This window comes from Streptomyces sp. NPDC053431 (assembly GCF_044544925.1).
GTDB lineage: Bacteria > Actinomycetota > Actinomycetes > Streptomycetales > Streptomycetaceae > Streptomyces.
The window spans coordinates 1-228,409 of sequence record NZ_JBITXX010000006.1 but is presented as its reverse complement, the minus strand read 5'-3'; the positions used below and the strand labels follow the sequence as shown (position 1 = coordinate 228,409).

At 73.4% G+C, this 228,409-nt stretch carries 187 protein-coding genes and 5 pseudogenes (1 of these 192 cut by a window edge); 92 read left to right on the top strand and 100 right to left on the bottom strand.

Features of this window, described 5'->3' with window-relative positions; genetic code table 11:
• Positions 1-162, bottom strand: partial view of a LysR family transcriptional regulator gene (locus ACIGXE_RS17585; protein WP_399748215.1) — the beginning only. Its footprint begins 849 nt before the window's first position; only the first 162 of its 1,011 coding nucleotides appear in the window; its start codon is at positions 160-162; its stop codon lies beyond the left edge, outside the window.
• 120 nt (positions 163-282) lie between these two features.
• On the opposite strand from ACIGXE_RS17585, the gene ACIGXE_RS17580 reads away from it, so the two are divergent.
• Positions 283-1,569 (top strand): MFS transporter, encoded by a 1,287-nt coding sequence (locus tag ACIGXE_RS17580; RefSeq protein ID WP_399748213.1) that lies wholly within the window; start codon positions 283-285, stop codon positions 1,567-1,569.
• 182 nt (positions 1,570-1,751) lie between these two features.
• Here ACIGXE_RS17580 and ACIGXE_RS17575 read toward each other — a convergent pair whose 3' ends face one another.
• Positions 1,752-2,657, bottom strand: coding sequence for a dihydrodipicolinate synthase family protein (locus tag ACIGXE_RS17575; RefSeq protein WP_399748211.1), 906 nt, complete (start codon positions 2,655-2,657; stop codon positions 1,752-1,754).
• A gap of 464 nt (positions 2,658-3,121) precedes the next feature.
• The gene (locus ACIGXE_RS17570) at positions 3,122-3,646 is read right to left on the bottom strand and encodes a GNAT family N-acetyltransferase (RefSeq protein ID WP_399748209.1); all 525 of its coding nucleotides are present in this window, start codon (positions 3,644-3,646) and stop codon (positions 3,122-3,124) included.
• A 91-nt stretch (positions 3,647-3,737) separates the two neighbouring features.
• On the opposite strand from ACIGXE_RS17570, the gene ACIGXE_RS17565 reads away from it, so the two are divergent.
• Positions 3,738-4,574 carry a methyltransferase domain-containing protein gene (locus ACIGXE_RS17565; RefSeq protein ID WP_399748207.1) on the top strand — a complete coding sequence of 279 codons (837 nt, stop codon included), beginning with the start codon at positions 3,738-3,740 and terminating at the stop codon, positions 4,572-4,574.
• A 125-nt stretch (positions 4,575-4,699) separates the two neighbouring features.
• On the opposite strand, the gene ACIGXE_RS17560 is transcribed toward ACIGXE_RS17565, so the two are convergent.
• Positions 4,700-5,713 (bottom strand): phosphotransferase, encoded by a 1,014-nt coding sequence (locus tag ACIGXE_RS17560; RefSeq protein ID WP_399748205.1) that lies wholly within the window; start codon positions 5,711-5,713, stop codon positions 4,700-4,702.
• A 485-nt stretch (positions 5,714-6,198) separates the two neighbouring features.
• Positions 6,199-6,597 carry a DUF5997 family protein gene (locus ACIGXE_RS17555; RefSeq protein WP_399748203.1) on the bottom strand — a complete coding sequence of 133 codons (399 nt, stop codon included), beginning with the start codon at positions 6,595-6,597 and terminating at the stop codon, positions 6,199-6,201.
• 157 nt (positions 6,598-6,754) lie between these two features.
• Here ACIGXE_RS17555 and ACIGXE_RS17550 point away from each other — a divergent pair, with 157 nt between their 5' ends.
• Positions 6,755-7,510, top strand: coding sequence for a LysR family substrate-binding domain-containing protein (locus ACIGXE_RS17550; RefSeq protein WP_399748201.1), 756 nt, complete (start codon positions 6,755-6,757; stop codon positions 7,508-7,510).
• 69 nt (positions 7,511-7,579) lie between these two features.
• Here ACIGXE_RS17550 and ACIGXE_RS17545 read toward each other — a convergent pair.
• A pseudogene (locus ACIGXE_RS17545) lies at positions 7,580-8,110 on the bottom strand (MFS transporter); the annotation flags it as partial.
• On the opposite strand from ACIGXE_RS17545, the pseudogene ACIGXE_RS17540 reads away from it, so the two are divergent.
• The 5 genes and pseudogenes from ACIGXE_RS17540 to ACIGXE_RS17520 all read left to right on the top strand — a co-directional run.
• A pseudogene (locus ACIGXE_RS17540) lies at positions 8,106-8,213 on the top strand (MarR family transcriptional regulator); the annotation flags it as partial. The pseudogenes ACIGXE_RS17545 and ACIGXE_RS17540 sit on opposite strands and share 5 nt — an antisense overlap.
• A gap of 78 nt (positions 8,214-8,291) precedes the next feature.
• Positions 8,292-9,014: a (Fe-S)-binding protein gene (locus tag ACIGXE_RS17535; RefSeq protein ID WP_399748199.1), complete on the top strand. Its 723-nt coding sequence runs from the start codon at positions 8,292-8,294 to the stop codon at positions 9,012-9,014.
• The gene (locus tag ACIGXE_RS17530; RefSeq protein ID WP_399748198.1) at positions 9,011-10,465 is read left to right on the top strand and encodes a lactate utilization protein B; all 1,455 of its coding nucleotides are present in this window, start codon (positions 9,011-9,013) and stop codon (positions 10,463-10,465) included. The genes ACIGXE_RS17535 and ACIGXE_RS17530 overlap by 4 nt, the downstream gene beginning before the upstream one ends.
• Positions 10,462-11,127, top strand: coding sequence for a lactate utilization protein C (locus tag ACIGXE_RS17525; RefSeq protein ID WP_399748196.1), 666 nt, complete (start codon positions 10,462-10,464; stop codon positions 11,125-11,127). Before ACIGXE_RS17530 ends, ACIGXE_RS17525 begins: the two co-directional genes overlap by 4 nt.
• 76 nt (positions 11,128-11,203) lie before the next feature.
• On the top strand, positions 11,204-12,133 hold the full coding sequence (locus tag ACIGXE_RS17520; protein ID WP_399748194.1) for a tellurite resistance/C4-dicarboxylate transporter family protein: 930 nt from the start codon (positions 11,204-11,206) through the stop codon (positions 12,131-12,133).
• On the opposite strand, the gene ACIGXE_RS17515 is transcribed toward ACIGXE_RS17520, so the two are convergent.
• Complete coding sequence (locus ACIGXE_RS17515) at positions 12,106-13,290, bottom strand: 4-hydroxybenzoate 3-monooxygenase (RefSeq protein WP_399748192.1); 1,185 nt, start codon at positions 13,288-13,290, stop codon at positions 12,106-12,108. The two genes, ACIGXE_RS17520 and ACIGXE_RS17515, sit on opposite strands and share 28 nt — an antisense overlap.
• Before the next feature lie 151 nt (positions 13,291-13,441).
• Between ACIGXE_RS17515 and ACIGXE_RS17510 the strand changes: the two genes are divergently transcribed.
• Positions 13,442-15,094, top strand: a complete 1,653-nt coding sequence (locus ACIGXE_RS17510) for an IclR family transcriptional regulator C-terminal domain-containing protein (protein WP_399748190.1) — start codon at positions 13,442-13,444, stop codon at positions 15,092-15,094.
• A 132-nt stretch (positions 15,095-15,226) separates the two neighbouring features.
• Complete coding sequence (locus ACIGXE_RS17505; RefSeq protein WP_399748188.1) at positions 15,227-16,102, top strand: alpha/beta fold hydrolase; 876 nt, start codon at positions 15,227-15,229, stop codon at positions 16,100-16,102.
• Positions 16,103-16,109: 7 nt separating this feature from the next.
• Here the strand turns inward: ACIGXE_RS17505 and ACIGXE_RS17500 are convergent, their stop codons facing one another.
• Positions 16,110-17,372, bottom strand: a complete 1,263-nt coding sequence (locus ACIGXE_RS17500) for a PucR family transcriptional regulator (protein ID WP_399748186.1) — start codon at positions 17,370-17,372, stop codon at positions 16,110-16,112.
• A gap of 306 nt (positions 17,373-17,678) precedes the next feature.
• Between ACIGXE_RS17500 and ACIGXE_RS17495 the strand changes: the two genes are divergently transcribed.
• Positions 17,679-19,019 carry a lipase family protein gene (locus ACIGXE_RS17495; protein ID WP_399748185.1) on the top strand — a complete coding sequence of 447 codons (1,341 nt, stop codon included), beginning with the start codon at positions 17,679-17,681 and terminating at the stop codon, positions 19,017-19,019.
• Between the two features lie 82 nt (positions 19,020-19,101).
• On the opposite strand, the gene pcaD is transcribed toward ACIGXE_RS17495, so the two are convergent.
• From pcaD to ACIGXE_RS17465, 6 genes are all read right to left on the bottom strand, one after another.
• Positions 19,102-20,238 (bottom strand): 3-oxoadipate enol-lactonase, encoded by a 1,137-nt coding sequence (gene pcaD, locus ACIGXE_RS17490; protein ID WP_399748182.1) that lies wholly within the window; start codon positions 20,236-20,238, stop codon positions 19,102-19,104.
• The gene (gene pcaB, locus ACIGXE_RS17485; RefSeq protein WP_399748496.1) at positions 20,235-21,593 is read right to left on the bottom strand and encodes a 3-carboxy-cis,cis-muconate cycloisomerase; all 1,359 of its coding nucleotides are present in this window, start codon (positions 21,591-21,593) and stop codon (positions 20,235-20,237) included. Before pcaB ends, pcaD begins: the two co-directional genes overlap by 4 nt.
• Positions 21,594-21,700: 107 nt before the next feature.
• A complete protein-coding gene (pcaG, locus tag ACIGXE_RS17480; protein WP_399748180.1) occupies positions 21,701-22,267 on the bottom strand; it encodes a protocatechuate 3,4-dioxygenase subunit alpha in 567 nt (188 codons plus the stop codon).
• Positions 22,268-22,272: 5 nt separating this feature from the next.
• Positions 22,273-23,043 (bottom strand): protocatechuate 3,4-dioxygenase subunit beta, encoded by a 771-nt coding sequence (gene pcaH / locus ACIGXE_RS17475; RefSeq protein WP_399748178.1) that lies wholly within the window; start codon positions 23,041-23,043, stop codon positions 22,273-22,275.
• Positions 23,040-23,756, bottom strand: coding sequence for a CoA transferase subunit B (locus ACIGXE_RS17470; RefSeq protein ID WP_399748176.1), 717 nt, complete (start codon positions 23,754-23,756; stop codon positions 23,040-23,042). The genes pcaH and ACIGXE_RS17470 overlap by 4 nt, the downstream gene beginning before the upstream one ends.
• A complete protein-coding gene (locus ACIGXE_RS17465; protein WP_399748174.1) occupies positions 23,753-24,505 on the bottom strand; it encodes a CoA transferase subunit A in 753 nt (250 codons plus the stop codon). The genes ACIGXE_RS17470 and ACIGXE_RS17465 overlap by 4 nt, the downstream gene beginning before the upstream one ends.
• A gap of 224 nt (positions 24,506-24,729) precedes the next feature.
• Here ACIGXE_RS17465 and ACIGXE_RS17460 point away from each other — a divergent pair, with 224 nt between their 5' ends.
• Positions 24,730-25,191, top strand: a complete 462-nt coding sequence (locus ACIGXE_RS17460; RefSeq protein WP_399748172.1) for a MarR family winged helix-turn-helix transcriptional regulator — start codon at positions 24,730-24,732, stop codon at positions 25,189-25,191.
• Between the two features lie 31 nt (positions 25,192-25,222).
• Here the strand turns inward: ACIGXE_RS17460 and ACIGXE_RS17455 are convergent, their stop codons facing one another.
• Positions 25,223-26,578, bottom strand: a complete 1,356-nt coding sequence (locus ACIGXE_RS17455; protein ID WP_399748170.1) for an MFS transporter — start codon at positions 26,576-26,578, stop codon at positions 25,223-25,225.
• 539 nt (positions 26,579-27,117) lie between these two features.
• The gene (gene xylB / locus ACIGXE_RS17450) at positions 27,118-28,593 is read right to left on the bottom strand and encodes a xylulokinase (RefSeq protein WP_399748169.1); all 1,476 of its coding nucleotides are present in this window, start codon (positions 28,591-28,593) and stop codon (positions 27,118-27,120) included.
• Positions 28,594-28,701: 108 nt separating this feature from the next.
• Between xylB and xylA the strand changes: the two genes are divergently transcribed.
• The 3 genes from xylA (at position 28,702) to ACIGXE_RS17435 (ending at position 31,735) form a co-directional block, all read left to right on the top strand.
• Positions 28,702-29,871, top strand: a complete 1,170-nt coding sequence (gene xylA, locus ACIGXE_RS17445; protein ID WP_399748167.1) for a xylose isomerase — start codon at positions 28,702-28,704, stop codon at positions 29,869-29,871.
• Positions 29,872-29,957: 86 nt separating this feature from the next.
• Complete coding sequence (locus ACIGXE_RS17440; protein WP_399748165.1) at positions 29,958-30,560, top strand: hypothetical protein; 603 nt, start codon at positions 29,958-29,960, stop codon at positions 30,558-30,560.
• The gene (locus ACIGXE_RS17435) at positions 30,557-31,735 is read left to right on the top strand and encodes a hypothetical protein (protein ID WP_399748163.1); all 1,179 of its coding nucleotides are present in this window, start codon (positions 30,557-30,559) and stop codon (positions 31,733-31,735) included. The genes ACIGXE_RS17440 and ACIGXE_RS17435 overlap by 4 nt, the downstream gene beginning before the upstream one ends.
• Positions 31,736-31,881: 146 nt before the next feature.
• Here the strand turns inward: ACIGXE_RS17435 and ACIGXE_RS17430 are convergent, their stop codons facing one another.
• Together ACIGXE_RS17430 and ACIGXE_RS17425 are read right to left on the bottom strand one after the other, a co-directional pair.
• On the bottom strand, positions 31,882-32,730 hold the full coding sequence (locus tag ACIGXE_RS17430) for an SMP-30/gluconolactonase/LRE family protein (protein ID WP_399748161.1): 849 nt from the start codon (positions 32,728-32,730) through the stop codon (positions 31,882-31,884).
• Complete coding sequence (locus ACIGXE_RS17425) at positions 32,727-33,500, bottom strand: IclR family transcriptional regulator (RefSeq protein ID WP_399748159.1); 774 nt, start codon at positions 33,498-33,500, stop codon at positions 32,727-32,729. Before ACIGXE_RS17425 ends, ACIGXE_RS17430 begins: the two co-directional genes overlap by 4 nt.
• Positions 33,501-33,690: 190 nt before the next feature.
• Here ACIGXE_RS17425 and ACIGXE_RS17420 point away from each other — a divergent pair, with 190 nt between their 5' ends.
• The 8 genes from ACIGXE_RS17420 to ACIGXE_RS17385 all read left to right on the top strand — a co-directional run bounded on the left by ACIGXE_RS17420 (position 33,691) and on the right by ACIGXE_RS17385 (position 41,899).
• The gene (locus ACIGXE_RS17420; RefSeq protein WP_399748157.1) at positions 33,691-34,845 is read left to right on the top strand and encodes a mandelate racemase/muconate lactonizing enzyme family protein; all 1,155 of its coding nucleotides are present in this window, start codon (positions 33,691-33,693) and stop codon (positions 34,843-34,845) included.
• A gap of 227 nt (positions 34,846-35,072) precedes the next feature.
• Complete coding sequence (locus ACIGXE_RS17415) at positions 35,073-36,029, top strand: zinc-binding dehydrogenase (RefSeq protein WP_399748494.1); 957 nt, start codon at positions 35,073-35,075, stop codon at positions 36,027-36,029.
• A 101-nt stretch (positions 36,030-36,130) separates the two neighbouring features.
• Complete coding sequence (locus tag ACIGXE_RS17410; protein WP_399748155.1) at positions 36,131-37,111, top strand: hypothetical protein; 981 nt, start codon at positions 36,131-36,133, stop codon at positions 37,109-37,111.
• A gap of 2 nt (positions 37,112-37,113) precedes the next feature.
• Complete coding sequence (gene chvE / locus ACIGXE_RS17405) at positions 37,114-38,223, top strand: multiple monosaccharide ABC transporter substrate-binding protein (protein ID WP_399748153.1); 1,110 nt, start codon at positions 37,114-37,116, stop codon at positions 38,221-38,223.
• The gene (gene mmsA, locus ACIGXE_RS17400; RefSeq protein ID WP_399748151.1) at positions 38,220-39,824 is read left to right on the top strand and encodes a multiple monosaccharide ABC transporter ATP-binding protein; all 1,605 of its coding nucleotides are present in this window, start codon (positions 38,220-38,222) and stop codon (positions 39,822-39,824) included. Before chvE ends, mmsA begins: the two co-directional genes overlap by 4 nt.
• Positions 39,825-39,833: 9 nt before the next feature.
• A complete protein-coding gene (gene mmsB / locus ACIGXE_RS17395; RefSeq protein ID WP_399748149.1) occupies positions 39,834-41,063 on the top strand; it encodes a multiple monosaccharide ABC transporter permease in 1,230 nt (409 codons plus the stop codon).
• 95 nt (positions 41,064-41,158) lie between these two features.
• Entirely contained in the window at positions 41,159-41,356 is a 198-nt protein-coding gene (locus ACIGXE_RS17390; protein WP_399748147.1) for a hypothetical protein, read from the top strand.
• A gap of 66 nt (positions 41,357-41,422) precedes the next feature.
• Complete coding sequence (locus tag ACIGXE_RS17385) at positions 41,423-41,899, top strand: hemerythrin domain-containing protein (protein ID WP_399748145.1); 477 nt, start codon at positions 41,423-41,425, stop codon at positions 41,897-41,899.
• Between the two features lies 1 nt (position 41,900).
• Here the strand turns inward: ACIGXE_RS17385 and ACIGXE_RS17380 are convergent, their stop codons facing one another.
• Positions 41,901-42,434, bottom strand: coding sequence for a cysteine hydrolase family protein (locus ACIGXE_RS17380; RefSeq protein ID WP_399748142.1), 534 nt, complete (start codon positions 42,432-42,434; stop codon positions 41,901-41,903).
• 172 nt (positions 42,435-42,606) lie between these two features.
• On the opposite strand from ACIGXE_RS17380, the gene ACIGXE_RS17375 reads away from it, so the two are divergent.
• The 4 genes from ACIGXE_RS17375 to ACIGXE_RS17360 all read left to right on the top strand — a co-directional run bounded on the left by ACIGXE_RS17375 (position 42,607) and on the right by ACIGXE_RS17360 (position 49,414).
• A complete protein-coding gene (locus tag ACIGXE_RS17375) occupies positions 42,607-44,187 on the top strand; it encodes a PP2C family protein-serine/threonine phosphatase (RefSeq protein ID WP_399748140.1) in 1,581 nt (526 codons plus the stop codon).
• A 303-nt stretch (positions 44,188-44,490) separates the two neighbouring features.
• Positions 44,491-44,640: a hypothetical protein gene (locus ACIGXE_RS17370; RefSeq protein ID WP_399748138.1), complete on the top strand. Its 150-nt coding sequence runs from the start codon at positions 44,491-44,493 to the stop codon at positions 44,638-44,640.
• A 222-nt stretch (positions 44,641-44,862) separates the two neighbouring features.
• Complete coding sequence (locus ACIGXE_RS17365; RefSeq protein WP_399748136.1) at positions 44,863-48,237, top strand: pyruvate carboxylase; 3,375 nt, start codon at positions 44,863-44,865, stop codon at positions 48,235-48,237.
• A gap of 97 nt (positions 48,238-48,334) precedes the next feature.
• The gene (locus ACIGXE_RS17360) at positions 48,335-49,414 is read left to right on the top strand and encodes a YihY/virulence factor BrkB family protein (RefSeq protein ID WP_399748134.1); all 1,080 of its coding nucleotides are present in this window, start codon (positions 48,335-48,337) and stop codon (positions 49,412-49,414) included.
• On the opposite strand, the gene ACIGXE_RS17355 is transcribed toward ACIGXE_RS17360, so the two are convergent.
• From ACIGXE_RS17355 to ACIGXE_RS17345, 3 genes are all read right to left on the bottom strand, one after another.
• Positions 49,392-50,495 (bottom strand): glutamate--cysteine ligase, encoded by a 1,104-nt coding sequence (locus ACIGXE_RS17355; RefSeq protein ID WP_399748131.1) that lies wholly within the window; start codon positions 50,493-50,495, stop codon positions 49,392-49,394. The genes ACIGXE_RS17360 and ACIGXE_RS17355 overlap by 23 nt on opposite strands.
• A gap of 107 nt (positions 50,496-50,602) precedes the next feature.
• Positions 50,603-51,412 carry an SDR family oxidoreductase gene (locus ACIGXE_RS17350; protein ID WP_399748130.1) on the bottom strand — a complete coding sequence of 270 codons (810 nt, stop codon included), beginning with the start codon at positions 51,410-51,412 and terminating at the stop codon, positions 50,603-50,605.
• 27 nt (positions 51,413-51,439) lie between these two features.
• Entirely contained in the window at positions 51,440-53,158 is a 1,719-nt protein-coding gene (locus ACIGXE_RS17345) for a PP2C family protein-serine/threonine phosphatase (protein ID WP_399748128.1), read from the bottom strand.
• A gap of 230 nt (positions 53,159-53,388) precedes the next feature.
• On the opposite strand from ACIGXE_RS17345, the gene ACIGXE_RS17340 reads away from it, so the two are divergent.
• Positions 53,389-54,855 (top strand): aminotransferase class I/II-fold pyridoxal phosphate-dependent enzyme, encoded by a 1,467-nt coding sequence (locus ACIGXE_RS17340; protein ID WP_399748126.1) that lies wholly within the window; start codon positions 53,389-53,391, stop codon positions 54,853-54,855.
• Positions 54,856-55,349: 494 nt separating this feature from the next.
• On the opposite strand, the gene ACIGXE_RS17335 is transcribed toward ACIGXE_RS17340, so the two are convergent.
• The 4 genes and pseudogenes from ACIGXE_RS17335 to ACIGXE_RS17320 form a co-directional block, all read right to left on the bottom strand.
• Positions 55,350-56,315: an LLM class F420-dependent oxidoreductase gene (locus tag ACIGXE_RS17335; protein ID WP_399748123.1), complete on the bottom strand. Its 966-nt coding sequence runs from the start codon at positions 56,313-56,315 to the stop codon at positions 55,350-55,352.
• Between the two features lie 309 nt (positions 56,316-56,624).
• Positions 56,625-58,868, bottom strand: coding sequence for a catalase (locus tag ACIGXE_RS17330; RefSeq protein ID WP_399748121.1), 2,244 nt, complete (start codon positions 58,866-58,868; stop codon positions 56,625-56,627).
• Between the two features lie 487 nt (positions 58,869-59,355).
• Positions 59,356-59,814: pseudogene (locus ACIGXE_RS17325) on the bottom strand (SRPBCC family protein); the annotation flags it as partial.
• A 121-nt stretch (positions 59,815-59,935) separates the two neighbouring features.
• Positions 59,936-60,121, bottom strand: coding sequence for a hypothetical protein (locus ACIGXE_RS17320; protein ID WP_399748119.1), 186 nt, complete (start codon positions 60,119-60,121; stop codon positions 59,936-59,938).
• A gap of 187 nt (positions 60,122-60,308) precedes the next feature.
• Here ACIGXE_RS17320 and ACIGXE_RS17315 point away from each other — a divergent pair, with 187 nt between their 5' ends.
• The gene (locus ACIGXE_RS17315) at positions 60,309-61,226 is read left to right on the top strand and encodes a poly-gamma-glutamate hydrolase family protein (RefSeq protein WP_399748117.1); all 918 of its coding nucleotides are present in this window, start codon (positions 60,309-60,311) and stop codon (positions 61,224-61,226) included.
• A gap of 141 nt (positions 61,227-61,367) precedes the next feature.
• Here the strand turns inward: ACIGXE_RS17315 and ACIGXE_RS17310 are convergent, their stop codons facing one another.
• Entirely contained in the window at positions 61,368-64,289 is a 2,922-nt protein-coding gene (locus ACIGXE_RS17310) for a glycoside hydrolase family 48 protein (RefSeq protein ID WP_399748115.1), read from the bottom strand.
• Positions 64,290-64,552: 263 nt separating this feature from the next.
• Here ACIGXE_RS17310 and ACIGXE_RS17305 point away from each other — a divergent pair, with 263 nt between their 5' ends.
• The gene (locus ACIGXE_RS17305) at positions 64,553-66,100 is read left to right on the top strand and encodes a cellulase family glycosylhydrolase (protein WP_399748113.1); all 1,548 of its coding nucleotides are present in this window, start codon (positions 64,553-64,555) and stop codon (positions 66,098-66,100) included.
• 15 nt (positions 66,101-66,115) lie between these two features.
• Entirely contained in the window at positions 66,116-67,888 is a 1,773-nt protein-coding gene (locus ACIGXE_RS17300) for a glycoside hydrolase family 6 protein (RefSeq protein ID WP_399748111.1), read from the top strand.
• A 73-nt stretch (positions 67,889-67,961) separates the two neighbouring features.
• Here the strand turns inward: ACIGXE_RS17300 and ACIGXE_RS17295 are convergent, their stop codons facing one another.
• Entirely contained in the window at positions 67,962-68,441 is a 480-nt protein-coding gene (locus tag ACIGXE_RS17295; RefSeq protein WP_399748109.1) for a hypothetical protein, read from the bottom strand.
• A gap of 173 nt (positions 68,442-68,614) precedes the next feature.
• Here ACIGXE_RS17295 and ACIGXE_RS17290 point away from each other — a divergent pair, with 173 nt between their 5' ends.
• The gene (locus ACIGXE_RS17290; RefSeq protein ID WP_399748107.1) at positions 68,615-68,986 is read left to right on the top strand and encodes a glutaredoxin domain-containing protein; all 372 of its coding nucleotides are present in this window, start codon (positions 68,615-68,617) and stop codon (positions 68,984-68,986) included.
• A 31-nt stretch (positions 68,987-69,017) separates the two neighbouring features.
• Here the strand turns inward: ACIGXE_RS17290 and ACIGXE_RS17285 are convergent, their stop codons facing one another.
• Positions 69,018-70,049, bottom strand: a complete 1,032-nt coding sequence (locus tag ACIGXE_RS17285) for a LacI family DNA-binding transcriptional regulator (RefSeq protein WP_399748105.1) — start codon at positions 70,047-70,049, stop codon at positions 69,018-69,020.
• 282 nt (positions 70,050-70,331) lie between these two features.
• Here ACIGXE_RS17285 and ACIGXE_RS17280 point away from each other — a divergent pair, with 282 nt between their 5' ends.
• The 5 genes from ACIGXE_RS17280 to ACIGXE_RS17260 all read left to right on the top strand — a co-directional run bounded on the left by ACIGXE_RS17280 (position 70,332) and on the right by ACIGXE_RS17260 (position 75,888).
• The gene (locus ACIGXE_RS17280) at positions 70,332-71,687 is read left to right on the top strand and encodes an ABC transporter substrate-binding protein (protein WP_399748103.1); all 1,356 of its coding nucleotides are present in this window, start codon (positions 70,332-70,334) and stop codon (positions 71,685-71,687) included.
• 98 nt (positions 71,688-71,785) lie between these two features.
• Positions 71,786-72,796: a carbohydrate ABC transporter permease gene (locus ACIGXE_RS17275; RefSeq protein ID WP_399748101.1), complete on the top strand. Its 1,011-nt coding sequence runs from the start codon at positions 71,786-71,788 to the stop codon at positions 72,794-72,796.
• A 5-nt stretch (positions 72,797-72,801) separates the two neighbouring features.
• The gene (locus ACIGXE_RS17270; protein WP_399748099.1) at positions 72,802-73,656 is read left to right on the top strand and encodes a carbohydrate ABC transporter permease; all 855 of its coding nucleotides are present in this window, start codon (positions 72,802-72,804) and stop codon (positions 73,654-73,656) included.
• A gap of 57 nt (positions 73,657-73,713) precedes the next feature.
• Positions 73,714-75,159 (top strand): GH1 family beta-glucosidase, encoded by a 1,446-nt coding sequence (locus ACIGXE_RS17265; protein ID WP_399748097.1) that lies wholly within the window; start codon positions 73,714-73,716, stop codon positions 75,157-75,159.
• Between the two features lie 78 nt (positions 75,160-75,237).
• Positions 75,238-75,888 (top strand): 1,4-alpha-glucan branching protein, encoded by a 651-nt coding sequence (locus ACIGXE_RS17260; protein ID WP_399748095.1) that lies wholly within the window; start codon positions 75,238-75,240, stop codon positions 75,886-75,888.
• Positions 75,889-75,907: 19 nt separating this feature from the next.
• Here ACIGXE_RS17260 and ACIGXE_RS17255 read toward each other — a convergent pair whose 3' ends face one another.
• Positions 75,908-76,825, bottom strand: a complete 918-nt coding sequence (locus ACIGXE_RS17255; protein ID WP_399748093.1) for a glutaminase — start codon at positions 76,823-76,825, stop codon at positions 75,908-75,910.
• Positions 76,826-76,946: 121 nt separating this feature from the next.
• Between ACIGXE_RS17255 and ACIGXE_RS17250 the strand changes: the two genes are divergently transcribed.
• Positions 76,947-77,885 carry an endonuclease/exonuclease/phosphatase family protein gene (locus ACIGXE_RS17250; protein WP_399748091.1) on the top strand — a complete coding sequence of 313 codons (939 nt, stop codon included), beginning with the start codon at positions 76,947-76,949 and terminating at the stop codon, positions 77,883-77,885.
• 175 nt (positions 77,886-78,060) lie between these two features.
• On the top strand, positions 78,061-78,822 hold the full coding sequence (locus ACIGXE_RS17245) for a VOC family protein (RefSeq protein WP_399748089.1): 762 nt from the start codon (positions 78,061-78,063) through the stop codon (positions 78,820-78,822).
• A gap of 74 nt (positions 78,823-78,896) precedes the next feature.
• Here the strand turns inward: ACIGXE_RS17245 and ACIGXE_RS17240 are convergent, their stop codons facing one another.
• Positions 78,897-79,973, bottom strand: a complete 1,077-nt coding sequence (locus ACIGXE_RS17240; protein WP_399748087.1) for an enoyl-CoA hydratase/isomerase family protein — start codon at positions 79,971-79,973, stop codon at positions 78,897-78,899.
• Between the two features lie 181 nt (positions 79,974-80,154).
• Here ACIGXE_RS17240 and ACIGXE_RS17235 point away from each other — a divergent pair, with 181 nt between their 5' ends.
• The 4 genes from ACIGXE_RS17235 to ACIGXE_RS17220 all read left to right on the top strand — a co-directional run bounded on the left by ACIGXE_RS17235 (position 80,155) and on the right by ACIGXE_RS17220 (position 84,621).
• The gene (locus ACIGXE_RS17235) at positions 80,155-80,637 is read left to right on the top strand and encodes an SRPBCC family protein (RefSeq protein WP_399748085.1); all 483 of its coding nucleotides are present in this window, start codon (positions 80,155-80,157) and stop codon (positions 80,635-80,637) included.
• Between the two features lie 103 nt (positions 80,638-80,740).
• Entirely contained in the window at positions 80,741-83,518 is a 2,778-nt protein-coding gene (locus ACIGXE_RS17230; protein ID WP_399748083.1) for a SpoIIE family protein phosphatase, read from the top strand.
• A gap of 42 nt (positions 83,519-83,560) precedes the next feature.
• Entirely contained in the window at positions 83,561-83,965 is a 405-nt protein-coding gene (locus ACIGXE_RS17225; protein ID WP_399748081.1) for a VOC family protein, read from the top strand.
• Positions 83,966-84,027: 62 nt separating this feature from the next.
• Positions 84,028-84,621, top strand: a complete 594-nt coding sequence (locus ACIGXE_RS17220) for a TetR/AcrR family transcriptional regulator (RefSeq protein WP_399748492.1) — start codon at positions 84,028-84,030, stop codon at positions 84,619-84,621.
• Positions 84,622-84,676: 55 nt separating this feature from the next.
• Here the strand turns inward: ACIGXE_RS17220 and ACIGXE_RS17215 are convergent, their stop codons facing one another.
• A complete protein-coding gene (locus ACIGXE_RS17215; RefSeq protein ID WP_399748079.1) occupies positions 84,677-85,945 on the bottom strand; it encodes a phosphoribosyltransferase family protein in 1,269 nt (422 codons plus the stop codon).
• Positions 85,946-85,991: 46 nt separating this feature from the next.
• Complete coding sequence (locus ACIGXE_RS17210) at positions 85,992-87,122, bottom strand: CapA family protein (RefSeq protein WP_399748077.1); 1,131 nt, start codon at positions 87,120-87,122, stop codon at positions 85,992-85,994.
• A gap of 145 nt (positions 87,123-87,267) precedes the next feature.
• On the opposite strand from ACIGXE_RS17210, the gene ACIGXE_RS17205 reads away from it, so the two are divergent.
• On the top strand, positions 87,268-88,641 hold the full coding sequence (locus tag ACIGXE_RS17205; RefSeq protein ID WP_399748075.1) for a serine hydrolase domain-containing protein: 1,374 nt from the start codon (positions 87,268-87,270) through the stop codon (positions 88,639-88,641).
• On the opposite strand, the gene ACIGXE_RS17200 is transcribed toward ACIGXE_RS17205, so the two are convergent.
• Complete coding sequence (locus tag ACIGXE_RS17200; protein WP_399748073.1) at positions 88,638-89,318, bottom strand: hypothetical protein; 681 nt, start codon at positions 89,316-89,318, stop codon at positions 88,638-88,640. The two genes, ACIGXE_RS17205 and ACIGXE_RS17200, sit on opposite strands and share 4 nt — an antisense overlap.
• Positions 89,319-89,465: 147 nt before the next feature.
• Here ACIGXE_RS17200 and ACIGXE_RS17195 point away from each other — a divergent pair, with 147 nt between their 5' ends.
• Entirely contained in the window at positions 89,466-90,113 is a 648-nt protein-coding gene (locus tag ACIGXE_RS17195; RefSeq protein WP_399748071.1) for an NADPH-dependent F420 reductase, read from the top strand.
• An 88-nt stretch (positions 90,114-90,201) separates the two neighbouring features.
• On the opposite strand, the gene ACIGXE_RS17190 is transcribed toward ACIGXE_RS17195, so the two are convergent.
• Entirely contained in the window at positions 90,202-91,629 is a 1,428-nt protein-coding gene (locus tag ACIGXE_RS17190) for an aspartate ammonia-lyase (protein ID WP_399748069.1), read from the bottom strand.
• 75 nt (positions 91,630-91,704) lie between these two features.
• Positions 91,705-92,745 (bottom strand): asparaginase, encoded by a 1,041-nt coding sequence (locus ACIGXE_RS17185; protein ID WP_399748068.1) that lies wholly within the window; start codon positions 92,743-92,745, stop codon positions 91,705-91,707.
• Between the two features lie 108 nt (positions 92,746-92,853).
• Here ACIGXE_RS17185 and ACIGXE_RS17180 point away from each other — a divergent pair, with 108 nt between their 5' ends.
• The 4 genes from ACIGXE_RS17180 (at position 92,854) to ACIGXE_RS17165 (ending at position 96,826) form a co-directional block, all read left to right on the top strand.
• Positions 92,854-93,309 carry an Lrp/AsnC family transcriptional regulator gene (locus ACIGXE_RS17180; RefSeq protein ID WP_399748066.1) on the top strand — a complete coding sequence of 152 codons (456 nt, stop codon included), beginning with the start codon at positions 92,854-92,856 and terminating at the stop codon, positions 93,307-93,309.
• Between the two features lie 178 nt (positions 93,310-93,487).
• Complete coding sequence (locus tag ACIGXE_RS17175) at positions 93,488-94,951, top strand: hydrolase (protein ID WP_399748064.1); 1,464 nt, start codon at positions 93,488-93,490, stop codon at positions 94,949-94,951.
• A 32-nt stretch (positions 94,952-94,983) separates the two neighbouring features.
• Positions 94,984-95,784 (top strand): endonuclease I family protein, encoded by an 801-nt coding sequence (locus tag ACIGXE_RS17170; protein ID WP_399748062.1) that lies wholly within the window; start codon positions 94,984-94,986, stop codon positions 95,782-95,784.
• A 310-nt stretch (positions 95,785-96,094) separates the two neighbouring features.
• A complete protein-coding gene (locus ACIGXE_RS17165; protein WP_399748061.1) occupies positions 96,095-96,826 on the top strand; it encodes a flavodoxin family protein in 732 nt (243 codons plus the stop codon).
• A gap of 44 nt (positions 96,827-96,870) precedes the next feature.
• Here ACIGXE_RS17165 and ACIGXE_RS17160 read toward each other — a convergent pair whose 3' ends face one another.
• Positions 96,871-98,127 carry an MFS transporter gene (locus tag ACIGXE_RS17160; protein WP_399748059.1) on the bottom strand — a complete coding sequence of 419 codons (1,257 nt, stop codon included), beginning with the start codon at positions 98,125-98,127 and terminating at the stop codon, positions 96,871-96,873.
• A 140-nt stretch (positions 98,128-98,267) separates the two neighbouring features.
• On the opposite strand from ACIGXE_RS17160, the gene ACIGXE_RS17155 reads away from it, so the two are divergent.
• Positions 98,268-99,149 (top strand): winged helix-turn-helix transcriptional regulator, encoded by an 882-nt coding sequence (locus ACIGXE_RS17155; protein WP_399748057.1) that lies wholly within the window; start codon positions 98,268-98,270, stop codon positions 99,147-99,149.
• Between the two features lie 137 nt (positions 99,150-99,286).
• Here ACIGXE_RS17155 and ACIGXE_RS17150 read toward each other — a convergent pair whose 3' ends face one another.
• Positions 99,287-101,668, bottom strand: a complete 2,382-nt coding sequence (locus ACIGXE_RS17150; protein WP_399748055.1) for a hypothetical protein — start codon at positions 101,666-101,668, stop codon at positions 99,287-99,289.
• A gap of 214 nt (positions 101,669-101,882) precedes the next feature.
• Here ACIGXE_RS17150 and ACIGXE_RS17145 point away from each other — a divergent pair, with 214 nt between their 5' ends.
• Positions 101,883-102,404 carry a hypothetical protein gene (locus ACIGXE_RS17145; RefSeq protein ID WP_399748053.1) on the top strand — a complete coding sequence of 174 codons (522 nt, stop codon included), beginning with the start codon at positions 101,883-101,885 and terminating at the stop codon, positions 102,402-102,404.
• A gap of 55 nt (positions 102,405-102,459) precedes the next feature.
• On the opposite strand, the gene ACIGXE_RS17140 is transcribed toward ACIGXE_RS17145, so the two are convergent.
• The 6 genes from ACIGXE_RS17140 to ACIGXE_RS17115 all read right to left on the bottom strand — a co-directional run bounded on the left by ACIGXE_RS17140 (position 102,460) and on the right by ACIGXE_RS17115 (position 108,770).
• Positions 102,460-102,822 carry a DUF1304 domain-containing protein gene (locus tag ACIGXE_RS17140; RefSeq protein ID WP_399748051.1) on the bottom strand — a complete coding sequence of 121 codons (363 nt, stop codon included), beginning with the start codon at positions 102,820-102,822 and terminating at the stop codon, positions 102,460-102,462.
• A 13-nt stretch (positions 102,823-102,835) separates the two neighbouring features.
• Complete coding sequence (locus tag ACIGXE_RS17135; RefSeq protein ID WP_399748049.1) at positions 102,836-104,008, bottom strand: aldose epimerase family protein; 1,173 nt, start codon at positions 104,006-104,008, stop codon at positions 102,836-102,838.
• Positions 104,009-104,127: 119 nt separating this feature from the next.
• Entirely contained in the window at positions 104,128-105,603 is a 1,476-nt protein-coding gene (locus tag ACIGXE_RS17130; RefSeq protein ID WP_399748047.1) for a non-reducing end alpha-L-arabinofuranosidase family hydrolase, read from the bottom strand.
• 65 nt (positions 105,604-105,668) lie between these two features.
• Positions 105,669-106,499 carry a carbohydrate ABC transporter permease gene (locus ACIGXE_RS17125; protein WP_399748045.1) on the bottom strand — a complete coding sequence of 277 codons (831 nt, stop codon included), beginning with the start codon at positions 106,497-106,499 and terminating at the stop codon, positions 105,669-105,671.
• Positions 106,496-107,473 carry a carbohydrate ABC transporter permease gene (locus ACIGXE_RS17120; protein ID WP_399748042.1) on the bottom strand — a complete coding sequence of 326 codons (978 nt, stop codon included), beginning with the start codon at positions 107,471-107,473 and terminating at the stop codon, positions 106,496-106,498. Before ACIGXE_RS17120 ends, ACIGXE_RS17125 begins: the two co-directional genes overlap by 4 nt.
• A gap of 4 nt (positions 107,474-107,477) precedes the next feature.
• Entirely contained in the window at positions 107,478-108,770 is a 1,293-nt protein-coding gene (locus tag ACIGXE_RS17115) for an extracellular solute-binding protein (RefSeq protein ID WP_399748040.1), read from the bottom strand.
• Positions 108,771-109,003: 233 nt separating this feature from the next.
• Between ACIGXE_RS17115 and ACIGXE_RS17110 the strand changes: the two genes are divergently transcribed.
• The 3 genes from ACIGXE_RS17110 (at position 109,004) to ACIGXE_RS17100 (ending at position 114,280) form a co-directional block, all read left to right on the top strand.
• Positions 109,004-110,017: a LacI family DNA-binding transcriptional regulator gene (locus tag ACIGXE_RS17110; RefSeq protein ID WP_399748038.1), complete on the top strand. Its 1,014-nt coding sequence runs from the start codon at positions 109,004-109,006 to the stop codon at positions 110,015-110,017.
• Between the two features lie 321 nt (positions 110,018-110,338).
• Entirely contained in the window at positions 110,339-111,781 is a 1,443-nt protein-coding gene (locus tag ACIGXE_RS17105) for an endo-1,4-beta-xylanase (RefSeq protein ID WP_399748036.1), read from the top strand.
• Between the two features lie 132 nt (positions 111,782-111,913).
• Positions 111,914-114,280, top strand: coding sequence for a beta-glucosidase (locus ACIGXE_RS17100; RefSeq protein ID WP_399748034.1), 2,367 nt, complete (start codon positions 111,914-111,916; stop codon positions 114,278-114,280).
• Between the two features lie 90 nt (positions 114,281-114,370).
• Here ACIGXE_RS17100 and ACIGXE_RS17095 read toward each other — a convergent pair whose 3' ends face one another.
• A complete protein-coding gene (locus ACIGXE_RS17095) occupies positions 114,371-115,384 on the bottom strand; it encodes a LacI family DNA-binding transcriptional regulator (RefSeq protein ID WP_399748032.1) in 1,014 nt (337 codons plus the stop codon).
• A 300-nt stretch (positions 115,385-115,684) separates the two neighbouring features.
• On the opposite strand from ACIGXE_RS17095, the gene ACIGXE_RS17090 reads away from it, so the two are divergent.
• Together ACIGXE_RS17090 and ACIGXE_RS17085 are read left to right on the top strand one after the other, a co-directional pair.
• A complete protein-coding gene (locus ACIGXE_RS17090; RefSeq protein WP_399748030.1) occupies positions 115,685-116,650 on the top strand; it encodes a glycoside hydrolase family 6 protein in 966 nt (321 codons plus the stop codon).
• A gap of 91 nt (positions 116,651-116,741) precedes the next feature.
• Positions 116,742-118,022 (top strand): glycoside hydrolase family 6 protein, encoded by a 1,281-nt coding sequence (locus ACIGXE_RS17085; RefSeq protein ID WP_399748028.1) that lies wholly within the window; start codon positions 116,742-116,744, stop codon positions 118,020-118,022.
• Positions 118,023-118,064: 42 nt separating this feature from the next.
• Here ACIGXE_RS17085 and ACIGXE_RS17080 read toward each other — a convergent pair whose 3' ends face one another.
• Positions 118,065-118,586, bottom strand: a complete 522-nt coding sequence (locus tag ACIGXE_RS17080; protein WP_399748026.1) for a universal stress protein — start codon at positions 118,584-118,586, stop codon at positions 118,065-118,067.
• Positions 118,587-118,590: 4 nt separating this feature from the next.
• Positions 118,591-119,886 carry an SLC13 family permease gene (locus ACIGXE_RS17075; RefSeq protein ID WP_399748024.1) on the bottom strand — a complete coding sequence of 432 codons (1,296 nt, stop codon included), beginning with the start codon at positions 119,884-119,886 and terminating at the stop codon, positions 118,591-118,593.
• Between the two features lie 229 nt (positions 119,887-120,115).
• On the opposite strand from ACIGXE_RS17075, the gene ACIGXE_RS17070 reads away from it, so the two are divergent.
• Entirely contained in the window at positions 120,116-122,284 is a 2,169-nt protein-coding gene (locus tag ACIGXE_RS17070) for a glycoside hydrolase family 9 protein (RefSeq protein ID WP_399748022.1), read from the top strand.
• Positions 122,285-122,362: 78 nt separating this feature from the next.
• Positions 122,363-123,703, top strand: a complete 1,341-nt coding sequence (locus tag ACIGXE_RS17065; protein ID WP_399748020.1) for a jacalin-like lectin — start codon at positions 122,363-122,365, stop codon at positions 123,701-123,703.
• Between the two features lie 99 nt (positions 123,704-123,802).
• Here ACIGXE_RS17065 and ACIGXE_RS17060 read toward each other — a convergent pair whose 3' ends face one another.
• Positions 123,803-124,480, bottom strand: coding sequence for a GntR family transcriptional regulator (locus tag ACIGXE_RS17060; RefSeq protein ID WP_399748018.1), 678 nt, complete (start codon positions 124,478-124,480; stop codon positions 123,803-123,805).
• A gap of 161 nt (positions 124,481-124,641) precedes the next feature.
• On the opposite strand from ACIGXE_RS17060, the gene ACIGXE_RS17055 reads away from it, so the two are divergent.
• The 3 genes from ACIGXE_RS17055 (at position 124,642) to ACIGXE_RS17045 (ending at position 127,486) form a co-directional block, all read left to right on the top strand.
• Positions 124,642-125,241: a hypothetical protein gene (locus ACIGXE_RS17055; protein ID WP_399748016.1), complete on the top strand. Its 600-nt coding sequence runs from the start codon at positions 124,642-124,644 to the stop codon at positions 125,239-125,241.
• Between the two features lie 143 nt (positions 125,242-125,384).
• Positions 125,385-126,677, top strand: a complete 1,293-nt coding sequence (locus ACIGXE_RS17050; RefSeq protein ID WP_399748015.1) for a VWA domain-containing protein — start codon at positions 125,385-125,387, stop codon at positions 126,675-126,677.
• On the top strand, positions 126,677-127,486 hold the full coding sequence (locus ACIGXE_RS17045) for a hypothetical protein (protein ID WP_399748013.1): 810 nt from the start codon (positions 126,677-126,679) through the stop codon (positions 127,484-127,486). The genes ACIGXE_RS17050 and ACIGXE_RS17045 overlap by 1 nt, the downstream gene beginning before the upstream one ends.
• A gap of 76 nt (positions 127,487-127,562) precedes the next feature.
• Here the strand turns inward: ACIGXE_RS17045 and ACIGXE_RS17040 are convergent, their stop codons facing one another.
• The 5 genes from ACIGXE_RS17040 to ACIGXE_RS17020 all read right to left on the bottom strand — a co-directional run bounded on the left by ACIGXE_RS17040 (position 127,563) and on the right by ACIGXE_RS17020 (position 134,119).
• The gene (locus ACIGXE_RS17040) at positions 127,563-128,252 is read right to left on the bottom strand and encodes a response regulator (protein WP_399748011.1); all 690 of its coding nucleotides are present in this window, start codon (positions 128,250-128,252) and stop codon (positions 127,563-127,565) included.
• Positions 128,249-129,553 carry a sensor histidine kinase gene (locus ACIGXE_RS17035; protein ID WP_399748008.1) on the bottom strand — a complete coding sequence of 435 codons (1,305 nt, stop codon included), beginning with the start codon at positions 129,551-129,553 and terminating at the stop codon, positions 128,249-128,251. The genes ACIGXE_RS17040 and ACIGXE_RS17035 overlap by 4 nt, the downstream gene beginning before the upstream one ends.
• 40 nt (positions 129,554-129,593) lie before the next feature.
• Positions 129,594-130,760, bottom strand: a complete 1,167-nt coding sequence (locus ACIGXE_RS17030; protein ID WP_399748006.1) for an acyltransferase — start codon at positions 130,758-130,760, stop codon at positions 129,594-129,596.
• Positions 130,753-131,784, bottom strand: a complete 1,032-nt coding sequence (locus tag ACIGXE_RS17025) for an alpha/beta hydrolase (RefSeq protein ID WP_399748005.1) — start codon at positions 131,782-131,784, stop codon at positions 130,753-130,755. Before ACIGXE_RS17025 ends, ACIGXE_RS17030 begins: the two co-directional genes overlap by 8 nt.
• A gap of 433 nt (positions 131,785-132,217) precedes the next feature.
• A complete protein-coding gene (locus ACIGXE_RS17020; RefSeq protein ID WP_399748003.1) occupies positions 132,218-134,119 on the bottom strand; it encodes a 2-isopropylmalate synthase in 1,902 nt (633 codons plus the stop codon).
• A 273-nt stretch (positions 134,120-134,392) separates the two neighbouring features.
• Between ACIGXE_RS17020 and ACIGXE_RS17015 the strand changes: the two genes are divergently transcribed.
• Together ACIGXE_RS17015 and ACIGXE_RS17010 are read left to right on the top strand one after the other, a co-directional pair.
• Positions 134,393-135,118: a FadR/GntR family transcriptional regulator gene (locus tag ACIGXE_RS17015; RefSeq protein WP_399748001.1), complete on the top strand. Its 726-nt coding sequence runs from the start codon at positions 134,393-134,395 to the stop codon at positions 135,116-135,118.
• Between the two features lie 197 nt (positions 135,119-135,315).
• Entirely contained in the window at positions 135,316-135,843 is a 528-nt protein-coding gene (locus ACIGXE_RS17010) for a DinB family protein (RefSeq protein WP_399747999.1), read from the top strand.
• A 29-nt stretch (positions 135,844-135,872) separates the two neighbouring features.
• Here the strand turns inward: ACIGXE_RS17010 and ACIGXE_RS17005 are convergent, their stop codons facing one another.
• The 5 genes from ACIGXE_RS17005 to ACIGXE_RS16985 form a co-directional block, all read right to left on the bottom strand.
• Positions 135,873-136,529, bottom strand: a complete 657-nt coding sequence (locus ACIGXE_RS17005) for a maleylpyruvate isomerase N-terminal domain-containing protein (RefSeq protein WP_399747997.1) — start codon at positions 136,527-136,529, stop codon at positions 135,873-135,875.
• A gap of 169 nt (positions 136,530-136,698) precedes the next feature.
• On the bottom strand, positions 136,699-137,271 hold the full coding sequence (locus tag ACIGXE_RS17000) for a dihydrofolate reductase family protein (protein ID WP_399747995.1): 573 nt from the start codon (positions 137,269-137,271) through the stop codon (positions 136,699-136,701).
• Positions 137,272-137,316: 45 nt separating this feature from the next.
• Positions 137,317-137,796 carry a (2Fe-2S)-binding protein gene (locus ACIGXE_RS16995; RefSeq protein ID WP_399747993.1) on the bottom strand — a complete coding sequence of 160 codons (480 nt, stop codon included), beginning with the start codon at positions 137,794-137,796 and terminating at the stop codon, positions 137,317-137,319.
• Positions 137,797-137,828: 32 nt separating this feature from the next.
• Complete coding sequence (locus ACIGXE_RS16990) at positions 137,829-140,195, bottom strand: molybdopterin cofactor-binding domain-containing protein (RefSeq protein ID WP_399747991.1); 2,367 nt, start codon at positions 140,193-140,195, stop codon at positions 137,829-137,831.
• A 364-nt stretch (positions 140,196-140,559) separates the two neighbouring features.
• Positions 140,560-141,030 carry a hypothetical protein gene (locus ACIGXE_RS16985; protein ID WP_399747989.1) on the bottom strand — a complete coding sequence of 157 codons (471 nt, stop codon included), beginning with the start codon at positions 141,028-141,030 and terminating at the stop codon, positions 140,560-140,562.
• A gap of 3 nt (positions 141,031-141,033) precedes the next feature.
• Between ACIGXE_RS16985 and ACIGXE_RS16980 the strand changes: the two genes are divergently transcribed.
• From ACIGXE_RS16980 to ACIGXE_RS16970, 3 genes are all read left to right on the top strand, one after another.
• Complete coding sequence (locus ACIGXE_RS16980; RefSeq protein ID WP_399747986.1) at positions 141,034-141,681, top strand: class I SAM-dependent DNA methyltransferase; 648 nt, start codon at positions 141,034-141,036, stop codon at positions 141,679-141,681.
• Positions 141,682-142,168: 487 nt separating this feature from the next.
• Complete coding sequence (locus tag ACIGXE_RS16975; protein ID WP_399747984.1) at positions 142,169-142,927, top strand: type 1 glutamine amidotransferase; 759 nt, start codon at positions 142,169-142,171, stop codon at positions 142,925-142,927.
• 61 nt (positions 142,928-142,988) lie between these two features.
• A complete protein-coding gene (locus tag ACIGXE_RS16970; RefSeq protein ID WP_399747982.1) occupies positions 142,989-143,429 on the top strand; it encodes an OsmC family protein in 441 nt (146 codons plus the stop codon).
• Between the two features lie 72 nt (positions 143,430-143,501).
• On the opposite strand, the gene ACIGXE_RS16965 is transcribed toward ACIGXE_RS16970, so the two are convergent.
• Positions 143,502-144,197: an RraA family protein gene (locus ACIGXE_RS16965; RefSeq protein ID WP_399747980.1), complete on the bottom strand. Its 696-nt coding sequence runs from the start codon at positions 144,195-144,197 to the stop codon at positions 143,502-143,504.
• Positions 144,198-144,373: 176 nt separating this feature from the next.
• On the opposite strand from ACIGXE_RS16965, the gene ACIGXE_RS16960 reads away from it, so the two are divergent.
• Entirely contained in the window at positions 144,374-145,144 is a 771-nt protein-coding gene (locus ACIGXE_RS16960; RefSeq protein ID WP_399747978.1) for a metallophosphoesterase, read from the top strand.
• A 496-nt stretch (positions 145,145-145,640) separates the two neighbouring features.
• Here ACIGXE_RS16960 and ACIGXE_RS16955 read toward each other — a convergent pair whose 3' ends face one another.
• Positions 145,641-147,098, bottom strand: coding sequence for a carboxylesterase/lipase family protein (locus ACIGXE_RS16955; protein ID WP_399747976.1), 1,458 nt, complete (start codon positions 147,096-147,098; stop codon positions 145,641-145,643).
• Between the two features lie 1,306 nt (positions 147,099-148,404).
• On the opposite strand from ACIGXE_RS16955, the gene ACIGXE_RS16950 reads away from it, so the two are divergent.
• Positions 148,405-148,779: a hypothetical protein gene (locus ACIGXE_RS16950; protein WP_399747974.1), complete on the top strand. Its 375-nt coding sequence runs from the start codon at positions 148,405-148,407 to the stop codon at positions 148,777-148,779.
• On the opposite strand, the gene ACIGXE_RS16945 is transcribed toward ACIGXE_RS16950, so the two are convergent.
• From ACIGXE_RS16945 to ACIGXE_RS16935, 3 genes are all read right to left on the bottom strand, one after another.
• Positions 148,761-149,291: a GNAT family N-acetyltransferase gene (locus ACIGXE_RS16945; protein ID WP_399747972.1), complete on the bottom strand. Its 531-nt coding sequence runs from the start codon at positions 149,289-149,291 to the stop codon at positions 148,761-148,763. The two genes, ACIGXE_RS16950 and ACIGXE_RS16945, sit on opposite strands and share 19 nt — an antisense overlap.
• Positions 149,292-149,455: 164 nt before the next feature.
• Positions 149,456-149,962 (bottom strand): DinB family protein, encoded by a 507-nt coding sequence (locus ACIGXE_RS16940; protein ID WP_399747970.1) that lies wholly within the window; start codon positions 149,960-149,962, stop codon positions 149,456-149,458.
• Positions 149,963-150,187: 225 nt separating this feature from the next.
• Complete coding sequence (locus tag ACIGXE_RS16935) at positions 150,188-150,550, bottom strand: cupin domain-containing protein (protein WP_399747969.1); 363 nt, start codon at positions 150,548-150,550, stop codon at positions 150,188-150,190.
• Between the two features lie 287 nt (positions 150,551-150,837).
• Here ACIGXE_RS16935 and ACIGXE_RS16930 point away from each other — a divergent pair, with 287 nt between their 5' ends.
• From ACIGXE_RS16930 to ACIGXE_RS16910, 5 genes are all read left to right on the top strand, one after another.
• A complete protein-coding gene (locus ACIGXE_RS16930; RefSeq protein ID WP_399747967.1) occupies positions 150,838-151,218 on the top strand; it encodes a VOC family protein in 381 nt (126 codons plus the stop codon).
• 331 nt (positions 151,219-151,549) lie between these two features.
• Positions 151,550-151,930: an SPW repeat protein gene (locus ACIGXE_RS16925; protein ID WP_399747965.1), complete on the top strand. Its 381-nt coding sequence runs from the start codon at positions 151,550-151,552 to the stop codon at positions 151,928-151,930.
• A 198-nt stretch (positions 151,931-152,128) separates the two neighbouring features.
• The gene (locus ACIGXE_RS16920; RefSeq protein WP_399747963.1) at positions 152,129-152,482 is read left to right on the top strand and encodes a DUF805 domain-containing protein; all 354 of its coding nucleotides are present in this window, start codon (positions 152,129-152,131) and stop codon (positions 152,480-152,482) included.
• Positions 152,483-152,744: 262 nt separating this feature from the next.
• The gene (locus tag ACIGXE_RS16915) at positions 152,745-154,046 is read left to right on the top strand and encodes an ATP-binding protein (protein WP_399747961.1); all 1,302 of its coding nucleotides are present in this window, start codon (positions 152,745-152,747) and stop codon (positions 154,044-154,046) included.
• Positions 154,047-154,152: 106 nt separating this feature from the next.
• The gene (locus ACIGXE_RS16910) at positions 154,153-154,734 is read left to right on the top strand and encodes a YdeI family protein (RefSeq protein ID WP_399747959.1); all 582 of its coding nucleotides are present in this window, start codon (positions 154,153-154,155) and stop codon (positions 154,732-154,734) included.
• A gap of 20 nt (positions 154,735-154,754) precedes the next feature.
• On the opposite strand, the gene ACIGXE_RS16905 is transcribed toward ACIGXE_RS16910, so the two are convergent.
• Positions 154,755-155,261, bottom strand: coding sequence for a GNAT family N-acetyltransferase (locus ACIGXE_RS16905; RefSeq protein WP_399747957.1), 507 nt, complete (start codon positions 155,259-155,261; stop codon positions 154,755-154,757).
• Between the two features lie 100 nt (positions 155,262-155,361).
• On the opposite strand from ACIGXE_RS16905, the gene ACIGXE_RS16900 reads away from it, so the two are divergent.
• Positions 155,362-155,988, top strand: coding sequence for an NADPH-dependent F420 reductase (locus ACIGXE_RS16900; protein ID WP_399747955.1), 627 nt, complete (start codon positions 155,362-155,364; stop codon positions 155,986-155,988).
• A gap of 118 nt (positions 155,989-156,106) precedes the next feature.
• On the opposite strand, the gene ACIGXE_RS16895 is transcribed toward ACIGXE_RS16900, so the two are convergent.
• On the bottom strand, positions 156,107-157,300 hold the full coding sequence (locus tag ACIGXE_RS16895; RefSeq protein ID WP_399747953.1) for a pyridoxal-phosphate dependent enzyme: 1,194 nt from the start codon (positions 157,298-157,300) through the stop codon (positions 156,107-156,109).
• Positions 157,301-159,697: a hypothetical protein gene (locus tag ACIGXE_RS16890; protein ID WP_399747951.1), complete on the bottom strand. Its 2,397-nt coding sequence runs from the start codon at positions 159,695-159,697 to the stop codon at positions 157,301-157,303.
• A 217-nt stretch (positions 159,698-159,914) separates the two neighbouring features.
• On the opposite strand from ACIGXE_RS16890, the gene ACIGXE_RS16885 reads away from it, so the two are divergent.
• Positions 159,915-161,360, top strand: a complete 1,446-nt coding sequence (locus ACIGXE_RS16885) for a PP2C family protein-serine/threonine phosphatase (RefSeq protein WP_399747949.1) — start codon at positions 159,915-159,917, stop codon at positions 161,358-161,360.
• 439 nt (positions 161,361-161,799) lie between these two features.
• On the opposite strand, the gene ACIGXE_RS16880 is transcribed toward ACIGXE_RS16885, so the two are convergent.
• Entirely contained in the window at positions 161,800-163,290 is a 1,491-nt protein-coding gene (locus tag ACIGXE_RS16880; protein ID WP_399747947.1) for a hypothetical protein, read from the bottom strand.
• Between the two features lie 238 nt (positions 163,291-163,528).
• On the opposite strand from ACIGXE_RS16880, the gene ACIGXE_RS16875 reads away from it, so the two are divergent.
• The 3 genes from ACIGXE_RS16875 (at position 163,529) to ACIGXE_RS16865 (ending at position 169,432) form a co-directional block, all read left to right on the top strand.
• Positions 163,529-164,659, top strand: a complete 1,131-nt coding sequence (locus tag ACIGXE_RS16875) for an aminoglycoside phosphotransferase family protein (RefSeq protein WP_399747945.1) — start codon at positions 163,529-163,531, stop codon at positions 164,657-164,659.
• Between the two features lie 452 nt (positions 164,660-165,111).
• Complete coding sequence (locus ACIGXE_RS16870) at positions 165,112-167,064, top strand: N-acetylmuramoyl-L-alanine amidase (protein ID WP_399747943.1); 1,953 nt, start codon at positions 165,112-165,114, stop codon at positions 167,062-167,064.
• 169 nt (positions 167,065-167,233) lie between these two features.
• Positions 167,234-169,432 (top strand): germacradienol/geosmin synthase, encoded by a 2,199-nt coding sequence (locus tag ACIGXE_RS16865; RefSeq protein ID WP_399747941.1) that lies wholly within the window; start codon positions 167,234-167,236, stop codon positions 169,430-169,432.
• A 54-nt stretch (positions 169,433-169,486) separates the two neighbouring features.
• On the opposite strand, the gene ACIGXE_RS16860 is transcribed toward ACIGXE_RS16865, so the two are convergent.
• The 9 genes from ACIGXE_RS16860 to ACIGXE_RS16820 all read right to left on the bottom strand — a co-directional run bounded on the left by ACIGXE_RS16860 (position 169,487) and on the right by ACIGXE_RS16820 (position 178,686).
• Positions 169,487-169,852 carry an RNA-binding S4 domain-containing protein gene (locus tag ACIGXE_RS16860; protein ID WP_399747939.1) on the bottom strand — a complete coding sequence of 122 codons (366 nt, stop codon included), beginning with the start codon at positions 169,850-169,852 and terminating at the stop codon, positions 169,487-169,489.
• Positions 169,853-169,870: 18 nt separating this feature from the next.
• Positions 169,871-170,371, bottom strand: a complete 501-nt coding sequence (locus ACIGXE_RS16855; protein ID WP_399747937.1) for a hypothetical protein — start codon at positions 170,369-170,371, stop codon at positions 169,871-169,873.
• Between the two features lie 49 nt (positions 170,372-170,420).
• A complete protein-coding gene (locus ACIGXE_RS16850) occupies positions 170,421-173,531 on the bottom strand; it encodes an ATP-binding protein (protein ID WP_399747935.1) in 3,111 nt (1,036 codons plus the stop codon).
• A gap of 136 nt (positions 173,532-173,667) precedes the next feature.
• Positions 173,668-174,063, bottom strand: coding sequence for an ACT domain-containing protein (locus ACIGXE_RS16845; RefSeq protein WP_399747934.1), 396 nt, complete (start codon positions 174,061-174,063; stop codon positions 173,668-173,670).
• A gap of 75 nt (positions 174,064-174,138) precedes the next feature.
• Entirely contained in the window at positions 174,139-174,387 is a 249-nt protein-coding gene (locus tag ACIGXE_RS16840) for a DUF397 domain-containing protein (protein WP_399747932.1), read from the bottom strand.
• Between the two features lie 91 nt (positions 174,388-174,478).
• Entirely contained in the window at positions 174,479-175,660 is a 1,182-nt protein-coding gene (locus ACIGXE_RS16835) for a thiolase domain-containing protein (protein WP_399747930.1), read from the bottom strand.
• On the bottom strand, positions 175,653-176,723 hold the full coding sequence (locus ACIGXE_RS16830; protein ID WP_399747928.1) for a thiolase domain-containing protein: 1,071 nt from the start codon (positions 176,721-176,723) through the stop codon (positions 175,653-175,655). The genes ACIGXE_RS16835 and ACIGXE_RS16830 overlap by 8 nt, the downstream gene beginning before the upstream one ends.
• The gene (locus ACIGXE_RS16825) at positions 176,720-177,679 is read right to left on the bottom strand and encodes a Zn-ribbon domain-containing OB-fold protein (RefSeq protein WP_399747926.1); all 960 of its coding nucleotides are present in this window, start codon (positions 177,677-177,679) and stop codon (positions 176,720-176,722) included. Before ACIGXE_RS16825 ends, ACIGXE_RS16830 begins: the two co-directional genes overlap by 4 nt.
• Positions 177,680-177,738: 59 nt before the next feature.
• The gene (locus ACIGXE_RS16820; protein ID WP_399747925.1) at positions 177,739-178,686 is read right to left on the bottom strand and encodes a crotonase/enoyl-CoA hydratase family protein; all 948 of its coding nucleotides are present in this window, start codon (positions 178,684-178,686) and stop codon (positions 177,739-177,741) included.
• A gap of 186 nt (positions 178,687-178,872) precedes the next feature.
• Here ACIGXE_RS16820 and ACIGXE_RS16815 point away from each other — a divergent pair, with 186 nt between their 5' ends.
• Positions 178,873-180,504 carry an acyl-CoA synthetase gene (locus ACIGXE_RS16815; RefSeq protein ID WP_399747923.1) on the top strand — a complete coding sequence of 544 codons (1,632 nt, stop codon included), beginning with the start codon at positions 178,873-178,875 and terminating at the stop codon, positions 180,502-180,504.
• 15 nt (positions 180,505-180,519) lie between these two features.
• On the opposite strand, the gene ACIGXE_RS16810 is transcribed toward ACIGXE_RS16815, so the two are convergent.
• Positions 180,520-182,040, bottom strand: coding sequence for an alpha/beta fold hydrolase (locus ACIGXE_RS16810; RefSeq protein ID WP_399747921.1), 1,521 nt, complete (start codon positions 182,038-182,040; stop codon positions 180,520-180,522).
• 67 nt (positions 182,041-182,107) lie between these two features.
• On the opposite strand from ACIGXE_RS16810, the gene ACIGXE_RS16805 reads away from it, so the two are divergent.
• Positions 182,108-182,998 (top strand): pentapeptide repeat-containing protein, encoded by an 891-nt coding sequence (locus tag ACIGXE_RS16805; RefSeq protein ID WP_399747919.1) that lies wholly within the window; start codon positions 182,108-182,110, stop codon positions 182,996-182,998.
• A 116-nt stretch (positions 182,999-183,114) separates the two neighbouring features.
• On the opposite strand, the gene ACIGXE_RS16800 is transcribed toward ACIGXE_RS16805, so the two are convergent.
• Positions 183,115-183,891, bottom strand: coding sequence for a GNAT family N-acetyltransferase (locus tag ACIGXE_RS16800; RefSeq protein WP_399747917.1), 777 nt, complete (start codon positions 183,889-183,891; stop codon positions 183,115-183,117).
• Positions 183,892-184,306: 415 nt separating this feature from the next.
• Here ACIGXE_RS16800 and paaK point away from each other — a divergent pair, with 415 nt between their 5' ends.
• Both paaK and ACIGXE_RS16790 read left to right on the top strand, forming a co-directional pair.
• Positions 184,307-185,596 carry a phenylacetate--CoA ligase PaaK gene (gene paaK / locus ACIGXE_RS16795; RefSeq protein ID WP_399747915.1) on the top strand — a complete coding sequence of 430 codons (1,290 nt, stop codon included), beginning with the start codon at positions 184,307-184,309 and terminating at the stop codon, positions 185,594-185,596.
• 40 nt (positions 185,597-185,636) lie between these two features.
• A complete protein-coding gene (locus ACIGXE_RS16790) occupies positions 185,637-186,017 on the top strand; it encodes a VOC family protein (RefSeq protein ID WP_399747913.1) in 381 nt (126 codons plus the stop codon).
• Between the two features lie 13 nt (positions 186,018-186,030).
• Here ACIGXE_RS16790 and ACIGXE_RS16785 read toward each other — a convergent pair.
• Positions 186,031-187,550 (bottom strand): annotated as a pseudogene (locus ACIGXE_RS16785) (fatty acyl-CoA synthetase).
• Between the two features lie 156 nt (positions 187,551-187,706).
• Between ACIGXE_RS16785 and ACIGXE_RS16780 the strand changes: the two are divergent.
• Positions 187,707-190,172 carry a penicillin acylase family protein gene (locus ACIGXE_RS16780; protein ID WP_399747911.1) on the top strand — a complete coding sequence of 822 codons (2,466 nt, stop codon included), beginning with the start codon at positions 187,707-187,709 and terminating at the stop codon, positions 190,170-190,172.
• On the opposite strand, the gene ACIGXE_RS16775 is transcribed toward ACIGXE_RS16780, so the two are convergent.
• From ACIGXE_RS16775 to ACIGXE_RS16760, 4 genes are all read right to left on the bottom strand, one after another.
• Positions 190,162-191,277, bottom strand: coding sequence for a calcium:proton antiporter (locus ACIGXE_RS16775; RefSeq protein WP_399747910.1), 1,116 nt, complete (start codon positions 191,275-191,277; stop codon positions 190,162-190,164). The two genes, ACIGXE_RS16780 and ACIGXE_RS16775, sit on opposite strands and share 11 nt — an antisense overlap.
• Before the next feature lie 283 nt (positions 191,278-191,560).
• Complete coding sequence (locus ACIGXE_RS16770; RefSeq protein WP_399747908.1) at positions 191,561-192,436, bottom strand: serine protease; 876 nt, start codon at positions 192,434-192,436, stop codon at positions 191,561-191,563.
• Positions 192,437-192,593: 157 nt separating this feature from the next.
• A complete protein-coding gene (locus ACIGXE_RS16765) occupies positions 192,594-194,144 on the bottom strand; it encodes an acyl-CoA synthetase (RefSeq protein WP_399747906.1) in 1,551 nt (516 codons plus the stop codon).
• Positions 194,141-195,250, bottom strand: a complete 1,110-nt coding sequence (locus tag ACIGXE_RS16760) for an NAD(P)H-dependent flavin oxidoreductase (RefSeq protein WP_399747904.1) — start codon at positions 195,248-195,250, stop codon at positions 194,141-194,143. The genes ACIGXE_RS16765 and ACIGXE_RS16760 overlap by 4 nt, the downstream gene beginning before the upstream one ends.
• A gap of 182 nt (positions 195,251-195,432) precedes the next feature.
• Here ACIGXE_RS16760 and ACIGXE_RS16755 point away from each other — a divergent pair, with 182 nt between their 5' ends.
• Positions 195,433-197,169 (top strand): serine hydrolase, encoded by a 1,737-nt coding sequence (locus tag ACIGXE_RS16755; RefSeq protein ID WP_399748490.1) that lies wholly within the window; start codon positions 195,433-195,435, stop codon positions 197,167-197,169.
• Between the two features lie 9 nt (positions 197,170-197,178).
• Here the strand turns inward: ACIGXE_RS16755 and ACIGXE_RS16750 are convergent, their stop codons facing one another.
• The 10 genes from ACIGXE_RS16750 to ACIGXE_RS16705 form a co-directional block, all read right to left on the bottom strand.
• On the bottom strand, positions 197,179-198,090 hold the full coding sequence (locus tag ACIGXE_RS16750; protein ID WP_399747903.1) for a proline iminopeptidase-family hydrolase: 912 nt from the start codon (positions 198,088-198,090) through the stop codon (positions 197,179-197,181).
• A gap of 100 nt (positions 198,091-198,190) precedes the next feature.
• Positions 198,191-199,093, bottom strand: coding sequence for a LysR family transcriptional regulator (locus ACIGXE_RS16745; protein ID WP_399747901.1), 903 nt, complete (start codon positions 199,091-199,093; stop codon positions 198,191-198,193).
• Positions 199,094-199,097: 4 nt separating this feature from the next.
• On the bottom strand, positions 199,098-200,297 hold the full coding sequence (locus tag ACIGXE_RS16740; protein WP_399747899.1) for a glycine C-acetyltransferase: 1,200 nt from the start codon (positions 200,295-200,297) through the stop codon (positions 199,098-199,100).
• A 42-nt stretch (positions 200,298-200,339) separates the two neighbouring features.
• Positions 200,340-201,368 (bottom strand): L-threonine 3-dehydrogenase, encoded by a 1,029-nt coding sequence (tdh, locus tag ACIGXE_RS16735; RefSeq protein WP_399748488.1) that lies wholly within the window; start codon positions 201,366-201,368, stop codon positions 200,340-200,342.
• A gap of 168 nt (positions 201,369-201,536) precedes the next feature.
• Positions 201,537-203,087, bottom strand: a complete 1,551-nt coding sequence (locus ACIGXE_RS16730) for a phytoene desaturase family protein (protein ID WP_399747897.1) — start codon at positions 203,085-203,087, stop codon at positions 201,537-201,539.
• 536 nt (positions 203,088-203,623) lie between these two features.
• The gene (locus ACIGXE_RS16725) at positions 203,624-205,762 is read right to left on the bottom strand and encodes a tetratricopeptide repeat protein (protein ID WP_399747895.1); all 2,139 of its coding nucleotides are present in this window, start codon (positions 205,760-205,762) and stop codon (positions 203,624-203,626) included.
• Positions 205,738-206,664, bottom strand: a complete 927-nt coding sequence (locus tag ACIGXE_RS16720) for an oxygenase MpaB family protein (protein ID WP_399747893.1) — start codon at positions 206,662-206,664, stop codon at positions 205,738-205,740. Before ACIGXE_RS16720 ends, ACIGXE_RS16725 begins: the two co-directional genes overlap by 25 nt.
• Before the next feature lie 102 nt (positions 206,665-206,766).
• Positions 206,767-207,222 carry a hypothetical protein gene (locus ACIGXE_RS16715; protein ID WP_399747892.1) on the bottom strand — a complete coding sequence of 152 codons (456 nt, stop codon included), beginning with the start codon at positions 207,220-207,222 and terminating at the stop codon, positions 206,767-206,769.
• Positions 207,223-207,258: 36 nt separating this feature from the next.
• Entirely contained in the window at positions 207,259-208,533 is a 1,275-nt protein-coding gene (locus tag ACIGXE_RS16710; RefSeq protein ID WP_399747891.1) for a hypothetical protein, read from the bottom strand.
• Positions 208,534-208,685: 152 nt separating this feature from the next.
• Positions 208,686-209,495 carry a DUF4239 domain-containing protein gene (locus tag ACIGXE_RS16705; RefSeq protein WP_399747889.1) on the bottom strand — a complete coding sequence of 270 codons (810 nt, stop codon included), beginning with the start codon at positions 209,493-209,495 and terminating at the stop codon, positions 208,686-208,688.
• Positions 209,496-209,740: 245 nt separating this feature from the next.
• Between ACIGXE_RS16705 and ACIGXE_RS16700 the strand changes: the two genes are divergently transcribed.
• Genes ACIGXE_RS16700 through meaB form a run of 3 tightly spaced genes read left to right on the top strand, consistent with a single transcriptional unit; the run spans position 209,741 to position 214,720 of the window.
• Positions 209,741-211,555 carry a methylmalonyl-CoA mutase family protein gene (locus ACIGXE_RS16700; protein WP_399747887.1) on the top strand — a complete coding sequence of 605 codons (1,815 nt, stop codon included), beginning with the start codon at positions 209,741-209,743 and terminating at the stop codon, positions 211,553-211,555.
• Entirely contained in the window at positions 211,555-213,729 is a 2,175-nt protein-coding gene (scpA, locus tag ACIGXE_RS16695) for a methylmalonyl-CoA mutase (protein WP_399747885.1), read from the top strand. The genes ACIGXE_RS16700 and scpA overlap by 1 nt, the downstream gene beginning before the upstream one ends.
• 4 nt (positions 213,730-213,733) lie before the next feature.
• Positions 213,734-214,720, top strand: coding sequence for a methylmalonyl Co-A mutase-associated GTPase MeaB (gene meaB, locus ACIGXE_RS16690; RefSeq protein ID WP_399747884.1), 987 nt, complete (start codon positions 213,734-213,736; stop codon positions 214,718-214,720).
• A 164-nt stretch (positions 214,721-214,884) separates the two neighbouring features.
• Here meaB and metG read toward each other — a convergent pair whose 3' ends face one another.
• Positions 214,885-216,609, bottom strand: a complete 1,725-nt coding sequence (gene metG / locus ACIGXE_RS16685; protein WP_399747883.1) for a methionine--tRNA ligase — start codon at positions 216,607-216,609, stop codon at positions 214,885-214,887.
• Between the two features lie 282 nt (positions 216,610-216,891).
• Positions 216,892-217,896 carry a pyridine nucleotide-disulfide oxidoreductase gene (locus ACIGXE_RS16680; RefSeq protein WP_399747882.1) on the bottom strand — a complete coding sequence of 335 codons (1,005 nt, stop codon included), beginning with the start codon at positions 217,894-217,896 and terminating at the stop codon, positions 216,892-216,894.
• A gap of 240 nt (positions 217,897-218,136) precedes the next feature.
• Here ACIGXE_RS16680 and ACIGXE_RS16675 point away from each other — a divergent pair, with 240 nt between their 5' ends.
• The gene (locus ACIGXE_RS16675; protein ID WP_399748486.1) at positions 218,137-219,225 is read left to right on the top strand and encodes a magnesium and cobalt transport protein CorA; all 1,089 of its coding nucleotides are present in this window, start codon (positions 218,137-218,139) and stop codon (positions 219,223-219,225) included.
• 17 nt (positions 219,226-219,242) lie between these two features.
• Here the strand turns inward: ACIGXE_RS16675 and ACIGXE_RS16670 are convergent, their stop codons facing one another.
• Positions 219,243-220,157, bottom strand: coding sequence for an alpha/beta fold hydrolase (locus ACIGXE_RS16670; protein ID WP_399747880.1), 915 nt, complete (start codon positions 220,155-220,157; stop codon positions 219,243-219,245).
• A 129-nt stretch (positions 220,158-220,286) separates the two neighbouring features.
• Here ACIGXE_RS16670 and ACIGXE_RS16665 point away from each other — a divergent pair, with 129 nt between their 5' ends.
• From ACIGXE_RS16665 to ACIGXE_RS16650, 4 genes are read left to right on the top strand one after another with little or no spacing between them, the layout of a single operon-like run.
• Positions 220,287-220,769 carry a MarR family transcriptional regulator gene (locus ACIGXE_RS16665; protein WP_399747878.1) on the top strand — a complete coding sequence of 161 codons (483 nt, stop codon included), beginning with the start codon at positions 220,287-220,289 and terminating at the stop codon, positions 220,767-220,769.
• Positions 220,770-220,823: 54 nt separating this feature from the next.
• Entirely contained in the window at positions 220,824-221,678 is an 855-nt protein-coding gene (locus ACIGXE_RS16660; protein WP_399747876.1) for a universal stress protein, read from the top strand.
• A gap of 59 nt (positions 221,679-221,737) precedes the next feature.
• A complete protein-coding gene (locus ACIGXE_RS16655; RefSeq protein WP_399747874.1) occupies positions 221,738-223,084 on the top strand; it encodes a nicotinate phosphoribosyltransferase in 1,347 nt (448 codons plus the stop codon).
• Positions 223,081-223,980 (top strand): potassium channel family protein, encoded by a 900-nt coding sequence (locus ACIGXE_RS16650; RefSeq protein WP_399747872.1) that lies wholly within the window; start codon positions 223,081-223,083, stop codon positions 223,978-223,980. The genes ACIGXE_RS16655 and ACIGXE_RS16650 overlap by 4 nt, the downstream gene beginning before the upstream one ends.
• A gap of 79 nt (positions 223,981-224,059) precedes the next feature.
• Here the strand turns inward: ACIGXE_RS16650 and ACIGXE_RS16645 are convergent, their stop codons facing one another.
• The 4 genes and pseudogenes from ACIGXE_RS16645 to ACIGXE_RS16630 all read right to left on the bottom strand — a co-directional run.
• Complete coding sequence (locus ACIGXE_RS16645) at positions 224,060-224,965, bottom strand: universal stress protein (RefSeq protein WP_399747870.1); 906 nt, start codon at positions 224,963-224,965, stop codon at positions 224,060-224,062.
• Between the two features lie 153 nt (positions 224,966-225,118).
• Complete coding sequence (locus ACIGXE_RS16640) at positions 225,119-226,309, bottom strand: acyl-CoA dehydrogenase family protein (RefSeq protein WP_399747868.1); 1,191 nt, start codon at positions 226,307-226,309, stop codon at positions 225,119-225,121.
• A 114-nt stretch (positions 226,310-226,423) separates the two neighbouring features.
• On the bottom strand, positions 226,424-226,633 hold the full coding sequence (locus tag ACIGXE_RS16635) for a hypothetical protein (protein WP_399747867.1): 210 nt from the start codon (positions 226,631-226,633) through the stop codon (positions 226,424-226,426).
• Positions 226,634-226,904: 271 nt separating this feature from the next.
• Positions 226,905-228,409, bottom strand: a pseudogene (locus ACIGXE_RS16630) (AfsR family transcriptional regulator); the annotation flags it as partial.

Here is a 228,409-nt window from a genome sequence, read left to right as displayed (position 1 = left end):
CCCGCGCGGGGTGCGGGTGAAGAGGCGTACGCCGAGGTCCTTCTCCAGGGCGGCGATGCGCTTGGAGACGGCCTGCTGGGTGATCGACAGTTCGGCGGCCGCGAGGTGGAAGCTTCCCGCGTCGGCGGTGGTGACGAGGGTGCGCACGGCGTCGAGATCCATGCGGCCCACCCTAGGGACACAACCAGTGGTTGTGAGGTCACTTCGTCCGGGTTGTTTGACCTGCGGCTCCTCCGGCCGCTTTGATTCCGCGGGTCAACGATCGGTGGGAGGTACGGGCAGGTGGCGCTGGGGCGACGGTTCGGGCTGCTGTGGGCGGCGTACGGGGTGAGCGCGTTCGGTTCGTCGCTCGCCTTCAACGCGTTGCCGCTGCTCGCGATCCGCGAACTGCACGCCGGGCCGACCCAGGTGGCGGCGCTGGCCTCGGTCGGTGCCGCGGTGGGCGCGGCGCTGGCGGTGCCGCTCGGGCCGTGGACGGAGTTCCGCCGCAAGCGGCCGGTGATGATCGCGATGGACCTGGTGCGGTGTCTGGCCCTGCTGAGCGTCCCGGCCGCGTACGCGCTCGGCCTGCTCGGCTTCGCCCAGCTCCTGGTGGTCTCGGTGGTCGTGGCCGCGGCGGGCATCACGTTCGGAGCGGCCTCGGGCGCGTACCTGAAGTGGCTGGTCGAGCCGGACGATCTGCTCGCGGCCAACAGTCGCTTCGAGGGCACCACCTGGACGTCGGTCCTGATGGGACCGCCGCTGGGCGGTGTGCTGGTGGGGGTGCTCGGCCCGGTGGCGACGGTGACGGCGGACGCGGTCAGCTACCTCCTGTCGGCGCTGGGCATCCGCGCGATCGGCGCACGCGAACCGCTTCCCGTACGGAAGTCCGCGCCCGCGCCCGTACGGGAAGGACGGCCGGCTCCCGTAGGCGGCGCGCCGCGGCGGTCACGCACCCGGGAGCTGACGGAGGGATGGCGGTACATCCTGGGCGATGCCGTGCTGCGACCGCTGTTCTTCCACACGGTCCTCGTGAACGCGCTGATCCTCGCCCCGGAGCCGCTGCTCGCCGTGCTGCTCCTGGACCGGCTCGGCTTCGCGCCCTGGCAGTACGGACTCGCCTTCGCGCTCCCGTGCGCCGGCGGTCTGCTCGGCTCACGGCTCGCCCGGCCGCTGGCCGCCCGGTTCGGGGCGCGGCGGGTCATGCTGACGTGCGGAACGCTGCGGACGCTGTGGCCGGTCGGGCTGGCGTTCGTCGGACCCGGAGCGCCCGGGCTCGTGCTGGTGATGGTGCTCGAGTTCGGGCTCATCGCGTGCACCGGCGTGTTCAACCCGCTGTTCGCGACCCAGCGGCTCGAACGAACCCCGCAGGACCGCACGGCCCGCACGCTGTCGGCGTGGACGGTCAGCGGCCGGACCGCCATCGCGGCCTTCACCGCGCTCTGGGGCCTGCTCGCCGCGACGGCGGGCCCCCGCGCCGCGATCGCGGCCGCCGGCGCCCTGCTGCTCGCGACCCCGCTGCTGCTCCCGTGGCGCGACGCGGACGCCGCACCGGCGCGGGACGGGGCGGCCCAGGCCTCGGTCTCCTGACCCTGAGCTGCCCCTGAGCGAGACTCCGTACCCGACGACCGGCGACCGGTGACGGGCGACCGGTGACGGGCTACGGACTACGGACGACGAGCGGCCGGGGGCCGCGAATCCGCGGACCGCGGATTCGCGGCCGAGTTACCCGAGGTCGCCTGAAGTCGCCCGAGGTCGCCCGGCTCACGCCTCTACGGCAGCGCCTCCACCGCGGCCAGTTCCTTCAGGGCCGCTGCCCTCGACTCCTCCGAGGCCGGGAGGAGCGGCAGCCGGACGTCCGGGGTGGGGATGCGACCCTGGGCGTGGAGGACGGCCTTGACGACCGTCGGGTTGGGTTCGGCGAAGAGGTGGGTGGAGAGGCGGGCGAGGTGGTGGCCGAGGGTGCGGGCGCGGGTGGCGTCGCCTCTGTGCCAGGCGTCGACGAGGGCGGCGAAGCGGGCGGTGGCCAGGTGCGCGGAGGCGAGGATGCCGCCGGTCGCGCCGAGGGCGAGGAGGGGTGAGGCGAAGGCGTCGTCGCCGGCCAGGACGGCGAAGCCGGGCGGCAGGTCGCCGAGGAGGTCGATGGTGTCCTGGTCGACGCCCCCCACGGCGTGCTTGACGCCGATGACGCCCGGGACGGCGGCGAGGGCCCGCAGGGTGGCGGCGTCGAGCGAGCGGCCCGTGCGGTACGGGATGTGGTAGACGATCAGCGGGACGGGGCTGTCGGCGGCCAGGCGCGCGAAGTGCGCGACCACGCCTTCCTGTGAGGGACGTACGAACGCGGGAACGGCCACCAGGGCCGCGCGGACCTCGGGCCGGCCGCCGAGCCCGGCGAGTTCGCGGGCGGCCGGGGCGGTGGCGCCGCCGCCCGCGCCGACGACGAGCTGCGCCTCGCGCTCCCGGCAGACGCGCGCGCAGGTGTCGACGACCGCGCGGCGCTCGTCGGGGTCGAGCGCGCCGGCCTCCCCGGTGGTGCCGAGGGCGACGAGCCCGGCCGCGCCGCCGTCGAGGGCGGCGTGGGCGAGGCCCTCCAGCGCGTCGAGGGCGAGGCGGCCGTCGCGCGCGAAGGGGGTGATGAGCGGTACGTGAATCCCGTACGGGGAGAAGTCCTGTGCCATGCGTCGAGACTGGTCGAGCCGAAGCCACAGGTCCAGTTCGCTTTTCCGATGTGAACCGTAAGCTGAGCTGATGCTCGACGTCCGACGTCTGCACCTGCTGCGCGAACCGGCCCTGCGCGGCACCATCGCCGCGGTCGCGGAGGCCGGACGCTGTGGACGAGTTCGCCACGGTCCTCGTCGTCGTCGGCGCCGGGCAAGGGGGCGCTGTCGCGCCGGACTTGGAGGCGACGCCCCTGCCGCTCGGCGCGTGCTGAAGCCGCTGCCGATCCGGCGCCGCGCCCGTGTCGCCTTCCGCGGGGGCGCCGGCCCGCACCCGGCGGTGCCGGCGCCGACCCGGGCCCTGAGGGATTCCGTACGGGGACGGCTCGGCGGCGCCTGAGCCGGCGTGACCGGCCGGCCGGCTGCCTGGCGCGCGGGGACGGGTGTCCCTCGACGTCCGTTGCGGGCGCCCTCGGAAGGCCGTTCTACGCCTCGCCGCCGCGCACGGACTTCTCCATGAGGGTGAACGACTTGGGGGCGCCGCCGGGCTGCGGCTTGCCCTCCTTGCGTCCGACGACCCGGTAACCGGCCCTGAGGTAGTAGGCGTTCAGGCGTTCATTGCCGGCCAGGCAGTCCAGGCGCACCAGCGAGCGGCCCGCCTCGGCCACGCGGCCCTCGGCGGCGCGCAGCAGCCGCCGCCCCGTTCCGGGCGGAACGCTGCCGTGATCCACCATCAGCCTGTGCACGTAGCCGGCCGTCGGCGGCTGCGGACCCCAGGCGTCCTCGTCCTCCCACCACAGCTCCCAGGCCCCGACCACGCGATCGGCGTCCTCCGCGAGCCACACCTCCCCGCTCTTCATGATCCGGCGGAAGTGATCCCCGCCCAGCTCACCCGGTCGCCATTGACCGGTGACGCCCTGGGCCAGCATCCAGCGAGCGGCGTCGTCGCGAAGACGCACGACAGCGTCGATGTCGGCGTCGTCGGCGAGACGGAAGCGTAGATCGTCCATGCCGTGATCTTCGCACGGCCGCGTCCGGGCTCGGGCGGTTGACGGCGACGGGCCGGACAGGCCGGACAGGCCGGGCGGTTAGGGTCGGCGGATGAACGCACCCGACCCACGCGCCACCGCCCCTTCCGGGACCGGCCCCGAGCACCCCGACTCCTTCGACACGGCCGTCGCCGCCTGGCAGGACTGGCAGGAGGCGCCCTGGGGGCGGCTGCGGTACGCCGTGGCGGAGGCCGTTCTGGCCCGACACCTCGCGGAGTCGGGCACCGGCCGCCCCCTGCGGGTGCTCGACCTCGGAGGTGGGGACGGCGGGGACGCGGTGCGGCTCGCGGCCCGCGGGCATCACGTGACCGTGGTCGACTACGCGCCGGCCATGTTGGAGACGGCCACGCGGCGCGCCGCGGCGGCCGGCCTGACGGACCGGATCACCTGCGTCGAGGCCGAAGTCTCCGCGCTGCCCGCCCAGTTGGCCAGCGGTGGCTTCGATGTCGTGCTGTGTCACGGCGTGCTGCCCTACACCCCGGACGCCACCGGTACGCTGCGCGTCGCGCTGGGGGCGCTGCGGCCGGGCGGGCTGCTGTCGGTGATCACCATGAACCGGCACTCGGAGGCGCTGCGCGCGGCCGTGCGGACGATGGATCCCGAGGCCGTCCGCGCGGCGCTGGACGCCGAGAGCGTGCACACCGACCTGTTCGACGCCGAACTGCGGCTGCATACCGCCGAGGAGCTCGGCGACACGCTCCGTACGCTCGGCTGCGCCGGGGTGCACCACTACGGGATCCGGGTGTTCTGCGACTACATCCCGGACGACGGCGTGAAGTTCGACCCCGAGTACTACGCCCGGTTGGAGCGGCTCGAGATCGAGACGGCCGGGCGGGCGCCGTACAAGCACACCGCCCGGCTGCTGCACCTCGTGACCACGAAGAGCTGACGCCCGGCAAGGGGCAGCGCGGCCACCTGAGAGGGCAGGACGGCTGCAGGGCCGGGGCGGGGGTCAGCAGGGCCGGGGCGGGGGTCAGCAGGGCCGGGACGGGGTCAGCAGGGCCGGGGCGGGGGTCAGAGCAGGTCGGGTTCGGCGAAGAGCTCCTCGATCCAGTACGCGCTCGCCTCGTGGCAGTCGTCGGCCGGCGTGCCGGGAAAGAGGCGGAACCACGAGACCGCGCGGCCGATGGCGGCGAGGCGGACGGCGAGGGTCGCTGCGCGGCGGAGTTCCGTGAGCGGGCGGCCGAGGTCGGTCCACGGCTCCAGGTAGGTGTCACGGACACCGGCCACGGCGTCCGGCCCGTAGCGCTCGCGGACGTCCCGCGCCGGGACGAGGAGGCTGGCGAAGGGGTGGCCCACGGCGGCGTCGCCCCAGTCGAAGAAGGTGAAGCCTCCGGTGCCGGGGGCGAGGACCTGGCCGTCGTGCAGGTCGCAGTGGTCGAGCGAGTCCGGAACGCCCACGGCGTCGAGCTCCGCGCACCAGTCGAGCAGCCGCGGCCGCCGGGCCCGCAGGGAGCCGCGGATGTCCGGGGCGAGGGTGGGATGGGTCTCGACGAGGCCGTCGAAGATCTCCGGCAGGTGCCGGGTCCGGGCGCTGGGCACGCCGAGGCCCGTCATCCGGTCCGCGTACGGGGTCAGGGCGCGCTGCATCCGCGCGTACTGCGCCACCGCCGCGAGCCAGTCCGCCGGTCCGGCGCCGCCCGCGTCGAGGACGTTCCTGAAGAGCGGCCCGCCGTCGGGCAGGAGGCACCAGCCGCGGTCGGCGTCCACGGCGAGCGGTGCGAGGACATGGTCGGGGACCCACTCGGCGAGCGCCCCGCCGAGTGCCGCCTCGAAGCCGGCGGCCGGCGCGCTCGCCTTGAACCACACGGCGTCGCGCTCACCCGCGCCGGTCCGGAAGCGCACCAGGATCGACCAGGGCCGTACCCGCGCCTCGCGGGGCCCGCTCACCGCCAGCCCGTGCCGGTCCAGCGCCTGCTCCGCCCAACCGAGAGCAGCCTCACGCCAGGCCGGCTCCTCCCAGGGGGTGACCGCGTCGGCGAACCGTCCGCGATCGACGGTCATCGGGGGCTCGGTCTCGGATCGCATCCGGCGATTGCACCACCGCGGGCGCCACGGACGCATCCGAATATGCCCGGCGGGGGGCGTGTCGGGGGGGGCCGGTCGGGCCGGGCTCACGGGCCTGGGCGCTCGGGCCGGGCTCACGGGCCTGGGCGCTCGGGCCGGGCTCACGGGCCTGGGCGCTCGGGCCGGGCTCACGGGCCTGGGCGCTCGGGCCGGACTCGCGGGCAGGGCGCTCGGCCCTGGGCTCGCGGGCGGGGCGCTTGGGCGCCCGGGGCACGCGAAACGCGGGGCGGGGCTGTCCTGCCCGGCGTGGGAATGCGGCCGGACGCTCGGGCCGGGGCTCCTGGGCCCGGACCACGCGAAACGCCGGGCGATCTGGACCGCCCGGCGTGGGGTACAGGGCCGGTTACGCGGGCCTGGTCACACGTACCCGCCACCTGGCGCCCGGCCTCCGGCGCCCAGCGCCCGAGGGTGTACGCCCCCGCGCGTCAGGCGGTCGGTCGGCGGGATCAGTCGCGGTCGGTCCGCGCCGCCTTCTCCGCGCGCTTCTCCTTGATGCGGACGGCTTCCTTGCGGACCTCGGCCTGGGTCTCGCGCTCCTTGCGGAGCCACTCCGGGTTCTCGTCCTTGAGGGCCTCGATCTGCTCGGTGGTGAGGGCCTCGGTGACGCCACCGCGGGCGAGACCGGAGATGGAGACGCCCAGCTTGGCCGCCACGACCGGACGGGGGTGCGGGCCGTTGCGGCGCAGCTCGCGGAGCCACTCCGGCGGGTCGGTCTGGAGCGCGTTGAGCTCGGCGCGGGAGACGACACCCTCGCGGAACTCGGCGGGGGTGGCGTCGAGGTACACGCCCAGCTTCTTCGCCGCGGTGGCGGGCTTCATCGTCTGGGCGGTCTGGTGCTGCGTCATGCAGACAAGAATATCGGCCAGGTGCGCCCCCGCCGACCACGGCCGGTAATCTGGCCTGGTGACAGGCTCGGACGCATCCTCCTCCCCCGTTCCCTCCCCGGCGCCGCCCGCGGCCGACCCCGCCGGGCCGTCGTTCCGGCTGGTGTACGTACCGGGCGTGACGCCCTCGAAGTGGGTGCGGATCTGGCACGAGCGCCTGCCCGACGTGCCTCTCGAGCTCGTCCAGGTGACGGCGGCCGACGCGGAGACGGTGCTCAGGGAGCGCGGGGCCGACGCCGGTTTCGTGCGGCTTCCGGTGGACCGTACGGAGCTCAGCGCGATCCCCCTGTACGTGGAGACGACCGTCGTCGTGGTCCCCAAGGACCACCTGGTGGCCGCCGCCGACGAGGTGACCGTGGAGGACATCGCGGAGGAGATCGTCCTGCACCCGCTGGACGACACCCTGGACTGGGACGGCCCGCCGGGACTTCCGGCGTTCGAGCGTCCGGCGACGACCGCGGACGCCGTCGAGCTGGTGGCGGCCGGGATCGGGCTGCTCGTCGTGCCGCAGTCGCTGGCCCGGCTCCACCACCGCAAGGACCTCACGTACCGGACGATCACGGGGACGCCGCAGTCGCAGGTCGCGCTGTCCTGGCCGGAGGACGCCACCACCGATCTGGTGGAGGACTTCATCGGGATCGTGCGGGGGCGGACCGTGAACAGTTCGCGCGGTCGCAAGCCCGACGAGAAGGCGGCCAGGTCCGCGAAGGCCCCGCAGGGGGCGAAGGGCGGACGTCCCGCGAAGCAGGGCCGGCAGGGACAGGGCCAGGGCCAGGGGCAGAAGTCCCAGGGCGCCGGCGGCCGGGGACGCCGCACCGGCGGCGGGCCGGCGCCGAAGAGCACGCGCTCCGCGAAGCCGCGCCGCCGGTCCTGACGGCCGCGCCGGCCGCGGCCGGCGCGCCCCATGTCGCCCAGGGAGGCACCGGGGGCCCGGGGCCGGCGGTCAGGCCGCCGGCTCGGCCGCGGGCCTCGGCGCCTCGGCCGGTGCTCCCGGTGCCGGGACGGGGCGTACGGGGATGAGCGAGGCGACCGGCGCGGCAGCGAGGCCGAAGCCGCCGCCGATGAGCATGGCGACGCGGAAGCCGTCCTCGGAGGGCAGCGGGTGGCCGCCGTAGTCGGTGGTCAGCTGGGCCGGGACGACGCCGATGACGGCGGCCGAGACGGAGCTGCCGATGGAGCGCATGAGGGTGTTGAAGCTGTTGGCGGAGGCGGTCTCCTGCTGCGGCACGGCGCCCATGATCAGGGCGGGCATCGCCCCGTACGCGAGCCCGACGCCCGTGTTGCAGACGAGGGTGACGGCGAGCAGGCCCCAGGTGGTGCCCATGAGGAGCAGCGAGGACACGTAACCGCCGGCGATGACGAGGCTGCCGACGGCGAGCGTGACCTTGGGGCCGCGAGCGGCGGAGAGCTTCGCGCCGAGCGGGGCGAGGGCCGTCATGATGAGGCCGGCGGGGGCCGTCCACAGGCCCGTGGCCGCCGACTGGACGCCGGAGGAGGTGGCCGACTTCGCCGCCTCCCTGCAACGCTTCAACCGGGACATCGAACGACTCGACGGGCGCCCCTGGCCGCGCCCCTGACCCCGCGAGGGCCCCGGACCTGGACCGGGCCCCCTGAACAGGCCCTGGCCAGGGCCGCCGACCGGGAGGAACCCGTACATGCGCGTCGCCCTGTTCGTCACCTGCGTCAACGACGCCCTGTACCCGTCCACGGGCGTGGCGACCGTCCGGCTCCTCGAACGCCTCGGCGTCACCGTCGACTTCCCCGCCGCGCAGACCTGCTGCGGGCAGCCGCAGTTCAACACCGGGTACCGCGAGCGGACCCCGCCCCTGGTACGGCGCACGGTCCGCGCCTTCGAGGGGTACGAGTACGTCGTCACGCCCTCCGGGTCGTGCGCGGCCATGGTCCGCCGGCACTACGGGCGGTTCGGTCCGGAGGCCGCCGAACTGGGCCCCCGCACCTACGAGCTGACGGAGTTCCTGGTCGACGTCCTCGGCGTGACCGACGTCGGCGCGTACTTCCCGCACCGGGTCACCTACCACCCCTCCTGCCACGGTCTGCGGCTCCTCGGGCTCGGCGACCGGCCGCGCCGGCTGCTCGAAGCGGTGAAGGGCCTGGAGCTGGTCGAGCTGCCGGGGGCGGAGGAGTGCTGCGGCTTCGGCGGCACCTTCGCCGTGAAGAACCCGGACGTGTCGGCGGCCATGGGCGCCGACAAGGTCCGCAACGCCGCCTCGACGGGGGCCGAGGTGCTGTGCGGGGCGGACAACTCCTGCCTCCTGCACCTGGGTGGCACGATGAGCCGTATGAAGCTGTTCCCGGAGATGCGTCCGGTGCACCTCGCGGAGATCCTGGCGAGCACGGAAGAGGAGCCCCTGACATGAGCGGCACGTTCCTCGGCATGCCCGGGCCACCCCCGCCCGCCCACCACGCGTCTCCCCCGGCGTTTCCGCGGGCCGCGCGGGAGGCCGTGCGCGACGAGCGCCTGCGCGGCAACCTCCGGCACGCCACGCACACCATCCGCGACAAGCGGGCCCGCGCGGTCGCCGAGCTCGCCGACTGGGCGGAGCTGCGCGAGGCGGGGCGGCAGATCAAGGACCACACGCTGCGGCACCTCGACCGGTACCTCCTCCAGCTGGAGGCGTCGGTGACCGCGGCGGGCGGCACCGTCCACTGGGCGGCGGACGCCGCGGAGGCCAACCGGATCGTCGCGGATCTGGTCAAGGCCACCGGCGAGACCGAGGTGGTCAAGGTCAAGTCGATGGCCACCCAGGAGATCGGTCTCAACGAAGCCCTGGAGGCGGAGGGCATCCGCGCCTACGAGACCGATCTCGCCGAGCTCATCGTCCAGCTCGGCGACGACCGGCCCTCCCACATCCTCGTCCCGGCGATCCACCGCAACCGGGGCGAGATCCGGGACATCTTCCGCTCCGAGATGGCGCAATGGGGCCGGCCGGCACCCGAGGACCTCACCGACACGCCCGCCGAACTGGCCGAGGCCGCCCGTCTGCACCTCCGCGAGAAGTTCCTCCGCGCCAGGGTCGGCGTCTCCGGGGCCAACTTCATGGTCGCCGAGACCGGCACGCTCGTCGTGGTCGAGTCCGAGGGCAACGGCCGCATGTGCCTCACCCTGCCCGAGACCCTGATCTCCGTCGTCGGCATCGAGAAGGTCGTCCCCACCTGGCGGGACCTGGAGGTCTTCCTTCAGACCCTGCCCCGTTCCTCGACCGCCGAGCGGATGAACCCGTACACGTCCATGTGGACCGGTACCACCGACGGCGACGGGCCGCGGACCTTCCACCTCGTGCTGCTCGACGCCGGCCGCACCGACGTCCTCGCCGACGCCACCGGGCGCCAGGCACTGCGCTGCATCCGCTGCTCGGCCTGCCTCAACGTCTGCCCGGTGTACGAGCGGGCCGGCGGCCACGCGTACGGCTCGGTCTACCCCGGCCCGATCGGCGCGATCCTCACCCCCCAGCTGCGCGGTACGTCGAGCGGGATCGACGCCTCCCTGCCGTACGCCTCCTCGCTGTGCGGGGCCTGCTACGAGGTGTGCCCGGTGGCCATCGACATCCCGGAGGTCCTGGTGCATCTGCGCGAGCGGGTCGCCGGACAGGGCGGCCCCGGGCACCGGCTCGAACGGGCGGCGATGACGGCCGCCGGCTGGGTGCTCGACCGGCCGGGCGTGCTCGCCGCCGGAGAGCGCCTCGCCGCCCGGACGCGCGCGCTGCACCCGAAGAGGCCACCGGGCGCCGGTGCCTGGACGGAGACCCGTGACCTGCCCGAGGTGCCGGCGGAGTCGTTCCGCGACTGGTGGAGGAGGAACCGTACGTGACCAGCGCCCCGCAGCCCGCCGTCCCGTCCTCCCGGGAGCGGATCCTCGCCCGGGTCCGGGCCGCCGTCGCCGGCGCGCCCGAGGCGCCCGAGCCGGAGCGCCGCTATCTGACGCGGCACGCGCCCGACGATCCGGCGGCGCTCACCGATCTGCTGCACGAGAACCTCGCCGACTACCGGGCGGTCGTCCACCGCGCCGATGCCGGAGGGGTCGCCGCACTCGTCGGCCGGCTGCTCTCCGGGCACGGGGCGCGCAGTGTCGCCGTGCCGCCCGGGCTGCCGGACGCGTGGCTGGCCGGGTGTGCCGGGGACGTCGAGCTCCGGTCGGACGACGGGACGCTGACGCCGCACCGGCTGGACGGGACCGACGCCGTGGTGACGGGCTGCGCCGTGGCCGTGGCCGAGACCGGCACGATCGTCCTCGACGGCGGTCCCGCTCAGGGACGGCGCGCGCTCACCCTCGTACCGGACCTGCACGTGTGTGTCGTGCGGGTGCCGGAGCAGGTCGTGGCGTCGGTGCCGCTCGCGCTGCCGCGTCTGGACCCGGCGCGGCCGCTCACCTGGATCTCCGGGCCCTCGGCGACGAGCGACATCGAGCTCGACCGGGTGGAGGGGGTGCACGGCCCGCGCCGGCTCGAGGTGGTGCTCCTCACCGAGGGCTGAGCGCTCGGAGTTCCGGCGGACCGGCTCCGTCGGCACTCCGGTGGCGGCGCCGTGGGCCCGGCGCTGGGATGGGGGCATGGACGATCGTGCCGCCCCCTGGTGGGCCGTGCTGCCGCCGGTCGCCGGGGCGGCCGTCATGGCGACGGGCATCCTCTCCGTCGGCCTGCGTCTCGTCGGGCTCGACGGGGTGTCGCTGGTGGCGTTCGGGCTCGCCGGGGCGCTGTGGCTGGTGCTCGCCGGTGACTTCGCGAGCCTGCTCCTGGGCGATCGGCGTGGCTGGCAGGCGCGGGCGGACACTCCGCCCGCGCTGACCGCCGTCGCGGCGACGACCGTCCTGGGGGTGCGGTGTGCGCTGTTCGAGTGGTGGCCGGTGGCCCTGACGCTGCTGGGGATCGCCGCCGTCGCCTGGGCCGCGCTGCTCCCGTCGGTGCTGCGGCATCTGGGGCATCGGATGCCGGGTGGGGCGTTCCTGATCTGTGTGGCGACGCAGGGACTCGCCCTGCTGGCGGGCACGCTCGCGCCGCGCTACGGCCGGTGGCTCGCCTGGGCGGGTCTGGTGCTGTTCGTGCTGGGGCTCGTGCTGTACGCGGACGCGCTGACCAGGTTCGACTTCCGGCAGGTGCTGACGGGCGCGGGCGACCAGTGGGTGGCGGGCGGGGCCCTCGCCATCTCCGCGCTCGGCGGGGTGAAGCTGCTGGCGAGCGGGGTGTGGACGGGTGACGCCCTGCGGACGGTCGCCCTGGTCCTGCTGGGGCTCTCGCTGCTCTGGTACGCGGTGCTCCTGGCGGGCGAGGTGGCGCGGCCACGCGGGGGGTACGACGTGCGGCGCTGGGCGACGGTCTTCCCGTTGGGGATGACTGCGGTCGGCTGTCTGTCCGTGGCGACCGCGGCGGGGATCGGCCGGCTGGACCCGCTGGGGCGGCTGCTGCTGGCGATCGCCGCCGCGGCCTGGCTGCTCACCGCGTTCGGGCTGGTGCGTCAGGCGTCGAGCGGGAGGCCCGTGTAGTTCTCGGCGAGTTCGGCGGCGGCGTGCGGGGAGCCGGCGATCCGGTCGAGCTGGGACTGCTGGAGCCGGGTGTCGAACGGCGACTGGTCCGGGTCGGCGTGGAGGGTGGTGGTCATGAAGTACGAGAAGTGCTCGGCCCGCCACACCCGGCGCAGGCAGGTGTCGGAGTAGGCGTCGAGGAGTTCGGTCGAGCCGGTCTTCGCGTGGTGGGCGAAGGCGCGGGCGAGGACGATGACGTCGGCAGCGGCGAGGTTGAGGCCCTTCGCCCCGGTCGGCGGGACGATGTGCGCCGCGTCCCCGGCGAGGAAGACCCGGCCGTGGCGCATGGGCTCGGTGACGGAGCTGCGCATGGGCAGCACGGACTTCTGGGTGACGGTGCCGCGGGTGAGGCGCCAGCCGGGGTCGGCGGTCAGCGCGAGGCGGGCGTCGAGTTCGTCCCAGACGCGCTCGTCGGGCCAGTCGGCCGGGTCGGTGCCGTTGGGGACCTGGAGGTAGAGGCGGCTGACGGACGGTGAGCGCATGCTGGCGAGGGCGAAGCCGCGCTCGGAGTGGGCGTAGATCAGCTCGTCGTAGACCGGCGGGGCCTCGGCCAGGATGCCGAGCCAGGAGTAGGGGTAGGTGCGCTCGAAGGTGCGCCGTTCGGTCGCGGGGACGGCGTGCCGGGTGACGCCGTGGTAGCCGTCGCAGCCGACGACGTAGTCGCAGGTCAGTATCCTGTCGCGGCCCTCGTGGGTGTAGCGGATGAGGGGGCGGTCGGTGTCGGCGCCCTCGACGGCGGTGACCTCGGCCTCGAAGTGCAGGGGGCCGCCTTCGGCGAGCTGGAGGGCGACGAGGTCCTTGACGACCTCGGTCTGGGCGTAGACCCAGACACGCCGACCGCCGGTGAGGGCGGGGAAGTCGATCCGGTCGGCGCGGCCGGCGTGGCGGAGTTCGATGCCGTCGTGCGGGAGTCCCTCCGCGTCGAGGCGGGCGCCCGCGCCGGCGGCGCGCAGGGCGTCGACGGTGGCCTGTTCGAGGATGCCGGCCCGTTGGCGCCGCTCGACGTAGTCGCGGTCGCGGCTCTCCAGGACGACGCTGTCGATGCCCGCCCGGTGCAGGAGGCGGGCCAGGAGCAGGCCGGAGGGGCCTCCGCCGATGATGCCGACGGTGGTGTGCATGGGGTCTCCTCGTCAAGGCTTGTTCGCATAGTGAAGACCTCTTCACTATGCTGGGAGTCTGGTCGCGGGCGGGTTCGCCTGTCAACGGGGTGCCGCGTCCTGTCCGCACCGTGTTCACTACGGTGGACCGAAGATCCACGACGGAGAGCCGATGCCACCGATCCACGACACGACCGCCGAAGCGCCGCCCGAGGCGGTGACACCGCTGCTGCGCGGGGTCGGCGTGCTGCGCCGGCTCACCGACGCGGGCGGCCGGATGCCGGTCGGCGAACTGGAGCGCGCCACCGGACTCGCCCGGTCCACCGTGGACCGCGTCACCGGCACGCTGGCGCGCATGGGATACGTACGGATCGAGGGGCGCGACGTGCTCCTCGCACCGCGGCTGCTGGAGGTGGGCAACGCCTATCTGGCCTCCGTACGGCTGCCCGATCTGCTGGGCGGTCGGGCGGACGCGCTCGCCGACGAGCTGGACGAGTCGGTGTCGCTCGCCGTCCCGGACGGCGACGGCATCCGCTTCGTGCACCAGGCGACGCGGCGCCGCGCGATGTCGGTGAGCTTCCGCATCGGCGACCTGCTGCCGGCCGAGCGCACCGCGCCGGGCGCGCTGTTCGCCTCCGAATGGGACGCCGCCGCCTGGGCGGGATGGCGCGAGCGGCGGGCCGCCGATCCGCAGGGCCAAAGCTTCCCCGCCGCGCCCGCACGCACGGCGGGCGCCGTGGACTTCGAGGAGCGGGCCGCCGAGGCGGGGGCGAGCGGCTGGGCGCTGGACGACCAGCTGGTCGAGCCCGGTCTGGTGGCGGTCGCGGTGCCGGTGCGCGGGAGCGACGGGCGGATCGCCTGCGCGCTGAGCACCGTGAGCCACACCAGCCGGCACGACGCCGGCTCCCTGCGCGAGGCGCTGCTGCCCCGGCTGCGGACGGCGGCCGCCGCGATGGAGCGGGAGCTGCGGGAGGCGCCGGCGGCGGCTCCGGCCGCGCCGACCGGGCTCGCCGGCTGGACGGGCGCGTCGAAGGCGGAGCTGGGCCGGGGGTTCGTGGAGTCCCTGGCCCGCGGCCTCACGGTGCTCACGGCGTTCGGCGAGGGCCGCGCCGCGCTGCCGCTGACGGCGGTCGCCGAGGCGACCGGCCTCGCCCGGGCCACCGCCCGGCGGGCCCTGATCACCCTCGAACACCTCGGCTGCGTGCGGGTGGACGGCCGCGAGTTCCGGCTCACCCCCCGCGTGCTGTCGCTCGGCTTCGCACCGCTCTCCCGGACCACGCTCACCCGGATCGCCCAGCCGCACCTCGCGGACCTGGCCGAGCGGGTACGCGAGTCCACCTCGCTCGCCGTGCTGGTCGGCACCGAGGTGCAGTACACGGGACGGATCGAGACCAGCCGCATCATGAACGTCCACATCACCCTCGGCACCCGCTTCCCCGCGTACGCGACCTCCATGGGCCGCGTCCTGCTCGCGGACCTGCCGGCGGACGAGCGCGCGGCCCGGCTGGACGCCTCCGCACCGCGGGCGCTCACCCCGCACACGGTGACCGGGCGGGCCGAACTCGGCGCCCTGCTCGACCGGGTGGGCCGCGAGGGGTACGCGCTGGTGGACGAGGAGCTGGAGGAGGGGCTGCGGTCGATCGCGATGCCGGTCCGCGACCGCGCGGGCCGGGCCGTCGCCGCCGTCAACGTCGCCCTGCACGCCAGCCGCAGGTCCGCCGAGGAGTGCGTGCGCGAGGTCCTCCCGGAGCTGGCGGCCACGATCGCCGGCATCGAGGCGGACCTGCACGTCACGGAGCGCTTCGCCCGGGTTCCGGCGTACTAGCGCCTGTCCCGTCGGCGGCGGACACGGACACAGGCGCAGGCCCGGACACAGGCACAGGTACAGGTACAGGTACAGGTACCTGACGGAAAATGCCTTGGCCCGGGCTCGCCGCACAGGGCTAGGTTGACCACCATGCGCGAGGTGATCACCGAGGACCGTCGTACGCTCGCCGTCGAGGAGTGGGGCGAGCCGGCCGGCGTCCCAGTCGTCTACCTCCACGGCAGCCCCATGAGCCGGCTGGCCCGCTACCCGGACGAGTCCCTGTTCCGTCGGCTCGGTGTCCGGCTGATCACCTACGACCGGCCCGGGTTCGGGTGCTCCACCCCCAGACCGGGGCGCCGGGTCGTCGACGCCGCCGCCGACGTGGCGACGATCGCCGACGCCCTGGGGCTGGGCCGCTTCGCGGTGTTCGGCGTCTCCGGCGGCGGCCCGCACGCCCTGGCCTTCGCCGCCCGGTGCCCGAAGCGGGTGACGCGCCTGGGTGTGATGGCCGGCCTGGCCCCGCGGGACGCGGCGGGCCTGGACTGGACCGCCGGCATGAACGAGGGAAACCGGCGCAGCGCCACGGCGGCCGCGATCGGACGACAGGCCGTCATGGACCATCTGGCGCAGGTCGGATCGGCCGGCCTGCCACCGCTGCCGGCGGTCGAGCGGGCGGTCCTGGGCCGCCCGGAGATCAGCGCGATGATCGGCCCGGCCTTCGCCGAAGCGCTCCGGCCGGGGCTCGACGGCTGGGTGGACGACGTGACCGCGCTCTTCGGTACGCCGTGGGGCTTCGACCCGGCGGACGTCACGGCCCCGGTGCGGATCTGGCACGGTGAGCTCGACAGCCTGGTTCCACCCGGGCACGGCGAGTGGCTCGCCGCACGCATCCCGGGCGCGACCCTGGTCCGGGGGGAAGGCGCCGGGCACGGCGGCCATTTCGACGCCACCCCCGCGATGTTCCGCTGGCTCCTCGCCGACGTCCACGGCGAGTCCCGCGACGGGAGCCGGACAGCCGTCGGCTGATTCCGGCTCAGGAGTGGGATCGGTCGTGATCGGTCCGTCCGGTCCGGCTCCGCGGGACGGACCCGCTCCGCCGCAAGGCGTCATGGGCGGCGAGCGCGGCGTGCAGCGTGAGCAGATCCGTGCCCCGGGCCGCGTCCACTCCGGTGAGGTCCGCCGCCCTGCGCAGGCGGTAGTCCACCGTGTTCGGATGGACCTGGAGCCGGGCCGCCGCCTGCCGCCGGTCGAGGCCGCAGGCGAGGAACGTGCGCAGGGTGTCGAGCAGTTCCGGGCGGTCGCCGAGCGGGCCGAGCAGGGCGGCGAGCCCGTCCCTGGCCGGGCTCGGACGGCTCAGCTGGTACTCCAGCAGCACGTCGTCGAGCAGGTAGAGGCCGGGCGGGCGGCCCGACGCCTCGGCGACCTCGCGTACCTCACCGGCCAGCCGGGCCGCCTCCGCGACCCCCTCCGGCGTGGCGGCCGCGGCCGCCACGAGCAGGTCGGCGCCGCACATCCGGCCGAACTGCGTGACCAGCCATGAGAGCCGGTCGCGGTCCGCCGCGCCGAAGTCGGCGGCCGGCGTCCCGTACGGGAACAGCACCAGCCCGCCGTCGCCGGAGAGCACGGACAAGGGCACGCCGGTGGTGTGGCGTTGCAGCTCGTTGCGCAGCCGCCGGAGCTTGCGGCGCACCACGACCGGGCGGTTCACCCCGGGCAGCAGCTCGTCCGGGTGGGGTCCCATGGCGATGCTCAGCACGAGGTAGCACGGCGGCAGTTGGACGCCGGCACGATCGGCCGCGGCCTGCGGGCTGCCGCCTTCCAGCAGCCGGGACAGCAGCGACTGCAGGGCGACCTGCTCGTCGCCGAGGGCGGACTGCCGCTCCTGCACGTACCCGGCGGCGACGGCGCAGCTCACCTGGCGCAGAAAGCCGAGCAGCCGCCGCTGGACGACCAGCACGTCGGCGTAGTCCGCCGGCTCGACGGTCGAGAGGACCTGGAGGGCGCACTCCTCGGCGCCGACGTGGTAGGCGCCGACGACGGACTCGAGCGGCACGCCCTCGTCGGCGCGCCGTGCCGCCGACTCGCGGATCGCGGCCTGCTCGTCCTCACCCAACGGGGCGCCGGTGCGCAGCACTTCGGCGCAGGCCACGATGCCACGCGCCACCTGTTTGACGATCTCGCCGCGCAACTGCTCGGAGGGCAGCGTCCCGTAGGCCGGCACCTGCTCGACCAGCCGGGCCAGCACCACGGGCTCCAGGTCCGCCGCGGCGACCAGCAGCCGGCTGTGGACGGGCATGCCCCCGATCTGCGGCACCGAGCCGCCGTTCCCCCCGTTGGACGCGGTCACAATCCACCTCGCGAATCTCTGTCGTACACACCGGAGACGCGGTCCCGCAGGCCGTCCATCATGGTCTGCGGGCAAGCGCTACTGGTTGGTAACACGACCGGCCGGTACATCACCAGCCCCGGGCGGACCGCGGCCGCGTCATCCCCCGCACCCCCACGCACCTCCGTGCCGCCGAAGGACCGTCACGGCCGAACGGGGCCCGACCGACGCACGGGCCTCGCGCGCGCCTCCATCCCCACAGGAATCGAGTGAGCCATGTCCAAGCCCGTTCGATCGATCGCCGTGGCCGTCGCCGCCGCCGCGTCCCTCACCGCCGCTCCCGCGGCCGTCGCCGCGGAGGCCGAGACCCCCACGGCGACGGCGTCGGCCGCCGACCCGTTCTACGCGTACGACGGCGGCACGCCCCTGTCCGCCTACGCGCCGGGCAGCGTGCTGAAGACGAGGACGCTGCAGTACCACCTCGTCGGCATCTCCACGCCGGTGCAGGCGATCCAGCTGCTCTACCGCACGACCGACGCCCAGGGCCGCCCCGCCGCCAACGTGACCACCGTCGTGCGCAGCCTCACCGGCGACGGGTCGAAGGCGGTGTCGTACCAGTCGTTCTACGACTCCCTCAGCCCCGAGGACGGCCCCTCCAGGGCGATCGCCGGGAACGTGACCCTGGGCGGCCTCATCCCGAACGCCGAGGCCCTCTTCATCGCCCCTCTGCTGGCGAAGGGCTACGACGTGGTCATCCCGGACACCGAGGGACAGCGGGCCGACTTCGCCGCGGGACCCGAGTACGGAACGAACACCCTGGACTCCATACGCGCCGCCACCCGTTCCCCGCAGACGGGACTCGACTCCGACACGCGCTTCGGCCTCATGGGCTACTCCGGCGGCGCGATCGCGACCGGCTGGGCCGCCGCGCTCGCGCCGCGCTACGCCCCCGACGTCAACAGCAGGCTGGTCGGCTTCGCCGAGGGAGGCCTGCTCGTGGCCCCGGCCCACAACCTGAAGTACGTGGACGGCTCCCTCACCTGGTCCGGCGTCATCCCCATGGCGATCATCGGTGTCGCGCGCTCCTACGACATCGACCTCAAGCAGTACATGAGCGGCTACGGCCTGGAGGTCTACGAGAAGCTGGAGCACGGCTCCATCACCGACGCCCTCGGCCGCTACCCCGGGCTGACCTGGAAGAAGATGGCGAAGCCGGAGTACGCCGACCCCAACTCCGTGCCCGAGTTCGTCGAGGCGGTGAACCGGGTGAACCTCGGCTCGGCCGCCACCCCGACCGTCCCGGGTCTCATCGCCCAGGGCAACGCCGGCGTCCTGGAGGGAACCTTCGCCAACCCTCCGGGCATCGGTACGGGCGACGGCGTCATGGTCGCCGGGGACGTGCGGGCGCTCGCCCGGCAGTACTGCGCGACCGGCAACTCCGCCATCGCGTACGACCAGTACGACCTGCTCAGCCATGTCGGCGCCCCCGTGGTCTGGGCGCCCACCGCCCTCGACTGGCTCGACGGCCGGTTCGCCGGCCGCACGGCCCCGTCGGACTGCGGACGCATCCCCGCGGGCAACTCGCTGGCACCGGAGCGGCCGGCACCCCTGTCCTGACGTCCGGCCGGCACGACTGTCCTGACGTCCGCCGCCCGACGCCTCACGGTCAGCGCCTCACGGTCGACGCCTCACGCCCACCTCAGGCGTTCGAAGGGCCCGGCTCCTCCTCCCCCAGGACGCGCTGGGCCACGGCGAAGGCCGTGTTGGCCGCCGGGACCCCGCAGTAGACCGCCGTCTGGAGCAGGGCCGCGCCGATCTCGTCGTCCGACAGGCCGTTGCGGCGGGCGGCCCGCAGGTGCATCGCCAGCTCGTCGTGATGGCCGTGGGCGACGAGGGCGGTGAGGGTGATCAGGCTGCGTTCGCGCCGGGACAGGGTGGGGTCCGTCCAGATCTCGCCCCACGCGTAGCGGGAGATGAAGTCCTGGAAGCGGGCGGTGAGCGGGGTCTGCCGGGCCTGCGCCCGGTCGACGTGGGCGTCGCCGAGGACCTGACGGCGCACGCGCGTCCCGCTCCGCGCGGCCGTGCCCGTGAGATGCGCGCGCAGGGCGGCGAGCACCGCCTCCGGCTGTTCGGCGGGGGCGAGATGGGAGGCCCCGGGGAGTTCGGTGAGGGCCGCGCCGGGCACGGCGTCGGCGATCTCCCTGAGGTGGGCGGGCGGCGTCGCCGGGTCCTCGCGGCCGGCGACGAGCAGCGTGGGCGCGGTGATGTCGGCGAGCCGGTCGCGCAGGTCGAAGGCGGCGAGCGCGTCGCAGCAGGCCGCGTATGCCTCGGGGTCGGCGGCCCGGTGGTCCGCCAGCAGCCGCGGCACGGTGAACCCGGGGGTGAACCAGCGGGCGTCGGCCGTGTCGGCGAGCTTCGCCAGTCCTTCGCGCCGGACGGTGGCGGCCCGCTCCTCCCAGGCCGCGGAGCCGCCGAAGTGGGCGGAGGAGCAGAGGACGGCGAGACGGTCGACCCGCTCCGGGTGGTGCACGGCGAGATGGAGCCCGACGGCGCCGCCGAGCGAGACCCCGGCGTACGAGAAGCGGTCGGCGCCCAGGGCGTCGGCGAGGTCGAGGACCAGCCGGGCCAGGTCGGCCACCGTCGCGCCCGGGCCGATCAGATCGGCGGGCGAACCGCCGTGCCCGGGCAGGTCCCACCGCACGACGCGGTGGGTGACCGCCAGTTCGGGAGCGACGGCGTCCCACAGGGCCGTGGACGTGCCGAGCGAGGGTCCGAGGACGAGGACCGGCGCGGTGGCGGGCCCTTCGACACGGTGGTGCGGGGTGCGCGGGCTCAATCTCGCTCCAGGGCTCGGTCGGTGAGGGTTCCGGCGCAGCCGGTGGCACGGGCGGGGTCGGCCAGGGCGGCGACGTCCGTCCCGGCCGCTTCGGGCCGGTCGGCGAGGAGTTCGGCGAGCGGCCGGCCCTCGGTCCTGCTGCGCGCGGCGAGTTCGGCCAGCAGCGCCCGCGCGCGGGCCCGGCCGAGCCGGGGGGCGAGCGCCGCGGAGAGCCGTTCGGCGACGAGCAGTCCGCCCGTGGTGTCCAGGTGGGCCCGCATGGCCTCCGGGTCGACGCGGAGCCCTTCGGCGAGGGCCGCGGCGTGGTGGGCGGCCCCGCCGACCAGGCGCAGCAGTTCGCGCAGCGGCTCCCATTCGGCGTGCCAGGCACCCGCGGGCCGTTCGTCCTCGGCGGCCAGGCAGCCGTACAGGCTCGCGGCGAGGTGGGGGGCCCGGCGCGCGGCGGAGGCGACGAGCGTGGCGCGTACCGGGTTCGCCTTGTGGGGCATGGCGGAGGATCCGCCGCCCGTGCCCTCGGCGACCTCCGCGATCTCGGTACGGGACAGGACGAGCACGTCGACGGCCATCTTGCCGAGCGCCCCGGCCGTGAGGGCGAGGACACCCGCGAGGTCGGCCACGGGGGTCCGCAGGACGTGCCAGGGCAAGAGCGGCGCGGCGAGCCCGAGTTCACGCGCGTACGCGGCGGGCAGGGCGGTCACGTCCGCCGCGCCGGAGCCGACGCGGGCTCCGGTGCCGGGGCCGGGGCCGTAGTCCTCGAAGGCGGCCAGGGTCCCCGCCGCGCCGCCGAGTTGGGCCGGCAGACCGTCCCGCACCGTCCCGATCCGGTCCCGTGCGTCGAGCACGAGCGAGCGCCAGCCGGCCGCCTTCAGTCCGAAGGTGGTGGGCACGGCGTGCTGGGTGAGGGTGCGGCCGGGCATGGCCGTGTCGCGGTGGGCGGCGGCGAGGGCGGCGAGCGCCCGCTCCGTGCGGGCGAGGTCGTCGAGGACGAGACCCAAAGTGCGGGCGGCCACCAGCATGGCGGCGGTGTCCAGGACGTCCTGGCTGGTGGCACCCCGGTGCACGTACGGCCCCCACTCCCCCGCGGCCTCGGTCAGGTCCGCGACCAGCGGAATGACCGGGTTGCCGCCGGCGCGCGCCCGCAGCGCGATCGACCGGAGGTCGAAGCGGACCGCCTCGGCCGCCTCCGTGACGGCTCGGGCCGCCTCCGGGGGAACCGCCGCGGTGGCGGCCTGGGCACGGGTGAGCCCGGCCTCCGCGTCCAGGAGGGCCTGGAGGAAGGCCGTGTCGCCGGTGGCGGCCTCGGCGGGCGAGCCCGCCCGTACGGGATCGAGGAGCCCGGCGTCGTGATCCGGCAGGCCGCCGCCGGCCGGCGCGGGATCGGTAGGGGCAGAGCTCGGCGGCGCGGGGTCGGTAGGGGCAGAGCCCCGCGGCGTGGGGTCGGTCGGAGAGGCAGCGGGGTCGGTCACGGGAACTCCAGGAACACCGTCTCGCCATCGCCCTGGAGCCGGATGTCGAAGCGGTAGGTGCGGTACGGCTCCTCGGCGGCGACCAGGGTGGCGCGCCGGTCGACCGGGAGCCCGTCGAGCAGGGGGTCGGGCCCGTCGGCGAGGTAGGCGCGGGTGAAGAGGTGGTGGAGCAGCCCGCGGGCGAACACGCAGACGCTGATGTACGGAAGGCCGGGGTTGCCGGGCGGCAGGGTGTGCAGTGCGTAGTGCCCGTCGGCGTCGGTGGCCACGCGGCCGAAGCCGGTGAATCCGGTGCCGTCCCGGCCGAGGTGTCCGCCGGTGACGGGGTCCCGGCGCATCGAACCCGGCGCACCGGCGCGGGAGCCGTCCGGGGCGGCCTGCCAGAACTCGAGCAGCGCGTCGGGTACGGGCTCGCCGGCGCCGTCGAGCACGTGTCCGTGGACGGTGACGCGCTCGGGGTGCCCGTCGGGCGCGATGCGCTCGCCGCCGGGGAACGGCAGCGCGTAGCCGTAGAACGGTCCGACGGTGTGGGACGGTGTGGGCGGCAGGAGGGTGGGCTCCACGGCGGTCAGCGTCCTTCCTCGATCCAGGTGGCGGCCGGCCCGTCGAGGACGATGTCCCAGGCGTAGCCGAGGGAGAACTCCGGCTCGGAGAGGCCGTGTTCGTAGCGGGCGACGAGCCGGTCGCGGGCGGCCGGGTCGGTGACCGAGCGGATGATGGGGTCGTGGGCGACGAGCGGGTCGCCCGGGAAGTACATCTGGGTGACGAGCCGCTGCGTGAACGCCGTGCCGAAGACGGAGAAGTGGATGTGGGCCGGGCGCCAGGCGTTGGTGTGATTGCGCCAGGGGTAGGCGCCGGGCTTGATCGTGGTGAAGGAGTACCGTCCCCGGTCGTCCGTCAGGGTGCGTCCGACACCGGAGAAGTGCGGGTCGATCGGGGCCGGGTGCCGGTCCCGCAGGTGGGCGTACCGCCCGGAGGCGTTGGCCTGCCAGATCTCGATCAGCTGCCCTCGTACGGGCCGGCCCGCACGGTCCAGAAGCCGCCCGGACACGGTGATCCGCTCGCCGAGGGGCTCGCCGGTGTGCATCCGGGTGAGGTCGTTGTCGTGCTCGGTGACGTCGGTGATCCCGAAGACGGGCCCGGCGAGCTCGACGGCCTCGGGGTCGCCGCCGACGGCGACCAGCGGCCGGCGCGGGTGCCGGAGCAGGGAGCTGCGGTACGGGGCGTAGTCGCGCGCCGGGTGGTGCCGGCGCGGTGCGCCGGCGGCGAGGGCGCTGTCGTAGGCCGACTGGAGGGCGCCTATCTCGGCGTCGATGCGGTCCTGCGTGAGGTCGTTCACGAAAGCTCCAGCGGGTCGGGAAGGGAGGGGCGGAGGCCGTGGCGGGCCGCGCCTGGGTCCGGCACCGGGACCGCGCGCAGCTCCGGTCCGAGCACGGGCGCCGCCGTGCGTGCGACGACCTCCTCGGCCGTCACGCCCGGCGCCGTCTCCACGAGGACGAGTCCGTCCTGCGTGACGTCGAGGACGGCGAGGTCGGTGATGACGCGGTCGACGCAGGCCCGTCCGGTGAGCGGCAGGTCGCACTCCTCGACGATCTTCGGGGTGCCGTCCTTCGCGGTGTGGGTCATGACGACGATGACCGTGCGGGCGCCGTGGACGAGGTCCATGGCGCCGCCGATGCCGGTGACCAGGCGCCCGGGGACGGCCCAGTTGGCGAGGTCGCCGCGTGCGGAGACCTGCATGGCGCCGAGGACGGCGACGTCGATGTGGCCGCCGCGGATCATGCCGAAGGAGAGGGCGGAGTCGAAGTAGGAGGCGCCGGGCAGGACGGTGACGGTCTCCTTGCCGGCGTTGATGAGGTCGGGGTCGACCTCGTCCTCGGTCGGGTAGGGGCCGGTCCCCAGGATCCCGTTCTCGGATTCGAGGACGACCTCGACGCCGTCGGGGAGGTGGTTGGGGATGAGCGTGGGCAGGCCGATGCCGAGGTTGACGTACTGGCCGTCGCGGAGTTCCAGGGCGGCGCGGGCGGCCATCTGTTCACGGGTCCAGCTCATCGCGTGGTCCTCTTCTCGATGCCCTTCGCCGCGGCCTGCTCGGGCGTGAGGGCGAGGACGCGCCGGACGAAGATGCCGGGCAGGTGGACGTGGTCGGGGTCGATGGCGCCGGGCTCGACGAGTTCCTCGACCTCGGCGACGGTGATCCGCCCGGCCATGGCGGCCAGCGGGTTGAAGTTGCGGGCGGAGGCGTGGAAGACGAGGTTGCCGTGACGGTCGCCCTTGGCGGCGCGGACGAGCGCGTAGTCGGTACGGATGGCGTGTTCCAGGACGTGCGGGACGCCGTCGAAGTCGCGTACCTCCTTGGGCGGGGACGCGAGGGCCACACCGCCTTCGCCGTCGTAGCGCCAGGGCAGTCCGCCGTCGGCGACGAGGGTGCCGACGCCGGCCGGGGTGTAGAACGCGGGGATGCCGCAGCCGCCCGCGCGCAGGCGTTCGGCGAGGGTGCCTTGCGGGATCAGCTCGACCTCCAGTTCTCCGGCGAGGTACTGGCGGGCGAACTCCTTGTTCGCGCCGATGTACGAGCCGGTGACGCGGGCGATGCGGCCGGCGGCGAGGAGCACGGCGAGGCCGGAGTCCATGGCGCCGCAGTTGTTGGAGACGATCTCCAGGCCGCCGACGCCGCGCTCGTGCACCGCCCGGATGAGGGCGTTGGGTACGCCGCTGAGGCCGAAGCCGCCCACCGCGAGCGACGCTCCGTCCGGGACGTCCGCCACCGCCTCCGCGGCGGTGGCGACCACCTTGTCCATGGGATAGCCCTTCGTTTCCGTGCGAGCGAGAAGGATCCGGGAAGCACCGGACCGGCGAGCGGGGGGGGAAGAGAGAGTGGCCACTGCATTAGTCAGTGCACTGACTATCTTCACCGACCGGGCCATGCTGACAGGCAGTCGCCTCGGCGTCAACGGGTCCTGATCGGCCCAAGTGAAATGCGGGTATCGTTCGTGCACCGACGAAACCGCAGGAGGAGGCGCTCATGGCCGCGGTGGATCTGGCCACGCATCCCGGGCATCTGGCCCGGCGGCTGCAGCAGGCGCACCACCTGCTGTGGACGACGATGGTCTCGGAGGAGATCACCTCCCCCCAGTTCGGCGTCCTGAACGCGCTGACGGCCGAACCCGGCCTCGACCAGCGGACGGTGGGCGAGCGGGTGGCGCTCGACCGCTCGACGATCGCCGAGGTCGTCAGCCGGCTGATCCGCCGAGGGCTGCTCGACAAGGTGCGCGACCCCGCGGACGGACGCCGCTTCCTGCTGCGCCTCACCCCCGAAGGGGTGCGTGTGCACCGGAAACTGACGGTGCGTACGGCACGCATGAACCAGATCTTCCTGGCCCCGCTCTCCGCCGAGGAGCAGACCCTCTTCCTGACCCTGATCCGGCGGGTGTCGGACGCCGCGGAGGAGCTCCGCAATCCCACGGAGCCCCTCACCACGCCCTGAGCCCGCGACCGAGAGCCCGGAACCCGGGCGGTCACTCCCCCGCGGCCGCCGGCTTCGCGGCCGCCACGGGCGCGCCGGCGGGCGCGGCCGGGCGCCCGACGCGTGCGGCGAGCGGGACCAGAGCCACGGCTACGGAGCCGACGACCCCGGCGACGGCGAAGGTGGTGAAGCCCCAGCTCTGGTTGCCGGCCGAGGCGAGCGCGCCGACCAGCCAGGGGCCCACCACGGCTCCGATCCGGCCGACACCGGTGACGAGGCCGAGTCCCGCGGCCCGCTCGGCACTCGGATAGACGCCGCCGGTCGCCGCGTAGACCATCACCTGGGCACTGAAGAGCCACACGCCGGTGACCGCGACGACGACGTAGGTGACACCGAGGGGCAGGTGCAGCTTGAGCAGGAGCGCGCCCACGGCGGTGAGGACGAACCAGATCGCGGCGATCCGCAGTGGGCCGAAGCGGTCCGCGAGCCGTCCGGAGACGAGCAGGCCGACGATGCCGCCCGCGTTGACGACCATGAGGAAGGCGACGGAGGAGTCCAAGCCGTAGCCGGAGGCGCGCATCATCGTCGGCAGCCAGGTGGCGACACCGTAGACGAGGAGGAGCCCGCAGAACGAGGCCGCCCACAGGAGCGGCGTCACCCAGCGGGACTCGGGGCGGAAGAGGGCCCGGACGGCGGCGACGCGCCCCTGTGCGCCGGCGGTCGGCGCGGCGACGGGAGCGGGCCGGGGAAGGCCGTAGCGGTCGGCGACGGCGTCGGCCCGCTCGCCGTTGCCGCGGGCCAGCAGCACGCCGGGCGATTCGGGGAGCAGCGCGAGCAGCAGCGGCACGGCGACGACGGCGGGCAGCACGCCCGCCCAGAACACCCAGCGCCAGCCCGCGGCGGGCGCGAGGCCGAGCCCGAGGCCGGTGGCCGTCATTCCGCCCACGTGGTACGAGGTCATGAGCAGACCGGTCATCAGGGCGGCCCGCCGGGGCGGGGCGAACTCCAGGACCATGGCGAGGCAGAGCGGCATGAGCCCGCCGAGGCCGAGGCCCGAGACGAAACGCCCGGCGCCGAAGAGGACGAGGTCCCCGGCGAGGGCACAGACCGCCGAGCCCGCGGAGAAGAGGACGATGCTGGCGACCAGCATCGGCCGCCGGCCGAGCCAGTCGGTGACGGTCCCGGCCGTCAGTGCACCGATCAACATGCCGAAGGTCGTCCAGCTGCCGATGGTGCCGGCGCTCGCGGGCGTGAGGCCGAGGCCGGGATCGTCGAGCATGTGCGGCATCACGGCGCCGTAGATGGTGACGTCCATGCCGTCGAAGAAGACCGCGACCCAGCAGAGGGCCAGGACGGGCAGGACGGAGCGGAGGGTGTGGGGTCGGGGCGGAGCGGAGGAGTTCGTCATCGGGTTCCCTGGGGACGCGGCTCGTTCGTCGGCTCTTGCTCACCCATATTGTTCGCCTGGTGAAATCCACTTCACTAGCTGGGTGGCATGAGTGTCCGCAGGGAGCGATCGGGTGTCAACGGTCTGCGCGAAAAACCGTTGGTGCACTGATGATTCTTCGGCGGCGTGATGGAGGGCGCGGGAGGGGGGCGCGGCCCCGAGGGCGGCGGGCAGGACTGGCGGGCCGGGGCAGCGCAGGCAAGCCGGGGCAGCGCACGCGAGGGCCGGGCCAGCGCGGGCAAGGCCGGGGCAGCGCACGGGAGGGCCGGGGCAGCACGCCCGGGCGCCGGGACGAGGCGGGCGGGTCAGGCTGACGAGGCGGGCGGGGCGCGCGCGGCCGAGGCGAGCGGGGTACGCGGCCGAGGCAGGCGGGCACACGCGGCCGAGGCAGGCGGGCACACGCGGCCGAGGCGGGCGGGCTCACGCGGCCGAGGTGGGCGGGTCACGCGGCCGAGGCAGGCGGCGGCCGGACGGGCCGTCGGGTGATGTCGGGCCCGCGGTCAGGCGAGCAGGGTGGGGGCCGCCCGGTCGAGCACGTCGGCGATGCGCCGCCAGGTCTCCTCGTCCCGTTCGACGGGTGCGAGCTCGCGGCCCTCACCCGTGCCCCAGGCGCTCGCGAGGGCGACCGGCTCGGCGCCGCTCACCGCGGCCCCGGCGAGCGCGGCGGCCCCGAGGGCGACGAGCTCGGTGGCGCTGGGCACCACGAGGGGGCGGCCGGAGAGGCGGCGGACGGTCTCGGTCCAGGCCCGGCCGCGGGCGCCGCCGCCGATCAGCCGGAGCGGGAGGTCGCGTACGGCCGGTGCGGCGGGGTCGAGCCCGCAGGCGGCGAGGAGCTCGTCGAGAGCCCGCAGCACGGTGAAGACGGCGCCCTCGTAGGCGGCGCCGAGCAACGCGCCGGGGGTGCTGCCGTGCCGCAGGCCGGTGAGCAGTCCGGTGGCGTGGGGCAGGTCGGGGGTGCGTTCGCCGTCGAGGTACGGCAGGAGGACGAGGCCGTCGCCGGGCGCGGCGTCCTCGCGGTCGAGGCCGAGGAGCGCGGCGATCCGGTCGACGGCGAGGGTGCAGTTCAAGGTGCAGCCGAGGGGCAGGAAGGCGCCGTCGGCGGCGGCGAAGCCGGCGATCCCGGGGCTCACCGGGCGGGTCCGGGTGGCGGCGAAGACGGTGCCCGAGGTGCCGAGGCTGACGACCGGCCGGTCGAGGAGTCCGGCGCCGCCGAGGCCGAGGCCGACGGCCGCGGCCATGTTGTCGCCGGTGCCGGCGGCGACGGCGACGCCGGCCGGGAGGCCGAGCGCGTCGGCGGCGGGGCGGGTGAGGGTGCCGACCCGGGTGCCGGCGGTGGGGGCGACGGCCGGGAGCAGGGCGGCGTCGAGGCCCAGGAGGGCGAGCAGCTCGGGGTCGTAGGCGGCGCGCCCGGTGTCGTACCAGCAGGTGCCGGAGGCGTCGCCGGGGTCGGTGACGGCGGTTCCGCAGAGCCGTTCGGTGAGGAAGTCGTGCGGGAGCCGGACGGCGGCCGCGCGGGCGGCGACGGCCGGTTCGCTCGCGCGCAGCCACTGCCACTTCGCGGCGGTCATCGAGGCGACGGGCACGGCGCCGGTGCGGGCGAGCCAGGCGTCCGGACCGCCGAGGGCCTCGGTCAGGGCGGTGGCCTGCGGGGCCGAGCGGGTGTCGTTCCACAGGAGCGCGGGCCGCAGGGGGCGGCCGCCGGCGTCGAGGACGACGAGGCCGTGCTGCTGCCCGGCGACCGCGATGCCGGTGACGGCGGCGGGCGGCACGGCGGCCTGTCGCAGGGCGTCGGCGACGGCCCGGCCCAGGGCGGTCCACCACCCCTCGGGGTCGCTCTCGCGGGCACCCTCGGCGCCGGTGACCGTGTGCGGCGCGCGGCCGAGGGCCAGCAGCGCGCCGGTCTCCGCATCGACCACGGCCGCCTTCGTGGACTGGGTGGAGCTGTCGACGCCGATCACCACCGGGCCTGTGGACATGGGCCGGATCTCCTCTCCCGGGTGCGGGCACTGGCGCCCGGCCTTCCCTGACGGTATTAGTTATCTCAGAAAACAAATCTGGTGGCCAGCCTCGCGAAGGAGCCGGACATGCCGCAGCATCTCCTCCCCACCCCCGACGACCGCTTCACCTTCGGCCTCTGGACGGTCGGCTGGCAGGGCCGTGACCCGTTCGGCGACGCCACCCGGCCGGCCCTGGACCCGGTCGAGTCGGTCGAGCGGCTCGCCGCCCTCGGCGCGTACGGCGTCACCTTCCACGACGACGACCTCGTCCCGTTCGGCGCGGACGAGGCCGAGCGCGCGCAGGCGGTCAAGCGCTTCCGCGCGGCCCTCGACCGCACGGGCCTGAAGGTGCCGATGGCCACGACGAACCTCTTCACGCACCCGGTCTTCAAGGACGGCGGGTTCACCGCCAACGACCGCGACGTGCGCCGCTTCGCGCTGCGCAAGACGCTCCGCAACATCGACCTCGCCGTCGAGCTCGGCGCCTCCGTGTACGTGGCCTGGGGCGGGCGCGAGGGCGCCGAGTCGGGCGCCGCCAAGGACGTGCGGCTCGCGCTCGACCGGATGAAGGAGGCCTTCGACCTGCTCGGCGAGTACGTGACCGAGCAGGGTTACGCGCTGCGCTTCGCGATCGAGCCCAAGCCGAACGAGCCCCGCGGCGACATCCTGCTGCCGACGATCGGGCACGCCCTGGCGTTCATCGAGCGCCTGGAGCGGCCCGAGCTCGTGGGAGTCAACCCGGAGACCGGGCACGAGCAGATGGCCGGGCTCAACTTCCCGCACGGGATCGCCCAGGCGCTGTGGGCGGGCAAGCTCTTCCACATCGACCTCAACGGGCAGTCCGGCATCAAGTACGACCAGGACTTCCGGTTCGGCGCGGGCGACCTGCGCCAGGCCTTCTGGCTGGTCGACCTCCTGGAGACGGCCGGTTACGCGGGGCCGCGGCACTTCGACTTCAAGCCGGTGCGCACCGACGGCTTCGACGGGGTGTGGGAGTCCGCGAAGAACTGCATGCGCAACTACCTGATCCTCAAGGAGCGCGCCGCCGCGTTCCGCGCCGACCCCGAGGTCGACGCCGCCCTGACCGCCTCCCGCCTCGACGAGCTGGCCGTCCCGACGGCCGCCGACGGCCTCACGGGCCTGCTCGCCGACCCCACGGCGTACGAGGACTTCGACGCGGACGCGGCGGCCGAGCGCTCGATGGCCTTCGAGCGGCTCGACCAGCTCGCCCTGGAGCATCTGCTCGGGGTGCGCTGACGCGCTGACGAAACTCCCTTACGCAGCGTGGCCGCTTGTGCCATCCTCCGAGGGTCACGCCTTCTTCGGGGGATCGGGGATGCGACATGTGGCTTCCAACACGCGCCGCCCGCCGGGGCGTTGCTCTCCTCCTGTGCCTTGCGGCCCTGGTGGCCTGCGACGACCCGGGCGGTGACGAGGGCGCCGGGCCGAGCGGCGGCGCGCGGGGAGGCGGAGTGCCGGGGCCCGGGAAGGGCGGCAGCTCCGGAGGGGGCAGCGGCGGCAACGACGGCGGAGGCAAGCCGGGGCCGCTGAAGATCCCGGAGTGGGGCAGGAACGGCTTCCTGTTCGACGACCGGAGCGGGCCGGGCCTCGCCAACTGGAAGTCCCTCAAGAAGGACTTCGTCGACGCGTGCGGGGACGGCACCCTCTGCGTGAGACTCGTGCGCGTCTACCGCACGGTGGACGGACAGGAGTCCGAGGGGCCCTGCGGATACGACCACACGGAGCCCAGGTCGGGGACGTGGATCAAGCGGGGCCGGACCGTGTACGTGGTGGGCGTGTGCGGCCCGGAAGGGCCGGAACCCACCGAGGAACCGGAACAGACCGACGACCCCGAGCAGACCGGCGGGCCGGAGGAGACCGGCGGCCCCGAGACCCGGCCGACCGACGGCACCCCGTCCGACACCGAGACCTCCGCCGCCTCGTGAACGAGAGCGCCGGCGGCCCCGGCCGCCTCGCCACGTTCGTGGGCGCGATCGCCGCGCCCACGAGCCTGGTCACGGCGCTGCTCTACTACTTCGGCTACTACCACGCGTACTGGTTCTTCGCGTACTTCCGGGTCAACTCGACCGTCCTCGGATTCAGCACCGCGGACTATCTGATGCGCAGCCTGGACGTGCTGTGGGTGCCGCTCACGGTGATCGCGACCCTCGCGGTGATCGGCTTCTGGGGATACGACCTGGCGCGCCGCAGACTCGCCGCGGTCATGGGGCCGGCGGCCCGCCGCCGGACGACCGCCGCCGTCGCCTGCGTGGGGTTCCTGCTCACGCTCGGCGGCCTCTGGTCGACGTTCACGGTGACCTTCCTCAGCCACGTCCTCACCCTGGCTCCGTCGAGTCTGTCCGCCGGAGTGTGCCTGCTGGCGTACGCCCGGCACCTCGCCCGCCGCAACGCCACCGACGCGTCGGCTTCGCCGCCACCACCCGCACCCGTGCAGGGACCGGAACCGGAACCGGCGTGCGCACCGCGACCCGCTCCGGCGGACCCGTCCCCCGTGCCCGAGGAGCCCACCTCGGCACCTTCCGAGGGCGACGCCGCGGAAGACCCGCCCGGAGCCGCCTCGCCACCGGCTCCGTCCGCCCCCGAGCCCGCCGCCTCCGAACCCGCCGCCCCCGCGCCCGTGGCCGCCGCCCAGCCCGCTGCCGCCGCCGAGGCCCAACCCCCGGCCCCTCCCTCCGCCCGGCCCGAGTGGGCCCTGCTCGCCGAATGGGGCGTGGTCTTCACCCTCGTCATGCTGGGGATCGTCTGGGCCGCCAACGACTACGCCGCCTCCGTCGGCACCGTCCGGGCCGAGCGGTACGTGGCCGGTCTGTCCCACTACCCGTCGACCGTGGTCTACAGCGAGCGCAGTCTCGCCCTCAGCGGTCCCGGAGTGACCGAGACGCGCTGCGCACACGAGAAGGGCGAGGAAGCCGCCTACGGCTACCGCTACGACGGTCTCACCCTCATCCTCCAGTCGGGGAACCAGTACGTCCTGGTGCCCAACCGCTGGACGCCGGCCGACGGGGTCGCCCTGGTCCTTCCCCGCAACGACTCGGTGCGGCTCGAGTTCGGCCCGCCGCCGGATGCGGCACGCGCCGCGTCGCCGGCCCCGTCCTGCTGAGGACGCCCAAGCGGCACAGGGCGGCAAGCGGGAAGGCGAATCCCGGCATCAAGCCCTGACGGTCCCTCATGTCGGCGGGTCGGGCCCGCGACGACGGACGGCTCGACGACGGACCGAGGGCGGCCCGGCCGGGTCGGGGCTGTCGGTCAGCCGGCGAAGGGTGTGGCCGGCAGCCCCTCCCCGATGTCCGGCAGGACGAGGAGGGTACCGGCGAGCGGCTCCGGGTCCGCGAGCCCGGTGCGGGCGGTCGTGACGTACAGGTCGCGCAGCCCGGGGCCGCCGAAGGCGCAGGCGGTCGGCCGGCGCACCGGCAGCGGGACGGTCCGCTCCAGTGCGCCGGCCGGCGTGTAGCGGTGGAGGACGCCGCCGTCCCACAGGGCGACCCAGACACAGCCTTCCGCGTCGACGGCGAGGCCGTCGGGGAAGCCCGCGCCGGGGCCGACGGTCGCGAAGGGGCGCCGGTCGACGACGCGGCCGTCCGCGACCCGGAGGGTGTCCACCCGCCGGGTCGGGCTGTCGACGTAGTACGCCAGGCCCGGGTCGTCCGGGCTCCAGCCGATGCCGTTGCTGACGGTCACCCGGTCGAGGAGCGGGGTGACGTGCCCGTCGGGGGCGATCCGGACGAGGTTGCCGCCGCCTTCGCGCTCGTCGTAGCGCATCGTTCCGGCCCACAGGCTGCCGTCGGGTGCGACGGCGGCGTCGTTGCCCCGGCGCCCCGGCACGGGGTCGTGGTGCAACCAGTCGAAGGTGCCGTCAGGGTCGTAACGGCCCACGCCGTCCCGGAGGTTGACCACGAGTCCGCCACCGGCCCGGGGTTTCGCGGCACCGACGTGCCGGCCGACGTCCATGACGTGATGGGCGTCGTCGGCGGGGTCGTAGGTGTGGACGCGGGAGCCGAGGATGTCGACCCAGACGAGGCGGGCGCCGGCCGGGTCCCAGGTGGGGCCCTCGCCGAGCGTGTCGTCCGCCCGGACGGCGACCTCGACGGGGGTCATCGCGGGCCCTGCCGGTGGCCGAGCCGCAGCGACAGGTCGGCGGCGCCCTTGGCGGCGAGCGCGGCGAGTTCGGTCTCGCGCTCCTCGCTCCAGCGGATGACGGGCACGGAGATCGAGAGCGCCGCGACGACCTGCCCGGACCCGTCCCGCACGGGAGCGGCCACGCAGGAGACGTCGGGGTTGGACTCGCGGTGCTCGGTGGCGGTGCCGCGGGCGCGGATCGCGGCGAGTTCGGCGCGCAGGGCGGCGGGGTCGGTGATGCTGCGCGGGGTCATGGGGGCGAGAGCGCGTCCGGCGACGCGCGCCTCGAGCTCGGCCTCGGGCAGCGAGGCGAGCAGCATCTTGCCGACGGAGGTGCAGTGGGCCGGAAGGCGGCGGCCGGCGGCGGAGACCATGCGGACGGCGTGGGTGGAGTCGACCTTGGCGATGTAGATGACGTCGAGATCCTCCAGCACGGCGACGTGGACGGTCTCGTCGCAGGTCTGGGCGATCTCGTGGGCGACGTGCCGGCCTTCGGCGGCGAGGTCGAGCTGTTCGGCGTAGCGGCTGCCGAGCTGGTGGGTGCGGACGCCGAGACGGTAGCGGCCCGGCTGCCCGGGGACCGGGGTGAGGTAGTGGCGGGCCGCGAGGGTGGTGAGCAGTTCGTGGGTAGTGGTGCGCGGCAGCCCGAGTCTTCGGGTGATCTCGGGGGCGGAGAGCGTCTCGTCGCTCTGCAGGAACAGCTCGAGTATGTCGAATGCCCTGGTCACCGCCGGTACGAGACGCCCCATGGCCGTCACCCCGCCCCTCTGTCCGTTCGATATCCCGACCATCGGTCGGTATGACGAACTCAGGGTAGTCACGAAGGCGTTGGCCGGGCAATGGGCGCGCACACCATTGACACCCCGGGGAGAGCTGCATACGGTCACGCCACCATTTCGAACGTGTGACGAAATCTCGAACAACAGGGGAGCAACTGCCGTGCGGATCACGGGAATCACCACTCACGTCGTCGGAACGCCCTGGCGGAACCTCACCTACGTCCTGGTCCATACGGACGAGGGCCTGACCGGGGTCGGCGAGACCCGGATGCTCGGGCACACGGACGCCCTGCTGGGCTATCTCCGCGAGGCGGAGGCCAACCACATCGCCGGCTCCGACCCGTTCGCGGTCGAGGACCTGGTCCGGCGCATGAAGTACGGGGACTACGGGCGGGCCGGCGAGATCGTGATGTCGGGCATCGCGGTCGTCGAGACGGCCTGCTGGGACATCAAGGGCAAGGCCCTGGGCGTGCCCGTGTGGCAGCTGCTCGGCGGAAAGGTGACCGATCGCGTCAAGGCGTACGCGAACGGCTGGTACACCACCGAACGCACGCCGGAGGCCTACCACAAGGCGGCGCAGGAGGTGGTCGCGCGAGGCTACCGGGCCCTGAAGATCGACCCCTTCGGCGACGGGCACTTCGAGCTGGACGCCGAGCGGTCGCGGTACGCGGTCGCGCTGATCGAGGCGGTCCGGGACGCGATCGGCCCGGACACCGAGCTGATGGTGGAGATGCACGGGCGCTTCTCCCCCGCCACGGCGGTACGGCTCGCGCGCGAGCTCGCCCCCTTCCGGCCGGCCTGGCTGGAGGAGCCGGTCCCGCCGGAGAACCTCAAGGCGCTGAAGAAGGTCGCCGACAAGGTGGACCTGCCGATCGCGACCGGCGAGCGGATCCATGACCGGATCGAGTTCCGCGAGCTCTTCGAGTCCCAGGCGGCGGATGTCGTCCAGCCGGACCTCGGACACATCGGCGGCATCCTGGAGACCCGCAAGCTCGCGGCCACCGCCGAGACCCACTACGTGATGGTCGCCCCGCACAACGTGGGCGGCTCGGTGCTCACCGCCGCCTCCCTCCAACTCGCTGCTTGCACCCCGAACTTCAAGATCCTGGAGCACTTCAACGACTTCGCGGACGCGGAGATCACCGGGATCGTGCGCGGGGCACCCCGCGTGGACCCGGAGACCGGCTGCTTCGCGCTCTCGCACGCCCCCGGTCTGGGCGTCGAGCTGGACGTGGACGCCGCCGCGGAATTCCCGCAGCAGCGCGCCCGGTTCGACCTGTGGGCCGAGGGCTGGGAGCGGAGGGCCCCCAAGTGACCGCGGCGAGCACGCCGAGCGCCGCGAGCAGGCCGACCGCCACGGAGACGCCGAGCGCCGCGAAGACGCCGACCGCTCCGGGCGCACCGAGCGCCCCGGGCACGCCGAGCGCCCCGGGCACGCCGGCCGCCGCGAGCGCGCCGAGCGGCCCGGGTGCTCCGGGAGCGGCGGTGAGCCGGGCGGTCGTGGTCCTCGCTCCCGGGCGACACCGCCTCGTGGAACGGGAGATGCCCGAGCCCGGCCCCGGCGAGGCGAGGCTGCGGGTCGCCGCCGCCGGGATCTGCCTGAGCGACCGCGAGCTGTACGCCGGTCACCGCGACCCGCGCTATGTCCGCTACCCCGTGGTCCCCGGCCACGAGTGGTCGGGGACCGTCGAGGCCGTGGGCCCCGGCGCCGACCCGGCGCTGGTCGGCCGCAAGGCCGTCGCGGAGGGGTTCCGCAGCTGCGGGCGCTGCGAGCGGTGCCGTCACGGCGAGACCAGCCTGTGCGCGGAGGGATACGCGGAGACCGGCTTCACCGAGCCCGGCGCCTTCGCCGACCACGTCCTCGTCCCGGTCCGGCTGTTGCACCCGTTGCCCGACGGGGCCGACCTGCGGGCCGCCGCACTGCTCGAACCGGCCGCCGTGATCGCCGCCGCGGTACGGGCCGGCCGGCCGCGCCCGGGTGAACGCGTCGCGGTCGTCGGCGCCGGCACCCTCGGGATGCTCGCCGTCCAGCTGCTCGCCGCGTCCTCGCCCGCCGACCTGGCCGTGGTCGAGCCCCGCACCGCGCGCGGGCAGCGGGCGCTGCGGCACGGCGCGACCGAGCTGCTGTCGCCGGAGCGGGCGGAGGCCGACGCCCGGGGGCGCTTCGACCTGGTCGTCGAGACGGCCGGGGCGCCGACGACGGCCGCGTCCTCCTGCCTGCTCGCCCGCCGGGGCGGCCGGGTCGTCCTCACCGGGATGTTCACTCCCGGGGCGGTCGGCATCGACCCCGTGCACCTCTCGCTGAGCCAGTTGGAGGTGCGCAGCGTGTTCGGGGCGTCCTCCGCCGACTGGACCGAGGCGGTGCGGGCCTTCGGCCTCGGTCTGATCGATCCCGGGCCGCTGATCAGCCACGAGTTCCCGCTGGAACGGTTCGCGGAGGCGCTGGCCCTGGTGGGCGGCGGCGATCCGGGGACCGGGAAGGTGCTGCTGCGCCCCTGACGGGCGCGGCCCCGGTGCCGTACCGCCGTACGCGCTCGTCCGCGAACGCTGTCCGATATCTCGAACATTCCACTCTGCCGAAGAGAGACGGAGAACCCTCTGTGACCGCACCACCCACTCCCGCCGCACCGCCCCGCCGTCCGGGCGCCGCCGCGCTGGCCCGGATCGGCCATCCCGTGCCGGCGGCCGAGGCCGCCGACACCTCTCCCCACGCGTTCCCCGACGGCGGCACCTGGCGGACGGAGATCCCGTCCGTGGAGGGTCCCGAGGCGCTGGCCGAGGTCCTGAAGGAGAGCGGCCGGCTCGACGTGCCGGTGCACCGGATCAGCCAGGGCAGCGGCGTGTGGATGCTCACCGACGCCGAGATCTCCGAGATGGTCGCCGCGTGTGCCGAACGCGGCGTCGAGCTCTGCCTGTTCACCGGGCCGCGCGGCTCCTGGGACATCGGCGCCGCGACCCGTACCGACTCCGGTGGGGCCGGCCCGCGCGCCCGTGGCCACGACGCCCTGGCCGGCTGCGTCGAGGACGCCGTGCGCGCCACCGGGCTCGGCGTGCGGTGTCTGCTCGTGGCGGACGAGGGCGTGCTGTGGACCCTGCACCGGCTGCGCGCGGCGGGCGGGCTGCCGGCCGACACGACGTTCAAGGTGTCGGCACTGATCGGCCCGGCGAACCCCGCCTCCTACGCGGTGTACGAACGCCTCGGCGCCGACTCGCTCAACGTGCCGTCCGACCTCACCCTCGCGCACCTCACCGAGATCCGCCGGGTCAGCCGGGCGCCGATGGACCTGTACGTGGAGGCGCCGGACGACCTCGGCGGCCATGTCCGCATGTACGAGACGGCCGAGCTGATCCGGCGGGGCGCCCCGCTCTACCTGAAGTTCGGGCTGAGCCGGTCGGCCGGCATCTACCCGTACGGCGCCCACCTGCGCGAGCACACCCTCGCCACCGCCCGGGAGCGGGTCCGCCGCGGGCGGCTCGTCCTCGACCTGCTCGCGCGGCACGGCGCCGACGGCGGCATGTCCCCGCTCGGCTCCCGGCTGCCCGGCGAGCTCCGGCGTTTCCCCGCGACCGAAGGGAACTGACCATGCGCACCCGCACTCTGCGCGCCGCCGCGGCGGCCGCGCTGCTCGGCCTGCTGCTCGCCGGCTGCGGCCAGGAGGCCCGGGGCGGCAGCCGCTACCGGCCGGACAAGGGCAAGGGCGGCACGATCGGGCTCGCCATGCCGACGAAGGCGTCCGAGCGCTGGATCGCCGACGGCGAGAACATGGCCGAGCAGTTCCGGAAGGCCGGCTACGAGACCGATCTGCAGTACGGCGACGACAAGGTCGAGAACCAGATCGCGCAGATCGAGAACATGATCACCAAGGGTCGCCGGCTCCTGGTGATCGCGGCGATCGACGGCTCGGCGCTCACCGAGGTCCTCCGGCGCGCCCATGACGCGGGCATCCCGGTGATCTCGTACGACCGGCTCATCATGGGCACCGAGAACGTCGACTACTACGCCTCGTTCGACAACGAGCGGGTCGGCGAGCTCCAGGCCCGTTACATCGTCGACCGGCTGAAGCTCGGCGCGCCGGGCAGGTCCGGCGGCAAGCCGTACGACATCGAGCTGTTCGCGGGCTCCCCCGACGACAACAACACCCGCTATTTCTGGAACGGCGCCATGAAGGTGCTCCAGCCGTACTTCGACAGCGGGCAACTCGTCGTCCGCAGCGGGCAGACGCGGCTGAACCAGGCGACGACGCTGCGCTGGGACGGCGGCACCGCGCAGAAGCGGATGGACGACCTCATCAGCAAGAACTACGGCGAGGAGAGCGTCGACGCGGTCCTCTCCCCGTACGACGGGATCTCCATCGGGATCATCTCCGCGCTGCGCAGCGCCGGTTACGGCACACCGGGGCATCCGCTGCCCGTGGTGACGGGGCAGGACGCCGAACTGGCCTCGGTGAAGTCGATCATCCGGGGCGAGCAGACCCAGACCGTCTTCAAGGACACCCGGAAGCTCGCCGCGCGGGCGGTGGCGATGGGCGACGCGGTGCTCAACGGCCGCAGGCCCGAGGTCAACAACGTCAAGGACTACGACAACGGGAAGAAGACCGTGCCCGCGTTCCTGCTCGATCCGGTGAGCATCGACCGCGGCAACACCCAGCTCCTCGTCCGCGAGGGGTACTTCACCGCGGGACAGCTCTCATGAGCCGGCCGCCCGTGCTGGAGATGCGCGGCATCACCAAGACCTTCCCCGGTGTCACCGCGCTCAGCGACGTGCGGCTGACCGTGCGGGCCGGGGAGGTCCACGCCCTGTGCGGGGAGAACGGGGCGGGCAAGTCGACGCTCATGAAGGTGCTGAGCGGGGTCCACCCGCACGGCACCTACGAGGGCGAGATCCTCTTCGAGGGGAAGCCGCTCACGCTGCGGGACATCCGGGACGGCGAGCGGCACGGCATCGTGATCATCCACCAGGAGCTGGCGCTCGTCCCGCACCTGTCGATCGCGGAGAACATCTTCCTCGGCAACGAGCGCGCCCGGCACGGCGTCGTCGACTGGCGGGCCACCCTGCGCGAGGCGGCGGCCCTGATGCGGCGCGTCGGGCTCCGCGAGCACCCCCGGACCCCGGTCTCCGAACTGGGGGTCGGCGGGCAGCAGTTGGTGGAGATCGCGAAGGCGCTCGCCAAGGAGGTCAGGCTGCTGATCCTGGACGAGCCGACGGCCGCCCTCAACGACGCCGACAGCGCGGCCCTCCTCGGACTCGTGCGGGAGCTGCGCGCCCAGGGCGTCGCCTGCGTCCTCATCTCCCACAAGCTGGGGGAGATCCGGCGGGTCGCCGACACCGTGACCGTGCTCCGCGACGGGCGCACGGTCGAGACGCTCTCCGTCCGGACGGCGCCGGACGCCGAACCGGAGGTCTCCGAGGACCGGATCATCCGGGGCATGGTCGGCCGGGCCCTCGACCGGCGCTTCCCCGAGCGGACCGCGTACGCCGGCGAGGACGCCGGACGGGAGGCGCTGCGCGTGCGGGGCTGGACGGTCCGCCACCCCGCCGACCGGCGGCGCATGGTCGTCGACGACGTGTCGCTGACCGTCGGTCGGGGCGAGATCGTCGGGATCGCGGGGCTGATGGGGGCGGGCCGCACCGAGCTCGCGATGTCGCTGTTCGGGCGCTCCTACGGGCGGTACGTGGCCGGCTCGGCCGCCGTCGACGGGCGGGAGGCGAGGCTGGCGAGCGTCCCGGAGGCGATCGCGGCGGGGCTCGCGTACGTCACGGAGGACCGCAAACGCTACGGGCTCAATCTCGTCGACACCGTCCACCGCAACATCTCGCTCGCCTCGCTGCACCGGATGGCGCGGCGCGGGGCGGTCGACGAGCACGAGGAGCGGCGGGTCGCGGAGGGTTTCCGCGGCAGCCTGAACATCCGGACGCCCTCCGTCCTGGAGGAGGTCGGGCGGCTGTCCGGGGGCAACCAGCAGAAGGTCGTCCTCGGCCGGTGGATCCACGCCGACCCGCGGGTGCTGATCCTCGACGAGCCGACCCGGGGCGTCGACGTCGGCGCGAAGTACGAGATCTACACGGTGATCGACCGGCTCGCCGCCGAGGGCCGGGCCGTGCTCCTCATCTCCTCGGAGCTGCCGGAGCTCCTCGGGATGTGCGACCGGATCTACACCATGGCCGAGGGCCGGCTCACCGCGGAGGTCGCCCGGGCCGACGCGACCCAGGAAACGCTGATGCGGCACATGACGCCGAGCGGCGCGGCATCCACTCCTCCCCCGTCCCCGAGCCCGACCCCGAGCGGAAGCTGAGGCACCGACATGACCACCACGACCCCTTCGGCACCGGAGGCCCTCGCCGGGCGTCCGGACCGGCCGTCCGCCGGCGCGGTGCTGCTCGCGGGAGTGCGGGCGAACATGCGCCAGTACGGCATGCTCGTCGCGCTCGCGTGCATCGTCGTGCTGTTCCAGATCTGGACCGACGGGACGCTGCTCCTGCCGAACAACGTGTCCAACCTGATCCAGCAGAACAGCTACATCCTCATCCTCGCCATGGGCATGATGATCGTGATCGTCGCCGGTCACATCGACCTGTCCGTGGGTTCGCTCGCCGCGTTCGTCGGCGCCCTGGCCGCGGTCCTCATGGTCCGTCACGACGTGCCGTGGGTCCTGGCCCTGGCGCTGTCGCTGCTGGTCGGGGCGGTCGCGGGCGCCTGGCAGGGCTGGTTCGTCGCGTACCTCGGCATACCGTCGTTCATCGTGACGCTCGCCGGGATGCTGCTGTTCCGCGGGCTGACCCAGATCTTCCTGGAGGGCCGTTCGCTCGCCCCGTTCCCCGAGGGCTTCCAGAACATCGCCAAGGGCTTCCTCCCCGAGGCGGGCCCCTACACGCAGTACCACAACCCGACGCTCCTGCTCGGCCTCGTCGCCGTCGTCGCGCTGCTCGCGCGCGAGGTGCGGGACCGCCGGCGGCGGGCGGAGTACGAGCTCGACCCGCTGCCCACCGGCCTGTGGCTGCTCAAGTGCGCGGCGATCACGGCGGCCGTCGTCGCCTTCACGCTCACCCTGGCCAGCTTCCACGGCGTGCCCGTGGTCATGCTCGTCATGTGCGCGCTGCTCGTGGGCCTGGGCTACGTGATGCGCAACACGGTGATCGGACGTCATGTGTACGCGCTCGGCGGCAACAAGGCCGCGGCCACGCTCTCCGGGGTGAAGGACCGCCGGGTCACGTTCCTGGTCTTCGTGAACATGGGCGTGCTGGCGGCGCTCGCGGGCTGCGTCTACGCGGCCCGGCTCAACGCGGGCACGCCGCAGGCCGGCCTGAACTTCGAACTGGAGGCCATCGCCGCCGCGTTCATCGGCGGGGCGTCGATGAGCGGCGGCATCGGCCGGGTGACGGGCGCCGTGATCGGCGGCCTCGTCCTCGGCGTCCTGAACAACGGCATGTCCCTCGTCGGCATCGGCACCGACTACCAGCAGGTCATCAAGGGTCTGGTGCTGCTCGCGGCGGTCGGCTTCGACGTCTGGAACAAACGCCGGGCGGGCCGCTGACCGTGACTCTCCGCCGCCGGCGACATGCGGATCGTCACGGCTCGTGTCAGGTTGGTCGGGCAAGGCAGTCACCGACCGACAGAGGAGTCGTCGCCATGGGCGGTTCGTCGAGCAAGAGGCAGCAGCCGGGCAAGGGCCGCGAGGAGCAGCACGGGCCGGGAGAGGGATCCTCCCGCCCGCGTCAGGGCGGCAAGGGCCCCGACGAGATGCGCCGTCGCGGCGAGGAGACGGATCCGACGCGCCGTGAGCGCGGGGAGGACGACCTGCGGGACGACGACATGGACCAGATGTAGCGGTCGTCCCGTCAGGGACCGGAAGACGACGGCGGCGGCCCTGCCGCCGGGCGGAAGGAGAGGCTGTTGGACGCCATCGTGCTGCTGCGGGAAGACCACAAGACGGTGGAGAAGCTCTTCAAGCGGTTCGAGAAGACCGGCGACGAGGACACCGCCGAGCGGCGCCGGATCGCCGACGAGGTGATCGAGGAACTCACCGTCCACGCCTGGATCGAGGAACGGTACTTCTACCCCGCCGCCCGCGAGGCCGCCCCGGACACCAAGGACCACGTCCTCGAGAGCGTCGAGGAGCACCACGCCGCGGTGTGGATGCTCTCCGAGCTCAAGGGCATGGATCCGGCGGACGAGCGGTTCAAGGCCAAGATGAGCGTGCTGATGGAGCAGGTGCGCCACCACGTCGAGGAGGAGGAGAAGGACTGGTTCCCCGACGTCCGCAAGGCCATGGGCCGCAACCGCCTCCTCGACCTGGGCGAGCGACTCGAGGAGGCCAAGAAGCAGGCGCCGCGCGACCCGTTGAAGGTCCCCAGCGCGAGCTCCGGCTGAGTCACAGCGGCAGGGGTCCGTCGATCAGCCGGGCGCCCATGTTGCGCTCCATCATGCGCAGGGCAGCCTCGGCGAGGTCGGCGTGGATGTGGGCGACCGCGTCCGTCGGCACGACGACGTCGAGGTGGCGGATGTGGGCGTCCAGCGCCGAGTACAGCACGCACTGCTCGGTGACCTGGCCCACCAGGACCAGACGGGTGAGGTCCATGGTGCCCAGCAGATAGGCGAGCGGCGTCTCGTAGAAGATCGAGTGGCGTGCCTTGAGGACGAAGAGGGAGTCCTCGTCCGGCAGGACCGGCTCCACCAGTTCCGGGTGCTCGCCCGCCATGGCGATGTCGACGATCTCGCCGTGATGGGAGCGCCACTGGCCGAAGTTGTCGTTCGCGTAGACGATCGGCACCTGCGCGGCCCGCGCCGCGGACAGCGCCCGCTCCACGGCGGGGAGCGCCGCGCCGACGGAGGGGACCAGAAGGTCCGCGTCCTCGTGCTGGTAGGGGTTGAGCATGTCGATGACCACCACGGCCGTGTTCTTCATGGCTTCGAATCTGGGCGCTCGACGCCGTTCCGCACGGGTGGCCCGGCCGAGGACTTCCCCGTTCGGCCCAGCCTTACCCCGTGACGGGCGCGCGCGGCCGAGCCGGTGATCACGCAGACCGGCATCCGTACCGCCGTGGGGAGCGGGCGCTCTCCCGTGTCATGCTCGTCCTATGACCGGTGACCGCGACGAGGCACCAGCGGCGGAACGCGACCAGGCCGCGGAAGTGCCCGTGTCCGCCGTCCAGGCCGTGCTCGACGGCCTTCCCGGTTCGGTGGTCTTCCTCCTGCCGGTGCGCGGGGCGGACGGCGCGGTGACGGACTTCCGCATCGCGGCGGCGTCACCCGACGCGGTCGACGTCGCGTCGCGCGAGGGCCGGGCGCTGGTCGGGCTGAGCATCCGGGAGACGTACCCGACGGTGGCCGGCACGGACCTGTGGCGCGGATATCTGCGGGTCCTGGAGACCGGCACCCGCTACGAGGGGGATCCCTTCGAGTACGAGGAGGTCCTGGCCGGTGTGCCGCGGCTGTCCCGCTTCACGGTCCGCGCAGCGGCCTGCCGGGGAGGGCTGATCGTCTCCTGGGTGCGCCTGGACAGCAGCGACCGCGAGCGGCGCCGGCTGGAGGCGATGCAGCGACTGGGCAGCATGGGCTGGGTGGACCGGGACCTCGTCCGGAACACGATCACCTGGTCGGACGAGGTCTACGCCATCTTCGGCCGGGATCCGGCCCTCGGCCCGCTGAGGCTGGAGGAGCTGTCCGGCCTGGTCGTTCCCGAGGACCTGCCCACGCTGAGGCGGACCGTGAAGCGGCTGCTGGGCGAGGGCAGGCCCGTCGACCAGGTCTTCCGCATCACCGGTCCCGACGGGGAGCTCCGGCACGTGCGGTTCGTCGCCGAGGCGGAGGTCGACGTCCACGGCGCCCCGGTGGCGGTCCACGGCTTCTTCCAGAACCTGACCGCGGCGAAACGGGCCGAACAGCGGTTGCTGGACCAGGAGCGGGCGGCCCTGGTCCAGGACGGCCTGCTGACCGCCGAACGCGAGCTCGCCGCCCGGCTGCAGCACGCGCTGCTGCCGCTGCCCCAGCAGTCCCTGCACCTGGCGGGCCTCACCGTGCACGTGGCCTACCACCCCCTGCCGGAGGGGCTCAACGTCGGAGGGGACTGGTACAGCGCCATCGAGCTGCCCGACGGCAGCGCTCTGCTGGTGGTCGGCGACGTCGCGGGACACGGGCTGGACGCCGTCGCGACGATGGCCCAACTGCGCTTCACCGCCAAGGGCATGGCCATCACCGGCACGCCCCTGCCCAGGATCCTCGCCCGGCTGAACACGCTGCTGCTGCACAGTCCCGAGCGGGACGGCGGTACGGCGACCATGATCATGGGCCGCTACGAGCCCGCCGCCCGCGCGCTGACCTGGGTGCAGGCCGGCCACCTGCCTCCCCTGCTGCTGCGGCAGGGCGAGGCCCGCTTCCTCCGGGCCCCCGACGGGGTGCTGCTGGGCGCGGTCGCCGCCCCGCGGTACGCGGCGGCCACGCTGCGCCTGCAGCCCGGTGACCAGCTGCTGCTGTACACGGACGGCCTGATCGAGAAGCCGGGCGAGGACATCGACGAGGGCTTCCGGCGCCTGGCCCGTTCCCTGGTGGGGTGCGCGGGCGACGGCGCCGGTGTGCTCCAGGGGATCCTGGACGGCCTCCTCGACCCGGATCTGCGCCGTGACGACGTCTGCGCCCTGCACGTCGCCTTCGACGGCTGAGGCAGCGGCCGGCGGCGGTGCCGAGCGGAACCGGCACCGTGACAACGAGCCGAAGCGCGCCGGTGCTGCGATGCTGGGAACGTTCACGACCGGGGTCCGCCCCGCAGCGGACCGCTGCCGCCGTGTGCGGCGCCGTCCTGCGGGCGCGATGAGACAGCGGAGGTCACCCTGCTGATCAGCCATGCCGCCGAGGGGGACACCCTTCGCCTGACCCTGCGCGAGCAGCTGGACATCACCAGCCGGGCCGCGGCCGCACTGCAGATCGAGGTCTTCCTGCGCGCCCACCGCCCCCGTCGTGTGATCGTGCGGCTGCCCGCCGGCGAACCCACCCCCGCGACCCTCAGTGCCGTGGTCCGCGCCCACCGCATGTGCGCGGGCCTCGGCATCCCGCTCGCCCTGACCGGCGCGAACACCGCCACCCAGCGCCTGCTCGGCGCGCTGACGCCCGGATGACCCCGCCGACGGAGCCGCGAGGCGTCGTGGCGCGCCCGAGACAGGTGGGCTGCGGGATCCATGTCACGGTGGTGGGAGCTTCGGTACGCCACCGCGCAGCCCTGGGCGTCGCGGAGAACGAGCCGGGCGTGACGCGGGTGAGTGCCGTCCCTGGGCGGTGGGTACGTGGTGGAGGCGTCGGGGACCCGTCGTGCTCATCACCGGCAGGGTGAAGGGATCAGGATGTTCCGCAAGGTTCTGGTGGCCAACCGCGGGGAGATCGCGATTCGCGCGTTCCGCGCCGGCTACGAGCTGGGTGCGCGCACGGTGGCCGTCTTCCCGCACGAGGACCGCAATTCTCTGCACCGGCTGAAGGCCGACGAGGCGTACGAGATCGGGGAGCCCGGGCATCCGGTGCGGGCATACCTGTCCGTCGAGGAGATCATCCGGGCGGCCCGGCTGGCCGGTGCCGACGCCGTCTACCCGGGCTACGGGTTCCTGTCCGAGAACCCGGAACTGGCGCGCGCCTGCGAGGAGGCGGGCATCACCTTCGTGGGCCCGTCCGCGCAGACCCTGGAGCTGACCGGCAACAAGGCGCGTGCGGTGGCCGCCGCCCGCGAGGCGGGCGTACCCGTGCTGGGCTCCTCGGCGCCCTCCACCGACGTGGACGAACTGGTCGCGGCCGCCGAGGACATCGGCTTCCCGGTGTTCGTCAAGGCCGTCGCCGGCGGTGGCGGACGCGGCATGCGGCGCGTCGAGGATCCCGCGACGCTGCGCGAGTCCGTCGAGGCGGCGGCCCGCGAGGCCGAGTCCGCCTTCGGGGACGCGACCGTCTTCCTGGAGAAGGCCGTCGTCGACCCCCGGCACATCGAGGTGCAGATCCTCGCCGACGGTACGGGCGACGTCATCCACCTGTTCGAACGGGACTGCTCGCTGCAGCGACGGCACCAGAAGGTGATCGAGCTCGCGCCGGCCCCCGGCCTCGACCCGGCGGTGCGGCAGCGCATCTGCGACGACGCCGTGCGCTTCGCCCGTCGGATCGGCTACCGCAACGCGGGCACCGTGGAGTTCCTCCTCGACCCCGACGGCAACCACGTCTTCATCGAGATGAATCCGCGCATCCAGGTCGAACACACGGTGACCGAGGAGGTCACCGACATCGACCTGGTGCAGTCGCAACTGCGCATCGCCGCCGGGGAGACCCTCGCCGACCTCGGCCTGACGCAGGAGTCCGTGGTCCTGCGCGGTGCCGCCCTGCAGTGCCGCATCACCACCGAGGACCCGGCCAACGGCTTCCGCCCCGACACCGGCATGATCAGCGCCTACCGCTCGCCGGGCGGCTCGGGCATCCGGCTGGACGGCGGCACCACGCACGCCGGCACGGAGGTCAGCGCCCACTTCGACTCCATGCTGGTCAAGCTGACCTGCCGCGGCCGGGACTTCCCGACGGCCGTCGCCCGGGCCCGGCGCGCGGTGGCCGAGTTCCGCATCCGGGGCGTGTCCACGAACATCCCCTTCCTGCAGGCCGTCCTGGACGACCCGGACTTCCGGGCCGGACGGGTGACGACCTCCTTCATCGAGCGGCGGCCTCATCTGCTCACCGCGCGCCACTCGGCCGACCGCGGCACGAAGCTGCTCACCTATCTCGCCGACGTCACCGTCAACAAACCGCACGGCCCCCGTCCCGAACTCGTCTCCCCCGCCGGCAAGCTGCCGCCGCTGCCCGCGGGCCGGCCGGCCGCCGGCTCCCGCCAGCGGCTGGCCGCGCTCGGCCCGGAGGGCTTCGCGCGGAGCCTGCGCGAGTCGCCGACCCTGGCGGTCACCGACACCACCTTCCGCGACGCCCACCAGTCGCTGCTCGCCACCCGGGTGCGCACCAAGGACCTGCTCGCCGTCGCCCCGACGGTGGCGCACACGCTGCCGCAGCTGCTGTCCCTGGAGTGCTGGGGCGGTGCCACCTACGACGTCGCGCTGCGCTTCCTCGCCGAGGACCCGTGGGAGCGCCTGGCCGCCCTGCGCGAGGCCGTGCCGAACATCTGCCTGCAGATGCTGCTGCGGGGCCGCAACACCGTGGGGTACACCCCGTACCCCACGGAGGTGACCGACGCCTTCGTGCAGGAGGCCGCCGCCACCGGCATCGACATCTTCCGGATCTTCGACGCGCTGAACGACGTCGACCAGATGCGGCCCGCCATCGACGCCGTACGGGAGACCGGGACGGCCGTGGCCGAGGTCGCGCTGTGCTACACGTCCGACCTCTCCGACCCCGCGGAGAAGCTGTACACGCTGGACTACTACCTGCGGCTGGCCGAGCGGATCGTCGCCGCGGGCGCGCACGTGCTGGCGGTCAAGGACATGGCCGGGCTGCTGCGCGCTCCCGCCGCGGCCACCCTGGTCTCCGCGCTGCGCCGGGAGTTCGACCTGCCGGTGCACCTCCACACCCACGACACGGCCGGCGGTCAGCTGGCCACGTACCTCGCGGCGATCCAGGCCGGGGCGGACGCGGTGGACGGCGCGGTGGCCTCGATGGCCGGCACCACCTCGCAGCCCTCGCTGTCGGCGATCGTCGCCGCCACCGACCACTCCGCGCGGCCCACCGGCCTCGACCTGCAGGCGGTCGGCGACCTGGAACCGTACTGGGAGAGCGTCCGCAAGATCTACGCGCCCTTCGAGGCGGGACTGGACGCGCCGACCGGGCGCGTGTACCACCACGAGATCCCCGGCGGGCAGCTCTCCAACCTGCGGACGCAGGCGGTCGCCCTCGGCCTCGGGGACCGTTTCGAGGACGTCGAGTCGACGTACGCGGCCGCGGACCGGATGCTGGGCCGGCTGGTGAAGGTCACGCCGTCGTCGAAGGTCGTGGGCGACCTCGCGCTGCACCTCGTCGGGGCCGGTGTGGCGCCCGAGGACTTCGAGGCGGCGCCGAACCGCTTCGACATCCCCGACTCGGTCGTCGGCTTCCTGCACGGCGAGCTGGGCACGCCGCCGGGCGGCTGGCCGGAGCCGTTCCGCACCAAGGCGCTGGAGGGCCGCGCCGGCCCCAAGCCGCTGCCGGAGCTCACGGCGGAGGACCGCACCGGTCTGGCCGAGGACCGGCGCGCCACGCTGAACCGGCTCCTCTTCCCCGGTCCTACCAAGGCGTTCGAGGCGCACCGTCAGGCGTACGGCGACACCAGCGTGCTCGACAGCAAGGACTTCTTCTACGGGCTGCGCCCCGGCAAGGAGTACTCCGTCGACTTCGGGCCTGGCGTACGGCTGCTCATCGAGCTGGAGGCCGTCGGCGAGGCCGACGAACGCGGTATGCGCACCGTCCTGTCCACGCTCAACGGCCAGCTGCGGCCGATCCAGGTGCGCGACAAGGCGGCGGCCGCCGACCTCCCGGTGACCGAGAAGGCCGACCGGTCCGACCCCGGCCACGTCGCCGCGCCGTTCGCCGGCGTGGTCACGCTGGCCGTCGCCGAGGGCGACGAGGTCGAGGCCGGCGCGACGGTGGCCACCATCGAGGCGATGAAGATGGAGGCCTCGATCACCGCTCCGAGGAGCGGGCGGGTGTCCCGCCTGGCCATCTCCAGGATCCAGCAGGTGGAGGGCGGCGACCTGCTCGTCGAGATCGGATGAGCCGGTGGGCGGTGGGCTGCCGGGGCACCCGGACGGGTGTCCCGGCGGCCGGTCGGTCGCACGCGTACGCGTGCGGCGGACGGGTACCCGGGAGGGCATGGCCGCATCACAGCATTCCCGCGAAGAGAAGACTCCGGCCCCCGAGGACGTCGGTCCCGGGCCCGAGGTGGAGCGGCGGGCGCCGGCCGGCCCGACCAAGATGCCCCGCCGCGCCTGGCTCGCCGTGCTCAAGGGCTCGGTGCGCGAGTTCAGGGACGACGAGCTGACCGACCGCGCGGCGGCCCTCACCTACTACGGTGTGCTGTCGCTGTTCCCGGCCCTGCTGGTGCTGGTGTCGGTGCTCGGCGCCAGCGGGCAGTCCGCCACGGACCGTGTGCTCGACAACCTGCGCCGGCTGGCCCCCGGACCCGCCCGCGACATCCTGGGCAGCGCCGTGGAGCAGCTGCAGGGCCACGCCGCCACGGGCTCGGTCATGGCGGTCGTCGGCGTGGTGCTCGCCCTGTGGTCGGCCTCCGGGTACGTGGGCGCCTTCTTCCGGTCGGCCAACCGGGTCTACGACATGCCGGAGGGCCGCCCGGTGTGGAAGCTGCTGCCGGTCCGGGTGGGAATGACCGCGCTCCTGATGGTGCTGGCGGCGGTCAGCGCGCTGATCGTGGTGTTCACCGGCGCGGTGGCCCGCCACGTCGGCACCGCGCTCGGCATCGGCGACACCGCGCTGACGGTGTGGTCGTTCGTCAAGTGGCCCGTGCTCGTCCTGCTGGTGGCTGTCATGATCGCGCTGCTGTACAGGGCCGGGCCCAACGCCAAGGTCAAGGGCTGGCGGTGGATCACTCCGGGCAGCGTCCTCGCCCTGCTGATCTGGCTGCTCGCCTCCGCCGGTTTCGCGCTGTACGTCAGCGGCTTCGCCTCGTACAACAAGACCTACGGCACCATGGCGGGCGTCATCGTCTTCCTCGTCTGGCTGTGGATCGGCAACCTCGCCATCCTGCTGGGCCTGGAGTTCGACGCGGAGACGGTGCGCCAGCGTGCGGTGCTCGGCGGCATGCCCCCGGACGAGGAGCCGTACGTCGAACCGCGCGACACCCGCGCCTGGGACGAGCAGGACGTCCGCAGGATGGCGGGTACCGCGCGGAAGAAGCGGCTCACCGACACGGTCAGGCGTCGTCGCCGACCGTGATCCGCACGCACTCCCGGACCACCTCGCCCAGGTCGCACCCGCCCTGGTGCAGCTCGCGCTGGCGCTGCGCGCCGCCGCCGCGGGCGAGCAGCCGGTCCAGGGCGCGGTGGGCGGCCTCGCGGTCGCCGCAGGCGCGCAGCGCCGCGTCGGTGTGCTCCAGCAGGGCGTCCAGGGCCGCCTCGGCAGGCGTTTCACGCATCGTGCGGGGGTCGAGGAGCGGGCCCCGGAGCCCGGAGCGGGCGGCCCGCCAGGAGGCCAGCCGCAGCACTCCGGCCGGGATCCGGGCGGCCGGCACGCCCTCGCGCCAGGCTTGGGCGGCGGTCTCCACGAGCCCGCGGGCCAGGGTGGCCACCAGCACGGTGGTGTCGGGCTCCAGGCAGACGTCGGCGACGCGGATCTCGACGGTCGGGTAGCTGTGGGAGAGCCGGGCGTCGAAGTAGATCATGCCCGTGTCGCGCAGCACCCCGGTCGCCAGCATGTCGCGCACCCGCTCGTGGTAGCCCTCTGCGCTGCCGAACGGCTCGTACGGCCCGGCCGAGGGCCAGCGGTTCCAGACCCGGCTGCGGTAGCTGCTGTAGCCGCTGTCCTGGCCGCCCCAGAACGGCGAGTTGCCGCTGATCGCGTTCAGCAGGGCCAACCAGGGCCGGATCCGGTCCAGTACGGCGACGCCCTCCTCGTCGGACGCCACGGAGACGTGCACATGGCATCCGCAGGTGAGCTGCTCCTGGGTGGTGAGCGCGAACTGCTCCGCCATCCACCGGTACCGGGGGCCGAGGTTCCGTGACGGCTCCACCGGCAGCGGCGAGGTCGCCAGGGCCGCGACCCGGGCGCCCGCCTCCTCGGCGTGGCGTGCCGCCTCACCGCGCCAGCGGACGATCTCCTCGCGCAGTTCCCGCATGTCGCTCAGGGGTTTCGTGGCGAACTCCAACTGCTCCTGGTGGAGTTCCTTCTCGAAGACGCCCTGCGCCTCCTCGTCTCCGCTGACCGCCGCCGCGGCGAGCACCGCGGACGACACCGCGAGCGGCTCCCCGGTGGTGGCGCTGACGAGCAGCAGTTCCTCTTCGACTCCTACGGTGCGCATCAAGGCTCCTGTACACGCTGAACACATCGACCCTCGGACCCGGCGAGTCCGCAGGTCATGCGTCTGCCCCGATCGGCGCGGATGACGCCCTCCGCCCCGCCGGGGGATCAGCCGCTGCGCCAGTCGTCCTCCCGCAGGTGGGAGCCCGCCATCGGCCCCATCCGCAGCATGCCGCCGTCGACCGCCCAGGACGCGCCGGTCACGTACGACGCGTCCGGGCCGGCGAGGAACGCGATCACCGCGGCCACCTCGCGGGCGTCGCCCGGACGGCCCAGGGGGACGCCCGGGCGCCGCTCGGCGGTGACGTCCGTGTCCTCCTGGCCGGTCATCGGCGTCGCGATCTCGCCCGGCGCGACGGCGTTGACCGTGATGCCGTGCGAGGCCAGCTCCAGGGCCATGACCTGGGTCAGGAGTCCGAGACCGCCCTTGGCGGCGCAGTACGGTGCCGCCCCGACGCGGGGCTGGTGCTCGTGCACCGACGTCACGTTCACGATGCGGCCGCCGTGGCCCTGCCGGATCATCCGCCGGGCCGCGCGCTGCCCGCAGAGCAGCGGGCCGACCAGGTCCACGTCCAGGACCTGCTGGACGGTGGCGTGGTCGAGGTCGACGAACGGCGTCGCCGTGCCCGTGCCGGCGTTGTTCACCAGGACGTCGATGCGGCCGAGCCGCTCGGCGAGGAGGTCGACGGCCTCGGCGGCCTCCGGCAGCCGGGTCAGGTCCATGGGCTCGACGAAGGCCTGGCGGCCGTGGCTCCGTACCTCGGCCGCGGTCTCCTCCGCGCCCCTCAGGTCCCGGTGCCAGGTGATGCCGACGTCCATGCCGGACGCGGCCAGGCGGACGGCGGTCGCCCGCCCGATCCCGGAGTCGGCGCCGGTGACGACGGCGGTCCTCGGGTGCACGTCCTTCGGGCTGTTCATGGAAGCTCCTCCTGGGCGCCGGCCGGGTCAGTTCACGCGGATCGCGAGCATGCAGGCGTCGTCGTCGGGCCCGGCCAGGTCGGGGTCGGCCAGCAGCACGTCGATCATCTCCTGCGGGGCGAGGTCGGAGGCCCGGCCCATGGCGTGTGCGAGGCGTTCGATGCCCTTGGTCACGTCCTCGCCCCGGTGTTCCACCATGCCGTCGGTGTACAGCAGCAGCACGTCGTCCACGCGCAGCGGCGTCGAGGAGGTCTCGTACCCGTACCCCGGCAGGGCACCTAGCAGCGGTCCTCTCCGGCCGGCGTCGAGGGGCTCGGCCCGGCCGTGCCGCAGCAGCAGGGGCGCGGGGTGTCCGGCGTCGGCCCAGTGCAGGGTGCGGCTGTCGTCGATGTGCCCGGCGACCACGGTGGCGGTCTCCCCGCTCGGGTCGCTGCAGACCAGTTCGTTCAGCCAGGTCGTGATCTCCCCGGCGGAGGCCCCGGTCTGGGCGAGACCGGCCAGGGCATGGCGTTGCTGGGCCATCCGGGCGACGGCCTCCAGGCCGTGTCCGGCGGCGTCCCCGATCGCCACCAGCACCCGGCCGTCGGGCAGCAGCCGGCACTTGTACCAGTCGCCGCCGACGGCGGCGTCGGGCTCGGCGGGCCGGTAGGAGGCCGCCACCGTGAGCCCGACGGCCGCCAGTGCCTCCGAGAGGGTGGGCAGCAGCGCCTCGCGGAGGGCGTCCGCCACCCGGCGTTCGGCCTGTGCCTGGCGGCGCAGCCGGTCCGACTCGCGTTCCGTCTCGGCGAGTCGGCGGCGGCTGCGGATCTGGGGGGTGAGGTCGCGGGCGACGAGGTTGACGGCCCAGGGCCTGCCGTCGGTGCCGGCGACGGGGCGGCCGAGCAGGTCGACGGTGCGCACCTCGCCGACGACGAGGAAGCGGATGCGGGTCCAGGCGGGTTCCTCGCCGGCGAGCACCGAGGTGATGAACTCGGAGAACGCGGTGAGGTCGTCCGGCAGCAGGGCGTCGCAGAGCTGCTCCAGCGACCAGGGCATGCCGATCTCGGCGTGGAAGATCCGGCTCAGCCCCTCCGACCACGTCACCTTCCCGGAGAGGAGGTCCCAGTTGCCCCAGCCCAGGGAGGCGAGGAACTGGGCGTCGATGGTGAGCAGTTCGGTCTGGCTCTGCACGGGCCGCCAGGTGGCGAGGACCTGCTCCCCGCAGAGCGCGGCCGAGTACAGCAGCGGGGCCCGGTGCAGTCGGCCGAGCCGTTGCTCGGTGTAGTCGACGACCCGGCCCTCCAGCGTGCCGCCGTTGCCGACGAGGTCGGCGAGCGCCGCCAGCAGGCCGCTCTGGGCCGCTCCGGGCCTGGCTTCCAGGAAGCGCTGGCCCACCTGGCGGTCGGGGGCCTCCAGCCAGTCGGCGGACCGTACCCGGTTGCCCGCGACGATGCGGAAGTCCCTTACGGTTCCGCTTTCGTCGTCGTACAGCGGTTCGAGCAGGACGGCGGACGCGGGGATCGCGCCGAGCGCGGAGCAGGTCCCCGTGGCGCCCGGGTCGTGGGTGCTGCACAGGCAGCGGGGTGAGGCCTCGGCGCCGGCGGTGGAGCCCGGGGCGAGCGACTGCACCGGCGCGGTGACCTCCGTCCCGGGCTGGGCGGGGGCGGGCCGCTCGGAGGTGCGGCGCACCCCGTCCCGCAGTGAGGTGACCTCCCGCCCGATCATGGCCTTCAGCTCTTCGACGTTGTCCGGCAGCGGAAAACTCATGGTGCCTCCCTGACCGGGCGGACCCGGCTCCGGCCGCGGGCGCGGTGCGTCGCACCCACCGGCCGCCATGCACCCCGGTGCCCGTCGGCAAGCGTTTCATGCCTGTGTATTTCCGTTTCGAGAGGGATGTCCAGGGCAGACGCCCCGGAGCGCCGCGCGGGGGTCCGCACGGCGCCCGGGCTCTTGTCGGGCCCGGTCCGAGATGTCGATCCGGAGGAGCCGAAGGAGCCATGGACCACTCGCGCGCACCGGTACTCGAGGCGCTTCAGGACTTCCGGCGCCGAGGAGACGTCGTCTTCGGCCCGCCGGGGCACAAGCAGGGCCGGGGCGCCGACCCCCGGGTCGCCGACGTCGTGGGCCTCGACGTCTTCCGCTCGGACGTGCTCACCCTCAACGGCCTGGACGACCGCCGGGAGTCGCAGGGCGTGCTGGACCAGGCGCAGGAGCTGATGGCCGACGCGGTCGGGGCGGAGAAGGCGTTCTTCTCGACGTGCGGAAGCTCGCTCTCGGTCAAGACCGCGATGCTCGCCGTCGCCGGCCCGGGCGAGAAGCTGCTGCTGTCGCGGAACGCGCACAAGTCGGTGATCGCGGCCGTGGTGGTGAACGGGGTCGAGCCCATCTGGGTGCACCCGAAGTTCGACGCCGAACGGCATCTGGCCCACCCCCCGGAGCCGGACGACGTGCGGCGGCGTCTGGAGGAACATCCCGACGCCAAGGGCATGTTGCTCATCACCCCCACCGACTGGGGCACGTGCGCCGACGTGCGCGGTGTGGCCGAGGTCTGCCACGCGTACGGCGTGCCGCTGATCGTCGACGAGGCGTGGGGGGCGCATCTGCCGTTCCATCCCGACCTGCCGGTCTGGGGCATCGACGCGGGCGCCGATCTCGTCGTCACCAGCGTGCACAAGATGGGCGGCGCGATCGAGCAGAGCTCGGTGTTCCACCTGCAGCACGACCGGGTCTCCCCGGAGGTCCTCAAGCAGCGGGAGGACCTGCTCGGGACGACGAGCGCCTCCTCCCTGGTGTACGCGACGCTCGACGGCTGGCGGCGGCAGATGGTCGAGCAGGGCCGCGAGCTGCTGGACGAGGCGCTGCGGCGGGCGAGCCGGGTGCGGAAGGCCGCCGCGGGCCTGCCCGGGCTCACCGTCATGGGCGAGGAGGTCGTCGAGGCCGGGCTCGCGGCGGAGTTCGACCCGCTCAAGATCGTGATGGACGTCCGGGGCCTCGGCATCAGCGGCATGCAGGCGGTGGAGTGGCTGCGGAGCGAGCGTCATGTCGACCTGGGCGGCTCCGACACCTGCCGGATGAGCGCGGCGATCACGTACGCGGACGACGACGAGACCGAGCAGATTCTGATCGACGCCCTGCACTCCCTGGTCGAGGCGGCCCCCGGGATGGAACGGCGCACGCCGGTGCGGCTGCCGGAGCCGCCGGCCCTGGAGCTGGAGCAGGCACGGCTGCCGCGCGACGCGTTCTTCGGGGAGGTGGAGCACGTGAGGCCCGAGAACGTGGTCGGCCGGATCTCCGCCGAGACGATCACCCCGTACCCGCCGGGGGTCCCCGCGGTGGCGCCCGGCGAGGTGGTCAACGCCGAGGTGGTGGACTACCTGCGCAGCGGTGTCGCGCACGGGCTGCTGATCCCCGACGCCGCCGATCCGTCGCTGGACACCTTCCGGGTGCTGGCTCGCGGCCGGTGACCAATCGGGCGGGCGGCGGGGAGTGTGCTCGCTCGCACGGAACGGGCTGCGGAGGCGCTCGGACGGGGCGGGGGACACGCTCGTGAGACGGCGAAGGCGCCCAGGACGGCGCCGCGCGGCGGCGCGGCGCCGTCCTGGGCATCGGCGGGCGACTGCGCGTGGTGTCTCGCACCGCCCGACCGCCCACGCAGGTAGGCGGGGGTGGAGCCGAGCAGCCGGTTCGCTGCGAGCCGTGCCGTGCCGCTGCACCTTGCTGTACCTCGCTGTCCTTGAGGCCGCACCCCGGGCCGTCATCGGATCGATCGTTGCGAGCAGCGCCTCGGCCTCTTCTCATGGGGCGTGGCGCCACCCGTCTGGGGCGTGGCGCCACCCGTCTGGGGCGTGGCGCCGCCCGTCGCTCGGGACGCCGGATCCGGGCCGCCCCCGCCGGGACGCTCGGTGTCTCTCCGATGCGGCGGGGACGGCCCACGGGTTCGTTCTCGGGACGACCGTCGTCAGGCCTCCCGCAGGGCGGGCAGCAGGGTCGATTCGGCCCAGCGGATGAAGGGCAGTTGCTCGCCGCCGCCGACCTGGATGAGGGCGAGGTCGGTGAACCCGGCCTCCTCATAGGCGCGGACCGCCTTCACGACGGCGTCGGTGTCGTCCCCGCAGGGGATGGCCTCGGCCACGTCCTCGGGGCGGACGTTCTCGGTGGCCTGGGCGAAACCGGCCGGCAGAGGCAGTTCGGCGTTCACCCGCCAGCCGCCGAGGGACCAGCGGAACTGTTCGTGGGCACGGGCCACGGCCGCGTCGCGGTCGGTGTCGTAGCTGATCGGCAGCTGTCCGATACGGGGCTTGCCGGCGCCCCCGTGGCGGTCGAAGGCGTCGACCAGCTCGGCCTCGGGTTCCGTGGCGATCAGGAGGTCGGCGTGCCGGCCCGCGATCTCGCAGGAACGGGGGCCGGAGGCCGCGATCCCGATGGGCGGTGGCGTGTCGGGAAGGTCCCACAGGCGGGCGTTCTCGACCTGGAAGTGGCGGCCGCGGCGGGTCACGTATCCCCCGTCGAACAGCTCGCGGATGATGCCGACGGCCTCCTCCAGCATGTCGAGCCGGACGCCCGCGGAGGGCCATCCCGCGCCGACGACGTGCTCGTTGAGGTTCTCCCCCGATCCGAGGCCGAGCCGGAACCGGCCCTCGGACAGGATCTGGAGGGTGGCCGCCTTCTGGGCGATCACGGCGGGGTGGTAGCGGAAGGTCGGACAGGTGACGAAGGTCGTCAGCGGAATGCGGGAGGTGGCCTGGGCGGCCGCCCCGAGGACGCTCCACGCGTACGGCGCGTGTCCCTGCTCCTCCAGCCAGGGGAAGGAGTGGTCCGAGACGACGGAGAAGTCGAAGCCCGCGTTCTCGGCCGCGACCACGTGCTCGACCAGCTCTCGGGGTCCCGCCTGTTCGGTCATCATCGTGTAGCCGATGTGCATCATGACGGGCGCCTTGCCGCGACCACCGACCCATAAACGGAAGATCCGCAGCATATCGGGCAAGCCGGACGACGGGCGGCAGCGGCCCCTTCACGCCCCCTGGTCCGCTCCTTCTCGGTCACGGCCCGGCGCAGCAGCGCGCCGATCCCGCCGGCCGGCGTCCGCCCCCGGCACGTCACCCGGCACCACGAGCGCCTCGCCGCCGGTGGCCGCGGCGCAGCGCAGCAGCGCGTCGTCCGCCCTGCCGGTGTGCGGATGCTCCGCACCCGACCCCTCGTCACCGAGCCGGCGGACGTCGGGCCGCCCGTCCCGTCATACGGAGGCGGGGAAGCGCTGCCACACGCGGTGGGCGCCGAGCAGGTCGGTGAGCCGGTTCCAGACGTCCGTCGCGTCGTCACCGACGACCACGCCGGGGGCGTCGGACGGCAGCCGGGCCGCCTCCAGGGCGAGGGACGCCTCCCCCGTCGCACCGATGGCCTTGCCGTGCCGGTAGGCCTCGTCGAGAAGAAGCAGCACCCTGGGGTCGACGGACGGGGCGTCGGTGGGCGGATGGCCGGCCTTCGCGTCCCGTACGCCCTGGGCGTCGAGTCCGGGCGCCGGGCACGCGGTCAGGAAGAGGGCGTCGAACTCGGTCGACCGGGCGGTGGCGAAGGTGCGCTGCACGGTGACCGCCTCCCCGTCGGCGTCGAGCGTGCCGCCCGCGGCGGCGACGACCAGGGGGACGCATCCGGCGCTCCGCACGGCTTCGCGGACCGCGCGCACCGCGTCCATGCCGTCGCCGGCGTCGGCCACGATCCCGACGGTCCGTCCGTCGAGCGGCCAGGTCCCGCCCAGCTGCGACAGTGCCGGGCTCGGCCGCACCTCGGTGAACGGCACGGTCGCCGGTGGTACGGGCAGGCCGAGGCCGGCCGCGACGCCCTCGCACAGGACCGGGTCGATGTTGGCGAGCACCGTCAACGCCCGTTCTTTGATGCGCTGTTCGTAGCAGGAGTTCAGCTCGAAGGTGTAGGCCGCGATGATGTGTTCCCGCTCGGTGGGCGTCATGCTGAGCCAGAACTGCCGGGGCTGGCTGAAGTGGTCGGAGAAGGACGCCGGCGCTTCGCGCACCTTGGCCGCGGCGGGGACCTCGACGGGCGCTTCGATATACGCGCCCTCCTCGGCACCGGCCAGGAACGGGCAGCCGCCGTCGAGGGAGTTGGGCCGGTACGGCGCCACGCCGGTGTGCACCGCCGTCTGGTGCATCCCGTCGCGGAGCATGTCGTTGGTCGGGGTGTGGGGGCGGTTGATCGGCAGCTGGGCGAAGTTGGGTCCGCCGAGCCTGCTGATCTGGGTGTCGAGGTAGGAGAAGAGGCGGCCGGCGAGCAGCGGGTCGTCGGTGACGTCGATGCCGGGCACCAGATGCCCGGGGTGGAAGGCGACCTGTTCCGTCTCGGCGAAGAAGTTCTTGGGGTTGGCGTCGAGGGTCAGCAGGCCGACGGCCTCCACGGGCGCCAGCTCCTCCGGCACGATCTTCGTGGGGTCGAGCAGGTCGATGCCCTGGAAGGTCTGCTCAGGGGTGTCGGGGAAGACCTGGACGCCGAGCTCCCACTGCGGGTAGGCACCGGCCTCGATGGCGTCGTGGAGGTCCCGCCGGTGGAAGTCGGGATCCGTGCCGCCGATGATCTGGGCCTCCTCCCACACCAGGGAGTGCACGCCGAGCCGGGGCTTCCAGTGGAACTTGACCAGGCTCGTCCCGCCGTCGGCGGCGACCAGGCGGAAGGTGTGGACGCCGAAGCCCTCCATCATCCGGAAGGAGCGCGGAACGCCCCGGTCGGACATGTTCCACAGCGTGTGGTGGACGGCCTCGGTGTGGAGCGTCACGAAGTCCCAGAAGGTGTCGTGGGCGCTCTGGGCCTGCGGGATCTCCCGGTCGGGGTGCGGCTTGCCGGCGTGGATGATGTCGGGGAACTTCACCGCGTCCTGGATGAAGAACACCGGGATGTTGTTGCCGACCAGGTCGAACGTGCCTTCGTCGGTGTAGAACTTCGTGGCGAAGCCGCGGGTGTCGCGGACCGTGTCGGCGGAGCCGCGCGAGCCGAGGACGGTGGAGAAGCGCACGAACACGGGCGTCTCGACGTCCTCGGCGAGGAACGCGGCCCGGGTCAGCCGGCTCGCCGTGCCGTAGCTGCGGAAGACGCCGTGCGCGGCGGCGCCGCGGGCGTGGACGACCCGCTCCGGGATGCGCTCGTGGTCGAAGTGGGTGATCTTCTCGCGCAGATGGTGGTCCTGCATCAGCACCGGGCCACGGCTGCCCGCCTTGAGCGAGTGGTCGCTCTCGTGGAGCCGGGCACCCTGCGCGGTGGTCAGGTAGGCGCCGCTCTGGGCCGACCGGGCCGGATCCTCACCCGTCGCCTGCCCGGTGGGCCCGACCGTCTCCGGGCCGCTCTGGTCCTGCTTGGGCGGGAGCGGGCCGTGCGGGTCGGTGGGCTCTTCCAGGGAGGGCGGCTTCGCGCCCGGGCCGCCGGGCGCCTCCTGGTCCCGGTCGGGTCGCTCTTCCGGAGTCGGGTTCGCTGTCATGGGGTCGTCTCCCTTCCGGCCGGACACGCCGAAAAGCCCGCCCACGCCCGCCCCCGGAGGGCCGGCGCCGTGGAGGCGGGCGCGGGCGGGCCTGTCGGTCGTGTCGGTCGGCTCAGTCGTGTCGGTCGGCTCCGTGAACGGCCTTCCGTTCCGGAGAGCGGCAGCGCGGGTCGTCCGGCCGGAGCGGGCCACGGGGGCCGCTCCGACCGGACGCCGGCGGGTCACCTGCTACGGCGCGGGGCGCCGACCCAGGCGATGGCCGCGAAGGCGTGCGCCGGGCTCAGCGCATGCCCGGCTCACCGGGCTCCGGCGGGAGCTCCCAGGTGTCGGGCGCCGGGCGGGACCTGGACGGGCCCGTCGTGCCGCCGCCCATGGCGTCCCCGGCGCCGCCCATGGTGTCACCGGAACCGGCACCCATGGCGCCTCCCGTGCCACCGCCCATGGTGCCGCCGGAGCCACCGCCCATGGTGCCTCCGTGCTCCGTGCCGCCCGAGGGGCTGATGCGGCCGCGCCACTCACCGGTCTCGTGCCCGCGTTCCTCGATGAAGCCCTTGAACCGCTTGAGGTCTCCCTTGACCCGCCGGTCCAGGAAGCCGAGGGCGTCGCCGGCCTTCTCCGTCATGCCTTCCGGCTCCATGTCCATGGCCAGCCGGACCCGCGTGTGGTCCGGGTCGAGGGACTGGAAGGTGACGACGCCCTTCTGCTTCACGTCGCCGCCGGTGGTCCGCCAGGCGATGCGCTCGTCCGGCAGCTGGTCGACGATCTCGGTGTCGAACTCGCGCCGGACGCCCGCGACCTTGGTGCGCCAGTGACAGTGGCGGTCGTCGATCTGACGGACGTCCTCCACACCTTCCATGAAGTTCGGGAAGTCCTCGAACTGGGTCCACTGGTTGTAGGCGTTCCGCAGCGGAACGTCCACATCGATGGTCTGCTCCACCATGCTCACGGTCATTCCTCCTTCTGCCGTCCTGGACAAAACGGGATCGACCCGCGCGTACCCGGCGAAGTACACCTCAATCTCCGCTCGCCGGAACGAAAGGAGGACGACCCGGCGCCGCCTGCCGCCCTCAGTGCGCGGCCGCCCCGAACTCGACGTGCTGGGTACGCAGGGCGAAGTCGGGCTCGTCGACGGGCGGGGCACCGATGAATTGCCGCCGCGCCTCGGCGCGGGCCTCCTGCATCAGCGTCCTGAACTGGTCGTCCGTGAGCGGGCGTCCGCCTCGCCGCTGAGGGCGTTCGACCTTGTCACGCATCTGCGGACCTCCTCATCCGTCACGGTGCATGACCGGCGACTGCCCGCTCGTGGGCGGTTCAGACACGGTCGCGCACCGGACCTTCCCGCGTACGTGATGAGCGGTATCCGCGATTCCGATACTTGCGTTTTGTCATGCTCAGACCCCCGCCGAGGGAGCCCCCGGGAGCGTCGTGCAAGATCACGTCATGACCAACACCAGCAGACGTACCGTCCTCGCCTCCGTCGCCGCCGTCGCCGCCGGTCTGCCCACCCTGAACGCCGTCGTGGGCAACGGCGCGACGCCCGCCGCGGCCGCCGACACCTTCGTCTCCAACACCAAGCTCTACAGCGACGGGACCTACAAGGAGGGAGTCGACTACATGCGCCGGTACCGCATCGGCGCCCCGGTGGTCACGGACAACGACCGCTACGCGAGCGTGGCCCTGAACAGCACCGCGGTCATCGCCCCGCACGGCGGCGGCATCGAGGCCGGCACCAGCGAGCTGTGCATGGCCGTCGCGGGCTACAAGCCCTTCGACCACGGCATCGACCCCTCGACCGTGGCGGTGGCGGGCGAGGTGCAGCGCGACTTCTGGATGTTCGAGGCGCTGACCCACTCGAGCGACCAGCACATCACGTCCACCAACTGCGACGACCCGGCCGCCCTGGCCGTCTGCGCGAACAACCTGTACGCGGTCTCCCTGCACGGCTTCAGCGACGCGAGCCAGCGGAAGATCATCATCGGCGGGCGCGACGAGCGGCTCAAGCGCAATCTGGCCGCCTCCTTCGAGAAGTGCGGCATCACCCCGTACACCGGCAACATCGGCTGGAACGTGATCGTGGAGGTCGCCGCCGCCGGCGACCCCATCAACGGCGACGACCCGGCCAACATCGTCAACAAGACCCGCACCGGCGCCGGCGCCCAGCTGGAGATCTCCACCGCGATGCGCGAGGCGATGTTCGGCGACTTCTCCACCGGCTCCCAGCGCAGGAGCACGGCGGGCGTGCCGAGCACCGACAGCCCCTACGCGGACCGCCTCTGGAACGGCTTCGTCAAGGCCGTGCGCGACGCGATGCGGAACCACGAGCTCGGCCAGGACCCCCAGTACTACCCGCAGGCCTGAGCCTCGCCCGCAAAGGACCGGAGCTGAAGGGCCGACGCCGAAAGGCCGACGTCCAACGCCGACGCCGGAGGCCGGGCGGACCTGTGGGGGTCCGCCCGGCCTGGTCGTACGGGGAGCCTGCTCGCCTGCGCGGGGCGGCGGTTATTCGAGCAGTTCCGCGTACGAGCCCATGGCCAGGGCGATGTCCGCCTGGGCCCAGAACCGGTGGTAGGTGAAGACGGGCGCGGCGCCGCCGGCCAGGTAGGCCTCGATCTTCGGCCAGGCCGGGTCGTTCTTGTAGAAGGAGCGGATCGACAGGAAGGTCGACGAGGAGTTCACGGCGTCGCCGTTGGGCATGGTGCCGGTCCACCCGCTCGGGACGTACACGGGGTCGTCGAAGCGGTTGTAGTCGGCGCGGGTCTCGGGGACGGCGATGCCCAGCGGGTCCTGGTGGTGGGTCCACATGCCGTCGAGGAGGGCCTTGGCGACCCGCTTCGCCTCGGCGTGGCCGGACCTGGCGGCGTAGTAGGTCAGGGTCTTGGCGTAGGCGGCGGCCACGCCGACGTCGTCGGTGTAGTCGGCGACGGTGACGTGCAGCCCCATGTTGGCGCCGGGGCTCGCCGCGTTCCAGGTGTCGGGCGCGCCGGACCACTGGAGGGTGGACGGGACGCGGTAGGTGCCGTCGGGGTTGACCGTGGTCTTGGACAGCGCCCAGGCGACCCACTTGTCGAGGACCGTCTTGGCGGCGGTGTCACCGGTCTGCTGGTAGTACTCGGCGACCCGCTCCATGGACCAGGCCTGGAAGCCGAACCACTGGTTGGACGGCGGGTCGTGGTAGACCGGCTTCTCGTCGTAGTACATGCCGTGGAAGGTGGGGGTGCCGGCCGGCGGGGTGGCGTAACGGCCCTGCCAGCTGTTGGTGGCGCCGCCCGCGATGGCCCCCTCGTCGGACTGGAGCCAGCGGTAGAACTCCAGCTGCCGGGTGAGGCTGGTGGCCCAGTCGGCCGAGCCCGTGGCCGACTTCGGCTTGAGGGGGGCGTAGGAGCTGAGGGCGTAGGCGGCGAGGGGGTTCTGGTAGCCGCCGTGGGCGTGGCTGGAGCCGATGCGCCAGGCCCAGCCGGCCGAGGTGTCGGTGGCGCCGCCCCAGGCGTAGTACCAGGACATCAGGTAGTGGGAGCTGTTCTTGCCGCTGCCCGCCGGGCAGGTGGTCGGCCCGACGCAGTCGCCGACCTTCTTGAAGTACTTGTCGAACATGGCGTAGCGCAGGTAGTCGCCCATCTTCGCGGCCTTGCCGACGGTCGTGGCGACCTGGGCGCCCTTGCCCTGCTGCTTGGCCCAGACGTCGGCCCAGTACACGGCCTGGACGGCGCGGGCGTCGGCGTCGGGGGCGTTGGTGAACTTCCACTGCTTGGCGTAGGAGCTGTCGCCGGTGAACAGGTCGAGGTAGCCGTTCTTTCCGCCGTAGGCGAACCTGTCGCAGGTGGGGTGGGTGACGGTCTCCCAGACGGACTCCTGCGGTCCGCGCTGGAAGGTGTTGACGTAGGAGGGGCCGGTCGCGGTCGGGCCGGTGGAGCACGTCCCGGGCTCGTTGCCGTAGCCGTAGACGTTGTCGACGTCCTGGATCCAGTGCATGCCGTAGACGTCGTCGGTGCCGTACGCGCTCTTCAGCTCGGCGGCGAGCGGGTCGGCGCCGGCCGCGACGCCGGTGTCGAGCTTCGCCGGGTACTGGGACGGGAGGTCCCACTCGGGCGCGTAGGTGGCGGGCTTCGCCGCGTTGTAGAAGGAGTTGGTGGGCTGGTCGGCGTGGGTGGGGATCATGTACTTCTCGAGCGTGTCCCACGCGCCGTTGAACTTCGACCAGTCGCCGGTGCTCTTCCCGTACATGGCCTGGAGCCACACGAGGTAGCTGTACGCCTCCGAGGTCGTCTCGTGGCCGTGGTCGGGGGCCTCGACGATCAGGGTCTCGACGGAGTGGTACGGGATGCCCTCGGGCGAGAAGTAGCCGTTGGCGGGGTTGGTGATCTTCCCGTAGAGGTCGAGGAACCGGGCGTCGTACGTGGAGTTCGCGGCCAACTGGGCGACGGTGACCTCGGCCTTGGTGTGGCCGGGTGCGGTCGCGGTGAAGACGGCCGTGCCGGTGCCGGTCGGGGCGGCGGCGACGGTCACCTTCTGGGCGGTGTTCCAGTTCGCCGGGGTGAAGGTGAGCGTGGCGGGGGTCGCGGTGAGACCGGTGACCCCGGAGGTCCGGGCGATGCCCACCGTGACGTTCGCGCTCGGCTGGGTGGAGAGCTTCAGATCGAAGGTGCCGCTCCCGCCCTGCCGTACGGAGAGCTGGGCGGGGGTGGCGACGAGCGCGGGGCCCGCGGCGACGGTGATGCCGACGGGGGTGGACTCGCCGGTGGCGCCGAGGGAGTCGTACGCCTTGGCGTAGAGGGAGTGGGCTCCGGCCGGCAGGGACGTGGCGCCGAGGGTGTAGGGCGCGGTGGTGTCGGTGCCGATCAGGCTGGTGTCGCTGTAGAACTCCACCTTGCTCACCGTGGCACCGTCGGCGGCGGCCGCGGTGGCGGCCAACGGGACGGCGTCGCCCTCGCTGTAGACGGCGCCGGGCGCCGGGCTGGTGAGGACGGTGACCGGGGGCTGGTGGGCGCCGGTGCACGGGGTGCCGTTGACGCTGAAGGAGGTCGGGGCGGTGTTGCTGCCGGTGTAGCTGAACTGGGCGCCGGTGGTGACGGCGGCTCCGGCGGCGACGGTGCCGTTCCAGGCGGCGTTGGTGACCGTGACGGTCCTGCCGGACTGGGACCAGGTGCCGTTCCAGCCGTTGCTCAGCTTCTGGTCGCTGGTGTACGCGTAGCTCAGCGTCCAGCCGTCGAGGGCCGTGGTGGCGCGGTTGGTGAGGGTGAGCTCGGCGGTGAAGCCGGAGCCCCAGTCGTTGGTCCTGTAGTCGACGCTGCACTGCACGGCGGCGGCCTGGGCGGGCGGTCCGACCGCCAACAGGGCGGCGGGCAGGGCGAGTACGGCGGCCAGCGCGATGAGGGGCCGGGCCGGACGGCGTGGGCCGTGGGGTCGGCGGGGGCGTGGTGGCATGCGGGTGGTTCTCCTCGCGGCTCGGAAGGTGGGGTGGTGCGAGGGTGAGTGGTCAAGCTCTGAACCAGTGGGAGCGCTCCCACTGTGCAGACCTGACGAGACGCCGTCAAGACACCCGAAGAGTCGAAGGCGCCGGGCGCGGAAATTTGCTCAACTCCTCTTTTCCTTGGCGACAGTTGCCGCTACGGTCTGCCCGACCAGTGGGAGCGGTTCCGTCCGGCCGGCACGCCACCAGGGCGTGCCCTCGCTGTGAGGACTCGCTCATGCGACATCCCCCTCGTCTGACGGCGCTGCTCGCGGGAGCGGCGCTCACGGCGGCGAGCACCGCTCTCGTCGTCACGGGTACGGCCGCTGGAGCCGCGGCCGCCCCCGCCTGCACCGTCGAGTACCAGGTCGTCGGCCAGTGGGCCGGCGGCTTCCAGGGCGCTGTCACCGTCACCAACAACAGCGCCCCGCTGAACGGTTGGAGCCTCGGCTTCGACTTCCCGGCCGGCCAGCTGGTCAGCCAGGGCTGGGGCGGCAAGTGGTCCCAGTCGGCGCGGTCGGTGACCGTGGTGAACGAGAGCTGGAACGGCGCGCTGGGAACGGGCGCGAAGGTGACGGCCGGGTTCATCGCCTCCTGGACGGGCACCAACCCGGCACCGACGGCCTTCACGCTCGACGGCGCGCCCTGCGACACGGGCGGGCCGACCCCCACGCCGACCCCCACGCCGACCCCGACCCCTACCCCTACCCCTACCCCTACCCCTACCGATCCGACGACCCCGCCGACCACACCTCCGACCCCCGCCACAGGCGCGCCCCAGCTCGGCGTGTCCGGCAACCGGCTCGTCGACCAGAACGGCGCCACCCGCCGGCTGCTCGGGGTGAACCGGTCCGGCGGAGAGTTCATGTGCGTGCAGGGCTACGGCATCTGGGACGGCCCGGTCGACGACGCCTCGATCCAGGCGATCGCCGACTGGAAGGCCGACACCGTCCGCATCCCGCTCAACGAGGAGTGCTGGCTCGGCCTCGACAACGTCAGGCCCGAGTACCGCGGGGCGAACTACGTCGCCGCGGTCAAGGACCTGGTGAACCGGGTGATCGCGCACGGCATGACCCCGGTGGTCGAACTGCACTGGACGTACGGCCAGTACACCGGCAACTCCGCGGGCTGCTCCGACGTCCACGCCACCTGCCAGAAGCCGATGCCCGACGCGCGGTACACCCCGGCGTTCTGGACCTCGGTCGCGAACACCTTCAAGGACGACAGGAGGGTCGTCTTCGACCTGTTCAACGAGCCCTACCCGGACCGGGCGACCACCACCACCGCCCAGGCGTGGACCTGCTGGCGGGACGGCGGGGCCTGCCCCGGCATCGGGTACGAGGTCGCCGGCATGCAGGACCTGGTGGACGCGGTCCGGGCCACGGGGGCGAAGAACCTCGTCCTCGCCGGCGGCCTGGCGTACTCCAACGACCTGAGCCAGTGGCTCGCGCACCGCCCCACGGACCCGGCGGGCAATCTCGCCGCCGCGTGGCACGTCTACAACTTCAACACCTGCGCCGACGAGACGTGCTGGAGCAACACCCTCGCCCCGGTCGCCGCCCAGGTTCCCCTCGTGGCGGGCGAGATCGGCGAGAACACCTGCGGCCACGCGTTCGTCGACCGCGTCATGAAGTGGTTCGACGACCGCGGCCTGTCCTACCTGGGCTGGACCTGGAACACCTGGAACTGCAACTCCGGGCCCGCCCTGATCACCGCGTACGACGGCACTCCCACCGCATTCGGCCTCGGGCTGCGCGACCACCTGCGCACCCTGAACGGAAACTGAAAGGGCCCCCACCCCATGAGCCGCACGAAGAGCCGCACCGCCCTGTTCGCGGCGCTCGGCCTGATCGCCGCCACCGGCGCGACGGCCACCGCCCTGAGCACCGCCACCGCCGGCGCCGCAGCCGCCGGCTGCAAGGTCGACTACCAGGTGGCCAACCAGTGGAACACCGGTTTCACGGCCAATGTCACGATCACCAACCTCGGCGACCCGGTCAACGCCTGGACCCTTGGCTGGTCCTACGGGGGCGACCAGAAGGTCTCCCAGGGCTGGAACGCCGACGTCGCCCAGTCCGGCGCCGCCGTGACCGCGAGGAACCTCTCGTACAACGGAACGCTCACGACCGGTGGTTCCACCTCCTTCGGCTTCAACGCCACCTACAGCGGCACCAACGCGGTGCCGGCCACGTTCACGCTGAACGGCGTCACCTGCACCGGCTCGGTGCCGCCCACCACCCCGCCGACCACTCCCCCGACGACACCGCCCACCACTCCCCCGACGACACCGCCGACGACGCCGCCGACGACCCCGCCGGCCGGTACCAGGGTGGACAACCCGTACGCGGGCGCCCGGGTGTACGTGAACCCGGAGTGGTCCGCGCACGCGGCGGCCGAGCCGGGCGGCACCCGGGTGTCGAACCAGCCCACCGGCGTGTGGGTGGACCGCATCGCCGCCATCAACGGCGCCAACGGCGCCATGGGCGTGCGGGCGCACCTCGACGAGGCGCTGCGCCAGAAGGGCGACGGCGAGATGGTCGTCCAGTTCGTGATCTACAACCTGCCCGGCCGCGACTGCGCGGCCCTCGCCTCCAACGGCGAACTCGGGCCGACGGAGATCGACAAGTACAGGACGCAGTACATCGACCCGATCGCGGCGATCCTGTCCGACCCGAAGTACGCGAGCCTGCGCATCGTCACGACGGTGGAGCTCGACTCGCTGCCCAACCTGGTCACCAATGTGACCGGCCGCCCGACGGCGACCGCGAACTGCGACGTGATGAAGGCCAACGGCAACTACATCAAGGGCGTCGGCTACGCCCTGAACAAGCTGGGCGCGATCCCGAACGTCTACAACTACCTGGACGCCGGCCACCACGGCTGGCTGGGCTGGGACGACAACTTCGGCCCCTCCGCCGAGCTGTTCAAGACGGCCGCGACCGCCGAGGGCTCGACCCTCGCCAACGTGACCGGCTTCATCGTCAACACCGCCAACTACAGCGCCCTGAAGGAGGACCACTTCTCCGTCAACGACTCCGTCAACGGGGTCTCGGTCCGCCAGTCCAAGTGGGTCGACTGGAACCGCTACACCGACGAGCTGTCGTACGCCCAGGCGATGCGCGACAAGCTGGTCTCGATCGGCTTCGACTCCAAGATCGGCATGCTGATCGACACCTCCCGCAACGGCTGGGGCGGCACCGCCCGGCCGGCCGGACCCGGCGCGAAGACGGACGTCAACACGTACGTGGACGGGGGCCGTTACGACCGCCGGATCAACCCCGGCAACTGGTGCAACCAGGCAGGCGCGGGCCTCGGCGAACGGCCCAAGGCGGCTCCGGAGCCGGGCATCGACGCCTACGTCTGGATGAAGCCGCCGGGCGAGTCCGACGGGGCGAGCAAGGAGATCCCGAACAACGAGGGCAAGGGCTTCGACCGCATGTGCGACCCGACGTACACGGGCAACGTCCGCAACGGCAACAGCATGTCGGGCGCCCTCCCGGACGCGCCGCTGGCGGGCCAGTGGTTCTCGGCCCAGTTCCAGGAGCTGCTGAAGAACGCCTACCCGGCGCTGTGACCGGCGCCTGAGACAGCCCGCGGGGCGGGCCGGAACCACACCTGGTCCCGGCCCGCCCCGTGGCACGGGGTCGTCATCGGCGCGTGCAGCGCTCCCAGGGGAGTTCCCGGCTCGTCACCCGCGTGTTCTCGCCCACGGGGACCGTGACGTCGAAGGCGAAGCAGCCCGTCACATAGGTCTCGGTCGCGAAGAGGACGGAACTCCCCGGACCGATGCCGAGGAGTCCCGCGACCACGCCGGTCGTGCCTTCCCGCCTCGTCACCGCCACCAGGCCCGGGGCGGGTTTCGCCGGGAGGAACAGCCGGGCGATCTCGGCGTCGGTCACCGTCCCGTCGGCCGCCGCCCCGACCAGCTGCTGGCGATGGGCCTCGACGGAAGCGCGCAGGGCGTCCCGGGCCTTGGCCTCCGAACGGCCCGGCAGGGTCGCCAGCCAGATCCAGAAGCCGACGACGAGCACGAGCAGGGCGATCAGGACGGACAGACACCCGCGCCACAGCCGGCCGGCCACGGGTCCCCATCGGGCCCGGGCTTCGGGATCCGATCTTGTCGACATGGGCGGAGCCTCTCCCCCGAGCCCGCGCCGTGACCGCTCCCTTGGCCGAACCGCAACGGCACCGACGCACCACGGTGACCCGCCACGCGGCTTCCGGCTCACGGGGACGTCGCTCAGCGTTCTCGTGCCCTGATCGTCTCCTCCCGCTCGCCGTGACGACGTACGGTCGGGAGATGACGTCCGGGAGAGGGAGAGGCATGGGCCAGGGCGCGGCGCGGGACGGGCAGCAGGACGGACAGCAGGACGAGGTGGTCGTCTACTGGCGGCCCCTGTGCCCGTACTGCGTGGCGCTGATGACCGGTCTGCGCTTCACGCGGCTGAAGTACCGGACCGTCGACATCTGGCGGGACCGGGAGGCGGCCGCCTTCGTCCGCTCGGTCGCCGACGGCAACGAGACGGTGCCCACCGTCACGGTGGCGGGGCACGCGATGGTGAACCCGTCCCGCAAGGAGCTGCTGGCGGCGGTGACCGCCCGCGCCCCGCACCTGCTCGCGCGGGGCGAGGGGAGCGGCGGGGGCGAGGGGAGCGGCGGGGGCGGGGTCTGAGGCGGCACCCGCCCCGGCCGGTGGCAGCGGGTCAGGACGAGTCCCGCACCACCAACTCCGTGGGCAGCACGTGCCGCCGCGGCTCCGCCGTCTCCGCCCGGCCGGCGAGCCGTTCGAGGAGCATCCGCGCCATCGTCCGGCCCATCTCCTCGATGGGCTGGCGGACACTGGTCAGCGGCGGGTCCATGAGACGGGCGACGGCCGAGTCGTCGACCCCGACGAGGGCGACGTCCTCGGGGACGCGGCGGCCCGCCTCGCGCAGGACCCCGCGGGCGCCGGCGGCCATGACGTCGGAGGCGGCGAAGACGGCGTCCAGGTCCGGGGCGCGGTCGATGAGTTCGCGCATCGCGCGCCGGCCGCCGTCCTCGGTGAAGTCGCCGGTCGCGACGAGGAGGTCGTCGGCCTCGAGGCCGGCCGCCGCGACGCCCTCGCGGTAGCCGTCGAGGCGGGCCCGGGCCACGTACATGTCGAGCGGTCCGGTGATGGTCGCGATCCGGCGGCGCCCGCGCCCGGCGAGGTGGGCGACGGCGGCGCGTCCGGCGCCCGCGTTGTCCGAGTCGACGTAGGCGGCGGACTCGTCGGCGGTGCGGCGGCCGTTGAGGACGACCGGGAGGCCGAGCTCGCGGACCAGGTCGGGCAGCGGATCGTCGGCGTGGACGGAGGCGAGCAGGACCCCGTCCACGCGCTGGGCGGCGAGGTACTGCTCGAAGCGCTGCCGCTCGCGCTCGGTGCGCACGAGGGTGAGCAGCAGCTGCTTGTCGGCCTCGCCGAGCTCGGCGCTGACGCCGCGGATGATGTCGAGGAAGTAGGGCTCGGCGAAGAGGCGGGCCTCGGTCTCCGGGATGACGAGGGCGACCGCGTCGGTGCGGCTGCCGGCCAGCGCGCGGGCCGCCTGGTTGGGCACGTAACCGAGCTCCTCGATGGCCCGGTGGACGGCCTCGCGGGCCTGTTCGCTCACCCGCGGCGAGCCGTTGATGACCCGGGACACGGTGCCCCGGCCGACCCCGGCCCGGGCCGCGACCTCTTCCAGCGTGGGCCTGCCGCTGTGCCGTCCACCGTTCACGTCTCTCGTACTCCCCTCGCCATGTGCCTCGTACTCCCCTCGTACGCCGCCACCGCGCGCCCGCGGCGATCACGTCAAGATAGGCCACGCTCCCCGGTCCCGACAGAATCCGCGTCCTTCGACGACCGAAGCATGGGAGCGCTCCCACACTATCGGAACGCCGCCGCGGACGAATTCGTGTTCATGTCTTGACACCCCCACCCGTAAGGCAGGAACCTTCCGGCAACGACGACGTGGGAGCGCTCCCATCGCTGACACCACCTTTTGGACGAGGAGAGTGGAATGCGCACTTCCAGCAGCAGACCGGCGCCGGGGCCCGGCCGCGCACGCCGCACCGCACTCGCGGCGGTCGCGGCCCTGACGGCCGGCTCGGCCCTGCTCACCGGCTGCGGCGACGGCGGCGACGGAGGGGACGCCGCCGACGGCGGGACGATCACGCTGCGGGTCGGGACCTTCGGTTCCTTCGGCTACGACAACAAGACCGGCGCCAAGCTCTACGCCGAGTACGAGAAGACCCATCCTCACATCAAGATCGTCGAGTCCAACGTCGCCGACGGCCAGAAGTACTGGGACACCCTCAAGCTGCGCCTCTCCCGCAACAGCGGCCTCGCCGACATCCAGGCGATCGAGGTCGGCTACATCGCCGAGGCGACCGGCTCCGCGATGGCCGACAAGTGGGTCGACCTCTCCAAGAACGGCGGCGCCGACCTCGGCGCCTTCCTGGACTGGAAGACCAAGCAGGCCACCACCGCCGACGGCAAGGTGATCGGCCTGGGCACCGACATCGGCCCCATGGCCATCTGCTACAACAAGGACCTCTTCGCCAAGGCCAAGCTGCCCACCGACCGCACCGAGGTCGGCAAGTTGTGGGCGGGCGACTGGGCCAAGTTCCTGGAGGTCGGCAGGACCTACCAGAAGAGCGCGCCCGCGGGGACCTTCTTCCACGACTCCGGGAGCGGCCTCTTCAACGCCGTCGTCAACAGCCAGCCCGAGCAGTACGCCGATCCGAGCGGCAAGCTCGCGTGGGAGACCAGCCCCGGCGTGAAGACCGCCTGGAACACCGCCGTCACGGCGGCGCAGAGCGGCCTGACGGCCAAGCTGCGCCAGTTCGACGAGAAGGGCACCTGGAACGCCGCCTTCAAGAACTCGAAGTTCGCCACGGTCGCCTGCCCGAGCTGGATGACCGGCATCATCAAGGACCAGGCCGGAGCCGCCAACCAGGGCAAGTGGGACATCGCCGCGCCGCCCGTCGCGGGCAACTGGGGAGGCTCGTTCCTGGCCGTGCCGAAGTCCGGCAAGCACGCCAAGGAGGCCGCCGAACTGGCCGCCTGGCTGACCGCTCCGGCGCAGCACGCCAAGGTGTTCGCGGTCAACGGCAACATCCCCTCCACCAAGGAGACCCTCTCCTCGCCCGCCGTGGTCGGCGCCAAGCTGCCGTACTTCGGCGACACCCCGGTCGGCGAGATCTACGCGGCCGCCGCGGCGAACATCCGGCCGGCCCCGATCAGCCGCTGGGACGGCCAGGTGAAGACCTTCCTCACCGACAACGGGATCCTCGACATCGAGCAGCGCGGCACCGACCCGGCGAAGGCCTGGGAGAACGTCAAGAAGCTGGTCGACGACAAGATCGACCAGTAGCGGGAGCGGGGGTGTCCCGCCGCGCCCGGCCGGCGGGCGGGACACCCCGGGCCCACCGATCGCAGCACCCGTACGCACCGATCTGGAAGGACGCCCCCGTGGCCACCTCCGTACGGGCGAGGAACGGCGGCTCCCCGTCGCCCGACGCACCGCCCTCCCGCTCCCCGCGCCCCGGCGCCCGCCGGCCGGACGGCCCGTCCGCCCGGCGCAGCAGGCTCTACCGGTGGGACCTGAAGGCGACGCCGTACGTCTTCGTCGCCCCCTTCTTCCTGACCTTCGCCGCCTTCGGACTCTTCCCGCTGCTCTACACGGGCTGGCTCTCGCTCAACCGGGTGGAGCTCGGCGGCGATCCGCAGTGGAGGGGCCTGGAGAACTACACCGGTCTGGCCGACAGCGACTTCTTCTGGAACGCGCTGCTCAACACCTTCACCATCGGGGTGATCTCGACCGTCCCGCAGCTCCTGATGGCGCTCGGGCTCGCGCACCTGCTCAACTACAAGCTGCGCGGCCGGGGTTTCTTCCGGGTCGCGGTGCTCGCCCCGTACGCGACCTCGATCGCGGCGGCGACGCTCGTCTTCGCGCAGCTGTTCAACACCGACTACGGCCTGATCAACTCGGCGCTCGGCCTGGTCGGTTTCGACCCGGTGGACTGGGAGTCGTCCAAGTGGCCGGCGCAGATCGCCATCTCGACGATCGTGACCTGGCGCTGGACCGGCTACAACGCGCTGATCTACCTCGCCGCCATGCAGGCCGTGCCGCAGGACCTGTACGAGGCGGCCGCCCTCGACGGGGCCTCGCGCTGGCGCCAGTTCCTCAGCGTGACGATCCCCTCGATCCGCCCGACGATCCTGTTCACGGTCATCGTCTCGACCATCGGCGCGACCCAGCTGTTCGGCGAGCCGATGCTGTACGGCGGCAGCGTGGGCATCTCCGGCGGCAGCGGCAACCAGTTCCAGACCCTGAGCCTGCTCATGTACGAGAAGGGCTGGGTCACCGGAGCCCTGGGCCAGGCCTCGGCCATCGCCTGGGTGATGCTGCTGCTCCTGCTCCTCGTCGGCGGTGTCCAGTCGCTCGTCGCCCGCGTCAACCGCAAGAAGCTGGGGGGCTGAGCCACATGCGCACCCGTTTCCGGCAGTCGGCCGGCCGCCAGCACCACGCCGGCCCGCTGACGTACCTCCTTCTCGGCGTCGCCGCGCTGCTGTCCCTCTTCCCGCTGTACTGGAACCTGGTCGCCGCCTCGCACAGCGGCGAGCGGGTGGTCACGGCCCCGGCGCCGCTGCTGCCCGGGCCGCGGCTCTTCGACAACCTCTCCTTCGCCTGGAACCAGGTCGACATGGGCGAGGCACTGGTCAACACCACGGTCGTGGCCGCCCTCGTCGCCGTGTCCACGGTCCTGTTCTCGACGCTCGCCGGCTTCGCCTTCGCCAAGCTGCCGTTCAAGGGCCGCAACGTGCTGCTCACCCTGGTGGTGGCGACGATGACGATCCCGCCGCAGCTGAGCGTCATCCCGCTGTACCGGATCATCACCGACCTCGGCTGGGTCGACCAGCTGCAGTCGGTGGTCCTGCCCTCCCTGGTCGCCGCGTTCGGCGTGTTCTTCATGCGCCAGTTCCTCGTCGAGGCGCTGCCGGTCGAGCTGGTGGAGGCGGCCCGGATGGACGGCGCGCACTCGCTGCGGATCGTCTGGCACGTGGTGTTCCCGGTCGCCCGGCCCGCGATGGCGGTCCTCGGGATGCTGGTCTTCGTGCAGGCGTGGAACGACTTCTTCTGGCCGTTCATCGCGCTCACCCCGGACGGCAGTCCCACCCTCCAGGTGGCGCTCGCCGGTCTCGGCGCGGGCAACCACACCGTCGACCAGGCGGTGGTGCTGACCGGCGCGCTGATCTCGACGGTGCCGCTGCTGCTCGTGTTCGCCGTGCTCGGCAAGCACATCGTCGGCGGGATCACCGCGGGCGCCGTCAAGAGCTGACGGCCCCGGCCCCGCTTCCCCTTCCCTCACCCGTCTCTGCGTTGGGAGCGCTCTCTCATGACCGCGTCCGAAACCCGGCCGCTCACCGCCGTCCGCCGTTTCCCGTCCGGCTTCCTGTGGGGCGCGGCCACCGCCGCGTACCAGATCGAGGGGGCGGCGGCGGAGGACGGGCGCACGCCGTCCATCTGGGACACCTTCTCGCACACCCCGGGCAAGGTCTTCCAGGGCCATACGGGCGACGTGGCCGTCGACCACTACCACCGCTTCCGCGAGGACGTCCGGCTGATGTCCGAGCTCGGTCTGAACGCCTACCGGTTCTCGGTGTCCTGGTCGCGGGTCCAGCCGACCGGCCGGGGTCCGGCCGTGCAGAAGGGCCTGGACTTCTACCGGCGTCTGGTGGACGAGCTCCTCGCGGCCGGGATCGAGCCGGCGCTGACCCTCTACCACTGGGACCTGCCGCAGGAACTGGAGGACGCGGGCGGCTGGCCGGAGCGCGCCACGGCGGAGCGCTTCGCGGCGTACGCGGCGCTGGTCGCCGACGCCCTGGGCGACCGGGTGAGCCGCTGGACCACGCTCAACGAGCCCTGGTGCAGCGCCTTCCTCGGCTACGGCTCCGGGGTGCACGCTCCGGGCCGGACCGACCCGGTGGCCGCGCTGCGCGCCGCTCACCACCTCAACCTGGGGCACGGTCTCGCCGTCCAGGCGCTGCGGTCGGCGCTGCCGGCCGGGGCGAAACTGGCGGTGTCGCTCAACCTGCACGAGGTGCGGCCGCTGACCGGCTCCGCGGGGGACCAGGAGGCGGCGCGCCGGATCGACACGGTCGGCAACGGGGTGTGGCTGGGGCCGATGCTGGAGGGGCGCTATCCGCAGGAGCTGTTCGCGGACACCGCGGAGCTGACCGACTGGAGCTTCGTGCGGGCGGGGGACGAGGCGACGGCCGGGCAGCCGCTGGACTGGCTGGGCATCAACTACTACACGCCGACGGTCGTTTCGCGGGTCGCGGAGGGTGAGGCCAAGCCGCAGGACGACGGGCACGGCAACAGCGCCTTCTCGCCGTGGCCGGGCGCGGACGACGTCGCCTTCCACCAGGCGGACGGGCCGCGTACGGCGATGGGCTGGCCGGTGGACCCCTCCGGCCTCACGGATCTGCTGACCCGGGTCTCGGCGCGGTACCCGGGCCTGCCGCTGGTCGTCAGCGAGAACGGCGCGGCGTACGAGGACGTGGTCGGCGCGGACGGCTCCGTGCACGACCCGGAGCGCGCGGCCTACGTCCACGCGCATCTGGAGGCGGTGCACCGGGCGGTCGAGGAGGGGGCCGTGGTGCACGGCTACTTCCTGTGGTCGCTGCTCGACAACTTCGAGTGGGCGTACGGCTACGCGAAGCGGTTCGGCGCCGTGCACGTGGACTACGGGACGCTGCGCCGCACGCCCAAGTCGAGCGCCCGCTGGTACGCGCGGGTGGCCCGCTCGGGCGAGCTGCGGGCGCCGGGGGCGGAGGCCTGACGGGTCGTCGGAGAGGTACGGTTCCGGGGCGGGTCCACCCGCCCGGAACCGTACCGTCACCGAGGAAGCGCACCGCACATGGCCGAGATCCACAAGACCACCATGACGCCGACCAAGCTGGAGCTGCTGGCGGCCTGGCTGCCGACGCGGCCCTGGTACCCGGCGACGGGCGGCGCGCCCGTGCTCGAGAAGGCGGGCGGCTTCCGGCTGGACGACCCCGAGGGCGAGGTGGGCATCGAGTTCATGGTGGTGCGGGACGCCTCCGCTCCGGAGCCGCGCGGCTATCTCGTCCCGCTGACGTACCGGGGCGCGCCGCTGGACGGCGCGGAGCAGTCGCTCGTCGGCACCTCCGAGCACGGTGTGCTCGGTACGCGCTACGTGTACGACGGGACGCACGACCCGGTGCTGCTGGCCGCGTTGCGGGCGCTGCTGCAGGGCCGCGCCGAGCCGCAGGCGCAGAGCGAGACCGACACCCCCGACCCGAAGGTGACCGCCTGGGTCGACGGGGACGCCGGGTGGGCGCCGGTGGCCGACGTGTCGGTGACGGACGGGCCGGACGGCACGGTGGTCCGCTTCGGCGCCGGGGCGCCGGAGCTGCGGGTGGTCCGGGTGCTCGGCACCGGCGAGGAGCCGGCGGAGGGGGCGCGCGGCGCGGTGACGGCCTGGTGGCTTCCCGCCGTGGACCAGGAGCGGACCGAGGCGTTCGTGGTCGTGCGCGACGCGCCCTGACGTCGGGGCCGGACCGCCGTCAGAAGACGGACAGGCCGGTGATGGTGGTGAACCGGTCGAGGGCGGCGACGCCGGCGACCGAGTTCCCGCGCTCGTCGAGACCGGGGCTCCACACGCACAGGGTGCAGCGGCCCGGGACGACGGCGATGATGCCGCCGCCGACTCCGCTCTTGCCGGGCAGTCCGACCCGGTAGGCGAAGTCGCCGGCGGCGTCGTACGTCCCGCAGGTGAGCATGACGGCGTTGACCTGCTTGGCCTGGCTGCGGGTGAGCAGCCGGGAGCCGTCGGCGCGGACGCCGTGCCGGGCGAGGAAGCCGGTGGCGAGGGCGAGGTCGGCGCAGGAGGCCTCGATGGAGCACTGCCGGAAGTACTCGCGGAGCAGGGTCGGCACCGGGTTGGCGATGTTGTCGTAGCTCGCCATGAAGTGGGCGAGGGCGGCGTTGCGGTCGCCGTGCGCGGTCTCGGAGGCGGCGACGTCGCGGTCGAAGTCGAGGTCCTGGTTGCCGCTCTCGGCGCGCAGGAAGTCGAGGAGGACGCCGGAGGCGTCGCCGGTGATCCGGTGCAGCTGGTCGGTGACGACCAGGGCGCCCGCGTTGATGAAGGGGTTGCGCGGGATGCCGTTCTCGTACTCCAGCTGGACCAGCGAGTTGAACGGGTTGCCGGAGGGTTCGCGGCCGACGTGCTCCCAGAGCGGTTCGCCCTTGCGGGCGAGGGCCAGGGCGAGCGTGAACACCTTGGTTACGGACTGGGTGGAGAAGGGCTGCTGCCAGTCCCCCACCCCGTACACGGTGCCGTCGAGTTCGGCGACGGCCATCCCGAAGCGGCCGGGGTCGGCGGTGGCGAGCGCGGGGATGTAGTCGGCGGGCCGGCCGCGTTCGACGAGGTCGGCGATCTCCTCGGCGATGCGGTCCAGGACGGGTTCGAACGTCAACAGCATGAACACATCATGCGTCGGAGGGTCACCGGCGCTGTCGGTGCCCCCTCCTATGATCGTCACCGTGTCGCTCGGGTTGCGGCATCCGGCCGCGGCCCGGCCGGCCACGAGGGGGGATTTCGTCATGCGACGACACATCGGACGCGGCCTGCGGCTCGCGCTCACGGGGGCGCTCGCCGCGGTGCTGCTGCCGGCGACGGCGGCGCAGGCCGAGACGCCGGCCCCGCGCACGTACACGGTCTGGCAGTGGAACGTGGCGGGGAACACGATCCACGACGGCTCCACGACCGACGGTCTGGTGACCCAGGCGGCGGCGTCCGTCGTCAACCGGGGCGCCGACTTCGCCGCGTTCAACGAGCTGTGCCAGGGGCAGTACAGCGCCCTGGTGAACGAGCTGCGGGCGCAGGGCTGGCCGCAGGACCCGGCGAACTTCGCCCGCTTCGAGCCGAGCCGCCCGGCCGGGAACGCGGCGGTGTGCCGGGGCGAGGCGTTCGGGAACGCGATCTTCAGCAGGCGTCCGCTCGGCGGTGCCGCCCGCTTCGCCCTGCCGGACGACGGCACGGCCGAGAAGCGCAACATGCTGTGCGCGCCGCTCACGGACGGAACGGCGACCCGGTTCTGCACGACCCACATCACGACGAGCCAGTCGTTCAACGTGGCCCAGCTGGAGTTCGTGCGCCAGCGGCTGGAGGAGTACGCGGCCGCCGGCGAGACGGCTCTCGTCGCGGGCGACTTCAACGCCCAGCCGCACTACGGCCGGCTGAACTCGTACTACGCACCCAGCGTGAACACCCCGTACAACGGCGACAACACCGGGCAGTACCGGGAGCTCGACGACGCCGACGCCGACCACTGCCCCGGCTACGGCGAGTGGACCGCGGACGGCACGCCCGGGGCGACGCCGCCGTGCGGCGGGTACGCGAAGATCGACCACATCTTCGTCCGGGAGAGCGCCCTGGCCGGACCGTACAGCGCGGACTCGCTGGCGATCTCGACGGCGTGCACCGGCGTCGCGGCCTGCTCCGACCACCGCATACTCGTCGGCACGGTGACGGTCGCGTAGCGGCCCCCGCGGCCCTGGGCGCGCCGCGGCGCGCCCCGCGGCGGGTGACGAGCCGGGTGGCGGAGCCGGGGCGTCCGGGTGAGGGTGGCCCTAGGAGGCGTAGGGGCGGAGGCCGAACGGGAGTGAGGTGAGCCGGGTGCCGTTGACCGCGGATGAGCCGGGAGCGCCCTGCTGGATGAGTCTGGCGGCGCGCGACCTCGACGCGGCGGAGCAGTTCTACGCGGCCGTGCTCGGCTGGACCTTCCGGCGGGGCCCGCTGAGCCACGGCTTCTCCGTCGGTGAGCGGGACGGGGTCCCGGTGGCCGGGATCGGCGAGGTCGCCGTCCGGATGGGTGTACCCGTGGCCTGGACGGTGTATTTCGCGGTCGCCGACGCGGACGAGGCGGTGGCACGGATCCGGGAACGCGGCGGCACGGTCGGCGTGGGCCCGGTGCCCTTCCCGCCGCGCGGCCGGGCGGCGCTCGCCACCGATCTGGAGGGGGCGGCGTTCGCGATCTGGGAGGGCCGGATCTCCTCGCGCTGGCGGCTCGGCGAGCGCCACGCGCCCGCCTGGCTGGAGCTGCACACCCGCAACGCGTTCGACGCCGCGCTGTTCTACGGCGGCGTGCTGCAGTGGGTGGACGGCGGCGCGGAACGCTTCGAGGTCGCGTACGAGGACGAGCAGGTGGTGCTGCGCAGTCATGGTGAGGCGGTCGCTCGGCTGAACAGCGGCCCCGCCGAGGCGGCCTCGTCGCAGCCGCAGCTGCGGCCCCGCTGGCTGGTCCACTTCCGTGTCCCGGACCTGGAGCGGGCGACCGCGGCGGCGCTCTCCCTCGGCGGCGCCCTGGTCCCGGAGGCGGACCACGGCTGGCCGGCCCCGGCGGGCCGGCGGGCGACGGTGCGCGACCCGCAGGGCGGCCTGTTCACCCTGGACGAGTCGTCGGCGGACCCGGACTGACCGGCCACGCACCGGGGCGGGCGCGGCCGACCGCCCGGCCCGGCGGTCTTCGGCCGCCCGCGCGCCGAACGGGCTCAGTTCTCCGGGTGGCCGGGAGGAGTGAGCCCGAGTTCGCCCGCGGCGCGCGGGGCGAACCAGCGCTCGGTGGCCTCCTCCGTCACCTCGGCGAGGGTCGGCGGGGTCCAGCGCGGGTTCCGGTCCTTGTCGACGACCTGGGCGCGGATGCCCTCGACGAGGTCCGGGGAGGTGAGGGCCGCGCAGGAGAGGCGGAACTCCATGTTCAGCGCCGCTTCGAGCGAGTCCGTGGCCCGGGCGCGGCGGACCGCGGCGAGGGTGGCCTTGAGGGCGGTGGGCGAGCGGGTGAGCAGGACGGTCGCGGTCTCCTTGGCCTCGGGGACGCCGGAGTCGGTGAGACGTGCCACGATGCCTTCGACGGTGTCGGCCGCGTAGCAGGCGTCGATCCAGGGGCGTCGGGCGGCGAGTTCCCCGTCGGGCGCCGGCCGGGCGAAGCGGGCGACCGCGTCGGCGGCCGGCTCGGTGGTGAGGGCGGCGGCCAGCGCGGGCAGGTCGGCGGAGGGGATGAAGTGGTCGGCGAGACCGGTGAGGATGGCGTCGGCGGCGCCCGCCGGGGTGCCGGTGAGGGCGAGGTGGGTGCCGAGCTCGCCGGGAGCGCGGCCGAGCAGGTGGGTGCCGCCGACGTCGGGGACGAAGCCGATGCCGGTCTCGGGCATGGCGACGCGCGAGCGTTCGGTGACGATCCGGACGGAGCCGTGGCCGGAGACGCCGACGCCGCCGCCCATGACGATGCCGTCCATGAAGGCCACGTACGGCTTGGGGTAGCGGGCGATGCGGGCGTTGAGCCGGTACTCGTCGCGCCAGAAGTCGACGGTCGCGGTGCCGCCGGCGCGGGCGTCGTCGTGGATGGCGCGGATGTCGCCGCCGGCGCACAGGCCCCGCTCCCCCGCCCCGCGGAGGACGACGGTCGTCACGGCCGGGTCGTGCTCCCAGGCGGTCAGTGCCTCGTCGATCCGGCGCACCATGCCGTGGGTGAGGGCGTTGATGGCCCGGGGCCGGTTGAGGGTGAGGAGGCCGGCGCGGCCCTCGGTGCGGACGAGGACCTCCGGCTCGGGGAGGCCGGTGGGTACCGACATGCTGCCTTCTTCCTTCCGGCCCGCCGGGCCGATGTCCGGCCCGGTCTGCGCGGCGTCCGCCTGTTCCGAGGCGTCCGCCGAAACGATCTTCCGTCCACCGTAGCCGCCCGGAGGGCGGCCGCACAGGGCGCCCGTCCGCTACCGTACCCGCGGGTAAGTCGGCGGATCGAGGGGAGCGGACGTGGCGCGGCAGCGGAGTCTGGAGGAATCGGTGCTGGTGGACGCGGATCGCGCCACCTTGTACGGCCTGGTGGCGGACCTGCGGAACATGGGGCGCTGGAGCCCCGAGTGCCGCCGGGTCTTCGTCTCCCGGCCGCCGGTGCGGGCGGGGAGCCGGTTCGTCGGGTTCAACCGGCGCGGCCCCTTCCTCTGGTGCACCACCGGCCGGATCACGACGGCCCGCCCGGGCGAGGAGTTCGTCTTCGACGTGGGCGTCTTCGGGCTGCCGATCGCGCGCTGGGGCTATCGCTTCGAGGACGAGGGCGCGGGTACCCGGGTCACCGAGACCTGGCAGGACCTGCGGACGGGGACGGGCTCCGGCCTGACCGACCTGCTCGGCACGGTCTTCGCGGGCACCTCCCCGGAGCGGCGGATCGCCGTGAACCGGCACGGAATGCGCACCACGCTGGCGCGCATCGCGCGCGCCGCCGCCCCGGCCGGCTGAGCCGCCGGTCGCGCTCCGTGGCGGCCTCCCGTTTCCCCTGCCGGTGCGGCCGGGGGCAGCATGGAAGGAAGCCCCCGGCGAGCAGGGCGGGAAGGAGCGCACCGTGACGCGAGGCGCGGACGGGTCTCCCGGTGGAACCCGCGGGCGACCCACCGGACTACGGAGCGTCGCGAGCCAGGTCTTCGCCCTGCAGGCGATCATCGCACTGCTGATCGTGGCCGCCGCGGCGCTCGCTCTCGTGCTGCAAGGGCAGTACGACAGCGAGCAGGACGCCCGTAACCGTTCCCTGGCCGTCGCCGAGACCCTCGCGCACGCTCCGGGGATCGTGGAGGCCATGCGCTCGCCCGACCCGTCGGCGGTGCTCCAGCCCCGGGCCGAGGGGGCCCGCCGTGGGTCCGGGGTCGACTTCGTGGCCGTGCTCGCCCCGGACGGGGCCCGTTACACGGACTCCGACCCCTCCCTGATCGGCCAGCGGGCGCAGGGGGACATCGAACGGGCCCGGGCCGGCGAGTCGTTCACGGAGATATTCCACGGCGCGCCGAACGACGCCGTGCGGGCGGTGGTCCCGGTCCGGGACGAGAACGGGACCGTCATCGGCATGGTGAGCAGCGGCGTCGAGGTGGCGACCGTCGGGCACGCCGTGCAGGGCCGGCTGCCGCTGCTGCTCGGCGCGGCGGGCATCGGTCTGGCCTTCGCGGTGGGCGGCGCGGCGCTGGTGAGCGCCCGGCTGCGGCGCCAGACGCACGGGCTCGGGCCGACCGAGGTGACCCGCCTCAAGGAGCACCACGAGGCGGTCCTCCACTCGGTGAAGGAGGGGGTGCTGATCGTCGCGGGTGACGGGCGGCTGCTGCTCGCGAACGACGAGGCCCGCCGGCTCCTGAAGCTGCCGGAGAACGCGGAGCGGCGCCATGTCAGGGAACTGGGGCTCGAACCGCGGACGGCCGCGTTGCTGCTGTCGGGGCGGGCCGCGACGGACGAGGTCCACCTGGCCGGGGACCGGCTGCTCGCGGTGAACGTACGGCCCACGGGGAACGGCGCGGCCGAGGGCGGCTGCGTCATGACCATGCGCGACACGACCGAGCTGTCCGCGCTGACCGGCCGGGCCGAGGTGGCGCGGGGCCGGTTGCGGCTGCTCTACGAGGCCGGAACGCGGATCGGCACGACGCTGGACGTGGTCCGGACGGCGGAGGAGCTGTCGGAGGTGGCGGTGCCCCGGTTCGCCGACTTCGTGACGGTGGAGCTCCTCGATCCCGTGGTGCGCGGTGAAGAGCCCTCGGGCGCGTTCACCGAGATGCGGCGGACGGCGCTGAGCGGGGTGAGCGCGGAGACCCCGCTGCAGCCGGTGGGTGATCTCATCCGGTTCGTGGTGCCGAGCACGCCGATGGCCTCGGCCCTGGACGAGGGGCGGGCGGTGCTCCAGGCGGATCTGGCCGCGGCGCAGGGCTGGCGGGCGCAGGACCCGGAGGGCGCGGCGCAGGCGCTGGCGTACGGGCTGCACTCGCTGCTCACGGTGCCGCTGCTGGCGCGCGGAGTCGTGCTCGGGATGGCCAACTTCTGGCGCGGCCGGGAGACCGCGGAGCCGTTCGGGGAGGAGGACCTGTCCTTCGCGGAGGAGCTGGCGGCGCGCGCGGCGCTGGCGATCGACAACGCGCGGCGGTTCACCCGCGAGCACTCCATGGCGGTGGCGCTGCAGCGCAGTCTGCTGCCGCGGGTGCTGCCGGAGCAGAGCGCGATGCGGGTCTCGTTCCGCTACCTGCCGGCGAAGGCGGGGGTGGGCGGGGACTGGTTCGACGTCATCCCGCTGCCGGGGGCGCGGGTGGCGCTGGTGGTGGGGGACGTGGTGGGGCACGGTCTGCACGCGGCGGCGACCATGGGCCGGCTGCGGACGGCGGTGGCGAACTTCTCGACGCTCGACGTGCCCCCGGACGAGCTCCTGAGCCATCTGGACGAGTTGATCGACCGGCTCGGCGAGGAGCACGAGCCGGGCGGCGAGGGGACCGTCGTCGGCGACGGGGACAGCAGGACGGAGGGCACCGCGGGAGCCACCTGCCTGTACGCCATCTACGACCCGACCACCGGTTCCTGCACGATGGCGAGCGCCGGTCATCCGGGGCCCGCGCTCGTGCGGCCGGACGGGAGCGTCGAGTTCCCGGCGGTGCCGGCCGGGCTGCCGCTGGGCCTCGGCCTCGGCGACCGCCCGTTCGAGTCCGCGCGGCTGAAGCTGGAGCCGGGCAGCAAGCTGGTCATGTTCACGGACGGGCTCCTGGAGGACCGGCACCGGGACTACGACACCGGCCTCGAGCTGCTGCGCAAGACCCTGGCGCGGCCGGGCCGCTCCCCCGAGCAGACCTGCGCCGACGTGCTCGCGTCGCTGCTGCGGCCGATGCCGAGCGACGACATCGCGCTCCTGGTGGCGAGCGCGCACCGCATCCCGCCGGACCGGATCGCCGAGTGGGAGGTGCCGAACGACCCGTCCGCCGTCGCTCCGGTGCGCTCGGCGGCGGCGGCGCGGATCGCGGCGTGGGACCTGGCGGACGTCGGGTTCACGGCGGAGCTGGTGCTCAGCGAGCTGATCACCAACGCGATCCGCTACGGGCGCCCACCGGTGCGGGTGCGGATCGTCTACGACCGGACGCTGATCTGCGAGGTGTCCGACGGCAGCAGCACCTCCCCGCACCTGCGGCACGCGGCGGACACCGACGAGGGGGGCCGCGGGCTCTTCCTGGTGGCGCAGTTCGCCCAGCGCTGGGGCACCCGGTACGCGCGCCGCGGCAAGACGATCTGGGCCGAGCTGCCCATCTCCGCGGACCAGCCGGGCGGCGGCGGCAACGGGTCGGGGCCGGTGCCGGACCTGGACGCCCTGGAGGACCTGGCCTGGTGAGGGCGGGTTAGGGTCGGCGCGGGAGCGACCCTGGAGGAGCGCATGACCGGCCCGGCCGTCACCGGCACACTGCACCACGTGGAGATCTGGGTGCCCGACATCGCGCGGGCGACGGCCTCGTTCGGCCCGCTGCTCGAAGCGCTCGGCCATGTGCCGTTCCAGGAGTGGGAGCGGGGCCGGAGCTGGCGGCTCGGGTCGACGTATCTGGTCTTCGAGGAGTCCTCGGCGCTGAGCGCGGACACCCACGACCGGCTGCGTCCGGGCCTCAACCATCTGGCCTTCCACGTGGCGACGCGCGCGGAGATGGACCGGCTGGTCGAGGACGCCGTGCGCGGCGGGTGGCGGCTGCTGTTCCCCGACCGGCATCCGCACGCGGGTGGGGAGCGGAGCTGTGCCGCCTACCTGGAGGACGCGGACGGGTTCGAGGTCGAGCTCGTCGTCCACTGAGCCACTCCACCCGTAGTACTCTGCGCGGAGTACTGATGATGCCTGTGACGGGAGTGACGACAGTGGCGCGCAGGAACCCGGAGCGCAGGGCCGCGCTCGTCGACGCCGCGATCGAGGTGCTGGCCCGGGACGGGGCGCGGGGGCTCACCTTCCGGGCCGTGGACACCGAGGCGGCCGTGCCGCCCGGCACCGCCTCGAACTACTTCCTCAACCGGGACGACCTGCTCACCCAGGCGGGCGCCCGGGTGTACGAGCGGCTGCAACCCGGCGAGGACGAGATCGCCCGCCAGCAGGCGGCGTCCCCGGACCGGGAGACGTACAAGGAGCTGATGAAGGAGGTCGTCGGCCGGGTCAGCTCCTTCCGCACGGGCTATCTGGCCCTCCTCGAACTGCGGCTGGAGGCGACCCGGCGTCCGGAGCTGCGCGCGGTCCTCACCGAGCGCGTCCGCGCCGACGTCGAGGCCAACCTGACCTATCACGAGGCCTCGGGCCTGCCCGGTGACGCGACGGCCGTGAAGCTGCTCATCCTGGCCTTCAACTGGCTGATCGTCGAGCAGCTCACGCTGCCGGGCGTCTTCTCGGAGGAGGAACAGGACGCGCTGATCGAGGCGGCCGTGGACCGGATCGTCGGTGGGTCCTCGGCGCCGACAACCTAATCGGCGTCGTCTTCGGCGTCGACGACCTAGTCGGCGGCGGCGGCGTTCGGCTTCGTCACAGCCGGTCGGCGAACCAGGCCGCCGCCAGCGTGCCCACCTGTTCCAGGGCTCCGGGCTCCTCGAAGAGGTGGCCCGCGCCCGGGACGGTGACCAGCCGGTGTTCGCAGCGCAGCCGCCGCTCGGCCTGGTGGTTGAGGTCGAGGACCAGTGGGTCGGCGCCACCGACGATCAGCAGGGTCGGGGCGGTGACCTCGGGCAGCCGCTCGTCGGCCAGGTCGGGCCGGCCGCCCCGGGAGACGACGGCGCCGACGCCGCTGCCCGGCTCGGCCGCGGCCCAGAGGGCGGCCGCCGCGCCCGTACTGGCCCCGAAATAGCCGGTGCGCAGCCGGCCCGTGCCCGGCCGGGCCGCGAGCCAGTCGGCGGCCCGGCCCAGGCGCTCGGCGAGCAGCGGGGTGTCGAAGACGTTGGCCCGGTCGGCGGCCTCGTCCTCGGTGAGCAGGTCGAAGAGGAGCGTGCCCAGTCCCGCGCGGTTCAGGATCTCGGCGACGGCCCGGTTGCGCGGGCTGTGCCGGCTGCTACCGCTGCCGTGCGCGAACAGAACGACGCCCGTGGCCCCTTCGGGCACGGTGAGCCGCCCGCCGACCGCGAGCTCGCCGAGCGGGATGCGCACCTCGGTGTCCTCACCGCGTGCGCCGCGTCGCAGCCGCAGCCGGGCGACGACCTCCTCGTCGGGGGTCTGGGAGAAGTCCCGGTAGAACTGCCCGATGGCGTAGAAGCCGCCGGGTTCGTGGACGCAGTACGTCTCGTCGGCGGAGGTACCGACCCGCGTGGTCCAGCCGCGCGGCGCGACCGGCACCGCGAGGAGGATCCGGGCGGCCCCCCGGGCCCGTACCACCTGGCAGGCGGCGAGCGCGGTGGCCCCGGTGGCGAAGCCGTCGTCGACGACGACCGCGGTACGGCCACGGATGTCGGCGGGCTCGCGGGCGCCGCGGTAGCGCCGGGCGCGCTCCTCCAGGACGGCCCGCTCGCGCCGTTCGACCTCGGCGAGGTCGTGGTCCGACACCCCGCTCTGGACGATGACCTCGTCGTTGAGCACCCGTACGCCGTTCTCGCCGATGGCGCCCATGGCCAGTTCGGGCTGGTAGGGCACGCCCAGTTTCCGTACGAGACAGATGTCGAGCGGCGCGTCGAGGGCGTCGGCGACCTCGGCGGCGACGGGCACTCCCCCGCGGGGCAGCCCCAGAACGGTGACGTCCTGCCCCTTGAGGCCTTCGAGTCGTGCGGCGAGCTGCCTGCCCGCGTCGGTACGGTCGGTGAAGTACATGTCCTGCTCGCCTTCCTGCCCGTCCGCGCGCCGGCCCGACGGGCCGTCACACGGGCCGGGCGGTCAGGGCCGGGGCGTCGCCCTCCGCCGTGGGGGCCGGGGCGATCCGCATCCCGTAGGGGTGACTGATCCGGCCGAGCACGTCATGGAGCCACCACGCGTCCCGCTCCGGTGCCCGTTCGAGGCGCAGGCGCCGGCTGCGCAGCGGCACGAGCCGCACCTCCTCCAGGCTGCCGTCCTCGTCGTGGACGGTGACGAGGTGAAGGAGGCGCAGGTCGTCGCGGTAGCGCTCCTGTCCGGTGATGCCCTCGTAGTCGTTGACGAGGTCGCCGCAGCCGTGCAGGACGAGCCTGCCCCGGTACGCCTCCAGGGGCCGCGGGTGGTGCGAGGAGTGACCGTGCACGATGTCGGCGCCCGCGTCGACGAGGGCGTGGCCGAAGGCGACCTCGGCGCGGGCGGGGGCGTAGCCCCAGTTGGAGCCCCAGTGCACGGAGACCACGACGAGGTCGCCGGGGCGCCGCGCGGCGCGCAGCCGGGCGGTGAGCCGGGTCGCGGCCTCGTCGTCGGGGCCCGCCGCGTAGTGGACCCCGCCGCGCCGGGAGGTGGCGGCCCAGTCGCGGGGCACGCCGCTGGACGCCAGGCCGAGCGCGAACACCAGGAGCCGGCGCCCGCCGGGCAGCGGGACCGTCGCGGGCCGCCGGGCCTCCTCGGCGTCGCGTCCGGCGCCCACCGTGCGCAGTCCGGCGCCGGCGAGGGCGCCGAGGGTCTCGTCGAGACCGCGCCGGCCGTAGTCCAGGACGTGGTTGTTGGCGAGGACGACCACGTCCGGGCGGACGGCGCTGAGCGCGGGCAGGTTGGCCGGGTCCATGCGGTAGTGGACGGCCTTGCCGGGGACCGGCTCGGGGTGGCGGGTGACCGAGGTCTCCAGATTGACCACGCGGGCGTCGGGCCGCGCGGCGTCGATCAGGCCGAGGGCCTCGCCCCACGGGTAGGCGGGCCCGGCGGGCCGGGGCACCGGCCCGGAGACGGCCTCGGCGAGGGTCACGTAGTCGCGGGCGTCGCGCACGTACCGCTCGGGCAGGGCGGGGTCGAGGGGATGGGGGAGGATCTGGTCGACCCCGCGGCCGAGCATCACGTCGCCGCAGAGGAACAGTCCGGTCAGACCGCCGCCGCCCATACACCCAGGGTAGTCCGCCGGACATCATGCGTTTCGGTGATCGTGATCGTTCCGGGGTAGGACGCGGCACGCGGGTGGGCCCGACCAGGATGGACGGTCCGCGCATCGACCGTGCGCGGACCGAACGACGGAGGGGACCCCGTTCATGCGCACCTCGCGCGCCTCACACACCACGCGCACCTCCCGCCCCGGCCGCTTAGGCCTCGCCCGCCCGGCCCGTACGACGGCCGTGCTCTCGACCGCCCTGCTCGCCCTGTCGCTGGGAGTGCTGCCGGCCCAGGCCGCCGACACCGCGGGGGCGCCGGCCGGCCAGGCGGCGGCCCGCCATCTGCCGGCGCTCGACCGCGCGGCCCTGCGCACCTCGCTCGACGCCTTCCACGCCGCCGGCATGTACGGGGCGTTCGCCGCGGTCCGGGACGGCTCCGAGCAGTGGCGGGGTGCCACCGGCCTCGCCGACCCGGTCACCGGGCGACCCATGGCCCCGGACTTCGAGCAGCGGGTCGGCAGCATCACCAAGAGCTTCACGTCCGTCGCGATCCTCCAGCAGTGGGAGCGCGGCCGGATCGACCTGGACGCGCCGGTCGCCCGCTACGTCCCGGACCTCGTGCCCGGCGAGCGCGGCCGGCAGGTGACGGTCCGGATGCTGCTCAACCACACGAGCGGCATCGCGGACTACGTCCTGCCCGCCTTCCCCGGCCTCCTGCAGGACCCGGGGAGGACGCTGGACGAGAACCGGCTGCGGCACGTCGAGCCGCAGGAGCTGGTCCGCCTCGGCCTGGCCGCCCCGCCGGTCAAGCCGCGGGGGGAGTTCAGCTACGCCAACACCAACTACGTCCTCGCGGGGCTGATCCTGGAGCGGGTCACCGGCCAGGACGCGGAGGCGTACATCACCCGCAACGTCATCCGGCGGGCGGGCCTGCGCCACACCTACTTCCCGGCCTCGGCGTCCCTGAAGGGCCCGCACGCGGGGATGTACGAGTCGTTCTACGGCTTCATCGACCCGCCGCGCGACTACAGCACGTACGACATGTCGTGGGCGAGCACGGCCGGCGCGCTGGTGTCGACGACGAACGACCTGAACGTCTTCTACCGCAAGCTGCTCGGCGGCAGGCTCATCGGTCCGGCCGCACTGCGCGCGATGAAGACGACGGTCCCCGCGTACGAGACGGAGCCCGGCGAGGAGGCCGCGATGCGCTACGGACTGGGCCTCTACACCCTGAAGATGCCGAGCGGCGGTTGGTACTGGGGGCACGACGGCGCGGTCTTCGGCGCGGGCACCTGGTCCCTCGCCACGGAGGACGGCCGGCGCCAGGTCTCCGTGGCCTACAACCTGATGAAGTACCAGCGCCTCGACGAGCAGGGCCGCCCGCTGCCGGAGCCGATCACGCCGGCGCTCTACGCGTTCGTGGACGGCGCCCTGAGCGGCGGCGCCCCGGCGGCCGGCCAGGGCCTGCGCTCCGCCGCACCGCCGGCGGCGCCCGGTCTCCCGCCGCTGGTCGACCAGCTGCCGCTGCCCTAACGGCCGGCCCGGGCCGCGCGGCGGACGGTGGCGTCCACGAGGGCGAGCGCGTCCGCCGCGGTGCGGCCCGGGGCCCGGTTCCACGGGCCGATGAGCTCGTACCAGCCGCGCGAGCGGAGCTCCTGGAGCATCCACGCCCCGGCCTCGTTCATGGTGCCGGCGCTGCCGTACCCGAGGCGGTGGGCGGCGAGCATCGCCCCGCAGACGCACCGCGCGCCCCGGAGGTCGCGGAGCTTGTACGGGGTGTTCTGCCAGCCCCACTCGGTGAGGACGCGCCGGGCGTGCGCGAGGTGGACCGAGGGGCGCACGTCGGGCTGTCCGATGCGGCGCCAGACGTGCAGCCGGTCCGGCAGGATCGCGCCGAGCCGTCCCGGGAGCGCCCGTTCGGCGGGCCGGGGGGCGGGCGGGGCGGCTAGGGACGCGAGGGCGTCGGAGACGAGCCGGTCCACCGGGACGGACAGCAGCCGCCGCCAGTCGGTCTCCTCCTCCCGGGTCGGCGGGGCCTCGCCCTCCCGGACCGGCGGGGTCTCGCTCTCCCGGACCGGCGGGGTCTCGCTCCACGCCGTCACGATCTCCTGCCAGGCCCGCCATGCCTCGCTGTCGAGCAGGGCGGCGGCCTCGCGGTCGAGCGCGTCCGGGGTGGTGGGGGCGACGGGGACGGTGGGGGCGGTGGTCATGCGGGTGACTCCACGACGTAGTCGTTCCTGGTTCGGTAGGAATGTCGGCTTTGTCGCGTTGGAACTTGAGTCGTACGCCCTCCCCGCGGCACCCCAGGGCGTACGGTCACCTCGGGATTTCCGACGTCACGAAGGAGCGCAACGCGCATGAGAATCGCGGTACTCGGCACGGGAGAGGTCGGCCGTCGGCTCGGGAGCAAGCTGGTCTCGCTCGGCCACGAGGTGACCCTCGGGTCCAGGTCCGCGGATCACGCGGGGGCGAAGGAGTGGGCCGCGGAGCACCGCTCCGCGCACGGCACCTTCGCCGCGGCCGCGTCCGGCGCCGAGCTGGTGGTGAACGCGACCGGCGGGCTCGTGTCGCTGGCCGCTCTCGAAGCGGCGGGCGCGGAGAACCTGGACGGCAAGGTCCTGGTCGACGTGTCGAACGCGCTGGACTTCTCGCAGGGTGTGCCGCCGAGGGTGGCGCAGCCGGAGGGCGGCAGCGTGGCCGAGGAGATCCAGCGCGCGTTCCCCGGCGCGCGGGTGGTGAAGACGCTCAACACCATGACGAACACGGTGATGGTCGACCCGGGCCGCGTCCCGGGCGCCCACGTCGTCTTCGTGTGCGGGAACGACGCCGAGGCCAAGGCCGTCGTGACCGACCTGCTGAAGTCCTTCGGCTGGCCGGCCGACCGGATCCTCGACCTCGGCGATCTGGCGGGTGCCCGGGCGACCGAGCTGGTGCTGCCGCTGTGGCTGCGCCTGATGGGCACCTTCGGCACCGCGGAGTTCAACTTCGCGGTACCGAAGGCCTGAGCGGTCGGGCCCGACGGGCCCGACCGGTCGGTCCGACGGGCCTGACCGTCCGGCCTGAGCAGTCGGCCTGAGCGGCCGGCCTGACGGATCAGGCGTTCAGTACACCGCCCGAGGTGCCCGTGAGGTGCTCGGGCGTGAGCAGCTCGGCGAGCCGCTCGGGCGGGAGCAGGCCCTTCTCCAGGGTGAGTTCGGCGACCGAGCGGCCGGTGGCGAGGGCCTCCTGGGCGATGGCGGTGGCCGCCGTGTAGCCGAGGTGCGGGTTGAGCGCGGTGGCCAGGCCGATGGAGTTCTCGACGCTCGCGCGCAGCGTGTCGACGTTGGCGGTGATGCCGGTGACACAGCGCTCGGCGAGGGTGAGGCAGGCCGCCTTCAGGGAGGTCAGGCTCTTCGACAGGGCGTGGAAGATGACCGGCTCGAAAGCGTTGAGCTGGAGCTGGCCGCCCTCCGCCGCCATGGTGATCGTCATGTCGTTGCCGATCACCTCGAAGGCGACCTGGTTGACCACCTCGGGGATGACCGGGTTGACCTTGCCCGGCATGATGCTGGAACCGGCCTGCACCGGCGGCAGGTTGATCTCGCCGAGGCCGGCGCGCGGGCCGGAGGACAGCAGCCGCAGGTCGTTGCAGGTCTTGGAGAGCTTCACGGCGATCCGCTTGAGGACGCCGGACAGCTGGACGAAGGCACCGCAGTCCTGGGTGGCCTCGACGAGGTTGACGGAGGTCACCAGGGGCAGGCCGGTGAGGTCCGCGAGGTGGCGGCGGGCGGTCTCCGCGTAGCCCGGGGCGGCGTTCAGACCGGTCCCGATGGCGGTGGCACCGAGGTTGATCTCGTGGATCAGCTCGACGGCCTCGGCGAGCCGCCCGCGGTCCTCCTCCAGCATCACGGCGTAGGTGGAGAACTCCTGGCCCAGCGTCATGGGCACGGCGTCCTGGAGCTGGGTGCGGCCCATCTTGACGACCCCGCCGAACTCGACCGCCTTCTCGGCGAAGGCGTCCTGGAGGACGGCCATCGCGCGCAGCAGCTCGCGGGCCGCGCCGATGGCGGCGATGCGGATGGCCGTCGGGTAGACGTCGTTGGTCGACTGGCCGAGGTTGACGTCCTCGTTGGGGTGCAGGTGCGCGTACGCGCCCTTGGGGTGCCCGAGGAGTTCGAGCGCGCGGTTGGCGACGACCTCGTTGGCGTTCATGTTGGTGGAGGTGCCGGCGCCGCCCTGGACGACGTCCACGACGAACTCCCCGTGCAGCGCGCCGCCGCGGATCTCGCGGCAGGCGGCGACGATCGCGCCGGCCTTCTCGGCGGGCAGCAGGCCGAGCTCCTCGTTGGCGAGGGCGGCGGCCTCCTTGACGGCGGCGAGGGCGTCGATGAGCAGCGGGTAGACGGAGATCGGGGTGCCGGTGATGGCGAAGTTCTCCGTGGCGCGCAGGGTGTGCACGCCCCAGTACGCCTCGGCGGGGACGTCCCGGTCGCCGAGCAGGTCGTGCTCGCGGCGGACGTTCTTCTGTTGTGCGGGGATCACGGTGACGGGTGCCTTACGCGGGGGGGGGAGGGACGGCGGAAGGGAGCGGGCGTGAGGGGTGGGGCGCGCGTCGGCTCAGTGGGCGGCGGCGAGCGCCTGCTCCGGTCGGACGGGGCCTTCGAGGAGGCCGCGGAGCAGCGCGGTGCGGCGGTCCGGGGAGGCGATGTCGGCGAGGAGCGCGGCCAGCAGGGCGATGCGGGCCTGGCCGGGGCGCAGGGTGCCGGCGAGGACGGCGCCGGCGGCGGCCAGGTCGACGGCGCCGCCGCCCGTGTAGACCTCGGCGACGGGGCCGGAGGCGACGCGGGTGGACAGGACGACGTGGACGCCCTCGTCGACGGCGCGGGCGACGGCCTCGGCGATCTCGGGGGTGGCGTTGCCGGCGCCGGTGCCGACGAGGACGATGCCCCGGGCGCCGGCGGCCACGGCCGCCTCGAAGAGGACCGGGTCGCCGTCGGAGTGGTGCATGACGATGTCGACGCGCGGCGCGGGCCTGCCGTCGGCGGGCAGCGGGAGCGGAGCGGAGCGTTCGGGCTCGCGCTCGATCTCGACCTGGCCGAAGCCGAGGCGGCCGACGCGCTCGCCGGAGGGGTCGGCGAAGGGGTCCGCGGCCAGGGTCCTGGTCTTGACGGTGCCGCGGGCGGCGTGGACGAGGCCGTCGAAGACGACGAGGACGCCGAGGCCGTGGACGGTGGCCGCGACCTGGAGGGCGTCGTAGAGGTTGCCGGGGCCGTCGCCGTCGCCCGTGCCGAAGGGGCGCTGGGCACCGGTGAGGACCACCGGGCGCGGGTCGGAGTGGTGCAGGTCCAGGAAGAAGGCCGACTCCTCGAGGGTGTCGGTGCCGTGGGTGACGACGATGCCGTCGACACCGGGGTCGGCGAGCGTCTCGTGGACGGTGCGCAGCAGGGTGAGCTGGCGGTCGGTGGTCATCCGGGAGCTGTTCACGTTGAAGAGGTCGACGACCTCGACGTGGACGTTGTCGGGGACCGCGGCGGTCGCGACGACGTCGTCGCCGGAGGCGTCGGCGGCGTATCCGCTGCCGGTCCAGCGGCTGGCTATGGTGCCGCCGGTGCTGATGACCACGATGCGGCGCGGCCGGGCGTCGCGCGTCCACTTCATGATGGTGCTGTCCTTCCTCGGGGTGCGCGGCAACGATAGGCCAGGAGACGCGCAACGCGATTGCGAAATGAACCCGGACTCATGAATTCCGTGGTGGATAATTGCGCCATGGACCGGATTGATCTTCAGATCTTGCGTGAGCTTCAGCGGGACGGACGGCTCAGCAACCAGGAGCTCGCCCAGCGCATCGGACTCAGCCCCTCCCCCTGCATGCGCCGGGTGCGCCAGCTGGAACAGGACGGCGTGATCCAGGGGTATCGCGCGGTGATCGACCCCGAGGCGGTCGGGCGCGGCTTCGAGGTCCTGGTCTCGGTGGAGGTGAAGCGGGACCGGGAGACGGTCGAGGCCTTCGAGGCGGCGCTGCAGGACATCCCGGACGTGATCGAGGCGTACCGCCTCTTCGGCAGCCCCGGCTGCCTGCTGCGGATCGCGGTCGCCGACCTGGCGGCGTACGAGCGGCTGTGGATCGAGCGGCTCACGACCCTGGCGGGGGTCACGGAGGTGAACTCACAGATCATCATGAAGCGGGTCAAGGAGCCGCGCGGTCTGCCGGTGGACCGCTGATCGTTCACCGGAACGTCAACCTCCGGGCGGAGTAAGGCATTCCATGGGCGGGATCTGGTCATGTACGGTTCAACCGCGCGGGACGTGAGCGTCCGATCCCCGACGTTCTACGCGCGCAGAGTGGGCGCCCGCACCGCCTTTCCGCCCTTCCGCCCCATCCCCCACGGAGGTCTGACGGATGCTCGGACTCACCAGGTCCACCCGCCGTTTCGCCACCCTGACCGCCTGCGGCGCCCTCGTCGCCGCCGCGGCGTCCACCGCTCTCGGCTCACCCGCGGCCGCCGCGCCGGACCCGGCGGCGGAGGCCGCCACCACGCCGCTGCGCGTGCTCTTCGACAACTCCAAGGCGGAGACCGCCGGGAACGCCGACTGGATCATCGGCACCGGCCAGCCCGACCCGCTCACCCAGGACCCCACGCCCACCGTCGAGACCGACTGGACCGGTGCCCTGTCGGCCTGGGGCGTGGCCCTGCAGAAGACCGGCCGCTACGCGCTCAGGACGCTCCCGTCCGGCGGCACCATCACGTACGGCACCACCGCCGCCACCGACCTGCGGAACTTCGACACCTTCGTGCTGCCCGAGCCCAACGTGCGGCTCAGCGCGAGCGAGAAGACCGCGGTCATGCGGTTCGTCCAGAACGGCGGCGGCCTGTTCCTCGTCTCCGACCACAGCGGCGCCGACCGCAACAACGACGGCTGGGACGCGGTCGAGGTCATCAACGACCTGATGGCCGCCAACGGCGTGGACGACACCGACCCGTTCGGCTTCACCGTCGACACCGGCACCGTCCAGACCGACGACCCGCGCGCGATCGGCGACCCGACCGACCCCGTCCTCAACGGTTCCTTCGGCAAGGTGACCGGCAGCATCATCCGCAGCGGCACCACCGTCACCCTCAAGCCGGCCGACAACCCGGCGGTCAAGGGCCTGGTCTACCGGACGGGCTCCTCCGGCACGACCGGCGCCTTCTTCGCGACCAGCACCTTCGGCAGCGGGCGCGTCGCCGTCTGGGGCGACAGCTCGCCGATCGACGACGGCACCGGCCAGTCCGGCAACACGCTGTACGACGGCTGGAACGACCCCGCCGGCACGAACGCGCAGCTGGCCCTGAACGCCACCGACTGGCTCTCCGAGGCGCCGGCCGGCGGCGGGGGCGGGGGTGGCGGCTGCGCCGCCGGCCAGCTGCTCGCCAACCCGGGCTTCGAGTCCGGCGCCACCGCCTGGACCGCCTCACCGGGCGTCATCACCGACGACCCCGGGCGCCCGGCCCGCACCGGCTCGTACAAGGCCTGGCTGAGCGGCTACGGCTCCGCCCACACCGACACGCTGTCCCAGACGGTGACGGTCCCGGCGGGCTGCACCACCGCCGCCCTCAGCTTCCACACGCGCATCGACACGGCCGAGACCACCACGACCACCGCGTACGACACGCTCAAGGTCCAGCTCCTCGACAGCGGCGGCGGCGTGCTGGCCACCCTCGCCACGTACTCGAACCTCAACGCGGCCGCCGGCTACGTGCAGCGCTCCTTCGACCTGGCCGCCTACGCCGGCCGGACCGTCACGCTGAGGTTCACCGGCACGGAGGGCTCCACCCTCCAGACCTCGTTCGTCATCGACGACACCTCGCTCACCGTCGGCTGACACCCCCACCCCCACACCCGGAAGGGACACCCATGTCCGTTGCGCACCGAAGCGGTTGGAAGACCTGGGCGGCGATATCCGCCGTCCTCACCGGCCTCGTCCTTCCCACCGTCACCGCGTCCCCCGCCGACGCCACGACCACGGCGTACGACAGCACGTACTACAAGAACGCGGTCGGCAAGACCGGCACGAGCCTCAAGACCTCGCTGCACACGATCATCAGCAGCCAGAGCAAGATCTCGTACGACGCGGTCTGGAACGCCCTCAAGGCCACCGACCAGGACCCGAACAACGCCAACAACGTGCTCCTGCTCTACAGCGGCGTCTCGCGGAGCAAGAGCCTGAGCGGCGGCTCCGTCGGCGACTGGAACCGCGAGCACGTGTGGGCCCAGTCGCACGGCGACTTCGGCACCTCGGCCGGCCCCGGCACCGACCTGCACCACCTGCGCGCCTGCGACGTCCAGGTCAACAGCATCCGCGGCAACAAGGACTTCGACAACGGCGGCAGCGCGGTCAGCGGCGCCACCGGCAGCTACACGGACGCCAACTCCTTCGAGCCGCGCGACGCCGACAAGGGCGACGTGGCCCGGATGATCCTCTACATGGCCGTCCGTTACGAGGGCGACGACGCCTGGCCCGACCTGGAGCCCAACGACTCCACCACCAACGGCAGCGTCCCCTTCATGGGCCGCCTGTCGGTCCTGAAGCAGTGGAACGAGCAGGACCCGCCGAGCGCCTTCGAGGAGCGCCGCAACGACGTCATCTACAACTCCTACCAGCACAACCGCAATCCGTTCATCGACCACCCGGAGTGGGTCGAGGCAATCTGGTGACCCGAGCGTGAACCGGTGACCCGAACGTGAGAGACGCCGGGCTCCCCCGCATGCGCGGGGAGCCCGGCCGCACGCCGCCGAGGGGACCGGCGGGGCGTCAGGCCGGTCCGGCATGCTCGCGCCACGCGTTCGGGCGCCCGCCGGGGGCCCGGCGAGGCCGGGCCGCGCAGGCTGGGAGGGTCGTCCCACGCCTGCGCGGAGCCGGCGGACGGTCAGGCGACCGGCCCAGCTCCGCGAGCGCCCGGGGCGAAGGCCTGGTGAGCTGTACGGGGAGATCGCCGGCGCCTTCACAGCCGGACTCCCGGAGCGTATGGAGGAGGATTCCGTGCCGGACTCGTCGACGTCGTACGCCGACCTGCGCGCCCTGGTGATCAACTGCACCCTGAAGCGTGCCCCGGAGCGCAGCCACACCCAGGGGCTGATCGACATCAGCACCGGGATCATGGAGCGCCAGGGCGTGCGGGTCGACGTGCTCAGGGCGGTGGACATCGACATCGCGACCGGTGTCTGGCCGGACATGACGGAGCACGGGTGGGAGACGGACGAGTGGCCGGTGGTCTACTCGCAGGTGATGGCCGCCGACATCCTGACCCTGGCGGGGCCTGTGTGGCTGGGAGACAACTCCTCGGTCATGAAGAAGGTGATCGAGCGGCTGTACGCCTGCTCGTCGATCCTCAACGAGCGCGGCCAGTACGCCTACTACGGTCGCGTGGGCGGCTGCCTGATCACCGGCAACGAGGACGGCGCCAAGCACTGCGCGATGAACGTCCTCTACAGCCTCCAGCACCTCGGATACGTCGTTCCGCCGCAGGCGGACGCGGGCTGGGTCGGCGAGGCCGGCCCGGGCCCGTCGTACCTCGACCCCGGCTCCGGGGGGCCGGACAACGACTTCACGAACCGCAACACGACCTTCATGACCTGGAACCAGCTCCACCTGGCGAGGATGCTCAAGGACGCCGGCGGCATCCCCGCCCACGGAAACCAGCGCTCCGAGTGGGACGCCGGCTGCCGGTTCGACTTCGAGAACCCCGAGCACCGTTGAGTCTGCCTGGTCAGCTGATCTGACGGTGGCGTGGCGCCGGGACGTCAGATGAGGTCGCGGTGGCGGCCCACCTTGGTGGAGAAGAGGTAGAGCGGGGGCAGGAAGGCGGCGGCGCAGACGGTCCAGAGCGCGGTGTGGGCGCCGACCCAGGTGGCGAGGAGGCCGGCGGTGAGGGCGCCGAGCGGCAGCGCGCCCCAGGAGACGAAGCGGACCGTGGCCATCACGCGGGACAGCAGCTCCGGGGGCGACTGGGTCTGCCGGTAGGTGCGGGTGGTGATCGAGCCGATGACGGTGCCGAAGGCGAAGCCCGCGTTGCCCAGGGCGAACCAGTACGCGTCCCCCGCCGACGTGGTCAGCGGGGCGAGCAGCAGCAGCGCGCCGCCGGCCAGGTCGGCCGCGATGATGCCCCGCGCGGTGCCGAGGCGGGTGGTCACCCGGACCGCGACGGCGGCGCCGGCAAGGCCGCCGACCCCGTCCATGGCGAGGACGAGACCGAGCTGTACGGAATCGAGGCCGGCCTCGCGGACCAGGTACAGGGGGGTGAGGGCGACGAGGGCCGCGTTGAGGAAGTTGGCGGCGGTCGCCCAGATCATGCAGGGCCGCATGACCGGGTGCCTGGTGACGTACCGCCAGCCCTCACTCATCAGCCGGAGCACGCTCTCGCCGGTGCGGGGCGCGGGGCGGCTCTCGGGGAGGGTCCGCAGGAGCGCAGCGGAGGTCAGGTAGCTGGCGGCGTCGACGACGAGCGCGCCGACCGGGCCGGTGGCGCCGATCAGGACGCCACCGAGGGAGGGACCGCCGGTGTCGGTGACGGCGTGCGTTCCGGACATGACGCTGTTGCGGGCGGCCAGCTGCCGGGCCGGGACGACGGCGGGCAGGAACGTCGAGTTGCCGATGTCGAACAGCACCGTCGCCGCGCCGGTGACGAGCGCCGCGACCAGCAGATGCGGATAGGTGAGGGTGCCGAGCCACCAGGCGAGCGGCAGCGATCCGAGCGCCGCGAACCGCACGAGGTCGAGCGCGACCTGGAGCCGGCGCAGCGGTACGCGCTGCGCTACGACGCCCGCCGGGAGGCTGAGCAGCAGCCAGGAGATCTGTCCGGCGGCGGCGAGCAGAGCGACCTCGAAGGCGGTGGCGTCGAGGACGGTGAGGGCGACGAGCGGCAGGGCGAGGGCCCTGACGGCGGTGCCCGCGCCGCTGACGGTGGCGGCGGCCCAGTAGCGCCAGAAGACGCCCGGCGGCGAGGTCTCCTCCTCGTCGTCCCGCCGGTCGCCCTTCGGAATCGCTCGTGTCCCGCTCATACGGCGCCCACCCCCTGGGTCTCGTTAGTCTCTTTTGGGAACTCACTCGTTCCCGGGTGAGTTTCTATCGGGAACCGACCTGATGGCGCAAGATGGTCCCGAGGAACGGTCGCCGTGCGCGGAGGAATGGAGACGCTGTGATGAGGTCGGTGCCCGATCGGGACGCGGCGTGCGCGATCGCGCATGCGGCGGCGGTGGTCGGCGACTGGTGGAGCCTGCTCCTGATCCGGGAGACCGCGCGGGGACACCACCGGTTCGACGCGCTCCAGGAGGAGCTGGGCATCTCCCGGAAGGTGCTCACCGAGCGCCTGGCGCACCTGGTGGAGACGGGGGTCCTGGAGAAGGTCCCGTACCAGGAGAGGCCTGTGCGGCACGAGTACCGGCTGACGGAGAGCGGCCGGGGGCTCCTGCCGGTACTCCTTTCGATGCAGGACTGGGCGGACCGCTGGGTCTTCGGCGACGGTTCGCTCAGCGGCACCGCCGACGAGGCGAGCGCGGAGGCGCGCCGCGTCGCGGGCCTGGCGGGCGAGCGGCTGCCGCCCCTGCGGCTGCCGGGCCATCGGGACGGCGAGCCGGTGGACCCGGTGACCGGCGACGTGGCCACCGTCCTGTTCTGTTATCCGGCGACCGGGTCCCCCAGCCCCCTGCCGGACGGCTGGTCGGGCATTCCCGGCACCGTTGGCTGCACGCTGGAGAACCGGCTCTTCCGGGACGCGTACGAGGACTTCCGCGCGGCGGGCGCGGAGGTGCGCGGCGTCAGCACCCAGCGCCCCGACGAGCAGCGGGTGTTCGCGGTCGAGGAGAACCTTCCCTTCACTCTCCTCTCGGACGTCGACCTGCGCCTCGCCGCCGCCCTGCGACTGCCCACCTTCCGCGCCGGGCAGCTGCTGCGGCTGAAGCGGGCCGTGCTGGTGGTGGACCGCGACCGTGTGGTGCGGCACGCGCGCTTCCCGGTGAAGGACATCCCGGCGGCGGTGGACGAAGCGTTGACGGAGGTGCGGCGCCTGGCAGCAGAGGACTGACGACACCCCCGGCGGGCCTGCGGGCCGGAAAACCGGTCGAGCGACCGGGTCCGACACCGGCAGGCCACAGGGGAAGGGCCCCACCCCGGGGTGAACCGGGGTGGGGCCCTTCCTGTTCGTGCTGCTCGCCGTTCCGGCTACTCCTGGACGGTGCGGCGACGCCGCATCCACCACACCAGGGCCGCGCCGGCGGCGGCGATCGCCGCGGCGATGCCGGAGATCAGGCCGATCGGGGTGTCCGATCCGGTGTCGGCGAGGCCGCCGTCCGGGTCCGGCCGGTTCGCCGGAGGCGTCGCGCCGCCGTTGCCGCCGGTGTGACCGTTGCCGGGCTTCGTCGGGTCCGGGCCCGGCGACGTGGGCGGGTCGGTCGGGTCGGTCGGGTCGGTCGGCGTCGGGTCGGGCTTCCCGTCATCCGTCACGGCGGCGCCGTTGCCGCCCAGGAAGGCGGTGTCGCTGTCGCGGGCGGAGGTCTCCGTGCGCACGGAGTCCTTCGTCGCACGAGGCAGCTCACGGTGCTGGGCGGTGAACTCGACCCCGGTGATGTTCCGCTTGGGGACCTTGGCGAAGTCGACGCCGCCGACGAAGAACGTGTAGATCCGGCCGTCGCCGAGGGGCCATTCGTAGGTGAAGTCGCCCTTGGTGAAGGACTTCACCATCTCCTGCCACACGGTCCGCTTGTCCCAGTGGGCGTTCTCGCCGCGCAGCGGCCACCGCTTCAGGTCGTTGCTGTTGATGATGGGACGGAAGTCGGTGGCCTTCTTCGCGTCCTGCTGGCGGATCCACTCGGCCGCGACGCGGGACTTGTAGACGCGGCGCAGGTCGGCGTACTTGGGGTCGGTGTTGATCTGCTTCTGGACGTGCGGGACGAGGTACTGCGTGATCAGCCGGTGGCTGCGCTCCTTCTCCGCCTTGCTGAGCTTCTTCGAGCAGTCCTCTCCCTGTACGGGGGTGGAGAAGTCCATCGCCGCGTGGTTGACCTCCAGCGGGGCGTCGAGGATGTAGATCCCGCCGTCCTGCTCGCGGACCTTCGCCCGGCCGGGAACGATCCAGTTGCGCCCCGATCCCCAGCACGGCACCCCGTCGACCTTGGGAGCGGCGTCCATGAACTCCTTGCCCGGGGACTTCTTGGGGTCCATGGCGCGGGAGAAGTCCCGCTTCATCTCCATGTCGGCCACGAGGAGGACACGGCCGGCGTCGGTCTCACCGAACGCCTTGTCCATGATGGTGTCGGGCTGGTCGGGGTTGAGGTTCACCCACTGCCGGTCCGGGGTGAGCGCCAGCCATGTGAACAGGGCGTCGGAGGCCAGTTCGAGCTTCGCCTGTCCTCCCCAGCCCGGGTTGTCGTCCTCGTCGGGCATGAGGTCGGCCTTCATGGAGTAGTCCAGAGCCTTGCCCTTGACCGGGTTGCCGACGTACTGGAGCTCCAGGGTGGAGAAGTCCACTCCGCCCGGGCCCCGGCCGAGCGCGGACCGGGCGTTGTCCGCCAGGTACTGGTTCTGCAACTGCCGGGCCTGGGCGGGGTTCTGCCCCGACCCGTAGGCGATCGAGGCGCCCGGGCCCTGGGTGCCGCGGTTCGGCAGCGGGTTGAACACGTTGTACGTCTTCGTGTACTTCGTCTGCGGCCACTGGCCCTTCGCGGTCGCCCGGCGCTCGGCGATCCGGATCGGGTTGTTCCCCGTCCCCCGCTCAGCCCGCAGCTTGTCGTTCTCGGCCTTGTAGTCGCGGAGGGTGGCCCCGTTCGGCTTCTCCGACGTGAACATCGTCAGGCGGTGCCGGGTGAAGTCGTACTTCGCGTCCTTGTGCCGCAGGATGATCCTGTCGGCCCGGAGCTGGGCCGGCTTGCGCTTCCCGTCGGACTTGAACTCCCCCAGCTCACCGGTGCGCTGGTTGTAGGAGTCGTACCGCCGGGAGGCGATCTTCTTGCCGTCCTTGTCGAAGATCTCGATCGTGACCTCGCACAGCCAGTCAGGGCCGACCATGTTGAAGTCCTGGACCGCCTTGACCTCGAACACGCCCCCCTTCTGCTTGCTGACCTGCGCGCTGATCAGGTTGACCTTCCAGCTGCCGAACGGCTTGGGGTTGTTCGACTCGTTCCGGTGCCGCTTGTAGCGGGAGTAGATCGCCTTGCGCATGTCCTCCGGGTCCTTGGAGGCCGCGTACGCGTTGTCCCACTTGTCGATGTCCGCGCGGGTGCCGGTGACCTGCCCCAGCTCGGCCGCGGTGGGCGCGGGAACGTTCTCGAAGCCCTTGAACGAGTTGTTGTAGTAGTACTCCTCGTCCGGCCCGGACTTCGTCCAGTACTGCTCGCCCGTCGGCGCCCCCGAGTTGTTCGGCGTACGCGGGACGGTCCTCTTCAGGTGCAACTGGTCGCACCGCTTGCCGCCGGTGATCTTCGCGTAGTCCCCCGGCGCGGCCGACGCCACGGACGGCAGGCCGAGCAGCAGCACCGCAGCCGAGGAGACGACCGCCAGCGCGGCAGATAGGCGCCTTCTCAGGCGCCGTCGTATAGGTGTGCTCACGTAGTGTCCCTGGTCGTGGGGGCCACGGGACTCAAGACTGCGAGGGCAGGTCGGACAAGGGGCCCCCGTATCGTGCCCGCTCCTGCCGATCCACCACCCTAGAGGCCGTCAACACCCCACGCACAACGGGTTGTTGACGTGGCGTGTGATGACTCCGCGAAGATCCTGCGTGGGTGACGGCGTGGGCGACGGCGCGGTTCGGTAGGTTCTGGCCATGACCACACCCCACTCCGACTACGACTCCACCCGCCATCCCGACCTCCTGGTCTGGCTCACCGAACGCGAGGCCGCCTTCGAGAGCTGGGCTCGGGAAGCCGGCGGCGTCGACCGGTTCGACTTCTCCGACGCTTCCCTCGACGCCTTGGAAGACCTGGTCGAGGAGAGGTTCGCCGAGCCGGAGGAGATCACCGCACAGCGCCGCTCCCCCTTCGTCCAGGGTGCGGTGTGGTACATCGGCGAGACCCTGCGCCGACGGCGCGAGGGCTGGGTATGGAAGTTCGAACCGGACGTCGCCTTCGGCGTGCTGCCGGCGTTCTATCCGGCGGTCCCGGACCCCGCGTACCTGGACACCCCCTGCGTCGGCGCACCCGACGCCAAGCCCGGCGAACACTGGTACCCCCTGAACACGCTGCGCCGACTCCTCGTCACCGAGGACGAGTTCGACAACCCGGTCGACGAACGGCTCGTGGGCATGATCGAAGGCTGGTACGACGAGGACGAGGAGGACGACGAGTGACCGGCGCCCGCGGCGCGGGCAGCGGCACCCTCGTCGTCCTGCCCGTCATCGGATCTCAGCGGGCTGCCAGCACCAGTGCCAGACCGACGAGCGCCGGAACGGTCTGCACGAAGAGGATCTTCCGGCTGGCCGTGGCGGCTCCGTACACGCCGGCCACGGCCACGCACACCAGGAAGAACACCTTCGCCTGGAAGCCCACCGGGTCGGAGGCCACCACGCCCCAGACCAGCCCGGCGGCGAGAAAGCCGTTGTACAGCCCTTGATTGGCCGCGAGCGCCTTCGTCTCGGAGGCGAACTCGGCACTGGTCCCGAACGCGGCCCGGGCTCGCGGACCGGTCCACAGGAACATCTCCAGGACCAGGATGTACACGTGGAGAGCGGCGATGAGCAGCACCACGACGCTTGCGAAGATCGACATGGGCGCCAGACTCTCACACGGCACGGGTGGCGAAGGAGTGGAGCGTCGTCGAGCGATAGGTCCGGCCCGGGCGGAGCACCGTCGGCGGGAAGGACGGCTGGTTGGGCGAGTCGGGGAAGTGCTGGGTCTCCAGGCAGAAGCCGTCACCCTGCCGGTAGACCTTCCCGGAGGAGCCCACCAGCGTGGCGTCGAGGAAGTTCCCGCTGTAGAACTGCACGCCCGGCTCGGTGGTCGCGATCCGCATCACGCGGCCGTGGACGGGCTCCGTGACGGTCACGACGTACTGCGGCTTTTCGGTGAGTCCCTTGTCGAGCACGAAGTTGTGGTCGTAGCCGCGGCCGAAGACGACCTGCGGGTGCGCGTCGCGGATGTCCCGGCCGATGGGCTTGCCGGTGCGGAAGTCGAAGGGTGTGTGCGCGACCCCGGCGAGTTCGCCGGTCGGGATGAGGGTGGAGTCGACGGGGGTGTAGCGGGAAGCGGCGATCCTCAGGGTGTGGTCGAGGATGCTGCCGCTGCCTTCGCCGGCGAGGTTGAAGTAGGTGTGGTTGGTGAGGTTCACGACGGTGGCCCTGTCCGTGACGGCCTCGTAGTCGACGCGGAAGTCGCCGCGCGGGGTGAGGACGTAGTCGACCCGGACGCGCAGGGTGCCGGGGTAGCCCATCTCGCCGTCCGGGCTGACACGGCGCAGGGTGAGGCCGGTTTCCCGCCCCCGCGCGTACGGCTCGACGTCCCACACCCGTTTGTCGAAGCCCTTGTCCCCGCCGTGCAGGCTGTTGGGGTCGTCGTTGATCGGGAGTCGGTACGTCGTGCCGTCGAGCGTGAAGGTGCCGCGCGCTATGCGATTGCCGTAGCGGCCGATGACGGCGCCGAAGTACGGGCTGCCCGCCACGTAGTCGTCGAGGTTGTCGAAGCCCAGCGACACGTTCGCGTACCTTCCGCGCCGGTCGGGGATGTCGAGGGCCTGGACGATGCCGCCGTACGACAGCACGCGCAGCCGGGTGCCTCCCTGGGCCACCGTCCAGCGGTGGACGGGTGTGCCGTCGGGCAGGGTCCCGAAGAGCTCCTTCGCCGGCCTCCCCTCCGGTCGTTTTGCGCCTCCCGAGGCGAACGCCGGGGCAGTCCCCACGGTGGCCGCCGCCACTCCGGCGGCGCCTGCCGCCATCACCGTACGTCTGTTGATCGTCATGTCGCCGTCGCTCCTCGTCGTCGGATGTTCGGTATTTCGGTCCACGTTCGAAGTGGCGGGCCCGGTTGTCCCCGAGCCCGCCACGCCTGCCCCGCCGGAGCGGGACCGGTGCCTCGTCGTCAGCGCTGCAGCGTCAGCAGACCCGGCCGGTAGGGCCACAGGCCGTAGTCGCCGCCGGAGCGGGGATCGCGCCCCTGGTAGAGGAATCGCAGGTTGCAGGGATCGACGGTCATGGTCTGATCGGGACCGGTGCGGATCAGTTCGCCATGGCTGATGTCGTTGGTCCAGGTGGCGCCGCTGTTGGCCTTGCCGGCGAAGGGATTGGCCTCGGTCGCGGCCTGGGGTGTCCATGAGCCGTTCAGGCTGGGGGCCGTGAAGGAGCGGAAGTACCGGCCCTGCGAGCCGATCGCCTCGACGAGCATGAGGTAGCGGTCCTGGCCCTGGAGCTTGTAGACCTGCGGGGCTTCGAACAGGTTGTTCGTGGTGTCGCTCATGACCACGGTCGAGGTGGCGCCGAAACTGCCGGGGAAGCTGCCGATCGGCATGCTCGCCCGGTAGATCTTGCCGTTGTCGCCGGCGAAGAACAGGTACATGTTCGTGCCGTCACCGATGAGCGTCTGGTCGATGGGCCCGGTTCCGGACTCGGCGATGCTTCCGGAGAAGAGCTCCTGCTCCGCCGACCAGCCGTTCGGGTTGGTGGGGTCGCTCGATGTCCGGTAGGAGAAGGCCGTCCTGCCCCACTGGTAGGCGAGCACCCAGATGTTCTTGGGAGCGAAGTAGAAGAGCGTGGGCGCGACGGCGGAACTCGACATCGCGGTCTGGCCGGCCGAGGCCATCTCCGACCAGTCGGTGAAGGGGGTGAAGTTCATCGAACCCCAGCCCGCTCCCGTCCCCGCCGCCCCGTGCGTCGTCGCGTAGACGAGGTTCCTGCCGTTGTAGGGCACGACGGTGAAGTCCTTGAGCGAGGCCCATCCTGCCTTGGGCTGCGCCAGCGCGCCCGTGGACGTCCAGCGGTACGTCGACGGAAGGGTGCACGCGCCGGGGGTGCCGGCGCCGACCTTGACGAGCTGCCACTGCTGGTTGGCACCGCCCCAGTCGTCGTACTGGACGATGTTCGCGCCGTCGGCGGTGGAGGCGCCCTGCACTTCCAGGGCCTTGCCGCTGTGGCGCGCGACGAGCCTCACGTAGCCGTCCGGGCTGTCGGCGAGCCGCCACTGCTGGTTGGCACCGTTCACGTCGGTCCACTGGACGATCGGACCGCCGTTGGCGGTGGAGCCGTTGGAGACGTCCAGCACCTTGCCGGAGTGGCGGGACTTGATGCGGTAGTAACCGCCGCCGGAGTCGACGAACTGCCATTGCTGCTGGTTCTGGTCGTTCCTCGTCCACTGGGTGATGCGGGCCCCGTCGGTGGTCGCCAGGTTGTAGACGTCCAGGGCCTTGCCGCTGTTGCGGTTGACCAGCACGTACCAGGCGTTGGTGTCGACGGTTGCCGCCTCGGCGGGCTGGGCGCCGAAAAAGGTGGCCAGGAGCGGCAGCGGCGCAAGGAAGGCGAGCAGGCGTTTCCAGTGGATCGGTGACCGGTGGCGTAACCGCATCAGAAGTACTCCTTCGAGGTGTGGGGTGAGGTGGACCCGGGGGACCGCGGGGGCGGTCGCGTCGGTCAGCCCTTGGTGGCGCCCGCGGTGAGGCCGCCGATCAGCTGCCGCTCGGCGACGGAGTAGAAGGCGAGGGCGGGAACCATGGCGAGCACGATGTAGGCGAGGACGAGTGCGTAGTCGGTCGAGTACTGGCCCTGGAACTGCTGGACGCCGACGGGGATCGTCTGCCATCGCGGGTCGGTGAACACCAGCAGCGGCAGGAAGAAGTTGTTCCAGCTCGTCACGATCGCGAGCACCGAGACCGTGCCGAGCGCCGGGCGCGCCATCGGCAGCAGGATCTTCCAGAAGAAGCGGAACTTGCCGCAGCCGTCCATGACCGCCGCCTCCTCGACCTCCGCCGGGATGGTCCGGAAGAAGCCGCGCAGAATGATGATCGTCATGGGGAGGCCGAAGGCCGCCTGCGGCAGGATCACCCCGAGCGGGTTGTCGAGCAGGCCGAAGGTGCGCAGCATCAGGAACAACGGCAGCACGGCCACCGCGAACGGGAACATCAGCCCGATCGTGAACAGCGTGTAGAACAACTCCCTGCCCCGGAAGGCGTAGCGGGCCAGCACGAAGGCGGCCATCGCGGAGGCGGCCACCGTGCAGCACGTCGTGCCGATCGCGATGCCGGCGCTGTTGGCGATCTGCCGCCAGAACATTCCGTCGCCGAGAATGCTGGTGTAGTTGCCGGTCCGCCACTGCTCCGGCAGCCCGAACGGATTCGTCGTCAGCTCGCCCGTGCTCTTGAATCCGGAGATCACCGCGTAGAGCAGCGGTACGACGACGAACGCGCCGATCAGCCAGACCACGGCGTGCAGCGAGAGGCCGCGGGCCGTCCCGCGGGCGTTCACCGGTCACCTCCGGAGGTGACGGCCCCGCTCAGGTCACGGCGGAGCACATAGCGCTGGTAGAAGAGCGAGAAGATGAGGCTGATCATGAACAGCACGACGCTGATCGCGCCGGCGTAGCCGACCTGGTAGCGCTTGAACCCGAACTGGAACATCGAGATCGCCATCGTCTCCGAGGAGTGGTTGGGCCCGCCCGCGGTCATGACCCAGACCAGGTCGAAGAGCTGGATGGACCCGATGATCGAGAGGAAGACACTGATCCGGATCGTCGGGCCGAGCAGCGGCAGCGTCACGTACCGGAAGCGCCGCCAGGCGCCGGCGCCGTCGAGGGAGGCGGCCTCGAGGAGCTCGGCCGGGATGCCCTGCAGCCCGGCGAGGAAGAGCATCATGTGGAAGCCGAAGTACTTCCAGGTCATGACCACGAACACGGTCGGCAGGGCGGTCGAGGGATCGGCGAGCCACGTGCCCTGAAGCCCCTCCAGGCCGAGGGCGCCGGCAAGATGGTCGGCCATGCCGTCGTCGGGAAGGAAGATCATCGTGAAGAGGACCGCCGTGACCACCTCGGACAGGATGTACGGCGCGAAGAACAGCATCCGGTAGACGGCCCGGCCGCGCAGCCTCTGGTTGAGCAGGACCGCGGTGAACAGCGCGAACGGCAGCTGCACCGTGATCGACAGGACGATCAGGTACAGCCCTCGCCCCAGGTCGCCGAGGAAGACCTGATCGGCGAAGAGCCTGGTGTAGTTCGCGAAGCCGACGAAGTCGTCCATGGGGCCGATCCCGCCCCACTTGAAGAAGCCCGTGTAGACGGCGACGACGATCGGGGCGAGGACGAAGACGAGGAAGAGGACCAGAGCGGGGACGAGGAACCAGGCGACCGACGCCCACCTTGCCCACTCACGCAGGCGCGACCGGGCCGGGGAGAGCGGGCGCACCGGCACGGCGTCCACCGTCCGCTCTTCGGTCAGGGTGGTCACGGAGCTAGGCACTCTTCGCAGCCTCGGTGATCGACGTGGTGACCTGCTCGGGCGTCTTCCTGCCCGCGATGAGGTCGGCGACGCTGTCGTTGACCTCCTGGCCGACCGCCGGCGGGTATGCCTGGTCGAGGTAGAGCTGGAAGCCCGTCGCCCTGACGAGGCTGTCGGCCACCGCCTTCTTGTTGGCGTCGGTGAGCCGGCTCTCCGCGCCCTTGACCACCGGCAGGTAGCCGTTGGACGCCAGCAGCTTGGGCTCGTTGTCCAGCACGAAGAACTTCAGGAAGTCCAGCGCCTCCTTGGGGGCGCCCTTGCGCAGTGCGAAGCCGCCGCCACCACCGAACACGTCGGTGGCCCGGCCGGCTCCGCCGTCGACGGACGGGAAGGGGAAGAAGCCCAGGTCCGCTCCGAGGTCGGCGCCCGCGTCCTTCTGCACCGACGGCCCCCACTGCCCCATCAGCTCCATGGCGGCCTTGCCGTTGCCCATGGTCGCGGCCTGGCCGCCGGGGGTGGCGTAGCCGGCGCCGAGGAAGGCGGTCTGGAACGGCTGGAGGTCGACCAGCTCCTTGAGGTGGGTGCCTGCCTGGACGAAGCCGGCGCCGGTGAAGTCCTTGTTGGTCGCGGCCTGCTGGAGGGCGGGGAGGCCGGCGACGCGCATCGCGAGGTAGGCCCAGTAGAAGTGGCCCGGCCACTTCTCCTTGCCCGCGAGGGCGATCGGGGTGATGCCCGCCGCCTTGAGCTTCCTGACGTCTTCGAGGAACTCGGCCCAGGTGGCCGGCGGAGTGGTGATCCCGGCCCTGGCGAAGAGTTTCTTGTTGTACCAGAAGCCGACCATGCCGATGTCGTAGGGCACCCCGTAGGTCCGGCCGTCGAACTGATAGGCCTGCAGCGAGACCGGGGTGAGGTCGGACGACCAGTCCAACGCGTCGGTGAGGTCCTCGACGAGACCCGCGTCGACCTGCTGCCGCAGCACGCCGCCGCCCCAGGTCTGGAAGACGTCGGGGAGCTTGCCCGAGGAGGTGGTCGCGGTCAGCTTGGACTTGAACGCCTCGTTCTCCAACGAGGTCGTCCTGATCGCGATGTTCGGGTGAGCGGACGTGAACGCCGAGGAGATCTGCGGGAAGAGGGACTTGCCCGGTTCCGTCGTGGCGATGTTCCACCACTCCAGGGCGACCTTGCCGTCGGCCGCCGGCTTGCCGCCGGTACCGCCGGCTCCGCAGGCCGCGGTCAGGGAGACGGACAGTGCGGCCAGGCCGGTGAGGGCCAGGAAGTTCCGTCGGCTCGGGAGGGTGCTGGTCATGGGACCTCCGGGGTGGGGATGCCGGTGATGCGCCCGAAAACTTTTCGAAATACTCTCGAATTCTGTGCCGCCATAAGCTAGGAACGTGAGGCCGTCCGGTCAAGAGTTGTCACCGATTTCCCTGAAGAACAGCGCCTGTTGACGGCCTTGACAGGCAGGGCGAGCCGCGCGGAGACTCTTCGAAAGTTTGCGAAACCTGTCGCCGGCCACGGCGTGCTGGCAGAGGAGGGAAGTTGAGCGAACGGCGTCCGACCCTGGCCGTCATCGCCGCGGAGGCAGGGGTCTCGCAGGCCACCGTGTCCAAGGTGATCAACGGCCGCTCCGATGTCGCACCCGCGACCCGCAAACGGATCGAGGGCCTGCTGCGGTCCCACCACTACCTCCCGCCCGGCCGGCAGGGCAGAGCCCGCAGATCGGGCCTCGTCGACCTGATCATCGGCGGTCTGGACAGCGCCTGGGCGGTGGAGATACTGCGCGGCGTCGAGGCCGAGTGCGCCCAGCGGGGCGTCGGCACCGTGGTGTCACTCGTCCCGCCGGGCGAGGCCACGCCGTCCAGTTGGGCCGCGCTGCCGGTCCTGCACCACAGCGACGGCGTCATCCTCGTCACCGCCTCGGTCACCCAGGCCCAGCGCGCCCAGGTCGAACGGGCCGGAGTGGCGCTGGTCGTCATCGACCCCATCGACCTGCCCGGCAACGGCGTGCCGAGTATCGGAGCGACCAACTGGGCGGGCGGCCTCGCCGCCACCGAACACCTGCTGGAACTGGGGCACCGCCGGATCGCCACGATCGGCGGACGCAGGGAGATGCTCTGCAGCCGGGCCCGCATCGACGGGTACCGGACCGCCCTGGAGCGGGCCGGGATCGAGGTCGACCGCGACCTGATCAGGTTCGGTGACTTCCAGCACGAGGGCGGATTCCGGTGCGCCCAGGAACTGCTCGCCCTCCCCGAGCCGCCGACCGCCGTCTTCGCCGGCAGCGACCAGCAGGCGATGGGCGTCTACGAAGCCGCCCGACAGGGCGGGCTGAGCATCCCGCGGGACCTCAGCGTGGTCGGCTTCGACGACCTGCCGATGTGCGAATGGCTGTCACCGCCCCTGACGACGGTGCGCCAGCCGCTGGAGGAGATGGGCCGGGTGGCCGCCCGCACCCTGTTCCACGTCATGGAGGACCAGCCCCTGGTCACGTCACGGGTGGAACTCTCGACCGAACTCAAAGTCCGGCTCTCCACCGCCCCACCCCGCGACTAGGAGCAACCCCCGGCCGCCCCGGGCCGAGGACCGACCCTCATCGAAAGGATTTCGATGAGGGTCGGCGCTTCAGACAGGCGGTCCCCGGACCGCCAAGAGGTCAGGAATCTCGAAAGATTTCGAAACTCTTGACATGTTTCTGCGGGGTTTCCACACTGAATCCCGAGCCGCTTCCGCCCCTCCGCCCCAGTGCCGAGCGCCGGCCTCGAAATCATTTCGCTTCATGGTCCGCGCCATTCGCCCCTGAATACGGGCGTCGTCGGCGTGGATTCATTCTGCCGCGCTCAAATCCTTCCGCGATTTTCATCCTGGAGGTTCTTCATGCGCTCGAAAGCCGTTCCCCCCTCCACCGTCCGCCGAAGGGTCGGCGGTCTGTGTACGGCGCTGGTCGTCGGCGTCCTCGGTTCCGCCATCGCCCTGGCCACGCCGTCGTCCTCCCAGGCCGCCGAGAGCACGCTCGGCAGCGCGGCGGCGCAGAGCGGCCGCTACTTCGGCACCGCCATCGCCTCCGGCAGGCTCGGCGACTCGGCGTACACGACGATCGCGGGGCGCGAGTTCAACTCGGTGACGCCCGAGAACGAGATGAAGATCGACGCCACCGAACCCCAGCAGGGTCAGTTCAACTTCACCGCCGGCGACCGCGTCTACAACTGGGCGGTACAGAACGGCAAGCAGGTGCGCGGCCACACCCTGGCCTGGCACTCCCAGCAGCCCGGCTGGATGCAGAGCCTCGGAGGCAGCACGCTGCGCCAGGCGATGATCAACCACATCAACGGCGTGATGGCCCACTACAAGGGCAAGATCGTCCAGTGGGACGTCGTGAACGAGGCGTTCGCCGACGGCAGTTCGGGAGCCCGGCGCGACTCGAACCTGCAGCGCACCGGCAACGACTGGATCGAGGTCGCCTTCCGCACCGCACGCGCCGCCGACCCGGCCGCCAAGCTCTGCTACAACGACTACAACATCGAGAACTGGACCTGGGCCAAGACCCAGGCCGTGTACGCCATGGTCCGGGACTTCAAGCAGCGCGGCGTGCCCATCGACTGCGTCGGCTTCCAGTCGCACTTCAACAGCGACAGCCCGTACAACGGCAATTTCCGCACCACGCTGCAGAGCTTCGCCGCACTCGGTGTCGATGTGGCAGTCACCGAGCTCGACATCCAGGGCGCCTCGGCCACGACCTACGCCAACGTGGCCAACGACTGCCTGGCCGTCCCGCGCTGCCTCGGCATCACCGTCTGGGGGGTGCGCGACACCGACTCCTGGCGGGCGGATCAGACGCCGCTGCTGTTCAACGGCGACGGCAGCAAGAAGGCCGCCTACACCGCTGTCCTCAACGCGCTCAACGCCGCCTCCCCCACCCCCACTCCGACCCCCTCACCCGGTGCCGGACAGATCAAGGGCGTCGCTTCGGGCCGCTGCCTGGACGTGCCCGGCGCCACCACCACCGACGGCACCCAGCTCACCCTGTGGGACTGCAACAACGCCGTCAACCAGCAGTGGACCTACACCGCCGCAGGTGAACTCAGGGTCTACGGCGACAAGTGCCTGGACGCCGCCGGCACCGGCAACGGCACCAAGGTGCAGATCTACAGCTGCTGGGGCGGCGACAACCAGAAGTGGCGCCTCAACTCCGACGGATCCATCGTCGGCGTCCAGTCCGGCCTGTGTCTCGACGCCGCCGCCAACGGCACCGCGAACGGCACCCCGATCCAGCTCTACTCCTGCTGGGGCGGCGGCAACCAGCGCTGGACCCGTACCTGACCCGCACGCGGTTCCCCCCACCCCTCCTCAAGGACACGTCCTGTCCGAGCTCCCCGTCGTGAACGTCCATCTGTTCTCCCGGCAGGCCCTGGTCCAGGGCCTGCCGGGAGTCGGAGGAAAGGGACCGAAACCGTGGCCACCGAGCCCCAAGCCCCGTACCCCGCCTGGCGCGACCCCGCGCTGAGCGCGGAAGCCAGAGTCGACGCGCTGATCCGCGAGATGACCCTGGAGGAGAAGACCGCCCAGCTCTACGGCGTGTGGGTGGGAGCCTCCGACGAAGGTGCCGAAGTCGCCCCGCACCAGCACGACATGGAGGAGCCGGTCGACCTCGACGCGCTGCTGCCCGACGGTCTCGGCCAGCTCACCCGCCCCTTCGGCAGTGGTCCCGTCGACCCCGCCCTCGGCGCCCTCTCCCTGATGCGGACGCAGCAGCGGATCACCGCCGCGAACCGGTTCGGCATCCCGGCCGTCGCCCACGAGGAGTGCCTCGCGGGCTTCGCGGCCTGGGGCGCCACCGCCTATCCCGTCCCCCTCGCGTGGGGAGCCACCTTCGACCCCGCGCTCGTACGGGAGATGGCCGCCGCCATCGGCCGCGACATGCGGGCGATGGGCGTGCACCAGGGGCTCGCCCCCGTTCTCGACGTCGTGCGCGACGCCCGCTGGGGGCGCGTCGAGGAGACCATCGGCGAGGATCCGTACCTTGTCGGGACGATCGCCACCGCGTACGTCCAGGGTCTGGAGTCCGCCGGCGTCGTCGCCACCCTCAAGCACTTCGCCGGCTACTCCGCCTCCCGGGCCGGGCGCAACCTCGCACCCGTCGGCATGGGCGCGAGGGAGCTGGCCGACGTGATCCTGCCGCCGTTCGAGATGGCGGTCCGGGAGAGCGGCGTCCGGTCGGTGATGCACGCCTACACCGACACCGACGGCGTCCCCTCGGCCGCCGACGACCGCCTGCTCACCGGCCTGCTCCGGGACACCTGGGGCTTCACCGGCACCGTCGTGGCCGACTACTTCGGCATCGCGTTCCTGAAGACCCTGCACGGCGTCGCCGGCACCTTCGGAGAGGCGGCCGGAGCAGCCCTCGCCGCCGGCGTCGACGTCGAGCTGCCCACCGTCAAGACCTTCGGCGCGCCCCTCCTGGACGCGGTCCGGAAGGGACACGTGCCCGAGGAGCTGGTGGACCGGGCCGTCCGGCGGGTCCTCCTGCAGAAGACCCGGCTCGGGCTGCTCGATCCCGACTGGAGCCCGGCCCCTCCGGCACTGCGCGGCGCCGACACCACGGCCGCCCCCGACACCCTCCGGGGCACGGTCGACCTGGACCCGGCCGCCAACCGCGAGCTGGCGGGCCGCATCGCCGCACAAGCGGTCGTCCTGCTCCGCAACGACGGCACCCTGCCGCTCGACCCGCGCACCCCGCGCCGGATCGCCCTCATCGGTCCCAACGCCGAAGCTCCCACCGCCGTCCTGGGCTGCTACTCCTTCCCCGTCCACGTCGGCGGACAGCACCCCGCCACCCCGCTCGGCATCGAGCTGCCCACCCTGCGCGAGGCCCTCGCGGCCGAGTTCCCCGAAGCCGAGGTCCTCGTGGCACGGGGAACCGGCATCGACGACGACGCAACCGAGGGCTTCGCCGAGGCCCTCCGGCTCGCCCGCCGCGCCGATCTCGTCGTGGCGGCCCTCGGCGACCGTGCCGGACTCTTCGGGCGGGGCACCAGCGGCGAGGGCTGCGACGCCGCGTCGCTCGACCTGCCCGGAGCCCAGCGGCTGCTGCTCGACGCGCTCCTGGACACCGGGACACCGGTCGTGACGACCCTCCTCGCCGGCCGGCCCTACGCGCTCGGCCGCGCCGCCGACGAGTCCGCCGCGATCCTGCAGGCCTTCTTCCCCGGCGAGGCCGGGACCGCCGCGATCGCCTCCGTCCTCAGCGGACGCACCGACCCGAGCGGCCGGCTGCCCGTCAGCGTGCCCCGCCTCGCCGGCGCCCAGCCCTCCACCTATCTGGCCTCCCGCCTCGGCCACGCCGGTGAGGTCTCCAGCATCGACCCGACGCCGGCCTTCGGCTTCGGACACGGCCTCACCTACACCACCTTCGAATGGAGCGACCTGGACATCGAGACCACCGAGGTCCCCACGGACGGCGACATACTGCTCGCCCTCACCGTGACGAACACCGGCGGCCGCGCCGGATCCGAACTCGTCCAGCTGTATCTGCACGACCCGGTGGCCTCCGTGGTCCAGCCCCTGCGGAGACTCGTCGGGTACGTACGGGTCGACCTGGCCCCCGGGGAGAGCAGACGGATCCGCGTGACCGTCCCCACGGACCTCGCGTCGTTCACGGGCAGGGCGGGGACGCGCGTGGTGGAACCGGGAGCGCTGGAGCTGCTGTTCAGCGCCTCCAGCACCGACCCGCGGCTGACCGCCGGGATCACCCTGACAGGACCGGTGCGCCGGCTGGACCACCGTCGGCGCCTGCATGCCACCTGGCGCGTCCGCTCCTAGGTCCTGTCGTCACACTCCCGTCGTTGCCCGGAGGGCGGCCCCGCGGCGTCAGCTGCGTCGCGTTGCAGGGGGGCCTGGCGGGGCGGCCCGTCAGGCGCTGGCGCGGGGGACCAGGCGCGTGGGGAGGATCAGCGGGGTGGGGTCCTGTCCGTTGAGGAGCGCGACGAGCATGCGCGCCATCTCCCGGCCGAGACCCTCCACCGGCTGGTGCACCGTGGTCAGCGGCGGGTCGGACATCCGCGCCACGGGCAGGTCGTCGAAGCCGATCACGGCGACGTCGGAGGGGACCGAGCGGCCGGCGTTCCGCAGCGTGCGCAGCGCTCCGACCGCCATGTTGTCGCTGGCGGCGAACACGCCGTCCAGGTCGGGGTGGTTCGCCAGGAGTACGGCCATGGCGGCGGCTCCGCCGGGCTCGGTGAAGTCGCCGGCTTCCGGGGGGTACGGTTCGAGTCCCGCCGCCAGCACGGCGTCCCGGTAGCCACGGTGTCGGGCTCGCCCGACCTCGGTGTCCAGGCGCCCGCAGATCGTGGCCACGCGGGTCCGGCCGGCCGCGATGAGGTACTCGGTCGCCGCGCGCGCCCCGCCGACGTTGTCGACGTCCACGTACCACCGGGGTTCCAGACCGACCGGCCGCCCGCCGAACACCACGGGCAGCTCCGCCTCCTGGGCCAGGCGGGCCAGCGGATCGTCCTCGCGCAGCGCCATGAGCATCACGCCGTCGGCACCCCTGGACCTCAGGAGCCGCTCCACTCGCCGGCGGCCCCGTTCGGAGGCGGCCAGGCAGAGCATGAGGTGCAGATCGGCGTCCTCCAGGGCGGCCGAGGCCCCGACGATCACCTGGGCGAAGAAGGGATCCGCGAAGATCGACGGATCCTCTCCCGAGATGACCAGGGCGGCCGCGCCGGTCTGCCGGGTGGCCAGCGCGCGGGCGGTCGGATGGGGTACGTACCCGAGCTGACGGACGGCCCGTTCGACCGCCTCGCGTTTGGCGCGGCTGACGTGCGGGGCGTTGTTGAGCGCACGCGAGGCCACCGACCGCGAGACACCGGCCAGTTCGGCCACCTCGTCGAGTGTCGACTGCCGGCGTGGCGCACCTTCGGCCATGATCCGCCTCTCCTGTCGCGACCAGAACCCACGGAAGACCGGGAGCGCTTCCAGTGCGACCGACTGTAAAGCCTTCCCGCTGTCATGTGAAGTGCTGGTTAAACCGCAGCACTTGACAGGCCTGACAGGGCATCACACGATACCGACACACCCCACGGCAGCCGAAGCCCGGGCTGGTACCGCTTCCAGTGGGAGCGCTTCCACGGCCGTGGGGCGCCGTACCACCGCACTTCCTCAGTGCGCCGCCCGCTCGGGACGAGAGCGTGCGGCGCGTCCCCCACCAGGAATCGAGGTACCGTCATGCGCCGCCGAATCCGCGCCCTCGCGGCAGCCTTCCTCGCGCTGCCGTTGGCGCTCGCCGTCGCGCCGTCCGCCCACGCGGCGGACCCGACCACCATGACCAGCGGGTTCTACACGGACCCGAACTCCAGCGCCAAGCAGTGGGTCGCCGCCAATCCCGGCGACGGCCGGGCGCCCGCGATCGACGCGTCCCTCGCCCACACGCCCCAGGCCCGCTGGTTCGGCTCCTGGAGCGGCACCATCGGAACCGCCACGGGCGCCTACGTCGGGGCGGCGGACTCCCGGGACAAGCTGCCCATCCTGGTCGCGTACAACATCTACCACCGGGACTACTGCGGTGGTCAGTCCGGAGGCGGAGCCGCCTCGCCGTCCGCCTACGCGACCTGGATCGCGCAGTTCGCCGGCGGGATCGCCAACCGCCCGGCCGTCGTCGTCCTCGAACCGGACTCCCTCGCGGACTACGGCTGCATGAACCAGACCCAGATCCGCGAACGCCAGGGCATGATCACCGGCGCCGTGGCCGAGTTCAACCGCCAGGCCCCCAACACCTGGGTCTACCTCGATGCGGGCAACCCCGGCTGGGTGAGCGCCGGGACGATGGCCCAACGCCTCCACGAAGCCGGCCTGCGCCAGGCCCACGGCTTCTCCCTCAACATCTCGAACTACTACACCACCGCCCAGAACACCGCCTTCGGCAACGCCGTCAACAGCGAACTGGCCGCCCGCTACGGCTACACCAAGCCGTTCGTCGTCGACACCAGCCGCAACGGCAACGGCTCCAACGGCGAGTGGTGCAACGCCGCCGGCCGCCGCATCGGCACGCCCACCCAGCTGGGAGGCGGCGCCGAGATGCTGCTGTGGATCAAGGCCCCGGGAGAGTCCGACGGCAACTGCGGCGTCGGGACCGGTTCCACGGCCGGCCAGTTCCTCCCCGAGGTCGCCTACAAGATGATCTACGGCTACTGACCCCGGACCCCTGTGGCTCGGTACCTCCCCGCGACCGGGCCACAGGAACCCACAGATCCGCCTCCCGTGCCACCCTCGACCAGGAGCCAGCATGAAGCCACCCAGCCTTCGGCGCCGTGCGACCGCCGCCCTCGCGGCGCTCGCCGCCTGCGCCGCCCTCACCGCGACGCAGGGGCAGGCGCAGGCCGCGCCCGCCGGGGACACGATCATCCCGGCGACGAGGTTCTACGTGGACCCGCACGGCAAGGCCGCCAGGCAGGCCCTCTCCGATCTCCGGAACGGCGACTTCGCGAACGCCGTGAACATGGCGAAACTCGCGAGCTGGCCGCAGGCCGAGTGGTTCACCGAGGGCACACCCGGTGAGGTCCGGCTGAAGGTGGAGACGCTGGTCCGCAAGGCCCGTGCGGTCGACCGGACCCCCGTCCTGGTCGCCTACAACGTTCCCGGCCGGGACTGCTCGCAGTACTCGAGCGGCGGAGCCGCCTCCTCCGCCGCCTACCGGCAGTGGATCGACGCCTTCGCCGCCGGTATCGGCGACGGCAAGGCCGTCGTCGTGGTCGAGCCCGACGGCCTGGCCCTGCTCCCCAGCGACTGCGGGCCGGGCGTCGACCCGACCGGCGCACTCACGGCGGCGCGCATCGCCGATCTCGCGTACGCGGTCAGGACCCTCAAGTCCAGGGCCCGCACCGCGGTCTACCTGGACGCGGGCAACGTCCTCTGGCGGCCCGTCGGCGACATCTCGCGGCGACTGCTCGACGCCGGCGTCCGGTACGGCGACGGCTTCGCCCTCAACGTGTCCAACACCCACCCCACCGACCACAACGCCCGGTACGGCACCTGGATAGCCAAGTGCATGTGGTTCGCCACCGAGGGGCCCGAGTACGCCCGCGACCACACCGACTGGTGCGCCACCCAGTACTACTCGTCGGCCGCGCCCAACGACGGCGTCCCCGGCAACGCCGTCGACTCCGCCGACCCCACCACCTGGCGCTGGACCGATGCCTGGTTCGACCGGAACGTGGGCACCCCGCCGGACGACCGGCTGCACCACTTCGTCATCGACACCAGCCGCAACGGTCTGGGCGCCTGGACCCCGGTGCCCGGCAAGTACACCGGAGACCCGGAGATCTGGTGCAACGCGCCCGGCCGCGGCCTCGGCCCCCGTCCCACCGCCGACACCGGCGTCCCGCTCGTCGACGCCTACCTGTGGATCAAGATCCCCGGCGAGTCCGACGGCAGCTGCACCCGCAACACCGGCGGCACGATCGATCCCGAGTACGGCATCGTCGATCCGCCCGCCGGCACGTGGTGGCCCGACCAGGCCCACACGCTCGCCCGCAACGCGGCACCGCGGCTGACCTTCAACCGCTGAGCTCGGCTCGCTCGTGGCCGACGGAGGTGCGTCGCCCGTCGGTCAGGAGGCGTGATCAGGGGGAGGCGGCGGCATGGTGGGCAGCCCCGGCGCCGGCTCGGGCCATACGAGCAGCAGCGGGCAGGGGGCGTGGTCCACGACGAAGCGCGCTGCCGGGCCGAGGCTGTGCGGTCCGAGGCGGGTGCGGTCGCCGTCCCGGGCCAGGATCAGCAGGTCGCCGCCCTCCGCTGCGGCGACGACCTCGCGTTCGACCCGCCCGGTGCGCTCGGTGCGGGTACAGGGGCGGCCCAGTCGGCCGGCGGCGTCGTGGAGCAGTTGCTGCGCGGAGGCGGCGGCGAGGTGTTCCACGCGCGTGCCGGGGTCCCGCCCCCAGCCCTCGGCCGGGCGGTGCCCCGCGGGGTGGCCCCGGCCGAGGAGTCCGGCGAAGGCACCGTGAGCCGCGCCCGGGACGTCGGCCGGGGTGACGTGCAGCAGGACGACCTCGGCGTCCGGCGGGGTGTGCGCGCGTGCGGCGTCCACGCAGGCGCGCCAGGTGCCCTCGACGATCCAGACGACCACGACCATGGGGTCAGCCTCCTCCGATGACGGTCAGGGAAAGCCACAGTGCCGGTACGGCGGCGGCCAGGCTCGCGGGGACCGCGTACCCGCCGAGCCGGGTGAACTCCTTGAGCTCCACCTCGCTGTCGTGGGCGTGGACGATGCGTCTCCACAGCAGAGTGGCCAGCGAGCCGGCGTAGGTGAGGTTGGGTCCGATGTTGACGCCGAGCAGGACGGCGAGCACGGCGCCGGGCCCCGAGGGGGCGGTCAGGGGCAGCAGCACGAGGACCGCGGGCAGGTTGTTGATGACGTTCGCGAGGACGGCGGCCAGCCCGGCGAGCGCGAACAGGTCCGCCGGCCCCGTACCTTCGGGGATCACGTGCCGCAGCGCGTCGTCGAGACCGTTGTCCACCACCGCCAGGACCACGATGCCGAGGGCCAGGACAAAGGCGAGGAAGGGCACGGAGGCGGCGCGCACCAGCGCCCGGGGCGTGGTGCGGCGCCTGATCAGGGCCCGGACGGCGAGGGCCGACGCGCCTGCCAGGGCGGCCCAGGCCGGGTCGATCCCGATCACCGACGTCAGCACGAAGCCGGCCAGCGTGCATCCCACGGTCACCAGGGCGAACAGCGGCAGCGGCGGCTGCTCGGCCTCCGCGGGGGCCTGGGCTCCGGCGTCCAGGTCGGTGGCGAAGAAGCGCCGGAAGACCAGGTACTCGACGCCGATCGCCGCCGCCCACGGCAGGGCCATCAGCGCGGCGAACCGGGTGAAGGTCAGCCCGCTCGCCGTGAAGGCCAGCAGGTTGGTGAGGTTGGAGACCGGCAGCAGCAGGGAGGCCGTGTTCGACAGGTGGGTGCAGGCGTACACATGCGGCTTGGGGCGGGCGCCGATCCGGGCCGCGGTGGCGAACACCACCGGCGTCAGCAGCACGACCGTGGCGTCCAGGCTGAGCACGGCGGTGATCGCCGACGCGGCCAGGAACACCTGGGCGAGCAGCCTCCGCGGCCGGCCCGCCGCCGTGCGCGCCATCCACGCCCCGCAGGCCTGGAACAGCCCTTCGTCGTCGCAGAGCTGAGCCAGCACCAGGACCGCCGCCAGGAAGCCGATGACCGGTCCGAGCCGCTCCGCCTCGGCCAGGGCGTCGTCGAGGGAGATGGCCCCGGTGGCGACCACGAGGGCGGCGGCCGGGACGGCCACGACCGCCTCCGGCCATCCGAACGGACGGATGACCGCACAGGCCAGCACGAGGACGAGCAGGGCCGCGGACAACGTCTCCGCGAGCTGGGGGTTCAGGATCCGCTCCTTCCGTAGCGGCGGCCAGGCGTCCATGCCGTCGCCGCGAACGCTACCCCTTCGGACCTCGCACTCCGCGATGCGCCGCGGGGCGACCGGCTTGTGTCCACCTTTGCCGCGTCCGTTGACGGTGGCGAGCCCGCGTCACTACTGTGCGCTCCAGATTCCGACTCATCGACCCGCGTTCGGCATTTCGGAACTGGGAGCGCTCCCATCGACTCTCACCCGACGGGGCCGCGCCCGTCACGAAGGAGATGTGATTGACATGGCCACTTCATTACGGCGCCTCGGGCGAGGGCGCTCGCTACGACTCCCCACCGCCCTGCTGGCGGGCGCCCTCCTCTTCGGCGGACTCACGCCCGCACCGGCCGGCGCGAGCGTCCCCACCACCGCGGCGGCGACCACGGCCGTACGCGTCAACCAGGTCGGCTACCTGCCGGACGGCCCCAAGCGCGCCACCGTCGTCAGCACGGCCACACAGGCGCTCACCTGGCAGCTGCGGAACGCGGCCGGGACCGTGGTCGCCTCCGGCTCGACCGTCCCGCGCGGCGCGGACACCCCCTCCGGGCAGTCGGTCCAGGTGGCCGACTTCTCCTCGTACCGGAGCACCGGCTCGGGATACGTCCTGGCGGTGGACGGCAGCGACAGCGCGCCCTTCGACATCCGCGCGGACCTCTACGACACCCTGCGCGCCGACTCGATGGCCTTCTTCCACCACCAGCGCAGCGGCATCGCCGTCGACGCCTCCCTCGTCGGCTCCGCCTACGCGCGCCCGGCCGGCCACCTCGGAGTCGCACCCAACCTGGGCGACACGTCCGTCCCCTGCCAGACCGGGGTGTGCGACTACTCCCAGGACGTCAGGGGCGGTTGGTACGACGCGGGCGACCACGGCAAGTACGTGGTGAACGGCGGCATCTCCACCTGGCTGCTCGTCAACTCCTTCGAGCGGGCCAAGCGCGCGGGCAGGGACGCGCCGCTCGGCGACTCGACCCTCCGCGTCCCCGAGCGCGGCAACGGGACGCCGGACGTCCTGGACGAGGCGCGCTGGGAGCTCGACTTCCTCATGCGCATGCAGGTGCCCGAGGGCAGGCCGTACGCGGGCATGGCGTTCCACAAGGTCCACGACGCGGCCTGGACCGGCATGCCCATGCGGCCCGACCAGGACCCCCAGCCCCGCGAACTGCACCGCCCGTCCACGGCGGCGACCCTCAACCTCGCGGCGGCCGCCGCGCAGTGCGCCCGGGTCTTCCGACCGTACGACTCCGCCTACGCCGACCGCTGCCTCGCGGCCGCCCGCCGGGCCTGGGCGGCGGCGCAGGCCAACCCGGCGGTGTACGCGCCGGCTTCGGACAGCACGGGCGGCGGCGCCTACGAGGACACCCGGGTCACGGACGAGTTCTACTGGGCGGCCGCCGAGCTGTACGCGACGACCGGCGAGAGCGCCTACCGGGACGCGGTCACCTCCTCGTCCTGGCACACCTCCGCCGACGCCTTCGGCCCGTACGGCTTCGGCTGGGCGGACACGGCCGCGCTCGGCCGACTCGTCCTGGCCACGGTCCCGAACGGACTGCCCGCGACGGACCTGGCCCGGGTCCGGGCCTCGGTGACCACGGCCGCCGACGGCTACCTGTCCCGGATGGCCGCCCAGGGCTACGCGGTGCCGGTCCCGGCGGACGGCTACTTCTGGGGCTCGAACGGCGAGGTCGCCGACGACGCGGTCGTCATGGCCGTCGCCGGTGAGCTGTCCGGCGACGGCCGCTACCGCACCGGCGCGCTCGAAACACTGGACTACCTGCTCGGCCGCAACGCCCTCGGCCGGTCGTACGTGACCGGCTACGGCGAGACGTCCTCGCAGAACCAGCACCACCGCTTCTGGGCCCACCAGCTGGACGCCTCGCTGCCCCACCCGCCGGCCGGCTCGCTCGCGGGCGGTCCCAACAGCGGGCTGCAGGACTCCGTGGCGCAGGAGAAGCTGGCCGGCTGCGCCCCCGCCGCCTGCTACGTCGACGACATCGGCTCGTACTCGACGAACGAGGTGGCGATCAACTGGAACGCCCCGCTGGCCTGGCTCTCCGCGTACGCGGCGGAGCGGACCTCCGCCGGCGGCGAACCGCCCACCGCCGCCTGTGCGGTGACGTACGCCGTGAACAACGTGTGGAGCAGCGGCTTCACCGCCACCGTCACCGTCAGGAACACCGGTCCGACGGCGGTGGACGGCTGGCAGCTGACCTGGACGTATCCGGGCGGCCAGCGCGTCACCAGCGCCTGGAACGCCACCGTCACCCAGAACGGCACCGCCGTCAGCGCCCGCAACGCCGACTGGAACAAGGCGATCGCCCCGGGCGCGAGCGCCGGTTTCGGAGTCCAGGGAACGCACAGCGGGACCAATCCCCCGCCCACCGCCTTCGCGCTCAACGGGCACGCCTGCGCCTGATCCGGTGCCGGCCGGGTCCGGGCGGACGATTCCGCCCGGGCCCGGCCGGCGCCCCACCACCGTCCCCAGGAGACATCCATGCGCCGACTCCTCGTCCACCTGACAGCCGCGGCAGCCGTGCTCGCCGGACTCACCGCGACGGCGCCCCCGGCCACGGCCGCCGACTCGGGCACGTTCAGCGTGCTCACGTACAACGTGGCCGGGCTGCCCGAGAGCCTCTCCAGCGCCCCGACGCCACGCGAACCCGCCACGACGGAGATCGGCAGGCGGATCGCGTCGTACGACATCGTGCACGTCCAGGAGGACTTCAACTACCACGCCCGCCTGTACGAAGCCGACACCACCCATCCGTACCGCACCCCCACCAGCGGTGGGGCGGGCATCGGCAGCGGCCTGAACACCCTGTCCAAGTCCCTGTACGACGTCGACGACTTCGAGCGGGTCCGCTGGAAGTCCTGCCAGTACGACTCCGGCGACTGCCTGACTCCCAAGGGCTTCACCTTCGCCCGACAGCGCCTCACCGAGGGCGTGTACGTCGACTTCTACAACCTCCACACCAACGCGGGCACGAACGCCGGGGACCTGGCGGCACGCGCCGACAACCTGGACCAGCTCACCGCCTTCATCGCGACCCACTCGGCGGGCAACGCGGTCGTCGTCATGGGCGACACCAACACCCGCTACACCCGCACCGGCGACACCATCGCCGAGTTCGCCGCCGCCAACGGCCTGACCGACGCCTGGGTCGAGGTCGTCCGCGGCGGCACCCCGCCCGCGAAGGGCGGCGACGCCCTGGTGTGCGATCAGTCCGGGCCGACCGTGCCCGACACCTGCGAGGTCGTCGACAAGGTCCTGTACCGCGGCAGCACACTCGTCTCCCTGGACGCCACCTCGTACGACAACGAGCACACCGGGTTCCTCACCGGCGACGGGCTCATGCTCTCCGACCACGACCCCGTCGCGGTCGGCTTCTCCTGGTCGCGCAACCCCGCCTTCCAGCTGAGCGAGCAGTTCGGCGGACCGCACGGCGACCCCTTCAACGACATCGACCGCGTCCCCGCCGGCGCCCGCGCCACCACCGTCGCCCTCCGTGCGGGCGCCCGCGTCGACGGGCTGAGCATCACCCTGGACGACGGCACGTCACTCGCCCACGGCGGCAGCGGAGGCACCGCGGCCGCCCTCACGCTCGGCAGCGGCGAGTACGTGACCACCGCCGAGCTGTGCCGGGCCCGGAAGGACGGCCGCACCCGGATCTTCCACGCCAGATTCACCACCAATCTCGGCCGTTCCCTGGCCGGCGGCACGCCGACCCCCGACTGCGTCACCCACACCGCTCCCCCGGGCCGGCAGATCACCGGCTTCCACGGGCGCTCGGGCGACGAGATCGACAAGATCGGCTTCATCTACACCCAGCGCTGACACACCTTCGGGGAGACGGGCGTCGAGGAAGACGTCGGGGCCACGAACGCACCGGCTGTGATCCGAGGAACGGCGCCGTCGATCCGAGGAACGGCGCCGTCAGTCCCCGAACAGCAGCCGCAGCGCCACCTCGCGGTAGTGGCGCACATGGTGCAGCGCCAGGTTCGCGGCCGCGTCGGCGTCCCCGGCCCCGATCGCCTCGTACAGCAGCCGGTGCTCCTCCCAGAGCGGCCCCGGCTCGTCGACCTGCTGGAACAGCCAGCGCAGCCGGCCCTCCAGGGATTCGAGGGTGGTGACGAGGAGCTCGTTGCGCGACATGCGCACGATCCGGGCGTGGAAGGCGGCGTTGGCGCGCGAGAGGCGTTCGGGGCCGCCGGCGTCGGTGGCGGCGCGGGCGTCCGCGAGCAGCCGGGCGAGGGTGTCGAGCTCCGCCGGGCCGCGGCGCTCGGCGGCGCGGCGGACGGCGAGGACCTCCAGGGCCTCGCGCATGTCGAAGAGGTTCTCGACGTCCTGCCTCGTCATCTCGCGGACCACGATCCGGCGTTGGGAGACGGTCTGCAGGAAGCCCTCGCCGATGAGGATGCGGATCGCCTCGCGGACGGGGACGCGGGAGACGCCGAAGTCCTCGGCGACGTCCCGCTCGACCAGCCGGTCCCCCGGCTTGAGCCGTCCCGTGATGATGCGGTCGCGCAGCCCCTCGCAGACCTGGTCGCGGAGCCAGCCGCCTGGGCGGGCGAGCGCGGTGGAGTCGGCCTCCTGCGTCCCTGTCCCGGTCATCCGTCCTCCCGCTCTCGATCACCCTCACGGTATGCCACCTGGGCGGAAGCGCCGCCGAGGGGGACGTGCGATGCCCGTCACGCTCACTTGACGCGAACCCGAGAGACACTTAGCTTCGCCTTACCTAACCTTCCGTTCGCGCCAGCCGAAAGAAATGAGACATGCCGAGAACCCTGCCGCGTCCGCCCCGCATGACCGCCGCCACGGCGGACGCGACAGTGCCCGAGGAGCCGCTCCGGAACCTCACGCCCGGCCTGCATCTCACCGTCGTGGGGGTGCTCGCCGCCGGTTTCCTCGCGGCCTCCTGCTGGACCGCCGGGCACGTGCAGGCGGACGTCACGCTCCAGACGACCGCCCGGTTCCTGCACGTGGCGAGCCTGGTCGCGGGGCTCGGCTCGGTCCTCGCCGTCGACTGGTTCGCGGTGCTGTGGCTCACCGGCCGCCGTCCGCTCGCGGGCGTCCTCGACACGGCGTGCGCGCTGCAGACCCCGATCTGGGCGGGACTCGGCGGCCTGACGGTCACGGGACTCTTCCTGCGCCCGGACCTCCACTCGCCGCTCACCCTGGTCAAGCTGGGCCTCGTCCTCGCCGTCACCGTCAACGGCCTCTACGCGCACCGCCTCGGCCAGCTCCTCGCACGCCACCGGGACGGCGGCGACGTGCCCCGCCGACTGCTGGTCCGCTCCGCGGCGGCCGCGGGCGTGAGCCAGGTCGGCTGGTGGGGCGCCACCTTCATCGGCTTCCTCAACAGCCAGGCCTGACCCGCCGGGGACCTCTCCCGGCACCGGCGGAGACCGCCCGCCTCCCCCGTCACCCGCCCCTCGCCGCCGCACCCTGAGGCCCGCTCAGGAGCCCTGGGTGGACACGGTTTTGGTTTTCGGAGGATCATCCCTACGATCCTCCGATGATCACGAGAAAACGGCTGGCGACCGGGGCCTGCGCGCTGCTCGCCGCCCTGACCGTCGGACTCCTCCCGAGCATCGCCGCCGCCGACGACGGACCGGCGGCCACGGACTCCGCCAAGGAATCCCCCAAGGTCGAGCCGGTGCTCGACGTCAGCGGCTCGATGCGCGCCCGCGACATCGACGGACAGTCCCGCATGGCGGCCGCCAAGCAGGCCTTCAACGAGGTCCTGGACGCGGTCCCGCAGGAGGTGCGGCTCGGCATCCGCACCCTCGGCGCCGACTACCCCGGCCAGGACCGCAAGCGCGGCTGCAAGGACACCCGGGCGCTCTACCCGGTCGGCCCGCTGGACCGCACCGAGGCCAAGACCGCCGTCGCCACCCTCGCCCCCACCGGCTGGACGCCGATCGGCCCGGCGCTGCTGGGCGCGGCCGAGGACCTCAAGGGCGGCGAGGCCACCAAGCGGATCGTGCTCATCACGGACGGCGAGGACACCTGCGCCCCGCTCGACCCGTGCGAGGTCGCGCGTGACATCGCCGCCCAGGGCATCCACCTGGTCATCGACACGCTCGGGCTCGTCCCGGACGTCAAGACCCGCCGGCAGCTGATGTGCATCGCCGAGGCCACCGGCGGCACGTACACCTCCGTGCACCGCACCGAGGAGCTGTCCGGCCGCGTCCGGCAGTTGGTCGACCGCGCGGCCGACCCGGTCGTCACGCCGGTCGCCACCGAGGGCGCCGGGCGCTGCGCCGACGCCCCGCGGCTCAAGCCGGGCCTCTACACCGACCGGCAGGTCTTCGGGCAGCACCGCTGGTACCGGGTCGACGTGCTGCCGGGCCAGGAGCTGCGCGCCTCGGTGAGCGTCTCCGCCGACCGTGCCGTCGCCAACGACTACGGGGTGCTGCTGCGGGCCGTCACCACGCACGGGCGGGAGATCGTCCGCGGCCAGGAGGCCGGTGACGGACGCACCGACGTCATCTCGACGGGTCTGCGCTACCCGAAGAAGGACGACGAGGAGGCCCTCGGCGACGACACCAAGAGCGCGGCCGAGACGGTCTGCCTCCAGGTCAGCAACTCGTTCTCCGCTCCCCCGTCCGTGAAGACCACCCCGGGCATGCCGGTCGAGCTCGCGATCGACGTGGTCGACGGCCCCGGCTCCGCCTCCGACGTCGCCTCCTTCGGCCTGGGCCGCGGCTGGTGGCTGCTCGGCGTCCTGGTGCTCGCCGGCTTCCTCGGCGGCCTGATCTGGGGCTGGCTGTCCCGCTGGCGCTTCGCTGTCTGGAGGACCCACTGATGCGTACCGTACGCACGATGCTCGCGGCCGCCGCGCTCGCCGGCGCCGCCCTGCTCGGCCCGGCCGCCGCGGCCGGACTCGCCGACTCGGCGACCCCCACCCCGAGCGGCAGCGCGAGCGGCGCCGCGTCGGAGGCCGGGCCCACCGAGGCCGGCACGTCCTTCCGTACCGCCGCCTTCTTCAAGCAGGGCCGGCAGGCCACCGCCCAGGCGTCCACGGGTGACTACCTGTACTGGGTGTTCCCCGCCGACACCGGTCAGCGGCCGACCGTCACCGCCTCCGTCACGCTGCCGGACGCGGCGCTGCGGCACGGCTCGTCCGCGTGGCGGATCGACGTGTACGACGGACTGCGCCGGCGTCAGCCGTGCGTGTACGGCAAGCAGGCGCGGCTCGCGGCCAAGGAGGTGACGACCGTGGAGCTGGCGTGCACCCTGCGCCCGGTGCGGGCCGCCGCGGACGCCTGGTCGAACGACCCGCTGCCGGGCAGCTACTTCGTCCGGCTGACCGTGACCGGGCTGCCCGAGGAGGACTCGGGCCAGCCGTTCTCGGCGCGCATAGGGGCCACCTCGCGCGACATGGGCGGGGCGTACGCCACGGACGGCGCGCTCGCCGTGCCGCTGGTGCCCGGTGCCACCACCCCGGAGACGGTGGAGGCCCGCGCGCCCGAGGACGGCTGGTCCTCGGGCTGGTGGTCCGACCGCTGGCTGTGGACCGCCGCGGGCGGGGTGCTCGCCGCCCTCGCGGGCGTCGGCGGCTACGTCCTGACGCGCGGTGCGGGCCGCCCCTCGCGCGTCCCGCCCGCCGTCTGACCTCCGACCGGCTCCACGAAAGCACCGGCCCCCGCCGTACCGACGGCGGGGGCCGGTGCCGTTCCCGGCCGGGCGGTCACTGCCCGCCGGGCCGGACCAGACCGGTCTCGTAGGCGTGGACGGCGGCCTGGGTGCGGTCGCGCAGGGACAGTTTGGCGAGGATGCGGCTCACATAGGTCTTCACGGTCTGCTCGGCGACGACGAGCCGGTCGGCGATCTCCGCGTTCGACAGGCCGTGCGCGATGAGGGTGAGGACCTCGGTCTCGCGCTCGGTCAGGGCGCCGAGCCGGTCCATCAGCGGGGCGCGGGGGGCGACGCTCAGCCGGGAGAACTCGGCGATCAGGCGCTTGGTGACATTGGGCGCGAGCAGCGCGTCGCCGCGGGCCACGACCCGTACCGCCTGCGCGAGTTCCTCGGCGGACGCGTCCTTGAGCAGGAAGCCGGCGGCGCCCGCCCGCAGCGCCTCGTACACGTACTCGTCCAGGTCGAAGGTGGTGAGGACGAGCACCTTGACGGTGGCGTCGGCGGGGGCGGTGAGGACCCGGGTGGCCTCGATGCCGCCGGTGCCGGGCATGCGGATGTCCATCAGAACGACGTCCGGGGCGAGTTCGGCGGCCTTGGCGACGGCGTCGGCGCCGTCGACGGCCTGGCCGACGACCCGGATGCCGGGTTCGGCGTTCAGCAGGACCGTGAAGCCCTGCCGGACCATGACCTGGTCGTCCGCGACGAGAACCCTGATGTCCTCGCCTGTGCCGGCGTCGCTCATGAACCGTCCTTCGGGTGCGGTGGGGTGGGGAGAGGGGCGGGCAGGGTGGCGGTGATCTCCCAGCCGCCGTCGGGGGTCGGTCCCGCGGCGAGTTCGCCGCCCAGCATGGCGGTGCGCTCACGCATGCCGAGCAGCCCGTGACCGGGCTCCCGCGCGGGACCCGCGGTCCCGGCGTGGGCGAGCCCTCGGGCGGCGGTGTTGGTGACCCGTACGGTCAGCCCGCCCCGGTGGTAGCGGGTCCGCACGGTCGCCCGCGAGCCGGGTGCGTGGCGCATGGCGTTGCTCAGCGCCTCCTGCACGATGCGGTACGCCGAGAGTTCGGTGCCCGGGGAGAGCGGCCGGGGTTCGCCCTCGGTCTCGGTGGTCACGTCGAGACCGGCCGCGCGCACGTTGGCCAGGAGCTCGCCGAGCCGGTCGAGGGTGGGCTGCGGCGCGTGCCGTACGCCCGCGGCCGCGTCACCCGCCTCGCCGTCGCCGCGCAGCACGCCGAGGACGCGACGGAGTTCGGTGAGGGCGTCGACGGCGTTCTGCCGGATGCCGGCCAGGTTCTCGCGCAGCTCCGGGGAGGGATCGGCGACCAGGTGCGGGGCGACCTGGGCCTGGATCGAGATGACGGACATGTGGTGGGCGACGACGTCGTGGAGCTCGCGGGCGATCCGGCCGCGCTCCTCCAGGAGGGCGCGCCGGGCGCGTTCCTCGGCGGTGAGCTCCTCCTGCTCGACGAGGCGGCTGCGCGAGACGCGGCTGGCGCGCAGGGAGCAGCCGACGACGACGGCGGTGACGAAGGCGAGGGAGCCCTGCGGCAGGGTCAACAGGTGCGGCACGGCGCGCGGGACGGCGGCGCCGACGCCGGTGAGCAGGGTGATGCCCAGGGCGGCCGCGGCGGCGACGGGCCGCACCCGCAGCGAGAGCAGGAGCAGCACCAGGGTGTGCAGGGCGATGGCGGCGACGTTCCAGGGCCAGTGGGCGCCGAAGACGGCTGAGGTGAGGGCGCCGGTCACCAGCAGGGCACCGGTGGAGAGCCAGAAGGCGGCGGCGGGCCGGCTGAGCGCGAGGACCGGGGCGGCGGCCTGGCAGAGCGCGAACAGCGTCATGCTGCCGGGGGCCGGGTCCATGACGTCGTTGTAGAGGGCCATGTTCCACAGGCCCAGGAGGACGGAGGTCAGCACGAGATGGGCGTGCGGCAGCCAGCTGAGCCAGCGGTGGCGGGGCAGCGGGTCACGGCGCCCCGGCCACAGGTCGGCGCGCAGGACGCCGGGGGCCGCGCGCAGGGCGGCCTCCCATCGTGCGGTGTCCGTCACCGTGCTCCCCCCGTTCACATGGTCGTTCCGCTGCCCCAGCCTAGGCACGTCGTGCCTCCGTCCTTCGGTCGGGCCGCGACTTCTGCGCGCGGGCCGTGCTCGTGCGTTCGTACGTGTGGAAGGCGGCGCCGCAGATCAGCAGCGCGCCGGCGAAGAGGGGCAGCCAGCCGAGCCGGGCGAGGACCCAGCCGTATCCGTCGGGGACGGTGTGCAGCCCGGTGAGCGGGGCGTGGCCGAGGAGCTTCGCGGTGAGCAGTCCGCCGGTGGTGACGGCGATCATCGCGGTCTGGTGCCAGAGGAAGACGGTCATCGCGCACAGGTTGAGCAGCACCACCGCCGCCCAGGCGAGGGGCCGGCGCAGGGCGCGGCGGAGCGGCCCGAGCAGCAGGACCGCTCCGCCGGACTGGGCGAGCCCGAAGGTGACGGCGGCGAGCGTGGGCGGGTTGAGGTTGGAGACGGGAGCGCCGGGGACGCCGACCATGGAGCCGGGGTAGCCGGCGAAGGCCACGAGCAGGCCGGTCGCGGCGGCGCCGCCGAGGAGCAGCGCCCAGGCGGCGGGCCGGGCGAGCGGGCCACGGCGGGCGAGGAGCGCGCCGAGGCAGTACGGGACGAGCCAGCCGGCCGGCAGGTTGAGCCACCCCAGCCACTCCGGGCCGCCGAAGCCGAAGCGGATCAGGTCGGCGTGGAGGACGACGGCGAGCGGCCACAGCGGATGGACCCGGGCGACGAGCGGGGTGGCGGCGGTGAGGGCGGCGAGGACGAGCAGGAACCACAGCGGGGACAGGACGAGCTTGCCGAGCGTGAAGAGGGTCTGCCACGGCACCCCGCAGCCGAGCATCACGGCCGACGCGAGGAGCCACACGCCGAGCAGCGGAGCCACCGGCCCGAACAGCCGGGCGAGCCGGGCGGCGATCCACCGGCCGTGGCCCTCGCCCCGGGCGCGGGCGGCGGCGTGGCCACGGGCGGCGACGTGGCCGCCGACGAGGAAGAAGACGGCGAGGGTCTGGAACGCCCAGGAGACCGGGGTGAATTCGGGCAGGTGCCCGAGAGGGCTCTCGACGCGCAGGCTGCCGCTGTCGGCGACAAGGGCGGTGACGAGCCAGTGCCCGAGGACCACGCCGAGGATGGCGAAGGCCCGCAGCGCGTCGAGGGCGCGGTCGCGGCCGGGCGGGGTGGCGGCGGCTATGCGGTGGGCGAGTTCACGCACGGTCCGGCTCCTGTCCGTCGACGATCCGGGCGAGGTTGCGCAGGGGCACGGAGCCGGGGACGAGGTAGTCGCTGTGGCCGCCGTCCCCCGCGGCGAAGCGGCGGGCGCCGAAGGCGGGGTCCACGGGGTCGGTGCCGAAGCCGAGTTCGGTGCCGAGCGGCAGCGGCACGCGGAGGTGGGGCACCTCGCCCACCCAGTCCTCGGCGGCCCGGCCGGCCCAGACGGCGGCGGAGGTGCGCAGACCGGCGGCGGTGTCGAAGCCGGTGCCGGGGCTGCCGAACAGGACGACGGCGGCCACCGGCAGTCCGGCGGCGGCGAGGGCGCAGACCACGGAACCGTAGGAGTGCCCGAGCAGGGTGATCCGGGCGCCGGGCCGGACCGCGCTCAGCTCCTCGACGAAGGAGCGGAGCGCGGGTGCCGCCTGTTCGGCGCGGCCGGGGGTGAGGGAGGCGGCGCTGCCGGTGGCGGGGGTGCGGTAGCCGAGCCAGGCGACGACCGCGGTGCGGGCACCGGACTCCCGCCGGAGGGTCTCCTGGAGGGCGGTCGCGCCGGCGCGGAAGCGTCCGTAGCTGTCGAGTCCGGTGTCGGAGCCGGGGACGAGCACCGCGATCCGCTCGGCGCGGGCCAGGTCCCCGAGGACCTCCACGCTGCGTCCGCCGTCGCGCCCGTCGAAGGAGAGGAACGTGCGTCCCGGGGCCGCCATCGCGCGCAGCGAGGCGGCCCGCCGGCGGGCGCCGTAGGTGTCCGCGGTCCGTTCGGCCGCCCGCAGCTCCTCCCGGCCGGCCGCGTACCGCGCGGCGAGCTCCCCCGCCAGCGCCGTGGGTTCGGCGGAGGTCAGCCGCGTGACGCCCGCGGGCGCGGGCGCCGGCACCTCCGCCGGCCGGGCGGCTCCCGCGACCGGCACCGCCACGGCGGCGGTGACGAGCGCGGCGAGCAGGGTGCGGCGGAGCCGACCGGTGGGCCGCGGGCGGCGGGGGCGAACGGGGGCGGGGGCGCGGCGGTAGCCGCGCGCGAGGGGCGCCATGGGGGTCCTTCCGTACCGGGGTTCGATCCGTTACGGACGGTATGAAGACGCCCCTGTGGTCGGCGTCCCACCGGGGAGCCAACCTCGTGGGTAGCTCCCAGGTATGACGGGTAGTCGGTCCGGCTGCCGGGCGACGGGAGTCGGTCCGGCTACCGGGCGACGGGAGTCGGTCCGGCTACCGGGCGACGGGAGTCGGTCCGGCTGCCGGGCGACCGGTAGTCGGTCCAGCCACCGGGCGACGGGTAGTCGGTACGGCTACCGGGCGACGGGCTCGGGTTGCACGGGCGGGCGGGGCTGGAACGGTGGGAAGGGCCGGAGGGGCCGGAGGGGCCGGACCGCCGGGAGGGGCCGGGCCACCGGGACAGGGCGGGCTACAGGGACCGGCCGGCGGGCACGCGGGCCGGCCCCGGCTTGTCCGACGGACCGGGCCGTTTCATCGGGCCGGAACTCCGTCGCGACGGGCGCGGTTGACGGCCGACAGGACGGCGCGGACGGAGGCCGTGAGGACGGAGGAGTCCCGGCCCGCGCCCCATGCGGTCCGTCCGTCGACCCGGCACTCCGCGTAGGCGACGGCGTCGCCGGAGGCGCCGCGGCCCGTGGCGTGCTCGGCGAAGTCGAGGACGTCCACGGCGATCCCGGCCCGGCCGAGGGCGTCGGCGAACGCGGCGATCGGGCCGTTGCCGTGCCCCTCGTACGCGGCGGTGCGGCCGCCCACGGCCAGGACGCAGTCGAAGCGGTGCGCCGCGCCGACCACCCCGGCGGCGTCGACCGCGTCGACCACCTCGGCCGCGCCGACCACCCCGGCGGCACCGTGCGTGTTGTCCGCGGTGGGGGCCGTACGCCACTCCAGCAGACGTACCGGCCCCTCCCCCTGCCCCGGGGCGAGGTAGGCGGCGTGGAACAGCTCGTACAGCTCGTCGGCGGTCGCCTCCCGCCCGTGCGCGTCGGTGGCCTCCTGGACGACGGCCGAGAATCCGGGGCGCAGGCGCTCGGGCAGGTCGAGGCCGTGGTGGGTGCGCAGGAGGTAGGCCATGCCGCCCTTGCCGGACTGGGAGTTGACCCGGATGACGGCCTCGTAGCTGCGCCCGATGTCGGCCGGATCGATGGGCAGGTACGGCACGCTCCACGGTGCGCGGGCGGGGTCGATGCCGGCGTCCGCGGCCGCCTTCGCGTGCTGGGCGAAGCCCTTGCTGATGGCGTCCTGGTGGGTGCCCGAGAACGCCGTGTGGACGAGCTCTCCGGCGTAGGGGTGGCGGGGGTGCACGGGGAGCCGGTTGCACTCCTCGACGACCGTCCGGACGGAGTCGATGTCCGTCAGGTCGAGCATCGGGTCGACTCCCTGGGCGTACAGGTTGAGCGCGAGGGTCACCAGGTCGACGTTTCCGGTGCGTTCGCCGTTGCCGAAGAGGCAGCCTTCGACGCGCTGGGCGCCGGCGAGGACGGCGAGTTCGGCGCAGGCGACGCCGGTGCCGCGGTCGTTGTGCGGGTGCACGGACAGGATGACGCTGTCGCGGCGGGCGAGGTGGCGGTGCATGTACTCGACCTGGTCGGCGTACACGTTCGGGGTGGAGATCTCGACGGTGGCGGGCAGGTTGTGGGTGACCGGCCGGTCGGGGCTCGCGTCCCACAGCCCGGTCAGGGCGTCGCAGAGCTCCAGGACGAAGTCGGGTTCGGTGAGGTTGAAGGTCTCCGGCGAGAACTGGAACCGGATCCGGCTGTCGGGCCGGGCGTCGGCGAGCCGCGCCATCAGCGTCGCGGCCTCCTCGACGGTGGCCCGGACCTGGGCGCGGTCGCGGCCGAGGACGGTGTCGCGCCAGACGGGAGAGGTCGCGATGTAGAGGTGGACGACGGCCCGCGGCAGTCCGTCGATCGCGGCGAAGGTGCGCTCGACGAGCTCGGCGCGGGCCGGGGTGAAGACGACCGGGGTGATGTCGTCGGACACGGCACCGGAGCCGATCAGCCGGGCGAGGTGGCGCACGAAGTCGAAGTCGGTGCGGCTGGCGGAGGGGTAGCCGACCTCGATCTCCTTGAACCCGGTGCGTACGAGCAGGTCGAAGAAGCGCTGCTTGCGGGCGGTGTCCATGGGCTCGGCGAGCGCCTGGTTGCCGTCCCGCAGGTCGACCGGCACCCACAGCGGGGCGCGCTCGAAGCGGGCGGAGGGCCAGCACCGGTCGGCGAGCTCGGGGACGTGGACGCGGTCCTGGTAGGGGCGGTAGCGCTGGTACGGCATGGGGCCGGGGCGCTGCGGGTTCCAGGCGGGCGGGGCGGCGGGCGCGGACGCCGGCCGGGCCGCAAGGTCGGTCGGGGACGCTCCGGTCCGCGGGGCGAAGGTCATGGCGGATGGCTCCTTCTGCTGGTCTCGGTGCGACCGGCGGCAACAGGGCGACCCGCGGCGGGGTGCCGGTCGCGTCAGGCCCCGCCGCGGCAGCCGAGAAGAAGTCCGCGGAAGATCATGGCCCGTACCCTAGCCACTCCTCAGCTCCTCAGACAAGTACTCCTCAGACAAGTTCCGAGATAGGTTTCCTCCGAGAGAGTCCGCGATCCGGGACCGGTCCGCACAACCGCCCCGGGGAACGATCCGGCCCCGTCCGGAGAATCAGGTGACCCCATGCCGCTCGGTGCCCTGCGCCCCAGCCCCCTCGTCGAGCAGGCAGCCGAGCGGCTGCGCGAACAGATCACCGCGGGCCACTGGCCCGTGGGCAGCCGGCTTCCCGGCGAGACGACCCTGGCCAAGGAGCTGGGCGTGGGCCGCTCCACGGTCCGCGAGGCGCTGCGCGCGCTCGCCGGCGCCGGGCTCGTGCAGCCGCGCCAGGGCGCGGGCGTCTTCGTGACGGCGACCAGCCCGGTCGAGGACTGGCCGACCCGGCTGCGGAAGGCCGCGGTCACCGACGTGTACGAGGTGCGGATGCTGGTCGAGGTGCAGGCGGCCCGGCTGGCCGCGCTGCGCCGCACCGACGCCGACGTGGAGGCCATGCGGGAGGCCCTGGCTGGGCGGCGCGCGGCGTCGGAGGGCGACGACGCGGGCTTCGTGGACGCCGATATCCGGGTCCACGCCGCTCTGGTCGCGGCCGCCCACAACCCCGTACTGACCGACCTCTTCGCGGAGTTCGCCCCGGCCTTGCGCCAGGGCCTGATCGACCTGCTCGACCTGCTCTCGCTGCGCGCCGGCGAGCCGCGCCACGGGGAGGACTCGCACATCGCCCTCGTGGCCGCGGTCGAGGCGGGCGACGCCGACGAGGCGGCCCGCCTCGCCCAGGCGGAACTGGAGGCGACCCTGGCCCTCCTGCTCTCCCCCGGCAAGGGCGCCGGGACGGGTGAGGAGGGAGACGGGTGAGGAAGGATCCGGGTGAGGAGGGAGACGGGCCGTCCTCGGACCGTCCGGGTCCGTGGACGTCACTTGCTTCCCGCCGGGACGGACCGGCCCCCCGGGCGGGGGGAGGCCACCTCCTTCACCCGGCTCAGGGCCGCCCGGAAGTGATCACCGCGTCCCGCCTGCTTGATCCCTCCCGGGCGGCAGGGCAGGTTGGGTCCATGACATGGACAGCACCGTCGGTCGAACGCACCCAAGGACTCGGCGAGCTCGGCACCGTGACGGAGCGCCGGATGCTGGAGGGCTGGCTGCGCCGGCACCGGGAGACCCTGCTCGCCAAGTGCGCCGGGCTGGAGCCGGCCCAGCTGGCCCGGGCGACCGTGGAACCTTCGTCCCTCACCCTCCTGGGCCTGGTCCGGCACATGGCGGAGGTGGAGCGGTGGTGGTTCCGGCGAAGCTTCGCGGGTGAGGCCGTCGGCGAGGTCTTCACCGGCCCTTCGGACGGCGACGAGGGGCTCTCCGGCGTCGACGCGGCGGACGCGGAGCGGGACTTCGCACGGTTCCGGGCCGAGATCGAGGCGTGTGACGCCGCCGTGGCCGGACACGAGCTCGACGAGACCTTCGTGTCCTCGTCCGGAGTTCGGCTCAGCCTGCGCTGGGTCTACCTGCTGATGATCCAGGAGTACGCCCGTCACAACGGGCACGCCGACTTCCTGCGCGAGCGGACCGACGGGCTGACGGGCGACTGAACGCCCGCACGCCGCCCCCACCCCCGCCGTCAGCCGAGCGAGAGCGGGATCCGCACGCCGCTCCCGGCCAGGGCGGTCCGTTCCCCGGCGCTCGGTGGGCGACGGCCGGTCCCCACGAGCAGCGCGTCCGTGTCGGACAGCGCGGCCGGGAACGGCGCGCCGGCGATCCGCTCCAGGAGGCCGCGCGCGGCGGCCAGGCTCTCCGCGGGAGGCCGTGGCGCCCCCGGCAGGTGTGCGACGAGGTCCAGGTGGTGCAGCGTCCACTCCATCACGTAGGCGGAGAGGTAGTCGGCGACCGTGAGCACCTCACCGCGGGTGCCGACCCGTCCGCCAGGGTCGGCGAGCACGGCCGCGCGCCCCGCGGCGGAGCCGACGTCGTCGAGGTGGAACCGCAGCAGTTCCGGGTCCTGGTACGCGGCGGCGAGCCGTACGGTCAGCGCGTCGAGCGGGTCGTCGCCGGTCGGCGGCGTCTCGGAGACCTCCCAGTACGTCGCCGCGTCGCGGGTGGGAGCGGTGTCGGCGGGCGTGGCGAGGGTGATCAGGACGTCCTGCGCATCGATGACGAGGTGGCACACCAGGTCGCGTACGAGCCAGCCCGCGCAGCCCGACGGCCGGGCGAAGTCCTCGTCGGCGAGACCGGCGACGGCCGCGCGCAGTGCGGTCCAGGAGCGAGTGAAGTCGTCCACGCCCGCAGGCTATCCGGCCGGAGGGGCCCGACCGGCGGGTTCCGGCCGCCCGTCGTCCGCCTGGCCGGCGACCGGTCAGGGCCTGCCGTGCGGGGCGGGCCCGATCCGCCGGACCGGCCGTGGGTGTCTCGGCAGGCCCGGCGGGATCGGCGTTCCCGCCGAGGCGCCCCTACGGCCGGTCCTCGCGCTCGTAGCGGAGCAGCACGACCCCGTTGGGGAAGGTCCGGGTGCGGTCGAGACGCAGGCCGGCCAGGGTGTCGGTGGGCGCGAAGAGGGGCGTGCCGCGGCCGACCAGGACCGGGTGGACGTACACGTGGTAGGCGTCGATCAGGTCCTGCTCGCGGAACGCCTGGGCGAGCGCCGCCCCGCTGAGGGCGAGGTCGCCGTCGGCGGCGGCCGCGAGGGCGCGGACCTCGGCCGCGTCCACCCGGGGGACGACGGTGGTGTTCCAGCCGGCCCGCTCGACGGTCGTGGAATACACGACCTTCGGGGTCGAGCGCCAGATCTCCGCGAACTCCCGCATGGCGGGTGGGAGTTCGGGGTCGGCGTCGGCGGTCGGCCAGAAGTCCTCCATCAGCTGGTGGGTGCGGCGGCCGCTGAGGAAGCCGCCCATGGCGGCGAGTTCCTCGTTGAGGTGCCGGTGCAGCTCCTCGTCGACACGGTGCCAGCTGATGTCGTGCTCCTCCCCCTCGATGTAGCCGTCGAGGGAGACGGACATGAAGAGGACGATCTTTCCGGACACGGGCGGCGCTCCCTCTCGTCGACGGAGGCCGCCCGGCGGGCAGACTCACCCCATGCGACGGGCGCCCTCCTTGATGGCCTCACGGATACGGTTATAGGTCCCGCAGCGGCAGATGTTGCGGATCTGGTCGAGGTCGGCCTCGTCGATCTCCCGTCCGGCCTCGTGGGCGCGCCGCACGGCCGCCACCGCGGTCATGATCTGGCCGGGCTGGCAGTAGCCGCACTGGGCGACGTCGACGTCCAGCCAGGCCTCCTGCATCGGGTGCAGCTCCTTGCCGACGGTGCCGGGCAGGCCCTCGATGGTGGTCACCTCGTCGGTGTCCGCAAGGTCCTTCACGGGGACGGAGCAGGGCGTGAACGCCTTGCCGTTGAGGTGGCTCGTACAGGCCTGGCAGACGCCGACGCCGCAGCCGTACTTGGGTCCCGTGACGCCGAGGACGTCCCGGAGCACCCAGAGCAGCCGGACGTCGTCCTCGACCTCGGCGGTCACGGCCCTGCCGTTGAGGATGAAGGTGTGCTGGGGCACGGTGGCTCCTGAATCTGTGGTCGGTCCGGGGCTCAGAGGGCGCGGTCGCGGCCGTCGGTCGGCGAGGCGGGGATCGGCGGGACGGCGGGGGTCGGGGTGAAGGGCAGCGGCGCGGCGTGGTTGACGGGGAAGGTCGTCGGCATGGTGCCGGTGGCCCGCCCGTACGCGCAGGCGACGGCGGCCATGGAGGCGGCGACGGCCAGCTCGCCCGCGCCGCCGGGCCGGTCGCCGGTGGACGGCATGACGACGATCTCCAGCTCGGGCGGGGTGTTCCACTGCCGCGTGTAGAAGTAGTTGTCCCAGCTGCTCTCCAGGAAGCGCCCGTCCTTGAGGTGCAGGCCCGAGGTGAGCGCGAGGGCGATGCCGTCGCTGATGCCGCCCATCATCTGGGCCTCCAGGCCGCGCGGGTTGACGGCGAGCCCGACGTCGACGGCGCACACGATCTTGGTGACGCGGGGGCCGGTCCAGGCGTCGCGGATCTTCCGGCCGGTGGTCTCCGGCCGGCAGTCGATCTCGGCGAGGACGGCGACGAAGGAGTGGTACTCGGGGTGGATCGCGACGCCCTGCGCGGTGCCCGGTGCCATCGTCCGTCCCCAGCGGCCTGCTTCGGCGACCTTGTCGAGGACGGCGCGGGCCCGCTCGTCCTTGAGGAAGCGGCGGCGGAAGCCGAGCGCGTCCTGGCCGGTCTTCCTGGCGAGTTCGTCGACGACGAGCTCCTGGGCGCAGCGCACGTTGGGCGAGTAGATGTTGCGCATGGAGCCGGTGTTGAAGCCGTGGTCGACCTCGCTGAGGAGCTGCGTGGTCACACCGAAGTGGTACGGGCTCGACTGGGTGAGCGCGAACATCGTCTCGGAGAACGTCAGGTCGGCGACCGGGAGCCTGGCCGCCTCCGAGGTGATGACCTCGCCGACGCCGTGGCTGAAGTCGGTGGCGACGGAGGTGTGCCGCTGCTCGTACGTGAGGACCTCGCCGAGCGCGTAGGTGGCGCGGACCCGGGAGGTGGACATCGGGTGCGTACGCCCCTGCCGGAAGTCGTCGGTGCGGTGCCACATGAGCCGTACGGGTTTGCCGATGGCCTTGGAGATCTCGGCGGCCTCGCCGGCGGCGTCGTGGAACAGCTTGCGGCCGAACGAGCCGCCGCCCTCGGTGACGTGGACCTTCACGGCGGTCGGCGGCAGCCCGAGCTGGAGGGCGATCTTCTCCTGGGCGACGATGGGCGACTTGAGGCTGGCCCAGATCTCGGCGGAGCCGGGTCGTACGTCGGCGACGGCGCAGTTGGTCTCCAGGGCGCCGTTGCTGGCGAAGTGGAAGGTGAAGCGGGCGTCGACGGCCTTGGTGAGGAGGTCGAGCGGCGGGACGACGAGGGGCAGTTCGGCGGCGCGGAGCTCCTGCAGCACGGTCGCGTCGGAGGCGCCCTCGGCGGTGCCGGGACCCCAGGTGACCTTCAGGGCGCGGACGGCGTCGATGCACTGGCCGAAGGTCCGGCCGCGGACGGCGACGCCGGTGGAGACGGCGACGACGTCGGTGATGCCGGGCATGGCCCGGACCTCGGCCAGGTTGTCGACGGAGCGCACGGTGCCGTTGATCGTGGGCGGGCGGCAGACCATGGTGGGCAGGGCGCCGGGCACGTGCACGTCCATCGCGAACTTCTTCCGCCCGGTCACGGCGTCGAGGGCGTCGACCCGGCTCCGGGGGGTGCCGATGACCTGGAACGCGTCCGGGTCCTTGAGGGTGACGGCGACCTGGGTGTCGGTGAGTGCGGCGGCCTTGACGGCGAGTTCGCCGTAGGTGAGGCGGATGCCGGTGGCCGAGGTGATGACGCCGGCCTTGGCGGTGAGGGTGTCGACGGCCTCGCCGAGTTCCAGCGCGGCGGCGCGCAGCAGCCGGCCGCGGGCGACGGCGGCGGCGATCCGGATCGGGGTGAAGGTGGAGATGGTGGTGTTGGAGCCGCCGGTGAGCTGGTTGAAGAGGAGCTCGGGGCGGGCGTCGGCGAGGGTCACCTTGATCCGGTCGAGCGGCAGGTCGAGCTCCTCCGCGACGATCATCGCCGAGGAGGTGGTGATGCCCTGGCCGACCTCGGCGCGGGGCAGCGCGAAGTGCGCGGTGCCGTCGGGTTCGACGCGGATGGTGATGAGGTTCGCCGTGGGCAGGGCGGCCGAGGTGAGCAGGTCGTTGAGGTCGAGGATCTCGGCGGGCCCGGGGAGGGACGGGACGACGCCGGGCGCCACGGCGGGGACGGCGGCCGCCGCCACGTCGGGGGCGAGGGCGTCCGCGCCGATCCGGGCGGCGACGGTGAGGGTCGGGGCCGCCAGTACGTACCCGAGGAATCGACGCCGGCCGAAGCCGCGGGGCGGCTCGGCTTCCTGCTCGCGGTGCGCGGCGCGGTCCTGCGCTTCCATGGGCGCTGCCTTTCGACGTGTGGCCTGGGTGTGGCCTGGATGAGGCCAGTGGATCATCACCCGCCCGGCCGAGTCACGGGGGCGGAACGGACGGCCTTTCACCCCGGACACATCACGTCCTCACCTCGCGGGGAGGAGCGCCCCCGGCGCGACCGCCGGGGGCGCGGCCGAGACGGCGGCCCGCGCCACCCTGAACGCGGCTGGGTCCGGCTCCGACCGGCTCGGTCCGGCCCACCTCGGTCCGGTGCGGCTCGGCCCGGTTCGGTCCGGTGCGGCTCACCCGGCTCGGTCCGGTGCGCTCCACCAGGCTCGGTCCGGTGCGGCTCCACCCGGCTCGGCGCGTAAGGGACGACGAACACGCCCCTCAGGGCCGTACGGCCACGGCCGCGACGCCCCGCTCCCGTAGGCCGCGGGCCAGCCGTTCCATCTCGGGCAGGGTGCCGGCGCGGTCTCCGCTCAGCACCCGCCGGGCCTCCTCCTTGGCGGCGACCGGATCGAGCCCTGGATGCTCGGCCCGCAGCACCCGCATCACGGCGACCACCGCCGTCCCAGGACCGGTCACTTCGAGCCGTGCCGGGCCGTGTTCGGCGAGGAGCTGGGCCCGGCGCTCGGGCGGCGGCGCCGCGGCGCCGCAGGAGGCCCACCCGCACCCGCAGGCGGAGCAGGAGAACTCGACGTCCCACCGCAGCCGGGCGCCGGTCAGGGCCTGGACGCCCTGGCAGACCAGCTCGGCGTCGCAGTCGGGACACGCAGCGGAATACGTGACGGACTCGAAGACGTCCGGATCCATGCCCACCCCCGAGAACCCGCACCACGCGTCCCCGTACTGTGTCACGTCATGATCGAGTCCGCACGCGCCGCCGCCACCCGCCGTTCCTACGACACCGTCGCCGTCTCCTATCAGCGTCTGCTCTCCGACCAGTTGGCGGCCGAGCCGCTCGACCGGGCGATGCTGGCCGCCTTCGCGGAGCAGGCGGGGGCCGGCGAGGGCGGCCCCGTGGCGGACCTGGGGTGCGGGACGGGACGGGTGGCGGGGCATCTGCGCGGGCTCGGCCTGGACGTGTTCGGGATCGACCTGTCGCCGGGAATGGTCGCCGTGGCCCGGGAGTCGTATCCGGAGGTGCGCTTCGAGGTCGGTTCGATGACGGCGCTCGACCTGCCCGACGGCTCCCTCGGCGGCGCGCTGTCCTGGTACTCGACGGTGCACATGCCGCCGGAGGAGCTCACGGTCGCGTTCACCGAGTGCCACCGGGTCCTCGCGCCGGGCCGCCCGCTGCTCGTGGTCTTCAAGGTGGGCGACGCGCGGGTCCGGCTGGAGCAGGCGTACGGGCACGAGGTGGACCTGGACGTCTACCGCTACCCGACGGAGCGCGTCGCGTCGCTGCTCGCCGAGGCCGGCTTCGTGGTGACCGCGCGCCTGGTGCGGGAGCCCGGTCCGGCCGAGGTGAGCCCGCAGGGCTTCCTCATGGCCCGCAGCGCGGCCTGATCCCACGCGCCGCGGGCCCGCGCGACGGCCCGGCCGCCGCACCCGCGCAGCTGGGTGCGGGACAGCCGGGCCCGCTGGCCGCCGCCGGCGATCAGCGCGTTGACGGACGCCGTCGGGTCGCCGCCCACCGTGCGGGCGAGCAGCGCGCCGACGACGACCGGCAGCAGCGCCACGGCGAGCGCCGAGCCGGTGGCGGTGGCGGTGGCCGTGACCTGCCGGAGGGGGCGGGGGCGCGTGGTGTCGTCGGTCATGACGACAGTTCATCAGCGGGCCGGGGCGCGGACATCGGGCGCCGTACTCAGTTCCCCTGGCCGTCGGTACTCAGTACCCGGGTGCTCAGGGCCCGTGGTGGCGCCACGGCCACCACCGTCACTCCCGGGCCGAACTGTCCGACAGGTTCCGCTGAAACGGTTCTTCGGCGACCCTCGGGGTGGTGACGCGCCGGCGCACCACCGTTGTTCCCTGACGCCCGGGAGGCCGTGAGCCCGTGACGAACCATTCCGCACCCGCTGTCCTGGTGGTCCAGCACGAGGCCGACGCCGGGCCCGGCCTCGTCGCCGAACGGCTGCGCACGGCCGGCGTCGACCCCCGGGTGTGCCACCCGTGGCAGGGCGAGGCGCTGCCCGCGTCCCTCGACGGCTGGGCGGGACTCCTCGTCCTGGGCGGCTCGCCCAACTGCGAGGACGACGGCGCCGCTCCATGGCTCCCCCAAGTCCGGGCGCTGATACGGGAGGCCGTCGACGCCCGCGTGCCGCTGCTCGGCATCTGTCTGGGCGCCCAGATCATGGCGCACGCGCTGGGCGGCGGGGTCGCGCCGCGCGCCGGCGGCCCCGAGCTCGGCGCCGTACCGCTGCGCCGGCTGCCCGCGGCCGACGGGGACCCGGTGCTCGGCGCGGTGCCCGAGGGCGCCCTGGCGGCGCAGTGGCACTGGGACGACATCGAGCGGCTGCCGCCCGGCGCCGTGCCTCTGCTCACCGGCGACCGCTGCCCCTACCAGGCCTTCCGGGTGGGCGCGCGGGCGTGGGGCGTGCAGTTCCACCCGGAGGCCCTGGCCGGCACGATCGCGGACTGGGCGGCGGCGGACGGGCCCCGGATCCGGGCGGAGGGCGGCGACCCGGACGCCGCCCTGGGCTCCGTCCGGGAGGCGGAACCGCTGCTGCGGACGGTGTGGGGGGCCATGGCCGAGGCGTGGGCCGGCGTCGTACGGGAAGGCGTGCCCGTGCGCATGCCGGTCGCACGGGAGTGATGGGATGGGCGTGCGTACGCGGCCGCGTGCGCACGCCGTCCCCTTGAGGAGCAGTGCCGCCATGGCCGACTACCGGATCGAGACCCTCCGCACCGGTTACCGCACCTGGACCGCCCGCAACGACCGGGGCGCGGAGGTACGGATCGCCGCCGAGGACGACGCGGACGCGCAGCCGTCGTTCACGCCGGTCGAGCTGCTCCTCGCGGCGATGGGCGGCTGCGGCGGCCTGGTGATCGACCGCACGGCGCGGGCCGTCGACCACGACGACCTGCGGATCGTGGTGGAGGGCGTCGCGGGTCCGGAGGACGACGGCCGGATCGGACGCATCAGGGTGAGCTACGAGTTCGAGCTGCCCGACAGCAATCCGCGGGCGGCGGACGTCTTCGCCCGCGGGGTCCGGCTCACGCACGAGAAGTACTGCACGGTGAGCCGCACGGTCGAGCACGGCGCGGAGGTCGAGGCGGTGCTGCCGGACGGGACGATCGGCTTCCGGGCCGGCTGAACGCCCCCTCGCCGCCCGCGCATCCCGGCCCCGCACCCTTCCCAGGCTCCGCGCCGCCGTCGACCGGAGCGCCTACTCCTCGATGGCGCCGCCGATCCGGCGCAGATGGCGCCGGAAGGTGTACTCCGGGTCCCGCGCGCGCAGTTCCAGGTACTCGTCGAAACGCGTCTGGTCGCGCAGGGTCTCCCCCGCCCTGATCCGCCGGGCCTGGTTCCGCTCGGTGCGGAAGATGCCCTCGGCGGTGTCGAGGACGGCGTCCGCGCGGTCGGCCGTGACGAAGAGGACGCCGTCGTCGTCGGCGAACACCACGTCGGCGGCGCTCACGACGTGCTCGCCGAACCGCGCCGTGCTCAACGCCTCGGGCCCGCGCGGGTCGAGGCGGACCGGACCGGGCGCGTGCGCCCCGTACGAGAAGACCGGCAACCCGATCTCGACCAGGTCGGGCGTGTCGCGGTGCAGTCCCCAGACGACCACGCCCGCGAGGCCGGCGGCCCCGGCCTCCAGGACGGCGAGATCGCCGACGCAGGCCTCGTCGCGGCGCCCCTCGTTGTCGATGACGAGCACGTCGCCGACGGCGGCGTGGGTGGCGAAGGCCTCCAGGAACACGTCGACGCTGCCGTAGTGGCGCACCGGGAGCACCCGCCCCGCGAGGCGCCGTCCGGGGAGCACCGGCAGGATGCCGGCGGGGGCGGCCCGCAGCGGTTCCCCGAGCCGTACGCAGGCGTCGGCGATCAACGGGGTGGAGAGCTCGGCGAACCGCTTGAGCATGGCTGTTCCCTTCGCACGGGGTGGGGCGGTCCGGATGCTATCCCTGTCGGAACGTCAGAAAAGGTCCAATCGGCGGCAGTTGGCCCGCGCGGGGGCGTCGGGGCCGCGATACGTTCCCTCGGACAGAGCGAGGAAGAACAGCAGCCGGCGGGAGCCGGGCGAAGGGGAGCCGGACCGTGATCGTGATCGCGCACCTCAGTGACATCCACATCGACGCCGCGCCGCGCAGCAGGCGGCGGGCGCGGGCGGCGATGGACTTCCTGGACTCGCTCGCGTACGACTTCGACGCGGTGGTCCTCACCGGTGACATCGCCGACAACGGCGCGGAGGCGGAGTACGCCTGGGTGAGGGAGAACCTCCTGAGCTCCCGCCACCCGGTGCTCGCCTGTCCGGGCAACCACGACCGGAGGGACATCTTCCGACGGGTCCTGCTCGGTACGGAGCCGCCCGCGCCGGGGGCGCCGGTGAACCAGGTGCTGCGCGGGGACGGCTTCGTCGTGGCCCTGTGCGACTCGTCGGTCCCGGGGAAGGACGAGGGCTTCCTGGAGGACGAGACGCTCGACTGGCTGGAGGCGGAACTGGCGCGGACGCCGCGGGACACCCCGGTGCTGATCGGCTTCCACCACCCGCCGACGACGCTCGGCATCCCGTTCGTGGACGGCATCCGCCAGTTCGGCGAGGAGCGGCTCGCGGCCCTGGTCCGCCGTCACCCCTCGGTCACCGCCCTGCTCTGCGGGCACACCCACACCGCCACCGCGACGACCTTCGCGGACCGCCCGGTCCGGGTGGCACCCGGCGTGGTGTCGATGTCCAAGCTGCCCTGGGAGCGGAGCGACGATCCGACGGACTACGTCTACCGCGACGAGATGGCGCCCTCCCTCGCCTTCCACCTGCTTACGGACGACGGGCGCCTGACGACCCACTACCGAAGCGTGCCGACCTCCTGAGGCTTCGCCTGACGCGTGACGCAGGCGTCGCCGACGTCGGGGGCGCCGTGGCGGAAGAACGGCACGACGGCGTCATGGGAGCCGGGTCGACGTGGCAGCGCCAGGTGCACGTGGTGGGCGCGGGCACGGCCGGGGCGGCGAGGTCGGCCTGACCCGGCGCGGGCGGCGGGGCGGCGCGGGCGTCCGGCTCCGGCCGGGGGCGGGGCGGCGGGGTCGGCCTGACCCGGCGCGGGCGGCGGGGCGGCGGGGTCGGCCTGACCCGGCGCGGGCGGCGGGGCGGCGCGGGCGTCCGGCTCCGGCCGGGGGCGGGGCGCACGATCGTCCCGCCGCAGCCCCGGCGGCGGGGCGCACGATCGTCCGGCCCCAGCCCGGGCGGCCGGGGCGGCGCGGTCGGCCGACCCCGCGTCGGGGCGGCGGGGGCGGCGCGGTCGGCCGGTCCGCGTCGGGGCGGCGGGGGCGGCGCGGTCGGCCGGTCCGCGTCGGGTGCGCCCGTGACTCAGTCGAGCCAGACCGCGCGTACCGCCCCCAGCGGGTCCTTCGCCGTCCGCGGCGTCTCGTCCCAGATCATCGCCGTCCGCGTGGCGGAGGTGTACGGCGGCCAGTCCGCGCCCGGATCCTGGTCGGTGACGAAGCCGACCCACGCGCGGTGGATCGCGTCGGCGAGCGCCTGGGGCGCCGTGCCCCCCGCGGCGGCCTCGACGCCTTCCGCGTCCAGGAGGTCGAAGGCGAAGGGCAGGTCGAGGCAGTGGTAGGCCTGGCCGTTGACGCCCGAGGCCCACTCGAACTGGTAGAGCCAGGTGGGCCGTTCGCGCTCCGCGCGGGCGTCCGCGACGGCGAGGGACGGGGCGCGGAAGGTCACGTCCGTGAGCGCCTGGCCGAAGAGGCCCGAGGGGTCGGCGTCCGCGTACGCCGCCGCGAAGGCGGCGGCGCGGTCACCGGTGAGGCCGAGCCCGCCCAGCAGGACCGGCAGCGGCGGGCCGTCCGGCGCGTCGGCCGGCGAGGGGATCATGTTGAACTCGTGGGCGGTGAAGCCCAGCATCAGCGGCACTCCGGCCCCCGCGTCGCCCGTCGTGAGCGCGTCCAGGACGGGCTCGGGGATCAGCTCGCCGTCGGCGAAGGGCACGAGGGACAGCATCGGCGGCAGCCCTTCGCGGTCCGGCCCGGGCTCCCCGAGCCGGTCCTGGAGATCGAGGAGTTCGTCGTCGCTCAGACCCTGGAGCGCGGCGGCCGTGGCGGGCAGGCCCGTGCGGGCGGTGAACAGGCGCGAGACCGCACGCGCGACCTCGGGGCCGTCGGGCCGCATCACGGCGCCGGACACGGAGAGGGCACCGCGGAACAGACCGCGGGCCGAGGGCACGGCCATGAGGGTCTGCACGGCGCCGCCGCCCGCGGACTGTCCGGCGACGGTCACCTTCGCGGGGTCGCCGCCGAAGCGGGCGATGTTGTCCCTGACCCACTCCAGCGCGGCGATCCAGTCCCTCACGCCCCGGTTGTCGGGCGCGTCGTCGAGGTGGAGGAAGCCCTCTATGCCGAGCCGGTAGCCGAGCGACACCAGGACCACGCCGTCGCGGTTGAACGCGGCACCGTCGTACCACGGGCTGGCCGCCGAGCCGGCGACGTAACCGCCGCCGTGGATCCAGACGAGCACCGGCAGGCCGGCCTCCGGGTCGGGCTCCGGCGTGAAGACGTTGAGATTGAGCACGCCCTCGCCCGGGATCGACGGCTCGGGGATGGTGGTGACCTCGGCGAACGGACGGCGCTGGGCGGTCGGCCCGTACGCGGTGGCGTCCAGCGGCTCGGTCCACGGCTCCGGCGGGACGGGGGCGGCGAACCGGAGGGGGCCGACCGGCGGCTCGGCGTACGGGATGCCGAGGAAGCGGCAGCTTCCGTCGGCGCGCCGTTCACCGCGGACCGGGCCGCGGGTCGTGGTGACGAGGGGGGTCTCCGGGGACATGGGCGTGCCTTCCTGGCGGGGCCGGTGCGGCGGCGTCTGGTGCTCAGAGCAGAGTGACACGTGTAACCTACCCCTGTCACGTCTCCTCGCCCAGTCGGTCAGGCGTCCGGCCGGGCGGCGAGGCGGGGAGGGGCATGGCCAGGGCGCGACCGGGCCGCGGAAAAGGCGGCGCGGCGGGGCGGCGCGCCCGGGGCGGCAACCCGGCGCGGAGGGGGCGCGGCCTCGGCGGCGCCGGACGCAGCTCGGAGAGCGCGGCCTCGGCCTGGGCGGCGACGGAGGCGACGGAGGCGGCGCCGGAGCATGCACGGCCTGAGCGCGGGGAAGCGGCGCGGAAGGCGCGGCCTGGGCGGCGCGGAGGAGGCTCAACCTGGGCAGCGCGGAGCGGCGCGGAACGCGCCCGACCTGGGCGGCGCCGAGGGGGCTCGACCTGGGCTGCGCGGATGCGACGCGGCATGAGCGCGCGGAGAGGGCTCGGCCTGGGCAGCGCGGAAGGCGCGCGGCCTGGTCAGCGCAAAGGGGGCTCGCCTGGGCGGCGGCGTAGGCGGCGCACAGGGCGGCACGGCCTGGGCAGCGCGAAGAGGACTCGGTCACCGCGGCGATCCAGGCGGCGCGCAGGGCGGCTCGACCTGAGCGGCGCAAAGAGGACTCGGTCACGCGGCGACGCAGGCGGCGCGCAGGGCGGCACAGCCTGAGCGGCGCGGAGGCGACGCGGCATGAGCAGCGCAAAGGAGGCTCGCCTGGGCGGCGGCGTAGGCGGCGCGCAGGGCGGCTCGGCCTGGGCAGCTCGAAGGGGGCTCGGTGTCGGCGGCGCGCAGGGCGGCTCGACCTGAGCGGCGCGAAGAGGACGGGGTCACGCGGCGACCCAGACGGCGCGCAGGGCGGCTCGACCTGAGCGGCGCGAAGAGGACGGGGTCACCGCGGCGCCCCAGGCGGCGCGCAGGGCGGCACGGCCTGAGCGGTGCGAAGGGGGCTCGGTCTCGGCGGCGACGCAGGCAGCGCGGGCCGGGCGGAGGGGCACGGCCTGAGCGGCGCGGAGGCGGGGCGGCCGGGCTGCGCCCCCGGCGCGTCTCGGTCGGCGGGGGGTGCTCGCGGGCGTACGGCGGCCGCGCGGTCGAAGCACGGCTCCTCGCGGCACGACCGGCGGCGCGCCCGGCGGGCTGCCGCCGCGTCGCGGTCGGCGGCGGTACTCGCGAGCGTTCGGCGGGCGCAGGGGCGAGGAGCGCGGCTCCTCGGGGGCGGGACCGGCGGCGCGCCCGGCGGGGTGCCGCATCGGTTCGTCTCCGCGCGGGCGGGGAAGGGAGGCGGTGTGAAGCTGAGTCCCGACGCGGCGCTGGGCGTCCTCGTGGTCCTGTCCGGCGCCGCGCTCATGGCGGCCGGCGCACTCTGGAAGGGGCGCGCGGTCCGTCCGCTCGCACCCCGCCGGGCGCGGGCCCTCGCCTGGCAGGCGTACCTGCGGGCCCTCACCCGCTCCGCCGAGTTGGCGATCGCCTCGGCGCGGAACGCGGCGGGGCGCGGCGAGCCGGCGATCGTCACGGTCGAGGACGTCGTACGGCTCGCGCACGAGCGGTTCGGCTACGAGGAGGTCGTCCGCGACCACGCCGCCGCGGCGCTGCGGAACGCGTACGAGCGCGGCGGGTGCGCGGCCGACACGGTGACCGACGCCTACAGTTCGATCCAGTAGCGCCGCTTGAGCCCGATCTCGGTCTGGCGGACGTCCTCCAGGACTCCCCCGTTGCGCTCGATGGTGCGCGCCGAGGCGGTGTTGGTGTCGTCGCACGTGAGCAGGACGCGGCCCAGGCCGAGGGCGCGGGCCTCCGGCAGGACGGCGCCGAGCGCCCAGGTGGCGAGGCCGCGGCGGCGGGCCGAAGGGCGGACGCTGTAGCCGATGTTGCCGCCGGCCCGCAGCAGGAAGTCGTTGAGTTCGTGGCGCAGGTCGATGGCGCCGAGGTACGTGTCGCCCTCGACGATCCACCAGTGGGTGGCGTGGACCCGGCCCTCGGGCACGGGCCGGCTCCGGTCGGACTGGTCGCGCAGGCGGCCGACCCAGGAGGCGAAGACCTCGGGGATGGCGAAGGCGCTGTCGGACGCCAGCCACAGACCGACGCCGTCCTGGCTGCTGCCCGGAGGCCATTCGGCATGGGCCTCAAGCCAGGAGGCGTGAAATCGCTCGGTGGGGGTGATCAGCTGCGGCATGCGGCGACGATACAGCGCCTGCCGGGTGCCCTTCGGGTCACACCGGCTCATGGATGCGCGTGCCAGGCGCCGGAGTCCGGCACGATCCGAGAGGACCGCCCCCGACGCCGCGGCCGGTGCGCGGGCACCGAAGTCCGCCCCGGTGGCGGGGCGTCAGCGCCCCCTCACTCCCCCGTGCTGCCGTCGATCCGCTCGCGGAGCAGGTCCGCGTGCCCGTTGTGGCGCGCGTACTCCTCGATCATGTGGGCCAGCACGTACCGCAGCGCATACGTCTCCCCGTCCAGACTCCCCGTCACGTCGAGGGAGGGCGCGGCCGCGACGATCGCCCGGGCGCGGGCGCATTCCTCCCGCCAGACGGCGAAGCCCTCGTCCACGTCGGCGTCGTCCACGTCGAAGTCGGCCCAGTCGGTGGAGCCGGGCGGGGTCCAGCGGCTACGGCTCCCCTCACCGTTGATCACGTTCCGGAACCAGCCGCGCTCGACCTCGGCCAGATGCCGCACCAGCCCGAGCAGGGAGAGCCCGGAGGGGCTGACGGCCCGGCTCTTCAGCTGCTCGGCGGTGAGGCCGGCGCACTTCATCTCCAGCGTGTCGCGCTGGAACTGGAGCATGGCGGTGAGCGTGGCGCGCTCGTCGGCGGTACGGGGCGGCTGGATCCGATGATCTTGAGTCATGCCCGCATCGTGCCGGAAGGCGCCGGCGTGTGACCGATGATTTCACCGGTCGGACGACGGGTGCCCGCCCGCTGGACCGGATGCCGGCCAGGGCCCGACGGCGTCCGAGGGCGCCGGCGGAGTGCATGACGGCAGCGTGAACGCCGGGCGGCCCGTGCCGTGTCCGGTGCCTGACGCCGGGCGCCGGGCGTCAGACGTCAAACGCCCGGCGCCCGGCGTCCCGCCTCACTGCTTCGCATAGTCGACGAAACCGACCCAGTCCAGGGCCACGCAGGGTTCGTCGCCCTCCACCCAGGCGTCATGTCCCGGCTGGATCTCGTAGAACTGACCAGGCGTCAGGTCGGCGGAGTCGCCGTCGTTCATGACCACTTTCATCCGACCGCTGACCACGTATCCGACGTGGTGCGCCATGCAACTGTCGGTGCCCGCTATCGGCTTCACGTGCTGCGACCACTTCCAGCCCGGTTCGAACACGGCGCGGCCCACCGCCCCGCTCTCCGTGGTGAGCAGGTCGAGCCGGCCCATTCCTTCCTCGAAGGGACGGACCTCGTCCGCGGAGTCGAAGCTCCTGGAAACGATTCCGGTCATCGTCCGCCTCCCGGCGGTAGGTACCCGACCCCCGAGTCCACTTCCAGGCTACGCCGGGCGGCCGGGCCGCACCTGGCCGTAAAACGCGTTGCCCATGAAGATCACCACGAGTTAAGTTGATCGTATGACTGCCGGGTCGGCCATGGGCCGTGATCGAGAGAGGCGCCCGGCCGTGGCGTGAGCGCCCCCGGTCGGTGGGCGCGGGGTCCGCCGTGGCCGTCCGTCCCGTACCGCACGTACGGGAGAGGAGGAACACACCAGCGCCTGCCCTGCGAAAGGACCCACCCGTGGCCGTCGAGCTCAATCACACCGTCGTTCTCTCCCGTGACAAGCGGGTCTCCGCCGAGTTCCTGGCCGAGGTGCTCGGCCTGGAGGTCGGCGCCCCCTTCGGACCGTTCCTGCCGGTGGACACCGGCAACGGCGTCACCCTGGACTACTACGACGCGGGAGACGCCCCGTTCACCCCCACCCACTACGCCTTCCTCGTCCCTGACGAGGAGTTCGGGACGATGATCGAGCGTCTGGAGCGGATGCGGGTGACGTACTACGCCGATCCGCAGCACACCGAGCCGGGCCGGATCAACCGCCTGTTCGGTGGCCGTGGCGCGTACTTCGCCGATCCCTCGGGCCACAACATGGAGATCATCACCCGGCCGTACTCGCGGTGACGCGTCCGGCCCGGGCGTCCCGGCGGCGTCCCGGGCCGAGCCCTCTCCCCGGCCCCGTGCATATCGATGCGGGGCCGCGTACGGCCTTTCTCTGAACTTTTGTTGAAACGCCGCCCGGAATTGGCGATTCCGCGCATATCGGGAGGGGGTTTTCTGTGCACATCCCTTATCGGACACATCTACACATAAAGGCCAGATAAGCGCACAATGAAACCGCGGCACCGATGCCGCAAACGTGGTCGGACGTGCAGGACGCCAGAAGGAGGCGAGTCGTATGGCCGACGTCTCTCACCGTCCCGGCGATATCAGGGGACACCCGGACGCAGGAGAAATGCGGGAACGTTATGCCCGTGTGCTCCAGACCCGAGGTGTCGCGGCGGTCGAGGAACTGGTGATCCTCGCCGGAATCTACGCCGCGGTCTCCGCATGGACGGTCCACTTCTCCGCCGCGAAGCCGGAGCTCGCCATCAGCAACCTGATCGTCGGCCTCGCTCTCGCCGGCCTCGGTCTGTGCATGTCGATGGCTCCGGAACGGTCCCAGGACCTGAACTTCGTGGTGCTGCTGATGGGTGTGTGGCTGATCGTCTCTCCGTGGGTGGTCTCCCGGGACGCCGGCACCGGCGCGATCCTCAGCAATGTCATCACCGGCGCCTGCGTCTGCCTCTTCGCCCTCACGGCGGGCGGACTGCTCATGACCAAGAGAAGGACGTGACAACTGATCCGCTCCCCGGAACGGCGTCGTCTCCTCGCACGAGGAGGCGACGCCGTTCACTTCTGTCCCGCCCATGTCTGTGAACGGCCACTGCCAGGTAACGAATTGACCCACGCCGTTTCAGCCACATAAGTTCTGCGTAAGCCTTGCTCCACAGGGACAGGCTCCCGCTCTCAACCCAGTCCTTGGGGGGACAAAGTGAACTGGTACCTCGAAGCCTTCAAGAAGTACGCGGTGTTCAGCGGCCGGTCGCGCCGCAAGGAATTCTGGATGTTCTTCCTGTTCAACCTGATCGCGTCGATCATCCTGTCCGTCATCGACGGCGCCCTGGGCATTCAGCTGCTCAGCCTGATCTACGCGCTCGCCACGCTCATCCCGAACCTCGCGATCTCGGTGCGCCGTCTGCACGACACCGGCCGCTCCGGCTGGTGGATCCTCATCGGTCTGATCCCGCTGGTCGGCTTCATCGTGCTCCTGGTGTTCTACTGCACCGAGGGCGACCAGGCGCAGAACGAGCACGGCCCGAACCCGAAGCTGGCCGGCGCCTACTAAAGGCCGCAGCCGCCCACCCAGCGGCTCGTCCAGGTTGCACGACCAAGCTGTTTCGACGAAGCCCCCGGAAGCTCCGCCTTCCGGGGGCTTCGCCCGTTCCCGGCCTGCCCGAGGGGGCAGGAAGCGCGCGTCGCCGCATAGAGCCGGTCCGGCGCAATCGCCGCCCACCGCTTGTGCAGGGTGGCGGAGGACCCGCCCCGGCCGCCCCGCCTAGCGTCGCCGACACCAGGCGCGACAGTACGAACGAGGGGCGGTACCACCGGTGAACTGGCTCATCCACGACTACCGCGAGAGCGATCTCGCAGCGGTCGTCCACCTGATCGACACGACGGCCGAGCTGGGCCAGGAGTCGGTCTTCTCGCTCGCCGAGTGCATCGGCGCCCTCACCTCCCGCCAGCCGGCCGTCGTCGCCGTCCACCAGGGCGTGCCCATCGGCGCCGCGCTCGCCTGCGTCGCCGGCGAGCGGGCCTGGGTGATGCGGATCGCCATCTCCTCGGCGTGGCGCGGCCGGGGTCTGGCCAGCGCCCTGCTGGTGGAGCTGGAGCGACGGCTGGTCGCGGCGCGGGTGGCGCGGATCGCCTACGTCCTGCCCGAGGAGGAACTCCTCGGCGAGGGGCTGCTGAACGCCGGCTACACGCGGCAGCCAGCCGTCGCCTACTTCGAGAAGGTCGAGCCGCTGCACGGCCCCGCCGCCAACCTCCTCGACGACCTCGGCGGGCGGGTGCTGCCCACCGACCTGTGGGCCAAGGTGGCCGGCATGGAACGGGAGAAGGACCTGATCGAACGGCGGGTCGTGCTGCCGCTCGCCGAGCCCGAGCGCGCCGCGCGCCACGGAGTGCGGCCGCCGCGGGCCATCGGCCTGTTCGGCCCGCCCGGCACCGGCAAGACGACCTTCGCGCGGGCCATCGCCTCGCGGCTCGGCTGGCCGTTCGTGGAGATCCTGCCGTCCCGACTGGCCGACGAGGGCAATCTGGCGGCGGCGTTGCGCACCGCGTTCGCCAGGATCGCCGAACTCGACCGGGTCCTGGTCTTCATCGACGAGGTCGAGGAGATCGCTCCCGTGCGCACCGAACCCGTACAGCCCGGTGGGATGCACGGTGTGACGAACGAACTGCTGAAGCTGATCCCGGGGTTCAGGGAGCGCGACGAGCGGCTGCTGGTGTGTGCCACGAACTCCATCCGTTCCCTCGACCCGGCGTTCCTGCGCCCCGGCCGCTTCGACTACCTCATCCCGATCGGTACGCCGGACAAGGCGGCGCGGGCCGCGATCTGGGCGCGCTACACCGACGCGCGCGCGGAGGTCGACGTGGACGCGCTGGTCGCCGCGAGCGACCTGTTCACACCGGCGGACATCGAGCACGCGGCCCGGATCGCCGCGCAGAACTCCTTCGAGCGCGACCTCGTGGCGGTCGGCGCCCGCGTCGAGGGCGGGCCCGGCGCGGCGACCGCGCCCGGCGCGACGACGGCGGACTACCTGGACGCGATCGGACAGTGCCGGCCGACCGTGACCGCGGAGATGATCGAGCAGTTCGAGTCGGACATCACGACGCACGCGCGGTTCTGAGCGTCCGTCCATGGACGCCTCGCCCGGCCGGGCGTCCGGCCGGGCGTCCGCCGCGCGCCTATCCTGGTCGCGATCGTGGTGGGGCGACGCAGGAGGCGGGCGGGCCATGGACACGGTGGAGACGGTCGAGGGACTCCCGGTGATCGCGTTCCGCGACGGACCGGAGCTGGAGGCCTGGCTGGAGCGCCACCACGGCGACACGCCGGGCATCTGGCTGCTGCTCGGCAAGAGCGGTTCGGGTCTGGCCTCCCCCGCGTCCGGGGACATCCTCGACGCGACGCTCGCGTACGGCTGGATCACCGGCAAGCGCATGTCCCGCGACGCGAGCAGCTACCTCCAGAAGATCACCCCGCGCCGCCCCCGGAGCCTCTGGTCCCAGGTCAACGTGCGCCAGGTCGAGGCGCTGCTCGCCACGGGCCGCATGCGCGAGCCGGGCCTCGCGGAGGTGCGGGCGGCACAGGCCGACGGGCGCTGGGCGGCCGCGTACCCCTCCCAGAAGGACGCGACGGTCCCGGACGACCTGGCGGCGGCGCTCGCGGGGGATCCGCGGGCGGCGGCCGCGTTCGAGGCGCTCGGGAAGACCGACCGCTATCTGATCATCCTGAGCCTGTGGCAGGCCGGGACGCCGAAGACCCGGGCCGGACGGCTGGAGCGGGCGGTGGCGGCGCTGGTGGCCGCCGCTTACTGACGCTCCGGGCGAGACGGCCGTCAGGCCCGCTCACGCCGGTAGAGCACCTGGTGGGCGTCCCACTCCACGAAGGACTCGGCGTGGGTCATGCCCACGGCCTCCAGGAGACGGCGCGAACGGGCGTTGGCCTCCTGGGTGACGGCGACGACGGCCGGCACGTCCTCCAGGGCCCGCTCGACGGCCGCGGCGACGGCCTCGCGCGCGTAGCCGTGTCCCCAGTGCTCGGGCAGGAACTGGTACGAGACCTCGGTCTCCGCGTTCCGCCCCTCCGGCTCCACGGTCACGAGGCCGAGAACGACGCCGTCGGAGGCTCGCTCCACCACATGGAAGCCGGGCGCGCCGACGATCCGCCGCTGGCGGATGCGGATCACGGACTCGACGACCGGCCCGCCCAGATGCCGCCGCACCTCGGGGTCGGTCCACAGCCGCGTCACGGCGGGGATGTCCCGGGGGCGCACGGGGCGGAGCACGAGCCGCTCGGTGACGAGGCGGGCACCCGAGGTGAGCGGGGCTGCGGAGGAGGCCATACGTCGATGATGGCAGGCCCGGGACGTACGACCGACGACGGACCGGACGCCCGCCCGCGGCCCGACGTACGAGAGGGCCGTCGCCGCCTACCGTCGGGGCATGAGAATCGGAATTCTTGGCCCGGGAAACGTGGGCCGGGCGCTGGCCGGTGCGTGGCGGGCGGCGGGCCACGACGTGGTGATCGGCTCCCGCACGCCGGACGAGGTGACGCCGCACGACGCCGGCGTGCCGATCGTGTCCACGGCGTCGGCGGTCGACGCCGCGGACGTCGTCGTCAACGCCACGCCCGGCACGGCCTCTCTGGCGCTGCTCACCTCGGTGGGCGCACCGGCCCTGGCGGGCAAGGTGCTGCTCGACGTCGCCGTCGGCATGACCGAGGCCGGCGACCTCTCCCACCTGCGCGAGAGCCTCGGCGAGGAGCTCCAGCGCGCCTTCCCGGACACCCCCGTGGTGAAGACCCTCTGCACGATCGACCGCCTCGTCATGATCGCCCCCGACTCCCTGGAGGGTCCGAGCACGGTCTTCCTCTCGGGCGAGGACGCGACCGCGAAGAAGACGGTACGCGGCCTCCTCCACGACCTGGGCTGGCCGCCGGAGTCCCTGCTCGACCTGGGCGGCATCGCGACCGCCCGCGGCCAGGAGCACTTCAGCCTTCTCTTCCTCGGCATCGCCGGGGGACTCGGCTCGTACCGCTTCGGCGTGCGGGTGGTGCCGCTGTCCACCTGAGCGTGGTCGTCCGGTGCCGGCGTCCGCCGAGGGCGACGCAGAGGTCGGCATGTCGGGGTGCTCGGCGAGGCGGGACCCCGTCGACGCGGTCGACGCGGTCGCCCCTCGCCCGGACGGCTCAGGGCTTCGTGAGGAGGGCCTTCAGCTCGTCCCACCGGAGGTCCATGGGCGCGTGGGCGTCCCGGGCGGTGGCGGTGTCCTTGTAGCCGCTGGAGGTGACGACGCAGACCACGGGGCCGTCCTCGTCGGTGGGGCCGTGGGCGCGCAGGCCCGCGAGGCCGGCGGCGGAGGACAGCTCGCACCAGAGGCCCTGCGCCGCCAACTCGGCCTGTGCATCGCGCATTTGGGTGTCCGTCACCGTCCGGGCCGCTCCGGCGGTCGCGCGGAGTGCGACGACACCGCGGTAGCCGCTGATCTCGCAGTCGATGGCGTACGCGTCGGTCGGGCCGACCGGGACCCGGGCCGTGTCGGCGCCGCCGCGCATCGCCTCGGTGAGCGCGCCGGCGGCGGCCGGCTCGGCCGCGTACACGCGCGGGACGGAGCCGGTGACCCCGAGCCGGGCCAGCTCCTGGAACCCCTTGGCCACGCCGAACAGCAACTCGCCGTACCCCGTGGGCACGTGGACGGCGGCCGGGGCCCGGCCGAGGTCGAGGGCGATCTCGTACGCGATCGTCTTGTAGCCCTCGGGCCCGAAGGGGTGGCCGGTGTGCGCGGTGTCGGTCACGCTGCTGACCGACTGGTAGCCGAGCTCGGCCACGATCCGGCGCATCAGCGGACGTACGGAGGCGGACGGGACCGTCAGTACGGTGGCGCCGTAGGCGCGGAGGTGGCTCGCGACGGCGGGCGGCGCGAGGGGCGACGTGAAGACCACGCAGGGCAGCCCCGCGCGCGCCGCGTACGCGGCGGCCGACGCGCCGTGGTTCCCGGAGGACGACACGACGATCCCCCGGGCTCCCGACGCCACGGCGGCGCTCGCCGTGACCCGGTTCAGCCGGTCCTTGTGGCTCCACGTCGGGTTACGGGACTCGTCCTTCACCCACACCCCGTCGGCCAGCCGCACCAACGGCGTGTTGCCCTCCCCGAGCCCCGGCGCGGCGAGCGGCGGCAGCAACGGCGCCCAGCGGTCCAGGCCGTGGGCCGCCGGGCGGGTGAACAGGTCGTCCGGAACGCGGTCGTAGGCGTAGTCCACGTCGAGCGGGTACGCGACGGCGTCGGTGGACAGGGCCGGGTCACCGGCCGTCAGCGGCGGCCACAAGGGGTGGCGCAGGGCGGGGTTCCGGAGCGAACGCTGAGCCGTGGCCAGGGAGTTCATTCAGCCCAGTCTCCTCTGAAGCGCGGCGAGTGCCCCGGCGTGCCGCCCTGGAACGGCGCGGCGCAGCTCGACGAGCGCGGGGCCGAGCGCGCGGGCGCGTGCGGGGTCGCGGATCTGCTCCCACTGGTGGTGCGCCCGGTCCACCGCACCCTCGACGTCCGGCTCGTCCGGCCCCTGCCGCAGCCCGAGCCGAGCCTGCGCGGCGGCGATCCACAACTCGCAGCTCCGCGCCGGCTCCCCCGCGAGCCGCGCCAGGTCCGCCCGCACCTCCACCCAGTGCAAGGCCTCCCTCGACCGCGGCCCGTACCGCCGCAGCGCGTCGCTCTCCCACGCCGCGGCCACCGCCGCCGCCTCCCCGTGCCGCCCGGCCATGGCGGCCGCGAGGATCGCCGGATGCGGATCCACCCCGGTCCCGGGCCGCGGCGGCCCGTCGTCCACCACGGCAGCACCCGGCGCACTCGGCGCGCCCACCGCCCGAACCGCCCCCTCCGGCACCCCCGTTGCCCTGGGCGCGTACGCGGGCCGAGGCGGAGGCGAGACCGGCCGGGGCGGGGTGGGGGCGGGCGCGGGCGCGGTTTCGGGTGCAGACAAGGGTGCGGGCGCGGGCGCGAGTTCGTGCGTGGGCGCGAGTTCGGGTGCCGGTCCGGCGGCAGAAGTCGGCGTGTCGCCCGTCGCGGCGGCCTGCGGCGGCGCACCGACGGCCTCCCCGGGGCGCGCCTCGCGCGCCGGCGCGGGCTGGGGGTCGGCGGTCGGCGCCGGCCGCGCCTCGGGGACCGCCTGGGGCCGGCCCGGCTCGGGCGGGGCCGCGGGGAGCGCCGCGGCGTCCGATTCGGGGCGGGCCTGGGCGGCCTCCTCCGGAGGCGCCGCCGCGGGGACCGGTTCGGATGTCCGCTCGGGACGCGCACCAGGGCCCGGCTCAGGGCGTGCCCCGACCGTCTCGTGACGGGCCGGCCCCGGCTCCACCTCGGGCACGGAAGGCGGCTCAGGCTGATCCCCTGCGAGTGGCGAGGAGTTCCCCGCAAGGGCCGGGTGTTCGGCCGCCCGCTCCGGACGCACCTCAGGAGCCGGCGCGGGCCGGGCACCGGCGGTCGCCTGAGCGGCCGGTTCAGGGGTCGCCTCGCGCGGCTGCTCCGGCCTCGGCAGGGAAGGCGCTCCGCTCCGCGCCTCGGGCGCGGGCTCGTCGGTCGGCTCATGCCGTGGCTCGGCCGTCGGCGACGGGCGCCGCGTGTCGGCCGACGACGTGGGCCGCGGTCCGGGCGCCGTGGGCTCTCCCCGTCGCTCGGGGGCGCCCTCGGGTGTCAGGTCAGGGCGCAGGGCGGGGGCGCGCTCACGTACCGGCTCGGGGCCGGGCCCGGCGAAGGAGGCCTCTACGGGGGCGGGTGACGTGGCGAGCTTGTCGGTGCCGGTGTGCGCGCCTTCGTTCGTGGGCTTCCCTCCGGTCGCCGTGCCCCCGCCCGCCGTCGGCAGGCCCGGTGTCGAGCCGTCAGGCGCCTGCCAGGGCGGATTCGTCGGCGCGTCGGCCAACGGCGGGGGCGACACGCGCGTCGGATCGGTGGGGGTCGGGGCCGGACGCTCAAGCGTGTTCGCAGCGGCGGGAGTCGTCGTGGGCGTCGGTGCCTGCGCCGTGGTGCGCTGGGGTGTCAGGCTCGCCGCCCTCCGGGCGAGGCCCGCCGTGCCCAGGCGGCGGGTCGGCGGGGAGTCGACGAGCGGCACCGCCGCGGACCCGGGGCCCGGCAGGGGTGTCATGGAGAGCGGGGCCGTGAGCTGGGGCGGGGGCGGCGCCAGGAGGACGGACGGGGCATCGCTCGTCGTCGCCGCGGCCGCCTCCGCGTGGAGGCCGGCGAGCGGAGGGCGGGCCCCCGTGCGCCAGACGGTGGCGAAATGGCGGAGGTAGTCCGGGTCCAGCAGGACACCGCGGCGCGGGAAGGGGCAGACGCGGGCGTAGAGCGGGATCGCCGGGCCGAGGTCGAGCGCACCCGGGTCGGCGGTCAGCCGCTGCCACAGGTCCGGGTCCGCGGCCAGGTCGGCGACGACGGTGGTCGTGCCGGCGCGGCGCGGCGCGAGGTGGGCGGCGAGCCAGTGCCACGGAAGTCCCGTGTAGCGCAGGGTGGCCGGTGTGCTCCGGGCGAGCGCCAGATGCGGCAGCTGCTGGCGGCGGTCGAGTTGGAGCTGCCCGGCGAGGTAGAGGGCGAGCGGCCCCGGGCTCGCCGCGGCGGCCCGCAGACGGGTGAGGACGGTCTGCGGGTCCAAGGGGTCCGCCAGTTCGACCACCGTCGCCATGTCCGTACCGGCGAGCGCCCCGGCCGGCACCGCCGCGAGGGCGGGCAGCACGGACGCCGCGTCCATCGCCCGTCCCCGTCCGGCCGGTGCCGCGGCCAGCAACAGCGCCGTACCCATTGTGTTCTCCGAGTCGCTCACCACAGCAGCACCGTAACCCGTGCCCGCGTGGCCGAATGTCGACTGGTCCCCCTGCGGGCCTTTGGCATATGCCATAAGCACCACCGTATCGAGTGTTGCCAAATCCCTTACGAGGTGCCCCGGGCTGTGCCAAAGTCGTACCCGGGCTTCACTTCCAAGACTTGGCCGCGCCACGTCGCCTGCATCGGAGTACGACATGCCGTCCCATCTGTTCGCGGACCGTCCCGCCCAGCCTCCCGAGCCTGGCACGGTGGACGCGCTGATCTCGCAGACGCGTCGGCTGCGCGGCGACGTGGACGCGGTACGCCGGGACGCGGTCGCGGACGAGGACGATCCGCACAACCGGTGGCAGCGCGCCCTCTGCGATCTGGCCGTACACCAACTGGACGACCTCCGCGCGCACTTGGGCCAGTTGAAGGAAGGTCTGCCCGGCCAGTTCCAGCCCGACTCGCCCGCCGCCTACGCCGAGTCCGCCTTCGCGACGGCCCCCCCGCCCCGCCTGACCGGTTCCCTCCTCTCCCGGGTCGGCAGCGCCGAGTGGGACCTGCTCACCGACGAGGTGCACTGGTCCGACGAGCTGTTCCAGATCTTCGGCCGTCCGCAGGAGAACGGCCCGATGTCCCTCGACGAGCTGCCGTCCATGGTCTTCGCCGAGGACCAGCCCGTCCTCCAGGCGATGGTGACGGACTGCCTGATCGACGGGAAGCCGATCGACGGCGAGTTCCGGATCGTCCGCACCGACGGCCGGGTCCGCACCGTGCACATGACCGGCGAGCCGGTCCTCGACGACGACGGCTGCACCGCGTCCATGTGGGCCGTGCTCCGGGACGTCAGCGAGCTGCGCCGCAGCGAGCGCGCGGTCCGCGAGAGCCGGGACACGCTCCAGCGACACCAGCACATCGAGCACACCGAGCGCCGGGTCGCGGTCGAGCTCCAGGAGGCCGTGCTGCCGCCCTGGCGCGGCTCGCTCCGGTTCGCCCACGACGGCCCCGCCCCGCTCGACGTGGCCGGGCACTATCTGCCGGCCGCCACGACCGGCCTCATCGGCGGCGACTGGTACGACGCGCTGGCCCTCCCGGACGGCGACGCGCTCCTCACGGTCGGCGACCTGACCGGGCACGGCGTGGCCGCGACGTCCTCCATGGCGATGCTGCTCGGCGCGCTGCGCGGCATGGCCGTGGCCGGCATCCGGCCCGGCGCGCTGATGGGGCACCTCAACCAGCTCCTGGAGACCTCCGTCCAGCCCGCCCTGGGCAGCGCCATGTGCTGCCGCTACGACCCGGCCGCCCAGACGCTGGCCTGGGCCCAGGCCGGCCACCCCGCCCCGCTGCTGTTCCGCGACGGGACGGGACGCGCCCTGCCCCGGCCGGAGGGCGTGCTGCTCGGCGCGACGACGGGCGCGGCGTACGAGGAGGCGGAGACGCGGCTCCTCCCCGGCGACCTGCTGCTGCTCCACACCGACGGACTGACCCGGACCGACGACTGCATGGACGACAGCGGTACGGAGCGGCTGCTCGCCCTCGCCCCGCGCCTGTCCGCCGCGCGCGACGCGCAGGACTGCGTCCGGTCGGTGCTCGAGGAGTTCGGCGAGGGACCACGCGAGGACGACGCCTGCGTGATGGTGGTCCGGGTCGGGAGGTGACCGACCCGGCACCGTGACGGCATGACCGTATGACCGCATGGCGCCGTGACGTCGTGACTGCATGACGCTGCCGAAGCCGCCGAAGCCGCCGAAGCCGCCGAAGCCGCCGAAGCCGCCGAAGCCGCCGACGGAGTGTCCGTCGCCACGAAGGCAGGCGGAAGGTACGCACGAACGTACGCATGCCCACGGGTCCGGAACCGCAGCAGAGTTCGGCACCGCCGACGGGTCCTGTCCCCACCTGAGGACCCCGTCACGGCCGGAACCACCCGCGCGCCCGCTGTTCACACCCCGGTCCGGCGCTCCCGCGCCCGTGTGAGCCGCGCGCACCGCGGTCGCCCGCGCGCCGGAGGCACGTCGAGCCACGCGCGCCCGGTCCTGTCCGGCACGCCGCCTCACGCCGGGGCATCAGGAGCGGGTCGGCGGCACGGCCCCGCGCGCCTCACGCCTCTCCCGTCCTGGGGCGGTTCGCCGGCGCCTTCGGGAGGGCCGTCTCGATCTCCTCCCTCAGGTCCTCGATCTTGCTGTAGCCCGCGTACTGGCCGGTCAGCCGGTACATCTCGCGCAGCCGGTCCCAGGTGCGGTGGGAGGACGTGTCGCCCATGGAGACCAGGGCGAGGCGCGCGTAACGGTCCGCCTGTTCCGGGTCGTCGGCGATGAAGCAGGCCGAGGCGAGCGAGATGTGGTCGAAGAGCTTCGAGCGGTCGTGCCCGTGGCGCCGCAGTTCCAGTGCGAGCTTGGCGTGCCGTTGGGCCGGGACCGCGGCGGCCGGGTCGTGTTCGGCGAGGGTGCGGTAGGCGAGCGCCTGCATGCCGTGCAGGTCGGCCTCGTCGAAGTTCTGCATCCAACTGGGCTTCTCGTCGCCCTTGTCGGAGACGAAGAGCTCCTCGGCCTCGCCGAGGGTCCGGCGCATCGCCTGGCCGCGGCCCATCGAGGCCTGCGCCCAGGCCTCGATGGTCTGGAACATGGCCTGGGTGCGCGGCAGCAGCCGCTCCCCGGCCCCGGACTTGGCGAGCTTCATCAGATCGAGCGCCTCGTCGGGCCGGCCCAGGTGGACCATCTGGCGGGCGGCGCGGGAGAGCGCCTCGCCCGCGCGGGGCCGGTCGCCGCCCTCACGGGCCGCGTGGGCGGCGATGACGAAGTACTTCTGGGCGGTGGGTTCGAGGCCGACGTCGTGGGACATCCAGCCGGCGAGGACGGCGAGGTTGGCGGCCACGCCCCACAGGCGCCGCTGGAGGTGGTCGGGGTGGTGGTAGGCGAGCATGCCGCCCACCTCGTTGAGCTGGCCCACGACCGCCTTGCGCTGCAGGCCGCCACCCCGGGAGGCGTCCCAGGCGCGGAAGACCTCGACGGAGCGTTCCAGGGCCTCGATCTCCTCCGACCCGATGGGGGCGGCCTCGTAGCGGTCGTACCCAGCGGGGTCGGCGTGGAGGGGATCGATGGCGCCGGGGGCCGCGCCGGAGCGTGCGGGGTCGGTGTGGAGCCAGTCGTGCATGGCGTTGGTGAGTACGGAGCCGGCGGCAAGCGCGGCGCCCGCGCCCACCAGGCCGCGTCGGTTGAGCATGAGGTCCATTCCCGTGAATTCGGTGAGGACCGCTGCCGTACGTTCGGGCGCCCAGGGCAGCCCGTCAGGGTTGTCGGTGTTCCTGACGTCCCGCCGCTTGCCGGCGCGCCCGTGTCGTACGAACCCGAGGTCCTCGATGGTCACGACACGGCCGAGTCGCTCGGTGAACAGCGCTGCCAACACCCGGGGCACGGGATCGCGCGGGGTCTCCCCCATGTCGATCCAGCGCCGCACCCGCGAGGTGTCGGTCGCCAGCTGGGGGTAGCCCATGGCCGCCGCCTGCCGGTTCACGAGTCTCGCGAGTTCGCCCTTGGACCAGCCGGCCAGGCCGAAAAGGTCTGCCAGGCGGGTGTTGGTCTGTCCGGTCACGTCTAAGCCCCCAGGTTCTCGGCTGAGTTGACAGTAGCCCCCTGTCATAGGGCTGGCGACTATTCGCCAGGGTTCGCCAGGGTGCGCCCGATGTTCCGCCACCCGCGCCCGGGTGTAAGGTAGGAACGCGCCACCTCGCCCCGTCGACCGGCCCTCATTTTCCCCAGGGTGCGGACCCGGTCGGGCGGGCGGGGCGGCGCACGCAACTCGTCGGCGCACGAAGGGATCTGTCACCTCCATGTACACAGCATCGTCCTCCGTGACCGCCCCGCCCCGGCCGCTGCACCGCACCGTCCCGGCCGGTTCCGGACCGTACCTCGCCCCCGTTCCGACGCAGGGAGCGGCGCGGCCGAGGCGCTGGGTGGGAAGCACCGTCCAGCCGCCCAGCGGGAGGATCGACCTGTCCGGCCCGCAGGGCGCGCAGCTGCGCATGGCGATCGCGTCCGTCCACCGGATCTGCCCGGAGTTCAATCCGGTGCAGGTGCTGCGGCGCAGTGGCCGTTCCGTCCTGATCGTCGGGACGACCGGACGGACGACGGCGGTCGCGAAGTGTTTACTGGACCACTCCCCCGCGTGGGTCGAGCGGTTCCAGCACGAAATAGCTTCTTACCGGTCGTTCGTCCGGCACCGTCCCCCGGTGCGCGCACCGCGGCTGATCGCCGCGGACCCGGAGAACTGCACACTGGTCATCGAGCGGATGCCGGGGCGGGCGGCGGCACTGACCCGTCACCCCGTCGAGGCGCCGCCCCGCACGGACCTGCGGGCCGCGCTCGGCGCGATCGCCCGGCTGAACGCCTGGCGGCCGCCGGCCGGGACCTTCGACGCTCCGCTCGACTACGGGGCGCGGATCGCGCGCTATCACGAGCTGGGTCTGTTCACCGACCGGGACCGGGACGACCTGCAGAAGCTGCTGCACGGGCTGGCGCAGGCGGGTGGCCGGCAGGGCATGGGACAGTTCTGTCACGGCGACGCCCTGCTCTCCAACATCCTGCTGTCGCCGGCCGGTCCGGTGCTGGTCGACTGGGAGCACGCGGGCTGGTACCTGCCCGGGTACGACCTGGCGACCCTGTGGGCGGTGCTGGGGGACGCGCCGCTGGCGCGGCGGCAGATCAGTCAGCTGGCGCAGCAGGCGGGCACGGCCTCCCGGGACGCGTTCCTGGTGAACCTGATGATCGTGCTGACCCGGGAGATCCGTACGTACGAGACGGCGGTGCAGCGCACGATCAGGGAGGCGCCGCCGGCCGGTTCGGTCCCGGTGCCGGCGGGGGCGGTCTCGCCCGGGGAGGAGCAGCGCCTTCTGCTGCGGCGGCTGCACGACGACTGCGCCATGGCACGGCGGGCCGTGCGCGCGGCGGTCGGGACGCGCTGAGCGCGGGCCGACACGAGACGGGGGTGGCGCGCCGCGCGCCCGGTGCCGACACACCGGGAGCGCGGCGCTTTCGTCCGCGCGCCCGAGGAGCGGTTCCGGGCGCACGCCGCGCCCTCCGATCGCCGGAGGTACGGAAGCGCGTCCGTCTCCGCGCCCGCCCGGGGGCCGGCGGTCCGGCCCGGCGGCGCGTTTCCCTCGCTCGCCGAGGACCGGAACTCCCGTACAAGGCAGTCGTGTTCGCGTCACGCGCGGGGCTTCGGAAATCCGATCCGCCACCCTTATTGGTCTACACCACTGACGCGCCGCAGGCGGGCGCGCCGCCCGCGCGAAACTCCTCTGACGTGGGAAATCGCCCTCGCGGAGGGGTGATTGACGGATGGTCCGGGAGCCGCTACCCCTGTACGGGTTCGGCCCGCACGCCCCTGCTCCCCCATCCGCTCCAGGAGGCTGCCTTGCTCCGTTCCAGGTCCCTCAGACGTGTCGCGCCCGTCGCCCTGCTCCTTCCCCTGCTGTCCGGCGCGCCGAGCGGCTGGGCGCCGGCCACCGCCGAGGAGCCCGTGGCGGGCTCGCTGCAGCGGCAGTTCGCGGTGGCGGCCGAGCGGCACGGTGTGCCGCAGAGCGTGCTGCTCGCCGTGTCGTACCTGCAGTCACGCTGGGACGCCCACGGCGGCGCGCCGAGCGTGACCGGCGGTTACGGTCCGATGCACCTGACGGACGCGCGGACCGCGCTCGCGGAGGCGCCGCACCACGCGGACGGCGCGGAGGACGCCCGCGGGGACGAGGCCCGCGGGCCCCGGCGCGCCACCGAGGCGCCGGCTGCGCTGCCCGCGCCGGCCGCGCTGCCGCCCCGGCTGCGGACACTCGAGCGGGCGGCCGAGCTGTCCGGCCGGTCGGCCGAGGAGCTGCGCACGAGCACGGCGGCGAACATCGAGGGGGGTGCGGCGCTGCTCGCCGCCGCGCAGCGCGAGGCGGGTCTGCCGGCGAGCGCGGATCCGGCCGACTGGTACGGGGCGGTGGCTCGCTATTCGGGCGCGGACGACACGGCCACGGCGGCGGCCTACGCGGACGACGTCTTCGACGTGATCCGCACCGGCGAGTCGCGGACCACGGACAGTGGGCAGCGGGTGGCGCTGGCGGCCGATCCGGGCGTCGCGCCGGCCACCGGACAGGTGGCGGCGCTGGGCCTGCGGGCGCCGGCGAAGGGGCCGGTGGAGTGCCCGCCGACGGTGGCGTGCGAGTGGATCCCGGCGCCGTACGAGGAGTTCGGGGACGGCGACTACGGCAACCACGACCTGGCGGACCGGCCGCACTCGCAGTCCGTCGACTACATCGTCGTCCACGACACCGAGGCGAGCTGGGACACCACCCTGAAGCTGGTGCAGGACCCGACGTACGTGTCGTGGCAGTACTCGCTGCGTTCCTCGGACGGGCACATCGCGCAGCACCTGCCGCTGAAGGACGTGGGCTGGCACGCGGGCAACTGGTTCGTGAACGCCAAGTCGGTGGGTCTGGAGCACGAGGGCTTCCTCACCTCGCCGGACTCCTGGTACACGGAGGCGATGTACCGGACGTCGGCGCGGCTGGTGCGCTATCTGGCGAAGCGGTACGACATCCCGCTGGACCGGCAGCACGTGCTCGGCCACGACAACGTGCCGGGGACGGTGACCTCGACGATCAAGGGCATGCACACCGACCCGGGTCCGTACTGGGACTGGGCGCACTACTTCCAGCTGCTGGGCCGGCCGATCACGCCGAGCGCGGGTCCGAACGCCGGCGTGGTGACGATCCGCCCGGACTACGCGGCGCACCGGCCGGTGTACACGGGGTGCGTGAAGGCCGGGGAGGCGTGCGCGCCGCACGGGAGCGGTGCGGTGCGCCTGCACACCGCGCCGAGCGCCGACGCGCCGCTGGTCAAGGACATCGGTCTGCGGCCGGGCGGGCAGGATTCGACGACCGGGGTCAACGACACGGGGGCGCGGGCCTCCACCGGCCAGAGCTTCGCGGTGGCGGAGCGACAGGGCGACTGGACGGCGATCTGGTACCTCGGGCAGAAGGCGTGGTTCCACAACCCGAAGGAGGAGCCGACGGCGGTGAACGCGCGGGCCGCGGTGCTCACGCCGAGGGAGGGCCTGGCGTCGGTGCCGGTCTACGGGCGGGCGTACCCGGAGGCCTCGGCCTATCCGGCGGGGGTTCCGGTGCAGTCGGTGTCCCCGTTGCCGTACCGGCTCCTCGCGGGTCAGCGGTACGTGGTGGGCGGTCGTACGCCGGGCGAGTACTTCTTCGCTCCGACGTTCGATACCACGGGTCACACGGTCGTACGCGGCCAGGAGGAGTACTACCAGATTCAGTTCGGCCATCGGGTGGCGTTTGTGAAGGCCGCTGACGTGCTGGTTTCCCGGGCCTGAGCGGGTCTGGCCGAAACCTGACGGTGCGGGCGGGGGTGCCGCCGGATCACGGTCCGAACGGCACCCTCCGTCCTGTCCGTATGACTATTGCGGTGTTCGCGTGGGCGCCGGGGTCGAGGGGTAATGCTCGGCCGGACGACAGCCCAGCTCACCGGAAGGCCTCCTCGGCATGGCTCAGCCCTTCGTTCTGCCGGATTTCTATGTCCCGTATCCGGCGCGGCTCAATCCCCATGTGGAGGCGGCCCGCACGCACACGTGTGCCTGGGCACGGGAGATGGGGATGCTGGAGGGCTCCGGCATCTGGGAGGAGGCCGACCTCCAGGCCCACGACTACGCGCTGCTCTGCTCGTACACCCACCCCGACTGCGACGCGGCGGCGTTGTCCCTCGTCACCGACTGGTACACGTGGGTCTTCTTCTTCGACGACCACTTCCTGGAGACCTTCAAGCGTTCCCAGGACCGTGCGGGCGGCAAGGCGTATCTCGACCGGCTCCCGCTCTTCATGCCGGCCGACCCCGCGGCGGGCATGCCCGAGCCGGCCAACCCGGTCGAGGCGGGTCTCGCCGACCTGTGGCGGCGGACCGTGCCGTCGATGTCGGAGGCCTGGCGGGTGCGGTTCGCCGAGGCGACCGAGCACCTGCTGTACGAGTCGCTCTGGGAGCTCGACAACATCCACGAGGGCCGGATCGCCAACCCCGTCGAGTACATCGAGATGCGCCGCAAGGTGGGCGGTGCGCCCTGGTCGGCCGGGCTGGTGGAGTACGCGGCGGGCGCCGAGGTACCGGAGCGGGTGGCGTACTCCCGGCCGCTGCGCGTGCTGCGGGACGCGTTCTCGGACGCGGTGCACCTGCGCAACGACCTCTTCTCGTACCAGCGTGAGGTGGAGGACGAGGGCGAGAACAGCAACGGCGTGCTCGTCCTGGAGAAGTTCCTCGGCTGTACGACGCAGGAGGCGGCGAACGCCGTGAACGACCTGCTGACCTCGCGGCTGCAGCAGTTCGAGAACACGGCGCTGACCGAGGTGCCCGCGCTCTGCGTGGAGGAAGGCCTCGGCCCGGCGGAGGCGGCCGCGATCACCGCGTACACCAAGGGCCTGCAGGACTGGCAGTCCGGCGGTCACGAGTGGCACCTTCGCTCCAGCCGCTACATGAACGAGGGCCTGGTGAAGGGGACTTCGCCGTTCGACGGGGTGATCGGCACCTCCGCGCTCGACATCAGGAACCTGTTCGGACGGCCGGCCGCGAGCCGGCTGCGCACGCTCACCCACGAGCCGCACCAGCGGGTCGGCCCCTCGCTGCTCCCGGACTTCGACCTGCCGTACGCGCTCTCGCTCAATCCGCATCTCGACGGGGCGCGGCGGCACACGGTGGACTGGGCGGAGCGCATGGGGCTCCTGAACGACATCTGGGACCGGCGGCTGGCCGAGGGCTTCGACATCGCGCTCTGCTCGGCGGGACTCGACCCGGACGCCGCGGCGGAGGAGCTGGAGCTGAGCGCCGACTGGCTGATCTGGGGCACGTACGCGGACGACCACTACCCGATCTTCTTCGGCCGCCCGCGCGCGCTCGCCGCGGCGAAGCAGCAGACCGAGCGCCTCAAGTCCTGCATGCCGACGGCCGATCCGGCCTCGGCGGCGGCCCTCGCGGAGCGCCCCATCGAGCGCGCGCTGGCCGACCTGTGGCTGCGCACGGCCGGGCCGATGAGCGAGGCCGCCCGGGCGCAGTTCCGTGCCGCCGTCGACGTCATGCTGGACGGCTGGATGTGGGAGCTGCACAACACGGCCCAGCACCGGGTGCCCGACCCGGTCGACTACATCGAGATGCGCCGCAGCACCTTCGGCTCCGAGCTGACCACGCTGATGTCCCGGCTGCGCCGCCCCGAGGTCCTGCCGGAGGAGATCTTCCGGACGGGTACGGTGCGTGCCCTGGCGAGCTCCGTCATGGACTACGGGGCCATGGTCAACGACCTCTTCTCGTACCAGAAGGAGATCGAGGTCGACGGCGAGCTGCACAACCTGCTGCTCGTGGTGCAGAAGTTCTTCGACTGCGACTACCCGGCGGCGGTGTCGATGGTCGACGACCTGATGCGGGGGCGCCTGCGCCAGTACGAGCACCTGAAGAAGCACGAAGTGCCGCTGCTGTTCGAGGACTTCGAGCTCGACGCGGCGGGCCGCGCGGCCTTCCGGGGCTATCTGCGGGAGCTGGAGGACTGGCTCGCCGGGCTCCTGCACTGGCACCGGAACGTGCGGCGTTACGGGGCGGAGGACGTCCACGCGGGCGCCGGGACCTCGTGGGCGCGCCGGGGTCCGCGGGGCCTCGGGACGTCGGCGGCCCGGCTGGCGGCGACGTACGGGGCGCTCGTGCCGTAGCCGGATGCGACGGGCCCCCGGGTGCGATGCCCCGGGGGCCCGTCGTCGTTTCCGTTACGGCCGCGGGCCGCGCAGCTGGTCGAGTTCGCGGCGGTCGCGCTTGGTGGGGCGGCCGGCGCCCCGGTCGCGCACACCGGCGACGGCCACGTGTTCGCGGGGCGGCGGGGGCGGGCTGTTGTCGACGTAGGCCTCGGCCGCCGCGGGCGGGCCGACCCGCTTGGTGAGCAGCTGCTTCACCTCGACGATCCGCTGGCGGCCGCCGTGGAAGAGGCGGACCTCGTCGCCCGGCTTCACGGGCTGGGCGGGCTTGGCCCGCTCCCCGTTGACCTTCACGTGCCCGGCCCGGCAGGCCGCGGCGGCCTGGGAGCGGGTCTTGGTGAGCCGGACGGCCCAGATCCAGCTGTCGACGCGTGCGCTCATCGGCCCCCCGCCTCCCGGTCAGCCCTGCTGGAACAGCTCGGCGGGCAGCGGCTTCAGCAGCGCGTACAGGTCGTCGGTGATGGGCCGGTCCCAACTGGCGATGGTGACCAGGACGTTGTCGCTGCGGTCGAACTGCACGCAGGAGATGCGGCTCTCGGAGAGCTTGAGGCGGCGCACGATGAGCAGGTTGTCGCCCTGCATCACCGGCACGTCCTCGCGGTCGAGCACCTCGACCGGCTCGTCGTTCTCCAGGGCGGCCAGCAGCTGGGCCACCTCGAAGGGGATCTGCCCGTCGGCGAGCTCACGCGCCGGGGAGCCCTCGGGCAGATTGCCGATGATCATCGCGGGGCCGCGGCCGCCGAACAGGTCGTAGCGGAGGAACACGCCCTGGCAGCTGCCGTCGGGTGCCGGGAGCAGGCCGGCGCCGAGATTGCCGGGCCAGTCCCCGGGGTCCATGGCCAGGACGTCGAAGTCCGGACCCGCGGGTGTGGCGGCGCTGCGGCGGCGGAGGAAGGACATACCGCCATGGTACGTGGCCCGGCGCGCGTCGCGGCGCGCCGGGGCGGCGTCAGCCTGCTCCGCCCCGGAGTGCCTGGGCGAGTCCGGCGCGGTCGGTGCCGAGCTTGCGGTAGACGGCGGAGAGCAGGCGGGTGGCGGTGGCCCGGTCGACGCCGAGGACGGCGGCCGGGTCCTGGCCGCGGGCGGTCAGCTCGGCGGCGGTCCGCTCACGGGCGGTGAGCGTGTCGGTGCCGGCCGGCAGCAGCGCGCGGGGCCGCAGCCCGGCGGCGGCGAGCTCGGCCCGCGCGTCCTCGACGAGTCCGTCCGCGCCGCAGCTCTGGGCGGTCTCCAGGCCCCGGTAGAGGTGCCCGGCGGCCTCGTGGGTGCGGCCCGTGCGGCGCAGCGCGGTGCCGAGGGCGACGAGGGAGCGGGCCAGCTCGTACGCGGCGGGCGAGCGGTCGAGCCAGTCGACGGACTCCTCCAGGAGCTTGACCCGCTCGATGTCCGGGGAGACCTCGGCGGTGACGCGGAGCGCCTGGCCGATCGCGGAGGGCGCGCCGTACTGGCGGGCACGGGCCACGGCGGCGAGGGCCGTGTCGCGGGCCCGTCCGGGGGTCTCGCACGCCTCGGCGAGGGCCAGGTGGGACTGCCAGGGGCACCAGGCCGGGTTGCGCATCCCGCGCGGGTCGAGGCGGCGTCCGACGGCGGCGAGCTCGGCGGCGGCCTCCTCGGTGCGCCCGGTGGCGAGGAGCAGTTCGGCGTGCACGGTCTGGGAGTCGGGGAAGGTGACGGCGGCCGGGAAGGGCTCCCCGAAGTCGTGGGTGCGGGCGACCCGCTCGGCCTCCTCCGTACGGCCCCGGGCGAGCAGCACCTCGATCATGACGCCGGTGGCGTACCACTGGGCGGGCGTCCGGGGGCCCACCCGCTCCGCGAGCCGGAGGCCCGCGCGCACGAAGTCCTCGGCCTCGACGAGCCGGCCGCGCCGGTAGCGGATGTAGCCGAGGAGGGTGTACGCGAAGGAGAGGTGGGCGCCACGCCAGCCCTGTCGCTCGAACTCGGCGGTGCCGGCGGCGAACAGCTCCTCGGCGCGGCCGGGCCGGTCGGCGTAGAGGAAGGTGAGGGCGACGAGGACGGGGACCTCGAAGCCGCGGCTCTCGTCGGCCCAGCTGAGGCCGCCCTCCAGGGCGCGCTCGGCGTGGCCGACGGCGACGGCGGACGGTTCGGCGCGCACGGTGGCGTCCCAGGCGCGCAGACCGATGATGTAGCGCTCGGTGAGGTCGCGGCCGGTGAGCCGGTCGGCGAGCCGGGCAAGCCGGCGGGAGCGGGCCGGCGAGTCGGGCTCGTCGGCGCGGAAGGCGTCCCACATGAACTTCTCGGACTGCATGCGCAGCCGGCTGCGGGCGTCGGTGGTGAGCCGGGACTCGTGGCCGAGGAGCTCGGAGGCCTCGACGAGCCGGTCGCTGTGGGCGAGGACCTGGGAGAGCCGGTAGACGATGCCGTGCCGCAGGGCGGGCTCGGCGACCGGCTCCTCCAGGGCGGCGCGCAGGTGGTTGACGGTGGTGGCGGGCTCGGTGAGGAGGGAGGCGCAGCCGAGCTCGAAGAGGACGGCGGCCCGCTCGTCGCGGTCGGGGGGCTCGCGCAGGGCGCGGGCGAGATAGCGGCGGGCGGTGTCGGGGGCGCCCGCCCGCAGGGTCTCCTGGGCGGCGGCGCGCAGGTTCTGGACCACCCACGGGTCGCCCTCGGGATGGGTCTCGACGAGGTGGCGGGCGGCGGCGGTGGGGCCGAGCCCGGCGTCGACGACGCACCAGGCGGCCTGGCCGTGCAGGGCGACGCGGGTGGCGGCGGGGATGGCGTCGTAGACGGCGGTGGCGATGAGGGGGTGGACGAACTCGAGGGTGTCGGTCTCGTCGTCGGGCGCCTCGGCGAGGACGCGGGCGCGGCGCAGCAGTCCCGCGCTGCGGGCGACCTCCTCGCCGCCGAGTCCGGCGACGGCGCCGGCGAGCTGCGGGGAGATCTCGGTGCCGAGGACGGCGCAGGCCCAGGCGAGCCGGACGGTGGCGGTGCCGAGCCGCTCGATCTGGGCGATCAGGCCGCTGCCCTTCGCGGCGGCGGCGAGGTCGCGCAGCGCGGGGGCCCGGTCGGCGACGGGCTCCAGGCCCCGGTCGCGGATCCTGGCGGCGAGCTCGACGGCCTCGAAGGGGTTGCCGGAGGTGACGGCCCAGCACTCACGGCAGAAGGCGTCGTCGGCGTGGGCGCCGACGCGGTCGCGCATCAGCCGGGCGATGGCGGTCGAGGTGAGGGGCTCCAGGCCGAGCGGCCGCTGGCCGGACCGGCGGCCGGTGAACTCCTGACCGGACTCGGGGAGTTCGTCCGGGCGGTAGGCCACCACGAGCAGCATGGGCAGCTCCTCGGCCCGCGGCGCGAACGCGGAGAGCCAGCCGAGCGACTCGGGGTCGGCCCAGTGCGCGTCGTCGAGGACGACGACGAGCGGGGCGCGGCGTACCGCGAGATGGGTGAGCACCCAGTCGAGCCCGTCCCGCAGGCCCTGCGGGTCCGGCGGCGCGCCCTCGGCGGCGGTGCACAGGCCGAGCGCGGGCCCGACGATGTCGTACCAGCTCCCGAGCCGCTCGCGCAGCTCGGTCCGGGAGGCGGCGGCGAGCTGCGGCTGCAGCAGCTGCCGCGCCACGTGGAACGCGACCCGCTGCTCCTGGTCGCCGCCGCGCGCGGACAGCACCGTGCACCCCTTGGCGGCGGCCCGCCGCCGGATCTCGGCGAGCAGCGTGGTCTTCCCGAGGCCGGCGGGCGCGGCGTACGCGAGCACGCCGCCGCGCCGGACACCGCGGCCGCGCCGTCCCCCGTCGCTGCCGGTCCCGCCGCCCCGCACCACGCGCAGCAGGGGCGCGCCGGGCGCCTGCCGGGGGCGGGGGACGCGCGCGACCCCTCCGTCGGTACCGACCGCCGCCTCGGTCCCGACGGCCCCCTCGGTGCCGGCCCCCTCCTCGGCGCCGACGGCCCCCTCGGTGCCGGCCCGCTCCGCGGCGGCTACCGCCTCCTCCGGCCACGACGCCCCCACGCCGTGGCCCGTCAGCAGGTTCAACGCTTCCTCTGCCGCCGCGAGTTCCGCCTCGCGCTCGATGAGGCCGAAGCCTCGGCCGGCCGGTCCGCCGGTCTGTGCTGCCATGGTCCACCCCACCCCACGCTGGGGGCGCACACCCGGCGCACAAGGGGTGCGTCGGGGTCGCGGCCCCACGAAAACCCCAGCGTACGCCGGGCAGCGCCCCAGAGGAGGAAGATTGTGCAGCTTGTGTGAAAGGGCCTCAGAATCGCCGTGCGAGCGCCTCCAGGACCGCCAACGCCTCCTCGGCCCGGGCGTGTTCGACGAAGAGGTGGTCGTGGTGGAAACCGGCGACGACGTTGCAGCTGAGCCCGGCCTCGGCGAGGGCTCCCGCGACGGCCGCCGTCAGGCCGACGGCGTCGAGCGCCGAGTGGACCCGCAGGGTGATCCAGCCGGCCACGTAGTCGTACGCCAGCGAGGCCGCGTCGGCGTCCTCCTGGCGTACGACCATCGTCAGGCCCTCGCGCTCGGCGACGGTGACGACCGGGGCGAGGCCCGCCGGAGCCGGGCCGTCGACGGTGGTGAAGACGTAGCCGCCCGGGTGGAGCTCCGGCCGCATCCCGGCGAGCAGCCGGGTCAGATCACGTTCCGCGTGCATGATCACCACCCTAGGGCGGTCCCTGGGGGACGGCTCCCCGTCCCGCGCCGGTCAGGCGGGATTGGCCGCCCCGGTTCAGGTCAGGTCGAACTCGCCGTCCCGCGCGTTCACCACGAACGCCCGCCACTCCGCCGGGGTGAACACGATGGACGGCGCCTCCGGCCGACGCCCGTTGCGCATCGCTATGAAGCCCTCGACGAACGCGATCTGGACGTCCCCCACGCCCTGGCTGCCGGAGCGCCAGTCCGCCTGTGACAGGTCGAGGTCCGGAAGGTCCTGCGCCGACCAGGCGTGCTGGGTCATGGTGCTGTCCGTCACGTCCATGCTCCTCTCGGGTCTTCCCACGCATCGTGCGTCACGCTGCGCTGTGCGTCCGGGCCTCAGCGTAGCGAGCGCTCCGGGGCGCCGACAGACCTCAGACCGTGGGCGGCCGGTCGCCGACGAGCCACATGGAGAAGAACTGCGCGCCCCCTCCGTACGCGTGTCCGAGCGCCGTGCGCGCCCCCTCCACCTGGTGCTCGCCGGCCTGGCCCCGTACCTGGAGGGCGGCCTCCGCGAAGCGGATCATGCCGGAGGCCCCGATGGGGTTGGTGGACAGCACACCGCCGGAGGGGTTCACGGGCAGGTCGCCGCCGATCTCGGTGACGCCCGCCTCGGTGAGCTTCCAGCCCTCGCCCTCCTCCGCGAAGCCGAGGTTCTCCAGCCACATCGGCTCGTACCAGGAGAACGGCACGTACATCTCGACGGCGTCGATCTGGCGGCGCGGGTCCGTGATGCCCGCCTGACGGTAGACGTCGGCGGCGCAGTCCCGCCCGGCCTGCGGCGAGACGAAGTCCTTGCCGGCGAAGAGAGTGGGTTCGCTGCGCATCGCACCGCCGAGCATCCAGGCGGGTGGCCGGGGCGAACGGGCGGCGCCCGCCCGGTCGGTGAGGATCATCGCGCAGGCTCCGTCGGACGACGGGCAGGTCTCCGAGTAGCGGATGGGGTCCCAGAGCATCGGCGAGGACTGCACCTTCTCCAGGGTGATGTCGTGCTCGTGGAGATGGGCGTACGGGTTCCTGAGCGCGTTGCGGCGGTCCTTGTAGGCGACGAGGGAGCCGATCGTGTCGGGGGCGCCGGTGCGCCGCATGTAGGCGCGTACGTGGGGGGCGAAGAAGCCGCCCGCGCCGGCCAGCAGCGGCTGCTGGAAGGGGACGGGCAGCGAGAGGCCCCACATGGCGTTCGACTCCGACTGCTTCTCGAAGGCGAGGGTGAGGACGGTGCGGTGGACCCGGGCGGCGACGAGGTTCGCGGCGACGAGGGCGGTGGAGCCGCCGACGGATCCGGCGGTGTGGACGCGGAGCATCGGCTTGCCGACCGCGCCGAGCGCGTCGGCGAGGTAGAGCTCCGGCATCATCACGCCCTCGAAGAAGTCGGGGGCCTTGCCGATGACGACGGCGTCGACGTCCGCCCAGGTCAGCTCGGCGTCGTCCAGGGCGCGCCGGGCCGCCTCGCGGACGAGCCCGGCGAGCGAGACGTCCCGTCGGGCGGCGACGTGCTTCGTCTGGCCGATGCCGACGATCGCGACGCATTCCTTCGATGTGGCGGCCTCAGGCATGCGAGTCCCCTTCCAGGACGGCGACCAGGTTCTGCTGGAGGCAGGGCCCGGAGGTGGCGTGGGCGAGGGCGCGGTCGGAGGCGCCGCGGTGGATGCGGGCGGCGGCCTCGCCGAGCCGGATGAGGCCGGCGGCCATCATGGGGTTGGCCGCGAGGGCGCCGCCGGACGGGTTGACGCGGACGTCGTCGCCGAGGCGCAGGGCCCTGCGCAGGACGACCTCCTGGGAGGTGAACGGCGCGTGCAGTTCGGCGGTGTCGAGAGGGCCGGCGGTCGCGTCGAAGGCACCGGCTCGCTCGGCGGCGAGCCGGGTGGAGGGCGAGTCGGTGAGGTCGCGGACGCCGAGGGAGTGGGCCTCGATGCGGTGGTCCATGCCGGTGATCCAGGCGGGCCGGGCGCACAGGGCGCGGGCGCGCTCACCGGTGGCGAGGACGACCGCGGCGGCGCCGTCGCCGACGGGCGGGCAGTCGCCGGTGCGGAGGGGGGCCACGAGGTGGTCGCCCTGGGGCCGTGCCCCGGGGAGCTGGGCATGCGGATTGGCGGCGGCGTCCTGGCGGCTGCGGGTCGCGATCGAGGCGAGCGCGGGCTCGTCGGTGTGTCCGGCGTCGATCAGGGCCTGCGCCTGGAGGGCGGCGAGGGCGACGGAGTCGGGCCACAGGGGGGCCACGTAGTACGGGTCGAGCTGGCGGGTCAGCACGTCGCGCACGGAGCCGGGCGAGGACTTCCCGTACGCGTACACGAGCGCCGTGTCGGCCTCTCCGGTGAGCAGCTTCACCCAGGCCTCGTAGAGCGCCCAGGCGCCGTCCATCTCCACGTGGGACTCGGAGATGGGCGGCCAGGCGCCGACGCCGTCGAGGGCCATGGTGAAGGAGAAGGCGCGTCCGGCGAGGTAGTCGGAGGAGCCGGAGCAGGTGAAACCGATGTCGGAGGTCCTCAGGCCCGTCTGGCGCAGCACCTCGTGCAGGACCGGCATCACCATCTCGACCTCGGAGAGGTCGTCGGTGCGGCGGGTGTGGTCGGTCTGGGCGAAGGCGACGATGGCGACGTCCCGGCGTGCTGCGGTCACAGGAGCTCCTTGTACGTGTCGTAGTCGGCGTCCGGCTCTCCGCTCGGGCGGTAGTGGTCGGGGTAGCGGCCGCCCTCGCTCCACACGGGCTCGACCCGGAGCCCCATGCGGACCTGGTCGTACGGGATGCCGGCGATCCGGCCGTGCAGGGCGAGGCCGGCGCCGTCGAGGGCGATGTGGGCGTAGACGTACGGGACCTCGATGTCGAGGTTCTTCGCCTTGATGTTGACGATGCAGAAGGTCGTGACGGTGCCGCGCGGGCCGACCTCGACCCGCTCGGTGGTCGCGACGCCGCAGGTGGGGCAGGCGCCGCGGGGCGGGACGTAGACCTTGGCGCAGGACGGGCAGCGCTCGCCGACCGTGCGTCGTTCGGCGAGGGAGCGGAGGTAGGCGGTCTGGGCGCGCCCCGGGCTGTAGGTGTAGTCGAGCCGGGCCGCGGCGACGATGCCGGTGACGGGCTCGGCGAAGTCCGCGGCGTGCGGGCGGGGTTCGTGTCGCGCCGCCGGGGCGTCCTCGGCCGGCTCGAAGCAGGCGATGTCGGTGATGGCGCCGTGCCGTTCGGCGGCCCAGCGGATCCTGACCCGCAGGCCGGTGCGTACGGCCTCGGGCCCGGGGACGTCGAGGGCGTGCAGGAGGGCGGTGTCGGCGCCGTCGAGACGGACGAGCACCCAGGCGAAGGGGGTCGCGAGCGGCTGGCCGCGGCGGGGCTCGGGGTTCCAGGCCCAGGTGGTGACGGTGCCGGTGTCCCCGACCTCGACGAGTTCGCGTAGTTCGGCGGCGGTCTCGGGGTCGTACTCGACGGGCGGCACGAGCACGCGTCCGGCCTCGGTGCGCACGCCGAGCGGGACACGCTCGCGCAGGCCGGTGAGGAAGGCGGACTGGACCGGCCCGAGGGAGCGGGTGAAGGGGAACTCGACGACGAGCGGGGCGCGGAGGGTTTCGAGGGCGTCGGTCATGCTGGCTCCTGACTGGGTGGGCGGGGGCGGATGCGCCTGCGGCGGGGCCGTTCCGCGGGTCACTCCCGGCGGTAGACCGGCGGGCGCTTCTCGGCGAAGGCCTGGGCGCCCTCCTTCGCGTCCGCCGTGGCGAAGATCGGCCAGCCGCGCTCGAGTTCCGCGGCCAGGCCCTCCTGCTCCGTCATCTCGGCGGTCTCGTAGACGGACGCCTTGACGGCCTCGACGGCGAGCGGCCCGCAGGCGTTGATCCGTTCGGCGATCTCCAGGGCGGTCTCCAGGGCGGTGCCGTCGGGGACGACCCGGCCGACGAGACCGATGCCCGCGGCCTCCTCGGCGGTGTACGGGCGGCCGGTGAGGAGCATTTCGAGGGCGTGGGTGCGCGGGATCTGGCGGGGCAGCCGGACCGTGGAGCCGCCGATCGGGAAGAGGCCGCGCCGGACCTCGAAGAGGCCGAAGGTGGCGGAGGCGCCGGCCACCCGGATGTCGGTGCCCTGGAGGATCTCGGTGCCGCCGGCGACGCAGTGGCCCTCGACGGCGGCGATGACCGGCTTGCGCGGGCGGTGGTGCCGCAGCATGGCCTTCCAGTGCAGGTCGGGGTCGGCCGTCATCCGGTCCCGGTACCGGTCGCCCGCCATGCCCTTGCCGGCGAGCGCCTTGAGGTCCATGCCGGCACAGAAGGAGCCGCCGGCGCCGGTGAGGACGACCGAGCGGATCGTGTCGTCGGCGTCGGCCGCCAGCCAGCCGTCGTAGAGCCCGACGAGCATCGGCAGCGAGAGCGCGTTCATGGCCTCCGGCCGGTTCAGGGTGAGGACGAGGGTGGCGCCTTCGCGTCGTACGTCGAGGTGTTCGGTGCCGCGGACGGTGGCACGGGAACCGCCGGCGCCGTCCCTCGCGGAGGTGCCTGACGTCTCCGACGTGTCTGCCGTGCCTGGGGTGCCCGACGTGTCTGCCTTGGCGTGTGTGTCGCCCGTGTCTGCCGTGACGTTCGTGTCGCCCGCGTCTGTCATGTCCGCCGTCTCCCGACTCCCGGCTCCATTTCTGGAACAGGTTGCAGTAGTGGCGGATCCAGTTCAATAGTTTTCTGACACTCAGTCAGATTCTTCTGCGCACCCCCTTCCCACCTCCGCCGGTCGGCGCTCTAATGACCGCCCAGTGACCGACGGGGTCAGTCCGGGCCAGGATCAGGAGGAACGGTGGAGTACAACCTTGCCGACCTGTTCGAATCGGTCGTCGACGTGGTCCCGGACCGCGAGGCGCTGGTGTACGTCGACCACCCGGGCACCGGGGCCGAGCGCCGGCTGACCTACGCCGAGCTCGACGCCGCCGCCAACCGGCTCGCCCACCACCTCGTCGACTCGGGCCTGCGCCCCGGCGAGCACCTCGGCCTCCACCTCTACAACGGCGTCGAGTACCTGCAGACCGTGCTCGCCTGCCTCAAGGCCCGGCTCGTGCCGGTCAACGTCAACTACCGGTACGTGGAGGAGGAGCTGGTCTACCTCTACCGCGACGCCGACCTGGCCGCGCTCGTCTTCGACGCCGAGTTCACCGAGCGGGTCGCGGCCGCGCTGCCGCAGACGGAGAAGCTGCGGCACCTCGTGCGGGTGGGGACCCCGCGCGAGGGCGCCCCCGCTCTCGACTGCCTCGCGTTCACCGAGGCGGAGGCGGCCGGTTCACCGGAGCGCGGTTTCGCGCCGCGCTCGCCCGACGATCTCTTCGTCATCTACACCGGCGGCACCACGGGCATGCCCAAGGGCGTGATGTGGCGCCAGGAGGACCTGTTCTTCGCCGGCCTCTTCGGCGGCGACCCCAGCGGCGAGCCGGTCAAGCGCCCGGAGGAGCTCGCCGAGCGGGTCGCCGCGGGCGGCGCGGGGCTCACCTTCTTCCCCACTCCCCCGCTGATGCACGGCACGTCCACGCTCACCTCGTTCATCGCCTTCAACTACGGGCAGCGGGTGGTGATCCACCGCAAATACGTGCCCGAGGAGGTGCTGCGCACCATCGAGAAGGAGAAGGTGTCGAGCGTCTCGCTGGTCGGCGACGCGATGCTGCGGCCCCTGGTCGACGCCCTGCACGGACCGCTCAAGGGCACCGACCTGTCGTCGCTCTTCAGCCTCTCCTCGTCCGGGGCGATCATGTCGGACACCGTGCGCGACCAGTTCCGGGCCCTCGCCCCGCACGTGCTGCTGCTCAACAACTTCGGCTCGTCCGAGTCGGGCTCCAACGGGCGCGCGACCGACGACTCGGGGCCCGCCAAGGGCTTCCGGCTGCACGTCAACGAGCGCACCCAGGTCGTCGACCCGGCCACCCACGAACCGGTCGGCGTCGGTGAGATCGGCCGCCTCGCCCAGCGCGGCCACGTGCCGCTCGGCTACTACAACGACCCCGCGAAGACCGCGGAGACCTTCTTCCGGAAGGGCGACGAACGCTGGGTCCTGCTCGGCGACATGGCCACCGTCGACGAGCAGGGCATCGTCACCGTCCTCGGCCGCGGCTCGCAGTGCATCAACACCGGCGGCGAGAAGGTCTACCCGGAGGAGGTCGAGCAGGCGCTCAAGTCCCACCCGGACGTCTACGACGCCCTCGTCGCCGGCGTACCGGACGCCCGGTGGGGCAACCACGTGGCGGCGGTCGTCCAACTGCGGGACGGCGCGGCGCCCCTGGACCTCGCGGCGGTCCAGGCCCACTGCCGCACCCGCCTCGCCGGCTACAAGGTGCCGCGCCAGCTCGTCCTCACCGACACCGTCCAGCGCTCCCCCAGCGGCAAGGCGGACTACCGCTGGGCCCGGTCGGTGGCGGTGGAGGCGGACGCCGAGGCGGGGGCCTGACCGAGGCCCCGCCCGTCAGACGCCGAACGTCCGCAGGGCGGCCAGGAACCCGGCCGAGCGCTCGGTGTGCACCAGGTGTCCGCCGTTCAAGGTCACCAGCAGGCCGTCCTGGACCAACTCGGCGAGCTCCGCGAGCCGGTCCTGCGGCAGATGGCTGGAGGGGCCGCCGCCGATGACCAGGGTGGGGGCGGTGATCCTCCCGAGCCGCTCGCGCCACTCCGGGTCGGGGTCGTTCAGCTCGGCGTCGGTGGCGCGCACGACCGCCCAGTCCAGGGCGACCGGCTCCTCCGGTGGGTCCTTCGGGCCGCGCGGCGGGTCCAGGGGGACGAAGCACGGAGGCTCCTCCAGGACGAGCCGGCCGATCAGGTCCGGTTCGCGCTGGGCCAGCAGACAGGCGGCGCCGGCACCCATCGAGTGTCCGACGACGGTGACCCCGTTCAGGCCGAAGGCCTTCAGGAAGCCGGCCAGTTCGTCGCGGAACACCGGGAAGCCGTAGTGCCCGGGCCAGTCGCTCAGTCCGTGGCCGCGCAGGTCGAGGGCGTACACCCGGCGGTCGGCCGCCAGCTCCGCGGCGATCCCGGCCCAGTCCGCGCTGTCGGCGCCCCGCCCGTGCACCAGAACGACCGGCTCGGCGTCCTCCGGGCCGCTGACCCGGTAGGCGAGGCGGACGCCGTCGACCGTGACCGTGCGGACGTCCGGGTCGAGGAAGGCGACGACCGGGCGCAGGAAGGCGCCCGCGTCGTCGAGCCACGGGAAGTGTCCGGCGGCCGGCTGGACCGCGACCTCGGCGTGGGGGAAGCAGGCGGCGATCTCGGCGGCCTTCTCCGGCGTGGGGCCCGCGTCGTACCCGCCCGCGAGGACGAGGACGGGCGCGGTCAGCCGGCGCAGCGCACGCCGGGTGGCCTCGGGGTCGAAGGCGCCGTCCCCGTAGTAGGCGCGCGCCGCGGCCCAGTTGGTCTGCTCCCGGACGCGGGCCGCGTGGGCCTGGGCGGCCGCGTCCCAGCGGCCGTAGGCGAAGGGCATGACGATCGCCGCGGCCTCCTCCGGCGGGGTGGAGGCGTCGAGGGAGTCCAGGGCAGCCCGGGCCTCCGGGTACCAGGGCGCGCCCGCGTGGACCTCGGCGGCCCTGTCCCACTCCTCGTCGGTGACCGCGACGCCGACCGCCCGGCCGCCCGGGGTGACCAGGGCGAGGGAGCCGATCCGGTCGGGGTGCGCGGCGGCGTACAGGGTGGCCAGGTTGCCGCCGGCGGAGTGCCCGAGGAGGTCGATCCGCTCGAGACCGAGGTGGGCGCGGAAGGCCTCGACGTCGGCGACCTGGCGGTCGCAGCGGTAGCTCGTGGGGTCGGCCGGCACGGCGCTGCCGCCGGTGCCGCGCGCGTCGAGCACGAACAGGGTGCGGTGTGCGGTCAGTCCCCCGAGGTCGCCGAGGTAGTCCGCGTCACGCATGGGGCCGCCGGGCAGCACCAGCAGGGGTTCCCCCGTGCCGCGCACCCGGTAGGAGAGTTCCGTTCCGTCGTACGTCGTGAACTGAGGCATGCCGCCGATCATCGCCGCGTGGAACGAAGCGCGGCAACCGGGTTCGCCGAGGGCGCGATACGGTGGGATGTCCGCCTCCACCAGCGAAGGAAGCCGCTCCACCGTGTCCGAGACCCGTCCGTCCGAGCCCCGTCGGGCCGAGCTTCCCCAGGTCGAGCTGCGCGGCGACTGCGCGAACTGCTTCGGACTGTGCTGTGTCGCCCTCCCCTTCGCCCGGTCCGCCGACTTCGCGGTCGACAAGTCCTCGGGCGAACCCTGCCGGAACCTCCAGGAGGACTTCCGGTGCGGCATCCACACCCGGCTGCGGGAACGCGGCTTCCCGGGCTGCACGGTCTACGACTGCTTCGGGGCCGGCCAGCAGGTCTCCCAGGTGACCTTCGGCGGGGTGTCCTGGCGGGAGGCGCCGGACACCGCCCGGCAGATGTACGAGGTGTTCCCGGTGATGCGCCAGCTGCACGAGCTGCTGCGCTACCTCGCGGAGGCCCGGGCGCTGACCGCGACCCGCCCGCTCCACCGCGACCTCGACCGGGCCCTGGCCCGGGTGACCGCGCTGACCGAGGGTTCGGCGGACGAGCTGGAGAAGCTGGACGTCGCTCCCGTACGGGCCGAGGTGAACCCGCTGCTCCTCAAGAGCAGCGCCCTCGTCCGCGCGGCCGCCGGCGGACGGCCGAAGAACAAGCGCGGCGCCGACCTCCTCGGGGCCCGGCTGCGCGGGGCGAAGCTGCGGGGCGCCGACCTGCGCGGGGCGCTGCTCATCGCGGCGGACCTGAGCGGGGCGGACCTGTCGCTCGCCGATCTGATCGGCGCGGACCTGCGGGACGCCGACCTGTCGGGCGCGGACCTGACCGGCGCCCTCTTCCTCACCCAGCCCCAGCTGAACGCGGCCCGCGGCGACGCCGCCACCCGCCTCCCGGAGGGCTTCGAGCGCCCGGCGCACTGGGCCCGGCCGAGCGCGTAGGAGTCTCCCGGGCGTGGAGATGTCCCGCCCGGGCTCAGAGCGGTACCGCCAGGTCCTGTCGTCGAACTTCCGTCGTTGCCCGGAGGGCGGGGCGGGCGGGAGTTCGACGACAGGACCTAGACCGCGTACAGGTAGGGAGTCGTCGTCGTGAGCTCGGTGAAGCCCAGGCGGGCGAGGATCGGGCGGCTGGTCGGGGCCGCGTCGACCTGGAGGTAGCGGTAGCCGCGTTCGGCGGCGATCCGGGCGCGGTGCGTGACCAGGGCGCGGTAGATGCCCCTCCCTCGCCAGGCGGCGACGGTGCCGCCGCTGTACAGGCCCGCGAAGTCGCTGTCCGGCGGGAGGTCGAGGCGGGCGGCGCTGACGGGGACGCCGTCGGCGAGGGCGACGACGGCGGCCACGGTGCCGGGCGCGGCGGCGAGCCGGTCGAGGAGGCGGCGGCCCATGTCCGTGCCGTCCGTGCCGAAGGCCTGGTCGTGCACCTCCACCACCATCCGTACGCCGGCCTCGTCGGTGACGGCGCGCAGTTCCACACCCGCCGGCAGCCCTTCGTGGGCGGGCAGGGCGGTCGCTTCGGCGACCATCAGGGTCTCCTCCTCGTCGGCGGTGAAGCCCGCGGCGAGGAGGCGTTCGGCGAGGTCGGCCGGGCCGTCGTGGCCGTACAGCTTCCATTCGAAGGAGTGGCCTGCGGCGCGGAAGTGGCGGATCTGGGCGGCGATGGCCGCGTCGGCGTCGTGCGGGCCGAGGCCGGACCAGAGGACCCCGTTCCAGGCGTGCGCGGGACCGGTCTGGCGGACGACGGGTCCGTCGCGTTCGACGCGGTCGCCGGGTCCGTCGGGGCGGGCGCCGAGGCGGAGCTGGCGGTCGTAGTGCAGGCGCAGGGCGGTGATGTCCATGGCCTCCACCCCAGCATCCGCCGGGACGCCCGCGCCACTCGATTACGGGAGGCGCGGCCCGGGCTCGGGCGCGCTCGCGGGGTCGGGAGCGGCGTCCTCCGCCGATCCTCCGCCGCGCCCGTTCCCCCGCCCAGCGCGGTTTCCGCACCACCGGGTCGCATCCCACCCGAATGTGTGATCTTCTCCGCGCGTCGCCCCGCCGTGGGAATAACGTCGGTGTGGGCGGCCCGGCTGGGGTGCCGGGCCGCCTGTCCGCCGGGGGTGCCGCTCAGGCTCGAGAAAACCCGTCCCAGCCTCTTGCCAAGCCCCGGGTGGGGACGGTTTTACTGGCCTCGCGAAGATCTACCGAATGATCGGTCGTCCGTTTTACGACGGACGGCGCGGTGGTACGGGCGTGAGGGCGAGGGAGTGGCGCATGACTGACCTGCTGGACGCGGGCGAGCGGCTCGGCCGCGGCGAGCTGGAGGCGCTCCAGCTGGAGCGGCTGCGCGCGACCCTGCGGCACGCCTACGACAACGTGGCGTTCTACCGGCGGTCCTTCGACGCGGCGGGGGTCCGGCCGGAGGACTGCCGCACGCTCGCCGACCTGGCCCGTTTCCCCTTCACCGCCAAGACGGACCTGCGCGAGCACTACCCGTTCGGGATGTTCGCCGTGGAGCAGTCGGAGATCCGCCGCATCCACGCCTCCAGCGGCACGACCGGGCGGCCCACCGTCGTCGGCTACACCCAGCGGGACCTCGACACCTGGGCGGACGTGGTCGCCCGCTCCATCCGGGCGGCGGGCGGCCGGCCCGGCCACAAGGTGCACGTCGCGTACGGCTACGGGCTGTTCACCGGCGGGCTCGGCGCGCACTACGGGGCCGAGCGGCTCGGTTGCACGGTGATCCCGGCCTCCGGCGGCATGACGGCCCGCCAGGTGCAGCTGATCCAGGACTTCCGGCCCGAGATCATCATGGTGACCCCCTCGTACATGCTCACCCTGCTCGACGAGTTCGAGCGCCAGGGCGTCGATCCGCGCACCACGTCCCTGAAGGTGGGGATCTTCGGTGCCGAGCCGTGGACGGAGGCGATGCGCCGGGAGATCGAGGAGCGCTTCGCCATCGACGCCGTCGACATATACGGGCTCTCCGAGGTGATGGGCCCGGGCGTGGCGCAGGAGTGCGTGGAGACCAAGGACGGCCTGCACATCTGGGAGGACCACTTCTACCCGGAGATCGTGGACCCGGTCACCGGCGAGGTGCTGCCGGACGGGGAGGAGGGCGAGCTGGTCTTCACCTCCCTGACGAAGGAGGCCATGCCGGTGGTGCGCTACCGCACCCGCGACCTGACCCGGCTGCTGCCCGGGACGGCGCGGGTCTTCCGGCGGATGGAGAAGGTCACGGGCCGCAGCGACGACATGGTGATCCTGCGCGGGGTGAACCTCTTCCCCACCCAGATCGAGGAGATCGTGCTGCGCACCCCCGCGGTGGCCCCGCACTTCCAGCTGCGGCTCACGCGCGAGGGCCGGCTGGACGCCCTGACGGTCCGGGCGGAGGCCCGGCCGGACGCGACGCCCGAGGAGCGCGACGATGCCGCGCGGGCGATCACGAAGGCGGTCAAGGACGGGATCGGGGTGTCCGTCGCGGTCGAGGTGGTCGACCCGGAGACCCTGGAGCGCTCGGTGGGAAAGATCAAGCGGATCGTGGACCTGCGGAGCGAGCGCTGACCGAGGTCGCTGCGTAGCCTGGAGGGAGGAGGTGGTGGCGATGCTGTCGGACTCCCCCATAGCCGCGATCATTCCGGTCAACGACATGGCCCGCGCCAAGCGCTTCTACACCGAGACCCTCGGCCTCACCCTGATCAAGGAAGCACCCGAGGACACCAGGCTGGACACCGGTGGCACGACGATCGGTCTCTACGAGACGCCGTACGGCGGCCAGGCCTCGCACACGCTGGCGAGCTGGAAGGTCGCGGACCTCGACAGCGAGATGTCGGAGCTGCGTTCGAAGGGCGTCACGTTCGAGGACTACGACCTGCCGGAGATCAAGACGGTCGACGGCGTGGCCGAGACGGACACCATGCGGGGCGCCTGGTTCAAGGACAGCGAGGGGAACATCCTCTGCGTGATGGAGGAACGCGACGGCTGACGCCGTTCACCCTTCATGAGGCGCCGTAGCGGTCGCGCAGTTCGCGCTTGAGGATCTTGCCGCTGGCGTTGCGGGGAAGCTCGGCCACGAACAGCACCCTCTTGGGGGCCTTGAAGTGGGCGAGCTTCTCGCGTGCGTGCGCCAGGAGTTCCGCCTCGGTGACGTCGTGCCGCGGGACGACGAAGGCGGTGACCGCCTCGATCCAGCGGGCGTCGGGAAGGCCCACGACCGCCGCCTCGGCGACCGCGGGGTGGGTGTAGAGGGCGTCCTCGACCTGGCGTGAGGCGACCAGGACGCCCCGGAGTTGATGACGTCCTTGACGCGGTCGACGACCGTGAAGTAGCCCTCGGCGTCGCGGACCGCGAGGTCGCCCGAGCGGAACCAGCCGTCCCGGAAGGCTTCGCGCGTCTCCTCCGGCTTGTCCCAGTAGCCGGTGCACAACTGGGGTGAGCGGTAGACGACTTCGCCGGGGGTGCCGTCCGGCACGTCCTTGCCGTGCTCGTCGACGACACGCGCCTCGACGTGGCGGACGGGCCGGCCGCAGGAGTCCATCCGGCCCTCGTGCTCGTCGGGGCCGAGGACGGTGGCGAGGGGGCCGATCTCCGACTGGCCGAAACAGTTGTAGAAGCGCAGGGCGGGCAGCCGCGCGCGCAGTCCTTCCAGGACCGGGACGGGCATGATCGAGGCGCCGTAGTAGGCCTTGCGGAGGGCGGAGAGGTCGCGGACGGCGAAATCGGGGTGATTGGCGAGCCCGATCCAGACGGTCGGCGGGGCGAACAGGCTGTCGCAGCGCCCGGATTCGGTCAGGTCGAACAGGAGCGCCGGGTCGGGTCCGTCGACGATGGTGTTCTCGGCGCCGACCGCGAGGTAGGGCAGCAGGAAGACGTGCATCTGCGCCGAGTGGTACAGGGGCAGCGAGTGCACCGGCCGGTCGTCCTCGTGCAGGTCGAGGGCGTCGATCGCGCTCGCGTACTCGTGGACCAGGGCCCGGTGGGTCATCATGGCACCCTTGGGCAGGGCGGTGGTACCCGAGGTGTAGAGCAGTTGGACGAGCTCGCCCGGGTCCCGGTCCGCCTCGTACGGCTCCGGGTCGGCGAGCGCCGCGAGGAACGAGTCCTCGGCATCGCGCAGGGCCCGTACGGCGAGGCCGGCGGGGACGCGGTCGGCGAGCGCCGGATCGGCGAGCACGAGGGAACTGCCGGACTGGCGCAGGATGTAGTCCAGGTCGTCGCCGGTGAGGTGGTGGTTCACCGGCACGTGCACGAGGCCGGCGCGGGCGCACGCGAGGAACGCGATCAGGTAGGCGTCGGAGTTGTGGGCGTAGGTCGCGACCCGGTCGCCCTCCGCGAGGCCGGCGCCGTGCGCGGGGTCGCGCAGGAGGGCGGCGGCGGTGGAGACGGCCGCGTCCAGTTCGGCATAGGTCCAGGCACGGTCCGCGTAGCGCACGGCGGTCCGGCCGGGGACGCGCCGGGCGCTCAGGCGCAGCACGCCGTCGACGGTGAGAGTGGTCAGGCTGCGCTGTCCTCGGTCCATGGCTGAAGATCCTCGGCGGGGCCGGGCGGCCGGTCAAGTACCCGGTCGCGGTCGCGTCCCTCGTCCGGCGGATATCGAACAGGATGTTGACAAAGCAAACGCTTAGCTGCCTGGATGGCCCAACCCGCTTTGCACGCAAGCTCGTTGGGAGGCACGTTGCACTTCCGCACCCTGTTCCCGGCCCGGTCGAGACGCCTCGCGCCGGTCGGCGCCGCCCTCGCCGTCGTCATCGCCTCACTGCCGGCCGCGGCCGTCGCCGACGCGGGGGACCGCGCCCACCACCCGTCGGACCGTGGCCTCTCGGCGGTCATCCGGTACACCGAGTACGGCATTCCGCACATCGTCGCCGGGGACTACGCGGGCCTCGGCTTCGGCACCGGCTGGGCCCAGGCGGCGGACCAGGTCTGCGTCCTGGCCGACGGCTTCCTGACCGTGAACGGCGAGCGCTCCCGGTACTTCGGAGCCGACGCCGCGCCGGACGGCTCCCTGTCGTCGGCGACGAAGAACCTCTCCAGCGACCTGTTCTTCCGCGGGGTGAAGGACGCGGGGACGGTCGAGGCGCTGCTCGCCACGCCCGCCCCGGCCGGGCCGAGCCGGCAGCTCAAGGACCTCATGCGCGGCTGGGCGGCCGGCTACAACGCCTGGCTGCGGAGGAACCGCGTCACGGATCCCGCCTGCGCGGGGGCGGACTGGGTCCGCCCCGTCACCGCGCTCGACGTGGCGCGGCGCGGCTGGGCGGTCTCCGTGCTCGGCGGCCAGGGCCGGGGCGTGGACGGCATCACGGCGGCCCGGCCGCCCGCCGGGCCGGCGGCGCCGGTGGCGCCCTCCGCCGCGGGGTCCCACCCGGCTTCCGGAGCTCCTTCGGCGCCGGGGCCCTCCTCGGCGGCGGAGGTCCCCGACCCGCTCCGTACGGCCGAGGCGGCCCGTGAGCTGTTCGCCGCCGAGAACGCGACGATGGGCTCCAACGCGGTCGCCTTCCACGGCGCCACCACGGCGAACGGGCGCGGGCTGCTGCTCGGCAATCCGCACTACCCCTGGCAGGGCGGCCGCCGCTTCTGGCAGTCGCAGCAGACCATCCCCGGAGAGCTCGACGTCTCCGGCGCCTCCCTGCTCGGCACCACCGTCGTCAACATCGGCTTCAACGACAAGGTCGCCTGGAGCCACACCGTCGCCACCGGCGTCCCGCTCAACCTGCACCAGCTCGCGCTCGACCCGGCCGACCCCACTGCGTACCTCGTGGACGGCACGCCGGAGAGGATGACCCCGCGCACGGTGACCGTCGCGGTCAAGGACGGCGCCCCGGTCGCCCGTACCCAGTGGTGGACCCGGTACGGACCGGTCGTCACGGGGCTCGGCGCCTCCCTGCCGCTGCCGTGGACGGCGACGACGGCCTTCGCGCTCAACGACCCGAACGCCGCCAACCTCCGCGCCTCCGACACCGCCCTCGGCTTCGCGAAGTCCCGCTCCGTCCAGGACATGGCGGACGCGCTGGCCCGCACCCAGGGGCTGCCGTGGGTGAACACCGTCGCCGCCGACGCGGCCGGGCACACGCTCTTCACCCAGGCGCAGGTGCTCCCCCGGATCACCGACGAGCTGGCCCGGCGCTGCTCCACCCCGCTCGGCCGCGCCACCTACCCGGCCGCGGGCATCGCGGTGCTCGACGGCTCGCGCGGCGACTGCGCGCTCGGCTCCGACCCGGACGCCGTGCAGCCGGGGGTCTTCGGGCCCTCGCGGATGCCGGTGCTGCGGGACGCCCCGTACGTGGAGAACTCCAACGACAGCGCCTGGCTGGCCAACGCCGACCGCCCGATCACCGGCTACGAGCGCGTCTTCGGCACCGTCGGCACCCCGCGCTCGCTGCGCACCCGCGGCGGCGTCGAGGACGTCGCGGCGATGGCCGGGCGCGGCGCTCTCACCGTGGCCGACCTGCAGCGCCAGCAGTTCGCCAACCGGGCGCCGGCCGGCGACCTGGCGGCGGCGGACGCCGCGAAGGCGTGCGCGGGCGTGCTCGCCGACGATCCGGAGGCCTGCCGGGTGATCGGCGCCTGGGACCGGACGGTGAACACGGACAGCCGGGGCGCGCTGCTCTTCGACCGCTTCTGGCGCAGGTTCACGGCCTCGGCGCCGCCCGCCGAGCAGTGGCTGGTGCCGTTCTCGGCCGCCGACCCGGTGCGTACCCCGCACACCCTCAACACGGGCTCCCCCGCCTTCGCCAAGGCCCTGAAGGACGCCGTGGCGGAGCTGCGGGCGGCCGGGATCGCGCTCGACGCGCCGCTCGGGCAGCACCAGTTCGTGGTACGGAACGGGGCGCGCATCCCGGTGAGCGGGGGCACGGAGGCGCTGGGCGTGTGGAACAAGGCGGAGCCCGTGTGGAATCCGGCGGGCGGTGGCTACACCGAGGTCGCGCACGGCACGAGCCACGTCCAGGCGGTGGGCTGGGACGGCGGCCGCTGCCCGGTGGCCCGCACGCTCCTGACGTACTCCCAGTCCTCGGATCCCGGCTCGCCGCACTACAGCGACCAGACACGGCTGTTCTCGGGCGAGCGCTGGGTGACCTCCCGCTTCTGCGAGAAGGACATCATGCGCTCGCCCGGTCTGAGGATCGTGGTCGTCAAGGGCTGAACGACAGGAACACGAAGGCGGCGAAGATCGACAGATGGACGCCGCCCTGGAGGAGCGTGGCCCGTCCGGGCACCACGGTCAGGGCGCTCACCACGGCCGTGAGCACGAGCAGCACCATGTGGAGGGCGCCCAGGCCGAGGACCAGGGGGCCGTCGAGCCAGATCGAGGCGAGCGCGATCGCGGGGATCGTGAGCCCGATGCTGGCGATGGCGGACCCGTAGGCCAGGTTCATGCTGGTCTGCATCCGGTCCCGGCGGGCCGCCCGCACGGCGGCCAGGGTCTCGGGGAGCAGCACCATGAGGGCGATCACGACACCGACGACGGCCTTCGGCAGGCCGGCGGACTGGACGCCGTCCTCGATGGTGGGCGAGACGAGCTTGGCGTTGCCGACGACGGCGACGAGGGCGACCACGAGCAGGCCGAGGCTGAACCAGGTCTCGCGGGCCGTGGGCGGCTCCGCGTGGGCGTCCTCCGTGTCCCTACGGTCCTGGTCGTCCTGGGCGGGCCGTGGCACGGGCAGGAAGTAGTCGCGGTGGCGGACGGTCTGGACGGCGACGAACACCCCGTAGAGACAGAGCGAGGCGACGGCGGCGAAGGTCAGCTGCGCGGAGGAGAACTCGGGGCCGGGGTGGCTCGTGGTGAAGGTCGGCAGCACCAAGGTCATGGTCGCGAGGGTGCAGACGGTGGCGAGCGCGCCACCGGAGCCCTCGGCGTTGAAGACGGCGACCCGGTTGCGCAGCGCGGCCACGAGCAGGGAGAGGCCCACGATGCCGTTGCAGGTGATCATGACGGCGGCGAAGACGGTGTCGCGGGCGTAGGTGGCGGTCTTCTCCCCGCCTCCGGCCATCAAGGTGACGATGAGTCCGACCTCGATGACGGTGACGGCGACGGCGAGCACGAGGGAGCCGTACGGTTCGCCGACCCGGTGGGCGACGACCTCGGCGTGGTGGACCGCGGCGAGCACGGCGGCGAACAGGCACACCGCGATGAGCCCGACCGCGAAACCCGGTAGGTCGCGCCCCCAGCCGAGGGCGAGGCCCACGGCCGCGACGACCGGCCCCCAGGTGGTCCACTGGCGTGTCAGTCCTGCCGTACTCGAACTCATGCCCTGAATCCTGCCACAACAGGGAGGAATGCCTTCCGTTCGCCGCATACCGCGCGGACCTGCGCGGACCTGCGCGGACCGTGCGGATCCGTGCGGAGCTGACCGGCACTCAGCAGCGCAACGCCCGCCCGGCTCCGGAGATACCGGGGCCGGACGGGCGGGAGGCGGTCCCTGGCGGCGCGGGGCGGTGCCTGGCTGAGCCGGGTGACGTCGGGCGGTGCGGGGTGACGTCAGGCGATGAGGTCAGGCGATGCCGAGGGACGTCGGGCGGTGCGGGGTGACGTCAGGGCTTCGGCAGCGTGCACCCGGCGCGGTTCAGGTCGATCACGCTCTTCGGACCGACGCACGGGACGATCGTGTACGTCTGCTGGGCGTAGTTGATGCCCTGGCGGACGGTCACGGTGCCGTTCTCGTCGACCTCGCACGGGTTGTTCACGGTGCAGCTCTCACCGCTCTCGTTGCCCGTGTTGTTGACGGCGACGACCCGGCCGGTGGTCGTGTCGATGACCGGCGAGCCGGAGGTGCCGCCGATGGTGTTGCAGGTCGAGGTGTAGCGGACCGAGTCCTTCCAGGTCCAGTCACCCTCCTTGAGGCGGTAGACGAATCCGTCGACGGCGCAGCTGTAGATCCGCTTCCAGTACCCGGAGACCACCTTGATCGACGAACCCTGCACCGGGTGGGCGTCGTTGAGGGTCAGCGCGCTGATGCCGTACTGGCTCTGGATCTGCCCGTAGGTCGTGGTCAGCTGGTAGATCGAGATGTCCGTGTCGGTCATCGTGCCGTACGCGATCTTGCTGGCGCGCAGCGTCGCGACCTTGGTGCCGGCCGAGTTGAGCAGCGAGAACGAGCGGCTGGACCGCTTGTCCTTGACGACCTCACCGGGCCCCGGGAAGCCGGTCTCCAGGCAGTGTCCGTTGGAGAGGACGAGCGCGGGGTCGGTCGGCAGGGAGCTGGGCGTGCGGACGACCGATCCGGAACAGTTGCTGAGCGCGACCGTTCCGGCGAAGTCGACGGCGAGGGCCGCCGTGGCCTGGCTTCGGGGCGCGGGAGCCGCCGGGGCCTGCGCGACCGTGTCCTGGGGTGCGGACGCCAGGGCCGGGGCCGCTGCCGCTCCTGTCAGGAGCAGGGCGAGCAGCGCGCCGACGAGAGGCTTCTTCATGTGGGGGTTCCCCTCTGAATGACGGTGCAACCGAAGATCCTTCGATTGTCATGCTCATTCTCGAAAGCTTCGGGCCCAACTGACAAGAGGGCGTGCCCTGTTGTATCGCCCGCGGTCCCGCGAGCACCGCCATGGGGCCTGCTCGGCGCGGCGGCCGTCACAGCGGACGTGCGTGCCCCTCCCAGTAGGGGTCGCGCAGGCGGCGCTTGTAGAGCTTGCCGTTGGGGTCGCGGGGCATGTGGGTGATGAAGTCGACGGACTTCGGGCGCTTGTAGCCGGCGAGGCGGGACGCGCAGTGGGCCAGGATGGCGGCGGCGAGCTCGGGGCCGGGGGTGTGCCCCTCGGCGGCTTCCACCACGGCCTTGACCTCCTCACCCCAGTCCGTGTGCGGGATGCCGAAGGCGGCGGCGTCGGCGACCGCGGGGTGCGCGAGGAGGGCGGCCTCGATCTCGGCGGGGTAGATGTTGACGCCGCCGGAGATGATCATGTCGATCTTGCGGTCGCGGAGGAAGAGGTAGCCGTCCTCGTCGAGGACGCCGAGGTCGCCGACGGTGAAGAAGTCGCCGATGCGGTTCGACGCGGTCTTGGCCTCGTCCTTGTGATAGCGGAAGCCGCCGGTGCTCATCTTCATGTAGACGGTGCCGAGCTGTCCGGGCGGCAGCCGCTCGCCGTCGTCGTCGAAGACGGCGAGCTCGCTGATGGGCCAGGCGCGGCCCACGGTGCCGGGCTTCTTGAGCCAGTCCTCGGCGGTGGCGAAGGCGCCGCCGCCCTCGCTCGCCGCGTAGTACTCCTCGACGCAGGTCCCCCACCACTCGATCATGGCCCGCTTGACGTGGTCGGGGCAGGGCGCGGCGCCGTGGATGGCGTGGCGCATCGAGGAGACGTCGTAGCGGTTCCGGACCTCCTCGGGAAGGGCGAGGAGGCGGTGGAACTGGGTGGGCACCATGTGGGTGTGGGTGCACCGGTGGGTGTCGATGAGCCGCAGCATCTCCTCCGGCGTCCACTTGTCCATGAGGACGACCGGGTGGCCGATGTGCAGGGCCGCGCCCGCGAACTGGAGCACGGCCGTGTGGTAGAGCGGCGAGCAGACCAGATGGACGTTGCCGTCGAAGGGCCTGATGCCGAAGATGCCGAGGAAGCCGCCGAGATAGGTCTCCTCGGGGGGCTTGCCGGGCAGCGGGCGGCGGATGCCGCGGGGGCGGCCGGTGGTGCCGGAGGTGTAGTTCATGACCCAGCCGAGGGTGCGGTCCCCGGGCGCGGAGGCGGGCTGTCCGTCGAGGAGTTCGGCGTACGGGCGGAAGCCGGGGACCGCACCGACGGCGTAGCGACGGCCGGGCGGCAGTCCGGCCTCGTCGGCGGCGGCGACGGCGGCCTCGGCGAAACGTTCGTGCGCGACGAGGACCTTGGCGCCGGAGTCGGCGACGATCCAGGCGATCTCGGGGCCGACGAGGTGGTGGTTGACGGGCACCAGGTAGAACCCGGCCTGGGCGGCGGCGAGGTAGGCGGTGAAGAACTCGATGCCGTTGGGAAGCACGACGGCGAAGGCGTCGCCGCGCTCCAGGCCGGCCGCGCGCAGGCCGTGGACGAGTTGGTTGACGGCCGCGTGGAGACGGCCGGCGGACCACTGCTCTCCGTCCGGAGCGGTGATCACGGTACGGTCCGGGTCGGCGGTGGCCTGCGCCCAGAATCCGTTGGGACCCTCCGTCACGACGCGCTCCTTCCGGCGATGCGGTTGATCCGGTCGACGGCCCTCTCGAAGCCGCGGGTGAGCTCGTCGAAGACCTGCTGGACACTGCGCTCGGAGTTCATCCGGCCGACGATCTGGCCGACCGGGGTGCCGAGCAGCGGCGTGACCTCGTACTTCTGGATCCGGGAGACGGCCTCGGCGACGAGCAGTCCCTGCAGCGGCATCGGCAGCGGACCGGGCCCGGCCGGGTCGTCCCAGGCGTCGGTCCACTCGGTGCGCAGCTGACGGGCGGGCTTGCCGGTCAGGGCGCGGGAGCGGACGGTGTCGCCGGATCCGGCGGCGAGGAGCTTCTCGGTCAGGGCACGGGAGTGCAGCTCGGCCTCGGTGGTGGTGAGCCAGAGCGAGCCGAGCCACACGCCCTGGGCGCCGAGGGCGAGTCCGGCGGCGATCTGCTCGCCGCTGCCGATCCCTCCGGCGGCGAGTACGGGCAGCGGGGAGACGGCCTCGACGACCTCGGGCGTGAGGACCATGGAGGCGATCTCGCCGGTGTGCCCGCCGGCCTCGTAGCCCTGGGCGACGACGATGTCGATGCCGGCCTCGGCGTGGTGCCGGGCGTGCCGGGCGCTGCCGGCCAGGGCGGCGACGAGGACGCCGTGGTCGTGGGCGCGGGCGACGACGTCGGCGGGCGGCGAGCCGAGGGCGTTGGCCAGCAGCTTGATGGGGTAGTCGAAGGCGACGTCGAGCTGGCCGCGGGCGACCTGCTCCATCCAGCCGGTGATCCGCCAGCCGGAGGCCTCGCCCTCGGCGAGTTCGGGGACGCCGTGCTTGGCGAGGGTGGCGCGCACGAACTCGCGGTGCTCCTCGGGGATCATCGCCTCGACGTCGGCCTCGGTCACGCCCTCGACCTTCTTCGCGGGCATGACGACGTCGAGGCCGTACGGCAGCCCGTCGGTGTGCTCCTGCATCCAGTCGAGGTCGCGCGCGAGGTCGTCCGGGGCGGTGTAGCGGACCGCGCCGAGGACGCCGAATCCGCCGGCTCTGGTGATGGCGGCGGCCACCGCGGGGAAGGGCGTGAAGCCGAAGATGGCGTGCTCGATCCCCAGTTTCCGACTCAGCTCCGTCTTCATGGGCGGCATGGTGCCGCAGCCGGTGTGCCGAGGGAAGAGATTTTCTGATGCAGTGTCAGATTGTTTCGCGACGGGGAGCGCCGTGGGAGAGGGTGGGCGTGACGGAGACGACGAGGTTCAGGGGCCGGGGCCCGAGCCGCCGGACGTTCGGCGGCGGGCTCCTCGCCCTGGGAGGTGCGCTGATGATCGGTACGGTGCCGGGCGCCGCGGCCGCCCCCGACCCGGGCCCCGGGGGCGGGCGCCCCGGCCCCGGCGGCGCCCGGCGGCCCACGCTGCGGCGCGGCTCCGCCGAACGGGCCGGGCTGCTGCCGGAGCATCTGGACCGGCTCGTCGCCGAGGCCGAGTCCTTCCTGCGCCCGTCTCCGGCGCACCCCTGGTACGCGGGTGCGGTGCTGCTCGCCGGACGTGGCGACACGGTCGCGCTGCACCGGCCGATCGGCATGGCCGTGCGCTACGCGGCGTACGACGAGAAGACCGGCACCGGCGTCGAACTCCCGGTGGGCGAGCGGATCCCGATGCGGGAGGACACGGTCTTCGACCTGGCGTCGGTCTCGAAGCTCTTCACGGCTGTCCTGGCGGTGCAGCAGATCGAGCGGGGGACGCTGGCGCTCGAGGAGCGGGTCACGGCGTATCTGCCGGATTTCGGCGGTGTCGGCAAGAAGGACGTCACGGTCCGTCAGCTCCTCACCCACACCTCGGGGTTCCCTGCCTGGCTCCCGCTGTACAAGGAGCCGACGCGGGAGGGACGGCTGCGGCTGCTCTGGAACGAGCCGCTCGCCGACCCGCCCGGCACGGTCTACCGCTATTCCGACCTCAACCTGATCACGCTGCAGCTGATCCTGGAGGAGATCACCGCTCGCCCGCTGGACGAGCTGCTCCGAACCGAGATCACCGCTCCGCTCGGGATGCACCGCACACGCTTCAATCCGCCGCCCTCCTGGCGGCCGGACATCGCCGCCACGGAGGACGCCCGCCCACCCTGGTCCGGCCTCGACCGCGGCATGGTGCGGGGCGAGGTGCACGACGAGAACGCCTACGCCATGGGCGGCGTGGCCGGCCACGCCGGGATCTTCTCCCGCGCCTGGGACCTCGCCGTCCTCGCCCGCACCCTGCTCAACGGCGGCGCGTACGGCGACGCGCGGATCCTCTCCCCCGGCTCGGTCGAGCTCATGTTCACCGACTTCAACACCGCGTTCCCCGGTGACGCGCACGGCCTCGGCTTCGAGCTCCACCAGCACTGGTACATGGGCGCGATGGCCACCCCGCACACGGCGGGACACACCGGCTTCACCGGCACCAGCCTGGTCCTCGACCCGACGACCGACACGTTCCTGGTCGTGCTCGGCAACTCGGTCCACCCCGTGCGGAGCCTGCGCTCCGGCTCCGCGCCCCGGGTCGCCACCGCGAACGCCCTCGCCCGCGCCGTTCCCGTGCGCCCGGCCCGGGGCCGTACCGCATGGTTCTCCGGCATGGCGAACGGCACGACCGCCACGCTCACCCTGCCGGAGGTACGGGGCGCCGCCCGCTTCACGTGCGCCCTGTGGTGGGACACCGAACCCGGCGCCGACCAGGTCTTCCTGGAGGCCTCGACGGACGGCGGCGCGCACTGGGCGCCGGTGCCCTTCACCACCCTGGCGAACGAGGCCGGCCCGCCACGCCCCGAGGAGCATCCGAGCGGGGCGGTCGGCGGCTGGTCGGGGCGCACGTGGTACGGGCTCGCCGCCGACCTGGCCGCCTGGTCGACGGCCCCGGTCCTACTGCGCTGGCGCTGCACGACGGACCGGCGCCACGTGGGCCGCGGGGTCTACGTCGACGCGCTCCGGGTCCTCGACGCCGCGGGGCGCCCCTTGTTCGACGAGGCCCGCCCGGCGGACGGGGCACGCGTTCTGGCGGTGGGCTGGACGGCCTCGGCGGACTGAGCGGCGGCGTCAGGCGGCACGGGCGACGGTCGGGGCCCGCGCCTCGACGTCCGCCAGGAAGGCACCGACCACCTGCCGGTAGCGCTCGGGCTCCTCGGCCGAGGGCAGGTGCGCACTCCGCTCGAACAGCGTCCAGGTGGCGTCCGGGATGCCCTCGGCCAGCGGTCGCACCAGGTCGGGCGTCGCCACGTCGTGGCGACCCGACGTGAGCAGCACCGGCACGTCGATCTCGCCCAGCCGGCCGGTGACCTCCCAGTCCCTCAAAGTGCCCGTGAGCTGCCACTCGGTGCCGCCCCACAGCGTCTCGTACACGTCCCGGCTGATGTTGGTGAAGGCCCGCATCACGTGCGCCGGCCACGGGTCGAGGCGGCAGAGCCAGCGCGCGTAGAAGGCCATGGTGGCCTCGTCGTACTCGGGGTCGTCGGTGGTGCCGGCGGCTTCGTGGCGGTCCAGGACGGCGCGTACGTCCTCGGGCAGGGTCTCCTTCAGGCGCCGCGTCTCGGCCTGGTAGGCGGGAGCGCTGGCGATGGGACCGGCGAGGACGAGGCTCAGCAGGCCGTGGGGGCGGGTGAACGCGTACTCCAGGGCGAGCTGACTGCCCCAGGAATGGCCGAGCAGATGGACGGGGTCGAGCCCGAGGGCCTCGCGAACCGCGGCCAGCTCCGCCACGAAGGTGTCGAGGGTCCAGAGCGCGGGGTCGTCGGGGTGGTCGGACCTGCCGCACCCCAGCTGGTCGTAGAAGACCAGGGCCCGGCCGGTCTCCTGGGCCAGGGCGGCGAGGTCGTCGAGATAGTCGTGCGGGCAGCCGGGGCCACCGTTGACGACCAGCAGCGGCGGCTTCGCCCCGGGGCGTCGCGTGCCGACGATCCGGTACCAGGTGCGATGCCCGAGGTGCGGCACGGTGCCTTCGGTGACGGGCATGATCGGCCTCCTCGGCTGGAGCGGCACCCTTCCATCATCCGCCGGACGGCGTCGCGAGCCAGGCGGGACCTTCCGGACAGCACACCTGGGCCCTGTCGACCTAAGGGCCCGCCGCCTCCCGTAGCGCTTCCAGGACCGGGCGGATCAGCGGGTGGTCCTCCGCCCCGCGGCGTACCGCCGCGAAGACGCGGCGGGTCGGGGCGACGCCGTCGACCGGCCGCACGACGACACCGGTGAGGTCCGTGCCGCGCAGGGCGGAGCGGGGCACCAGGGCCACGCCCGCGCCGGCCGCGGCGAGGGCGACGACGGCGCGGAAGTCGTCGGAGATGTGTTCCATGATCGGCGCGAAGCCCGCGTACTCGCAGGCGAGGACGGTCACGTCATGGCAGGGGTTGCCGGCGGACTGGCCGATCCAGGAGTCCTTGGCGAGGTCGGCGAGAGCGATCCGCTCCACCGCCGCGAGCCCGTGGTCGGGCGGCAGGACGGCGTCGAAGGGCTCCGCGTAGAGCGGTACGCGGGTGAGCCGGGCGTCGTCCTCGCCGGGTGCGCCCCGGTACTCGACGGCGACCGCCACGTCGACCTGCCGGTCCAGGACCATGAGCAGGCTCTCGTCGCCCTCGGCGTCGCGGACCCGGACCCGGATGCCGGGGACGGTGCGGGCGAGCGAGCCGATGGCGGGGGCGACGACGAGGCCGATGCCGGTGGCGAAGGCGGCCACCGTGACGGTGCCGGCCTCTCCCGAGCCGTACGCCGCGAGCTCGGCCTCGGCGCGCTCCAGCTGGGCGAGGACGGCGTTGGCGTGGCTCAGCAGGATCTCTCCGGCCGGGGTGAGCCGGGCGCCCCGGGCGTTGCGTTCCACGAGGCGGTGGCCGGTCTCCTGCTCCAGGGCGGCGAGCTGCTGGGAGACGGCGGAGGGGGTGAGATAGAGCGCGGCGGCCGCCGCCGTGACGGTGCGGTGGTCGGCCACCGCCCGGAGAATGTGCAGCCGCCGCGCTTCGATCATGTCCCTAGTCTCGCAGGGCGGCCCGCGCGTCGACGAACGCGTCCACGGCGCGGTTGACGTCGTCCGCGGAGTGGGCGGCCGACAGCTGCACGCGGATGCGCGCCTGCCCCTGCGGGACGACCGGGTACGAGAAGCCGATCACGTACACGCCGCGCTCCAGGAGCAGCTCGGCCATCCGTCCGGCCTCGGCGGCGTCGCCGATCATGACGGGGGCGATGGCGTGGTCGCCGGGGAGGATGTCGAAGCCCTCCTCGGTCATGCGGGAGCGGAAGAGCGCCGTGTTGGCGTTGAGCCGCTCGCGCAGGTCGCCGGCCGACTCCAGGAGGTCGAGGACCTTGAGGGAGGCGGCGGCGATGACCGGGGCGAGGGTGTTGGAGAACAGGTACGGGCGGGAGCGCTGGCGCAGCAGGGCGACGATCTCGGCGCGGGCGGCGACGTAGCCGCCGGAGGCGCCGCCGAGGGCCTTGCCGAGGGTGCCGGTGATGATGTCGACGCGGTCCATGACGCCGTGCAGCTCGGGGGTGCCGCGGCCGCCGGGGCCGACGAAGCCGACGGCGTGCGAGTCGTCGACCATGACCATGGCGTCGTGGCGCTCGGCGAGGTCGCAGATCTCGTCGAGCGGCGCGACGTAGCCGTCCATGGAGAAGACACCGTCGGTGACGATCAGCTTGCGCCGGGCGCCGCCCTCGGTGGCCTCCTTGAGCTGCTGCTCCAGGTCGGCCATGTCGCGGTTGGCGTAGCGGAAGCGGCGGGCCTTGGAGAGGCGGATGCCGTCGATGATGGAGGCGTGGTTGAGGGCGTCGGAGATGACCGCGTCCTCGGGGCCGAGGAGGGTCTCGAAGACACCGCCGTTGGCATCGAAGCAGGAGGAGTAGAGGATCGTGTCCTCCTGGCCGAGGAAGTGCGACAGGCGCGCCTCGAGCTCCTTGTGGACCTCCTGGGTGCCGCAGATGAAGCGGACGGACGCCATGCCGTAGCCCCAGCGGTCCAGGGCCTCGTGGGCGGCGGCGACGACCTCGGGGTGGTCGGCGAGGCCCAGGTAGTTGTTGGCGCAGAAGTTCAGCACCTCGCCGGGGCGGCCGCCCGCGGTGACCTCGACGGTCGCGGACTGGGGGGTGCCGATGACCCGCTCCGGCTTGTGGAGGCCGGCCTGCTGGATCTCTTCGAGGGTGGCGCGGATGCCGTCGCGTACGGAATCGAACATGTGGGTGCAGCTCCTGAAGTTCGTTCGGACGATCCGGGGGGATCAGGCGGTCCAGTCGAGGATGATCTTGCCGCCCTTGCCGGACGCGGCGTCGTCGAAGGCGGCGTCGAAGTCGCGGTAGTCGTAGCGGCCGGTGATGACCGGGGCGAGGTCGAGGCCGCCCTCCAGGAGCACCGACATCGCGTACCAGGTCTCGAACATCTCGCGGCCGTAGATGCCCTTGATGGTGATCATCGACGTGACGATCTTCGCCCAGTCGACCGAGAAGTCCTCGCTCGGCAGGCCGAGCATGGCGATCTTGCCGCCGTTGGTCATGTTGGCGACCATGTCGCGCATCGCGCGCGGGTTGCCGGACATCTCCAGGCCGACGTCGAAGCCCTCCTTGAGGCCGAGGGTGCGCTGGCCGTCGGCGATGCTCTGCTCGGCGACGTTCAGGGCGAGCGAGACGCCCGTCTTGCGGGCGAGCTCCAGGCGCTCCTCGCTGACGTCGGTGATGACGACGTGGCGGGCGCCGGCGTGCTTGGCGACGGCCGCGGCCATGATGCCGATCGGACCGGCGCCGGTGACCAGGACGTCCTCGCCGACCAGCGGGAAGGAGAGCGCGGTGTGCACGGCGTTGCCGAAGGGGTCGAAGATCGCGGCGACGTCGAGGTCGACCGGGACCCGGTGCACCCACACGTTGGCCGCGGGCAGCACGACGTACTCGGCGAAGGCGCCGTCGCGGCCGACGCCGAGGCCGACGGTGGCGCGGCACAGGTGGCGGCGGCCGGCCAGACAGTTGCGGCACTTGCCGCAGACCAGGTGTCCCTCGCCGCTGACCAGGTCGCCGACCTGGATGTCCGCGACGTCGCGGCCGGTCTCGACGACCTCGCCGACGAACTCGTGGCCGACGGTCAGCGGGGTCGTGATGGTCTTCTGCGCCCAGCCGTCCCAGGAACGGATGTGCAGGTCGGTGCCGCAGATACCGGTCCGCTTGACCTTGATCAGGACGTCACCGGGGCCCGCCTCGGGCATGGGCACGTCCGTGAGCCAGAGTCCCGGCTCCGCCTTCTGCTTGACCAGCGCCTTCAATGTCACGGCTCCCGACGTACGTGTCCTGTGATGTTCCGGGTCCGGGCGCGGCGAAGCGCCCAAGATCCCTGGAAGAAATCTCCCGTACGTCGGGCCCGCGGTCCATCGAGGTTTTCTTAACCGCCCTCGCAGATCAGCTTCACGCCGCTGGCGGGGGCGCCGCCGGCGTCAACCCGCGGTGCCGCGCAGTACCGACATGGCCGCATTGTGACCGGGTACGCCGCTCACCCCGCCGCCCCGCACGGCGCCCGCGCCGCACAGCAGCACGTTGGGGTGGGCGGTCTCGACGCCCCAGCGGTCCCCCGGGCCGTCCCCGTAGGGGAAGGAGAGGTCGCGGTGGAAGATGTGGCCGCCGGGGAGCCGCAGCTCGCGTTCGAGGTCGAGCGGGGTCTTCGCCTCGACGCAGGGCCGCCCGTCGGCGTCGAGGGCGAGGCAGTCGGCGATCGGCTCGTCGAGGCGGGCGTCGAGCTGGTCGAGGGTGGCCTTCAGGAGGGCGTCGCGGGCGCCGTCGGGATCGGCGGCGAAGAGGCGGGCGGGGGCGTGCAGACCGAAGAGGGTGAGCGTCTGGTAGCCACGGGCGGCGGCCTCCGGGCCGAGGATGCTCGGGTCGGTGAGGGTGTGGCAGTAGATCTCGGAGGGCGGGGCGGCGGGCAGCCGGCCGGCCGCGGCCTCGGCGTAGGCGGTGGCCAACTGCCCGTATCCCTCGGCGATGTGGAAGGTGCCGGAGAAGGCCTCGCGCGGGTCGACGGCACGGTCGCGGAGCCGCGGCAGCCGCGTGAGGACCATGTTGACCTTCAGCTGGGCGCCCTCCGCCGGCGTCGGGGCCGGCTCGCCGAGGAGGGCGGCGAGAGCCTGCGGGGAGGCGTTGACCAGGACGTGCTCCGCCGCGACGACGCCCTCGCCGTCGGCGGTGCGGTAGGCGACCTCGGCCCGGGTGCCGTCGGTCTCGATCCGGGTGACCTCGTGGTCGGTGAGGATCGTCGCGCCGGCGGCCCGGGCCGCGTCGGCGAGGGCGTCGGTGAGGGCGCCCATGCCGCCCACGGGGACGTCCCAGTCGCCGGTGCCGCCGCCGATGACGTGGTAGAGGAAGCAGCGGTTCTGGAGCAGTGAGGGGTCGTGGGCGTCGGCGAAGGTGCCGATCAGCGCGTCGGTGAGGACGACCCCGCGGACCAGGTCGTCGGCGAAGTGCTTCTCGACCGCCACTCCGATGGGTTGCTCGAAGAGCATGTCCCAGGTCTCGTCGTCGTCCACCCGGGCACGCAGCGCGTCCCGGCTCGGCAGCGGCTCGGTGAAGGTGGGGAAGATCCGGCGCGCGGCGCGGGCCGTCCGCCCGTAGAAGGCCTCCCAGGCCTCGTACTCGCGGTCGGAGCCGGTGAGCGCGGCGAAGGAGGCCCGGGTGCGCTCCCGGTCGCCGCCGACGAGCAGCCCGGAGTCGCCGTACGGGGTGTAGGAGGAGACGGACCGCTTCCGCACGGCGAAGCGCAGCCCGAGGTCGCGGACGATCTTCTCCGGGAGGAGCGAGACGAGGTACGAGTAGCGGGACAGCCGGACGTCCACGCCGGGGAAGGGCCGGGTGGAGACGGCGGCCCCGCCGGTGTGGTCGAGCCGTTCGAGGACGAGGACCCGGCGTCCGGCCCGGGCGAGGTAGGCGGCGGCGACGAGGCCGTTGTGTCCGCCGCCGACGATGACGGCGTCGTACGCGCTCTGGGGTGCGGTCATGCCCCTTGCTAACACCTGACGAGCGCGCCCACCAGATGCCGTGCGCGCGGCGATTGCAAGCGTCGGCCCCTGCGCTCCCACGTCCGCCGTGTGGGCAACCCGCCCCCCGCAGGGCGCCCGCCACCCGCACAGGCCACCCCAGCACCGCCCACCGCCGTGTGGGCAACCCGCCCCCCGCAGGGCGCCCCCCACCCGCACGGGCCACCCCAGCACCGCCCACCGCCCACCGCCGTGTGGGCAACCCGCCCCCCGCAGGGCGCCCCCCCACCCGCACGGGCCACCCCACCACCGCCCACCGCCGTGTGGGCAATCGTCCCGCAGGGCGGGACGGGTGGGCACACGGGACGTCGCCCTTGCGGGCGCGTCCGCTCCCCGCGCCTGCGCCCGCCCCACGAGCCGCGCCCCTCGTGCGGAGCGTCCAGGCCCTGAAGCCTGGGCCCGGCAAGGGGTTGCGTCCCGTTATGCCCACCCGTCCGGCACCGGCGGGACGAACGCCTACAACGGGGGGCGGGGCGGCGCGCAGCCACGGCGGAGGCCTACGCGAGGCGCTCGCGGCAGTGGGCTTCGTCGGCGCGGGCGGCGCGGGTGTCCGGGTGGTCGGGCCCGAGGAGGCGGGTGCGGCTCTCGGTGATCCGGCGGTATTCGGTGAGGGCTTCCGCCCAGCGGCCCAGCCAGCCGAGGGCGATGGCGGCCTCGCGGCGACTGGCCAGCGTGTCGGCGTGGTCGGCGCCGAGGACGCGGGCCCGGGCGGCGCACACCGCGCGCGCCTCCGTGAGCGCCTCCTCCCAACGCCCGAGCCGGCCGAGGTTCACGCCGAGGCCGTGGCGGGCCCGCAGCGTCTCCGGGTCCTCGGGCCCGGAGGTCCGGGTGCGCGCCTCGACGAGCTCGCGGTAGAGCGCGGCGGCCTCCTCGGCACGCCCCAGGCGGCCCAGGCAGATCCCGGTCTCGTAGCGGGTGGCGAGGGTGTCGGGGTGGTCCGGGCCGAGGACGGCGTGGCGTGCCTCGGCGACCTCGCGGTACTGGTCGAGCGCGGCCGGCCAGCGGCCGAGCCGGCCCAGCGCGTGGCCGATCTCGTGCCGGGTGGCCAGGGTGTCGGGGTGGTCGGCGCCGAGCAGCCGGGCGCGGGCGTCGGCGACCTCGCGCGCGGTCGCGTAGGCCTCGGGGACGCGGCCGATCCGGACGAGGGTGAAGGCCAGGTTGTGGCGGCAGCGCAGGGTGTCGGGGTGCTCGGCGCCCATGGTGCGCTCGCGGGCGGCGAGCACCTCCTCGTACACCGAGTGCGCCTCGGCGTGCCGGCCCAGGCCGCCCAGGACGTAGGCGGTCTCCTGGCGGGCGGCGAGGGTGTCCGGGTGGTCGGCGCCGAGGGTCCTGGCCCGCCCCTCGGCGACGGCGCCGAACCGGCGCAGGGCCTCGGCGGGCCGGCCCAGACGGGAGACCGCGAAGGCGAGTTCGTAACCGCTGGCGAGGGTGTCGGGGTGGTCGGCGCCGAGCACGTGCGTACGGTCCCGGACGACCGTCCCGAGCAGCGCGGCGGCCTCCTCCCAGCGACCGAGCCGGCCGAGGCCGAGCCCGGCCCGGTGCCGCCCGGCGAGCACGGCGGCGAGCTCGGCGGCCGTGGCGGGGGCCTGGGGCGAAGTGGCCGGGCGGACGGCACGGGTCCACTCGCCGGTGAGCGCGGTGGCCGGGTCGTACACGTCGGTGGCCCGTCCGGCGGGGGCCGTCGTGGCGGGGCGGCCGATGCCCATGGCGCGGGCCCACGCGGGCAGCGCGGGCAGCGCGGCCGGCACCGGCGGCGGAATCGTCCAGGCACCGCTGACGGACGCGCGGCCGGTGCTGAGGCGGTCACGGAGTTCGGCCGCGTCGGAGGGCCGGCCGTCGGGTGTCTTGGCGAGCAGCTCGAGGACGAGGAGGTCGAGGTAGTCGGGAACTTCGGAGCGGTGGCTGCGCAGCGGCGCGGGCCGGGTGTCGCGGTGTCCGATGAGGATGGCCCAGGTGTCGTCCATGTCGAAGGGCGGGACGCCGGTGGCCAGCTCGTACAGGACGCAGCCCAGGGAGTACAGGTCGCTGCGGTGGTCGACCTCGCCGCCGCCGATCTGCTCCGGGCTCATGTAGTGCGGGGTGCCCATGGCGATGCCGGTGCCGGTGAGCCGTGAGGTGAAGCCGATGTCGGCGCCGAGTCGCGCTATCCCGAAGTCGCAGATCTTCACGGTGCCGTCGCCGAGCCGCACGATGTTCGCGGGCTTGAGGTCGCGGTGCACGACGCCCTGGCGGTGGGTGTAGGCGAGGGCGTCGGCGACCTGCTCGGCGATGTCGACGACCTGGGGGACGGGGAGCGGCCGCTTGCCGTTGTCGCCGAGGAGCTGGCTGAGGTTGCGGCCGTCGAGGAGTTCCATCACGAGGAAGAGCACGCCCTCGGACTCGCCGAAGTCGTGCACCACGGTGATGCCGCGGTGCTGGAGCGCGGCGGCGACCCGCGCCTCACGCCGGAAGCGCTCGCGCAGGACGGCGAGGTTGTCGGGGCTGCGCTGCTGGCCGAGCGGCCGGAGGCACTTGACGGCGACGCGCCGGCCGAGCGACTCGTCGGTGGCCCGCCACACCTCGCCCATGCCGCCGCGGCCGATCACCTCCTGCAGCCGGTACCGGCCCTGGATCAGCCTGGTGTCCGTGTCCGCCATCGCGTGCTGTCGCCCCCGTTTGCCCCGTTGTCGTGCCGCTCCCTCCCCGGCCCGTCCAGTATGGCGGCCGTGGTCCGCAGACTGTACGGCACGGGTCGGGTCTCCGGGCCGAGCCGGTCCATCGCGCGCAGGATGTGCCGCGGGGGCAGCCGCCAGCGGATCCGGTCGGGCACGCAGCGCAGCAGATTGGCCAGGGCTGTCAGGCGGTAGGTGACGCGCTCGGGCGGCGGCGCGGGACGCCCGTAGAGCTCGTGGGCGTACGGAGGCAGGGTGTCGTACGCGAGGGCGGACACGCGCCGCCAGATCACGTCGCGCGCGGGGCGCAGCGCCGGAGCGACCGGGGGTCTGCGCAGGAACGCGTCCACGGTGAGCGCGTCGGCGCCGCCGGTCAGCCGCGGGCGTATCTGCTCGAAGAAGCGGGCGAGGGCGGCGGTGCTGTCGGGCACCTCCTCGGGGTCGAGTCCCACGAGCCGGGCGGAGGCGCGCTGTTCGGCGACGTACCGGTCGGCCTGGGCGTCGGTGAGGGGGATGCCGGAGCGGCGGACCACGTGGAGGTACGAGTCGATCTCGGCGCAGTGCACCCAGAGCAGCAGCTCCGGGTCGTCGACGCCGAGCAGCCGGTGGATCTTGCGGACCCGGGCGCCGGCGGCCTCGGCCGCCTCGGTGGTGCCGTAGCTGAGGGTGCCGACGAAGCTCGCGGTGCGCATGAGCCGGCCCCAGGGGTCCCGGCGGAAGTCGCTGTTGATCATGACTCCGCGGACGGCGACGGGGTGCAGCGCCTGGAGGTACAGGGCGCGCACCCCGCCGATCCACATGACGGGGTCGCCGTGGAGCTGCCAGGTCACGGACCCGGGGCCGAAGAGCCCCGGGTCGGCGTCGTGCTTCGTCGCGTCCGACCGCATGGACCCAGGCTAGGCCCTGTCGTCCAACTGCCGCCTGCCCTCCGGGCAACGACGGGAGTTCGACGACAGGACCTGGGACCGGGGCCCGCGCGGGTCGACGGCTCAGCGCCAGATCGTCTGCACGGAGTCGAACTGGACCCAGGTGATCGGGTTGCCGGTGTTGGCGCCGAAGACGCTGACGGAGCCGGCCGGGTTGATCTCCAGGCGGCAGGCGTTGATGCCCTGGCTGTTGTTGCGGGGGACGGCGGCGCGCACGTAGCCGGTCGGCGGGGTGAAGCCGTCGGGCAGCCGTCCGATCTTGGCGTCGCCCGCGAGGTTGCAGGTGACCAGGCCGCGGGCCTGGAGGAAGGTGGTGCCGGCGATGGTGACGAGCCGGACCTCGGGGACGGCGCTCGGGTTGGGGGTGATGCCGGACTCCAGGACCAGCGGGGTCCAGGCGCCGGCGTCGACCGTGCCGGGGGCGGCGGCCGCCGGGGTGGCGGCGGCGAGGCCGCCGACGGTGAGGGCGGCGGGCAGGGCGAGGGCCGCGCCGAGGACGCTGCGGCGGTTCTGCGACATGGGTATGGGCTCCTTGAAACCGGGAGAAGTGGGGGGTCAGCGCCAGACGGCGCTGAAGTTGTCGAGCTGCGCCCACGCGATGGGGTTCGCGGCGCGTCCGCCGTAGAGCCGCACCGCGCGGTCGGCGCCGACCTCGACGCGGGCGACGGCGGGGCCGCCGAGGGCGTTGTCGCGGGGCACGGTGGCGCGGGCGGCGACGCTCGGCGTGAGGGAGTCGGGCAGCGTGCCGAGGACGGTGTCGGCGCTGAAGGGACCCCGGACCCCACCGGCGAGCTGAAGGGTCGTGGTGCCGGCGAGGCTGATCAGGCGTGCCTGGGGAGCGCTCTGGTCGACGCTCACCCCGGCGGCGAGGGTGATCGGCTGCCAGTCCGTGAGGACCTTCACGCCGTCGGTCTCCGGGGCCGCGGACAGGGACATGATCGTGCAGGTGCGCGGGCCGGGGTTCTCGCAGGCGAAGCCGAAGTGCAGGTGCGGGACACCGTCGCGGACGGAGACGGCCATGCCCTCCGGCTCGCGCCACTCCAGGCCGGGGCCGGCGGTGATGTGCTGGTGGTCGAGCTGGGCGCCGGTGGCCCACTCGAAGGCGGTGAGGTACGTGTTGCCGGGCAGCGGGGCCGTCTCGAGGCTCTGGCCCTTCAGCGTGTAGAGCACGCCGGCGTGGGAGGCGTATCCCTGGAAGTCGACGCCGTCCGCCGGGACGTTCGGCTGGAGCCGCTGGAGCGGCTCCCAGATCCCGGCGGCCGCCTTGGCCAGGTCGTACCGCTCGAAGGTCATCACGCCGTTGAGGTTGAAGCGGACCACGAGCTCGCCGGCGCTGCGGTCGATGGTGGGCGTGATGCCGCGACAGGCGGGGTCCGGCTGGTGCGGCGGTGTGTGGGCCGAGGTGCCGTAGTCGATGGTCGTGCCGGTGCTGAACGGGAAGCTGGTCACGGCCGTGCCGTAGCCCTCGTTCTTGCTGTTGGGCGAGGACGCGGTCTCGGTCCAGAGCCAGATCGCCCCGTCGCGGTTCTCCACACCCAGGCTGACGCCGTGTCCGAACCCGCGCAGGTACATGTACCCGGTGATCGCGCCGGCCGGGCTGAGCCGGGTCAGGCACAGGTCGCCGTTCGTCTTGCGGGTCGGGTAGTCGACGGCGGCCGGCTCGTCGGGGAGGCGGATGCCGCCCTGCATGATCTGCAGCACGAAGATGTCGTCGGACACGGGGTCGATGCCGAACCCCTGCATGACCGTGTCGTTCTGCAGCGGACGCCGGTGGAGCAGTTTGCCCACCGGGCCCGCGATGTCTATCTGTCCTGCGATGGTGACGCTCAACGGCGCGACTCCTCAAGCGGGTCGATGACGGATCACATGATCGAACCGCTCAGTCTGCCAAACCTCCTCGGCGACGGCCGAGTCGACCGGTTCCGCCCGGAGCCGGGCGGCGAGGAGGCCGAGGACGTGCCCGCCCGGCCGGGCGGTGCGGCCTATCCGGCCTCTCCGGCCCCTCCGGTCCAGTACCGGGCCAGCGCGCCTTCCCGGTAGGGGGCGGGGCTCACGCTGAGGTCGCCGGCGAAGGGGCGGTCGAGGACGAACACCAGCAGCAGGCTGAAGCCGATGAGGGCGGCGACCGAGGAGACGAAGAGGAGCTGGATCCGCATTCTGCGCATGCCGTAGAGGAAGGTGAGGGGGATGAGGACGATCGCGCCGCCGAAGGCCAGGACCTGGAGCAGCGGCGGGAGTTCCTGCTCGGCCATGGTCAGGCGGGCCCGGCGCTGGCCGGCGACGTCGTTGAGGCGGCCGACGGCCTCCTCGTAGAAGACCTCTTCGCGCGCGGTCTTCGGCTCGTACGCCTGGAGTGCCTCGAACACGTCCTCGAGCTTGACGGCGGTGGCCCCGTAGCTCGGTTCTCCCGCGCGCATCCGGGGCCACTGGTCCTCCACGACCGCGTGGACGTAGCCGCTGAGCGCGGCGTCGACCTCGCCGCGGACCGGCGGCGGGAAGGCGGCGGCGTCGCGGGCGATGAGGGCGACGTCGGTGGCCTCGGTCGCGACGATGGTCTGCGTGCTGTCCAGCTGCGTCCAGAGGGTGACGATGACGAAGGCGAGGATGATCCCGTAGATCGCGCCGAACATCCCCAGCGTCACCCCGACCATCTCGTTGTGCTCGCCCTCGGCGAGGGACGGGTACTTGCGGCGGGCGAGCACGCTTCCGGCGACCGCGAGGGCGACGGTCCCGCCGACGGTGACGAGGGCGAGGGTGAAGGTGCTGAAGTGGTTGAGCAGCCAGAGCGACATGTGCGGGAATACTAGGGAGCGATCACCCGCCGGGAGCGTCGCGGACGGCCCTGGGGGCGTTTGATCACCCACTCGTGTGGGGCCGGGAGCACAAGGTTGCCGTCCCGTTCGGACGGCGGAGCACCCTCGCCGGCACGGAGCGGTCGAGCACGGAAGGTGTTGCCCGATCAAGGCCGATCCGGAGAGGTCAAGGTCACAGCTGATCACCCTGCTGCTCCGTTGCGTATCTGGCCTAGCATCCGGGCATGACAGTGCTGCCTGACGACGGCCTTTCCCTGGCCGCCGAGTTCCCCGCAGCGACCCATGCACAGTGGCAGCGCCTCGTGGCGGGCGTGCTGAGCAGGTCGGGCAAGGACATCCCTGACACCGAGGCCGAGGACGCGCTCTCCAGCGTGCTGGAGGGCGGTCTGCGAGCCCGGCCCCTCTACACGTCCGCCGACGGCGCGCCCGATCCCGGACTTCCCGGTTTCGCCCCGTTCGTCCGGTCCGGCCGGGCCGAGGGCAACACGGCGGGCGGCTGGGACGTGCGTCAGCGGCACGCGACCGCCGACCCGGAGGCGGTCCTCACCGACCTGGAGAACGGCGTCAGCTCGCTGTGGCTGGCCGTGGGGCCGGGCGGCATTCCGGTGGCCGAGCTCGACCGGACCCTCCAGGGCGTGTACCTCGACCTGGCACCGGTCGTCCTGGAGGCCGGCGCCGACACCCCGGCCGCCGCCACCGAACTCCTCGACATCCACACCCGTCGCGGCATCGCCCCCGAGGCCGTCCGCGGCAACCTCGGCGCCGACCCGCTCGGTACGGAGGCGCGCACCGGCGCGGCGTACGACGGCGACGGCTTCCCCGCGACGGTGGCCCTCGCCCGGCTGTGCGCCGAGGCGTACCCGGGACTGCGCGCCCTCACCGTCGACGCGCTGCCCTACCACGAGGCCGGCGGTTCGGCCGCGCAGGAGCTGGGCGCCTCGCTCGCGACCGGCGTCGCCTACCTGCGCGCGCTCACCGGCGGCGGCCTCACGGTCGAACAGGCCCTCGGCCAGCTGGAGTTCCGTTACGCGGCGACCGCCGACCAGTTCCTGACGATCGCCAAGTTCCGTGCCGCCCGGCGCCTGTGGGCCCGGGTCGCCGAGGCCTGTGGCGCCCCGGCGGCCGGAGCGCAACTCCAGCACGCGGTGACGTCCTCGGTGATGATGACCGGCCGTGACCCGTGGGTGAACATGCTGCGCACCACCGTCGCCACGCTGGCGGCCGGGGTCGGCGGCGCCGAGTCGGTCACGGTCCTCCCCTTCGACCACGCGCTCGGCCTGCCGGACGCCTTCGCGCGCCGGATCGCCCGCAACACCTCGACGATCCTCATCGAGGAGTCGCACCTCTCCCGGGTGATCGACCCGGCCGGCGGCTCCTGGTACGTGGAGACCCTGACCGACGAACTCGCCCAGGCCGCCTGGGAGTTCTTCCAGGAACTCGAGCAGGCGGGCGGCCAGGCTGCCGCGCTGCGCTCGGGCACGCTGCGGGAGCGCCTCGCCGCCACCTGGGCGGAGCGGTCCAAGGCCCTCGCCAAGCGCCGCGAACCCGTCACGGGAGTCAGCGAGTTCCCGCACCTGGCGGAGAAGCCGGTGGTGCGCGAGCCGGCGCCCGCCGCGCCGGAGGGAGGTCTCCCCCGCGTACGGCGCGACGAGGCCTACGAGGCGCTGCGCGCCCGCTCCGACGCCCACCTGGCGGCGACCGGCGCCCGGCCGCGGGTGTACCTCGCGGCCCTCGGGCCCGCCGCCGCGCACACCGCCCGGCTCACCTTCGCCGCCAACCTGTTCCAGGCGGGCGGCATCGAGCCCGTCACCGAGGGCTCCTTCGAGGACAGCGGGGCCACCGAGGCCTGCCTGTGCTCCAGCGACGCGCTGTACGAGGAGCAGGCCGAGTCCACCGCCGCCGCCCTCCGCGCGGCCGGTGCGGCGCACGTCTCGCTGGCCGGCCGGGGAACGTACACCGGTGTCGACAGCCACGTCTTCGCGGGGTGCGACGCCGTCGCCGTCCTCTCCGCCACCCTCGACCGCATGGGAGTGTCCTGATGGGAATCCCCGACTTCACCGGGATCGACCTCGGATCCCCGACCCCGGCGGGCAGCGCCGAGGAGTGGCACGCCGCCGTCAAGGGCGCCGCCGGCGGGGACGACCTGCTGTGGGAGACGCCGGAGGGCATCGCGGTCAAGCCGCTGTACACCGGCCGTGACCTGGCGGACGTCGACTTCCTCGGGACGTACCCGGGCATGGCGCCGTACCTGCGCGGCCCGTACCCGACGATGTACGTCAACCAGCCCTGGACGATCCGGCAGTACGCGGGCTTCTCGACGGCCGAGGAGTCCAACGCCTTCTACCGGCGCAACCTGGCGGCCGGTCAGAAGGGTCTGTCGGTCGCCTTCGACCTCCCGACGCACCGCGGCTACGACAGCGACCACCCGCGCGTCACCGGCGACGTCGGCATGGCGGGCGTGGCGATCGACTCGATCTACGACATGCGACAGCTCTTCGACGGCATTCCGCTGGACAGGATGTCGGTGTCGATGACGATGAACGGGGCGGTGCTGCCCGTCCTCGCGCTGTACATCGTCGCGGCCGAGGAGCAGGGGGTGCCGGCCGAGAAGCTCACGGGGACCATCCAGAACGACATCCTCAAGGAGTTCATGGTCCGCAACACCTACATCTACCCGCCGAAGCCGTCGATGCGGATCATCTCCGACATCTTCGCCTTCACCTCGCAGCACATGCCGCGCTACAACTCCATCTCCATCTCGGGTTACCACATCCAGGAGGCCGGAGCGACGGCGGACCTGGAGCTGGCGTACACGCTGGCGGACGGTGTCGAGTACATCCGGGCGGGCCGGGAGGCCGGTCTGGACGTGGACGCGTTCGCGCCGCGCCTGTCGTTCTTCTGGGCGATCGGCATGAACTTCTTCATGGAGGTCGCCAAGCTGCGCGCGGCCCGCCTGCTGTGGGCGAAGCTGGTCAAGGAGTTCGACCCGAAGAACGCCAAGTCGCTCTCGCTGCGCACGCATTCGCAGACCTCCGGCTGGTCGCTGACCGCCCAGGACGTCTTCAACAACGTCACGCGCACCTGTGTGGAGGCGATGGCCGCCACCCAGGGGCACACCCAGTCGCTGCACACCAACGCGCTCGACGAGGCGCTGGCCCTGCCGACCGACTTCTCGGCCCGCATCGCCCGTAACACCCAGCTGCTCATCCAGCAGGAGTCGGGCACCACCCGGGTCATCGACCCGTGGGGCGGCAGCGCTTACGTGGAGCGGCTCACCTACGACCTGGCGCGCCGGGCCTGGCAGCACATCCAGGAGGTGGAGGCGGCCGGCGGCATGGCGCAGGCCATCGACGCGGGCATCCCGAAGCTGCGCGTCGAGGAGGCCGCGGCCCGTACGCAGGCCCGGATCGACTCGGGCCGTCAGCCGGTCATCGGCGTGAACAAGTACCGCGTCGACGGCGACGAGCAGATCGAGGTCCTGAAGGTCGACAACTCCTCCGTGCGCGCACAGCAGATCGACAAGCTGCGGCGGCTGCGCGAGGAGCGCGACGAGCGGGCCTGCCGGGACGCGCTCGACGACCTCACCCGGGCGGCCGGAGGCGACGGCAACCTCCTGGAGCTGGCCGTGCGCGCCGCCCGCGCCAAGGCGACGGTCGGCGAGATCTCGGACGCCCTGGAGAAGGTGTACGGACGGCACGCGGGCCAGATCCGTACGATCTCCGGCGTGTACCGCAACGAAGCAGGCGAGTCCCCGTCCGTCGACAGCACCCGCGCGCTGGTCGACTCCTTCGAGGAGGCCGAGGGCCGGCGTCCCCGCATCCTGGTCGCCAAGATGGGCCAGGACGGCCACGACCGCGGCCAGAAGGTGATCGCGACCGCCTTCGCCGACCTGGGCTTCGACGTCGACGTCGGCCCGCTGTTCCAGACCCCGGCCGAGGTGGCCCGGCAGGCCGTCGAGGCGGACGTCCACATCGTGGGTGTCTCGTCCCTCGCGGCCGGTCACCTCACGCTCGTCCCGGCGCTGCGGGAGGAGCTGGCCGCGGAGGGCCGCGAGGACATCATGATCGTGGTCGGCGGGGTCATCCCGCCCCAGGACGTGCCCACGCTCCTGGAGATGGGCGCCGCGGCGGTCTTCCCGCCGGGCACGGTGATCCCGGACGCGGCTGCGGACCTGGTGCGGCGCCTGTCGGCCGACCTGGGGCACGATCTCTGACCCCATGGCGATCGACATCGACACGTACGAGAAGGGTGTACGGGAGGGGAAGCGTGCGCTCGTGGCGCGCGCCATCACCCTCGTCGAGTCCACCCGGCCCGCCCACCGGGCGCTGGCCCAGGAGTTGCTGACCCGGCTGCTGCCGCACAGCGGCCGGGCCCGGCGGATCGGGATCAGCGGGGTGCCCGGGGTGGGCAAGTCCACCTTCATCGACGCCTTCGGCACGATGCTCACCGGCCTCGGCCACCGGGTGGCGGTGCTCGCCGTGGACCCGTCCTCGACGCGCACGGGCGGCTCGATCCTGGGCGACAAGACGCGGATGGAGCGGCTCGCGGTGGACCCGGCGGCCTTCGTCCGCCCCTCCCCCAGCGCGGGCACGCTCGGCGGCGTCGCCAAGGCGACCCGCGAGTCGATGGTGGTGATGGAGGCCGCCGGGTACGACGTGATCCTGGTGGAGACCGTCGGCGTCGGGCAGTCGGAGACGGCGGTCGCCAACATGGTCGACACCTTCCTGCTGCTCACCCTCGCGCGCACCGGAGACCAGCTCCAGGGCATCAAGAAGGGCGTCCTGGAACTCGCGGACGTCGTGGCGGTCAACAAGGCGGACGGCCCGCACACGACGGACGCGCGCGCCGCCGCCCGGGAACTCGCGGGCGCGCTGCGGCTGATGCACGGCCGCGAAGCGGTGTGGACCCCGCCGGTCCTCAGCTGCAGCGCCCGTGAGTCGACCGGCCTCGACGAGGTGTGGGAGCGCCTGGAGAAGCACCGCTCGCTGCTCGACGCCACCGGCCGGCTCGACGCCCGGCGCCGGGACCAGCAGGTCGACTGGGCCTGGACGATGGTGCGTGAGGAGCTCCTCAACCGCCTCCACTCGGACCCGGCCGTCCGGGCGCTCACCCCGGACGTCGAGCGTCAGGTCAGGAACGGGGAACTGACGGCGACCCTGGCCGCCGAACGCATTCTGGGCGCGTTCGAGAGCCGCCCGGACTGAGGCGCGGATCCCCGCACTCCGGTACGGGGGCGTCCCCGAACCGTCGAACGCCGAAGGTCCCCGTACGGGAGTACGGGGACCTTCTGGCGTCGGTGCCGACGGGGGAATCCGGGCGGGGACGCCCCTGTCGGTCGGTCGGGCCAGACGGCCGGTCGACCGGTGTGTCAGGCGTCCGTGCCGCCGCCGAAGCGGACACGGAAGGACTCCAGGTCCTCCTCCGTGATCTTCGCGAACAGCACCGGCGGCACCGTGAAGGCGGTGCCGGCCGGGACGGCGTCCAGGGCCGCGGCCTGCTCGGCGGTCACCCAGGTCGCGGTGTCGTCCTCCAGGACGAAGGCCCCGCGCATCGCGGCGGCCGTGGCCGGGATGAACGGCTCGGAGACGACGGCGTACAGATGGATGAGGTTCATCGCGGTGCGCAGCGTCAGCGCGGCGCCCTCGGGGTCGGTCTTGATCTCCAGCCAGGGGGCCTTCTCCTCCAGGTAGGAGTTGCCCGCGGACCACAGCGCACGCAGGGCGGCGGCGGCCTTGCGGAACTGCAGGGCCTCCATCTGCTCCTCGTACTCGCCGAGCAGCCGCGCGATCTCCGCGCCGAGCTTCGCCTCGGCCTCGCCGGCCGCGTGGCCGGCCGGCACCTCGTCGCCGAACCGCTTGCGGGAGAAGGAGAGCACACGGTTGACGAAGTTGCCGAGGGTGTCGGCGAGGTCCTTGTTGACCGTGGCGGTGAAGTGCTCCCAGGTGAAGGAGGAGTCGTCGGACTCGGGCGCGTTGGCGATGAGGAAGTAGCGCCAGTAGTCGCCGGGCAGGATCTCCAGCGCCGCGTCGGTGAAGACACCGCGCTTCTGCGAGGTGGAGAACTTGCCGCCGTAGTACGTGAGCCAGTTGAAGCCCTTGACGAGGTCGACCTTCTTCCACGGTTCGCGTACGCCGAGCTCGGTGGCCGGGAACATCACCGTGTGGAAGGGGACGTTGTCCTTCGCCATGAACTGCGTGTAGCGGACGGTGTCGTCGGCCTCGTACCACCACGACTTCCAGTCGCGGACCTCTCCGTCGGGAGCGGCGTCCGCCCACTCCTTCGTCGCGCCGATGTACTCGATCGGGGCGTCGAACCAGACGTAGAAGACCTTGCCCTCGGCGGCCAGCTCCGGCCAGGTGTCGGCCGGTACGGGCACGCCCCAGTCCAGATCGCGGGTGATGGAGCGGTCGTTCAGACCCTCGGTCAGCCACTTGCGGGCGATCGAGGTGGACAGGTGCGGCCACTCGTCGCCGACGGCGGCGATCCACTCCTCGACCTCGTGCTGGAGCTTGGACTGCAGGAGGAAGAGGTGCTTGGTCTCCCGGACCTCGAGGTCCGTGGACCCGCTGATGGCCGAGCGCGGCTCGACCAGGTCGGTCGGGTCGAGCACGCGCGTGCAGTTCTCGCACTGGTCGCCGCGGGCCTTGTCGTAACCGCAGTGCGGGCAGGTGCCCTCGACGTACCGGTCCGGCAGGAAACGTCCGTCGACCGGCGAGTACACCTGCCGGATCGCCCGCTCCTCGATGAACCCGTTCTCGTGCAGCTTCCGCGCGAAGTGCTGGGTGATCTCGACGTTCTGCGGCGAGGAGCTGCGCCCGAAGTGGTCGAAGGCGAGCTCGAAGCCGTCGTAGACGGCCTTCTGCGCGTCGTGCGCCCGCGCGCAGAACTCGGCGACCGAGAGCCCGGCCTCCTTGGCGGCCAGCTCGGCCGGCGTGCCGTGCTCGTCGGTGGCGCAGATGTAGAGCACGTCGTGACCACGTCGGCGGAGGTACCGGGAGTACACGTCCGCCGGGAGCATCGACCCGACCATGTTGCCCAGGTGCTTGATCCCGTTGATGTAGGGAAGCGCGCTGGTTACCAGGTGTCGAGCCATCCGCGGATGCTCCATTTCGTACGTAAGGCGCCGATGCGACTGCTTCGGCGGGTCCCGGGTCGGGAGGCCGCACACCCACGACCCGATGGTCTCGGCGACGTCATGGCAGGTGACGCAGGGTGTTGCGGGCCGTCGGCATCGTATCGAAGGCAGGCTGTGCGCTTCGCGGGCATTTTTTCGGCGGGGCGCCGGCGCCGGGTGGGACGGCGATGCCGTACGCCGGGGTCCGGCGCGCCCACGGGGAGCTGCCCGGTCGGGCGGGCGGGGGCTGGGCGGGCGCGGTCAGGCGGGCAGTTCGCGTGAGGCGTAGTAGGCCCGGAGCGCCGCCTCGCTGCCGGAGCCCAGGGCGGTCATGATCCGCTGGTAGCGGGCGGAGCGCAGGTCGCCGGCCACGATGAGGCGAGGGTGCTGGTCGCCGGGCGGGCAGTAGCCGTCCGCGCCGCGGACCAGGTCGCCGGGCGGGGCGGTCGGCGCGTTGCCGATGCTGACGTAGGCGGCGTCCGCCGTGAGCGTCCGCCGGCCGCCGAGCGGGCCGACCGCCTCCGCGGTCACGGTCGCCGCTCCCCCGTCGCGCCGGAGCGTCAGGTGGTCGACGGGCAGGAGCGTGACGCGAGGGTCGTCACGGATCTCCTCGGTCTTGTACGCGTCGGCCGCCGGATACGCCACCAGCAGCCGCGTGGCGGTCGTCGGGTGGGCCCGCAGGAAGGTCCCGATGGGACGGTCGCCGCCGAGGACGAGCAGCGTGCGGCCCGCCGCGTCGTCCGCGCCGGCCTGCCAGAGCGGGGGCAGGGCTCGGCCGTCCGGGGCGGTGATCCAGGGGACGTCCCCGGGCTGGAGGGGGCCGACTCCGGTGGCGACGACGGCGTAGGGCGCGGTGAGGCGGGCGCCGGTGTCGAGGGTGACGGTGACGTGGGCGGCATTGGCGTGGGCGGCATTGGCGTCAGGGGAAGCGGCGCGGGGAGAGGTGGCGTGGGGGAACGTGCCGTGGCCAGAGGTGCCGGACGGACGGTCGATGACCTGGAGGTGCGTGACGCGGCGGCCGAGTTCGAGTCGGCACAGCTCCGTGTTCTCGAGCTCGTCGGTGATGGCGTCGGCGAGCGCGGGGCCGCTGGTGTGGCCGCCGAGGACGTTGTTCAGGGCGGGGATGCGATAGAGGTTGCGGCACAGGGCGTCCGGCTCGATCAGGATCGAGCGCATGCCGACGCCGGCGGCCATGCGGGCGGCGGCGCAGCCGGCCGGGCCTCCGCCGATGACGAGCAGGTCGGTGTGGGACGGGGTGGCTGGCATGGACCCATTCCAGCATCCCGGTTCCCGCCACGGCAGCGCGTGCCGGCTCCCGTTCCGGCGGGCCGTGCCCGTGGCCGTGGCCGTTCGGGGGCGGAACCTCCCGTTTTGCGTCACGTCGTCCCGGAGGGCCCTTCGCCCTGCGTGTCGGGGCACGTAGGGTCCGGTGCAGCACAGAAGGCGCCCGGGCGGGCAGGAGCTCCTCGACCGGCCCGGACCTGGTGAAGGAGTGGCGGCATGTCGATGGTGGGAGGCCTGCGCAGGATGGCGCGGCTGGCGCGGCGGGCGCGCCGGGTGGATCTGAGTCATCCGGCACGCTCCCCGCTCGGCACCACGGTCGTCAACTGTGTCGCCTACCGTGACGGCCGCCGCCTCCGGGCGGCGGACGGCATCGAGGAATCCCTGCGGCAGGTGCGCAAGCACGGCGACGGCTTCGTGTGGATCGGTCTGCACGAGCCGTCCGAGGAGGAGTTCGAGGGCGTGGCGGAGCTCTTCGGCCTCCACCCGCTGGCCGTGGAGGACGCCGTCCACGCCCACCAGCGACCGAAGCTCGAGAGGTACGACGACGTCCTGTTCACGGTGTTCAAGACGGTCACGTACGTCGAGCACGAGCGGCTGACGGCCACCAGCGAGGTCGTCGACACCGGCGAGTTGATGGTGTTCACCGGCCCCGACTTCGTGGTCACCGTGCGGCACGGCCGGCACGGCTCCCTCGGGCCGCTGCGGGAGGCGCTGGAGGCCGACCCCGAGCAGCTGGCGAAGGGCCCTTCCGCTGTGCTGCACGCGATCGCCGACCAGGTCGTCGACGACTGCCTCGGTGTCCTCGACGCCGTGCAGTCGGACATCGAGCAGGTCGAGACCGACGTGTTCGCGCCACGCGGTGCCGAGTCCGCCGACGCCGGTCGCATCTACCAGCTCAAGCGCGAACTCCTCGAACTGAAGCGGGCCGTGGTGCCGCTCTCCCGCCCTGTCGCGACGCTCGCCACCGAGGCCTGCCCCTCGGTGGACGCCGCGATACAGCCGTACTTCCGTGACGTCGCCGACCATCTGGCCCGCGCCGGCGAGCAGATCAACGCCTTCGACGGCCTCATCGACTCCATTCTTCAGGCGCACCTGGCCCAGGTGACCGTCGCCCAGAACGAGGACATGCGCAAGATCACGGCGTGGGCGGCCATCATCGCCGTGCCCACCATGGTCTGCGGTGTGTACGGGATGAACTTCGAGCACATGCCCGAGCTGCACTGGACCTACGGCTACCCGTTCGCCCTCGGGGTCATCGCGGTGGCCTGTTTCCTCATCCACCGAGGCTTCAAGCGCAACGGCTGGCTGTGACCGCCGCCCCCTGGACCCTAGGCGCCGAGTATCTGCCGGACGCGGGCCGCGTAGGCCCGCGGGTGGCTGGTGTTGCCGTTGTGCCCGCCGGGCATGAACTCGCACGCGTTGCCGGTCAGTTCGGCCAGCACCTCCGCGCAGCGGTAGTCGAAGACCGTCCGCGGTGTCGTGAGACCGGCGGCCGGTATGACGTGGGTGCCGGCGGAACCCAGTGAGGCGATCCGCTCGGGATCGAGGGTGTCGTCGAGGATGGCGGCGAAGTCGTGCCGGAGGAAGCGGTCGAAGTTGGCGACCCGACCGGCGTCGAGCGGCTGGGGTGTGAGGCCGGGCTCGGCGTCCTTCCCCGACGGGTCGATCCCGACCACGCGGGCCATCTCCGGGAACGCGGCCCCCAGCCCCTGGCCGCGGTAGAGGTCGACGAGGGCGGCCAGCTCGCGCTCGTGGTGGACGCGTTCCCCGTCCGGCAGGAGCCGGGGGGCGACGGGCTCGTGGGCGATCAGGGTGCGGATCAGGCCGGGGTGCCGCAGGGCCGCGTGCAGACCGACGAGACCGCCGAAGCTGCAACCGAGCATCAGGGTGGGCTCGTCGGTGACGGTGGCCAGGACGTGCCGGAGGTCGTCGGCGTGCTCGGCCAGCGTGGCGGTGCGCTGCGGGTCCTCCAGCCGGCTCCGGGACAGCCCGCGCCGGTCGTAGGTGACCACCGTGAACGCGTCGGCGAGGTGCGGGACCAGATCGACGGTGCGGTCGGCGTCGCCCTCGCCGCTCTGCGAGATGAGCAGGACGGGACCGGCCCCCTGGACCTGGTAGTGCAGAACGGCGCCCGGGACCTCCAGCACCGCCGCGAACGGGACTGCGGACGAGGTCGCGAACGCAGCGGCGGACGGAGTGGCGGACGAGGTCGCGGGCAGATTCGCGGATCGCGTCGTGGACATGGTGCTCCCCCTTGCCAGGCGGGACGGACTCTCCGTCCCGCCTTCTGCCTCCACCATATCCCATCGGATTCGATACATCTAGATGGATGGATCCAGATCGATAGATCTTTTTCGATGTACGCTGCGCGCGTGAACGGAGTCGAGCTGTTTCTGCTGGGGCGCACGCTGATGAAGATCGGCGAGGACGCCCTGCCCGAGCCGCCCGGCGGCACCGACCGCCACGCCGGCGGCAACCGCCTGGTCCTGATCGTCGCCAGCGACATCGCCGCGCACCCGGACAGCGCCATCAGCGAGATCGTCGCCCGCACCGGCCTCCCGCAGAGCCAGGTGTCCGCGGCCGTCGCCCGCCTCAGGGAAGCCGGGTCGGTCGTGACCGCCCCGGATCCCGCCGACCGGCGCCGCGTGCTGGTCAGGCAGGCGGGCGAGGTCTCCGAGCGCGTGGCCCAGGTGCGCGCCACCGGCGTCGAGTCCGCTCTCATGGCCGCGCTCGGGGCCGACGCGCCGCGTCATCTGCCCGAGGTCCAGGCGGCCCTGGACGTGCTCGCCCGGCACTTCCTCGGCGTCGCCCCGCAGGACGCCGTCGCCCCGCAGGAGCCGCCCGCCACCGCGTGAAGTGGCCCGCGCCCCCAGGGGCGCGAATGATGGTGGGCACGGAGGTGACCCGTCATGACGGCGAGCATCGTGGTCGGCCTGGACGGCACGGAACAGGCGAACGCCGCCGCGGAGTGGGCGGCGGACGAGGCCGTGCTGCGCGGCACCCGCGTCCACCTGGTGCACGTGGAGGAGCCGTCCCCGGAGGTCCTCCTGCCGCTCACCCCGCGGGAGCACTCCGAGGCCTGGGCCGAGGAGCTGCTCGCGCGCACGGCGACCGCGCTGCACGAGCGCCGTCCCGGCCTCGCGGTCACCACCCGGGTGTTGCCCTCGCAGCCCGTGGTGAGCCTCGTCGCCGCGGCGGAGGGCGCCGAGCTGCTGGTCCTCGGCTCGCGCGCCATGAGCGGTGTGGCCGGCTACCTCGTCGGCTCGGTCGGGATGACGGTCGCCGCCCGGACCGAGTGCCCCGTCGTCCTCGTACGGTCCCTCGGGACGCCCGATCCGCAGGGCCCGGTGACGGTGGGGGTCGATCTGCGGGAACCCGCCGACGACATCCTGGCGTTCGCCTTCTCGGAGGCGTCCAGGAGGCACGCCGCGCTGGACGTGGTGTACGCGCAGCAGCTGCCCTTCTACGCGCGCATCGGCCCGGCCGTCGTGCCGGACTTCCGTGTCACCCTGGCCCCGGAGATCCAGCGTTCGCTGGACGATCTCCTCGCCTCGTGGCGCGGGGACTTCCCCGACGTGGCGGCCACCGGGCGCGTGGCGATCGGCTCGGCCGGGCAGGAGCTGGTGCAGGCCGCCGAGGACGCGGCCCTTCTGGTCGTCGGCCGGCGCAGCCGCCACTCGACGCTCGGCTCGCACCTCGGCAGCGTGGCCCACTCCGCCCTCCACCACAGCCGCGCGCCGGTCGCCCTGGTCCCGCACGCCTGAACGGCTCCCCCGGAGCCCGTCCCCGTGCGGGACGCGGGCACGCCGCGCATGATCGAAGCATGTCCCAGGTCACGACCACCGACCTGTACGAGGTCACGATGGCGCTCTCGTACCTGCGGGAGGACATGCGGGCCCCGGCTACGTTCAGCCTTTTCGTCCGCGACCTCCCGCCGGGCCGGGGGTTCCTCGTCGCTGCCGGGGTCGAAGCCGCCCTGGACTACCTCGCCCGCTTCCGCGTGGGCCGCTCCGACCTCGAGGACTTCGCCGCGGCCCTGCGACGGCCCGTCGAGGACCTCGAACCGCTGCACGGCCTGTCCTTCGACGGGGAGGTGCGCGCCGTGCCCGAAGGACGGCTGGTCCTCGCCGGCGAACCGCTCCTGGAGGTCACCGCCCCGCTGCCGCAGGCGCAGCTCGTGGAGACGTACCTGCTGTCCCTTCTCTGCCACCAGACGGCGGTCGCCTCCAAGGCGGCGCGTTGTGTGCTCGCCGCCGCCGGGCGTCCGCTGATCGACTTCTCGCTGCGCCGGGCCCACGGGCCCGAGGCCGGGATGCAGGCGGCGCGCCTGGGCGCCCTCGTCGGCTTCGCCGGCACGAGCAACGTCGCCGCCGCCCGCCGGTACGGGATCGCGGCGGCGGGCACGATGGCCCACTCGTACGTCGAGAGCTTCCCCTCGGAGGAGGCGGCGTTCCGGGCCTTCGCCCGTACCCATCCGGGCCCGGTGACCTTCCTCGTCGACACGTACGACCCCGAGCGCGGGGTCGCGACCGCCGCGCGGGTCCTCGCGGACCTCGGGCTCGGCCCGGAGTGCGCGATCCGCCTGGACAGCGGCGACCTGGGCGCCCTTGCCCGCCGGGCGCGCACCGCTCTCGACGCGTCCGGGCCCGCCGGCGTGCGGATCATCGCGAGCGGCGGCCTGGACGAGTACGAGGTCGACCGCCTGGTGCGGGACGGGGCGCCGATCGACGCGTACGCCGTGGGGACGAAGGTCGGCACGGCCGCCGACGCCCCGTACCTCGACATGGCGTACAAGCTGGTCGAGTACGACGGGCGGCCCGTCATGAAGCTCGCCTCCGCGAAGGCGACGGCCCCCGGGCGCAAGCAGGTCTTCCGGGGCGAGGCGCTGCGCGACGTGATCGGCCTCGCGAACGAGGAGCCCCCCGGGGGTACGGAGCCGCTGCTGCGGACGATGATGCGGGGCGGGCTCCGCACGGACCCGCCGGACAGCCTGGCCGCGGCCCGTGCCCGCTTCGAGGCCGATCTCGCCGAGCTGCCGGAGGAGGCCCGGCGCGTCGAGCGTCCCGTGGCGCCGGTGCCGGCGGCGTCGATGCGGCTCTCGGCCCTGACGGCCGTCGTGCGGCACCGGATGGAGGCCCGTGCGGGGGTCGGGCGGTGGGCAGCGGAATGACCTGGTTGCTGAGCCTCGTCGGGGGCGCGCTGGTGCTGTTCATCCTCCGCGACGTCTTCCACACCCTCTGGCACCCCACCCGGCACGGCGGACTGAGCAGAGTGGTGATGCGGGCCGTGTGGCACGTCTCCAGCCGGCGCAGCACGCCGTGGCGGTCGGCCGGACTCTCGGGCCCGACGGGCATGCTGGCCGTCGTCGCCCTCTGGTCCCTCACCGTGGCCGTGGGCTGGGGCCTCATCTACTGGCCGCACATGCCCGAGGACTTCTCGTACGCCACCGGACTCACGCCCGCCGAGCACGCGGGCCCGCTCGACGCCTTCTACTACTCGATGGTCACCCTCGCCACGCTCGGCCTGGGAGACATCGCTCCCACCTCCGGCTGGCTGCGGGTGCTCGCCCCCATGGAGGCCCTGATCGGCTTCGCCCTGCTGTCGGCGACCGTCGCCTGGATCCTCGGCATCTACCCGGCCCTGGCCCGCCGCCGGACCCTCGCCCTGCGGCTGTCCCACGTGCGGCGCAGCCCGGCCGACGAGCGGGCCCTCGACTCGGCCGGGGGCGCCGCGCTCCTCGACGGTCTCGCCTCGGGCATCGCCACGGTCACGGTCGACTTCCTCCAGTACGCCGAGTCGTACTACTTCTTCGACGGCGACGAGAACACGTCCCTGCCCCGCCAGCTCGGCCACGCCACCGTCCTGGCGGACCAGGCGGCCCGGGCCGAGCACCCGGACGTCCGGCTCTCCGCGTCGGTCCTGCGCATGGCGCTGGAGGACCTGGCCACCGTGCTCGACGAACGGTTCCTGCGCAGCGGCGGGCCGCCCGACCGGATCTTCGCGGCGTACTCCGACGACCACGACCGCTCGCACGCGGGCCCCGCCACGAGGAGCGGGGCGTCCTGAGGGACGCCTCCGCGCCCGCCCTCCGCCGCGCCCCGGGCGGCGGGCACACCACCGCCCGGGGCAGCGGGAACTCCACCCCTCACGTCTCCTCGCCCCGCGCCGTGAAGCCGGACGGAACGATCTCCACCGGGCAGTGGGCGTGGTGGATCAGCGCGTGCGCGACGCGCCCCAGGGACGGTCCGACACCCAGGGGACGGCGCCCGCGACCCATCACGATCAGGTCGGTACGGCCGCTGGCGTCGATCAGGATGCCGGGGGTGCTCGTGCCCGTCTCGACGTGGTGTCCGACGATCAGGTCGGGATAGACCTCACGGACCCGGTCGGCGAGCTCCTTCGCCTTGTGCACGCGCCGCCGGGCGACCCCGTCGAGGTCGTCGAGCATGGTCGCGACCCTTCCGGCGTGCAGGAGCACGTTCCAGACACTGACCAGGCGCAGCGCGGCCTTGCGGGCGTGCGCCTCCGCCGCCGCGACCAACAGCCACTCCAGGTCCGAGGCGTCGTGCACGGCCGCGGTCACCGAGCCCGTCTCGGGGCGCTCGGCCTCGCCGCGTACGACGATCACCGGCACGTCGGCGCGGGCCGCCATGCCCAGTCCGACGGAGCCGAGCATGAGCGTGGCGAAGCCGCCGAGGCCCCGGTGCCCCACCACGATCGTGCCCTGGCGGCCGGCGGCCGCCCGGAGGCCGGCGATCGGCTCCCGGCGGCTGAGCTCCCTGGTCAGGGTGAGGTCGGGGAAGCGCTCGTGCACCGCGTCCGCCGTCTCGGCGAGCAGGTCGCGGCCCGCTTCGCGTACCGACTGGATCGTCTCGGCGTCGGCGAACAGGGAGCGCCGGTCGGTGTCGGCGGCGTGCACCAGGTGCAGCGACCGCCCCCGGCGGTCCGCCTCGGCGGCCGCCCAGAGCGCGGCCGTCCGCGCGGTCGGGGACCCGTCGACACCGGCGACCACGGCGCCGAGCTCGGGCCGGACGGGGATCTCGCTGTCCATGGTGCCTCCGCTGTCCATGGTGCCTCGGAGCGCGGATTCGGAACATTCGGGGCATTCGGGGTATGGAGCGGGTGCCCGGGGACCCCGCTTCTCACGCCCCGGCGGAGGGGGCTCGGGCGCGCGACCGGAGCCGCCGGCGCCGGACCGCCGGGGTCAGCGGCGGACGCGGGGCATGCCCAGGCCGATCCAGGAGATGATCTCGCGCTGGATCTCGTTGTTGCCGCCGCCGAAGGTGAAGATGACGGCCGATCGGTAGCCGCGTTCGAGTTCGCCGTGCAGGACGGCGCCGGCCGAGCCCTCCTTGAGGGCGCCCGCGGAGCCGGTGATCTCCATGAGCCAGGCGTAGGCGTCGCGGCGGGCCTCGGAGCCGTAGACCTTCACGGCGGAGGCGTCCTGCGGGGTGAGGGTGCCGTTCTGGACGGCGTTCACCATCTGCCAGTTGAGGAGCTTCATCGCGTCGAGGCGGGTGTGGGTGCGGGCCAGCGTGCGGCGGACCCAGCCGAGGTCGAGGACGCGGCGGCCGTCGGCGAGCTTGGTGTCCGTGGCCCAGCGCTGCACGTCGTGGAGCGCGCGGATGGCCATGGTGCCGTGGGCGGCCAGGGTGACCCGCTCGTGGTTGAGCTGGTTGGTGATCAGCCGCCAGCCCTTGTTCTCCTCGCCGACCCGGCGGGAGCAGGGGACGCGGACGTTCTCGTAGTAGCTCGCGGTGGTGTCGTGCGAGGCGAGGGTGTTGATGAGCGTGCAGGAGTAGCCGGGATCCGTCGTCGGGACGAGGAGCATCGTGATGCCCTTGTGTGGCGGGGCGGCGGGGTCGGTGCGGACGGCGAGCCACACCCAGTCGGCGGTGTCGCCGTTGGTGGTCCAGATCTTCTGTCCGTCGACGACGTAGTGGCCGGTGGTCTCGTCGCCCTCCCGGACCGCGCGGGTCTTCAGGGCGGCGAGGTCGGTGCCGGCGTCGGGCTCGCTGTAGCCGATCGCGAAGTCGATCTCGCCGGAGAGGATCCTCGGCAGGAAGTACGCCTTCTGCTCGTCGGTGCCGAACTGCATGATCGTCGGCCCGACCGTGTTGAGCGCCATCAGCGGCAGAGGTACGCCCGCCTGGGCGGCCTCGTCGAAGAAGATGAACTGTTCCATGGGCGTGAGCCCGCGCCCCCCGTACTCCTGGGGCCAGCCGACGCCCAGCCAGCCGTCGGTGCCCAGACGGCGCACGGTCTCGCGGTAGAACCGCTTCTGGGCGGCGGGGTCGGCGTACCGGGCGTGGACGTCCTCGGGGACGAGCTCGGCGAAGTAAGCACGCAGTTCGGCGCGCAGCCGGTGCTGGGCGGGCGTGTACTCGAGATGCATGGCGTCTCCCGTGGCTCGGTGCTCCGCGCGGTGCGGCGCCACGGTAGAACGTGTTCCATAAATGGGGAAGGCCCGTGCGCCGGCCGGTGGCGAACGGGCCCGTCCCGACATCCCTCAGGGGAGCAGCTCGTCCAGGCAGGCGCGCCCCTTCTCCGCCATGCGCCGTTCGGCCCAGGCCAGGTTCTTCGGATTCACGTCACGGCCGGAGGCGAGGACCACGTCCTCCGCCGTGTACTCGCCCTCCGACCCGGCGTGCAGCAGCCGGTCGGGCGTCGGAGTGTCCCCCCCGACCCCCCGGGACGTCTTGTCGGTGTCACCGTTCATGCCGCGGCCTCCTGTTTCTGCAATGTTCTGCAGGCACTCGCCATTCTCGTGGCCGCTCCCCCGTCCCGCATCCGGGCGCCGCCGCCTCGCGGCCCGTGTCGGTGCCGTCCATGCGCCGTGTCGACGGGGGCGGGCAGGCCGGCGGCCGCCGGGACGAGGGCCTGTCGCCCCTGTCCAGGACGACGCCCCGACGCCGGAGGACCTGGCGGAGGCCCGGGAGCGGGTGGCGATGCGCGGCTGAAGGGCCCCGCGAGCGGACCGGGCCGTCGGCTCAGCCCCTTACCAGTGCCGCCGCCTCCCCCACGGAGAGGGTGCCGCCCTCCGCGTGCCGGGCGGTGAAGACCTCCGGGGCGAGCGCGGCGCGCAGCGCTTGTTCGGCGGACGCGCGCAGCGCGGCCTCCGTGCGGGACGTCAGGGGGCGGATGCCCGCTCCGCCCGGCGTGCCGCGGTGCGCGTCGTAGGCGCCGAGGAGGCGGGCGCCCTCCTCGGCGGCGCCGGTCTCCGCACGCGCCCAGGCCGCGGTGGCGAACTGGGTGACGATCAGGTAGGGAGCCACGAGGTACGCGAGGGTCTCCATCTGCCGTACGGCGCGCGCGAGCCGGACGGCGGCCTCCTCGAAGGCCCCGTCCAGGCAGTCCAGCCAGCCGCCGAGCCCGTCGAGCATCCCGTGGAACAGGCTCGCGGTGAGGTCACCGAACTCGCCCGACATCAGCTGGAGTTGCTCGCGCGCCGATGACGTGCGGCCGGTGTTGCCGTAATGCTGGGCGAGGAGCAGACGCGGAGTGCTCACGGCCTCGTGGCCCGACCCGCCCGACTCCTCGGCCGCTTCGACGAGCATGCGCTCCGCCTCGGCCCGCGCCACCGGGTCGTCGGCCACGGCGGGAGTGCGGAGCCGGACGGCGGCGAGGAGCGCCTTGAACACCGGGATCTGGGAGCGGGCGCCGAGCCGGGCGACGGCGTCCATGGCCCGCGCGAAGTCCGCGGCGGCCTCGGCGGTCCGCCCGGCCCGCTCGTGCGTCTCGCCGCGCGCGGCGAGGGACTCGGCGATCCCCCAGGAGTCGTGGGCCGCCTCGAACAGGGCCAGCGCCTCCTCGGCGTCCTGCGCCTGGCCGCCCAGCAGCTTGGCGCGCAGCAGCAGCCCGAAGGCGAGGTCCCAGCCGTCGCCGTGCGCGCGGGCGGCGGCCACCAGCGCGGCGAGGGTCTCGTCGAGGCTGCGGAACCGCCCCGTCATCAGCTGCGCGAAGAACCACATGGTGCCGGGGTGCCGGGCGGTCTGCGGCAGCCCGGGGCGGTAGGCGGCGATGACGGCGTCGAGGCGGGCCCGGGTCTCGGGGCGTTCGAGCGCGGTGGCGCCCTCGCCGCCCTCGGTGGCGAGGGCGAGCAGGCGTCCGCCGCGCCGCGCCTCCCGCAGCCGCTCCCCCGACCAGGGCGGCGGGACGTCGACGCAGCGCCCCGCGAACGGCTCGGCCGGCGTCACGGGCTCCGCGAACGGGTCGGGCCCCAGGCCGATGGCCTCGCGAGGCCAGGTGAGGGCGTCGTGCTGATGGTTGCGCAGCTGCCAGAACCAGCTCATCGCATGGACCAGGCAGAGCATCTCCTGCTCCTCCCGGAGCCGTACGGCGGTACGGAGTGCGCCGCGCACGTTGTCGTGCTCGGTCTCCAGCCGCCGCAGCGCGAAGGCCTGGCGTCCGGTGCGGAGTTCGGGGTCGGTGAGCCGGGCGAGCTCGCGGTAGTACGTGAGGTGCCGGCGCTCGGCGGCCGCCCGGTCGCCGGCCT

Bases quoted from the DNA above. Each gene is read 5' to 3' on its own strand.
- ACIGXE_RS16845 (WP_399747934.1), bottom strand. From the start codon at position 174,063: ATGCACGCGGAACGTGATCTGACCCGGCTGCTCGCCGGGATGCGGCCG.
- ACIGXE_RS17060 (WP_399748018.1), bottom strand. From the start codon at position 124,480: ATGACCGGGACAGGGACGCAGGAGGCCGACTCCACCGCGCTCGCCCGC.
- ACIGXE_RS16890 (WP_399747951.1), bottom strand. From the start codon at position 159,697: ATGGGTACGGCGCTGTTGCTGGCCGCGGCACCGGCCGGACGGGGACGG.
- ACIGXE_RS16640 (WP_399747868.1), bottom strand. From the start codon at position 226,309: ATGCATCTCGAGTACACGCCCGCCCAGCACCGGCTGCGCGCCGAACTG.
- ACIGXE_RS17250 (WP_399748091.1), top strand. From the start codon at position 76,947: ATGCGACGACACATCGGACGCGGCCTGCGGCTCGCGCTCACGGGGGCG.
- ACIGXE_RS17315 (WP_399748117.1), top strand. From the start codon at position 60,309: ATGACCAACACCAGCAGACGTACCGTCCTCGCCTCCGTCGCCGCCGTC.
- ACIGXE_RS17075 (WP_399748024.1), bottom strand. From the start codon at position 119,886: ATGGACGCCTGGCCGCCGCTACGGAAGGAGCGGATCCTGAACCCCCAG.
- ACIGXE_RS17025 (WP_399748005.1), bottom strand. From the start codon at position 131,784: ATGGCGCCCCTCGCGCGCGGCTACCGCCGCGCCCCCGCCCCCGTTCGC.
- ACIGXE_RS16700 (WP_399747887.1), top strand. From the start codon at position 209,741: ATGACAGTGCTGCCTGACGACGGCCTTTCCCTGGCCGCCGAGTTCCCC.
- ACIGXE_RS17180 (WP_399748066.1), top strand. From the start codon at position 92,854: ATGGACCGGATTGATCTTCAGATCTTGCGTGAGCTTCAGCGGGACGGA.
- ACIGXE_RS17260 (WP_399748095.1), top strand. From the start codon at position 75,238: ATGGCCGAGATCCACAAGACCACCATGACGCCGACCAAGCTGGAGCTG.
- ACIGXE_RS16910 (WP_399747959.1), top strand. From the start codon at position 154,153: ATGGACACGGTGGAGACGGTCGAGGGACTCCCGGTGATCGCGTTCCGC.
- ACIGXE_RS16670 (WP_399747880.1), bottom strand. From the start codon at position 220,157: ATGTCCACGACGCGATCCGCGAATCTGCCCGCGACCTCGTCCGCCACT.
- ACIGXE_RS16770 (WP_399747908.1), bottom strand. From the start codon at position 192,436: ATGAAGAAGCCTCTCGTCGGCGCGCTGCTCGCCCTGCTCCTGACAGGA.
- ACIGXE_RS17095 (WP_399748032.1), bottom strand. From the start codon at position 115,384: ATGGCCGAAGGTGCGCCACGCCGGCAGTCGACACTCGACGAGGTGGCC.
- ACIGXE_RS17500 (WP_399748186.1), bottom strand. From the start codon at position 17,372: ATGCCCGTCCACAGCCGGCTGCTGGTCGCCGCGGCGGACCTGGAGCCC.
- ACIGXE_RS17495 (WP_399748185.1), top strand. From the start codon at position 17,679: ATGTCCAAGCCCGTTCGATCGATCGCCGTGGCCGTCGCCGCCGCCGCG.
- ACIGXE_RS17165 (WP_399748061.1), top strand. From the start codon at position 96,095: ATGGAGGAGGATTCCGTGCCGGACTCGTCGACGTCGTACGCCGACCTG.
- ACIGXE_RS17520 (WP_399748194.1), top strand. From the start codon at position 11,204: ATGGACGATCGTGCCGCCCCCTGGTGGGCCGTGCTGCCGCCGGTCGCC.
- ACIGXE_RS17290 (WP_399748107.1), top strand. From the start codon at position 68,615: ATGACGTCCGGGAGAGGGAGAGGCATGGGCCAGGGCGCGGCGCGGGAC.
- ACIGXE_RS16810 (WP_399747921.1), bottom strand. From the start codon at position 182,040: ATGCCTCAGTTCACGACGTACGACGGAACGGAACTCTCCTACCGGGTG.
- ACIGXE_RS16745 (WP_399747901.1), bottom strand. From the start codon at position 199,093: ATGATCGAAGCGCGGCGGCTGCACATTCTCCGGGCGGTGGCCGACCAC.
- ACIGXE_RS17280 (WP_399748103.1), top strand. From the start codon at position 70,332: ATGCGCACTTCCAGCAGCAGACCGGCGCCGGGGCCCGGCCGCGCACGC.
- ACIGXE_RS17090 (WP_399748030.1), top strand. From the start codon at position 115,685: ATGCGCCGCCGAATCCGCGCCCTCGCGGCAGCCTTCCTCGCGCTGCCG.
- ACIGXE_RS16730 (WP_399747897.1), bottom strand. From the start codon at position 203,087: ATGACCGCACCCCAGAGCGCGTACGACGCCGTCATCGTCGGCGGCGGA.
- ACIGXE_RS17015 (WP_399748001.1), top strand. From the start codon at position 134,393: ATGCCGCTCGGTGCCCTGCGCCCCAGCCCCCTCGTCGAGCAGGCAGCC.
- ACIGXE_RS17245 (WP_399748089.1), top strand. From the start codon at position 78,061: ATGAGTCTGGCGGCGCGCGACCTCGACGCGGCGGAGCAGTTCTACGCG.
- ACIGXE_RS17205 (WP_399748075.1), top strand. From the start codon at position 87,268: ATGCGCACCTCGCGCGCCTCACACACCACGCGCACCTCCCGCCCCGGC.
- ACIGXE_RS16750 (WP_399747903.1), bottom strand. From the start codon at position 198,090: ATGCCCGTCACCGAAGGCACCGTGCCGCACCTCGGGCATCGCACCTGG.
- ACIGXE_RS16755 (WP_399748490.1), top strand. From the start codon at position 195,433: ATGATCGGTACGGTGCCGGGCGCCGCGGCCGCCCCCGACCCGGGCCCC.
- ACIGXE_RS17460 (WP_399748172.1), top strand. From the start codon at position 24,730: ATGGCCGCGGTGGATCTGGCCACGCATCCCGGGCATCTGGCCCGGCGG.
- ACIGXE_RS17300 (WP_399748111.1), top strand. From the start codon at position 66,116: ATGAGCCGCACGAAGAGCCGCACCGCCCTGTTCGCGGCGCTCGGCCTG.
- ACIGXE_RS17140 (WP_399748051.1), bottom strand. From the start codon at position 102,822: ATGTCGATCTTCGCAAGCGTCGTGGTGCTGCTCATCGCCGCTCTCCAC.
- ACIGXE_RS16990 (WP_399747991.1), bottom strand. From the start codon at position 140,195: ATGGAAGCGCAGGACCGCGCCGCGCACCGCGAGCAGGAAGCCGAGCCG.
- xylA (WP_399748167.1), top strand. From the start codon at position 28,702: ATGCCGCAGCATCTCCTCCCCACCCCCGACGACCGCTTCACCTTCGGC.
- ACIGXE_RS16820 (WP_399747925.1), bottom strand. From the start codon at position 178,686: ATGACAGACGCGGGCGACACGAACGTCACGGCAGACACGGGCGACACA.
- ACIGXE_RS17510 (WP_399748190.1), top strand. From the start codon at position 13,442: ATGCCACCGATCCACGACACGACCGCCGAAGCGCCGCCCGAGGCGGTG.
- ACIGXE_RS17200 (WP_399748073.1), bottom strand. From the start codon at position 89,318: ATGACCACCGCCCCCACCGTCCCCGTCGCCCCCACCACCCCGGACGCG.
- ACIGXE_RS16895 (WP_399747953.1), bottom strand. From the start codon at position 157,300: ATGAACTCCCTGGCCACGGCTCAGCGTTCGCTCCGGAACCCCGCCCTG.
- ACIGXE_RS17055 (WP_399748016.1), top strand. From the start codon at position 124,642: ATGCCGAGAACCCTGCCGCGTCCGCCCCGCATGACCGCCGCCACGGCG.
- ACIGXE_RS16865 (WP_399747941.1), top strand. From the start codon at position 167,234: ATGGCTCAGCCCTTCGTTCTGCCGGATTTCTATGTCCCGTATCCGGCG.
- ACIGXE_RS16635 (WP_399747867.1), bottom strand. From the start codon at position 226,633: ATGAACGGTGACACCGACAAGACGTCCCGGGGGGTCGGGGGGGACACT.
- ACIGXE_RS17365 (WP_399748136.1), top strand. From the start codon at position 44,863: ATGTTCCGCAAGGTTCTGGTGGCCAACCGCGGGGAGATCGCGATTCGC.
- ACIGXE_RS17135 (WP_399748049.1), bottom strand. From the start codon at position 104,008: ATGACGATCAACAGACGTACGGTGATGGCGGCAGGCGCCGCCGGAGTG.
- ACIGXE_RS17145 (WP_399748053.1), top strand. From the start codon at position 101,883: ATGACCACACCCCACTCCGACTACGACTCCACCCGCCATCCCGACCTC.
- ACIGXE_RS17225 (WP_399748081.1), top strand. From the start codon at position 83,561: ATGACCGGCCCGGCCGTCACCGGCACACTGCACCACGTGGAGATCTGG.
- ACIGXE_RS16850 (WP_399747935.1), bottom strand. From the start codon at position 173,531: ATGGCAGCACAGACCGGCGGACCGGCCGGCCGAGGCTTCGGCCTCATC.
- ACIGXE_RS16940 (WP_399747970.1), bottom strand. From the start codon at position 149,962: ATGACTCAAGATCATCGGATCCAGCCGCCCCGTACCGCCGACGAGCGC.
- ACIGXE_RS17555 (WP_399748203.1), bottom strand. From the start codon at position 6,597: ATGACGCAGCACCAGACCGCCCAGACGATGAAGCCCGCCACCGCGGCG.
- ACIGXE_RS17570 (WP_399748209.1), bottom strand. From the start codon at position 3,646: ATGGACGATCTACGCTTCCGTCTCGCCGACGACGCCGACATCGACGCT.
- ACIGXE_RS17050 (WP_399748015.1), top strand. From the start codon at position 125,385: ATGATCACGAGAAAACGGCTGGCGACCGGGGCCTGCGCGCTGCTCGCC.
- ACIGXE_RS17130 (WP_399748047.1), bottom strand. From the start codon at position 105,603: ATGCGGTTACGCCACCGGTCACCGATCCACTGGAAACGCCTGCTCGCC.
- ACIGXE_RS17455 (WP_399748170.1), bottom strand. From the start codon at position 26,578: ATGACGAACTCCTCCGCTCCGCCCCGACCCCACACCCTCCGCTCCGTC.
- scpA (WP_399747885.1), top strand. From the start codon at position 211,555: ATGGGAATCCCCGACTTCACCGGGATCGACCTCGGATCCCCGACCCCG.
- ACIGXE_RS17355 (WP_399748131.1), bottom strand. From the start codon at position 50,495: ATGCGCACCGTAGGAGTCGAAGAGGAACTGCTGCTCGTCAGCGCCACC.
- ACIGXE_RS17305 (WP_399748113.1), top strand. From the start codon at position 64,553: ATGCGACATCCCCCTCGTCTGACGGCGCTGCTCGCGGGAGCGGCGCTC.
- paaK (WP_399747915.1), top strand. From the start codon at position 184,307: ATGACTGACCTGCTGGACGCGGGCGAGCGGCTCGGCCGCGGCGAGCTG.
- ACIGXE_RS16760 (WP_399747904.1), bottom strand. From the start codon at position 195,250: ATGAAGACGGAGCTGAGTCGGAAACTGGGGATCGAGCACGCCATCTTC.
- ACIGXE_RS17215 (WP_399748079.1), bottom strand. From the start codon at position 85,945: ATGTACTTCACCGACCGTACCGACGCGGGCAGGCAGCTCGCCGCACGA.
- ACIGXE_RS17470 (WP_399748176.1), bottom strand. From the start codon at position 23,756: ATGAGCTGGACCCGTGAACAGATGGCCGCCCGCGCCGCCCTGGAACTC.
- xylB (WP_399748169.1), bottom strand. From the start codon at position 28,593: ATGTCCACAGGCCCGGTGGTGATCGGCGTCGACAGCTCCACCCAGTCC.
- ACIGXE_RS16740 (WP_399747899.1), bottom strand. From the start codon at position 200,297: ATGTTCGATTCCGTACGCGACGGCATCCGCGCCACCCTCGAAGAGATC.
- ACIGXE_RS16965 (WP_399747980.1), bottom strand. From the start codon at position 144,197: ATGCTCAAGCGGTTCGCCGAGCTCTCCACCCCGTTGATCGCCGACGCC.
- ACIGXE_RS16925 (WP_399747965.1), top strand. From the start codon at position 151,550: ATGCGGGAACGTTATGCCCGTGTGCTCCAGACCCGAGGTGTCGCGGCG.
- ACIGXE_RS17115 (WP_399748040.1), bottom strand. From the start codon at position 108,770: ATGACCAGCACCCTCCCGAGCCGACGGAACTTCCTGGCCCTCACCGGC.
- ACIGXE_RS16875 (WP_399747945.1), top strand. From the start codon at position 163,529: ATGTACACAGCATCGTCCTCCGTGACCGCCCCGCCCCGGCCGCTGCAC.
- ACIGXE_RS17335 (WP_399748123.1), bottom strand. From the start codon at position 56,315: ATGATGCACATCGGCTACACGATGATGACCGAACAGGCGGGACCCCGA.
- ACIGXE_RS17345 (WP_399748128.1), bottom strand. From the start codon at position 53,158: ATGAGTTTTCCGCTGCCGGACAACGTCGAAGAGCTGAAGGCCATGATC.
- ACIGXE_RS16660 (WP_399747876.1), top strand. From the start codon at position 220,824: ATGACGGCGAGCATCGTGGTCGGCCTGGACGGCACGGAACAGGCGAAC.
- ACIGXE_RS17565 (WP_399748207.1), top strand. From the start codon at position 3,738: ATGAACGCACCCGACCCACGCGCCACCGCCCCTTCCGGGACCGGCCCC.
- mmsB (WP_399748149.1), top strand. From the start codon at position 39,834: ATGACCACCACGACCCCTTCGGCACCGGAGGCCCTCGCCGGGCGTCCG.
- ACIGXE_RS17255 (WP_399748093.1), bottom strand. From the start codon at position 76,825: ATGCTGTTGACGTTCGAACCCGTCCTGGACCGCATCGCCGAGGAGATC.
- ACIGXE_RS16905 (WP_399747957.1), bottom strand. From the start codon at position 155,261: ATGGCCTCCTCCGCAGCCCCGCTCACCTCGGGTGCCCGCCTCGTCACC.
- ACIGXE_RS16835 (WP_399747930.1), bottom strand. From the start codon at position 175,660: ATGCCTGAGGCCGCCACATCGAAGGAATGCGTCGCGATCGTCGGCATC.
- ACIGXE_RS16805 (WP_399747919.1), top strand. From the start codon at position 182,108: ATGTCCGCCTCCACCAGCGAAGGAAGCCGCTCCACCGTGTCCGAGACC.
- ACIGXE_RS17390 (WP_399748147.1), top strand. From the start codon at position 41,159: ATGGGCGGTTCGTCGAGCAAGAGGCAGCAGCCGGGCAAGGGCCGCGAG.
- ACIGXE_RS17535 (WP_399748199.1), top strand. From the start codon at position 8,292: ATGCGCGTCGCCCTGTTCGTCACCTGCGTCAACGACGCCCTGTACCCG.
- ACIGXE_RS17380 (WP_399748142.1), bottom strand. From the start codon at position 42,434: ATGAAGAACACGGCCGTGGTGGTCATCGACATGCTCAACCCCTACCAG.
- ACIGXE_RS17185 (WP_399748068.1), bottom strand. From the start codon at position 92,745: ATGAAGTGGACGCGCGACGCCCGGCCGCGCCGCATCGTGGTCATCAGC.
- ACIGXE_RS17045 (WP_399748013.1), top strand. From the start codon at position 126,677: ATGCGTACCGTACGCACGATGCTCGCGGCCGCCGCGCTCGCCGGCGCC.
- ACIGXE_RS17240 (WP_399748087.1), bottom strand. From the start codon at position 79,973: ATGTCGGTACCCACCGGCCTCCCCGAGCCGGAGGTCCTCGTCCGCACC.
- ACIGXE_RS17530 (WP_399748198.1), top strand. From the start codon at position 9,011: ATGAGCGGCACGTTCCTCGGCATGCCCGGGCCACCCCCGCCCGCCCAC.
- ACIGXE_RS16980 (WP_399747986.1), top strand. From the start codon at position 141,034: ATGATCGAGTCCGCACGCGCCGCCGCCACCCGCCGTTCCTACGACACC.
- ACIGXE_RS17010 (WP_399747999.1), top strand. From the start codon at position 135,316: ATGACATGGACAGCACCGTCGGTCGAACGCACCCAAGGACTCGGCGAG.
- ACIGXE_RS17210 (WP_399748077.1), bottom strand. From the start codon at position 87,122: ATGGGCGGCGGCGGTCTGACCGGACTGTTCCTCTGCGGCGACGTGATG.
- ACIGXE_RS17155 (WP_399748057.1), top strand. From the start codon at position 98,268: ATGAGGTCGGTGCCCGATCGGGACGCGGCGTGCGCGATCGCGCATGCG.
- ACIGXE_RS17085 (WP_399748028.1), top strand. From the start codon at position 116,742: ATGAAGCCACCCAGCCTTCGGCGCCGTGCGACCGCCGCCCTCGCGGCG.
- ACIGXE_RS17295 (WP_399748109.1), bottom strand. From the start codon at position 68,441: ATGTCGACAAGATCGGATCCCGAAGCCCGGGCCCGATGGGGACCCGTG.
- ACIGXE_RS17375 (WP_399748140.1), top strand. From the start codon at position 42,607: ATGACCGGTGACCGCGACGAGGCACCAGCGGCGGAACGCGACCAGGCC.
- ACIGXE_RS16715 (WP_399747892.1), bottom strand. From the start codon at position 207,222: ATGTCGCAGAACCGCCGCAGCGTCCTCGGCGCGGCCCTCGCCCTGCCC.
- ACIGXE_RS16645 (WP_399747870.1), bottom strand. From the start codon at position 224,965: ATGGACAGCGAGATCCCCGTCCGGCCCGAGCTCGGCGCCGTGGTCGCC.
- ACIGXE_RS17270 (WP_399748099.1), top strand. From the start codon at position 72,802: ATGCGCACCCGTTTCCGGCAGTCGGCCGGCCGCCAGCACCACGCCGGC.
- ACIGXE_RS17170 (WP_399748062.1), top strand. From the start codon at position 94,984: ATGTCCGTTGCGCACCGAAGCGGTTGGAAGACCTGGGCGGCGATATCC.
- ACIGXE_RS17350 (WP_399748130.1), bottom strand. From the start codon at position 51,412: ATGAACAGCCCGAAGGACGTGCACCCGAGGACCGCCGTCGTCACCGGC.
- ACIGXE_RS17195 (WP_399748071.1), top strand. From the start codon at position 89,466: ATGAGAATCGCGGTACTCGGCACGGGAGAGGTCGGCCGTCGGCTCGGG.
- ACIGXE_RS16935 (WP_399747969.1), bottom strand. From the start codon at position 150,550: ATGACCGGAATCGTTTCCAGGAGCTTCGACTCCGCGGACGAGGTCCGT.
- ACIGXE_RS16840 (WP_399747932.1), bottom strand. From the start codon at position 174,387: ATGGACGTGACGGACAGCACCATGACCCAGCACGCCTGGTCGGCGCAG.
- ACIGXE_RS17320 (WP_399748119.1), bottom strand. From the start codon at position 60,121: ATGCGTGACAAGGTCGAACGCCCTCAGCGGCGAGGCGGACGCCCGCTC.
- ACIGXE_RS16800 (WP_399747917.1), bottom strand. From the start codon at position 183,891: ATGGACATCACCGCCCTGCGCCTGCACTACGACCGCCAGCTCCGCCTC.
- ACIGXE_RS17065 (WP_399748020.1), top strand. From the start codon at position 122,363: ATGCGCCGACTCCTCGTCCACCTGACAGCCGCGGCAGCCGTGCTCGCC.
- ACIGXE_RS17575 (WP_399748211.1), bottom strand. From the start codon at position 2,657: ATGGCACAGGACTTCTCCCCGTACGGGATTCACGTACCGCTCATCACC.
- ACIGXE_RS17440 (WP_399748165.1), top strand. From the start codon at position 29,958: ATGTGGCTTCCAACACGCGCCGCCCGCCGGGGCGTTGCTCTCCTCCTG.
- ACIGXE_RS16855 (WP_399747937.1), bottom strand. From the start codon at position 170,371: ATGTCCTTCCTCCGCCGCCGCAGCGCCGCCACACCCGCGGGTCCGGAC.
- ACIGXE_RS17020 (WP_399748003.1), bottom strand. From the start codon at position 134,119: ATGACCTTCGCCCCGCGGACCGGAGCGTCCCCGACCGACCTTGCGGCC.
- ACIGXE_RS16825 (WP_399747926.1), bottom strand. From the start codon at position 177,679: ATGACCGACGCCCTCGAAACCCTCCGCGCCCCGCTCGTCGTCGAGTTC.
- ACIGXE_RS17430 (WP_399748161.1), bottom strand. From the start codon at position 32,730: ATGACCCCCGTCGAGGTCGCCGTCCGGGCGGACGACACGCTCGGCGAG.
- ACIGXE_RS17265 (WP_399748097.1), top strand. From the start codon at position 73,714: ATGACCGCGTCCGAAACCCGGCCGCTCACCGCCGTCCGCCGTTTCCCG.
- ACIGXE_RS16705 (WP_399747889.1), bottom strand. From the start codon at position 209,495: ATGTCGCTCTGGCTGCTCAACCACTTCAGCACCTTCACCCTCGCCCTC.
- ACIGXE_RS17415 (WP_399748494.1), top strand. From the start codon at position 35,073: ATGCCCGAGCCCGGCCCCGGCGAGGCGAGGCTGCGGGTCGCCGCCGCC.
- ACIGXE_RS17425 (WP_399748159.1), bottom strand. From the start codon at position 33,500: ATGGGGCGTCTCGTACCGGCGGTGACCAGGGCATTCGACATACTCGAG.
- meaB (WP_399747884.1), top strand. From the start codon at position 213,734: ATGGCGATCGACATCGACACGTACGAGAAGGGTGTACGGGAGGGGAAG.
- ACIGXE_RS16970 (WP_399747982.1), top strand. From the start codon at position 142,989: ATGGCCGACTACCGGATCGAGACCCTCCGCACCGGTTACCGCACCTGG.
- ACIGXE_RS17360 (WP_399748134.1), top strand. From the start codon at position 48,335: ATGGCCGCATCACAGCATTCCCGCGAAGAGAAGACTCCGGCCCCCGAG.
- ACIGXE_RS16650 (WP_399747872.1), top strand. From the start codon at position 223,081: ATGACCTGGTTGCTGAGCCTCGTCGGGGGCGCGCTGGTGCTGTTCATC.
- ACIGXE_RS16860 (WP_399747939.1), bottom strand. From the start codon at position 169,852: ATGAGCGCACGCGTCGACAGCTGGATCTGGGCCGTCCGGCTCACCAAG.
- ACIGXE_RS17340 (WP_399748126.1), top strand. From the start codon at position 53,389: ATGGACCACTCGCGCGCACCGGTACTCGAGGCGCTTCAGGACTTCCGG.
- ACIGXE_RS16675 (WP_399748486.1), top strand. From the start codon at position 218,137: ATGGTGGGAGGCCTGCGCAGGATGGCGCGGCTGGCGCGGCGGGCGCGC.
- ACIGXE_RS16790 (WP_399747913.1), top strand. From the start codon at position 185,637: ATGCTGTCGGACTCCCCCATAGCCGCGATCATTCCGGTCAACGACATG.
- ACIGXE_RS17040 (WP_399748011.1), bottom strand. From the start codon at position 128,252: ATGAGCGACGCCGGCACAGGCGAGGACATCAGGGTTCTCGTCGCGGAC.
- ACIGXE_RS16885 (WP_399747949.1), top strand. From the start codon at position 159,915: ATGCCGTCCCATCTGTTCGCGGACCGTCCCGCCCAGCCTCCCGAGCCT.
- ACIGXE_RS17330 (WP_399748121.1), bottom strand. From the start codon at position 58,868: ATGACAGCGAACCCGACTCCGGAAGAGCGACCCGACCGGGACCAGGAG.
- metG (WP_399747883.1), bottom strand. From the start codon at position 216,609: ATGGCTCGACACCTGGTAACCAGCGCGCTTCCCTACATCAACGGGATC.
- ACIGXE_RS17160 (WP_399748059.1), bottom strand. From the start codon at position 98,127: ATGAGCGGGACACGAGCGATTCCGAAGGGCGACCGGCGGGACGACGAG.
- ACIGXE_RS16680 (WP_399747882.1), bottom strand. From the start codon at position 217,896: ATGCCAGCCACCCCGTCCCACACCGACCTGCTCGTCATCGGCGGAGGC.
- ACIGXE_RS17080 (WP_399748026.1), bottom strand. From the start codon at position 118,586: ATGGTCGTGGTCGTCTGGATCGTCGAGGGCACCTGGCGCGCCTGCGTG.
- mmsA (WP_399748151.1), top strand. From the start codon at position 38,220: ATGAGCCGGCCGCCCGTGCTGGAGATGCGCGGCATCACCAAGACCTTC.
- ACIGXE_RS17505 (WP_399748188.1), top strand. From the start codon at position 15,227: ATGCGCGAGGTGATCACCGAGGACCGTCGTACGCTCGCCGTCGAGGAG.
- ACIGXE_RS16720 (WP_399747893.1), bottom strand. From the start codon at position 206,664: ATGCGGTCGGACGCGACGAAGCACGACGCCGACCCGGGGCTCTTCGGC.
- chvE (WP_399748153.1), top strand. From the start codon at position 37,114: ATGCGCACCCGCACTCTGCGCGCCGCCGCGGCGGCCGCGCTGCTCGGC.
- ACIGXE_RS17560 (WP_399748205.1), bottom strand. From the start codon at position 5,713: ATGCGATCCGAGACCGAGCCCCCGATGACCGTCGATCGCGGACGGTTC.
- ACIGXE_RS17105 (WP_399748036.1), top strand. From the start codon at position 110,339: ATGCGCTCGAAAGCCGTTCCCCCCTCCACCGTCCGCCGAAGGGTCGGC.
- ACIGXE_RS16955 (WP_399747976.1), bottom strand. From the start codon at position 147,098: ATGTCCCCGGAGACCCCCCTCGTCACCACGACCCGCGGCCCGGTCCGC.
- ACIGXE_RS16945 (WP_399747972.1), bottom strand. From the start codon at position 149,291: ATGCCGCAGCTGATCACCCCCACCGAGCGATTTCACGCCTCCTGGCTT.
- ACIGXE_RS17310 (WP_399748115.1), bottom strand. From the start codon at position 64,289: ATGCCACCACGCCCCCGCCGACCCCACGGCCCACGCCGTCCGGCCCGG.
- ACIGXE_RS17070 (WP_399748022.1), top strand. From the start codon at position 120,116: ATGGCCACTTCATTACGGCGCCTCGGGCGAGGGCGCTCGCTACGACTC.
- ACIGXE_RS16775 (WP_399747910.1), bottom strand. From the start codon at position 191,277: ATGAGTTCGAGTACGGCAGGACTGACACGCCAGTGGACCACCTGGGGG.
- ACIGXE_RS17175 (WP_399748064.1), top strand. From the start codon at position 93,488: ATGCTCGGACTCACCAGGTCCACCCGCCGTTTCGCCACCCTGACCGCC.
- ACIGXE_RS17515 (WP_399748192.1), bottom strand. From the start codon at position 13,290: ATGCACACCACCGTCGGCATCATCGGCGGAGGCCCCTCCGGCCTGCTC.
- ACIGXE_RS16655 (WP_399747874.1), top strand. From the start codon at position 221,738: ATGTCCCAGGTCACGACCACCGACCTGTACGAGGTCACGATGGCGCTC.
- ACIGXE_RS16725 (WP_399747895.1), bottom strand. From the start codon at position 205,762: ATGGCGGACACGGACACCAGGCTGATCCAGGGCCGGTACCGGCTGCAG.
- ACIGXE_RS16900 (WP_399747955.1), top strand. From the start codon at position 155,362: ATGAGAATCGGAATTCTTGGCCCGGGAAACGTGGGCCGGGCGCTGGCC.
- ACIGXE_RS17465 (WP_399748174.1), bottom strand. From the start codon at position 24,505: ATGGACAAGGTGGTCGCCACCGCCGCGGAGGCGGTGGCGGACGTCCCG.